The organism is Pseudomonas sp. B21-056 (assembly GCF_026016325.1).
Taxonomy (GTDB): domain Bacteria; phylum Pseudomonadota; class Gammaproteobacteria; order Pseudomonadales; family Pseudomonadaceae; genus Aquipseudomonas.
The window spans coordinates 5546280-5775437 of record NZ_CP087203.1 but is presented as its reverse complement, the minus strand read 5'-3'; the positions used below and the strand labels follow the sequence as shown (position 1 = coordinate 5775437).

The 229158-nt window shown below is 60.4% G+C and carries 213 protein-coding genes, 6 tRNA genes and 3 rRNA genes (2 of these 222 running past the window's edge); 151 read left to right on the top strand and 71 right to left on the bottom strand.

The genetic code is table 11. From position 1 onward, the window contains the following. From glpE to LOY67_RS25230, 7 genes are all read right to left on the bottom strand, one after another. Positions 1-12 carry the 5' portion of a thiosulfate sulfurtransferase GlpE gene (gene glpE, locus LOY67_RS25260; RefSeq protein ID WP_265064900.1) on the bottom strand. It extends 318 nt beyond the left edge of the window, so only the first 12 of its 330 coding nucleotides appear in the window; it begins with the start codon at positions 10-12; its stop codon lies beyond the left edge, outside the window. 30 nt (positions 13-42) lie between these two features. Continuing rightward, the gene (locus LOY67_RS25255) at positions 43-921 is read right to left on the bottom strand and encodes a symmetrical bis(5'-nucleosyl)-tetraphosphatase (protein WP_265064899.1); all 879 of its coding nucleotides are present in this window, start codon (positions 919-921) and stop codon (positions 43-45) included. Then, complete coding sequence (gene apaG / locus LOY67_RS25250; RefSeq protein ID WP_265064898.1) at positions 921-1301, bottom strand: Co2+/Mg2+ efflux protein ApaG; 381 nt, start codon at positions 1299-1301, stop codon at positions 921-923. Before apaG ends, LOY67_RS25255 begins: the two co-directional genes overlap by 1 nt. A 108-nt stretch (positions 1302-1409) precedes the next feature. Further along, positions 1410-2228: a 16S rRNA (adenine(1518)-N(6)/adenine(1519)-N(6))-dimethyltransferase RsmA gene (rsmA, locus tag LOY67_RS25245; RefSeq protein WP_139640597.1), complete on the bottom strand. Its 819-nt coding sequence runs from the start codon at positions 2226-2228 to the stop codon at positions 1410-1412. Next, positions 2225-3214 (bottom strand): 4-hydroxythreonine-4-phosphate dehydrogenase PdxA, encoded by a 990-nt coding sequence (gene pdxA / locus LOY67_RS25240; protein WP_265064897.1) that lies wholly within the window; start codon positions 3212-3214, stop codon positions 2225-2227. Before pdxA ends, rsmA begins: the two co-directional genes overlap by 4 nt. Further along, entirely contained in the window at positions 3211-4533 is a 1323-nt protein-coding gene (gene surA, locus LOY67_RS25235) for a peptidylprolyl isomerase SurA (RefSeq protein ID WP_265064896.1), read from the bottom strand. The genes pdxA and surA overlap by 4 nt, the downstream gene beginning before the upstream one ends. Beyond that, positions 4508-7306, bottom strand: coding sequence for an LPS-assembly protein LptD (locus LOY67_RS25230; protein ID WP_265064895.1), 2799 nt, complete (start codon positions 7304-7306; stop codon positions 4508-4510). The genes surA and LOY67_RS25230 overlap by 26 nt, the downstream gene beginning before the upstream one ends. A 130-nt stretch (positions 7307-7436) precedes the next feature. On the opposite strand from LOY67_RS25230, the gene LOY67_RS25225 reads away from it, so the two are divergent. From LOY67_RS25225 to LOY67_RS25215, 3 genes are read left to right on the top strand one after another with little or no spacing between them, the layout of a single operon-like run. Further along, positions 7437-8462 (top strand): aminoglycoside phosphotransferase family protein, encoded by a 1026-nt coding sequence (locus tag LOY67_RS25225; RefSeq protein WP_265064894.1) that lies wholly within the window; start codon positions 7437-7439, stop codon positions 8460-8462. Next, complete coding sequence (gene murU / locus LOY67_RS25220) at positions 8459-9130, top strand: N-acetylmuramate alpha-1-phosphate uridylyltransferase MurU (protein WP_265064893.1); 672 nt, start codon at positions 8459-8461, stop codon at positions 9128-9130. Before LOY67_RS25225 ends, murU begins: the two co-directional genes overlap by 4 nt. A gap of 1 nt (position 9131) precedes the next feature. Beyond that, positions 9132-9899: a TerB family tellurite resistance protein gene (locus tag LOY67_RS25215; protein ID WP_265064892.1), complete on the top strand. Its 768-nt coding sequence runs from the start codon at positions 9132-9134 to the stop codon at positions 9897-9899. Positions 9900-9912: 13 nt separating this feature from the next. On the opposite strand, the gene LOY67_RS25210 is transcribed toward LOY67_RS25215, so the two are convergent. Further along, the gene (locus LOY67_RS25210; protein ID WP_265064891.1) at positions 9913-10908 is read right to left on the bottom strand and encodes an alpha/beta hydrolase family protein; all 996 of its coding nucleotides are present in this window, start codon (positions 10906-10908) and stop codon (positions 9913-9915) included. A gap of 74 nt (positions 10909-10982) precedes the next feature. On the opposite strand from LOY67_RS25210, the gene LOY67_RS25205 reads away from it, so the two are divergent. The 15 genes from LOY67_RS25205 (at position 10983) to LOY67_RS25135 (ending at position 28911) form a co-directional block, all read left to right on the top strand. After that, entirely contained in the window at positions 10983-13379 is a 2397-nt protein-coding gene (locus LOY67_RS25205; RefSeq protein WP_265064890.1) for a PAS domain S-box protein, read from the top strand. Between the two features lie 123 nt (positions 13380-13502). After that, entirely contained in the window at positions 13503-14132 is a 630-nt protein-coding gene (locus LOY67_RS25200) for a response regulator transcription factor (protein WP_047702279.1), read from the top strand. A 651-nt stretch (positions 14133-14783) separates the two neighbouring features. Then, positions 14784-16016 (top strand): group II intron reverse transcriptase/maturase, encoded by a 1233-nt coding sequence (ltrA, locus tag LOY67_RS25195; protein ID WP_265064420.1) that lies wholly within the window; start codon positions 14784-14786, stop codon positions 16014-16016. Positions 16017-16332: 316 nt separating this feature from the next. After that, complete coding sequence (locus LOY67_RS25190; RefSeq protein ID WP_265064889.1) at positions 16333-17457, top strand: ABC transporter ATP-binding protein; 1125 nt, start codon at positions 16333-16335, stop codon at positions 17455-17457. 53 nt (positions 17458-17510) lie between these two features. Then, positions 17511-18554 carry an ABC transporter substrate-binding protein gene (locus LOY67_RS25185; protein WP_265064888.1) on the top strand — a complete coding sequence of 348 codons (1044 nt, stop codon included), beginning with the start codon at positions 17511-17513 and terminating at the stop codon, positions 18552-18554. A 189-nt stretch (positions 18555-18743) separates the two neighbouring features. After that, positions 18744-19991 carry an ABC transporter permease gene (locus tag LOY67_RS25180; protein WP_265064887.1) on the top strand — a complete coding sequence of 416 codons (1248 nt, stop codon included), beginning with the start codon at positions 18744-18746 and terminating at the stop codon, positions 19989-19991. A 12-nt stretch (positions 19992-20003) separates the two neighbouring features. Beyond that, a complete protein-coding gene (locus LOY67_RS25175; protein WP_265064886.1) occupies positions 20004-20828 on the top strand; it encodes an ABC transporter permease in 825 nt (274 codons plus the stop codon). 170 nt (positions 20829-20998) lie between these two features. Continuing rightward, the gene (locus LOY67_RS25170; RefSeq protein ID WP_265064885.1) at positions 20999-22147 is read left to right on the top strand and encodes an iron-containing alcohol dehydrogenase; all 1149 of its coding nucleotides are present in this window, start codon (positions 20999-21001) and stop codon (positions 22145-22147) included. Positions 22148-22225: 78 nt separating this feature from the next. Beyond that, complete coding sequence (rpe, locus tag LOY67_RS25165) at positions 22226-22900, top strand: ribulose-phosphate 3-epimerase (RefSeq protein WP_265064884.1); 675 nt, start codon at positions 22226-22228, stop codon at positions 22898-22900. Beyond that, entirely contained in the window at positions 22897-23715 is an 819-nt protein-coding gene (locus LOY67_RS25160) for a phosphoglycolate phosphatase (protein ID WP_265064883.1), read from the top strand. The genes rpe and LOY67_RS25160 overlap by 4 nt, the downstream gene beginning before the upstream one ends. 71 nt (positions 23716-23786) lie before the next feature. Further along, positions 23787-25268, top strand: a complete 1482-nt coding sequence (gene trpE, locus LOY67_RS25155) for an anthranilate synthase component I (RefSeq protein ID WP_265064882.1) — start codon at positions 23787-23789, stop codon at positions 25266-25268. 457 nt (positions 25269-25725) lie between these two features. Then, a complete protein-coding gene (locus tag LOY67_RS25150; RefSeq protein WP_019693903.1) occupies positions 25726-26319 on the top strand; it encodes an aminodeoxychorismate/anthranilate synthase component II in 594 nt (197 codons plus the stop codon). A 9-nt stretch (positions 26320-26328) separates the two neighbouring features. After that, a complete protein-coding gene (gene trpD, locus LOY67_RS25145) occupies positions 26329-27378 on the top strand; it encodes an anthranilate phosphoribosyltransferase (RefSeq protein WP_265064881.1) in 1050 nt (349 codons plus the stop codon). Then, positions 27375-28211, top strand: coding sequence for an indole-3-glycerol phosphate synthase TrpC (gene trpC / locus LOY67_RS25140; protein WP_265064880.1), 837 nt, complete (start codon positions 27375-27377; stop codon positions 28209-28211). Before trpD ends, trpC begins: the two co-directional genes overlap by 4 nt. 4 nt (positions 28212-28215) lie before the next feature. Then, on the top strand, positions 28216-28911 hold the full coding sequence (locus LOY67_RS25135; RefSeq protein WP_265064879.1) for a biotin/lipoate A/B protein ligase family protein: 696 nt from the start codon (positions 28216-28218) through the stop codon (positions 28909-28911). Here LOY67_RS25135 and crp read toward each other — a convergent pair. Further along, the gene (gene crp / locus LOY67_RS25130) at positions 28908-29552 is read right to left on the bottom strand and encodes a cAMP-activated global transcriptional regulator CRP (RefSeq protein WP_265064878.1); all 645 of its coding nucleotides are present in this window, start codon (positions 29550-29552) and stop codon (positions 28908-28910) included. The two genes, LOY67_RS25135 and crp, sit on opposite strands and share 4 nt — an antisense overlap. Positions 29553-29791: 239 nt before the next feature. Between crp and LOY67_RS25125 the strand changes: the two genes are divergently transcribed. Together LOY67_RS25125 and speD are read left to right on the top strand one after the other, a co-directional pair. Beyond that, the gene (locus tag LOY67_RS25125) at positions 29792-30214 is read left to right on the top strand and encodes an OsmC family protein (protein ID WP_003206127.1); all 423 of its coding nucleotides are present in this window, start codon (positions 29792-29794) and stop codon (positions 30212-30214) included. 239 nt (positions 30215-30453) lie between these two features. Further along, the gene (gene speD / locus LOY67_RS25120) at positions 30454-31248 is read left to right on the top strand and encodes an adenosylmethionine decarboxylase (protein ID WP_024777437.1); all 795 of its coding nucleotides are present in this window, start codon (positions 30454-30456) and stop codon (positions 31246-31248) included. 81 nt (positions 31249-31329) lie between these two features. Here the strand turns inward: speD and coq7 are convergent, their stop codons facing one another. The 6 genes from coq7 to hemJ all read right to left on the bottom strand — a co-directional run bounded on the left by coq7 (position 31330) and on the right by hemJ (position 35760). Further along, positions 31330-31977, bottom strand: a complete 648-nt coding sequence (coq7, locus tag LOY67_RS25115; RefSeq protein WP_265064877.1) for a 2-polyprenyl-3-methyl-6-methoxy-1,4-benzoquinone monooxygenase — start codon at positions 31975-31977, stop codon at positions 31330-31332. Positions 31978-32051: 74 nt separating this feature from the next. Beyond that, positions 32052-32390: a histidine triad nucleotide-binding protein gene (locus LOY67_RS25110; RefSeq protein ID WP_265064876.1), complete on the bottom strand. Its 339-nt coding sequence runs from the start codon at positions 32388-32390 to the stop codon at positions 32052-32054. Between the two features lie 80 nt (positions 32391-32470). Beyond that, positions 32471-33259: an SDR family NAD(P)-dependent oxidoreductase gene (locus tag LOY67_RS25105; RefSeq protein ID WP_265064875.1), complete on the bottom strand. Its 789-nt coding sequence runs from the start codon at positions 33257-33259 to the stop codon at positions 32471-32473. Between the two features lie 62 nt (positions 33260-33321). Next, positions 33322-34278 (bottom strand): DUF805 domain-containing protein, encoded by a 957-nt coding sequence (locus tag LOY67_RS25100; protein WP_265064874.1) that lies wholly within the window; start codon positions 34276-34278, stop codon positions 33322-33324. Positions 34279-34325: 47 nt separating this feature from the next. Beyond that, positions 34326-35294 (bottom strand): NAD(P)H-dependent flavin oxidoreductase, encoded by a 969-nt coding sequence (locus tag LOY67_RS25095; RefSeq protein ID WP_265064873.1) that lies wholly within the window; start codon positions 35292-35294, stop codon positions 34326-34328. 34 nt (positions 35295-35328) lie between these two features. Further along, positions 35329-35760 (bottom strand): protoporphyrinogen oxidase HemJ, encoded by a 432-nt coding sequence (gene hemJ / locus LOY67_RS25090; RefSeq protein ID WP_265064872.1) that lies wholly within the window; start codon positions 35758-35760, stop codon positions 35329-35331. A 133-nt stretch (positions 35761-35893) separates the two neighbouring features. Here hemJ and argC point away from each other — a divergent pair, with 133 nt between their 5' ends. Then, positions 35894-36928 carry an N-acetyl-gamma-glutamyl-phosphate reductase gene (gene argC / locus LOY67_RS25085; protein WP_265064871.1) on the top strand — a complete coding sequence of 345 codons (1035 nt, stop codon included), beginning with the start codon at positions 35894-35896 and terminating at the stop codon, positions 36926-36928. Positions 36929-37055: 127 nt separating this feature from the next. Next, the gene (gene erpA, locus LOY67_RS25080; protein WP_003177727.1) at positions 37056-37406 is read left to right on the top strand and encodes an iron-sulfur cluster insertion protein ErpA; all 351 of its coding nucleotides are present in this window, start codon (positions 37056-37058) and stop codon (positions 37404-37406) included. 81 nt (positions 37407-37487) lie between these two features. On the opposite strand, the gene LOY67_RS25075 is transcribed toward erpA, so the two are convergent. Then, on the bottom strand, positions 37488-38579 hold the full coding sequence (locus LOY67_RS25075) for an anhydro-N-acetylmuramic acid kinase (RefSeq protein WP_265064870.1): 1092 nt from the start codon (positions 38577-38579) through the stop codon (positions 37488-37490). 3 nt (positions 38580-38582) lie between these two features. Then, positions 38583-39998: a peptidoglycan DD-metalloendopeptidase family protein gene (locus tag LOY67_RS25070; RefSeq protein ID WP_265067827.1), complete on the bottom strand. Its 1416-nt coding sequence runs from the start codon at positions 39996-39998 to the stop codon at positions 38583-38585. 210 nt (positions 39999-40208) lie between these two features. Between LOY67_RS25070 and tyrS the strand changes: the two genes are divergently transcribed. The 56 genes from tyrS (at position 40209) to bfr (ending at position 83941) form a co-directional block, all read left to right on the top strand. After that, a complete protein-coding gene (tyrS, locus tag LOY67_RS25065; protein ID WP_265064869.1) occupies positions 40209-41408 on the top strand; it encodes a tyrosine--tRNA ligase in 1200 nt (399 codons plus the stop codon). Positions 41409-41956: 548 nt separating this feature from the next. After that, positions 41957-43493 (top strand): 16S ribosomal RNA (locus tag LOY67_RS25060). 161 nt (positions 43494-43654) lie between these two features. Continuing rightward, positions 43655-43731 (top strand) — tRNA-Ile (locus LOY67_RS25055). 29 nt (positions 43732-43760) lie between these two features. After that, a tRNA-Ala gene (locus LOY67_RS25050) sits at positions 43761-43836 on the top strand. Positions 43837-44081: 245 nt separating this feature from the next. Then, positions 44082-46972: ribosomal RNA gene (locus LOY67_RS25045) — 23S ribosomal RNA — on the top strand. Between the two features lie 156 nt (positions 46973-47128). Then, positions 47129-47244: ribosomal RNA gene (gene rrf / locus LOY67_RS25040) — 5S ribosomal RNA — on the top strand. Together the 16S, 23S and 5S rRNA genes with 2 tRNA genes alongside form the textbook arrangement of a ribosomal RNA operon. A gap of 135 nt (positions 47245-47379) precedes the next feature. Further along, positions 47380-48336 carry a bifunctional biotin--[acetyl-CoA-carboxylase] ligase/biotin operon repressor BirA gene (birA, locus tag LOY67_RS25035; protein ID WP_265064868.1) on the top strand — a complete coding sequence of 319 codons (957 nt, stop codon included), beginning with the start codon at positions 47380-47382 and terminating at the stop codon, positions 48334-48336. Further along, a complete protein-coding gene (locus tag LOY67_RS25030) occupies positions 48326-49075 on the top strand; it encodes a pantothenate kinase (RefSeq protein WP_265064867.1) in 750 nt (249 codons plus the stop codon). Before birA ends, LOY67_RS25030 begins: the two co-directional genes overlap by 11 nt. A 7-nt stretch (positions 49076-49082) precedes the next feature. Further along, positions 49083-49526, top strand: a complete 444-nt coding sequence (locus tag LOY67_RS25025) for a hypothetical protein (protein WP_265064866.1) — start codon at positions 49083-49085, stop codon at positions 49524-49526. A gap of 142 nt (positions 49527-49668) precedes the next feature. Further along, positions 49669-49753 (top strand) — tRNA-Tyr (locus LOY67_RS25020). A 24-nt stretch (positions 49754-49777) separates the two neighbouring features. Beyond that, positions 49778-49851: transfer RNA gene (locus tag LOY67_RS25015), tRNA-Gly, on the top strand. 26 nt (positions 49852-49877) lie between these two features. Then, positions 49878-49953, top strand: a tRNA-Thr gene (locus tag LOY67_RS25010). Positions 49954-50037: 84 nt separating this feature from the next. Continuing rightward, positions 50038-51231, top strand: coding sequence for an elongation factor Tu (tuf, locus tag LOY67_RS25005; protein ID WP_265064862.1), 1194 nt, complete (start codon positions 50038-50040; stop codon positions 51229-51231). A 53-nt stretch (positions 51232-51284) separates the two neighbouring features. Next, a tRNA-Trp gene (locus LOY67_RS25000) sits at positions 51285-51360 on the top strand. 45 nt (positions 51361-51405) lie between these two features. Further along, a complete protein-coding gene (gene secE, locus LOY67_RS24995) occupies positions 51406-51774 on the top strand; it encodes a preprotein translocase subunit SecE (RefSeq protein ID WP_024776457.1) in 369 nt (122 codons plus the stop codon). 9 nt (positions 51775-51783) lie between these two features. Next, positions 51784-52317 (top strand): transcription termination/antitermination protein NusG, encoded by a 534-nt coding sequence (nusG, locus tag LOY67_RS24990; RefSeq protein ID WP_010443972.1) that lies wholly within the window; start codon positions 51784-51786, stop codon positions 52315-52317. A gap of 117 nt (positions 52318-52434) precedes the next feature. Further along, positions 52435-52866, top strand: coding sequence for a 50S ribosomal protein L11 (rplK, locus tag LOY67_RS24985; protein WP_003176435.1), 432 nt, complete (start codon positions 52435-52437; stop codon positions 52864-52866). After that, complete coding sequence (rplA, locus tag LOY67_RS24980; RefSeq protein ID WP_003186095.1) at positions 52866-53561, top strand: 50S ribosomal protein L1; 696 nt, start codon at positions 52866-52868, stop codon at positions 53559-53561. The genes rplK and rplA overlap by 1 nt, the downstream gene beginning before the upstream one ends. Positions 53562-53759: 198 nt before the next feature. Then, on the top strand, positions 53760-54260 hold the full coding sequence (gene rplJ, locus LOY67_RS24975; RefSeq protein WP_024776458.1) for a 50S ribosomal protein L10: 501 nt from the start codon (positions 53760-53762) through the stop codon (positions 54258-54260). A 79-nt stretch (positions 54261-54339) separates the two neighbouring features. After that, complete coding sequence (gene rplL / locus LOY67_RS24970) at positions 54340-54705, top strand: 50S ribosomal protein L7/L12 (RefSeq protein WP_265064865.1); 366 nt, start codon at positions 54340-54342, stop codon at positions 54703-54705. Between the two features lie 219 nt (positions 54706-54924). Continuing rightward, on the top strand, positions 54925-59001 hold the full coding sequence (rpoB, locus tag LOY67_RS24965) for a DNA-directed RNA polymerase subunit beta (protein ID WP_265064864.1): 4077 nt from the start codon (positions 54925-54927) through the stop codon (positions 58999-59001). Positions 59002-59065: 64 nt separating this feature from the next. After that, the gene (gene rpoC / locus LOY67_RS24960) at positions 59066-63265 is read left to right on the top strand and encodes a DNA-directed RNA polymerase subunit beta' (RefSeq protein ID WP_265064863.1); all 4200 of its coding nucleotides are present in this window, start codon (positions 59066-59068) and stop codon (positions 63263-63265) included. A gap of 216 nt (positions 63266-63481) precedes the next feature. After that, positions 63482-63853, top strand: coding sequence for a 30S ribosomal protein S12 (rpsL, locus tag LOY67_RS24955; protein ID WP_003186084.1), 372 nt, complete (start codon positions 63482-63484; stop codon positions 63851-63853). Between the two features lie 102 nt (positions 63854-63955). After that, positions 63956-64426 (top strand): 30S ribosomal protein S7, encoded by a 471-nt coding sequence (gene rpsG / locus LOY67_RS24950; protein ID WP_024776462.1) that lies wholly within the window; start codon positions 63956-63958, stop codon positions 64424-64426. Between the two features lie 30 nt (positions 64427-64456). Then, positions 64457-66559 (top strand): elongation factor G, encoded by a 2103-nt coding sequence (gene fusA, locus LOY67_RS24945; protein WP_024776463.1) that lies wholly within the window; start codon positions 64457-64459, stop codon positions 66557-66559. Positions 66560-66590: 31 nt separating this feature from the next. Continuing rightward, the gene (gene tuf / locus LOY67_RS24940; protein ID WP_265064862.1) at positions 66591-67784 is read left to right on the top strand and encodes an elongation factor Tu; all 1194 of its coding nucleotides are present in this window, start codon (positions 66591-66593) and stop codon (positions 67782-67784) included. Positions 67785-67940: 156 nt separating this feature from the next. After that, positions 67941-68252, top strand: coding sequence for a 30S ribosomal protein S10 (gene rpsJ, locus LOY67_RS24935; protein ID WP_003186070.1), 312 nt, complete (start codon positions 67941-67943; stop codon positions 68250-68252). An 80-nt stretch (positions 68253-68332) separates the two neighbouring features. Then, positions 68333-68968 (top strand): 50S ribosomal protein L3, encoded by a 636-nt coding sequence (gene rplC / locus LOY67_RS24930; protein WP_041022493.1) that lies wholly within the window; start codon positions 68333-68335, stop codon positions 68966-68968. Between the two features lie 12 nt (positions 68969-68980). Next, positions 68981-69583, top strand: coding sequence for a 50S ribosomal protein L4 (gene rplD / locus LOY67_RS24925; RefSeq protein ID WP_003186057.1), 603 nt, complete (start codon positions 68981-68983; stop codon positions 69581-69583). After that, positions 69580-69879 (top strand): 50S ribosomal protein L23, encoded by a 300-nt coding sequence (gene rplW, locus LOY67_RS24920; protein WP_002555488.1) that lies wholly within the window; start codon positions 69580-69582, stop codon positions 69877-69879. Before rplD ends, rplW begins: the two co-directional genes overlap by 4 nt. A gap of 14 nt (positions 69880-69893) precedes the next feature. Next, positions 69894-70718 carry a 50S ribosomal protein L2 gene (rplB, locus tag LOY67_RS24915; protein WP_007924198.1) on the top strand — a complete coding sequence of 275 codons (825 nt, stop codon included), beginning with the start codon at positions 69894-69896 and terminating at the stop codon, positions 70716-70718. Positions 70719-70734: 16 nt separating this feature from the next. Beyond that, entirely contained in the window at positions 70735-71010 is a 276-nt protein-coding gene (gene rpsS, locus LOY67_RS24910; protein WP_002555486.1) for a 30S ribosomal protein S19, read from the top strand. A gap of 11 nt (positions 71011-71021) precedes the next feature. Beyond that, positions 71022-71354, top strand: coding sequence for a 50S ribosomal protein L22 (rplV, locus tag LOY67_RS24905; protein ID WP_003103908.1), 333 nt, complete (start codon positions 71022-71024; stop codon positions 71352-71354). Between the two features lie 13 nt (positions 71355-71367). Next, positions 71368-72054 (top strand): 30S ribosomal protein S3, encoded by a 687-nt coding sequence (gene rpsC / locus LOY67_RS24900; RefSeq protein ID WP_024778328.1) that lies wholly within the window; start codon positions 71368-71370, stop codon positions 72052-72054. A gap of 12 nt (positions 72055-72066) precedes the next feature. Next, positions 72067-72480, top strand: coding sequence for a 50S ribosomal protein L16 (gene rplP / locus LOY67_RS24895; RefSeq protein ID WP_003186052.1), 414 nt, complete (start codon positions 72067-72069; stop codon positions 72478-72480). After that, positions 72480-72671 (top strand): 50S ribosomal protein L29, encoded by a 192-nt coding sequence (rpmC, locus tag LOY67_RS24890; RefSeq protein ID WP_002555481.1) that lies wholly within the window; start codon positions 72480-72482, stop codon positions 72669-72671. The genes rplP and rpmC overlap by 1 nt, the downstream gene beginning before the upstream one ends. 2 nt (positions 72672-72673) lie before the next feature. After that, entirely contained in the window at positions 72674-72940 is a 267-nt protein-coding gene (rpsQ, locus tag LOY67_RS24885) for a 30S ribosomal protein S17 (protein ID WP_003194644.1), read from the top strand. 23 nt (positions 72941-72963) lie between these two features. Continuing rightward, positions 72964-73332, top strand: coding sequence for a 50S ribosomal protein L14 (gene rplN / locus LOY67_RS24880; protein WP_024778329.1), 369 nt, complete (start codon positions 72964-72966; stop codon positions 73330-73332). Between the two features lie 11 nt (positions 73333-73343). After that, positions 73344-73658 carry a 50S ribosomal protein L24 gene (gene rplX / locus LOY67_RS24875; RefSeq protein ID WP_003186046.1) on the top strand — a complete coding sequence of 105 codons (315 nt, stop codon included), beginning with the start codon at positions 73344-73346 and terminating at the stop codon, positions 73656-73658. A gap of 20 nt (positions 73659-73678) precedes the next feature. Further along, positions 73679-74218, top strand: coding sequence for a 50S ribosomal protein L5 (gene rplE, locus LOY67_RS24870; RefSeq protein WP_024778330.1), 540 nt, complete (start codon positions 73679-73681; stop codon positions 74216-74218). Between the two features lie 13 nt (positions 74219-74231). Then, a complete protein-coding gene (gene rpsN, locus LOY67_RS24865) occupies positions 74232-74537 on the top strand; it encodes a 30S ribosomal protein S14 (protein WP_003186042.1) in 306 nt (101 codons plus the stop codon). A 210-nt stretch (positions 74538-74747) separates the two neighbouring features. Then, positions 74748-75140: a 30S ribosomal protein S8 gene (rpsH, locus tag LOY67_RS24860; protein WP_017848802.1), complete on the top strand. Its 393-nt coding sequence runs from the start codon at positions 74748-74750 to the stop codon at positions 75138-75140. A 12-nt stretch (positions 75141-75152) separates the two neighbouring features. Further along, positions 75153-75686 carry a 50S ribosomal protein L6 gene (gene rplF, locus LOY67_RS24855; RefSeq protein ID WP_024077677.1) on the top strand — a complete coding sequence of 178 codons (534 nt, stop codon included), beginning with the start codon at positions 75153-75155 and terminating at the stop codon, positions 75684-75686. Positions 75687-75696: 10 nt separating this feature from the next. Next, positions 75697-76047 (top strand): 50S ribosomal protein L18, encoded by a 351-nt coding sequence (rplR, locus tag LOY67_RS24850; protein ID WP_003186037.1) that lies wholly within the window; start codon positions 75697-75699, stop codon positions 76045-76047. A gap of 3 nt (positions 76048-76050) precedes the next feature. Next, positions 76051-76551, top strand: a complete 501-nt coding sequence (gene rpsE / locus LOY67_RS24845; RefSeq protein ID WP_003186035.1) for a 30S ribosomal protein S5 — start codon at positions 76051-76053, stop codon at positions 76549-76551. A 2-nt stretch (positions 76552-76553) separates the two neighbouring features. Further along, positions 76554-76730 carry a 50S ribosomal protein L30 gene (gene rpmD / locus LOY67_RS24840; RefSeq protein ID WP_003176408.1) on the top strand — a complete coding sequence of 59 codons (177 nt, stop codon included), beginning with the start codon at positions 76554-76556 and terminating at the stop codon, positions 76728-76730. 3 nt (positions 76731-76733) lie between these two features. Continuing rightward, on the top strand, positions 76734-77171 hold the full coding sequence (gene rplO, locus LOY67_RS24835; RefSeq protein WP_003186032.1) for a 50S ribosomal protein L15: 438 nt from the start codon (positions 76734-76736) through the stop codon (positions 77169-77171). Continuing rightward, positions 77172-78500 (top strand): preprotein translocase subunit SecY, encoded by a 1329-nt coding sequence (gene secY / locus LOY67_RS24830; protein WP_265064861.1) that lies wholly within the window; start codon positions 77172-77174, stop codon positions 78498-78500. A gap of 30 nt (positions 78501-78530) precedes the next feature. Then, a complete protein-coding gene (rpmJ, locus tag LOY67_RS24825) occupies positions 78531-78647 on the top strand; it encodes a 50S ribosomal protein L36 (RefSeq protein ID WP_002555468.1) in 117 nt (38 codons plus the stop codon). Positions 78648-78777: 130 nt separating this feature from the next. Beyond that, entirely contained in the window at positions 78778-79134 is a 357-nt protein-coding gene (gene rpsM / locus LOY67_RS24820; protein WP_024778332.1) for a 30S ribosomal protein S13, read from the top strand. Positions 79135-79164: 30 nt separating this feature from the next. After that, complete coding sequence (rpsK, locus tag LOY67_RS24815) at positions 79165-79554, top strand: 30S ribosomal protein S11 (protein ID WP_002555466.1); 390 nt, start codon at positions 79165-79167, stop codon at positions 79552-79554. 18 nt (positions 79555-79572) lie between these two features. Beyond that, complete coding sequence (gene rpsD / locus LOY67_RS24810; RefSeq protein ID WP_003176404.1) at positions 79573-80193, top strand: 30S ribosomal protein S4; 621 nt, start codon at positions 79573-79575, stop codon at positions 80191-80193. A gap of 22 nt (positions 80194-80215) precedes the next feature. Further along, the gene (locus LOY67_RS24805) at positions 80216-81217 is read left to right on the top strand and encodes a DNA-directed RNA polymerase subunit alpha (RefSeq protein ID WP_003186012.1); all 1002 of its coding nucleotides are present in this window, start codon (positions 80216-80218) and stop codon (positions 81215-81217) included. Positions 81218-81259: 42 nt separating this feature from the next. Continuing rightward, complete coding sequence (gene rplQ / locus LOY67_RS24800) at positions 81260-81646, top strand: 50S ribosomal protein L17 (RefSeq protein WP_024778333.1); 387 nt, start codon at positions 81260-81262, stop codon at positions 81644-81646. A gap of 223 nt (positions 81647-81869) precedes the next feature. Then, positions 81870-83318, top strand: coding sequence for a catalase (locus LOY67_RS24795; protein ID WP_265064860.1), 1449 nt, complete (start codon positions 81870-81872; stop codon positions 83316-83318). Between the two features lie 158 nt (positions 83319-83476). Next, positions 83477-83941: a bacterioferritin gene (gene bfr, locus LOY67_RS24790; RefSeq protein WP_024778335.1), complete on the top strand. Its 465-nt coding sequence runs from the start codon at positions 83477-83479 to the stop codon at positions 83939-83941. A 157-nt stretch (positions 83942-84098) separates the two neighbouring features. On the opposite strand, the gene uvrA is transcribed toward bfr, so the two are convergent. Then, a complete protein-coding gene (gene uvrA / locus LOY67_RS24785; RefSeq protein WP_265064859.1) occupies positions 84099-86933 on the bottom strand; it encodes an excinuclease ABC subunit UvrA in 2835 nt (944 codons plus the stop codon). Positions 86934-87112: 179 nt separating this feature from the next. Here uvrA and LOY67_RS24780 point away from each other — a divergent pair, with 179 nt between their 5' ends. Both LOY67_RS24780 and LOY67_RS24775 read left to right on the top strand, forming a co-directional pair. Further along, on the top strand, positions 87113-88510 hold the full coding sequence (locus LOY67_RS24780; RefSeq protein WP_265064858.1) for an MFS transporter: 1398 nt from the start codon (positions 87113-87115) through the stop codon (positions 88508-88510). Between the two features lie 9 nt (positions 88511-88519). After that, the gene (locus tag LOY67_RS24775; RefSeq protein WP_024778338.1) at positions 88520-89035 is read left to right on the top strand and encodes a single-stranded DNA-binding protein; all 516 of its coding nucleotides are present in this window, start codon (positions 88520-88522) and stop codon (positions 89033-89035) included. 116 nt (positions 89036-89151) lie between these two features. Here the strand turns inward: LOY67_RS24775 and LOY67_RS24770 are convergent, their stop codons facing one another. Continuing rightward, positions 89152-89775, bottom strand: coding sequence for a hypothetical protein (locus LOY67_RS24770; RefSeq protein WP_265064857.1), 624 nt, complete (start codon positions 89773-89775; stop codon positions 89152-89154). 136 nt (positions 89776-89911) lie between these two features. Next, positions 89912-90466 (bottom strand): cysteine hydrolase family protein, encoded by a 555-nt coding sequence (locus LOY67_RS24765; protein ID WP_265064856.1) that lies wholly within the window; start codon positions 90464-90466, stop codon positions 89912-89914. Between the two features lie 97 nt (positions 90467-90563). Between LOY67_RS24765 and LOY67_RS24760 the strand changes: the two genes are divergently transcribed. From LOY67_RS24760 to LOY67_RS24750, 3 genes are all read left to right on the top strand, one after another. Next, positions 90564-91556, top strand: a complete 993-nt coding sequence (locus tag LOY67_RS24760; protein ID WP_265064855.1) for a GlxA family transcriptional regulator — start codon at positions 90564-90566, stop codon at positions 91554-91556. Between the two features lie 330 nt (positions 91557-91886). Beyond that, complete coding sequence (locus LOY67_RS24755) at positions 91887-92996, top strand: DUF3182 family protein (RefSeq protein ID WP_265064854.1); 1110 nt, start codon at positions 91887-91889, stop codon at positions 92994-92996. Next, complete coding sequence (locus LOY67_RS24750; RefSeq protein WP_265064853.1) at positions 92986-93744, top strand: alpha/beta hydrolase family protein; 759 nt, start codon at positions 92986-92988, stop codon at positions 93742-93744. Before LOY67_RS24755 ends, LOY67_RS24750 begins: the two co-directional genes overlap by 11 nt. Positions 93745-93851: 107 nt before the next feature. Here LOY67_RS24750 and LOY67_RS24745 read toward each other — a convergent pair whose 3' ends face one another. The 4 genes from LOY67_RS24745 to LOY67_RS24730 are packed head-to-tail and all read right to left on the bottom strand — an operon-like array spanning position 93852 to position 97882. Beyond that, on the bottom strand, positions 93852-94853 hold the full coding sequence (locus LOY67_RS24745) for a lysylphosphatidylglycerol synthase domain-containing protein (protein ID WP_265064852.1): 1002 nt from the start codon (positions 94851-94853) through the stop codon (positions 93852-93854). Further along, positions 94840-96138: a cardiolipin synthase ClsB gene (gene clsB / locus LOY67_RS24740; protein ID WP_265064851.1), complete on the bottom strand. Its 1299-nt coding sequence runs from the start codon at positions 96136-96138 to the stop codon at positions 94840-94842. The genes LOY67_RS24745 and clsB overlap by 14 nt, the downstream gene beginning before the upstream one ends. Beyond that, positions 96135-96959, bottom strand: a complete 825-nt coding sequence (locus LOY67_RS24735; RefSeq protein WP_265064850.1) for an endonuclease/exonuclease/phosphatase family protein — start codon at positions 96957-96959, stop codon at positions 96135-96137. Before LOY67_RS24735 ends, clsB begins: the two co-directional genes overlap by 4 nt. Further along, the gene (locus tag LOY67_RS24730; protein WP_265064849.1) at positions 96956-97882 is read right to left on the bottom strand and encodes a DUF72 domain-containing protein; all 927 of its coding nucleotides are present in this window, start codon (positions 97880-97882) and stop codon (positions 96956-96958) included. Before LOY67_RS24730 ends, LOY67_RS24735 begins: the two co-directional genes overlap by 4 nt. A 323-nt stretch (positions 97883-98205) precedes the next feature. Here LOY67_RS24730 and LOY67_RS24725 point away from each other — a divergent pair, with 323 nt between their 5' ends. Beyond that, a complete protein-coding gene (locus tag LOY67_RS24725) occupies positions 98206-100293 on the top strand; it encodes a mechanosensitive ion channel family protein (protein WP_265064848.1) in 2088 nt (695 codons plus the stop codon). Between the two features lie 131 nt (positions 100294-100424). Here LOY67_RS24725 and LOY67_RS24720 read toward each other — a convergent pair whose 3' ends face one another. After that, positions 100425-104738 carry a DEAD/DEAH box helicase gene (locus tag LOY67_RS24720; protein ID WP_265064847.1) on the bottom strand — a complete coding sequence of 1438 codons (4314 nt, stop codon included), beginning with the start codon at positions 104736-104738 and terminating at the stop codon, positions 100425-100427. A gap of 288 nt (positions 104739-105026) precedes the next feature. Here LOY67_RS24720 and LOY67_RS24715 point away from each other — a divergent pair, with 288 nt between their 5' ends. Both LOY67_RS24715 and LOY67_RS24710 read left to right on the top strand, forming a co-directional pair. After that, positions 105027-105911, top strand: a complete 885-nt coding sequence (locus LOY67_RS24715; protein WP_265064846.1) for an NAD(P)-dependent oxidoreductase — start codon at positions 105027-105029, stop codon at positions 105909-105911. Further along, positions 105904-106833: an NAD-dependent epimerase/dehydratase family protein gene (locus LOY67_RS24710; protein ID WP_265064845.1), complete on the top strand. Its 930-nt coding sequence runs from the start codon at positions 105904-105906 to the stop codon at positions 106831-106833. Before LOY67_RS24715 ends, LOY67_RS24710 begins: the two co-directional genes overlap by 8 nt. Before the next feature lie 133 nt (positions 106834-106966). Here LOY67_RS24710 and LOY67_RS24705 read toward each other — a convergent pair whose 3' ends face one another. The 5 genes from LOY67_RS24705 to LOY67_RS24685 all read right to left on the bottom strand — a co-directional run bounded on the left by LOY67_RS24705 (position 106967) and on the right by LOY67_RS24685 (position 111123). Then, a complete protein-coding gene (locus LOY67_RS24705) occupies positions 106967-107665 on the bottom strand; it encodes an OmpW/AlkL family protein (RefSeq protein WP_265064844.1) in 699 nt (232 codons plus the stop codon). 229 nt (positions 107666-107894) lie between these two features. After that, positions 107895-108413, bottom strand: coding sequence for a DUF3299 domain-containing protein (locus LOY67_RS24700; protein WP_265064843.1), 519 nt, complete (start codon positions 108411-108413; stop codon positions 107895-107897). A gap of 11 nt (positions 108414-108424) precedes the next feature. Beyond that, a complete protein-coding gene (locus LOY67_RS24695) occupies positions 108425-109690 on the bottom strand; it encodes an ABC transporter permease (RefSeq protein ID WP_265064842.1) in 1266 nt (421 codons plus the stop codon). A 1-nt stretch (position 109691) separates the two neighbouring features. Then, complete coding sequence (locus LOY67_RS24690) at positions 109692-110402, bottom strand: ABC transporter ATP-binding protein (protein ID WP_265064841.1); 711 nt, start codon at positions 110400-110402, stop codon at positions 109692-109694. 127 nt (positions 110403-110529) lie between these two features. Continuing rightward, on the bottom strand, positions 110530-111123 hold the full coding sequence (locus LOY67_RS24685) for a DUF2796 domain-containing protein (RefSeq protein ID WP_265064840.1): 594 nt from the start codon (positions 111121-111123) through the stop codon (positions 110530-110532). A 132-nt stretch (positions 111124-111255) separates the two neighbouring features. On the opposite strand from LOY67_RS24685, the gene LOY67_RS24680 reads away from it, so the two are divergent. Beyond that, positions 111256-111606 carry a hypothetical protein gene (locus LOY67_RS24680; RefSeq protein WP_265064839.1) on the top strand — a complete coding sequence of 117 codons (351 nt, stop codon included), beginning with the start codon at positions 111256-111258 and terminating at the stop codon, positions 111604-111606. Positions 111607-111731: 125 nt separating this feature from the next. On the opposite strand, the gene trxA is transcribed toward LOY67_RS24680, so the two are convergent. The 3 genes from trxA to LOY67_RS24665 form a co-directional block, all read right to left on the bottom strand. Next, a complete protein-coding gene (gene trxA, locus LOY67_RS24675; protein WP_265064838.1) occupies positions 111732-112604 on the bottom strand; it encodes a thioredoxin in 873 nt (290 codons plus the stop codon). Positions 112605-112751: 147 nt separating this feature from the next. Continuing rightward, positions 112752-113411 carry a class I SAM-dependent methyltransferase gene (locus LOY67_RS24670; protein ID WP_265064837.1) on the bottom strand — a complete coding sequence of 220 codons (660 nt, stop codon included), beginning with the start codon at positions 113409-113411 and terminating at the stop codon, positions 112752-112754. Beyond that, positions 113408-113872, bottom strand: a complete 465-nt coding sequence (locus tag LOY67_RS24665; RefSeq protein WP_265064836.1) for a hypothetical protein — start codon at positions 113870-113872, stop codon at positions 113408-113410. Before LOY67_RS24665 ends, LOY67_RS24670 begins: the two co-directional genes overlap by 4 nt. Positions 113873-113999: 127 nt before the next feature. Between LOY67_RS24665 and nrdR the strand changes: the two genes are divergently transcribed. From nrdR to LOY67_RS24610, 11 genes are all read left to right on the top strand, one after another. Continuing rightward, entirely contained in the window at positions 114000-114464 is a 465-nt protein-coding gene (gene nrdR, locus LOY67_RS24660) for a transcriptional regulator NrdR (protein WP_013694316.1), read from the top strand. Further along, complete coding sequence (ribD, locus tag LOY67_RS24655; RefSeq protein WP_265064835.1) at positions 114461-115594, top strand: bifunctional diaminohydroxyphosphoribosylaminopyrimidine deaminase/5-amino-6-(5-phosphoribosylamino)uracil reductase RibD; 1134 nt, start codon at positions 114461-114463, stop codon at positions 115592-115594. The genes nrdR and ribD overlap by 4 nt, the downstream gene beginning before the upstream one ends. 46 nt (positions 115595-115640) lie before the next feature. Continuing rightward, positions 115641-116306, top strand: coding sequence for a riboflavin synthase (locus LOY67_RS24650; protein ID WP_265064834.1), 666 nt, complete (start codon positions 115641-115643; stop codon positions 116304-116306). Positions 116307-116322: 16 nt separating this feature from the next. Next, positions 116323-117414 (top strand): bifunctional 3,4-dihydroxy-2-butanone-4-phosphate synthase/GTP cyclohydrolase II, encoded by a 1092-nt coding sequence (ribBA, locus tag LOY67_RS24645; protein ID WP_024778362.1) that lies wholly within the window; start codon positions 116323-116325, stop codon positions 117412-117414. 212 nt (positions 117415-117626) lie between these two features. Next, a complete protein-coding gene (ribE, locus tag LOY67_RS24640) occupies positions 117627-118103 on the top strand; it encodes a 6,7-dimethyl-8-ribityllumazine synthase (protein ID WP_003206025.1) in 477 nt (158 codons plus the stop codon). Next, positions 118100-118600 (top strand): transcription antitermination factor NusB, encoded by a 501-nt coding sequence (nusB, locus tag LOY67_RS24635; RefSeq protein WP_265064833.1) that lies wholly within the window; start codon positions 118100-118102, stop codon positions 118598-118600. The genes ribE and nusB overlap by 4 nt, the downstream gene beginning before the upstream one ends. After that, positions 118601-119566, top strand: a complete 966-nt coding sequence (gene thiL / locus LOY67_RS24630; protein WP_265064832.1) for a thiamine-phosphate kinase — start codon at positions 118601-118603, stop codon at positions 119564-119566. Then, a complete protein-coding gene (locus LOY67_RS24625; RefSeq protein WP_041022465.1) occupies positions 119563-120066 on the top strand; it encodes a phosphatidylglycerophosphatase A in 504 nt (167 codons plus the stop codon). Before thiL ends, LOY67_RS24625 begins: the two co-directional genes overlap by 4 nt. A gap of 11 nt (positions 120067-120077) precedes the next feature. Next, entirely contained in the window at positions 120078-120836 is a 759-nt protein-coding gene (locus LOY67_RS24620; RefSeq protein ID WP_265064831.1) for a substrate-binding periplasmic protein, read from the top strand. Positions 120837-120945: 109 nt separating this feature from the next. Beyond that, positions 120946-121563: a GTP cyclohydrolase II gene (gene ribA, locus LOY67_RS24615; RefSeq protein ID WP_144930549.1), complete on the top strand. Its 618-nt coding sequence runs from the start codon at positions 120946-120948 to the stop codon at positions 121561-121563. Continuing rightward, positions 121560-121979 carry an MFS transporter gene (locus LOY67_RS24610; protein WP_265064830.1) on the top strand — a complete coding sequence of 140 codons (420 nt, stop codon included), beginning with the start codon at positions 121560-121562 and terminating at the stop codon, positions 121977-121979. The genes ribA and LOY67_RS24610 overlap by 4 nt, the downstream gene beginning before the upstream one ends. A gap of 158 nt (positions 121980-122137) precedes the next feature. On the opposite strand, the gene dxs is transcribed toward LOY67_RS24610, so the two are convergent. The 4 genes from dxs to LOY67_RS24590 form a co-directional block, all read right to left on the bottom strand. Continuing rightward, entirely contained in the window at positions 122138-124036 is a 1899-nt protein-coding gene (dxs, locus tag LOY67_RS24605; protein ID WP_265064829.1) for a 1-deoxy-D-xylulose-5-phosphate synthase, read from the bottom strand. 113 nt (positions 124037-124149) lie between these two features. Beyond that, on the bottom strand, positions 124150-125037 hold the full coding sequence (gene ispA, locus LOY67_RS24600) for a (2E,6E)-farnesyl diphosphate synthase (RefSeq protein WP_265064828.1): 888 nt from the start codon (positions 125035-125037) through the stop codon (positions 124150-124152). After that, positions 125034-125276: an exodeoxyribonuclease VII small subunit gene (locus LOY67_RS24595; RefSeq protein WP_003185917.1), complete on the bottom strand. Its 243-nt coding sequence runs from the start codon at positions 125274-125276 to the stop codon at positions 125034-125036. Before LOY67_RS24595 ends, ispA begins: the two co-directional genes overlap by 4 nt. 88 nt (positions 125277-125364) lie before the next feature. Continuing rightward, positions 125365-126501 (bottom strand): Fic family protein, encoded by a 1137-nt coding sequence (locus tag LOY67_RS24590; protein ID WP_265064827.1) that lies wholly within the window; start codon positions 126499-126501, stop codon positions 125365-125367. A gap of 270 nt (positions 126502-126771) precedes the next feature. Here LOY67_RS24590 and LOY67_RS24585 point away from each other — a divergent pair, with 270 nt between their 5' ends. The 13 genes from LOY67_RS24585 to LOY67_RS24525 all read left to right on the top strand — a co-directional run bounded on the left by LOY67_RS24585 (position 126772) and on the right by LOY67_RS24525 (position 142722). After that, positions 126772-127560 (top strand): YfaP family protein, encoded by a 789-nt coding sequence (locus LOY67_RS24585; protein WP_265064826.1) that lies wholly within the window; start codon positions 126772-126774, stop codon positions 127558-127560. Between the two features lie 33 nt (positions 127561-127593). Beyond that, complete coding sequence (locus LOY67_RS24580; RefSeq protein ID WP_265064825.1) at positions 127594-129303, top strand: DUF2138 domain-containing protein; 1710 nt, start codon at positions 127594-127596, stop codon at positions 129301-129303. An 8-nt stretch (positions 129304-129311) separates the two neighbouring features. Then, positions 129312-129938 (top strand): DUF1175 domain-containing protein, encoded by a 627-nt coding sequence (locus tag LOY67_RS24575; RefSeq protein WP_413776232.1) that lies wholly within the window; start codon positions 129312-129314, stop codon positions 129936-129938. Then, positions 129935-134503 (top strand): alpha-2-macroglobulin family protein, encoded by a 4569-nt coding sequence (locus LOY67_RS24570; protein WP_265067825.1) that lies wholly within the window; start codon positions 129935-129937, stop codon positions 134501-134503. Before LOY67_RS24575 ends, LOY67_RS24570 begins: the two co-directional genes overlap by 4 nt. 1 nt (position 134504) lies before the next feature. Beyond that, a complete protein-coding gene (locus LOY67_RS24565; RefSeq protein WP_265064824.1) occupies positions 134505-136124 on the top strand; it encodes a DUF2300 domain-containing protein in 1620 nt (539 codons plus the stop codon). 3 nt (positions 136125-136127) lie between these two features. Then, positions 136128-136979: a YfaP family protein gene (locus LOY67_RS24560; protein ID WP_265064823.1), complete on the top strand. Its 852-nt coding sequence runs from the start codon at positions 136128-136130 to the stop codon at positions 136977-136979. Positions 136980-137225: 246 nt separating this feature from the next. Beyond that, positions 137226-137807, top strand: coding sequence for a YjfI family protein (locus LOY67_RS24555; protein WP_265064822.1), 582 nt, complete (start codon positions 137226-137228; stop codon positions 137805-137807). A 22-nt stretch (positions 137808-137829) separates the two neighbouring features. Beyond that, on the top strand, positions 137830-138528 hold the full coding sequence (locus LOY67_RS24550) for a PspA/IM30 family protein (protein ID WP_265064821.1): 699 nt from the start codon (positions 137830-137832) through the stop codon (positions 138526-138528). Between the two features lie 155 nt (positions 138529-138683). Continuing rightward, positions 138684-139718 (top strand): ion channel, encoded by a 1035-nt coding sequence (locus tag LOY67_RS24545; protein ID WP_265064820.1) that lies wholly within the window; start codon positions 138684-138686, stop codon positions 139716-139718. Next, complete coding sequence (locus tag LOY67_RS24540) at positions 139705-140379, top strand: YjfK family protein (protein ID WP_265064819.1); 675 nt, start codon at positions 139705-139707, stop codon at positions 140377-140379. The genes LOY67_RS24545 and LOY67_RS24540 overlap by 14 nt, the downstream gene beginning before the upstream one ends. A 15-nt stretch (positions 140380-140394) precedes the next feature. Continuing rightward, positions 140395-140823, top strand: coding sequence for a DUF350 domain-containing protein (locus tag LOY67_RS24535; RefSeq protein ID WP_265064818.1), 429 nt, complete (start codon positions 140395-140397; stop codon positions 140821-140823). An 18-nt stretch (positions 140824-140841) separates the two neighbouring features. Further along, a complete protein-coding gene (locus LOY67_RS24530; RefSeq protein WP_265064817.1) occupies positions 140842-141552 on the top strand; it encodes a DUF1190 domain-containing protein in 711 nt (236 codons plus the stop codon). A gap of 12 nt (positions 141553-141564) precedes the next feature. Next, positions 141565-142722, top strand: a complete 1158-nt coding sequence (locus tag LOY67_RS24525; protein ID WP_265064816.1) for a glutathionylspermidine synthase family protein — start codon at positions 141565-141567, stop codon at positions 142720-142722. A 183-nt stretch (positions 142723-142905) separates the two neighbouring features. On the opposite strand, the gene LOY67_RS24520 is transcribed toward LOY67_RS24525, so the two are convergent. From LOY67_RS24520 to LOY67_RS24445, 16 genes are all read right to left on the bottom strand, one after another. After that, positions 142906-143838: a phosphatidate cytidylyltransferase gene (locus LOY67_RS24520; protein WP_265064815.1), complete on the bottom strand. Its 933-nt coding sequence runs from the start codon at positions 143836-143838 to the stop codon at positions 142906-142908. Next, positions 143838-144458 (bottom strand): lysophospholipid acyltransferase family protein, encoded by a 621-nt coding sequence (locus LOY67_RS24515; protein WP_265064814.1) that lies wholly within the window; start codon positions 144456-144458, stop codon positions 143838-143840. Before LOY67_RS24515 ends, LOY67_RS24520 begins: the two co-directional genes overlap by 1 nt. A gap of 226 nt (positions 144459-144684) precedes the next feature. Then, positions 144685-145134: a hypothetical protein gene (locus tag LOY67_RS24510; RefSeq protein ID WP_265064813.1), complete on the bottom strand. Its 450-nt coding sequence runs from the start codon at positions 145132-145134 to the stop codon at positions 144685-144687. Further along, complete coding sequence (locus LOY67_RS24505) at positions 145124-146461, bottom strand: phosphatase PAP2/dual specificity phosphatase family protein (RefSeq protein ID WP_265064812.1); 1338 nt, start codon at positions 146459-146461, stop codon at positions 145124-145126. Before LOY67_RS24505 ends, LOY67_RS24510 begins: the two co-directional genes overlap by 11 nt. Next, positions 146461-148218 (bottom strand): bifunctional alpha/beta hydrolase/class I SAM-dependent methyltransferase, encoded by a 1758-nt coding sequence (locus tag LOY67_RS24500; protein ID WP_265064811.1) that lies wholly within the window; start codon positions 148216-148218, stop codon positions 146461-146463. Before LOY67_RS24500 ends, LOY67_RS24505 begins: the two co-directional genes overlap by 1 nt. Positions 148219-148228: 10 nt before the next feature. Further along, on the bottom strand, positions 148229-148852 hold the full coding sequence (locus LOY67_RS24495) for a CDP-alcohol phosphatidyltransferase family protein (RefSeq protein ID WP_265064810.1): 624 nt from the start codon (positions 148850-148852) through the stop codon (positions 148229-148231). 204 nt (positions 148853-149056) lie between these two features. Then, positions 149057-149686 (bottom strand): thioesterase domain-containing protein, encoded by a 630-nt coding sequence (locus tag LOY67_RS24490; RefSeq protein ID WP_265064809.1) that lies wholly within the window; start codon positions 149684-149686, stop codon positions 149057-149059. After that, positions 149683-150981, bottom strand: coding sequence for a hypothetical protein (locus LOY67_RS24485; protein ID WP_265064808.1), 1299 nt, complete (start codon positions 150979-150981; stop codon positions 149683-149685). The genes LOY67_RS24490 and LOY67_RS24485 overlap by 4 nt, the downstream gene beginning before the upstream one ends. Next, positions 150974-152755 carry a non-ribosomal peptide synthetase gene (locus LOY67_RS24480; protein WP_265064807.1) on the bottom strand — a complete coding sequence of 594 codons (1782 nt, stop codon included), beginning with the start codon at positions 152753-152755 and terminating at the stop codon, positions 150974-150976. Before LOY67_RS24480 ends, LOY67_RS24485 begins: the two co-directional genes overlap by 8 nt. Positions 152756-152758: 3 nt before the next feature. After that, complete coding sequence (locus tag LOY67_RS24475) at positions 152759-153769, bottom strand: alcohol dehydrogenase catalytic domain-containing protein (protein ID WP_265064806.1); 1011 nt, start codon at positions 153767-153769, stop codon at positions 152759-152761. After that, positions 153766-155112 carry a 3-phosphoshikimate 1-carboxyvinyltransferase gene (locus LOY67_RS24470; protein WP_265064805.1) on the bottom strand — a complete coding sequence of 449 codons (1347 nt, stop codon included), beginning with the start codon at positions 155110-155112 and terminating at the stop codon, positions 153766-153768. The genes LOY67_RS24475 and LOY67_RS24470 overlap by 4 nt, the downstream gene beginning before the upstream one ends. Beyond that, positions 155109-156326, bottom strand: a complete 1218-nt coding sequence (locus LOY67_RS24465) for a Coenzyme F420 hydrogenase/dehydrogenase, beta subunit C-terminal domain (RefSeq protein WP_265064804.1) — start codon at positions 156324-156326, stop codon at positions 155109-155111. The genes LOY67_RS24470 and LOY67_RS24465 overlap by 4 nt, the downstream gene beginning before the upstream one ends. Positions 156327-156427: 101 nt before the next feature. Further along, the gene (locus LOY67_RS24460) at positions 156428-156895 is read right to left on the bottom strand and encodes a GNAT family N-acetyltransferase (protein WP_265064803.1); all 468 of its coding nucleotides are present in this window, start codon (positions 156893-156895) and stop codon (positions 156428-156430) included. Then, positions 156888-157850 (bottom strand): DMT family transporter, encoded by a 963-nt coding sequence (locus LOY67_RS24455; protein WP_265064802.1) that lies wholly within the window; start codon positions 157848-157850, stop codon positions 156888-156890. The genes LOY67_RS24460 and LOY67_RS24455 overlap by 8 nt, the downstream gene beginning before the upstream one ends. Further along, complete coding sequence (locus LOY67_RS24450) at positions 157847-160732, bottom strand: AMP-binding protein (protein WP_265064801.1); 2886 nt, start codon at positions 160730-160732, stop codon at positions 157847-157849. The genes LOY67_RS24455 and LOY67_RS24450 overlap by 4 nt, the downstream gene beginning before the upstream one ends. 21 nt (positions 160733-160753) lie before the next feature. Beyond that, complete coding sequence (locus LOY67_RS24445) at positions 160754-161989, bottom strand: aspartate aminotransferase family protein (protein WP_265064800.1); 1236 nt, start codon at positions 161987-161989, stop codon at positions 160754-160756. 413 nt (positions 161990-162402) lie between these two features. On the opposite strand from LOY67_RS24445, the gene LOY67_RS28710 reads away from it, so the two are divergent. The 17 genes from LOY67_RS28710 (at position 162403) to LOY67_RS24350 (ending at position 184251) form a co-directional block, all read left to right on the top strand. Further along, a complete protein-coding gene (locus LOY67_RS28710) occupies positions 162403-167271 on the top strand; it encodes an RHS repeat-associated core domain-containing protein (protein ID WP_413776155.1) in 4869 nt (1622 codons plus the stop codon). Then, entirely contained in the window at positions 167268-167663 is a 396-nt protein-coding gene (locus LOY67_RS24425) for a hypothetical protein (protein ID WP_265064799.1), read from the top strand. The genes LOY67_RS28710 and LOY67_RS24425 overlap by 4 nt, the downstream gene beginning before the upstream one ends. 67 nt (positions 167664-167730) lie before the next feature. Continuing rightward, positions 167731-167871 (top strand): hypothetical protein, encoded by a 141-nt coding sequence (locus LOY67_RS24420; protein ID WP_265064798.1) that lies wholly within the window; start codon positions 167731-167733, stop codon positions 167869-167871. A 680-nt stretch (positions 167872-168551) separates the two neighbouring features. Further along, the gene (locus LOY67_RS24415) at positions 168552-168929 is read left to right on the top strand and encodes a hypothetical protein (protein ID WP_265064797.1); all 378 of its coding nucleotides are present in this window, start codon (positions 168552-168554) and stop codon (positions 168927-168929) included. Between the two features lie 488 nt (positions 168930-169417). Continuing rightward, the gene (locus tag LOY67_RS24410; RefSeq protein WP_265064796.1) at positions 169418-170692 is read left to right on the top strand and encodes a cystathionine gamma-synthase family protein; all 1275 of its coding nucleotides are present in this window, start codon (positions 169418-169420) and stop codon (positions 170690-170692) included. Between the two features lie 151 nt (positions 170693-170843). Further along, positions 170844-172274: an amino acid permease gene (locus LOY67_RS24405; protein ID WP_265064795.1), complete on the top strand. Its 1431-nt coding sequence runs from the start codon at positions 170844-170846 to the stop codon at positions 172272-172274. Between the two features lie 41 nt (positions 172275-172315). Then, entirely contained in the window at positions 172316-173206 is an 891-nt protein-coding gene (locus LOY67_RS24400; protein WP_265064794.1) for a LysR substrate-binding domain-containing protein, read from the top strand. Between the two features lie 16 nt (positions 173207-173222). After that, positions 173223-174602 (top strand): threonine synthase, encoded by a 1380-nt coding sequence (gene thrC, locus LOY67_RS24395; protein WP_265064793.1) that lies wholly within the window; start codon positions 173223-173225, stop codon positions 174600-174602. 9 nt (positions 174603-174611) lie between these two features. Further along, positions 174612-175049 carry an Lrp/AsnC family transcriptional regulator gene (locus LOY67_RS24390; RefSeq protein WP_265064792.1) on the top strand — a complete coding sequence of 146 codons (438 nt, stop codon included), beginning with the start codon at positions 174612-174614 and terminating at the stop codon, positions 175047-175049. A 652-nt stretch (positions 175050-175701) separates the two neighbouring features. Next, positions 175702-176934 (top strand): group II intron reverse transcriptase/maturase, encoded by a 1233-nt coding sequence (gene ltrA / locus LOY67_RS24385; RefSeq protein ID WP_265064420.1) that lies wholly within the window; start codon positions 175702-175704, stop codon positions 176932-176934. Positions 176935-177284: 350 nt separating this feature from the next. Beyond that, positions 177285-178334 carry a homoserine dehydrogenase gene (locus tag LOY67_RS24380; RefSeq protein ID WP_265064791.1) on the top strand — a complete coding sequence of 350 codons (1050 nt, stop codon included), beginning with the start codon at positions 177285-177287 and terminating at the stop codon, positions 178332-178334. Between the two features lie 3 nt (positions 178335-178337). Continuing rightward, positions 178338-179750, top strand: coding sequence for an aldehyde dehydrogenase family protein (locus LOY67_RS24375; RefSeq protein WP_265064790.1), 1413 nt, complete (start codon positions 178338-178340; stop codon positions 179748-179750). Positions 179751-180254: 504 nt separating this feature from the next. After that, complete coding sequence (locus LOY67_RS24365; RefSeq protein ID WP_265064789.1) at positions 180255-181016, top strand: DKNYY domain-containing protein; 762 nt, start codon at positions 180255-180257, stop codon at positions 181014-181016. Between the two features lie 1145 nt (positions 181017-182161). Beyond that, the gene (locus LOY67_RS24360) at positions 182162-182521 is read left to right on the top strand and encodes a DUF6124 family protein (protein ID WP_265064788.1); all 360 of its coding nucleotides are present in this window, start codon (positions 182162-182164) and stop codon (positions 182519-182521) included. A 128-nt stretch (positions 182522-182649) separates the two neighbouring features. After that, on the top strand, positions 182650-182913 hold the full coding sequence (locus LOY67_RS24355) for a helix-turn-helix domain-containing protein (RefSeq protein ID WP_265064787.1): 264 nt from the start codon (positions 182650-182652) through the stop codon (positions 182911-182913). A gap of 372 nt (positions 182914-183285) precedes the next feature. Next, positions 183286-183408: a FaeA/PapI family transcriptional regulator gene (locus LOY67_RS28705; RefSeq protein ID WP_413776231.1), complete on the top strand. Its 123-nt coding sequence runs from the start codon at positions 183286-183288 to the stop codon at positions 183406-183408. A 483-nt stretch (positions 183409-183891) separates the two neighbouring features. Beyond that, positions 183892-184251: a DUF6124 family protein gene (locus tag LOY67_RS24350; protein WP_265064786.1), complete on the top strand. Its 360-nt coding sequence runs from the start codon at positions 183892-183894 to the stop codon at positions 184249-184251. A gap of 122 nt (positions 184252-184373) precedes the next feature. Here LOY67_RS24350 and LOY67_RS24345 read toward each other — a convergent pair whose 3' ends face one another. The 3 genes from LOY67_RS24345 to LOY67_RS24335 all read right to left on the bottom strand — a co-directional run bounded on the left by LOY67_RS24345 (position 184374) and on the right by LOY67_RS24335 (position 186142). Then, positions 184374-185468, bottom strand: a complete 1095-nt coding sequence (locus LOY67_RS24345) for a macro domain-containing protein (protein WP_265064785.1) — start codon at positions 185466-185468, stop codon at positions 184374-184376. Then, positions 185465-185704, bottom strand: a complete 240-nt coding sequence (locus LOY67_RS24340) for a DUF4433 domain-containing protein (protein ID WP_265064784.1) — start codon at positions 185702-185704, stop codon at positions 185465-185467. Before LOY67_RS24340 ends, LOY67_RS24345 begins: the two co-directional genes overlap by 4 nt. 66 nt (positions 185705-185770) lie before the next feature. Next, positions 185771-186142, bottom strand: a complete 372-nt coding sequence (locus LOY67_RS24335; RefSeq protein WP_265064783.1) for a DUF3077 domain-containing protein — start codon at positions 186140-186142, stop codon at positions 185771-185773. An 812-nt stretch (positions 186143-186954) separates the two neighbouring features. On the opposite strand from LOY67_RS24335, the gene LOY67_RS24330 reads away from it, so the two are divergent. The 3 genes from LOY67_RS24330 to LOY67_RS24320 all read left to right on the top strand — a co-directional run bounded on the left by LOY67_RS24330 (position 186955) and on the right by LOY67_RS24320 (position 191561). Beyond that, positions 186955-188343 (top strand): DNA cytosine methyltransferase, encoded by a 1389-nt coding sequence (locus LOY67_RS24330; protein WP_265064782.1) that lies wholly within the window; start codon positions 186955-186957, stop codon positions 188341-188343. A 315-nt stretch (positions 188344-188658) separates the two neighbouring features. Then, entirely contained in the window at positions 188659-189840 is a 1182-nt protein-coding gene (locus tag LOY67_RS24325) for an McrB family protein (protein ID WP_265064781.1), read from the top strand. Next, on the top strand, positions 189840-191561 hold the full coding sequence (locus tag LOY67_RS24320) for a restriction endonuclease-like protein (protein WP_265064780.1): 1722 nt from the start codon (positions 189840-189842) through the stop codon (positions 191559-191561). Before LOY67_RS24325 ends, LOY67_RS24320 begins: the two co-directional genes overlap by 1 nt. A gap of 1009 nt (positions 191562-192570) precedes the next feature. Here LOY67_RS24320 and LOY67_RS24315 read toward each other — a convergent pair. The 9 genes from LOY67_RS24315 to LOY67_RS24275 form a co-directional block, all read right to left on the bottom strand. Then, positions 192571-193302, bottom strand: coding sequence for a helix-turn-helix transcriptional regulator (locus tag LOY67_RS24315; protein ID WP_265064779.1), 732 nt, complete (start codon positions 193300-193302; stop codon positions 192571-192573). Positions 193303-193497: 195 nt separating this feature from the next. Next, the gene (ppa, locus tag LOY67_RS24310; RefSeq protein ID WP_007990564.1) at positions 193498-194025 is read right to left on the bottom strand and encodes an inorganic diphosphatase; all 528 of its coding nucleotides are present in this window, start codon (positions 194023-194025) and stop codon (positions 193498-193500) included. A 101-nt stretch (positions 194026-194126) separates the two neighbouring features. After that, entirely contained in the window at positions 194127-194948 is an 822-nt protein-coding gene (locus tag LOY67_RS24305; protein ID WP_265064778.1) for a zinc-dependent peptidase, read from the bottom strand. Between the two features lie 6 nt (positions 194949-194954). Further along, positions 194955-195602: a DedA family protein gene (locus LOY67_RS24300; RefSeq protein WP_265064777.1), complete on the bottom strand. Its 648-nt coding sequence runs from the start codon at positions 195600-195602 to the stop codon at positions 194955-194957. Positions 195603-195970: 368 nt separating this feature from the next. After that, positions 195971-196435 (bottom strand): GNAT family N-acetyltransferase, encoded by a 465-nt coding sequence (locus LOY67_RS24295; RefSeq protein WP_258628282.1) that lies wholly within the window; start codon positions 196433-196435, stop codon positions 195971-195973. Positions 196436-196542: 107 nt separating this feature from the next. After that, positions 196543-197367, bottom strand: coding sequence for an ethanolamine ammonia-lyase subunit EutC (gene eutC / locus LOY67_RS24290; RefSeq protein ID WP_265064776.1), 825 nt, complete (start codon positions 197365-197367; stop codon positions 196543-196545). Between the two features lie 11 nt (positions 197368-197378). Further along, complete coding sequence (locus LOY67_RS24285) at positions 197379-198773, bottom strand: ethanolamine ammonia-lyase subunit EutB (protein WP_265064775.1); 1395 nt, start codon at positions 198771-198773, stop codon at positions 197379-197381. Between the two features lie 240 nt (positions 198774-199013). Next, positions 199014-200384, bottom strand: a complete 1371-nt coding sequence (eat, locus tag LOY67_RS24280; protein ID WP_265064774.1) for an ethanolamine permease — start codon at positions 200382-200384, stop codon at positions 199014-199016. Between the two features lie 238 nt (positions 200385-200622). Then, positions 200623-202143 (bottom strand): aldehyde dehydrogenase family protein, encoded by a 1521-nt coding sequence (locus LOY67_RS24275; protein ID WP_265064773.1) that lies wholly within the window; start codon positions 202141-202143, stop codon positions 200623-200625. Between the two features lie 517 nt (positions 202144-202660). Between LOY67_RS24275 and LOY67_RS24270 the strand changes: the two genes are divergently transcribed. From LOY67_RS24270 to LOY67_RS24255, 4 genes are all read left to right on the top strand, one after another. Further along, on the top strand, positions 202661-204568 hold the full coding sequence (locus LOY67_RS24270; protein ID WP_265064772.1) for a sigma-54-dependent Fis family transcriptional regulator: 1908 nt from the start codon (positions 202661-202663) through the stop codon (positions 204566-204568). Positions 204569-204896: 328 nt separating this feature from the next. Then, positions 204897-206246 carry a UDP-N-acetylmuramate:L-alanyl-gamma-D-glutamyl-meso-diaminopimelate ligase gene (gene mpl, locus LOY67_RS24265; protein WP_265064771.1) on the top strand — a complete coding sequence of 450 codons (1350 nt, stop codon included), beginning with the start codon at positions 204897-204899 and terminating at the stop codon, positions 206244-206246. After that, entirely contained in the window at positions 206243-206875 is a 633-nt protein-coding gene (ubiX, locus tag LOY67_RS24260) for a flavin prenyltransferase UbiX (RefSeq protein WP_014340390.1), read from the top strand. The genes mpl and ubiX overlap by 4 nt, the downstream gene beginning before the upstream one ends. Beyond that, positions 206868-207152, top strand: coding sequence for a YceK/YidQ family lipoprotein (locus tag LOY67_RS24255; protein WP_041023160.1), 285 nt, complete (start codon positions 206868-206870; stop codon positions 207150-207152). The genes ubiX and LOY67_RS24255 overlap by 8 nt, the downstream gene beginning before the upstream one ends. Before the next feature lie 176 nt (positions 207153-207328). Here the strand turns inward: LOY67_RS24255 and LOY67_RS24250 are convergent, their stop codons facing one another. The 3 genes from LOY67_RS24250 to LOY67_RS24240 all read right to left on the bottom strand — a co-directional run bounded on the left by LOY67_RS24250 (position 207329) and on the right by LOY67_RS24240 (position 210274). Continuing rightward, positions 207329-207970, bottom strand: a complete 642-nt coding sequence (locus LOY67_RS24250) for an oxidoreductase (RefSeq protein ID WP_265064770.1) — start codon at positions 207968-207970, stop codon at positions 207329-207331. Between the two features lie 27 nt (positions 207971-207997). After that, positions 207998-209716, bottom strand: coding sequence for a C13 family peptidase (locus LOY67_RS24245; RefSeq protein WP_265064769.1), 1719 nt, complete (start codon positions 209714-209716; stop codon positions 207998-208000). 102 nt (positions 209717-209818) lie between these two features. After that, positions 209819-210274: a MaoC family dehydratase gene (locus LOY67_RS24240; RefSeq protein ID WP_265064768.1), complete on the bottom strand. Its 456-nt coding sequence runs from the start codon at positions 210272-210274 to the stop codon at positions 209819-209821. A 187-nt stretch (positions 210275-210461) separates the two neighbouring features. On the opposite strand from LOY67_RS24240, the gene LOY67_RS24235 reads away from it, so the two are divergent. Genes LOY67_RS24235 through LOY67_RS24225 form a run of 3 tightly spaced genes read left to right on the top strand, consistent with a single transcriptional unit; the run spans position 210462 to position 212144 of the window. Beyond that, on the top strand, positions 210462-210830 hold the full coding sequence (locus tag LOY67_RS24235; RefSeq protein WP_265064767.1) for a CidA/LrgA family protein: 369 nt from the start codon (positions 210462-210464) through the stop codon (positions 210828-210830). Continuing rightward, complete coding sequence (locus LOY67_RS24230; protein WP_265064766.1) at positions 210827-211543, top strand: LrgB family protein; 717 nt, start codon at positions 210827-210829, stop codon at positions 211541-211543. The genes LOY67_RS24235 and LOY67_RS24230 overlap by 4 nt, the downstream gene beginning before the upstream one ends. Positions 211544-211553: 10 nt before the next feature. Beyond that, the gene (locus LOY67_RS24225) at positions 211554-212144 is read left to right on the top strand and encodes an LON peptidase substrate-binding domain-containing protein (protein WP_265064765.1); all 591 of its coding nucleotides are present in this window, start codon (positions 211554-211556) and stop codon (positions 212142-212144) included. A gap of 178 nt (positions 212145-212322) precedes the next feature. Here LOY67_RS24225 and LOY67_RS24220 read toward each other — a convergent pair whose 3' ends face one another. Together LOY67_RS24220 and LOY67_RS24215 are read right to left on the bottom strand one after the other, a co-directional pair. Further along, positions 212323-213639: a bifunctional DedA family/phosphatase PAP2 family protein gene (locus tag LOY67_RS24220; RefSeq protein WP_265064764.1), complete on the bottom strand. Its 1317-nt coding sequence runs from the start codon at positions 213637-213639 to the stop codon at positions 212323-212325. 174 nt (positions 213640-213813) lie between these two features. Then, complete coding sequence (locus LOY67_RS24215) at positions 213814-214494, bottom strand: DNA-3-methyladenine glycosylase (RefSeq protein ID WP_265064763.1); 681 nt, start codon at positions 214492-214494, stop codon at positions 213814-213816. 186 nt (positions 214495-214680) lie between these two features. On the opposite strand from LOY67_RS24215, the gene LOY67_RS24210 reads away from it, so the two are divergent. The 13 genes from LOY67_RS24210 to LOY67_RS24150 all read left to right on the top strand — a co-directional run bounded on the left by LOY67_RS24210 (position 214681) and on the right by LOY67_RS24150 (position 228663). Continuing rightward, entirely contained in the window at positions 214681-215952 is a 1272-nt protein-coding gene (locus LOY67_RS24210) for a glutamate-5-semialdehyde dehydrogenase (protein ID WP_265064762.1), read from the top strand. After that, on the top strand, positions 215921-216640 hold the full coding sequence (gene nadD, locus LOY67_RS24205; protein WP_413776154.1) for a nicotinate-nucleotide adenylyltransferase: 720 nt from the start codon (positions 215921-215923) through the stop codon (positions 216638-216640). Before LOY67_RS24210 ends, nadD begins: the two co-directional genes overlap by 32 nt. Before the next feature lie 69 nt (positions 216641-216709). Further along, positions 216710-217204: a ribosome silencing factor gene (rsfS, locus tag LOY67_RS24200; protein ID WP_265064760.1), complete on the top strand. Its 495-nt coding sequence runs from the start codon at positions 216710-216712 to the stop codon at positions 217202-217204. Positions 217205-217213: 9 nt separating this feature from the next. After that, on the top strand, positions 217214-217681 hold the full coding sequence (gene rlmH, locus LOY67_RS24195; RefSeq protein ID WP_007937439.1) for a 23S rRNA (pseudouridine(1915)-N(3))-methyltransferase RlmH: 468 nt from the start codon (positions 217214-217216) through the stop codon (positions 217679-217681). A gap of 10 nt (positions 217682-217691) precedes the next feature. Next, on the top strand, positions 217692-219587 hold the full coding sequence (gene mrdA, locus LOY67_RS24190) for a penicillin-binding protein 2 (RefSeq protein WP_265064759.1): 1896 nt from the start codon (positions 217692-217694) through the stop codon (positions 219585-219587). A 31-nt stretch (positions 219588-219618) separates the two neighbouring features. Next, entirely contained in the window at positions 219619-220722 is a 1104-nt protein-coding gene (gene rodA / locus LOY67_RS24185; protein WP_265067823.1) for a rod shape-determining protein RodA, read from the top strand. Positions 220723-220739: 17 nt separating this feature from the next. Next, the gene (gene mltB / locus LOY67_RS24180) at positions 220740-221747 is read left to right on the top strand and encodes a lytic murein transglycosylase B (RefSeq protein ID WP_265064758.1); all 1008 of its coding nucleotides are present in this window, start codon (positions 220740-220742) and stop codon (positions 221745-221747) included. Beyond that, entirely contained in the window at positions 221747-222772 is a 1026-nt protein-coding gene (locus LOY67_RS24175) for a septal ring lytic transglycosylase RlpA family protein (protein WP_265064757.1), read from the top strand. The genes mltB and LOY67_RS24175 overlap by 1 nt, the downstream gene beginning before the upstream one ends. Before the next feature lie 169 nt (positions 222773-222941). Continuing rightward, positions 222942-224099, top strand: a complete 1158-nt coding sequence (locus LOY67_RS24170; protein WP_041024392.1) for a D-alanyl-D-alanine carboxypeptidase family protein — start codon at positions 222942-222944, stop codon at positions 224097-224099. 79 nt (positions 224100-224178) lie between these two features. Further along, positions 224179-224454, top strand: coding sequence for a DUF493 domain-containing protein (locus LOY67_RS24165; RefSeq protein WP_041024391.1), 276 nt, complete (start codon positions 224179-224181; stop codon positions 224452-224454). After that, positions 224454-225101: a lipoyl(octanoyl) transferase LipB gene (lipB, locus tag LOY67_RS24160; protein WP_265064756.1), complete on the top strand. Its 648-nt coding sequence runs from the start codon at positions 224454-224456 to the stop codon at positions 225099-225101. The genes LOY67_RS24165 and lipB overlap by 1 nt, the downstream gene beginning before the upstream one ends. 1 nt (position 225102) lies before the next feature. Then, a complete protein-coding gene (gene lipA / locus LOY67_RS24155; RefSeq protein ID WP_030140371.1) occupies positions 225103-226125 on the top strand; it encodes a lipoyl synthase in 1023 nt (340 codons plus the stop codon). A gap of 1587 nt (positions 226126-227712) precedes the next feature. Continuing rightward, positions 227713-228663: a S66 peptidase family protein gene (locus tag LOY67_RS24150; protein ID WP_265064755.1), complete on the top strand. Its 951-nt coding sequence runs from the start codon at positions 227713-227715 to the stop codon at positions 228661-228663. A 107-nt stretch (positions 228664-228770) separates the two neighbouring features. Here LOY67_RS24150 and LOY67_RS24145 read toward each other — a convergent pair whose 3' ends face one another. Next, a protein-coding gene (locus LOY67_RS24145) for a lytic murein transglycosylase (protein WP_265064754.1) crosses the window boundary here: on the bottom strand, positions 228771-229158 show its end. 935 nt of this gene lie beyond the right edge of the window; 388 of the gene's 1323 nt are visible here — the last part of the coding sequence; its start codon lies off the right edge, out of view; its stop codon occupies positions 228771-228773.

The window sequence follows — 229158 nt, the reverse complement described above, 5'->3', positions numbered from 1 at the left end:
GAATTCAGTCATGGAGGGCTCCTGTGGCAGGCCAGGCGTCGATCAGACGGCGGTGCCGGTCGGCGATGATGCAATGGTCGGGTGGTGATCGGGTTTGGCGTGGCCCTGTTCGTCGCAGTCGCAACGCAGTTGTTCGCCGGTATCAACGTTCATCAGTGTCATCGCTTCGCCCCACACGCAGCCGGTGTCGAGGGCAAAGACTCCTGGTTCGTCGCATTCGCCTTGCAGCGCTGCCCAGTGGCCGAAAACGATTTTCAGGTGACGGGTCTTGCGCTCCTTGTGCTTGAACCAGGGCGCATAGCCGGGTGGTGCGGTCTCGATGCCTTCCTTGCCCTTGAGGTCGAGCTTGCCATCGCGGGTGCAGAAACGCATGCGGGTGAAGTAATTGGTAATGACCCGAAGGCGCGTCACGCCGTTGAGGTCATTGTCCCATTTGACCGGATCGTTACCGTACATGCCATCCAGATAGGGACCGAACAGGTTGTCGTCGCGCAGCGCCTGTTCGACTTCCTCGGCGCATTTGAGCGCCCTGCGCAGGGACCATTGAGGCGGGATGCCAGCATGTACCAGCGCCAGGTTGCGCTGCTCGTCGTAGTGCATGAGCTTTTGCTGGCGCAGCCATTCAAGCAGCTCGGTGCAGTCGGGGGCGTCGAGGATTTCTTTCAGGGTGTCGGTTTTTTTCAGGCGCTCGACGTTCTGCCAGGCGGCCAGCAGGTGCAGGTCGTGATTGCCGAGCACACACACCAGCGACTGGCGGATGCTGAAGAGAAAGCGCAACGTCTCAAGCGATTGCGGACCGCGGTTGACCAGGTCGCCTACCAGCCACAGCGTGTCTTTCTGCGGGTCGAAGGCAACCCGCTCCAACAGGCATTTGAGTGGGGTGAGACAGCCCTGGAGATCACCGACCGCATAGGTAGCCATCAGTGCAAGGCTCCAGGCACCGCCAGGCGAAAGGGCTTGATGACCGCATCAAAGCGTTTGCCGTCCTCGGCCAGCATCTGATAGGTACCTTGCATGGTGCCGACCCGGGTCGTCATCACGGTACCGCTGCTGTAGCTGTGGCTGTCTCCGGCGTCGATCAGCGGTTGCTGGCCGACCACGCCCTCGCCACGCACCTCTTCGACATGCCCGTCGCCATTGGTGATGACCCAGTGCCGCGACAGCAGCCTGGCCGGCAGCGAGCCGTTGTTGCGCACGGTAATGGTGTAGGCGAAGGCGAAACGGTTATGTTCGGGTTGCGACTGTTCTGCCAGGAAACGGGTGGTGACGCTGACGTCGACCTGATAACGAGGATCGGACATGCAAAAGGGCCTTAGAAGCGGGACGCGGGCGTGGCTGAAGGGATCAGTCTAGGCCAAGTATCGGGTAGTAAACCAGAGGGGCGTCCCACCCGAGACGGCCGTCGTCCGTCAGATGGCCTCGGCTTTCGGTGCGGCCTGCTCGCTGAGCTTGTCGGCCAGGCGCACGAAGGCCGCCAGATCCAGCTGCTCGGGACGCAGGCTGCCATCGACGCCTGCGGCTTCGATTTCGGCGCTGCTAAGCAGCAACTTCAATGTATTGCGCAGGGTTTTGCGCCGCTGGTTGAAGGCTTCGCGTACCACCCGCTCCAGCAGGCGATGATCCTTGGCCGGGTGGGGCAGTACGGCATGGGGTACGAGGCGGACGATGGCCGAGTCGACCTTCGGTGGTGGGTTGAATGCCCCTGGGCCGACATTGAACAGGTGTTCGACCCGGCAATGGTACTGGACCATGATCGATAGACGGCCCCAATCGCCACCGCCAGGACCGGCGGCGAGACGTTCGACCACTTCCTTCTGCAGCATGAAGTGCATGTCGCGAATCAGGCCGGCATTGCTCAGCAGGTGGAAGATCAGTGGCGTGGAGATGTTGTACGGCAGGTTACCCACGACCCGCAGGCTGTTCGGCGCGGCGTTCAGGCTGTTGAAGTCGAACTTCAGCGCGTCGCCCTGGTGCAGGTTGAAGTTGCTCTTGCCGGCGAATTGCTGATTGAGGATCGGAACCAGGTCCTTGTCCAGCTCCACGACGTCCAATTGCGCGCCGCTACCAAGCAGACCCTCGGTCAGGGCGCCCTGGCCCGGTCCGATTTCCAGCATGCGGTCGTCGGGCTTGGCGTTGATGGAGCGCAGGATGCGATCGATCACGCCGGCGTCATGCAAGAAATTCTGGCCGAAACGCTTGCGCGCGCGGTGTTGGTATTGCTCGGTCATAAGTGGGTCTCGGCCATCTGGTAGGCGGTTTCCAGCGCGACCTGCAGGCTGCCGGTATCGATCTTGCCGCTGCCGGCCAGGTCCAGGGCGGTGCCATGGTCCACCGAAGTGCGGATGATCGGCAGGCCCAGGGTCACGTTGACTGCCGCACCGAAGCCTTTGAACTTCAGCACGGGCAGCCCCTGGTCGTGGTACATCGCCAGCACCGCGTCGCAGTGCTCCAGATATTTGGGGGTAAACAGAGTGTCGGCGGGCAGCGGGCCATGCAGGTTCATGCCTTCGCTGCGCAAGCGCTCCAATGTAGGTTCAATGATGTCGATTTCTTCGCGACCCAGATGTCCGCCTTCACCGGCGTGGGGGTTGAGTCCGCAGACCAGGATGCGTGGGTGGGCGATGCCGAACTTTCCCTGCAGGTCGGCGTGCAGTATCCGCGTGACCCGCTCCAGGCGTTCCGAGGTGATGGCGTCGGCAATGTCCCGCAAGGGCAGGTGAGTGGTCACCAGGGCCACGCGCAGACCACGGGTAGCGAGCATCATCACCACCTGTGCGGTGTGGGTCAGGTCCGCGAGGAATTCGGTGTGCCCGGAAAAGGCGATACCGGACTCGTTGATCACGCCCTTGTGCACCGGTGCGGTGATCATGCCGGCGAATGTGCCATCCAGGCAGCCCTGGCCGGCACGGGTCAGGGTTTCCAGGACGAAGCCGGCGTTGGCCTTGTCCAGCCGCCCGGTGATGACGGGGGCGCCCAAAGGCGTATCCCAGACATACAGGCTATTGGCCGGCGCCGGGACATCCGGCCAGGCGCCAGGCATCACCGGCAGCAGGTTGACAGCCACCCCCAACTGCACGGCCCGCTCAAGGAGCAGGTCGTGGCTGGTGATGGCGATCAGGGGATGTGGCTGGGGTTGCGCGGCGAGCAGCAGGCACAGGTCGGGACCAATGCCGGCAGGCTCGCCGGGCGTCAGCGCGAAACGCTTGGGTTTCACTGCGCTGCCTGGTCTGCACCAGGGAGTTTGATTTCAACGTAGGCTTCGTCGCGGATCTGACGCAACCAGGTTTGCAGCTCTTCGTCGTACTTGCGGTTACGCAGTACTGTCATTGCCTGTTGTTCGCGGGCCTGGGTGGTGCTGTCGGTGGCGCGACGGCCAAGGACTTCCAGTACATGCCAGCCATAAGGGCTCTTGAACGGCTTGGACAGTTGGCCCTGTGGCGTTTCGGCCATGACTTTGCGGAACTCGGGCACCAGTGCGTTCGGGTCAACCCAGTTCAGGTCGCCGCCGTTGAGGGCCGATCCCGGGTCTTCCGAGAAGCTCTTCGCCAGTTCGGCGAAGTCTTCGCCCGCCTCGATGCGGTCGTAGAGCTTCTCCGCCAGACGCTTGGTTTCGGCTTCGCTGCGAATTTCGCTGGGTTTGATCAGGATGTGGCGAACATGTACTTCGTCACGCACCTGGGTACCGCCACCGCGTTTCTCCAGCACCTTCAGGATAATGAAACCGCCGGGAGTACGGGCAGGTTGAGTAATGTCGCCTACTGCCATGGCGCTCAGTTCGCGGTCGAATGGAGGCGGCAGTTGTGCAGGTTTGCGCCAGCCCATGTCGCCGCCTTCCAGGGCGTTTTCACTGCCTGAGCGGGCGACGGCCAGTTGACCGAAGTCGGCACCTTGCTTGAGCTGCTGGTAGACATCCATTGCCTGGCGATAAGCGCCCTGAATGGCTTCGGAGTTCGCGCTTTCCGGGGTAGGAATCAGGATGTTCGCCAGGTGCAGTTCTTCGGAAAGCTGCATCTTGCCCAGGTCGGAAGCGAGGAAGTTCTTCACTTCCTGCTCGGAAACCTGGATGCGTTCAGCCACCCGACGCTGGCGCACGCGACTGATGATCATCTCGCGGCGGATCTGGTCACGGGCGTCATCGTAGGACAGGCCATCGTGAGCCAATGCAGCGCGGAACTGGTCGATGGTCATGTTGTTGCGCTGGGCAATGGTACCGACGGCCTGATTCAGCTCTTCGTCGGTGATGCGGATGCCGGAGCGCTCGCCGATCTGCAATTGCAGGTTTTCGACGATCAGGCGTTCGAGCACTTGCTGATCCAGCACGCCCGGCGGTGGCAGGCCGCCGCCGCGCTTGGCGATGGTTTGCTGCACTTCATGGACGCGCTGGTCCAGCTGGCTCTGCATGACCACGTCGTTATCGACGATGGCCACCACTTTATCGATGGACTGTACCGCGGCGTTGGCCGCGGTACCCAGGAACAGCGCGCCCAGCATCAGCGGGCGCAGACAATCAGAAAGCTTGGTCTTCACGTTCACGATAACCTTGGATGCCTTTGTCGAGGAAGCTCTCTACCTTGGCGCCGGTGAGGCCGCCGAGTCCCTTCAGGACAATTTGGAGGAAGACGCCGTGGTCGCCTTTTTCGTTTTCCGGGGCGGCTTGACTAAACTCTTCGTAGTCGACCCAGTAACGGTTGATCAGGCGCAGTTTCCAGCAGCAGTTGTCGTATTCGAAACCGCCGAAGGCTTCCAGGGTACGGTTGCGGTTGTAGTCATACTGCCAACGGCTGATAGCGTTCCACTGTGGCACGATCGGCCAGATGACCGAGAAATCGTGCTGCTTGATCTTGTAGTAGTCCTTCACGTAGCCAGGTGTGCCCGGGGTACCGTAGTCGCCGCCACCCACTTGCCATGTACCGGTGGCCTCGTCATAACGGACCTGGTCGTTACGATAGCGATAACCGGCGTTGATGACCTTGTTCGGATTGTCTTCCGGCTGATAGTGGAACATCGCACTGCCCGAGCGTGGGCTGTGGGTGTCCGGGTCCCAGTTATAGGTGGCAGTGGTGCGCCAGTCGCGATTCCAGCGGAATTCGTATTCCAGGGCGTACGGAGACACGTTCGACTTGGCGTCTTCGCGGGTCTTGAAGTCGATGCCTGGCAACTGGACTTCGCGATCCTTGAAGTACAGGGCCTGGCCGACGCTGACGCGCTGACGTTCGAAACCGTTTTCTTCGATCCAGCGGCTGGTCACGCCCAGGGACAACTTGTTCTCGTCGCCGACGCGGTCGGAACCGGTGAAGCGGTTGTCCCGGAACAGCGAGGAGTAGCTGAAGGTCGATTCGCTGGTGTCGAACACGGGAATGTCGCTCTGATCTTTCTCCGGTACGTAGAGATAGAACAGGCGAGGCTCCAGCGTCTGACGGTAGTTGGTACCGAACCACTGCGTGTCGCGGTCGAAATACAGGCCGCTGTCGATGCTGGCGATTGGCACTCCACGGCTCTGGCTGCTGCTGTAGGTGCCTCGCAGGCGGTCTTGTTCGGCAGTCTGCCCGGCGATGTCCGACTTGCCCTCACCATCAAGGTCGAGGTCATATTGGGTGTACTGGTATTTGAGCGACGGCTTGATATAGCCATAGCTTGCGTTCATCGGCAGGCTGACGACCGGTGCCAGATTCAGGCGATTACCATTTGCGCGGGCAAGGCCCCAGACCCGGGTATCCAGCCACGGCGTCGTGACGCCGTCTTCATCGCTGTAGAGGCCGTCTCGCAAATTACGATCAAACCGCACCGCCTCCGTCTTGTAGGCGAAATCCAGCCCATACGGATGCTGTGGCAGGGTGCCGTTGAAGGTGATCTGCGGCAGGCGGTTATACGGCGTGATCTTCGAGATCGTCGCCATCTGATACGCCTGGGCATTCACCCGCGCCGTGTAGTTATCTCCGCGATAGCTGACTGCACCCTGCTGGTTCACGTAATCCCTGGATTCGACACCGATCTGGTCGGTCTGCAAATCCTGGAAGTAATACGGGTCGCTGATTTTGGTGTAGTCGACTTCCGTCAGCACGCGCGAGTCCAGCCCGCCCTTGTGCTGCCAGTTGTACATGTAGCGGGTCTTGCTGTAGTCGGACTGCTTGGCGCGCTCGTCCTCTTCATCGTTGAGGTACGCAGCGCCGAACTGACCTTCGCTGGACTTGGTCAGGTAACGGAATTCGCCTTCCATCAACAGGCCGCGCTTGCTCATGTAGCGCGGATACAACGTGGCGTCGTAGTTCGGTGCCAGGTTGAAGTAGTACGGGGTGACCAACAGGAAGCCGGTGTCGCTGCCGCTGCCGATAGTCGGTGGCAGGAAGCCGGACTGGCGACGGTCGTCGATCGGGAAGTAGATATAAGGTGTATAGAGGACCGGGATGTCCTTGACCCGCAGCGTCACGTTGGTCGCGGTACCGAAGCCGGTGGCCGGGTTCAGGGTGATGTTGTTGCCCTTGAGCGTCCAGGCGTTGCTGTTCGGTTCGCACGTGGTGTACGTGCCGTCCTTGAGGCGGATGATCGCGTTTTCGGCACGCTTGGCGTACAGCGCGTTACCGCGGATACGCGACTTGTGCATCACGTATTCGGCGTTGTCGACCTTGGCTTCGCCGGTGTCCAGCTGGACATCGGCGTGGTCGCCGACGATCAGTGCGCCGTTGTCGCGGACCCGCACATTGCCGCTCAGCTCGCCACGGTTCTCGGCTTGGTAAAGACTGGCTTCGTCCGCCTCGACCTGCATGCTGCCCTGGCGCATGACCACGTCACCGGCCAGGGTCGCCACCTGTTGCTCCTGCTCGTAGCGTGAAGCCTTGGCGCCGAGGAAGGTGGGGGCGTCGCTCTTGGCCGTCTTGTCATTCATGCCAGGACGGGTCGGCTCGATATAGGCACCGGAGCAATAAGGGCCGGTTTCGGCCAATTGCGCAGGGGTGAGGTTCTCCCGTGGAACCCAATCCAGGTGGCTGTAGTCTGCACTGCGCGACTTCAGGCCGCGGCCCTTGGCTTCGGTGACCAGCACCGGCTTGTCGCCGGCTGCTTCAACCGAATTGCTACCGGCCGGAGTGTCGCCGCTGTCGGCAACGGCACTGCCTTCATGCACCGGACGCGGTGGCAATGCGGCGGCCGGTGTCTTGGGGGAACAGTCCCAGGCACCCGAAGCGGAGACGGAGCAGTCATACTGCTGCGCCGCGACAACGAATGAAGAGGCCAGGGGTTGCAGGGCCAGCAGGCTGCCGGTGACCAGCAACGGGAATTTTCTACGAAACGCGGGGGATTTCAATGCCATCTTATTAGTCCGGGCTTCCTGCGTGCCATCTGCCCGCGGTGTGGGCCGCACGCCTCTCGATGGTCTGAAAAAGATGCGTGATAATAAAGCATGACCCGCTTGACGGCTAGGGCCGTCGGAGACCCTTGTAATGCCCGACCAAGATGTACGCTTGCAACACCTGAAAGTTTGGCTCGATGAGCAACTTCCGAGCCTTTTTGCCGCACAAGGCTGGGGTGTCGTACCCCCGGCCACATTGACCGCGGCCAGTAGCGACGCGAGTTTCCGGCGTTATTTCCGCTGGGAAGGCGAGGGCCGCAGCCTGATCGTGATGGATGCGCCACCGCCCCAGGAAAACTGCAAACCCTTCGTGGATATTGCGTTTTTACTGGCGAAATCCGGGATCAACGTGCCAAAAATTTATGCAGAAGATCTCGAACACGGCTTTCTTTTGCTCAATGACTTGGGCAACCAGACATACCTGGACGTAATCGACGGGGAGAATGCCGACGATTTGTTCCGTGATGCCCAGCAGGCGCTGCTGGCTTTCCAGCAGTTGCCGATGGTAGCGCCGCTGCCCAGCTACGACGTTGCGTTGCTGCGCCGGGAGCTTGAGCTGTTCCCCGAGTGGTACGTCAAGCGCGAACTGGGCATCGAGTTCGATTCGACCCAGCAACAGCTCTGGCAGGAGGCGAGCGACCTGCTGATCGACAGCGCCCTGGCTCAGCCCAAAGTGCTGGTGCATCGCGACTACATGCCGCGCAATCTGATGCTCAGCGAGCCGAACCCCGGCGTGCTGGATTTTCAGGATGCGGTCTACGGCCCTGTGACTTACGACGTGACCTGCCTGTTCAAGGATGCCTTCCTCAGCTGGCCCGAGGCGCGTGTGCGTGGCTGGCTGGAGGATTACTGGCGCCAGGCCGGCGCGCTCGGCATCCCGGTCCAACCGGACATCGAAGACTTCCTGCGGGCCAGCGACCTGATGGGCGTGCAGCGCCATCTCAAGGTCATCGGGATCTTCGCGCGTATCTGCCACCGCGATGGCAAGCCACGTTACCTGGGTGATGTGCCGCGTTTCTTTGCCTATATAGAAGCTGTCATCGCTCGTCGTCCTGAACTGGCGCAACTGCAGGCATTGTTGTCCAGCCTGCGTCGCCCAGCCGGAGCGACGGCATGAAGGCGATGATCCTGGCGGCGGGCAAGGGTGAGCGCATGCGTCCCCTGACCCTGACCACCCCCAAGCCACTGATTCGCGTCGGCGGCATTCCCTTGATCGAATACCATCTGCGGGGGCTGGTCGCGGCCGGCTTCAGCGATATCGTGATCAATCACGCCTGGCTCGGTCAGCAGATCGAGGATCATCTGGGGGATGGCTCGCGATTTGGCGTGCGGATTCGTTATTCACCCGAAGGTGAGCCGCTGGAAACCGGCGGTGGGATTTTCCGGGCTTTGCCGCTGTTGGGCGACGACGCGTTCGTGGTGGTCAATGGCGATATCTGGACCGATTATGCTTTCAGCACCTTGCGTGGGCCGCTCGAAGGCCTGGCGCACCTGGTGTTGGTGGATAATCCGGAGCATCACCCGGGCGGTGATTTCATCCTGGCCGACGGAAAGGTTCACGAAGGAGCGCCGGCTGCCGACAAACTGACCTATAGCGGCATTGCCGTCCTGCACCCAAGGCTGTTCAAGGGCTGCTCGGATGGCGCGTTCAAGCTCGCACCGCTGCTGCGTCAAGCCATAGCAGAAGGGCAGGTCAGTGGCGAGCGCCTGGAAGGGCACTGGGTCGATGTGGGGACCCATGAACGTTTGGTGCAAGTCGAAACCTTGATAGAAGCGAGCCGTTGATATGTGGTGGCCAGGGACTCTGATCGGAGCCGGAGCGGGCTTTGCCATAGCCAGTATTCCGGGGGCCATGCTCGGTGCGTTGTTGGGGCAGGCGCTGGACCGGCGCCTGAACCTGCAAGACTGGGCGCAGGTACGCGAGCGCCTGGGTGGACGCCCGGCGCTGCGCAATGATGAATTGCTGTTTGTCTTGTTGGGGCGGCTGGCGAAAATCGATGGTCGGGTGGTCGACGGTCACATCCAGCAGGCTCGCCAGGAAATGCGCTCACTGGACCTGAGTGAGCCGGCACGGCGTCGGGCCATCGCAGCGTTCAACCGAGGCAAGTCGGGAAACGACCGGCTGCGTCGTTATCTGCGTCGTCTTGCCACTCAGCCCTATGCCGCCGAAGGCGTGCTGCGGGCCTGTTGGCGGATGGTCTGGGCCGACGGTCGCGCAGGCGCCAGTGAGCGTGAGTTGTTGGTCCAGTGGGGCAAGTGGCTGGGCTGGACTCCCCAGCAGGTCCAGGCGCTGGCGATTGATTACGAACCACACAAGCCGTCACTGCCCAACAGCGGTGTGACCTATCAGGAAGCGTTGCGTTTGCTGGGAGTGTCAGCCACCACCGAGCCGTCGCAGATCAAGCGAGCCTACCGTCGGCTGCTCAGTCGTCATCATCCGGACAAGATTGCCGGCAGCGGCGCCACGCCGTTGCAGGTGCGCGAGGCCACCGACAAGACCCGGGAGTTGCATAACGCCTATCGGTTGATCCGGGAGCGGCGGGATTTTCGCTAGGTTCTATCCGGTTTCAGTCACCAGGATTCTGCGGGTTCAACCACCCCCTAACGCGCCGAAACAACTGCTCCTGCTGCGCCGCCGCGTTGGGCAAGGCCTTCAGGGAAACCTGGCTGAAATTCGAACCCTTCAGGCGTTTGCTCGCCTGCAGGCGTTCCAGCGCCGCATTGCGATCCAATGGTCTATCCATATAGAAGACATCGGCGGTTGCCAGCTTCAAAGTCGGCGTCAGTTCGGCCAGGCCGGGTTTGGCGGTGACCGGGGTCTGCGCGGCGACCATCACGAAGCGTTCGATCTGCGAGGGCTGTTTTTCGCTGAGGTAACGCGCCGCCCAGTAGGCTCCGGTACCGTGGCCCAGCAGCACAATGCGGCGCGAGCTCTGCTGCTCGGCGTAGGCGAGGGCTGCATCGATGCGAGCGAAAATACGTTCGGCGTCGGCCTTGGCATGTTCTTCATCGGCTTCGGCAACGACCGGGTCGACGGCGTCTGCCTCACCGCCCGCCACCTGTTCAATCGGTGCCGCAGTTGTGGCGTCCGGGGCAGCGGCAGCCGTGTCGGCGGGTTTGGTTTGCGGCGGGGTTTCTACTGCGCGCGGTGCGATGACATCGCTTTGCGGGTCCGGCAGGGTAATACTCAGGGTGTTCCACTCGACATCGGGCAGTTTTTTACGCAGCGGTCCGATGACTTGAGGCCAGTCAGCGGTTTCGCCGGCCCCGGGGATTATGATGACCGCGCCCTTGGGGTCGCTGGTGTTGGCCGGTTTCCAGAGCGCCAGGAACGTGTCGCTGCCAGTCTGCAACTGTTGTTGTTCCTGGGACGGGACTTTTCGCTCCAGTGCGACCGCGTCTTCCTGGCTACGCTCGAGCAGAGGTTGGCGCTCGACCGGTTTTGCTTCGGTGGGTTGATCCGTAGCGGCAGGCGCCGGTTCGTCAGCCTGTACAGAAAACGCACTCGGCAGGATCAGTGACAGGCACAATGCTGGCAATGCCAGGCGGTGGACAAAGGGCATCGGATATTCCAGGGCCAGAAGTATTTCCGGCAGCCTAATGGGTTGGTCAGTATTTGTCAGTGCACGAGACTTCAATGATGCGTTTTTGCTGCCTGTGGGTTATCGGCTGTTTATGGCTTCCCTTGATGACGTGGGCTGCGCCCGCGCCCTCGGCCCATGGGGTGCAATTGAATGCCGGGCAACGCGAGTGGTTGGCGCAGCATCCCCAGTTACGGGTTGGCCTGGTCTTGCAGGCGCCCTATGCGCAATATGATCGACGCTTGCAGCGTCTGTCCGGCACCAACGTCGAGTTGATGCAATGGCTGGGCAAGCTATTGCATGTCGAACTGACCTGGCGCAATTTCCAGGACGTGGCGCAACTGGAAGCTGCGCTGCGCGACGGCGAAGTGGATATCGCCCCGGGCCTGACCCAGACCCCGGGCGGGCTCAGGCTCTGGTTGTTTTCCGATCCGTACATGCGCGTGCCGCAATTGATCGTCGGTGAGCAGAAAGGCGCCGAGGGCGTGGAGTTGGAAAAACTCGACGCCCAGGCTCGGGTCGCCGTGCGCATGCCCAGTGCCACGGCGGATTATCTGCATGGCACGTATCCGATGTTGAATCTGCAAGGCGTACCGATGGAGCGTGAGGCCCTGCAACTGCTGCTCACCCAGCAGGCGCGGTATGCCGTGGTCGATGAGGCGCAGTTGGGAAGGCTCATGGTCGAACCGGAATTCGCCGAGTTGGTGGTGGTGGGCGACATCGGTCTGCCGCAACTGCTGCGGGTCGCCACGCGCCGGGACTGGCCTGAGCTGGCCGAAATCATCGACAGCGGTCTGCAGGCGATCCCCGCCAAGGAGCTGGAGCAACTGCACAGTCGCTGGCTGAAACCCAAGTACCCGCGCCTGACCGAGACCCCGGGTTTCTGGCAGAACCTGACGTTGTTGATGCTGGCCTTGCTGCTGAGCTGCGTCGCCGTCGTATTCTGGCAGCGTCGCCAGCAACGCGGGTTGGAGCGTCGCCTGCGCTCCGCACGCGAAGACATCGCCCAGCGTGCCGCCAGCGAAGAAGCCTTGCGCCTCACCCAGTTTTCCATCGACCAGAGCACGGTCGGCATTCTCTGGGTCAACTGGGACAGCCATGTGCGCTATGCCAACCGCGCCGCTGAAACCATGCTCGGCTATGGACCTGGTGCGATCATCGAACGTCCCTTGATCGACTTCGAGCCGGGCCTGCACATGGATCGCTGGCTGAACCTGTGGAAGCGTGCCCGGGCCAGTGAAGACGGTCCGCAGAGCTTCGAGACCGAATGTGTGCGGGCCGACGGCAGTATCCTGCCGGCCGATGTTTCCCTGAGCTTCCTGCGTTTTCGGGATGCCGAATACCTGGTGGTCTACCTCAACGACGTGACCGAGCGCCGTCGTGCGCTGGCGGCGTTGCGCGAAAGCGAAGCGCGCCTGCAAGGCATCGCGGCCAACGTGCCGGGCCTGGTCTTTCGCCTGGAGCGGGCACCGGTGACCGGTCAGATCGATTTTGCCTACATCAGCGAAGGCAGCGAAAGCCTGGTGGGTTACTCCCCCGCAACCCTGGCGCGTAGCGACACCGGCTTGCGCAGCCTGGTGCATCCGGAGGACAAGGCCGATTATCACCGCACCCAGGACCAGGCACTGGACAGCGACAGCGACTGGTCATGGCAGGGGCGCATCCTGACCCGTGAAGGCCGGGAGCGCTGGGCCGAGATCAAGGCGATCACCCGTCGTCTCGAGGACGGCGCCTACGTCTGGGACGGCATCGTCTGGGACATCACCGAAAGCAAGCGTATCGAGCTGGAACTGGCCAGCTCCCGGGAGCAGCTACGTGAGTTGTCGGCGCACCTGGAAAGTGTGCGGGAAGAGGAAAAGGCCCGTATCGCCCGGGAAGTCCACGACGAACTGGGTCAGATGTTGACGGTACTGAAGCTGGAAACGTCCATGTGCGAATTGGCCTACGCGCAGTTGGACCCAGGCCTGCAGGAACGACTCAACAGCATGAAGCGTTTGATCGCTCAGTTGTTCCAGCTGGTGCGAGATGTGGCGACGGCGCTGCGACCGCCTATCCTCGATGCAGGTATCGCCTCGGCCATCGAATGGCAGGCCCGGCGCTTCGAGGCACGGACACAGATCCCGTGTCTGGTGCAGGTGCCCGACAACCTGCCGCCCCTCAGTGATGCCAAGGCTATTGGTCTGTTCCGGATTCTCCAGGAAGCGCTGACCAACGTGATGCGCCACGCCCAGGCGCACACCGTGGAACTGACGCTGGCTCGCGAAGGCGATGAATTGTGTCTGACCATCAGCGATGACGGTGTAGGATTTATTGCCGACACAGGTCGGTCGACATCCTTTGGGCTGGTGGGGATGCGCGAGCGGGTGCTGATCATGGGGGGGCGGTTGTCCCTGGAAAGTGAGCCGGGGGAGGGGACTGCCCTGGTGGTGTGGGTGCCTCTGGCGGAGGCCTGAGGGTTTTGGGTTGTCTGAGCTGACGCTTTCGCGAGCAGGCTCGCTCCCACAGGGTGATGGATTTGCCTCAACCACTGTGGGAACGAGCCTGCTCGCGATTGGATTCTGAATCTGGAGAAGAACGTGATCCGTGTACTGGTAGCCGAAGACCACACCATCGTCCGTGAAGGCATCAAGCAGTTGATCGGCCTGGCGAAGGATCTGGTGGTGGCGGGCGAGGCGAGCAACGGCGAGCAGTTGCTCGAGACCCTGCGGCATGTGCCCTGCGAAGTGGTGCTGCTGGATATTTCCATGCCGGGGGTCAATGGTCTGGAGGCGATCCCCAGGATCCGGGCGTTGAACAATCCGCCGGCGATCCTGGTGTTGTCGATGCATGACGAGGCGCAGATGGCGGCCCGGGCGCTGAAGGTTGGCGCGGCGGGCTATGCGACCAAGGACAGCGACCCGGCGTTGCTGCTCATGGCGATTCGCAAAGTCGCGGCCGGCGGACGTTACATCGACCCGGACCTGGCCGACCGCATGGTGTTCGAAGTCGGCCTGACCGATACGCGTCCGCTGCATTCGCTGCTGTCCGAGCGCGAGTTCTCGGTCTTCGAGCGTCTTGCCCAAGGCGCCAACGTCAACGACATCGCCCAGCAACTGGCCCTGAGCAGTAAAACCATCAGTACTCACAAGGCGCGGTTGATGCAGAAACTCAACATCACTTCGCTGGCGGAGCTGGTGAAGTATGCGATGGAGCACAAGCTGCTCTAAGCCCGTCACAGATCCCTTGTGGGAGCGAGCCTGCTCGCGATAGCGGTGGGTCAGCTTGCAACAATGCTGAATGTGCCGCCGCCATCGCGAGCAGGCTCGCTCCCAGTGTGCCCGGCATGGGCCAAAGCCAGTCACCTGAGAAGTGGTGACCAGAATGAGTGACAAGAACTGTAGTGAAACGCAAGGGGGAAACCGCGAGGCCATCCTGAAAGAAGCGTGTAGCAAAGGCGCGACCGCAGGAACACGAACAAGCAGTGAGGCCGGATGCGGGCGATAAGTGTGCTGGGAGCCACGAAATCCAACGGTCACCGAAAGACGCATCAGGTAGAGCTTGGCGGCCCGAGCCGAAGGTTTTGGCACCTTACCCGGGGAGATCTCGTGGGCGTAGCCCACGAGAAGTCAGCAGAAGCCGTAGTAGTGAAGAAGGATCGTAATGGATCTGGAACGAAGGGCTGAAGAACAGAAACACTCACCATAGACTACTGCCTACAAAGCGAGAGCCCTTTGAAACTGCACCCGGAAATGCCATGTGGCATGTAGCGGGATGGCCAGGCATGGAGAAGTCGAGTGGACCTCGATCAACACATGCAAGGAGGGGGCGAGTCAGCAGGCAGACGGAACAGGATTAGAGACGTGTTTAGCGAAATCTGCATGGAAACGATCGTCGAAAAGGAGAATATGCACCGAGCGCTCAAGAAGGTCCGGTCGAACAAGGGTGCGCCAGGGGTCGACGGAATCACTACCGAAGAGCTTGAGGCGCACCTGCAAGCGCATTGGCCGGCCATCAAGGGCAAGCTTTTGGATGGGACCTACAAACCGGGACCGATCAAAGGCCTCAGGATCCCCAAGCCGCAAGGCGGGGAGCGGCTGTTGGGCATAGCGAATACGCAGGATCGCTTGATCCAGCAATCAGTTCAACAGCTCCTGACTCAACTGTGGGATGTAAGGTTCAGCGAACACAGTTACGGTTTTCGGCCCGGCCGGAGCAATCTCGATGCCATACGAGCGGCCAAAGCTTTTGTTCTGGAAGGCAAGACGTGGGTTGTTGATATCGACATCGAAGCCTTCTTCGATCAGGTCAACCACGACAGGCTGATGAGCCTCATATCCCAGGATGTCCATGACAAGCGGCTGATGAGGTATCTGGGTCAGACGCTTCGAGCGGATATGTTGTTGGACGGCCAGCGGGTCAAAAGGACGGCAGGAACGCCACAAGGGGGACCGATAAGTCCGCTGCTTGCCAATCTCTATCTGGATGCACTGGATAAAGAGTTGGAGGCCCGAGGGCTGAGTTTCTGCCGCTACGCTGACGACCTGATGATTTACGTCACCAGCGAACGCAGCGCGGACCGTGTGCTGAAGAGTGTGACGGCTTGGATAGAGAAACACCTCAAGCTTAAGGTGAGCGCCAGCAAAAGTGGAACGGGCCGTCCTTGGGATCGCGACTTCCTTGGCTACAACATCGACGAACAAGGGAATGGGCAGCTGTCGGGCAAGACGGTGAAGAAATACCGCAAGAAGGTCCGCGAGCTTTGGTCGGCCAGGCAAAGCCTGACGAGCACTGAGCTTATCGCTCAATGGGGGGATTACGTCCGAGGCTGGTACGAATACTTCCGTTGGGTGAAGGACGACTTCAAAGGGTTATCTCAATGGACCCGCCGACATATGCGCAAATGTTTCTGGCAACGCTGGCACAGTCGTGAGGGTCGAATACGCAAACTGCGCGGACTTGGTATCTCAAATCGCCAGCTTACGCGAGTGAGTTTTCACGACGGTTCCTGGCGAGCGGCGCGCCACCCGGTGATGCATCAGGCGATGAGTCTGAAGGTAATGCAACGTTGGGGACTGTGGACGCCACAGGACTTCGCCTCAGCAGTTTGCTGAGCTGTTCAACCGCCGGATGCGGAAAACCGCACGTCCGGTGGTGTGGGAGGGGCAACGAGCACCAGCTTGTTGCCTCCACCCAATCAGGGAACTCGAGTTGGCATGTCCATTTGCGACATGCCTCAGAGCCCGCAATTTCAGCGTGTATCCCCAAACTTTCCAGCGCTTTTATCCAATCCCGCCGCCCTTGTAGGGCAATCCCTACCCCGACTCTTCCATCCGGCTGAGGCGATTCTCTCCTGCGCCCCGATTTGCGTGGACACGAGGCTCCACTAGGCTTGATTCACAAGCAGTCATCAATACAAAAGGTGCGGGTATGAGCCAGGTTGATTCAAGCGCGGGGGCCAGCGATGTGCTGGTCAGCTTTCGTGGTGTGCAAAAGAGCTACGACGGCGAGAACCTGATCGTCAAGGACCTCAACCTGGACATTCGCAAAGGCGAATTCCTGACCTTGCTCGGGCCGTCCGGCTCCGGCAAGACCACCAGCCTGATGATGCTCGCCGGGTTTGAAACCCCGACCGCCGGCGAGATCCAGCTGGCCGGCCGCGCGATCAATCATGTGCCGCCCCACAAGCGTGACATCGGCATGGTGTTCCAGAACTATGCCCTGTTCCCCCACATGACCGTTGCCGAGAACCTGGCGTTCCCACTGACCGTGCGTGGCCTGAACAAGAGCGATGTCAGCGACCGCGTCAAGCGGGTACTGAGCATGGTCCAGCTGGACACCTTCGCCCAGCGTTACCCGGCGCAATTGTCCGGCGGCCAGCAGCAGCGTGTCGCCCTGGCTCGGGCGCTGGTGTTCGAGCCACAGTTGGTGCTGATGGACGAACCCCTCGGCGCACTGGACAAGCAATTGCGTGAACACATGCAGATGGAAATCAAGCACCTGCACCAGCGCCTCGGCGTGACCGTGGTCTACGTGACCCACGACCAGGGCGAAGCCTTGACCATGTCCGACCGCGTGGCGGTGTTCCACCAGGGCGAGATCCAGCAGATCGCCCCGCCGCGCACGCTCTACGAAGAACCCAAGAACACCTTCGTTGCCAACTTCATCGGCGAAAACAACCGCCTCAGCGGTCGTCTGCACAGCCATACCGGTGATCGCTGCCTGGTGGAGCTGGGCCGTGGCGAGAAGGTCGAGGCACTGGCGGTCAACGTCGGCAAGCCCGGCGAGCCGGTGACCCTGTCGATCCGTCCGGAGCGGGTGAGCCTCAACGGCGCAAGCGAACAATGTGTCAACCGCTTCTCAGGGAGGGTGGCGGAATTCATCTATCTGGGCGACCACGTCCGGGTTCGCCTGGAAGTCTGTGGCAAGAACGACTTCTTCGTGAAACAGCCGATTGCCGAGCTCGATCCCGAGCTGGCCGTTGGCGACGTGGTTCCGCTTGGCTGGCAGGTCGAGCATGTGCGTGCGCTCGACCCACTTCTAGAGGCGAATTGATCGCCCCCCTGCTGTAATCAACACACCAACCCTGCACGTGGAGAGAACAATAAATGTTGAGATCCCTGAAGTTCACCGCCCTGACCCTGGGCATGATGGGTGCGGCAAGCGCGATGGCGGCGGGCCCGGACCTGACCGTGGTGTCTTTTGGCGGGGCGAACAAGGCGGCTCAGGTCAAAGCCTTTTACGCACCGTGGGAAGCGGCCGGCAACGGCAAGATCGTGGCTGGTGAGTACAACGGCGAAATGGCCAAGGTCAAGGCCATGGTCGACACCAAGAGCGTCTCGTGGGACCTGGTTGAAGTCGAGTCCCCTGAGCTGTCCCGTGGCTGCGACGAAGACATGTTCGAACAATTGGACCCGAAACTGTTTGGCAAGACCGAAGACTACGTCAAGGGTGCCATCCAGCCGTGCGGCGTAGGTTTCTTCGTGTGGTCGACGGTACTGGCGTACAACGCCGACAAACTGAAAACCGCACCAACCAGCTGGGCGGATTTCTGGGACACCAAGCAGTTCCCGGGCAAGCGTGGCCTGCGCAAGGGTGCCAAGTACACCCTGGAGTTCGCCCTGATGGCCGACGGTGTCGCGCCAAAAGACGTCTACAAGGTACTGGCTGGCAAGGATGGCCAGGATCGCGCGTTCAAGAAACTCGACGAACTCAAGCCGAATATCCAGTGGTGGGAAGCCGGCGCACAGCCGCCGCAGTACCTGGCATCCGGTGACGTGGTCATGAGCTCGGCCTACAACGGCCGGATCGCCGCGGTACAGAAAGAAAGCAACCTGAAAGTGGTGTGGAACGGCGGCATCTACGACTTCGACGCCTGGGCCATCCCACGTGGCCTGGACAAGACCCGTGCCGAAGCGGCGAAGAAATTCATCGCCTACTCGGTGGCGCCGCAGCAGCAGAAGACCTACTCGGAAAACATCGCCTACGGCCCGGCCAACACCCAGGCAGTACCGTTGCTGTCCAAGGATGTCTTGAAAGACATGCCGACCACCCCGGAAAACATCGCCAACCAGGTGCAGATCGACGTCAGCTTCTGGGCTGACAACGGTGAGCAACTGGAGCAGCGCTTCAACTCCTGGGCTGCGAAGTAACTGCTGACACAGGATCGTTCCCACGCTCTGCGTGGGAATGCCACTAAGGACGCTCCGCGTCCTCTGTGACGCAGAGCGTCACCGGATGCATGCCCACGCAGAGCGTGGGAACGATCAGTCACTGTTTCAAAAGAACAGAGGCGGCACACCGCCTCTGTAACGATAAAAAAAAGATTTGCGGAGTTCGCCATGGCCATCGCCGTTCCACTGAACGCGGGCACCAGCCCCACCTTGAAGCAGCGGCTCAAGCGCGCCGAGCGGGTCAACCGCTGGAAGGCCCAGGCCTTGATCGCGCCGCTGGTGCTGTTTCTGTTGCTGGTGTTCCTGGTGCCGATCGTGGCGCTGTTGTTCAAAAGCGTCAGCAACCCGGAAGTGGTAGGCGCCATGCCGCGCACCGTTGCCGCGATTGCAACGTGGGATGGGCGCGGGTTGCCTGGGGAGCCGGTGTACAAGGCCGCCAGTGAAGACCTGGCCGAAGCCCGCAAGAATCAGACCCTGGGCGACTTGTCCAAGCGCCTGAACATGGAATCGGCCGGCTATCGCAGCCTGCTGACCAAGACCGCTCGTGCGCTGCCATTTGCCAGCGAGCCGGCTTCTTATAAAGAAGCACTGGAAAACCTCGATGAGCGCTGGGGCGATCCCGCGTATTGGCAGGTCATCCGTCGCAACACCAGCAACGTCACCCCCTATTACCTGCTGGCGTCCGTCGATCACCGCATCGACGACCTCGGCGAACTGGCCCCGGCCACGCCTGACCAGGCGATCTACCTCGACATTTTCGCCCGTACGTTCTGGATGGGCCTGATCATCACCGCGATCTGCCTGGTGCTGGCTTATCCACTGGCCTACCTGCTGGCGAACCTGCCGTCGCGCCAGAGCAACCTGCTGATGATCCTGGTGCTGCTGCCGTTCTGGACCTCGATCCTGGTGCGGGTGGCCGCGTGGATCGTGCTGTTGCAGTCCGGTGGGCTGATCAACAGTGCACTGCTGGCCATGGGTGTTATCGACAAGCCCCTGGAGTTGGTCTTCAACCGTACCGGCGTCTACATCTCGATGGTCCACATCCTGCTGCCGTTCATGATCCTGCCGATCTACAGCGTGATGAAGGGCATCTCGCCCACCTACATGCGGGCGGCGATTTCTCTGGGCTGTCATCCGTTCGCCAGTTTCTGGCGGGTGTACTTCCCGCAGACCTATGCCGGTGTCGGCGCCGGTTGCCTATTGGTGTTCATCCTTGCCATCGGCTACTACATCACCCCGGCATTGCTGGGCAGCCCGAACGACCAGATGGTCAGCTACTTCGTCGCGTTCTACACCAACACCAGCATCAACTGGGGCATGGCCACGGCGCTTGGCGGGCTGCTGTTGCTGGCGACCATCGTGCTTTATCTGATTTACAGCTGGCTGGTGGGCGCCAGTCGCCTGCGCCTGAGCTAAGGGGAGATCGAAATGCTGAGTCCTTACATGTCCCCCGTCGAACGGGTGTGGTTCTACTGCTTGCGCACGCTCTGCGGGCTGATCCTGTTGTTCCTGATCCTGCCGGTGCTGGTGATCGTCCCGCTGTCGTTCAACTCCGGCAGCTTCCTGGTGTACCCGCTGCAAGGCTTTTCACTGCAGTGGTACCACGATTTCTTCGCTTCGGCCGAATGGATGCGGGCGCTGAAGAACAGCATCATCGTGGCCCCGGCGGCCACGTTGCTGGCGATGGTCTTCGGTACGCTGGCCGCCATTGGCCTGACCCGTGGCGATTTTCCGGGCAAGGCACTGGTCATGGCCCTGGTGATCTCACCGATGGTGGTACCGGTGGTGATCATCGGCGTGGCCAGCTACCTGTTCTTCGCGCCGCTGGGGATGGGCAACAGTTTCATCTCGTTGATCGTGGTTCACGCGGTGCTTGGCGTACCGTTCGTCATCATTACCGTCTCGGCGACGTTGCAAGGGTTCAACCATAACCTGGTGCGCGCGGCGGCCAGTCTTGGGGCTTCACCATTGACGACGTTTCGTCGGGTGACCCTGCCGTTGATCGCCCCGGGTGTGATCTCCGGAGCACTGTTCGCCTTCGCGACCTCGTTCGACGAAGTGGTGGTGACTCTGTTCCTCGCCGGTCCCGAGCAGGCAACCCTGCCACGGCAGATGTTCAGCGGCATCCGCGAAAACCTCAGCCCTACCATCGCGGCGGCGGCGACGCTGTTGATCGCCTTCTCGGTGATCCTGCTGCTGACCCTGGAGTGGTTGCGTGGGCGTAGCGAAAAACTGCGTACCACCCAAGCCTGACGAATGTGGGAGCGAGCCTGCTCGCGATAGCGGTCTGTCTGACACATCAATAGTGAATGTGCCACCGCTATCGCGAGCAGGCTCGCTCCCACAGGGATTTGCGGCGTATTCACGATCCGCAATACCGAGCTATCCTTGTGCCAGCCATACTCGAACAAGAGGCCGCGCACATGAGTCTTTCCTCATTCAAGATCGCCCACAAACTGATCACCGGTGCAGCTGCCATTGAGCAACTGGCGGACGAGCTGACGCGGCTGGATGTCGACAACCCGCTGATCGTCACCGATGCCGCGCTGGTCAGGTCCGGCACCGTGGAGCTGGCCCTGCAACACCTGGGCGGGCGCGACTACGAGATTTTCGACCGGGTCATGCCGGACCCGGAAATCGCCATCGTCGAAGATTGCATGCAGGCCTACCGCGACGGCGGCCATGACGGCCTGATCGGCCTGGGCGGCGGCAGTGCCATCGACATCGCCAAGTGCGTGGGCGTCTACGCCGGTTATCACGGCGAGCTGCAGGACATGTTCGGTGTCGACCAGGTACCCCGCAAGGGCCCGCCGATGATTGCCATTCCGACCACGGCGGGGACGGGCTCGGAGGTCACCAACGTGGCGATCCTCTCCGACAAGGCGGCACAACTGAAAAAGGGCATCGTCAGCGACTTTCTGTTGCCGGACGTGGCGCTGGTCAGCCCGCAGATGACCCTCACCTGCCCGCCCGGCGTGACCGCCGCCAGCGGTGTCGATGCCCTGGCTCATGCCGTCGAATCCTACCTTTCGCTCAATGCCTCGCCGATCACTGATGCCCTGGCCATCGGCGCGATCAAACTGATCAGCCGCGCATTGCCCAAGGCCTTTGCCAACCCTGCTCACTTGCAGGCCCGCGAGGATATGGCCACCGCTAGCCTGATGGCCGGCATGGCGTTCGGCAATGCCGGGGTCGGGGCGGTGCACGCACTGGCCTATCCGCTGGGCGGGCGCTTCCACGTGTCCCATGGCGTCGCCAACGCCTTGTTGCTGCCGTATGTCATGCAGTGGAACAAGATGGCCTGCGTAGAGCGCATGCGCGACATTGCCGAAGCGATGGGCATAAAGACCGGCCACCTGAGTGATCTTGAGGCCGCCGACGAAGCGGTGGAGGCCATGGCGGCGTTGTGTAGCGCCGTAGAGATTCCCAAGGGCCTGAGCGGCCTGGGCGTTACCGAGGGCGTGATTCCGTCCATGGCCGTGGAGGCGGCCGGGATCGAGCGGTTGATGCGCAACAATCCGCGCAAGTTGACCGTCGCTGATATCGAGAAGATCTACCGCGCAGCGTATTGATCGTCGGCCACGGTGGGCGCGCCAAATCTTGAGGTATACAATGCGCGCCATCGCGATTCCGCTCAAAACAGGTGCGTCATGCAGCCCTTCGCCATTGCTCCGTCGATTCTCTCCGCCGACTTCGCCCGCCTGGGCGAAGAAGTGGACAACGTCCTGGCCGCCGGGGCCGACATCGTGCACTTCGATGTCATGGACAACCACTACGTACCCAACCTGACCATCGGCCCGATGGTCTGCGCGGCACTGCGCAAGTACGGCATCACGGCACCGATCGACGCGCACCTGATGGTCAGCCCGGTGGACCGCATCGTTGGCGACTTCATCGAAGCCGGTGCCACCTACATCACCTTCCACCCCGAAGCCACGCTGCACGTCGATCGCTCCCTGCAGTTGATTCGTGAAGGCGGCTGCAAGGCCGGCCTGGTGTTCAACCCGGCGACACCGCTGGACGTGCTCAAGTACGTGATGGACAAGGTCGACATGATCCTGCTGATGAGCGTCAACCCCGGTTTCGGCGGCCAGAAGTTCATCCCGGCGACCCTCGACAAGCTGCGCGAAGCCCGTGCCCTGATCGATGCGTCGGGACGAAACATCCGCCTGGAGATCGACGGCGGCGTGAATGTGGGCAACATCCGCGAAATCGCGGCGGCCGGTGCCGACACCTTTGTGGCTGGCTCGGCGATCTTCAACGCGCCGGACTACAAGGAAGTCATCGAGAAAATGCGCGCCGAACTGGCCCTGGCCCGCCCATGAGCGGTTTCGAGCAGCTGTTCCCCGGCTGCCTGCCGCGTCTGGTGATGTTCGACCTCGATGGCACACTGGTCGATTCGGTCCCGGACCTCGCGGCAGCGGTGGACGACATGCTGCTCAAGCTCGGACGCCCGGCTGCCGGCCTCGATGCGGTGCGCCACTGGGTCGGCAACGGTGCGCCGATGCTGGTGCGCCGGGCGCTGGCCAACCACATCGATGCCCAGGGGGTCGATGACGCCGAGGCTGAACGGGCGTTGGAGTTGTTCAACGAAGCCTATGAAGGCAATCACCCTCTGACGGTGGTCTACCCCGGCGTGCGCTCCACCCTCAAGTGGCTGCACAAGCAAGGCGTGGAGATGGCGCTGATCACCAACAAGCCGGAACGCTTCGTTGCGCCGTTGCTGGACCAGATGAAAATCGGCCGCTACTTCCGCTGGATCATCGGCGGCGATACCTTGCCGCAGAAGAAGCCCGATCCGGCGGCGCTGTTCTTCGTCATGAAAATGGCCAACATCCCGGCTTCCCAATCGTTATTTGTCGGCGACTCGCGCAGTGACGTGCTGGCGGCGAAAGCGGCGGGGGTCAAATGCGTGGCGCTGAGTTATGGCTACAACCACGGCCGGCCGATCGCTGAAGAGTTTCCTTCGCTGGTGATCGACGACCTGCGCCTGTTAATTCCCGGTTGCCTGGACCCGGCCGCTGAGATAACGTTGCCCGACGCTGTTCAATCCTCTTCTGGAAACGCCATCGTGGTGGTCACTCGCAAACTCTGGATGAAAGTCATGAAGGCCCTGGCCCGCTGGCGTTGGCGCGCCTGACTTGATCCTGGCCGGTTACCCGGCGCGTTTGCATACCTGACTGTCAGCTCCTCTTGCCACGAGGCACCCTCATGATCCGCGAAGAATTCCTGCGCCTGGCCGCTGCCGGCTACAACCGTATCCCGCTCGCCTGCGAAACCCTGGCCGACTTCGACACACCGCTGTCGATCTACCTCAAGCTGGCCGACCAGCCCAACTCCTACCTGCTCGAATCGGTGCAGGGCGGCGAGAAATGGGGCCGTTATTCCATCATCGGCCTGCCGTGCCGCACGGTGCTGCGGGTCCATGACCACCGCATCAGCGTGACCCACGACGGTGTCGAGATCGAAAGCCACGAAGTCGAAGACCCGCTGGCCTTCGTCGAAACCTTCAAGGCCCGCTACAACGTGCCGACCATTGCCGGCCTGCCGCGCTTCAACGGTGGCCTGGTGGGGTATTTCGGCTACGACTGCGTGCGCTACGTGGAAAAACGCCTGGGCACCTGCCCGAACCCGGATCCGCTGGGCGTGCCGGACATTCTGTTGATGGTCTCCGACGCGGTGGTGGTCTTCGACAACCTGGCCGGCAAAATGCACGCGATCGTCCTGGCGGATCCTTCCCGGGAAGATGCCTACGAGCAAGGTCAGCAAAGCCTGCAGGCGCTGTTGGAAAAACTCCGCCAGCCGATCACCCCGCGTCCGGGGCTGGATTTCAGCAAGCAGGGAGCGGCCGATCCGGTGTTCCGTTCCAGCTTTACCCAGGCCGATTACGAAAGGGCCGTCGATACCATCAAGGAATACATCCTGGCGGGCGACTGCATGCAAGTGGTGCCGTCGCAACGGATGTCCATCGACTTCAAGGCCGCGCCCATCGATCTGTACCGGGCACTGCGCTGCTTCAACCCGACGCCTTACATGTACTTCTTCAATTTCGGTGATTTCCACGTCGTGGGCAGTTCGCCGGAAGTGCTGGTGCGGGTCGAGGACAACCTGATCACCGTGCGACCGATTGCCGGTACCCGCCCTCGCGGCGCCACGGAGGAAGCAGATCGGGCCCTGGAAGAGGACCTGTTGTCGGATGCCAAGGAAATCGCCGAGCACCTGATGCTGATCGACCTGGGCCGCAACGACACCGGGCGGGTCTCGGAGGTCGGCTCGGTGAAGCTTACCGAGAAGATGGTCATCGAGCGTTACTCCAACGTGATGCACATCGTGTCGAACGTCACCGGCCAGTTGAAGGCCGGGCTGACGGCCATGGACGCCTTGCGGGCGATCCTGCCGGCGGGGACCTTGTCCGGCGCGCCGAAAATCCGCGCGATGGAAATCATCGATGAACTGGAGCCGGTCAAGCGTGGCGTGTACGGCGGTGCCGTGGGTTATTTCGCCTGGAACGGCAACATGGACACCGCCATTGCCATCCGCACCGCGGTGATCAAGAACGGCGAACTGCATGTGCAGGCCGGTGGTGGCATCGTTGCCGACTCGGTGCCGGTGCTGGAATGGGAAGAAACCCTGAACAAGCGCCGGGCGATGTTCCGCGCCGTGGCGCTGGCGGAGCAGACCTCGAACGACTGAGTTAACCGGCTTGCTGTGAACTCAGCCCATGTGGGGGCGAGCCTGCTCGCGATGACGGCGGCACATTCAAGATCAAGCTATCTGATGTGTCGCCATCGCGAGCAGGCTCACCCCTTCAGTGTTCTATCCGGAGCGTCACGATTGTTTGCGGACCCTTCGGGTCGCTCATATTGCGCGCTCCGTCCAGCTAAGCTACTGTGCCGGAACGTATGAACGAGACCTTCCACGTGTCGATTGTCAGCAAACTTCTGGATCAACTGATCAAGGCTCACGCCCGTTGGCGTTGGCGCGCCTGACCGTTCTCTGCCGGCCTTGCCGGACCTGTACCGATTTGCCTTCTTTACCCGCTTGAAAGCCGTTTCGCTGGCGCATGATTTGCCCGGCCAAGCGCAGCACCGTGCGGGTTCTCTTCGAAGGCTGTATTTAAAGTCAGTGAATTCAATAGGTTGCTTACGCCATGTTGCTGATGATCGATAACTACGACTCTTTTACCTACAACGTTGTGCAGTACCTCGGCGAGCTGGGCTCCGAAGTGAAGGTGGTGCGCAACGACGAATTGACCATTGCCGAGATCGAAGCCCTCAAGCCTGAGCGCATTGTGGTTTCACCGGGCCCGTGCACGCCGACCGAAGCGGGCGTCTCCATCGAGGCCATCAAGTACTTCGCCGGAAAGCTGCCCATCCTCGGTGTCTGCCTGGGCCATCAGTCGATCGGCCAGGCCTTTGGCGGCGATGTGGTGCGGGCCCGGCAGGTCATGCACGGCAAGACCAGTCCGGTATTTCATGAGGACAAGGGTGTGTTCGAAGGCCTGAACCGGCCGCTCACCGTCACCCGCTATCACTCCCTGATCGTCAAGCGCGAAACCCTGCCCGACTGCCTGGAACTGACCGCCTGGACCCAGTTGGAAGACGGTTCGGTGGATGAAATCATGGGGCTGCGCCACAAGACGCTGAATATCGAGGGCGTGCAGTTCCACCCCGAATCCATTCTGACCGAACAGGGCCACGAGCTGTTCGCCAACTTCCTCAAACAAACCGGCGGCACGCGCTAAGGACTTTCCATGGATATCAAGACAGCCCTGGGGCGTATCGTTGGTCATCTCGACCTGAGCACCGATGAGATGCGCGACGTGATGCGCGAAATCATGACCGGACAGTGCACAGAGGCGCAGATTGGCGCATTCATGATGGCCATGCGCATGAAGAGTGAAAGCATCGACGAAATCGTCGGCGCGGTCTCGGTGATGCGTGAGCTGGCGGACAAGGTCGAACTCAAGACCCTGGACGGCGTGGTGGATGTGGTGGGTACTGGCGGTGATGGGGCCAATATCTTCAACGTCTCCACTGCCTCGGCCTTCGTGGTCGCGGCCGCCGGTTGCACCGTCGCCAAGCACGGCAACCGCGCGGTTTCAGGCAAGAGCGGCAGCGCCGACCTGCTGGAAGCGGCCGGTATCTACCTGAACCTGACGCCGGTCCAGGTGGCGCGCTGCATCGATAACGTGGGCATCGGCTTCATGTTTGCCCAGACCCATCACCGTGCCATGAAGCATGCCGCCGCACCGCGTCGGGACCTGGGCCTGCGTACCCTGTTCAACATGCTCGGCCCGCTTACGAATCCGGCCGGCGTGAAACATCAGGTGGTCGGTGTGTTCAGTCAGGCGTTGTGCCGGCCGTTGGCGGAAGTCCTGCAACGGCTGGGCAGCAAGCATGTCCTGGTGGTCCATTCGAAGGACGGCCTGGACGAGTTCAGCCTGGCGGCGCCGACGTTCGTGGCTGAACTTAAAAATGATCAGATCAGCGAATACTGGGTCGAACCTGAAGACCTGGGCATGAAGAGCCAGAGCCTGCACGGCCTGGCCGTGGACGGCCCGGCCCAGTCACTGGAGCTGATTCGTGATGCCCTGGGGCGTCGCAAGACCGAGAATGGCCAGAAAGCCGCGGAAATGATTGTGCTCAACGCTGGCGCTGCGTTGTATGCCGCCGACCACGCCAGCAGCCTCAAGCAAGGCGTGGAACTGGCCCATGATGCATTGCACACCGGCCTGGCTCGGGAGAAGCTTGAAGAGCTGGGTGCCTTTACTGCTGTATTCAAAGTGGAGAACGAAGGATGAGCGTGCCAACGGTTCTGGAGAAAATTCTGGCTCGCAAGGCCGAGGAAGTGGCCGAGCGCAGGGCGCGGGTCAGTCTGGCCGAGTTGGAAGGCCTGGCGCGTGCGGCGGATGCCCCCCGTGGCTTTGCCAACGCCTTGATCGATCAGGCGAAGAAAAAGCATCCGGCGGTGATTGCCGAAATCAAGAAGGCTTCTCCCAGCAAGGGTGTGATCCGTGAGCATTTCGTACCGGCCGATATCGCCCGCAGCTACGAGAAGGGCGGTGCGACTTGCCTCTCGGTGCTCACCGATATCGATTTTTTCCAGGGGCACGACGAGTACCTGAAACAGGCGCGTGCGGCGTGCAAGCTGCCGGTGATCCGCAAGGATTTCATGGTCGATCCGTATCAGATCGTGGAAGCCCGCGCCCTGGGTGCCGACTGCGTGCTGTTGATCGTCTCCGCGCTGGACGACGTGAAAATGGCCGAACTGGCCTCCGTCGCCAAGGATGCAGGGCTGGATGTGCTGGTGGAAGTGCATGACGGCGACGAGCTGGAGCGGGCCCTGAAAACCCTCGATACCAAGCTGGTCGGCGTGAACAACCGCAACCTGCACACCTTTGAAGTCAGCCTGGAAACCACCCTGGACCTGCTGCCGCGTATCCCGCGCGATCGTCTGGTCATCACCGAGAGTGGCATTCTCAATCGGGCCGATGTCGAGCTGATGGAAGTCAGCGATGTGTACTCGTTCCTGGTGGGCGAGGCATTCATGCGCGCCGAAAGTCCGGGTACTGAGCTGCAACGCCTGTTCTTCCCCGAGCGCGGCACTCCCGTGACGGGTTCGGCGCTGGATTGATCCGATGCCGTCGGCGATCTCCCTTTGCGTCGAAGCCGGCCTGCAAGCCGAACAGGATCTGTTGGCGAGTATCTGCGCTGGCGACGCCGAGTTCGGCCTGCTGTTCTGGCGGCCCAATGACCGTGCGCTGGTGATGCCGCGCCGTTTGAGTCGCCTGCCGGGGTTCGAACTGGCCTGCGAAGTTTCGGCTGCCAACGGTTGGCCTGTGCTGCTGCGCGAAACCGGTGGTGAGCCGGTGCCGCAATCGGCCGCTACCGTCAATATCGCGCTGGTCTACGCGCCACCCCGCAGCGAAGGCGACCATGGCCGGATCGAAACCGCGTATCGCCGGTTGTGCGACCCTATCTGCCAGTTGCTGGATGAACTGGGCGGTGTGGCTTCGTTGGGAGAGGTGGACGGGGCGTTTTGCGACGGGCGATTCAATGTCAATCTCGACGGCCGGAAAATGGTCGGCACCGCTCAGCGCTGGCGTCAGAGCAAAGGTGGGCAGCGCCCGGTAGGTCTGGTGCATGGGGCGCTGTTGCTGGAAAACGAGCGCGAATCGATGGTCACCGCGGTCAACCACTTCAATCAGGCCTGCGGCCTGGAGCAACGAGTGCGGGCCGAGAGCCATATCGCCCTGCATGAGAAATTCCCGGCTCCCCACGCGCTGGAGCGGCTCGAGGGGCTTTATCGGGATCTATTCAGCGCGCAGGTCTAGCGCGTTCCGAACACCACCATGGTCTTGCCTTTGACGTTGACCAGGTTGCGTTCTTCCAGATCCTTGAGCACACGACCCACCATCTCCCGCGAGCAACCGACAATCCGACCGATTTCCTGCCGGGTGACCTTGATCTGCATGCCGTCCGGGTGGGTCATGGCGTCGGGCTGCTTGCACAGCTCCAGCAGGCAACGGGCGACGCGACCGGTCACGTCGAAGAAGGCCAGGTCGCCTACCTTGCGGGTGGTATTACGCAGGCGCTGTGCGATTTGTCCGCTGAGGACGTAAAGAATGTCGGGGTCCTGCAGGGACAGCTCCCTGAATTTGCTATAGCTGATTTCCGCGACTTCACATTCGATCTTGCTTCGAACCCAGGCACTGCGTTGCTGTTCCTTGCCGGCCTGCTCGAACAGCCCCAACTCACCGAAGAAGTCCCCGGAGTTGAGATACGCGATGATCATTTCCCGGCCGTCGTCATCCTCGATCAGGATAGTGACCGATCCCTTGATGATGAAGAACAGCGTGTCTGAGCGGTCGCCTGCGCAAATGATGTTGTGTTTGGCTGGGTAGCGGCGACGCTGACAGTGCATCAAGAGCTTGTCGAGGTTCTTGATCTTGAACGTGGGAGTAATGGCAACCATGGTTGTGTCCCGAAATACTGCGCGATGTGTTGGTCTGGTTTTTTTTTATGGGCGCGAATGGCAAATCGCTACGAGCTGGCGATACGCCAGCGGTTGGGCGCCAGCTTAACAGAGGCACTCCCAATTGATTCGAGAATTTACCTGGATGGAGATGGCCCAGGCGACTTACGGCGGGGGCTGTCATGCCAGGGGGCTGTGCTAAGCTGGCGACCCTTTTTTTAGACAGTGGAGTCTTGGCGATGAAGGCACGCATCCAATGGGCTGGCGAAGCCATGTTCCTCGGTGAGTCAGGCAGCGGTCATGTGGTCGTCATGGACGGACCGCCGGAAGCCGGTGGTCGGAACCTGGGTGTCCGGCCGATGGAAATGCTCCTGCTGGGTGTAGGAGGTTGCAGTAATTTCGATGTCGTCAGCATTCTCAAGAAGTCGCGCCAGGCTGTCGAAAGTTGCGAGGCCTTCCTGGAGGCGGAGCGCGCCACCGAGGACCCGAAGGTATTCACCAAGATCCACATGCACTTCGTGGTCAAGGGCCGGGCCCTGAAGGAAGCCCAGGTCAAGCGTGCCATCGAGCTGTCCGCCGAAAAATACTGCTCGGCTTCGATCATGCTCGGCGCAGCCGGTGTTGAAATCACCCACGATTATGAAATCATCGAATTGGGTTGAATCGACATCCAACCATCATAAAAGCGGTGCAAGCTCTGGCGATCAGAAGCCGACGTCTGCATAATGCGCCACTTTTTTCAGGGCAGTGGTCGGTCTCTTGACCGGTCGCTTGTCTGGACAGACAACCAAAATCGCCATCGCGAAGAGGTGTTAACCGTCCTACGCAGATGCGTCGTTCGCATCTGACGGGCATGCTTGATCACGCGGCCGGGCCGCAATACACAGAGAGTTTTCAAACGGTGAAAAGCAAACTCAAGCTCCATGGTTTCAACAACCTGACAAAGACCTTGAGCTTCAACATCTATGACATCTGCTATGCGGAAACCCCGCAAGACCAGCAGGCCTACGTCGAGTACATCAATAAAGAGTACAACGCCAAGCGCCTCACGCAGATCCTCACGGAAGTTGTCGATATCATTGGTGCCAACATCCTGAACATCGCCAGTCAGGACTATGAACCCCAAGGCGCCAGCGTGACCATTCTGATCTCGGAAGAGCCGGTGACACCGACCGACAGCCAGATCGAAGAGTCCCCGGGCCCATTGCCCGAAATCATCCTGGCCCACCTCGACAAGAGCCACATCACGGTACACACCTACCCCGAGATACACCCGGTGGACGGTATTGCGACGTTCCGTGTGGACATCGATGTATCGACCTGTGGCGTCATTTCACCGCTCAAGGCGCTCAATTTCCTGATCCACCAGTTCGACTCGGACATCGTGACTGTGGACTACCGCGTGCGTGGCTTTACCCGCGACGTGGAAGGCCACAAGCACTTCATCGATCACGAGATCAATTCGATTCAGAACTACCTGTCCGAAGACACCCGCGACGCGTACCAGATGACCGACGTGAACGTGTACCAGGAAAACCTGTTCCACACCAAGATGTTGCTCAAGGATTTCGAGCTGGACAACTACCTGTTCGGCGATGCCACCAGCAACCTGTCCGCTGAACAGCGTGACCAGGTGGAAGAGCGTGTGAAGCATGAAATGCTGGAGATTTTCTACGCACGCAATATGCCGCGCTGAAATTTCGGGTACAAAAAAGGCGACGGATAGTCGCCTTTTTTTTGTTTCCTGATGCATCCCCTAGCTACGGGGACATTTCTATCAGATCCGATAAGTGCTCTTGGTCATGACCTTCGCCAGCAGGCTCATACCGAATTTCACCGGTGCCGGAAAGCGGAAGCCACCGGCTTCCAGTGCACTTTCTGCATGGTGCTCTTCATCTTCGCGCATCTGTTCCAGAATCGCCCGGGACTTTTCATCCTCAGCCGGCAGTTGGTCCAGGTGCTCGTTCAAGTGTTTACACACTTGATGTTCGGTCGCCGCAACGAAACCGAGGCTGACCTTATCGCTGATCAGCCCGGCCACTGCGCCGATTCCGAATGACATCCCGTAGAACAGCGGGTTCAGCACACTGGTATGGCTGCCCAGCTGGTGAATGCGTTGTTCGCACCAGGCGAGGTGGTCGACTTCTTCCTCGGCGGCATGTTCCATCGCCTCGCGTACCTTCGGCAGCTTCGCTGTCAGCGCCTGGCCCTGATACAGCGCCTGGGCGCAGACTTCGCCGGTGTGGTTGATGCGCATCAGCCCGGCAATATGGCGGGTTTGCTCGTCACTCAGTTGCGCGTCCGGCTGCACGATGGCCGGTGATGGGCGGTACGGTTGACCACTGAAGGGCAACAGCGTGCGCATCGCGGCATCGGCTTGCAACAGCAGGCGGTCAATCGGCGAGTAGTGACGTTGGGTAGTCATGCTTACCTCCGGAAAAAATCATGGCGGCCAGTTTAACCCAACCGGCCGCTCAGGATTTGCGTTGGGTCAGGGTATCAACCCGGTGGCCAGTTCATCTGGCGCTGCCCGAGTACGTGCATATGAATGTGATAGACGGTCTGCCCGCCAAGTTCATTGCAGTTCATCACCACCCGGAAGCCGTCCTCGCAGCCCAGTTCAAGTGCCAGGCGCTGGGCGGTGAACAGGATATGCCCGGCCAGGCCCTTGTCTTCTTCGGTCAGGTCATTGAGGGTACGGATCGGTTTTTTCGGTACTACGAGGAAATGCACTGGCGCCTGTGGGGCGATGTCGTGGAAGGCCAGGACCTGGTCATCCTCATAGATGATCTTCGCCGGGATTTCCCGGTTGATGATCTTGGTAAACAAAGTATCCACAGCTGTTTCTCCCTTTGGTTGTGGAAGTCGAGTGTACTGAAGGTTTGGTGGGTGAGCCCGGGTTTCCATTCAAATTTCATTCAGCGTGGGCAGTACGCCTTGTTGATCAGGCCGGCGATGCTCCGCACCATCCATCGCGAACCCAGTCGTGGCAGCGCGGCAAGCCAGCGATTGCGGTGTCCGGGGATGATGATCGCTTGGTTTCTGTCGAGCGCGCACACGGCATACAGCGCCACTTCTTCCGGGCTCATCAGCAGGTTATTGTCCTTGAGTTTCTGTTCGTCGAGATGCGCCTTGGCGAAGAAACCGGTCTGGGTCGGGCCGGGGCAAAGTACCGACACCTTGATTGCGCATTTCTTCAGCTCGACTCGCAGGGCTTCGGAGAAGTTCAGCACATAAGCCTTGCTGGCGGAATAGGTGCTCATCCAGGGGCCCGGCCGGAATGCTGCGATCGAGGCGACGTTCAGGATCTGTCCGCCGCCATGCAAGGCCATACTATTGCCAACGGCATGACAGAGGCGTGTCAGGGCGAGAATATTGACTTCGATCAGGTCCTGCTCGGTCATCCAGTCCTGGCCCAGGAACGGGCCACAGGTACCCATCCCGGCGCAGTTGACCAGCAGGTCGATCTGGCGCTCGCTTTCTTCCAGTTCCAGCAGGAAACCTGAAAGTCGTAGCGGCTCCCCCAGGTCGCAGGCCCGGAAAAGCACTTCCACGCCAAATCGCTGGGTCAGTTCTATCGCAATGCTTTCCAACCGATCACGCTGTCGGGCCACCAGCAGCAGATTGCGGCCGCGCCGGGCCAAAGCTTCGGCCATGGCCAGGCCAATGCCACTGGAGGCCCCAGTGATCAGGGCGTAACGGGTCATGCAGTTCTCCATCGCAACGGCCCGTCGCCAGCGGACTTGACTGTCACCGGAACGAGGGGCGCTTACTGTTCCTCGGAGTCTACAGAAGGTGCCTCTGCCTCGGCAGGTTCTTCGGCTGGTTCCGCAGCGTTTTCATCCATGGATTCGCTGCTTTCGTAGCTGCTCAGCGAGCTGCTGCCGTAGTCCTGTTCGATGGCGCTGAAGACACCAGCCACTGTGGCGAAGATGATCAGCACGATCATGACGAGCCAGAGCGACGCAAGTACCTTCACCCCGGTGTTGTTACGCGGCGGAGGCGGGCCATAGCGATTGGCGCCCTCATTGCCGGGAGCGAAAATGAGCACGAACGGAAAGACGCTGCCCACGAATGGGATGAGGTTGAGCAGCCACAGCCAGCCGGACCAGCCAAGGTCATGCAGGCGCTGGACGTTGAACTGGATGCTGACGAAGGCAAAGCCGAGAAACACGACCGTTGCCAACAAACCGCCGACGATCATTGCCGCTATCGAGCCCGAGGTGAAGATCCATGCCGCCCCGAGCGCAAAGGCCACGCCGACCACCAGCATAACGACCAAGGTCAGGGACATGGTCCAGGCCAGGTATCGCAGACGTCCGATGCGTCCGTCGAAGCTGAACGGCTTGAGCGTGGCGTATTCGGCAACGGCTTCACCGACATGGGCCCGGGGTGGCGCATACGGGGAGGTGGGTTCGATGAGCGATTCAGGGGGGCGCCCGTTTGTTGGGGCCGATGATTGCTGTACCTCGTCGAGATTCAACTGGAGGGCCGGCTCGGCTTCGATGCGTGCATCGATCCCGCTCTGGTTGAGGGCTTCCAGATACTTCTGCGCCTCGGCCTGGGAAAGGTTGCTTTTCAGGGCCACCTTGTGTCCGCCGAACAGTCGCTCGATGGCGCTGATGTCGCTCCTGAACAGATTGGCGAGGTTGAGTTTGGCTGTGGCCGCATCGACACCCGGCAGCAGGGCTCCGTCGAATACGATGTTGAAACGGGTTTCGCTCATGCCGGGCATCCTTGTCTTTGAAAGTTTTATGTTTGATCAGGTCGATTTCAGCGAGGCCATCGGCCACCAAGCTGTACCGCTCGGGCCTGGGCCTCGCGGTATTCTTCATTCAGGCGCGCCACCAACTGGTCAACGCTTGGCAAATCATTGATTTCCCCGACACCCTGGCCGGCGGACCAGACGGTTTTCCAGGCCTTGGCTTCATCGTTCAATGGTTTGAGTTTCGAACCGGAAGCCGCGTCACTTTTGCCTTGCAGGGCGGCCAGGTCAAAACCTGCGGTTTCCAGGCTTTGGCGCATGAAGCTGGCGGGCACACCGGATACGGCGGGAGTATGCACGATGTCTGCGGCTCGGGATGTGAGCAACATCTCTTTATAGGCGTCAGGCGCATGACTTTCAGTCGTGCCGATAAAGCGTGTGCCCAGGTAGGCCAAATCCGCGCCAAGCAATTGTGCCGCCAAAATCTGATGGCCATGGTTCAGGCATCCCGCAAGCAGCACGGTCTTATCGAAGAATTGCCGGATTTCGGCGACCAGCGAAAAAGGGCTCCAGGTCCCGGCATGTCCGCCTGCACCGGCGGCAACGGCGATCAGACCGTCGACACCGGCCTCGGCGGCTTTCTCGGCATGACGACGGGTGGTCACGTCGTGGAACACCAGCCCCCCGTAGCCATGGACGGCATCGACCAGTTCTTTGACTGCGCCGAGGCTGGTGATGACGATCGGCACCTTGTGCTCGATGCAGATGGCCAGATCGGCCTCAAGCCTCGGATTGCTTTGGTGGACGATCAGGTTGACGGCATAGGGCGCCGGGTTCTCCATGCTCGCCAGGCCCGCTTGGATTTCTTCCAGCCAGGCCTTGAAACCACTGCTTTCGCGCTGGTTCAGTGCGGGGAAACTGCCGACGATGCCGTTACGACAGCAAGCCAGCACCAGCTGTGGATTGGAGATCAGGAACATCGGCGCCGCCACGACGGGCAGGCGCAAACGTTGTTCAAGCAATGCGGGTAGCGACATTGGGAGTGCCCCGAACGAAAAGTGCCATTGGTGGTTAGAACGGCCGAACGACGACCAGGATGACGATAGCCAGCAATATCAGCACCGGCACTTCATTGAACCAGCGATAAAAGACATGACTGCGGGTGTTTTCACCCCGGGCGAAGCGTTTTACCTGGGCTCCGCATATGTGGTGATAACCGATCAGCACCACCACCAGGGTCAGCTTTGCGTGCATCCAGCCGCCCTGGCTGAAGTAGGCACCGGGGTTGAGACTGAGCAGCCAGATGCCAAATACCAGGGTGGCGATCATCGCCGGCCCCATGATGCCGCGATACAACTTGCGTTCCATGATGCTGAAGCGCTCCTTGCTGACGCTGTCCTCGCTTTGAGCGTGATAGACGAACAGGCGAGGCAGATAGAACAGGCCGGCGAACCAGCAGACCATGCTGACAATATGAAGTGCTTTGAGCCACAGATAGAGCATTTTTGGTGATTCCCAATTTACGGTAGCTCGATAGTAGTCATTCAGGCGGTCACACGTCACCTTGGCGGTTGTCGACAGGCCGCGCGGCCCCTATCATCGACGGCTTTCCAGTGGGTTCGTTGAGGGCAGGGTTATGGTCAAGGTCGGTATCGTCGGCGGCACGGGTTACACCGGTGTCGAACTGCTGCGTCTGTTGGCGCAACATCCGCAAGCTGAGGTGGTGGTCATTACCTCCCGATCCGAGGCCGGCCTGGCCGTTGCCGACATGTATCCGAACCTGCGCGGGCATTACGATGGCCTGGCGTTCAGTGTTCCGGACATCAAGACCCTGGGGGCCTGCGATGTGGTGTTCTTCGCCACGCCCCATGGTGTCGCCCATGCCCTGGCGGGTGAGCTGCTGGCCGCCGGGACCAAGGTCATCGACCTGTCGGCGGACTTCCGCCTGCAGGACGCGGACGAGTGGGCCAAATGGTACGGGCAACCGCACGGTGCTCCGGAGCTGTTGGACGAAGCGGTCTATGGGCTGCCGGAAGTCAATCGCGAAAAAATCCGCCAGGCACGGCTGATTGCGGTGCCGGGTTGTTATCCGACCGCTACGCAGTTGGGTTTCCTGCCGCTGCTGGAGGCCGGCCTTGCCGATGCCTCGCGTTTGATCGCCGACTGCAAGTCCGGTGTCAGTGGGGCCGGTCGTGGTGCAAGCGTCGGCTCGCTGTATTCCGAAACATCGGAAAGCATGAAGGCCTACGCCGTCAAAGGGCACCGTCATCTGCCGGAAATCCGCCAAGGCCTGCGCCGGGCGGCGGGCAAGGATGTCGGCCTGACGTTCGTGCCGCATTTGACGCCAATGATCCGTGGCATCCACTCCACGCTGTATGCAACTGTCGTAGACCGCTCTGTGGACCTGCAAGCACTGTTCGAGAAGCGTTATGCCGACGAACCGTTCGTCGACGTGATGCCTGCGGGCAGCCACCCCGAAACGCGCAGTGTGCGGGGTGCGAATGTCTGCCGGATTGCGGTGCATCGTCCACAGGATGGCGATCTGGTCGTGGTGTTGTCGGTCATTGATAACCTGGTCAAGGGCGCGTCCGGTCAGGCGGTGCAGAACCTGAACATCCTGTTCGGCCTGGATGAGCGGCTGGGCTTGTCCCATGCGGGGATGCTGCCTTGACAGTGGTCTTGGGCGGCAAGCTTCAGGCTTGCCGCTGCTCTTCTAATAGTTGACCGGTTTTCTAGGAGAAGCGGATAATGCCCGCCATTAGGCATTATGGCGGCGTAAGCGCCGGGAGATATTCAGCATGAGCGTCGAAACCTTCACTCCCACGGCTTTGCAATTCACCCACGGTGCCGCGCACAAGGTGAAGAGCCTGGTCGATGAAGAGGGAAATGATCGTTTGAAGCTGCGCGTCTTCGTGACGGGCGGAGGTTGTTCGGGTTTTCAGTACGGCTTCACTTTCGATGAAGAAGTGGCCGAAGACGACACCATTGTCGAGCGCGAAGGCGTGAGCCTGGTGGTTGATCCAATGAGCTTCCAGTACCTGGCCGGTGCCGAGGTGGACTACCAGGAAGGTCTGGAAGGGTCGCGTTTCGTGATCAAGAACCCGAACGCTACCACCACTTGTGGTTGCGGCTCTTCGTTCTCGATCTGATCGCTGCCGAGCGCTTCAGCAAAACGCCGCAGAGTCTTAAGGCTCTGCGGCGTTTTGCTGTCCAGAGATCAGCCCGCGGGATCAAGCGGGGTAGATGGCGCCGAGTACACGCAAGCCGCGTGCGCCTGTGACACTGGGACGATTTGCCGGGATGTTTTCCAGGCAGCAATGGGCGAGCCACGCGAAAGCCATGGCTTCGACCCAGTCAGGGTCTACGCCGTAAACGGCTGTGCTGCTGACTTTGGTGTTGGGCAGCAGATCGGCCAGGCGCTTCATGAGCGTGTGGTTGCGCACGCCACCACCACAAACCAGTAATTCATCAGTATTCGGTTGGGCGCTTTGCAGTGATTCGACGATGGTCAGCGCCGTCAGTTCGAGCAGCGTAGCCTGCACGTCTTCGGCAGCGAAAGCGGGCAAATGCGACAGATGCCGGGTCAACCAGGGCAGGTTGAACACTTCCCGCCCGGTGCTCTTTGGACCCTTGGTTACAAAGAACGGGTCGCTGAGCAGTGCCTTGAGTAATGTTGACTCTACTTTGCCGCTCGCCGCCCACTGACCGTCGCGGTCGAAATGCTCATTGCGCTGCTGATGGATCCACGCGTCCAGCAATACATTGCCGGGTCCGCAATCGAAGCCGGCCACGGGCTTTTCAGGTTCTATCAGGCTGAGATTGCTGAAACCACCGACATTCAACACGGCACGGTGGCCGATCTGCCCTTCAAACAGTGCTTCGTGAAATGCAGGAACCAGCGGAGCGCCCTGTCCGCCGGCGGCGACATCGCGGCTGCGGAAATCGCTGACGACGGCGATGCCGGTCAGTTCGCTCAACAGTGCGGGATTGCCGATCTGCACGGTAAAGCCCCGTGCTGGCTCGTGACGGATGGTCTGGCCATGGCTGCCAATCGCTCTGACATCTTCCGGCTTGAGCTTCTGGCTTTCGAGCAGGGTGTGGATGCCTTGTGCCGCCAGCCGTACCCAGTTCTGCTGGGCAATGGCGGAGCGGGCGATCTCGTCCGGCCCGCTGCTGCACAAGCCAAACAGCTCGGTGCGCAGCGCGTCGGGCATGGGGATGTAGTGCGTGGCGATCAATCTGATCGCCGGGGTCAGTTCGATCAGTGCGATATCCAGGCCATCCAGACTGGTTCCGGACATCACACCGATATAGAGCGCCATGGCTTAGCGCTTGCTCGAGGCCAGCAAGGTGGCTTTCTCTTGATCCATGCGAGCCATCAGGGGTTGGCTTTGAGCCAGGAAGCGTGCGCGCTCGGCCTTGGCGATCGGGTCGGCCATCGGCAGTTTCTGGCCAAGTGGATCGACGTGAACGCCATTGACCTGGAATTCATAATGCAGATGCGGACCGGTGGACAGGCCGGTGGTCCCGATATACCCGATCACCTGACCTTGCTTGACGGTGCCGCCAGTCTTCACGCCTTTGGCGAAGCCCTGCATGTGCCCGTACAAGGTGCGATAGGTGTTGCCGTGCTGGATGATCACCGTGTTGCCATAACCGCCACGACGCCCGGCCAGCAATACCTTGCCATCGCCGGCAGCCTTGATGGGCGTGCCACGGGGAGCGGCATAGTCGACGCCTTTATGAGCGCGAATCTTGTTCAGGATCGGATGTTTGCGGCCTGCGGAGAACTTCGAGCTGATGCGCGCGAAATCAACCGGTGTACGGATGAATGCCTTGCGCATGCTGTTGCCGTCGGCGGTGTAGTAGCTGCTGTTGCCTTGTTTGTTGGTGTAGCGCACTGCGGTGTACGTCTTGCCGCGATTGGTGAAGCGGGCGGAAAGGATCGGGCCGTTGCCAACGCTCTTTCCGTTGACCACTTTTTGCTCGTAGATGACATCGAACTCGTCGCCCTGGCGAATATCCTGGGCGAAGTCGATGTCGTAGCCAAATACACTGGCCATGTCCATCGTCAGGCTATGGGAAAGACCGGCACGTGCGGCCGATTGCGACAGTGAGCTGTTGATCACGCCATGAACGTACGCGGAGCGCACAGTTGGCTTGGCGGTCACGCGGTTGAAGGCATAACCCTTGTCATTTTTAGTCAGGGTGATGCTTTCAAGGTCGCTCAGCTTGGTGTGCAGATTGGTCAGTTGCCCCTCCGGGTCGAGCTCGAATTCGAGCTTCTGACCGTGTTTCAACTGAGTGAACTGCTTGGCTTGTTTGTCGCTGGCCAGCACTTCATGGACTGATGCGGCGGGCAAGCCAACTTTCTCGAAGAGGGTGGAAAGCGTGTCGCCTTTGGCTACGATCACCTCACGGTGTCCCGGATCTTTCTTCTCTTCCACGGCTGGAGGTTGTGCCTGGGCGGCCTCGGTCGTGTCTTCGGAGCTATCGTCAATCTGCGCAAAAGGGGAGGCGGCCGGTTCGTTTGTGGCTTGAACGGCTTCGGCAGCGTCTTGTTCTTGTGTCAGTTGTTCAGCAGGACTTTCCAGTTCAAGACTCAGAGTCGTCTTTTTGGCTTCAACATCGCTGGAAGGAAACACCAGGAGCGCCAGGCTGAGGAGGGCTGCGATGCCGCTTGCGGCAAGCAGGTGGGTCTTTGGGTAAAGCGGCGGCGCTTTAGACGGTTCTGTGGTCATAAGTAATTTGACTTTTGAAAATATGAATTGGAAAAGATGAATGACATGATGAAGATGAAATAACTGTATAAAATATAACCAAATCCCCTGCGAAGCAAGCCCGCACACGCTCTGCTTGCGGATTGGTGTCCGCGCGCCGGGGAAACCTTGTATTTGGTGCGCGATCTTGTATGGTTGGGGCCCTTTGAATCTGAGCCTTACGGGTCTGTTATGAAGTCGGTTGAAGAGCAGCTAGCGCTGATCAAACGTGGTGCGGAAGAACTGTTGGTCGAGTCCGAGCTGATCGAGAAGCTCAAGCGCGGGCAGCCGCTGCGTATCAAGGCTGGTTTCGACCCGACGGCGCCTGATCTGCACTTGGGCCATACCGTGCTTATTAACAAGCTGCGCCAGTTCCAGGATCTGGGGCACCAGGTTATCTTCCTTATAGGTGACTTCACCGGGATGATCGGTGATCCGAGCGGCAAGAGCGCAACACGTCCGCCGCTGACCCGTGAGCAGGTTCTCGATAACGCCGAGACCTACAAGACCCAAGTGTTCAAGATTCTTGATCCGGCCAAGACCGAAGTGGCCTTCAACTCCACCTGGATGGATCAGATGGGGCCGGCGGATTTCATCCGCCTGACGTCCCAGTACACCGTGGCTCGCATGCTTGAGCGCGATGACTTCGATAAGCGCTATACGACCAATCAGCCAATTGCCATTCATGAGTTCCTCTACCCACTTGTGCAGGGCTATGACTCGGTCGCGTTGCGAGCGGACGTTGAACTGGGCGGTACGGATCAGAAGTTCAATCTGTTGATGGGGCGCGAGCTGCAGCGTGGTTATGGTCAGGAGGCTCAGTGCATCCTGACCATGCCGTTGCTGGAAGGCCTGGATGGCGTGAAGAAGATGTCCAAGTCGTTGGGCAACTATGTAGGTATCCAGGAAGCGCCGGGAGTGATGTACGGCAAACTGGTCTCCATTCCTGATGCGCTGATGTGGCGTTATTTCGAGCTGTTGAGCTTCCGCTCCATGGAAGAGATCAATGCATTCCGCGCAGATGTCGAGGCGGGGGCCAATCCGCGTGATATCAAGATCAAGCTGGCTGAAGAAATCGTTGCCCGCTTCCATGGTGAAGAGGCTGCGGCCAATGCTCATCGTGCGGCGGGTAATCGTATGAAGGATGGCGAACTCCCGGATGATCTGCCGGAGATCGAGCTGTCTGCTACCGAGGCTATGCCGATCGCTGCAGTCCTTAATAAAGCTGGGTTGGTCAAGAACGCAGCTGTGGCGCGAGATCTTCTGGGTTCGGGTGGCGTGCGCATAGATGGTGAGGTTGTGGATCGCACCTATATATATGAGCTGGGTTCTACTCATGTCTGCCAGGCAGGCAAGAAGGCTTTCGCGCGTATTACGCTGAAATCTGAATAGGACTGTAAATAGGTTGACGGCAGATTCTGAGTCTCTATAATTCGCCCCACTTCCGGCGCAGTCGAAACGGAAAACTCTTTGAGTTTCAATGAGTTAAACGTTTTAAGGCGGCGCAGGACTTCAGTTCATCGAAGTCCGGAAGGAGTGGGTAGAGCAGTGTTGTTTGGCTCTATCGACGGTTCGATCGTCTCGGTCGAAAGCGGTGAAAAAGAGGTGTTGACAGCAGCGAGTAACGCTGTAGAATTCGCCTCCCGCTGACGAGAGATCGGAAGCGCAAGTGGTTGAAGTTGATAAGGAAACTTGGAAAACTTCTTAAAATAACCGCTTGACAGTAATGCCAGGCGCTGTAGAATGCGCGCCTCGGTTGAGACGAAAGGCTCAGCCAACCGCTCTTTAACAACTGAATCAAGCAATTCGTGTGGGTGCTTGTGGAGTCAGACTGCTAGTCAACAGATTATCAGCATCACAAGTTACTCCGCGAGAAATCAAAGATGTAACCAACGATTGCTGAGCCAAGTTTAGGGTTTTCTCAAAACCCAAAGATGTTTGAACTGAAGAGTTTGATCATGGCTCAGATTGAACGCTGGCGGCAGGCCTAACACATGCAAGTCGAGCGGTAGAGAGGTGCTTGCACCTCTTGAGAGCGGCGGACGGGTGAGTAATGCCTAGGAATCTGCCTGGTAGTGGGGGATAACGTTCGGAAACGGACGCTAATACCGCATACGTCCTACGGGAGAAAGCAGGGGACCTTCGGGCCTTGCGCTATCAGATGAGCCTAGGTCGGATTAGCTAGTTGGTGAGGTAATGGCTCACCAAGGCGACGATCCGTAACTGGTCTGAGAGGATGATCAGTCACACTGGAACTGAGACACGGTCCAGACTCCTACGGGAGGCAGCAGTGGGGAATATTGGACAATGGGCGAAAGCCTGATCCAGCCATGCCGCGTGTGTGAAGAAGGTCTTCGGATTGTAAAGCACTTTAAGTTGGGAGGAAGGGCCGTTACCTAATACGTGATGGTTTTGACGTTACCGACAGAATAAGCACCGGCTAACTCTGTGCCAGCAGCCGCGGTAATACAGAGGGTGCAAGCGTTAATCGGAATTACTGGGCGTAAAGCGCGCGTAGGTGGTTCGTTAAGTTGGATGTGAAAGCCCCGGGCTCAACCTGGGAACTGCATTCAAAACTGTCGAGCTAGAGTATGGTAGAGGGTGGTGGAATTTCCTGTGTAGCGGTGAAATGCGTAGATATAGGAAGGAACACCAGTGGCGAAGGCGACCACCTGGACTGATACTGACACTGAGGTGCGAAAGCGTGGGGAGCAAACAGGATTAGATACCCTGGTAGTCCACGCCGTAAACGATGTCAACTAGCCGTTGGGAGCCTTGAGCTCTTAGTGGCGCAGCTAACGCATTAAGTTGACCGCCTGGGGAGTACGGCCGCAAGGTTAAAACTCAAATGAATTGACGGGGGCCCGCACAAGCGGTGGAGCATGTGGTTTAATTCGAAGCAACGCGAAGAACCTTACCAGGCCTTGACATCCAATGAACTTTCCAGAGATGGATTGGTGCCTTCGGGAGCATTGAGACAGGTGCTGCATGGCTGTCGTCAGCTCGTGTCGTGAGATGTTGGGTTAAGTCCCGTAACGAGCGCAACCCTTGTCCTTAGTTACCAGCACGTTAAGGTGGGCACTCTAAGGAGACTGCCGGTGACAAACCGGAGGAAGGTGGGGATGACGTCAAGTCATCATGGCCCTTACGGCCTGGGCTACACACGTGCTACAATGGTCGGTACAGAGGGTTGCCAAGCCGCGAGGTGGAGCTAATCCCATAAAACCGATCGTAGTCCGGATCGCAGTCTGCAACTCGACTGCGTGAAGTCGGAATCGCTAGTAATCGCGAATCAGAATGTCGCGGTGAATACGTTCCCGGGCCTTGTACACACCGCCCGTCACACCATGGGAGTGGGTTGCACCAGAAGTAGCTAGTCTAACCTTCGGGGGGACGGTTACCACGGTGTGATTCATGACTGGGGTGAAGTCGTAACAAGGTAGCCGTAGGGGAACCTGCGGCTGGATCACCTCCTTAATCGACGACAGCAGCTGCTCCATGAGCTCCCACACGAATTGCTTGATTCATTGAAGAAGACGATTAGAAGCAGCCGTTAGAGGTTGTAGCTCAGTTGGTTAGAGTGCACCCCACGCTTTGAGGTAAAGAGCAGGGTGAGGTCGGCCTGGTAGCTCGAAATTGGGTCTGTAGCTCAGTTGGTTAGAGCGCACCCCTGATAAGGGTGAGGTCGGCAGTTCGAATCTGCCCAGACCCACCAATTTTGTGTGGGAACGCCTGTAGAAATACGGGGCCATAGCTCAGCTGGGAGAGCGCCTGCCTTGCACGCAGGAGGTCAGCGGTTCGATCCCGCTTGGCTCCACCACTAACTGCTTCTGCTGCTGAAAGCTTAGAAATGAGCATTCCATCGACGATGGTGAGTGTTGATTTCTAGTCTTTTGATTAGATCGTTCTTTAAAAATTTGGGTATGTGATAGAAAGATAGACTGGATGGCACTTTCACTGGTGTTGTTCAGGCTAAGGTAAAATTTGTGAGTTCTCGTAATTGAGAAATTCGAATTTTCGGCGAATGTCGTCTTCACAGTATAACCAGATTGCTTGGGGTTATATGGTCAAGTGAAGAAGCGCATACGGTGGATGCCTTGGCAGTCAGAGGCGATGAAAGACGTGGTAGCCTGCGAAAAGCTTCGGGGAGTCGGCAAACAGACTGTGATCCGGAGATGTCTGAATGGGGGAACCCAGCCATCACAAGATGGTTATCTTGTACTGAATACATAGGTGCAAGAGGCGAACCAGGGGAACTGAAACATCTAAGTACCCTGAGGAAAAGAAATCAACCGAGATTCCCTTAGTAGTGGCGAGCGAACGGGGACTAGCCCTTAAGCTTCTTTGATTTTAGCGGAACGCTCTGGAAAGTGCGGCCATAGTGGGTGATAGCCCTGTACGCGAAAGATCTTAGCAGTGAAATCGAGTAGGACGGAGCACGAGAAACTTTGTCTGAATATGGGGGGACCATCCTCCAAGGCTAAATACTACTGACTGACCGATAGTGAACCAGTACCGTGAGGGAAAGGCGAAAAGAACCCCGGAGAGGGGAGTGAAATAGATCCTGAAACCGTATGCGTACAAGCAGTGGGAGCCCACTTTGTTGGGTGACTGCGTACCTTTTGTATAATGGGTCAGCGACTTATTTTCAGTGGCGAGCTTAACCGAATAGGGGAGGCGTAGCGAAAGCGAGTCTTAATAGGGCGTCTAGTCGCTGGGAATAGACCCGAAACCGGGCGATCTATCCATGGGCAGGTTGAAGGTTAGGTAACACTGACTGGAGGACCGAACCGACTACCGTTGAAAAGTTAGCGGATGACCTGTGGATCGGAGTGAAAGGCTAATCAAGCTCGGAGATAGCTGGTTCTCCTCGAAAGCTATTTAGGTAGCGCCTCATGTATCACTGTAGGGGGTAGAGCACTGTTTCGGCTAGGGGGTCATCCCGACTTACCAAACCGATGCAAACTCCGAATACCTACAAGTGCCGAGCATGGGAGACACACGGCGGGTGCTAACGTCCGTCGTGAAAAGGGAAACAACCCAGACCGTCAGCTAAGGTCCCAAAGTTATGGTTAAGTGGGAAACGATGTGGGAAGGCTTAGACAGCTAGGAGGTTGGCTTAGAAGCAGCCACCCTTTAAAGAAAGCGTAATAGCTCACTAGTCGAGTCGGCCTGCGCGGAAGATGTAACGGGGCTCAAACCATACACCGAAGCTACGGGTATCACGTAAGTGATGCGGTAGAGGAGCGTTCTGTAAGCCTGTGAAGGTGAGTTGAGAAGCTTGCTGGAGGTATCAGAAGTGCGAATGCTGACATGAGTAACGACAATGGGTGTGAAAAACACCCACGCCGAAAGACCAAGGTTTCCTGCGCAACGTTAATCGACGCAGGGTTAGTCGGTCCCTAAGGCGAGGCTGAAAAGCGTAGTCGATGGAAAACAGGTTAATATTCCTGTACTTCTGGTTATTGCGATGGAGGGACGGAGAAGGCTAGGCCAGCTTGGCGTTGGTTGTCCAAGTTTAAGGTGGTAGGCTGGAATCTTAGGTAAATCCGGGATTCCAAGGCCGAGAGCTGATGACGAGTTACCCTCTGGGTGACGAAGTGGTTGATGCCATGCTTCCAAGAAAAGCTTCTAAGCTTCAGGTAACCAGGAACCGTACCCCAAACCGACACAGGTGGTTGGGTAGAGAATACCAAGGCGCTTGAGAGAACTCGGGTGAAGGAACTAGGCAAAATGGCACCGTAACTTCGGGAGAAGGTGCGCCGGTGAGGGTGAAGCACTTGCTGCGTAAGCCCACGCCGGTCGAAGATACCAGGCCGCTGCGACTGTTTATTAAAAACACAGCACTCTGCAAACACGAAAGTGGACGTATAGGGTGTGACGCCTGCCCGGTGCCGGAAGGTTAATTGATGGGGTTAGCTAACGCGAAGCTCTTGATCGAAGCCCCGGTAAACGGCGGCCGTAACTATAACGGTCCTAAGGTAGCGAAATTCCTTGTCGGGTAAGTTCCGACCTGCACGAATGGCGTAACGATGGCGGCGCTGTCTCCACCCGAGACTCAGTGAAATTGAAATCGCTGTGAAGATGCAGTGTATCCGCGGCTAGACGGAAAGACCCCGTGAACCTTTACTATAGCTTTGCACTGGACTTTGAATTTGCTTGTGTAGGATAGGTGGGAGGCTTTGAAGCGTGGACGCCAGTCTGCGTGGAGCCATCCTTGAAATACCACCCTGGCAACTTTGAGGTTCTAACTCAGGTCCGTTATCCGGATCGAGGACAGTGTATGGTGGGTAGTTTGACTGGGGCGGTCTCCTCCTAAAGAGTAACGGAGGAGTACGAAGGTGCGCTCAGACCGGTCGGAAATCGGTCGTAGAGTATAAAGGCAAAAGCGCGCTTGACTGCGAGACAGACACGTCGAGCAGGTACGAAAGTAGGTCTTAGTGATCCGGTGGTTCTGTATGGAAGGGCCATCGCTCAACGGATAAAAGGTACTCCGGGGATAACAGGCTGATACCGCCCAAGAGTTCATATCGACGGCGGTGTTTGGCACCTCGATGTCGGCTCATCACATCCTGGGGCTGAAGCCGGTCCCAAGGGTATGGCTGTTCGCCATTTAAAGTGGTACGCGAGCTGGGTTTAGAACGTCGTGAGACAGTTCGGTCCCTATCTGCCGTGGACGTTTGAGATTTGAGAGGGGCTGCTCCTAGTACGAGAGGACCGGAGTGGACGAACCTCTGGTGTTCCGGTTGTCACGCCAGTGGCATTGCCGGGTAGCTATGTTCGGAAAAGATAACCGCTGAAAGCATCTAAGCGGGAAACTTGCCTCAAGATGAGATCTCACTGGAGCCTTGAGCTCCCTGAAGGGCCGTCGAAGACTACGACGTTGATAGGCAGGGTGTGTAAGCGCTGTGAGGCGTTGAGCTAACCTGTACTAATTGCCCGTGAGGCTTGACCATATAACACCCAAGCAATTTGCTGACCCGAAAGGGCACCAGATTGCGGTGTGTGAAGACGAAGTGAACCGAAAGTTCGACTGACGCACAAAACACCGACTGTCACATACCCAATTTGCTGAAGCGAGGCCAACCGGTCGCGACTCAGTACCCGAATTTCTTGACGACCATAGAGCGTTGGAACCACCTGATCCCATCCCGAACTCAGCAGTGAAACGATGCATCGCCGATGGTAGTGTGGGGTTTCCCCATGTGAGAGTAGGTCATCGTCAAGATTAAATTCCGAAACCCCTATCTGCTGATGCAGGTAGGGGTTTTGTTTTTGGCCGCAGGAAGGGTTCCGCTGTGTTTCTATGCAACAGTCTTGTGCATGGCTATCATGCGGGCCTCATTGTCAGGGCGCAGTTCGCATGCTCACGTTGCTAAAACTTCTGAAGGATGGCCGCTTTCATTCGGGGCAGGCGCTAGGTGCTGCGCTGGGTGTCAGTCGTAGTGCTGTGTGGAAGCAACTACAGCACCTGGAGGCAGAGCTGGGCCTTTCTGTTCATAAGGTCAGGGGCAGGGGGTATCAGTTAGCCAAGCCATTACTGCTTTTGGATGCGGCTGAGATTGATGCCAAAGAATCTTGCGAATGGCCTGTTCATATATTCGATTCCATCGACTCCACCAATGCAGAGGCGTTGCGCTCCATCGAGCGCGGGGTGGCGGCGCCGTTCCTGGTTTTGGCTGAGCGGCAGACTGCTGGTCGCGGTCGTCGCGGTCGAAAGTGGGTCAGTCCTTTTGCAGAAAATCTCTATTACAGCCTGGTGCTGCGCATTGACGGCGGCATGCGACAAATAGAGGGGTTGAGTCTCGTCGTGGGGCTGGCTGTGTTGCATGCCTTGCACGATATGGGGATTCTGCAGGCGGGGCTGAAATGGCCTAACGATGTTCTGGTCGGCGATAGAAAGATTGCGGGCATATTGCTCGAGTTGGTGGGGGATCCGGCCGATGTCTGCCATGTTGTCCTGGGGGTCGGGGTCAATGTCAATATGCAGGCCAGCGATGAGGTTGATCAGCAATGGACGTCGATGAATCTTGAGGTGGGCAGGTGTTTTGATCGGAATGAGCTGGTGGCGCGCTTGGGGGCGAATCTCCAGCAATATCTGAAGCTTCACCAGGCATCCGGATTTTCCGCAATACAGCCAGAGTGGGAGCGACATCATTTGTGGCAGGGGCGGGCGGTATCATTGATTGCGGGAGTCAATCAAATCGATGGTGTTGTGCTGGGTATCGATCACCAGGGCGCGCTGCGTTTGAAGGTGGATGGCGTGGAAAGAAATTTCAGTGGTGGTGAGCTCAGTTTGAGGTTGCGTGATGATTCTTGAGCTCGATTGCGGTAATAGCTTTATCAAGTGGCGTGTACTTGGCTCTGACGGTGTCACGCCGGTTGACGGAGGGGTGGTCGGTTCGGATAGCGATCTACTGGTTTGTTTGAGCGATGCCGGGAGGTTTCAGCTCAAGAAATGTCGTCTTGTCAGTGTGCGCACCCAGGAGGAAACCGAGTCTCTGGTTTCTTCGTTAGTTGATGCATTCGGGGTATCCGTGGCGCGAGCGATACCGATCCGTGAAATGGCCGGTGTGCGCAATGGTTATGAGGATTACGAGCGGCTGGGGCTGGACCGATGGTTGGCCCTGCTTGGAGGGTTTCACCTGGCATCGGGAGCCTGTCTGGTCCTCGATTTTGGTACCGCTGTTACAGCCGATTTCGTGGCGCCAGATGGTGAGCATCTCGGAGGCTTCATTTGTCCGGGCATGCCTTTGATGCGCAGCCAGTTGCGCACCCATACCCGACGGATTCGCTATGACGATATGGCTGCTGAGCGTGCCCATGAGAGTCTTGCTCCGGGGCGGGCCACCGTCGAGGCCGTGGAGCGTGGTTGCATGTTGATGCTCAGGGGGTTCGTCATGACTCAGCTTGAAATGGCGCGACAGTATTGGGGGGAGGATTTCGTTGTGTTTCTAACGGGAGGGGACGCTAATCTGGTTTCCGGTATTGTCCCTGACGCCAGGGTGGTGCCTGACCTGGTTTTTGTCGGCTTGGCGATGGCCTGTCCTTTGTCTTGAGGTTCCTATGCGGTGGCTGTTCCTGTTATTGCTGGTCTTGAATGTTTTCTATTACGTCTGGCATCAGCAGGAGGCTCCGCTTCGAGCCAAGGATGTCACTCCGCTGAGTTTGTACCGCGGCTCGCAGCAGGACATTCACCTTTTGAGCGAGACGGCAGATGCGCTTGCCAGGCGCGACTCGGGTAAGCCCGGTGAGGCGCAAAAGACATGTGTTTATCTGGGTGGTTTTACTCGTGCGGAAACGAACAGGCAGTTGGAGCAGAAACTGACAACGCTGGGTGTTGTGGCTCGTGCCACTGCTGCTGGGTCGCCTGAGGCCGGGTTCTGGGTCCAGGTTCTGCCAGAAAGTGCCGGGAAGGTGAATGAAACGCTCATTCAAAACCTTTCTAAAGAATTCAATGAGTTAAAACATAAAATAATGCCTTGTGAGGGGGTTGCACCCACGGGGTAGTTTGCATAGAATGGCGCCCGCTTCGCAGCGAAGACCTTTAACGGTTAACGATGCGGAGCGTAGTCAACGCAGCTAAGCTCAGGTTTTTAATGAGAAAATGCTTGACAGAAGGCTGGCATGATATAGAATGCCGGCTCGCTTAGGAGGGGTTCCCGAGCGGCCAAAGGGATCAGACTGTAAATCTGACGTCTACGACTTCGAAGGTTCGAATCCTTCCCCCTCCACCAGTTTTAGCGTGAGCTGCAAGCTCCGCGGGTATAGTTTAGTGGTAGAACCTCAGCCTTCCAAGCTGATGATGCGGGTTCGATTCCCGCTACCCGCTCCAAGTTTGCAGGTTGTGCGAAGTGTTTTGCTCTTGTAGCTCAGTTGGTAGAGCACACCCTTGGTAAGGGTGAGGTCAGCGGTTCAAATCCGCTCAAGAGCTCCATATAACAAGGCAGATATGAAAATATCTGCCTTTGTTTTAATGGCTTATGTGACTTGCTAAATTCTTCTCCTAGGGGTGATTTCGATGGCTAAGGAAAAGTTCGAACGTAACAAGCCGCACGTCAACGTCGGTACCATCGGTCACGTCGACCACGGTAAAACCACGCTGACCGCTGCTCTGACCCGCGTCTGCTCCGAAGTTTTCGGTTCGGCCAAGGTTGACTTCGACAAGATCGACAGCGCCCCGGAAGAGAAAGCTCGTGGTATCACCATCAACACCGCTCACGTTGAATACGATTCGGCCGTGCGTCACTACGCACACGTTGACTGCCCAGGTCACGCCGACTACGTAAAAAACATGATCACCGGTGCTGCCCAGATGGACGGCGCGATCCTGGTTTGCTCGGCCGCCGATGGTCCGATGCCACAAACCCGTGAGCACATTCTGCTGTCCCGTCAGGTAGGCGTTCCGTACATCGTTGTCTTCCTGAACAAGGCTGACATGGTTGATGACGCTGAGCTGCTGGAACTGGTTGAGATGGAAGTGCGCGACCTGTTGAGCACTTACGACTTCCCAGGTGATGACACTCCAATCATCATCGGTTCGGCTCTGATGGCTCTGAACGGCCAAGACGACAACGAAATGGGCACCTCTGCTGTCAAGAAGCTGGTGGAAACTCTGGACAGCTACATCCCAGAGCCAGAGCGCGCTATCGACAAGCCGTTCCTGATGCCAATCGAAGACGTATTCTCGATCTCCGGTCGCGGTACTGTTGTGACCGGTCGTGTTGAGCGTGGCATCGTCCGTATCCAGGAAGAAGTTGAGATCGTCGGTCTGCGCGACACTCAGAAAACTACCTGCACCGGCGTTGAAATGTTCCGCAAGCTGCTCGACGAAGGTCGTGCTGGCGAGAACTGCGGCGTACTGCTGCGCGGCACCAAGCGTGACGACGTTGAGCGTGGCCAGGTTCTGGTCAAGCCAGGCACCGTCAAGCCGCACACCAAGTTCGTTGCAGAAGTCTACGTTCTGAGCAAGGAAGAAGGCGGTCGTCATACTCCGTTCTTCAAAGGCTACCGTCCACAGTTCTACTTCCGTACTACTGACGTGACTGGTAACTGCGAGCTGCCAGAAGGCGTTGAAATGGTAATGCCAGGTGACAACATCCAGATGACTGTCACTCTGATCAAAACCATCGCGATGGAAGACGGTCTGCGTTTCGCTATCCGTGAAGGCGGTCGTACCGTCGGCGCCGGCGTCGTAGCCAAGGTTATCGAGTAAATAGTTGTAATGTCTTTTTCGGGCCGGCATAATGGTCGGCCTGATTTTGTTTTAGGTCAGTAGCTCAATTGGCAGAGCGACGGTCTCCAAAACCGTAGGTTGGGGGTTCGATTCCCTCCTGACCTGCCAGATTCACTCAGTGTGTCTGGCTTTCTTTTCACAGGATCTTCATAGATGACTCCTAAAGCTGAAGCTCAAGGCTCTCGCTTCGATCTGCTCAAGTGGCTAGTGGTAGTCGCTTTGGTGGTTGTTGGCGTTGTTGGCAATCAGTATTTTTCTGCTTCGCCGATCCTGTACCGTGTACTTGCATTGCTTGCTATCGCTGCTGTTGCTGCCTTTGTAGGCCTGCAGACAGCCAAGGGCAAGTCTTTCTTTGTACTCGCTAAGGAAGCTCGCACCGAGATCCGTAAAGTCGTATGGCCGACTCGTCAAGAAACCACGCAGACCACGCTGATCGTTGTGGCTGTCGTTCTGGTTATGGCGTTGCTGTTGTGGGGGCTTGATTCCCTGCTCGGTTGGCTTGTTTCCTTGATTGTTGGCTAAGGGTGTCCCGTGGCTAAGCGTTGGTACGTTGTGCATGCTTACTCGGGTTACGAGAAGCATGTTATGCGCTCGCTGATAGAGCGTGTGAAGCTGGCTGGCATGGAAGATGGCTTTGGCGAGATTCTGGTTCCCACTGAAGAAGTGGTTGAAATGCGTAATGGCCAGAAGCGCAAAAGCGAGCGTAAGTTCTTCCCAGGTTACGTGCTGGTACAGATGGATATGAACGAAGGGACTTGGCACTTGGTCAAGGATACCCCCCGGGTGATGGGCTTCATCGGCGGTACTGCTGATAAGCCGGCACCAATCACGGATAAAGAAGCAGAAGCGATTCTGCGTCGTGTTGCTGATGGTAGCGACAAGCCGAAGCCGAAGACATTGTTTGAGCCAGGTGAGGTGGTACGCGTCACTGATGGTCCATTCGCTGATTTCAACGGCACGGTCGAAGAAGTTAACTACGAAAAGAGCCGGATCCAGGTCGCAGTGCTCATTTTCGGTCGCTCTACTCCGGTAGAGCTCGAGTTCAGTCAGGTCGAAAAGGTCTGATCGAACAGGCATCCCAACCCCGCAGCCCAAGGCTGTGGGGTTTTGTCGTCACTGGGATAAACGCGCAAGTAACCGGGGAGCCTTTCGAGGCGTTCGAACCCGTAATTGGAGTGCCTCATGGCCAAGAAGATTACCGCTTACATCAAGCTGCAAGTGAAGGCCGCTCAGGCTAACCCAAGCCCACCCGTTGGTCCTGCTCTGGGTCAGCACGGCGTGAACATCATGGAATTCTGCAAGGCTTTCAACGCCCGTACCCAGGGTCTTGAGCCAGGTCTGCCGACTCCAGTGATCATCACTGTCTACAGCGACCGTAGCTTCACTTTCGAAACAAAGAGCACCCCTGCTTCGGTTCTGCTGAAGAAGGCTGCAGGTTTGACCAGCGGCTCCGCTCGTCCAAACACCGTTAAGGTTGGCACCGTTACCCGTGCTCAGCTGGAAGAAATCGCGAAAACCAAAAACGCGGATCTGACTGCAGCTGATATGGATGCAGCCGTGCGTACTATCGCCGGTTCTGCTCGTAGCATGGGCCTTAACGTGGAGGGTGTGTAATGGCTAAGCTGACCAAGCGTCAAAAGGCTATCGCCGGCAAAATCGAAGCAGGCAAGGCCTACAATTTTGTAGACGCCGCAGCCCTGCTGGCTGAGCTGTCGACTGTCAAGTTCAGCGAGTCGTTCGACGTTGCTGTAAACCTGGGCGTTGACCCACGTAAATCCGACCAGGTCGTTCGTAGCGCTACCGTGCTGCCACACGGCACTGGCAAGACCGTTCGTGTCGCTGTTTTCACCCAGGGCCCAGCAGCTGAAGCTGCTCTGGCTGCTGGCGCTGATCGCGTAGGCATGGACGATCTGGCTGCTGAAATGAAAGGCGGCGACCTGAACTATGACGTAGTGATTGCATCCCCCGATGCCATGCGCGTTGTAGGTCAGTTGGGTCAGATTCTCGGTCCACGTGGCCTGATGCCTAACCCGAAAGTCGGCACCGTAACGCCAGACGTAGCTACCGCGGTCAAGAACGCCAAGGCTGGTCAGGTTCGTTATCGCACCGACAAAAACGGCATCATCCACACCTCCGTTGGCAAGATCGGTTTCGACGCCGTCAAGCTGAAGGAAAACGTTGAAGCCCTGATCGCTGATCTGAAGCGTATCAAGCCAGCTTCCTCGAAAGGTATCTACGTCAAGCGCGTTACCCTGAGCACCACCATGGGCCCAGGCCTGGTCATCGACCAGAGCTCGCTCGACGCGTAAGACACGGATTGGCGCAAGCAATTGCGCCAATTGAAAAATTGGGGTCCCTGCCTGGCGGGGGCTATCCAAGACCGTAGGCGACGCAAGTCTTAAACCAAAAGCCTACGCAGATGGTGCTCCCGGTTCCTTACCGAATCAGACACCAAAACGACATTCGGTTTCGATCGGATGAAACGGTAACAAGCAGGAGTTAAACCCGTGGCAATTAAACTCGAAGACAAGAAGGCCATCGTCGCTGAAGTCAACGAGGCTGCCAAAGTCGCTCTGTCCGCTGTCGTGGCTGATGCCCGTGGCGTAACAGTAGGCGCTATGACCGGACTCCGTAAAGAGGCCCGCGAAGCTGGTGTTTATGTACGTGTCGTACGTAACACCCTGCTGAAGCGCGCTGTTGAAGGCACTCAATATGACGTGCTCAACGACGCGTTCGTCGGCCCGACCCTGATTGCATTCTCGAAAGAACATCCGGGCGCTGCTGCCCGCATCTTCAAAGAGTTCGCAAAGGGTCAGGATAAGTTCGAGATCAAGGCAGCTGCGTTCGAGGGCAAGTTCCTCGCAGCTAACCAAATCGACGTACTGGCAACTCTGCCGACCCGTGACGAAGCAATTTCTCAGCTGATGAGCGTGATTCAAGGCGCTACCAGCAAATTGGCTCGTACTCTGGCGGCAATTCGCGATCAGAAAGAAGCCGCTGCAGCCTGAGGCTGAGCGTTTCCTCTCTCGCGTATTTTTGTTTATTTCGATGGCCGTGCCGGCTATCCCCCAATTCAGGAATTGAGTCATGTCTCTGACTAACGAACAAATCATCGAAGCAATCGGCGAAAAATCCGTAATGGAAATCGTTGAGCTGATCAAGGCAATGGAAGAGAAGTTCGGCGTTACCGCCGCTGCTGCTACCGTTGCTGCTGCTGGTCCAGCTGCTGTCGTTGAAGAGCAAACCGAATTCAACGTTGTTCTGACTTCCGCTGGCGAGAAGAAAGTCAACGTGATCAAGGCTGTTCGCGAACTGACCGGTCTGGGTCTGAAAGAAGCCAAGGAGAAGGTTGACACCGCTCCTCAGGTTATCGCTGAAGGCGTTTCGAAAGAAGCTGCTGAAGACGCGAAGAAGAAGCTGGAAGAAGCAGGCGCTTCCGTCGAAGTTAAGTAACTTCGACCTTGCGTCTCCAGCCCGAGCGTCAAGCGAAAGGCTGATGGCTGGTGGCTCTTGCCACCGGCCTTTTTCCGTTATTGGCAGCCGATTGGGTCGGTGCTGGTAACGAGCTGTAACCACCCGAGGCGGTGGCGCAAACCATGGGGTTTGCACGATTTTCTGGCTGCTCCCGTCGGGGGGAGCCAAACAAGCAGGTGACCAAGCTGGGGAACGCTGATGGCTTACTCATATACTGAGAAAAAACGTATCCGCAAGGACTTTAGCAAGTTGCCGGACGTCATGGATGTGCCGTACCTCCTGGCCATCCAGCTGGATTCGTATCGTGAATTCTTGCAAGCGGGAGCGACTAAAGATCAGTTGATCCGCGACGTGGGCCTGCATGCGGCCTTCAAATCCGTTTTCCCGATCATCAGCTACTCCGGCAATGCTGCGCTGGAGTACGTCGGTTATCGCCTGGGCGAACCGGCATTTGATGTCAAAGAATGCGTGTTGCGCGGTGTAACTTACGCCGTACCGTTGCGGGTAAAAGTGCGCCTGATCATTTTCGACAAAGAATCGTCGAACAAAGCGATCAAGGACATCAAAGAGCAAGAAGTCTACATGGGTGAAATCCCCCTGATGACTGAGAACGGTACCTTCGTAATCAACGGTACCGAGCGTGTAATCGTTTCCCAGCTGCACCGTTCTCCGGGCGTGTTCTTCGACCACGACCGTGGCAAGACGCACAGCTCCGGCAAACTGCTTTACTCCGCGCGCATCATTCCTTACCGCGGTTCCTGGCTGGACTTCGAGTTCGACCCGAAAGACTGCGTATTCGTGCGTATCGACCGTCGCCGCAAGCTGCCTGCATCGGTACTGCTGCGTGCGCTCGGCTACACCACTGAAGAAGTGCTGGACGCGTTCTACACCACCAACGTCTTCCACGTGCAGGGTGAAAACCTCAGCCTGGAACTGGTGCCTCAGCGCCTGCGTGGTGAGATCGCGGTCCTCGATATCCAGGACGACAAGGGCAAGGTTATTGTCGAGCAGGGTCGTCGTATCACTGCTCGCCACATCAACCAGCTGGAAAAGGCCGGGATCAAAGAGCTGCAGGTGCCGCTGGACTACGTCCTGGGTCGCACCACTGCCAAGGTCATCGTGCATCCGGCCACCGGCGAAATCCTCGCAGAGTGCAACACCGAGCTGAGCACCGAGATCCTGGCGAAAATCGTCAAGGCCCAGGTCGTTCGGATCGAAACTCTGTACACCAACGATATCGATTGCGGTCCGTTCATTTCCGATACGTTGAAGATCGACTCCACCAGCAACCAACTGGAAGCGCTGGTCGAGATCTATCGCATGATGCGTCCTGGCGAGCCGCCAACCAAGGATGCCGCCGAAACCCTGTTCAACAACCTGTTCTTCAGTCCTGAGCGCTATGACCTGTCTGCGGTCGGCCGGATGAAGTTCAACCGTCGTATCGGTCGTACCGAGATCGAAGGTTCGGGCGTACTGAACAAGGACGACATCGTTGCAGTGCTGAAGACCCTGGTCGACATCCGTAACGGCAAGGGCATCGTCGATGACATCGACCACCTGGGTAACCGTCGTGTTCGCTGCGTAGGCGAAATGGCCGAGAACCAGTTCCGTGTTGGCTTGGTGCGTGTAGAGCGCGCGGTCAAGGAACGTCTGTCGATGGCTGAAAGCGAAGGCCTGATGCCGCAAGACCTGATCAACGCCAAGCCGGTTGCAGCGGCGGTGAAAGAGTTCTTCGGTTCCAGCCAGCTGTCCCAGTTCATGGACCAGAACAACCCGCTGTCCGAGATCACCCACAAGCGTCGTGTCTCCGCACTCGGCCCAGGTGGTCTGACCCGTGAGCGTGCAGGCTTCGAAGTTCGTGACGTACACCCGACCCACTACGGTCGTGTCTGCCCGATCGAAACGCCGGAAGGTCCGAACATCGGTCTGATCAACTCCCTGGCCGCCTATGCGCGCACCAACCAGTACGGCTTCCTCGAGAGCCCTTACCGTGTGGTGAAAGACGCTCTGGTCACCGACGAGATCGTATTCCTGTCCGCCATTGAAGAGGCCGATCACGTGATCGCCCAGGCTTCGGCCACGATGAACGACAAGAAAGTCCTGATCGACGAGCTGGTAGCTGTTCGTCACCTGAACGAGTTCACCGTCAAGGCGCCGGAAGACGTCACCCTGATGGACGTATCGCCCAAGCAGGTTGTTTCGGTCGCCGCGTCGCTGATCCCGTTCCTCGAGCACGACGACGCCAACCGTGCGTTGATGGGTTCGAACATGCAGCGTCAGGCTGTACCGACCCTGCGTGCCGACAAGCCGCTGGTAGGTACCGGCATGGAGCGCAACGTTGCCCGTGACTCCGGCGTTTGCGTCGTTGCTCGTCGTGGCGGCGTGATCGACTCTGTCGATGCCAGCCGTATCGTGGTTCGTGTTGCTGATGACGAAGTTGAGCCGGGCGAAGCCGGTGTCGACATCTACAACCTGACCAAATACACCCGCTCGAACCAGAACACCTGCATCAACCAGCGTCCGCTGGTGAGCAAGGGTGATCGGGTACAGCGCAGCGACATCATGGCCGACGGCCCGTCCACCGATATGGGTGAACTGGCACTGGGTCAGAACATGCGCATCGCGTTCATGGCGTGGAACGGCTTCAACTTCGAAGACTCCATCTGCCTGTCCGAGCGTGTGGTCCAGGAAGACCGTTTCACCACGATCCACATCCAGGAACTGACCTGCGTGGCCCGTGACACCAAGCTTGGCCCAGAGGAAATCACTGCGGACATCCCGAACGTGGGTGAAGCTGCACTGAACAAGCTGGACGAAGCCGGTATCGTTTATGTGGGTGCCGAAGTAGGCGCTGGCGACATCCTGGTCGGCAAGGTCACCCCGAAAGGCGAGACCCAGCTGACTCCGGAAGAAAAACTGCTGCGTGCCATCTTCGGTGAGAAGGCCAGCGACGTTAAGGACACTTCCCTGCGCGTGCCTACCGGCACCAAGGGTACTGTCATCGACGTACAGGTCTTCACTCGTGACGGCGTTGAGCGTGATGCGCGTGCACTGTCCATCGAGAAGACTCAGCTCGACGAGATCCGCAAGGACCTGAACGAAGAGTTCCGTATCGTTGAAGGCGCAACTTTCGAACGTCTGCGCGCAGCGCTGGTTGGCCACAAGGCCGAAGGCGGCGCCGGCCTGAAGAAAGGTCAGGAAATCACCGACGAAGTCCTCGACGGTCTTGAGCATGGCCAGTGGTTCAAACTGCGCATGGCTGAGGACGCGTTGAACGAGCAGCTCGAGAAAGCTCAGGCCTATATCGTTGATCGCCGTCGTCTGCTGGACGACAAGTTCGAAGACAAGAAGCGCAAGCTGCAGCAGGGCGATGACCTGGCTCCGGGCGTACTGAAGATCGTCAAGGTCTACCTGGCAATCCGTCGTCGCATCCAGCCGGGCGACAAGATGGCCGGTCGTCACGGTAACAAGGGTGTGGTCTCCGTGATCATGCCGGTTGAAGACATGCCGCACGATGCCAACGGCACCCCGGTCGACGTCGTTCTCAACCCGCTGGGCGTACCTTCGCGTATGAACGTCGGTCAGATCCTTGAAACCCACCTGGGCCTCGCGGCCAAGGGCCTGGGCGAGAAGATCAACCGCATGCTCGAAGAGCAGCGCAAGGTCGCTGACCTGCGCAAGTTCCTGCACGAGATCTACAACGAGATCGGCGGTCGTAACGAAGAGCTCGACAGCTTCTCCGACCAGGAAATCCTGGATCTGGCGAAGAACCTCAAGGGCGGCGTTCCAATGGCCACTCCGGTGTTCGACGGTGCCAAGGAAGTTGAAATCAAGGCCATGCTGAAACTGGCGGACCTGCCAGAAAGCGGCCAGATGCAGCTGTTCGATGGTCGTACCGGCAACAAGTTCGAGCGCCCGGTTACCGTTGGCTACATGTACATGCTGAAGCTGAACCACTTGGTGGACGACAAGATGCACGCTCGTTCTACCGGTTCTTACAGCCTGGTTACCCAGCAACCGCTGGGTGGTAAGGCGCAGTTCGGTGGTCAGCGTTTCGGGGAGATGGAGGTCTGGGCACTGGAAGCGTACGGTGCTGCATACACTCTGCAAGAAATGCTCACAGTGAAGTCGGACGATGTGAACGGCCGGACCAAGATGTACAAGAACATCGTGGACGGCGATCACCGTATGGAGCCGGGCATGCCCGAGTCCTTCAACGTGTTGATCAAGGAAATTCGTTCCCTCGGCATCGATATCGATCTGGAAACCGAATAACACGTGACGCGAATCGAGAGCGGGGCTGTCTTGCCCGCTCTCTGCTCCGCCAGGAGGAAAGGCCTTGAAAGACCTACTGAATTTGCTGAAAAACCAGGGTCAAGTCGAAGAGTTCGACGCCATCCGTATCGGATTGGCCTCGCCTGAGATGATCCGTTCGTGGTCGTTCGGTGAAGTTAAAAAGCCGGAAACCATCAACTACCGTACGTTCAAACCTGAGCGTGACGGCCTGTTCTGCGCCAAGATCTTTGGCCCGGTAAAGGATTACGAGTGCCTGTGCGGTAAGTACAAGCGCTTGAAGCATCGCGGCGTGATCTGCGAGAAGTGCGGCGTTGAAGTTGCACTGGCCAAAGTTCGTCGTGAGCGCATGGCGCACATCGAGCTGGCGTCGCCGGTTGCCCACATCTGGTTCCTGAAATCGCTGCCGTCCCGTATCGGCCTGCTGATGGACATGACCCTGCGTGATATCGAACGTGTTCTCTACTTCGAGAGCTATGTCGTTATCGATCCAGGCATGACCACCCTTGAAAAAGGCCAGTTGCTGAACGACGAGCAGTATTTCGAAGCGCTGGAAGAGTTCGGCGACGATTTCGATGCCCGCATGGGTGCCGAAGCTGTCCGCGAACTGCTGCACGCGATCGACCTGGAGCACGAGATCGGCCGTCTGCGCGAAGAAATTCCGCAAACCAACTCCGAAACCAAGATCAAGAAACTGTCCAAGCGTCTGAAGTTGATGGAAGCCTTCCAGGGCTCCGGCAACCTGCCAGAGTGGATGGTGCTGACCGTTCTGCCGGTTCTGCCGCCAGACCTGCGTCCATTGGTTCCGCTCGATGGCGGTCGTTTCGCGACTTCCGACCTCAACGATCTGTATCGTCGGGTGATCAACCGTAACAACCGCTTGAAGCGCCTGCTCGACCTGTCCGCTCCGGACATCATCGTGCGCAACGAAAAGCGTATGTTGCAGGAAGCGGTCGACGCATTGCTCGACAACGGTCGTCGTGGCCGCGCTATCACTGGTTCCAACAAGCGTCCTCTGAAATCCCTGGCTGACATGATCAAGGGTAAGCAGGGTCGTTTCCGTCAGAACTTGCTCGGTAAGCGTGTTGACTACTCCGGTCGTTCGGTAATTACCGTAGGCCCGACCCTGCGTCTGCACCAGTGCGGCCTGCCTAAGAAAATGGCTCTGGAACTGTTCAAGCCGTTCATCTTCGGCAAGCTGGAAATGCGTGGTCTGGCGACCACCATCAAGGCCGCCAAGAAGATGGTCGAGCGCGAGCTGCCAGAGGTCTGGGACGTTCTCGCCGAAGTGATTCGCGAACACCCAGTGCTGCTCAACCGTGCACCGACCCTTCACCGTCTGGGCATCCAGGCGTTTGAACCGGTACTGATCGAAGGTAAGGCTATCCAGCTGCACCCGCTGGTCTGTGCTGCTTACAACGCCGACTTCGACGGTGACCAGATGGCCGTGCACGTGCCGCTGACGCTGGAAGCCCAGCTCGAAGCGCGCGCGTTGATGATGTCTACCAACAACATCCTGTCGCCAGCCAACGGTGAGCCGATCATCGTTCCGTCGCAGGACGTTGTATTGGGTCTGTACTACATGACTCGTGAAGCGATCAACGCCAAGGGCGAAGGTCGTGTGTTCGCGGATCTGCAGGAAGTTGACCGTGTGTTCCGTGCCGGCGAAGCCGCACTGCACGCCAAGGTCAAGGTGCGGATCAACGAAACCGTGAACGATCGTGATGGCAACAGCGTGACCAACACCCGTATCGTCGACACTACTGTCGGCCGTGCGCTGTTGTTCCAGGTGGTGCCTAAGGGCCTGTCCTTCGACGTCGTCAACCTGCCGATGAAGAAAAAGGCGATCTCCAAGCTGATCAACCAGTGCTACCGCGTGGTGGGTCTGAAAGAGACTGTGATCTTCGCTGACCAGCTGATGTACACCGGTTTTGCCTATTCGACCATTTCCGGCGTTTCCATCGGTGTTAACGACTTCGTTATCCCGGATGAAAAAGCCCGCATCATCGGTACTGCTACCGAGGAAGTGAAAGAGATCGAAAGTCAGTACGCCTCCGGCCTGGTAACCCAGGGCGAGAAGTACAACAAGGTGATCGACCTCTGGTCCAAGGCGAACGACGAAGTTTCCAAGGCGATGATGGCCAACCTCTCGAAAGAGAAAGTCATCGACCGTCATGGCGACGAAGTCGACCAGGAATCCTTCAACTCGATGTACATGATGGCCGACTCGGGCGCACGGGGTTCTGCTGCGCAGATCCGTCAGCTCGCCGGTATGCGTGGCCTGATGGCCAAGCCGGACGGCTCCATCATCGAGACCCCGATTACTGCGAACTTCCGTGAAGGTTTGAGCGTACTCCAGTACTTCATCTCCACGCACGGTGCTCGTAAGGGTCTTGCGGATACCGCGTTGAAAACGGCGAACTCCGGTTACCTGACTCGTCGTCTGGTGGACGTGGCGCAGGATCTGGTCGTGACCGAGATCGATTGCGGCACCGAACACGGCCTGCTGATGACACCGCACATTGAAGGCGGTGACGTTGTCGAGCCGCTGGGTGAGCGCGTACTGGGCCGTGTCATTGCCCGTGACGTCTTCAAGCCGGGTACCGAGGACGTCATCGTTCCTGCTGGCACCCTGGTCGACGAGAAGTGGGTCGAGTTCATCGAGCTCAACAGCATCGACGAAGTGATCGTACGTTCGCCGATCAGCTGCGAAACCCGCTACGGCATCTGCGCCAAGTGCTACGGTCGCGACCTGGCTCGTGGTCACCAGGTGAACATCGGTGAAGCGGTCGGCGTTATCGCTGCCCAGTCCATCGGTGAGCCGGGTACCCAGCTGACGATGCGTACGTTCCACATCGGTGGTGCGGCAAGCCGGACCTCCGCAGCCGACAGCGTTCAGGTGAAGAATGGCGGTACTGTCCGTCTGCACAACCTGAAGCACGTTGAACGCGTGGACGGTCACCTGGTGGCTGTGTCCCGTTCCGGTGAGCTGGCGATCGCGGACGACTTCGGTCGTGAGCGCGAGCGTTACAAGCTGCCTTACGGTGCTGTGATTTCGGTGAAGGAAGGTGACAAGGTCGAAGCTGGCGCAATCGTCGCCAAGTGGGACCCGCACACTCACCCGATCGTCACCGAGATGAAAGGTACCGTGACCTACGTGGGCATGGAAGAAGGCATCACGATCAAGCGTCAGACCGACGAATTGACCGGTATGACCAACATTGAAGTACTCGACGCCAAAGATCGTCCAGCTGCCGGCAAGGACATCCGTCCAGCCGTGAAGATGGTCGACGACAACGGCAAGGACCTGTTGCTGCCAGGCACTGACGTAATCGCTCAGTACTTCCTGCCAGCCAACGCCCTGGTCGGTGTAGCGGACGGTGCGCGGATCGCGATCGGTGATGTTATCGCTCGTATCCCGCAAGAAACTTCGAAGACTCGCGACATCACCGGTGGTCTGCCGCGTGTTGCCGACCTGTTCGAAGCCCGTCGTCCGAAAGAAGCGTCGATTCTGGCTGAAGTCAGCGGCACCATCGCGTTCGGTAAAGAGACCAAGGGCAAGCGCCGTCTGGTTATCACTCCGAACGACGGTAGCGATCCGTACGAAGAGCTGATTCCGAAGTGGCGTCACCTGAACGTCTTCGAAGGCGAACAGGTAAACCGCGGCGAAGTTATCTCCGACGGCCCGAGCGATCCACACGACATCCTGCGTCTGCTGGGTGTGAGTGCGCTGGCCAAGTACATCGTGAACGAGATCCAGGACGTTTACCGTCTGCAGGGCGTGAAGATCAACGATAAGCACATCGAGACCATCCTGCGTCAGATGCTGCGTAAAGTTGAGATCTCCGAGTCCGGCGATTCCAGCTTCATCAAGGGCGACCAGATGGAACTGACTCACGTACTGGTGGAGAACGAGCGTCTGAGCACGGAAGACAAGTTTGTCGCCAAGTTCACTCGCGTTCTGCTGGGTATCACCAAGGCGTCGTTGTCCACCGAATCGTTCATCTCGGCGGCTTCCTTCCAGGAAACCACCCGGGTGTTGACCGAAGCGGCAGTCACCGGCAAGCGCGATTACCTGCGCGGCCTGAAAGAAAACGTGGTCGTGGGTCGTCTGATCCCGGCCGGTACCGGTTTGGCCTATCACAGCGAGCGCAAGCGTCGCCGTGATGCAGACAAGCCGTTGCGCGTAAGCGCCAGTGAAGTGGAAGCTGCACTGACCGAAGCGTTGAACTCGAGCGGTAACTGAGTTCTGCGGTAATTAAGTGCCTGGCCCTGGTCGCCTCATTCGCCGGATCGAGACAAATTGTCGAGATCCGGCGAGCGAGGAGGTCGGGGCCTTGCCTTGACTGGGGACAAGATCCTCTTTAGACTCTTGATCCCCTAAATTTGGCGGGAATTCGTTCCTGCCATTTTGCTTTTCTTGTAAGACAATAGCGTCGCAAGACAACAGTGGAGCTAGTAGATGGCAACTATCAACCAGCTGGTACGTCAGCCGCGTAAGCGTATCGTCGAGAAATCCGACGTACCTGCGCTGCAGAACTGCCCGCAACGTCGTGGCGTATGCACCCGTGTGTATACCACCACGCCGAAAAAACCTAACTCGGCACTGCGTAAAGTATGCCGTGTGCGTCTGACCAACGGTTTCGAGGTTTCCTCGTACATCGGTGGTGAAGGCCACAACCTGCAAGAGCACAGCGTGGTACTGATCCGCGGCGGTCGTGTAAAAGACTTGCCAGGTGTTCGTTACCACACCGTTCGCGGCTCCTTGGATACCTCCGGCGTTAAAGGCCGTAACCAAGGTCGTTCGAAGTACGGTACCAAGCGTCCGAAGTAATCGGCCGTTTTGCAGTTTTTCATTTTTATTGAGTCGATAAGAGTAAGGTCGGGCACGCGTTTGCTGTCCCGGGCTAACCTGAAGACCGCTTGAGGGCTTATCATGCCAAGACGTCGCGTAGCAGCCAAACGTGAGATTCTGGACGATCCGAAATACGGAAGCCAGATTCTCGCCAAGTTCATGAACCACGTAATGGAAAGCGGCAAGAAAGCCGTTGCCGAACGTATCGTTTATGGCGCGCTGGAAAAAGTTAAAGAGCGTAAGAACTCCGATCCCCTGGAACTCTTCGAAAAAGCACTCGACGCCATCGCTCCGCTGGTCGAAGTGAAGTCGCGCCGCGTAGGCGGTGCTACCTACCAGGTTCCGGTTGAAGTTCGTCCGTCCCGTCGTAACGCTCTGGCCATGCGCTGGCTCGTAGACTTCGCCCGCAAGCGCGGCGAGAAGTCCATGGCTCTGCGTTTGGCTGGTGAGCTGCTGGACGCTGCTGAAGGTAAAGGTGCTGCAGTTAAGAAGCGTGAAGACGTGCACCGTATGGCTGAGGCCAACAAGGCTTTCTCGCACTACCGCTTCTAATTTTAGCGTCACTCAATTTGCGAGGGCTTTATGGCTCGTACAACCGATATTAAACGCTACCGTAACATTGGTATCGTTGCTCACGTGGATGCGGGTAAAACCACTACCACCGAGCGCGTCCTGTTCTACACGGGCGTAAACCACAAAATGGGCGAGGTGCATGATGGCGCCGCGACCATGGACTGGATGGTACAAGAGCAGGAGCGGGGTATTACCATTACCTCCGCTGCTACTACTGCTTTCTGGGAAGGCTCGAACAAGCAGTTCCCTAAGCACCGCTTCAACATCATCGATACCCCTGGCCACGTTGACTTCACCATTGAAGTAGAGCGTTCGCTGCGCGTACTCGACGGCGCTGTCGTTGTGTTCTGCGGTACTTCGGGCGTTGAGCCTCAGTCCGAAACCGTATGGCGTCAGGCCAACAAGTACGGTGTTCCGCGTCTTGTTTACGTAAACAAGATGGACCGTGCCGGTGCCAACTTCCTGCGTGTAATCGGTCAGATCAAGCAGCGTCTGGGTCACACCCCGGTGCCTATCCAGCTGGCTATCGGTTCCGAAGACAACTTCGAAGGTCAGATCGATCTGATGACCATGGAAGCTGTTCGTTGGAACGACGGCGACAAGGGTATGGCTGCCATTCGTGGTCCGATCCCGGCTGAGCTGCAAGAGCTGGCTGAAGAGTGGCGCAGCAACATGGTTGAGGCTGCGGCCGAAGCCAACGAAGAGCTGATGAACAAGTACCTGGAAGGCGAAGAGCTGTCGATCGAAGAGATCAAGGCCGCTCTGCGTCAGCGTACTATCGCTGGCGAAATCGTTCTGGCTGTTTGCGGTTCTTCCTTCAAGAACAAGGGTGTTCCCCTGGTTCTCGACGCCGTTATCGACTACCTGCCTGCACCGGTCGACATTCCAGCCATCAAGGGTTCCGACCCGGATGACGAGACTGTCGAAATGGAGCGTCATGCAGACGACAACGAGCCGTTCTCGGCTCTGGCGTTCAAGATCGCTACCGACCCATTCGTGGGTACCCTGACCTTTGCTCGCGTTTACTCGGGCGTGTTGAACTCCGGCGACGGCGTGATCAACTCGGTCAAGGGTAAGAAAGAGCGCGTGGGTCGTATGGTGCAGATGCACGCAAACACCCGCGAAGAGATCAAGGAAGTGCGCGCTGGCGACATCGCGGCCCTGATCGGCATGAAGGACGTCACCACTGGTGACACCCTGTGCTCCGCTGACAAGCCAATCATCCTGGTTCGCATGGACTTCCCGGAGCCGGTTATCTCGGTTGCCGTTGAGCCTAAAACCAAGGATGACCAGGAAAAAATGGGTATCGCTCTGGGCAAGCTCGCTCAGGAAGACCCGTCTTTCCGCGTCAAGACCGATGAAGAGACTGGTCAAACGATCATCTCTGGCATGGGCGAGTTGCACCTGGACATCCTGGTTGACCGGATGCGCCGTGAGTTCAACGTCGAAGCCAACATCGGTAAGCCACAGGTTTCCTATCGTGAGAAGATCACGAAGGCTTGTGAGATCGAAGGCAAGTTCGTTCGCCAGTCCGGCGGTCGTGGTCAGTTCGGCCACTGCTGGATCCGTTTTGCCCCTGCTGACGAAGGTCAGGAAGGTCTGCAATTCGTGAACGAAGTAGTCGGTGGTGTGGTTCCGAAGGAATACATCCCAGCTATCCAGAAGGGTATCGAAGAGCAGATGAAGAACGGCGTTGTTGCCGGCTATCCGCTGATCGGCCTGAAGGCTACCGTGTTCGATGGTTCTTACCACGACGTCGACTCCAACGAGATGGCGTTCAAGGTGGCGGCCTCCATGGCGACCAAGCAACTGGCTACCAAAGGTGGTGGTGTTGTTCTTGAGCCGATCATGAAGGTTGAAGTCGTAACACCTGAGGACTACATGGGCGACGTGATGGGTGACCTGAACCGTCGTCGCGGTCTGATCCAGGGTATGGAAGACACGGTTTCCGGTAAGGTTATCCGTGCCGAGGTTCCGCTGGGCGAGATGTTCGGTTACGCAACCGACGTTCGTTCCATGTCCCAGGGTCGCGCGAGCTACTCTATGGAATTCTCCAAATACTCCGAGGCTCCGTCGAACGTCGTCGAAGCTATCGTTAAAAAACAAGGCTGATTCAGCCCCTTTAGGCTAGGAGTTAATTGTCGTGGCTAAAGAAAAATTTGAACGTAACAAACCGCACGTCAACGTTGGCACCATCGGTCACGTTGACCACGGTAAAACCACTCTGACCGCTGCTCTGACCCGCGTCTGCTCCGAAGTTTTCGGTTCGGCCAAGGTTGACTTCGACAAGATCGACAGCGCCCCGGAAGAGAAAGCTCGTGGTATCACCATCAACACCGCTCACGTTGAATACGATTCGGCCGTGCGTCACTACGCACACGTTGACTGCCCAGGTCACGCCGACTACGTAAAAAACATGATCACCGGTGCTGCCCAGATGGATGGCGCGATCCTGGTTTGCTCGGCCGCCGATGGTCCGATGCCACAAACCCGTGAGCACATCCTGCTGTCCCGTCAGGTAGGCGTTCCGTACATCGTTGTCTTCCTGAACAAGGCTGACATGGTTGACGACGCTGAGCTGCTGGAACTGGTTGAGATGGAAGTGCGCGACCTGCTGAGCACTTACGACTTCCCAGGTGATGACACTCCAATCATCATCGGTTCGGCTCTGATGGCTCTGAACGGCCAAGACGACAACGAAATGGGCACCTCTGCTGTCAAGAAGCTGGTGGAAACTCTGGACAGCTACATCCCAGAGCCAGAGCGCGCTATCGACAAGCCGTTCCTGATGCCAATCGAAGACGTATTCTCGATCTCCGGTCGCGGTACTGTTGTGACCGGTCGTGTTGAGCGTGGCATCGTCCGTATCCAGGAAGAAGTTGAGATCGTCGGTCTGCGCGACACTCAGAAAACTACCTGCACCGGCGTTGAAATGTTCCGCAAGCTGCTCGACGAAGGTCGTGCTGGCGAGAACTGCGGCGTACTGCTGCGCGGCACCAAGCGTGACGACGTTGAGCGTGGCCAGGTTCTGGTCAAGCCAGGCACCGTCAAGCCGCACACCAAGTTCGTTGCAGAAGTCTACGTTCTGAGCAAGGAAGAAGGCGGTCGTCATACTCCGTTCTTCAAAGGCTACCGTCCACAGTTCTACTTCCGTACTACTGACGTGACTGGTAACTGCGAGCTGCCAGAAGGCGTTGAAATGGTAATGCCAGGTGACAACATCCAGATGACTGTCACTCTGATCAAAACCATCGCGATGGAAGACGGTCTGCGTTTCGCTATCCGTGAAGGCGGTCGTACCGTCGGCGCCGGCGTCGTAGCCAAAGTCATCGAGTAAGTCTCTTTTAGAGTCAGCTTGATGAGTTGAAAAAGCCCCCGCCAAGCGGGGGCTTTTTTATTGGGTTGACACCCATCGGGGGCGTCTATAGAATTGCGCCTCCTTTTAACGGGCGTATTGCGCCCGGTGGGAATAGCAGCCGGAGTCTGAAATCCAATGCAAAATCAGCAAATCCGTATCAGGTTGAAGGCCTTTGACCATCGCCTGATCGACCAATCCACCCAGGAAATCGTGGAAACCGCGAAACGTACTGGTGCTCAAGTGCGTGGTCCAATTCCACTGCCTACCCGTAAAGAGCGGTTCACCGTTCTGGTCTCCCCGCACGTCAACAAAGACGCGCGTGACCAGTACGAGATCCGTACTCATAAGCGCGTTCTGGACATCGTCCAGCCAACGGATAAAACCGTTGATGCACTTATGAAGCTTGATCTTGCGGCCGGTGTGGAAGTACAGATCAGCCTCGGCTAAGACTCGGTCTTAGTCGTGTAACGCTCTGAAATGGGCGGCCATAGCGGGTGAAAGCCCCGTACACTCATGAGGTTTACAACATGACTATTGGTGTAGTCGGTCGTAAATGCGGTATGACCCGTATTTTCACCGAAGAAGGTGTCTCCATTCCGGTCACGGTCATTGAGATCGAGCCGAATCGCGTCACCCAGTTCAAAACTGAAGAGACCGATGGCTATCGTGCAGTGCAAGTCACTGTCGGCGAGCGTCGTGCTTCGCGTGTAACAGCTGCTCAAGCTGGCCACTTCGCCAAGGCGAACGTTGCCGCTGGTCGTACCGTATTGGAATTCCGCCTTGAAGAAGGCGAGTACCAGGCCGGCGATCTGATCAACGCTGAAATCTTCGCTGCTGGTCAACTGGTTGATGTAACCGGTCAGTCCAAAGGTAAAGGCTTCCAGGGTACGATCAAGCGTTGGAACTTCCGCGGGCAAGATAACACCCACGGTAACTCCGTATCCCACCGCGTTCCAGGCTCTATCGGCCAGTGCCAGACTCCTGGTCGTGTATTCAAGGGCAAGAAAATGTCCGGTCATATGGGCGCCGAGCGCGTGACCGTGCAGTCCCTCGAAGTAGTGCGCGTGGACGCTGAACGCAATCTGTTGTTGGTCAAGGGCGCTGTTCCTGGCGCTACTGGCGGCAACGTGGTTGTACGTCCAGCAGCCAAGGCTCGCGGTTAAGGGGAAGCTGACATGCAATTAAATGTAAATGACGCTCAAGCGATCGAAGTTTCCGAACTGACATTTGGCGGCGAATTCAACGAGACGCTGGTTCACCAAGCAGTCGTGGCCTACATGGCCGGCGGCCGTCAAGGTAGCAAGCAGCAAAAGACCCGTTCCGACGTTTCCGGTGGCGGTAAGCGCCCATGGCGTCAGAAAGGTACTGGCCGTGCTCGTGCCGGTACTATCCGTAGCCCAATCTGGCGTGGCGGCGGTACCACTTTCGCAGCTCGTCCTCAGGATCACTCCCAGAAGCTGAACAAGAAGATGTATCGCGCAGCAATGCGTTCCATCCTTGCTGAGCTGGTGCGTACTGATCGTCTGGTCGTGGTTCAGGACTTCGCTGTTGAAGCACCGAAAACCAAAGATCTGCTGAACAAGCTGAACGGCATGGGCCTGACTGACGTCCTGATCGTGTCTGACGCTGTTGATCAGAACCTGTACCTGGCTGCTCGCAACCTGCCGCACGTCGATGTTCGTGACGTACAGGGTTCCGATCCGGTCAGTCTGATCGCATACGACAAGGTGTTGATCACCGTGTCGGCCGTGAAGAAATTCGAGGAGCTGCTGGGATGAACCAGGAACGCGTATTTAAAGTTCTGCTTGGCCCGCACGTTTCCGAGAAGGCTACGGTTCTGGCAGACAAGAAAGGCCAGTTCGTTTTCAAGGTTGCTACCGACGCAACCAAGCTGGAAATCAAGAAGGCCGTCGAAAGCCTGTTCAGCGTGAAAGTAGAGCGCGTGACTACCCTGAACGTTCTGGGTAAAAGCAAGCGCACTGCTCGCGGTCTGGGCAAGCGTAATGACTGGAAGAAGGCAGTTATCTCCCTTCAGCCAGGCCAAGATCTCGATTTCAGCAGCAGTGCTGAGTAAGGAGGGGGTGCATCATGGCAATCGTTAAATGCAAACCGACTTCCCCTGGCCGCCGTTTTGTGGTCAAGGTGGTCAACCAGGAGCTGCATAAAGGCGCTCCTCACGCACCGCTGCTCGAGAAAAAATCGAAGTCTGGTGGTCGTAACAACAATGGTCGTATCACTACACGTCACGTGGGTGGTGGTCATAAGCAGCATTATCGTCTGGTCGACTTCCGACGCAACGACAAGGATGGCATCGCTGCCACCGTCGAGCGTATCGAATACGATCCAAACCGTACTGCTCACATCGCTCTGCTGCTGTACGCAGATGGCGAGCGTCGCTACATCATCGCCCCTAAAGGCGTCAGCGCTGGCGACCAGCTGATCGCAGGTGCCCTGGCACCGATCAAGCCGGGCAACGCTCTGCAACTGCGTAACATTCCAGTTGGTAGCACCGTACACGGCATCGAATTGAAGCCAGGTAAAGGCGCGCAAATCGCTCGTTCCGCTGGTGCTTCGGCTCAGCTGATCGCTCGTGAAGGTGTCTATGTGACCCTGCGTCTGCGTTCTGGTGAGATGCGTAAAGTCCTGGCTGAATGCCGTGCGACCCTGGGCGAAGTCTCGAACTCCGAGCACAGCCTGCGTTCGTTGGGTAAAGCTGGCGCCAAGCGCTGGCGTGGCGTTCGCCCAACCGTTCGTGGTGTTGCCATGAACCCGGTTGACCACCCACATGGTGGTGGTGAAGGTCGTACCTCTGGTGGTCGTCATCCGGTATCGCCATGGGGCTTCCCGACTAAGGGCGCGAAGACTCGTGGTAATAAGCGTACCGACAAAATGATCGTCCGTCGTCGCAAGTAAATAGAGGGATACGACAGTGCCACGTTCTCTGAAAAAAGGTCCTTTTATTGATCTTCACCTACTGAAGAAGATCGAAGTGGCGGCGGAAAAGAACGATCGCAAACCAGTTAAGACCTGGTCGCGTCGTTCGATGATCCTGCCACAAATGGTCGGTCTGACCATCGCTGTACACAACGGTCGCCAGCACGTCCCAGTTCTCGTGAACGAAGACATGGTCGGCCACAAACTGGGCGAGTTCGCCGGTACCCGCACATATCGTGGGCACGTGGCTGACAAGAAAGCCAAGCGTTAAGGGGTAAGGAAATGGAAGTAGCCGCTAAGTTGTCGGGCGCTCGAATCTCCGCCCAGAAAGCCCGCTTGGTCGCCGACCAGATCCGCGGGAAGAAGGTGGGCGAAGCGCTCAACCTGTTGGCTTTCAGCAGTAAGAAAGCCGCCGAGATCATGAAAAAAGTGCTGGAGTCGGCCGTAGCCAACGCCGAGCATAACGAAGGCGCAGACGTTGATGACCTCAAGGTCAGCACCGTTTTCGTCAACGAAGGGCGTTCGCTGAAGCGCATCATGCCACGTGCCAAAGGCCGTGCTGATCGCATCGTCAAGCGGTCTTGCCATATCACTGTCAAGGTTGCTGACAAGTAACGGAGTCGAAGAGATGGGTCAGAAAGTACATCCCATTGGCATTCGCCTGGGAATCGTCAAGGAGCACACCTCCGTCTGGTACGCAGACGGTCGGACTTATGCGGACTACTTGTTCGCTGATCTGAAGGTGCGTGAGTATCTCCAAGACAAACTAAAAAGCGCGTCCGTAAGCCGTATCGATATCCATCGTCCGGCTCAGACTGCACGTATCACCATCCACACTGCTCGTCCAGGTATCGTTATCGGGAAGAAAGGTGAAGATGTTGAGAAACTGCGTCAGGACCTGACCAAGCAAATGGGTGTGCCTGTGCACATCAATATCGAAGAGATCCGCAAGCCGGAACTCGACGGTATGCTGGTTGCGCAGAGCGTAGCTCAGCAGCTGGAGCGTCGCGTCATGTTCCGTCGCGCTATGAAGCGCGCTGTACAGAACGCAATTCGCATTGGTGCCAAAGGCATCAAAATCCAAGTGAGCGGTCGTCTCGGCGGTGCTGAAATCGCACGTACTGAATGGTATCGCGAAGGTCGTGTGCCACTGCACACCCTGCGTGCCGACATCGACTATGCCAACTACGAAGCTCACACCACCTACGGTGTGATCGGTGTAAAGGTTTGGATCTTCAAAGGCGAAGTAATTGGTGGTCGCCAAGAAGAGCTGAAACCACAAGCACCAGCGCCTCGTAAAAAAGCTGCTAAGTAAGGGGTACGCCAAATGTTGCAACCAAAGCGTACGAAGTTCCGCAAGCAGATGACCGGTCACAATCGTGGCCTGGCATTGCGCGGTAGCAAAGTCAGCTTCGGCGAGTTCGCGCTGAAGTCTGTTGCTCGTGGTCGTCTCACCGCTCGTCAGATCGAGTCAGCGCGTCGTGCTCTGACCCGTCACGTAAAACGTGGCGGCAAGATCTGGATCCGTGTATTCCCGGACAAGCCTGTCACCAAGAAGCCACTCGAAGTTCGGATGGGTAAAGGTAAGGGTAACGTGGAGTACTGGGTTGCCCAGATTCAGCCAGGCAAAGTCCTGTATGAAATCGAGGGTGTTTCTGAAGAGCTGGCGCGTGAGGCTTTCGCCCTGGCTGCTGCAAAGCTGCCGCTCGCCACCTCCTTTGTTAAACGGACGGTGATGTGATGAAAGCGAATGAACTTCGTGAAAAATCAGCACAGCAGCTGAACGAGCAACTGCTCGGCCTGCTGCGCGACCAGTTCAATCTGCGTATGCAGAAAGCAACTGGCCAGTTGGGGCAGTCTCATCTGCTCTCGCAAGTTAAGCGTGACATCGCTCGCGTGAAAACTGTGCTCAACCAGCAGGCAGGTAAGTAATCATGGCTGAAGCCGAAAAAACTGTCCGTACGCTGACTGGCCGTGTTGTCAGCGACAAGATGGACAAAACCATCACCGTTCTGATCGAGCGTCGCGTTAAGCACCCGATCTACGGTAAATACGTTAAGCGTTCGACTAAGCTGCACGCGCACGACGAAACCAATCAATGCCACATCGGCGACAAGGTCACTATTCGTGAAACCCGTCCGATGGCCAAGACCAAATCTTGGGCGCTGGTTGATGTTCTCGAACGCGCTGTGGAAGTCTAAGGGCTAGGGGTCGGAGAAATTATATGATTCAGACTCAATCCATGCTTGATGTGGCCGATAACAGCGGCGCTCGCCGCGTTATGTGCATCAAGGTGCTGGGTGGCTCCCATCGTCGTTACGCTGCTATTGGCGACATCATCAAAGTTACCGTCAAGGAAGCAATTCCTCGCGGCAAGGTGAAAAAAGGCCAAGTGATGACTGCTGTTGTAGTCCGCACTCGCCACGGTGTTCGTCGCGCTGACGGCTCCATCATCCGCTTTGATGGCAACGCTGCTGTTCTGTTGAACAACAAGCAAGAGCCAATCGGCACCCGTATCTTTGGGCCAGTGACTCGTGAACTTCGTACTGAGAAGTTCATGAAGATCGTCTCGCTCGCCCCAGAAGTGCTGTAAGGAGATCCGACATGCAAAAGATTCGTCGTGACGACGAGATCATCGTGATCGCCGGCAAAGACAAGGGCAAGCGCGGTAAGGTGCTCAAGGTTCTCGCTGACAACCGTCTGGTTGTTGGTGGTCTGAACCTGGTCAAGCGCCATACCAAGCCTAACCCGATGTCGGGCGTACAGGGCGGTATCGTCGAGAAAGAAGCGCCACTGCACGCTTCCAACGTCGCCATTTTCAACGGCGAAACCAACAAGGCTGACCGCGTTGGTTTCAAAGTAGAAGACGGCAAAAAAATTCGTGTCTTCAAGTCGACCCAAAAAGCGGTTGATGCTTGAACACTGCTAGGTAGAAGACCATGGCACGACTGAAAGAGATTTACCGGAAGGAAATCGCACCGAAGCTTAAGGAAGAACTTAAGCTGGCGAACGTGATGGAAGTTCCGCGCATTACCAAGATCACCCTGAACATGGGTCTGGGCGAAGCGATCGGCGACAAGAAAGTCATCGAGCACGCGGTAGCTGACCTGGAGAAGATCACCGGCCAGAAAGTCGTTGTGACTCACGCTCGCAAATCCATCGCCGGCTTCAAAGTCCGCGAAGGTTGGCCGATCGGTGTCAAAGTGACCCTGCGTCGCGATCGTATGTACGAGTTCCTGGATCGTCTGCTGTCGATCTCCCTGCCTCGGGTTCGCGACTTCCGCGGCCTGAATGCCAAGTCCTTCGATGGTCGTGGCAACTACAGCATGGGCGTGAAAGAGCAGATCATTTTCCCGGAAATCGATTACGACAAGATCGATGCTCTGCGCGGTCTGGACATTACCCTGACCACCACTGCCAAATCGGATGACGAAGGTCGCGCTCTGCTGCGTGCTTTCAAATTCCCGTTCCGCAACTGATTGGAGTAGGAAAATGGCCAAGAAGAGCATGAAGAACCGTGAGCTGAAGCGTCAGCTCACCGTTGCCAAGTACGCCACCAAGCGTGCAGCGCTGAAAGCTATCATCGTTGATCTGAACGCAAGTCCAGAAGCACGTTGGGAAGCTACCGTAGCACTGCAGAAGCAGCCTCGTGACGCAAGCGCCTCGCGCATGCGTAACCGCTGCCGCCTGACTGGTCGTCCGCACGGCGTATACCGCAAGTTCGGCCTCGGCCGTAACATGCTGCGCCAAGCTGCAATGCGTGGTGACGTTCCAGGTCTGGTTAAAGCCAGCTGGTAAGCACTGTCAAAGCCTCGGCGTTCGGGATCCCAGGATCCTGACCGCCGGTGGCCTTGAATCTGGATCAAGCCCCTTTTGGGGCTTGATTCATTTCTGGGGTGTGTCTAGAATACCCGGCTCGCCTGAGCCCGTGTTTTTATTGCGCGGTTGCACTCGGCGACACGTACTAGCCGAAAGGCTAATTTTTTGTGTATTAGGAGCGTCTAGCCCATGAGTATGCAGGACCCGTTAGCGGACATGCTAACTCGTATCCGTAATGCCCAGATGGCTGAAAAGTCCGTCGTAAGCATGCCATCTTCTACTTTGAAGGTAGCTGTTGCCAAAGTCCTGAAGGACGAAGGTTACATTGCGGGTTATCAGATCAGCAGCGAAATCAAGCCTCTGCTGTCCATCGAGCTGAAATACTTCGAAGGCCGTCCGGTCATCGAGGAAGTGAAGCGCGTTAGCCGTCCAGGCCTGCGTCAGTACAAGTCCGTCGAGGATCTGCCGAAAGTTCGCGGCGGTCTGGGCGTGTCTATCGTCTCCACCAACAAGGGTGTGATGACTGATCGTGCTGCGCGCGCTGCCGGTGTCGGCGGCGAAGTTCTTTGCACTGTGTTCTAAGGGGGGATAAGCATGTCTCGCGTCGCTAAGAACCCCGTTAAGCTGCCAGCCGGTGTCGAAGTCAAATTCGCAGGCCAACAGCTTTCGGTGAAGGGTGCCAAGGGTACTCTTGAACTGAACATCCATTCGTCCGTTGAGATCGTTGAAGAAGCCGGTGAGCTGCGTTTCGCTGCTCGCAATGGCGATCAACAGACTCGCGCAATGGCTGGTACCACTCGTGCGTTGGTAAACAACATGGTCCAAGGCGTAAGCCAAGGCTTCGAGCGCAAGCTCCAGCTGGTCGGTGTTGGTTACAAAGCGCAAGCAAAAGGCTCGGTTCTGAACCTGGCTCTTGGCTTCTCGCACCCAGTGGATTACGAACTGCCGGAAGGCATCACCGCTGAGACTCCTAGCCAGACCGATATCCTGATCAAGGGCATCGACAAGCAGCTGGTAGGTCAAGTGGCCGCCGAGATCCGCGACTTCCGTCCACCAGAGCCGTACAAAGGCAAAGGTGTGCGCTACGCGGACGAAGTCGTCCGTCGTAAAGAAGCCAAGAAGAAGTAGGGCATAGCAAATGACCGACAAAAAAGTTACTCGACTGCGTCGCGCTCGCAAAGCACGCCTGAAAATGCACGAACTCGAAGTCGTGCGTCTCTGCGTGTTCCGCTCTTCGCAGCACATCTACGCCCAGGTCATTTCGGCCGACGGCAACAAGGTCCTGGCAAGTGCCTCGACTTTGGATAAAGAACTGCGTGATGGTGCCACCGGCAACATCGACGCGGCCACTAAGGTTGGCCAGCTGGTCGCTACGCGTGCTAAAGCCGCTGGCGTCTCGCAGGTGGCTTTCGACCGCTCTGGCTTCAAGTACCACGGCCGCGTCAAGGCGCTGGCTGATGCTGCTCGTGAAGCTGGGCTGGAGTTCTAAGTTATGTCAAATAACGACCAAAAGCGCGACGAAGGCTACATCGAGAAGCTGGTTCAAGTTAACCGCGTAGCCAAAACCGTTAAAGGCGGCCGTATCTTCACTTTCACCGCGCTGACCGTGGTGGGTGATGGTAAGGGCCGTGTTGGCTTCGGCCGTGGCAAGTCGCGTGAAGTGCCTGCTGCGATCCAGAAGGCAATGGAAGCTGCTCGCCGCAACATGATCCAGGTTGATCTGAACGGCACCACCCTGCAGTACGCAATGAAGTCCGCCCATGGCGCTTCGAAGGTGTACATGCAGCCTGCTTCTGAAGGTACCGGTATCATCGCTGGCGGCGCTATGCGTGCTGTCCTCGAAGTTGCTGGCGTTCAGAACGTTCTGGCCAAGTGCTACGGCTCGACTAACCCTGTAAACGTGGTTCACGCCACTTTCAAGGGTTTGAAGGCAATGCAGTCTCCTGAATCCATTGCCGCCAAGCGTGGCAAAAGCGTCAAGGAGATCTTCTGATCATGGCTACCGTAAAAGTTACGCTGATCAAAAGCATGACCGGCCGCATCCCTAACCACAAACTGTGCGTTAAGGGTCTGGGTCTGCGTCGCATCGGTCACACTGTAGAAGTCCAGGATACTCCCGAGAATCGCGGGATGATCAACAAGGCTTACTACATGCTGCGTGTCGAGGGTTAATCGATGAAACTCAATGATCTGAGTCCAGCGCCGGGTTCCCGTCGCGAAAAGCATCGTCCGGGCCGTGGTATCGGTAGTGGTTTGGGCAAGACCGGTGGCCGTGGCCACAAAGGTCAGACCTCCCGCTCCGGTGGCACTATTGCTCCAGGCTTTGAAGGCGGTCAACAGCCGCTGCATCGTCGCCTGCCGAAGTTCGGTTTCGTTTCCCTGAAGGCCATGGACCGCGCAGAAGTGCGTCTGTCCGAGCTGGCTAAAGTGGACGGCGACATCGTCACCGTGCAGTCCCTGAAGGATGCCAACGTGATCAACCAGAACGTACAGCGTGTGAAAATCATGCTGTCGGGCGAAGTTGCTCGTGCTGTCACCATCGGAAAGGGAATCGGCGCCACCAAAGGTGCGCGTGCGGCTATCGAAGCAGCTGGCGGCAAGTTCGAGGAATAAATGGCTAAGCAAGGTGCTCTCTCTGCGCTCGGCAAAGGCGGTATGTCTGAACTCTGGGCTCGTCTGCGTTTTCTGTTCCTGGCGATTATCGTCTACCGAATAGGCGCACACATCCCGGTTCCAGGTATCAACCCGGACCGACTCGCAGACCTGTTTCGACAGAATGAGGGGACCATTCTTAGCTTGTTCAACATGTTTTCCGGCGGCGCGCTGGAGCGGATGAGCATCTTTGCACTGGGGATCATGCCGTACATTTCGGCATCGATCATCATGCAACTGATGACGGCCGTCAGCCCGCAGCTGGAGCAGTTGAAGAAGGAAGGTGAAGCTGGCCGTCGCAAGATCAGCCAGTACACCCGCTACGGCACTGTCGTACTCGCTCTCGTCCAGGCCATTGGCATGTCCATTGGCCTGGCAGGGCAGGGCGTTTCGTTCACTGCTGACCTGAGCTTCTATTTCGTCGCGGTTACCACATTTGTGGCAGGCGCGATGTTCATGATGTGGCTGGGTGAGCAGATTACTGAGCGTGGTGTTGGCAACGGTATCTCGATGTTGATCTTCGCAGGTATCGTCGCCGGTCTTCCGAGAGCGATCGGGCAGTCTTTCGAGTCTGCGCGTCAGGGTGATATCAATATTTTCGCCCTGGTTGCCATCGGTTTGCTGGCAGTAGCGATTATCGGTTTCGTGGTGTTCATTGAGCGTGGTCAGCGTCGTATTGCTGTTCACTACGCCAAGCGTCAGCAAGGCCGCAAGGTGTTTGCTGCGCAGACCAGCCACTTGCCGTTGAAGGTGAACATGGCCGGTGTTATCCCGGCTATTTTCGCGAGCAGCATCTTGCTGTTCCCGGCTTCGTTGGGTGCCTGGTTCGGCCAGTCTGAAGGTATGGGCTGGTTGCAGGACATCTCGCAGTCGATCGCTCCTGGTCAGCCGTTGAATATTCTGCTGTTTAGTGCAGGGATTATTTTCTTCTGCTTCTTCTATACGGCGTTGATGTTCAATCCGAAAGACGTAGCGGAAAACCTGAAGAAGTCCGGTGCCTTTATTCCGGGCATCCGTCCAGGTGAGCAGTCTGCGCGCTACATTGATGGCGTTCTGACTCGCTTGACCATGTTCGGTGCTCTTTACATGACGGCCGTCTGCCTGCTGCCCCAGTTCCTGGTGGTTGCAGCAAACGTACCGTTCTACCTTGGCGGGACCTCGTTGCTGATCGTGGTCGTGGTTGTGATGGACTTCATGTCCCAAGTACAATCGCACCTCGTTTCGCACCAGTACGAATCCCTGATGAAGAAAGCCAACCTGAAGGGCTACGGCAGCGGCATGCTGCGCTGAGTAGCGTCCATAAGGTTCGAGGAGTTGGTGATGAAAGTTCGTGCATCGGTGAAAAAGCTGTGCCGTAACTGCAAGATTATTCGCCGCGAAGGTGTTGTTCGAGTAATTTGCAGCGCGGAACCGCGTCACAAACAGCGCCAAGGCTGAGTGTGATTGTGCTTTAAGCCCGGCAGCTAGTGCGCTGCCGGGTTGATTATTTGTTATTACAGCGATATTATCTCGCGCCCTATTTCTTGGCTTCCGGGGCGTAGGTAGCTGTCAATTGGAGTCCCACTGAATGGCCCGTATTGCAGGCGTCAACATTCCAGATAACAAGCATACTGTTATCTCGCTGACCTACATCTATGGTGTTGGTCGCACTACTGCACAGAAAATTTGTGCGGTGGCTGGGGTCAACCCAGCGGCAAAGATCAAAGATCTGAGCGACGAGCAGATTGAACAGCTGCGTGGCGAAGTGGCGAAGTTCACCACTGAAGGTGACCTGCGTCGCGAAGTCAACATGAAAATCAAGCGCTTGATGGACCTCGGTTGCTATCGCGGTCTGCGTCATCGTCGTGGTCTGCCAGTACGCGGTCAGCGTACCAAGACCAACGCGCGTACCCGTAAAGGTCCGCGTAAGCCGATCCGCAAGTAATCGCCCCAGCGAATCGACAGGAATTTAATCATGGCAAAACCTGCTGCTCGTCCTCGTAAAAAAGTTAAAAAGACAGTGGTTGATGGCATCGCCCACATCCATGCTTCTTTTAACAACACCATCGTGACCATTACCGACCGTCAAGGTAACGCTCTTTCCTGGGCTACCTCCGGTGGTTCGGGTTTCCGCGGTTCCCGCAAGTCCACCCCGTTCGCTGCTCAAGTAGCTGCTGAGCGTGCTGGTCAAGCTGCGCTGGAATACGGCCTGAAAAACCTCGACGTCAACGTCAAGGGTCCAGGTCCAGGTCGTGAATCCGCAGTTCGTGCTTTGAACGGCTGTGGCTACAAGATCGCCAGCATCACCGACGTGACGCCAATCCCGCACAACGGGTGCCGTCCGCCGAAGAAGCGCCGCGTGTAATCCAGGAGATTGTAAAGAATGGCTCGTTACATTGGTCCAAAATGCAAACTCGCTCGTCGCGAAGGCACCGATCTCTTCCTGAAGAGCGGCGTGCGCGCGATCGAATCGAAGTGCAACATCGAAGCAGCACCTGGTATCCACGGCCAACGCCGCGGTCGCCAGTCCGATTACGGCACCCAACTGCGTGAAAAGCAGAAGGTCCGTCGTATCTACGGCGTTCTCGAGCGTCAATTCAGCGGCTACTACAAAGAAGCTGCTGGCAAGAAAGGCGCAACCGGCGAAAACCTGTTGCAACTGCTCGAATGCCGTCTGGACAACGTTGTATACCGTATGGGTTTCGGTTCTACTCGTGCCGAATCCCGTCAGCTGGTATCGCACAAGTCGATCAGCGTTAACGGTCAGACCGTAAACGTTCCGTCCTACCAGGTTCGTGCTGGTGACGTGGTTGCTGTTCGCGAGAAAGCAAAGAACCAACTTCGCATTGTCCAAGCTCTCGATCTGTGTGCCCAACGTGGCCGCGTAGAATGGGTAGAAGTAGACACTGAGAAGAAGTCGGGCGTTTTCAAGAACGTTCCAGCTCGCAGTGATCTGTCCGCCGACATCAACGAAAGCCTGATTGTCGAGCTCTACTCCAAGTAAGGGCTAGAAAATAGGTGCATCCATGCAGATTTCGGTAAATGAGTTCCTGACACCCCGCCATATTGATGTGCAGGTTGTCAGTCCAACCCGCGCCAAGATCACTCTCGAGCCTCTCGAGCGTGGTTTCGGCCACACCCTGGGCAACGCGCTGCGCCGCATCCTGTTGTCCTCAATGCCCGGCTGTGCAGTAGTCGAGGCCGAGATTGACGGTGTACTCCACGAGTACAGCGCCATCGAAGGCGTACAGGAAGATGTCATTGAAATCCTGTTGAACCTTAAAGGTCTGGCTATCAAGCTGCACGGTCGTGACGAAGTTACGCTGACCTTGTCGAAGAAGGGTTCGGGGGTGGTTACCGCTGCCGATATTCAGCTGGATCATGATGTCGAGATCGTTAACCCCGATCACGTAATCGCTAACCTGGCGTCTAACGGCGCCCTGAACATGAAGCTCACCGTAGCTCGTGGTCGTGGTTATGAACCGGCAGACTCGCGTCAGAGCGATGAAGACGAAAGCCGCAGCATCGGTCGCTTGCAGCTTGACTCTTCGTTCAGCCCGGTTCGCCGTATCGCATACGTGGTGGAAAACGCCCGTGTCGAGCAGCGTACCAACCTGGACAAGCTGGTTATTGATCTGGAAACCAACGGTACCCTGGATCCTGAAGAGGCTATCCGCCGCGCTGCAACCATCCTGCAACAGCAGTTGGCTGCGTTCGTCGACCTCAAGGGTGACAGTGAGCCAGTGGTTGTCGAGCAGGAAGACGAGATCGATCCGATCCTGCTTCGCCCGGTTGACGATCTGGAACTGACTGTACGTTCGGCTAACTGCCTTAAGGCGGAAAACATCTACTACATCGGCGACCTGATTCAGCGCACCGAAGTAGAGCTGTTGAAGACTCCGAACCTTGGCAAGAAATCCTTGACTGAAATCAAGGACGTTCTGGCCTCCCGCGGTCTGTCCCTCGGCATGCGCCTCGACAACTGGCCGCCTGCAAGTCTTAAGAAGGACGACAAGGCGACTGCCTGATCGTCGTAATCACCGAACGTTGTGTTTGGTAAGGAATGAACCATGCGTCATCGTAAAAGTGGTCGTCACCTGAGCCGCACCAGCTCGCACCGCAAGGCCATGTTCCAGAACATGGCGGTGTCGCTGTTCGAGCACGAGCTGATCAAAACTACACTGCCGAAAGCCAAAGAACTGCGTCGCGTTGCTGAGCCGCTGATCACTCTGGCCAAGACAGACAGCCTGGCTAACCGCCGCCTGGCTTTCGACCGTACTCGTTCGAAAGCTATCGTTGGTAAGCTCTTCAACGACCTGGGCAAGCGTTACGCTACCCGTGAGGGTGGCTACCTGCGCATCCTCAAGTGCGGTTTCCGCGCTGGCGACAACGCGCCTATGGCGTACGTCGAGTTGGTTGATCGTGCTACCGGCGGTGAAGCTGTATCCGCTGAGTAAGACGGCAATAAACAAAAAACCGGGCCAAGTGCCCGGTTTTTTGTGCCTGTTGAAAAAGCGAAAGAGCCGTTGCGCCTGGCTTCGCTATTGGCAACAAGGCAACGTTAGATAATGACTATCGACGTCCATGATTTAATGAATTTGGATACTGTCATTAATATGCTCAATACTCCTTTCCAGCCGATTAGCCGGCAGTTCGAAGACCGACCGAGGAAGATTGAGCATGAGCCAGACCAAAACGCTTACGACCGCAAGCGGCGCTCCTGTCGCCGATAACCAGAATTCTCGCTCCGCCGGCCCACGTGGTCCGCTGCTGCTCGACGATTTCCATCTCATCGAGAAACTTGCTCACTTCAACCGCGAGAACATTCCTGAACGCCGTGTCCACGCCAAAGGGTCGGGCGCCTACGGCACATTCACCGTAACCCGGGACATCACTCAGTACACCAGCGCCAAGCTGTTCGAATCGATCGGCAAGCAGACGCCAACGTTCCTGCGGTTTTCCACCGTGGGCGGCGAACGGGGTTCTGCCGACACCGAGCGCGATCCCCGTGGTTTTGCCCTGAAGTTCTATACCGAGGAAGGCAACTGGGACATCGTCGGCAATAACACGCCGGTATTCTTCATTCGCGATCCACTGAAATTTCCGGACTTCATCCATACCCAGAAACGTCTGCCACAAAGCAACCTGAAAAGCGCCCAGGCAATGTGGGATTTCTGGTCCCATTCGCCAGAGGCGTTGCACCAGATCACCATTCTGTTCTCTGATCGCGGTATCCCTGACGGCTACCGTCACATGCACGGCTTCGGCAGTCACACCTACAGCCTGCTCAACGCTCAGGGCGAGCGTCATTGGGTGAAGTGGCACTACAAGACCAAGCAGGGCATCAAGAACCTGGCGCCCGCTGAGGCAGCGCGTCTCGCGGGCACTGACCCGGACTACGCCCAGCGCGACCTGTTCGAGGCCATTGAGCGCGGTGACTTCCCGAAATGGAGCGTGTGCATCCAGATCATGACCGAAGCCCAGGCCGCCGCTCATTACGAGAATCCGTTCGACGTGACCAAGACCTGGTCGCAGAAAGAGTTTCCGTTGATTGAAGTCGGAGAGCTCGAACTCAACCGCAACCCGCTGAACTACTTTGCCGAAGTGGAACAGGCGGCGTTCGGGCCGAGCAACATGGTGCCAGGCGTTGGCCTGTCGCCGGATCGCATGCTGCAAGGTCGTGTATTCGCCTACGCCGATGCCCATCGCTACCGTGTTGGCACCAATCACCAGCAATTGCCGGTGAATGCGCCACGCAGTCCGGTCAATACCTATCAGCGTGATGGCGCCATGGCGTTCGGCAGCAATGGCGGGGCGGCACCAAACTACGAGCCCAACAGCTATGTCGAGGCGCCGAAGCAGGCCCCGCATTACGCGGAGCCGGCCCTGGCCCTTAGCGGGGCGGCGGATCGGTACGATCACCGGGAAGACACTGATTACTACAGCCACGCCGGTGCGCTGTTCCGCCTGATGAACAGCGAGCAGAAGGCCCTGCTGATCAGCAACATCGCCGGTGCCATGGGCGGTGTGTCGGCGGATGTGGTCGATCGCCAACTGCAGCATTTCTTCAAAGCGGACGACGCTTATGGAGAAGGTATCGCAAAGGCGCTGGGCGTACAGCTTAACTAAGTCTAAACGAGAAGCAGAACCGCCCTCATTAGGGCGGTTTTTGCGTTATTTACCCTCGCTTTCTCGGATTTTCTTCGCTTTTATTGCGATAGAGCAGTGACCTCGCGGTCAGCTTGGTTCAAACTAGAGCCTTTCAAAGCTTGTGGAGATGTAGGGCGATGCAAGGTCACCCGGACGTAATCGATTACCTCAACACGCTGCTGACAGGTGAACTGGCAGCCCGTGATCAATATTTCATCCATTCGCGGATGTACGAGGATTGGGGTTTTACCGAGCTCTACGAACGTATCAACCATGAGATGGAAGAAGAGGCACAGCATGCCGATGCGTTGATGCGTCGGATCCTGATGCTCGAAGGTACGCCGCGCATGCGCCCGGACGACCTGGACATCGGAACCACCGTGCCCGACATGCTCGCTGCCGACCTGCGCCTGGAATACAAAGTCCGGGCTGCATTGTGCAAGGGTATCGAGCTTTGCGAGCAGCACAACGACTATGTCACCCGCGAAATCCTGCGTGTTCAGCTTAATGACACTGAGGAAGACCATACCTACTGGCTTGAGAAGCAGCTGGGTCTGATCAAGTTGATCGGGTTGGAAAATTACCTGCAGTCGCAGTTCTGACCGCGAATTGTGGGAGCGAGCTTGCTCGCGATAGCGATTTAACCATCACATAGATGCAAGCTGACACACCGCTATCGCGAGCAGGCTCGCTCCCACAGAAAGCAAAAGCCCCTGCCATCGATGAGATGACAGGGGCTTTTTCATGCTCGGGACTGGATCAGTCCCGGTCACGCTCCAGCAATGGCTTGAGGTAGTACCCAGTGTGGGACTGTTTCATCCCGGCGACTTGCTCAGGCGTACCCACCGCGATGATCTGGCCGCCCTTGGAGCCGCCTTCCGGCCCCAGGTCCACCAGCCAGTCGGCCGTCTTGATCACGTCCAGGTTGTGTTCGATCACCACCACGGTGTTGCCGTGGTCGCGAAGGCGGTGCAACACATCGAGCAATTGCTGGATATCGGCGAAGTGCAGGCCTGTGGTCGGCTCGTCGAGGATATACAGGGTCTTGCCGGTGTCGCGCTTGGACAGCTCGCGGGACAGCTTGACCCGCTGGGCTTCACCGCCGGACAGGGTCGTGGCTGATTGGCCGAGCTTGATGTACGACAGGCCGACATCCATCAGTGTTTGCAGCTTGCGCGCCAGGGCCGGCACCGCGTCGAAGAATTCCCGGGCCTCTTCGATGGTCATCTCGAGGGTTTCATGGATGTTCTTGCCCTTGTATTTGATCTCAAGGGTCTCGCGGTTGTAACGCTTGCTCTTGCACACGTCGCACGGCACATAGATGTCCGGCAGGAAATGCATCTCCACCTTGATCAGGCCATCGCCCTGGCAGGCTTCGCAACGCCCACCCTTGACGTTGAACGAGAACCGCCCCGGGCCGTAACCCCGGGAACGGGATTCCGGCACGCCGGCGAACAATTCGCGGATCGGCGTGAACAACCCGGTGTAGGTCGCCGGGTTGGAGCGCGGCGTACGGCCGATCGGGCTCTGGTCGATGTCGACGACCTTGTCCAGGTGCTCCAGGCCCTTGATGCTGTCGTGGGGCGCGGCTTCCAGGGTGGTCGCGCCGTTCAGGGCCGTGGCGCTGAGGGGAAACAGGGTGTTGTTGATCAGCGTCGATTTGCCCGAGCCGGACACGCCGGTGACGCAGGTCAGCAAACCAATCGGGATTTCCAGGTCGACGTTGCGCAGGTTGTTGCCACGGGCCCCCTTGAGGGTCAGCGACAGCTTCTTGTTGCGCGGCGTTCGTTTGGCCGGGACCTTGATCTTCACCCGTCCCGACAGGTACTTGCCAGTCAGGGAGTCAGGGTGCGCCATGACTTCGGCAGCAGTGCCCTGGGCCACGATATGCCCGCCATGCACGCCCGCGCCCGGGCCGATGTCCACGACGTAGTCCGCCAGACGGATCGCGTCTTCGTCATGCTCGACCACGATCACCGTGTTGCCGATGTCCCGCAGGTGTTTCAGGGTGCCGAGCAGTCGGTCGTTGTCCCGCTGGTGCAGGCCGATGGATGGCTCGTCGAGGATGTACATCACCCCCACCAGGCCGGCGCCGATCTGGCTGGCCAGGCGGATACGCTGGGCTTCGCCGCCGGACAGGGTGTCTGCGCTGCGGTCCAGGGTGAGGTAATCCAGGCCGACGTTCACCAGGAACTGCAGGCGCTCGCTGATTTCCTTGAGGATCTTGTCGGCGATTTCGCCTCGGCGGCCGGTGAGCTTCAGGCCGGCGAAGTAATCGGTGGCGTCGCCAATCGGCAGGTTGGTCACTGCCGGCAATGTCTTCTCGCCAACCCACACATGCCGTGCCTCGCGCCGCAGGCGGGTGCCGCGGCAATCAGGGCAGGGCTGGGTGCTGAGGAACTTGGCCAGTTCTTCGCGTACGCTGGCCGATTCAGTCTCGCGGTAGCGCCGTTCAAGGTTCGGCACGATGCCTTCGAACGGGTGGGAGCGCTTGACGATATCGCCACGGTCGTTCAAGTACTTGAAGTCGACGCTTTGCGTGCCGCTGCCGTGCAGGATGGATTTCTGCTGGTCGGCGGGCAGTTCGTTGAAAGGCTTGTCCAGGCTGAACTTGTAGTGGGCGGCCAACGACCCGAGCATCTGGAAGTAATAGACGTTGCGCCTGTCCCAGCCGCGTATTGCGCCTTCGGCCAGGGTCAGTTCGCCGTTGACCAGGCGCTTGGTGTCGAAGAACTGCTTGACCCCCAGGCCATCGCAGGTCGGGCAGGCGCCGGCCGGGTTGTTGAAGGAGAACAGCTTGGGTTCCAGCTCGCTGATGGCATGGCCGCAGACCGGGCAGGCGAAGCGCGCCGAGAAGATGATTTCTTCCCCGGGCTCATCGTCCATCGGTGCGACGAGGGCAATGCCATCGGCCAGCTTCAGCGCCGTCTCGAAGGACTCTGCCAGTCGCTGTTGCAGGTCGGCGCGGACCTTGAAGCGATCGACCACCACATCGATCGAATGCTTCTTCTGCTTGTCCAGCTTCGGCAGTTCGTCCAGCTCGCAGAGCTTGCCATTGACCCGGGCCCGGACGAAGCCCTGGGCGCGCAATTCTTCGAAAACCAGCAGGTGTTCGCCCTTGCGCTCGCGGATGACCGGCGCAAGCAGCATCAACTTGCTGCCTTCCGGCTGGGCCAGCACCAGGTCGACCATCTGGCTGACGGTCTGGGCTTCCAGGGGAATGTCATGGTCGGGGCAGCGGGGAATGCCGACCCGCGCATACAGCAGGCGCAGGTAGTCGTAGATCTCGGTGATGGTGCCGACCGTCGACCGTGGGTTATGGGACGTCGATTTCTGTTCGATGGAGATGGCCGGCGACAGGCCTTCGATGGTGTCGACGTCGGGTTTCTCCATCATCGACAGGAACTGCCGGGCGTAGGCCGACAGCGATTCGACATAGCGTCGCTGGCCTTCGGCGTACAGGGTGTCGAAGGCCAGCGATGATTTGCCGGATCCGGACAGGCCGGTGATGACGATCAGCTTGTCCCGGGGCAGGGTCAGGTCGATGTTCTTCAGGTTGTGGGTTCGGGCCCCACGAATCAGGATCTTGTCCAAAATGGCCTCGCTCGGCGGGCGTCGAAAACGTAGGAGTATACGGGCAAATACTGGATGGATAAACACTATTGAGCGCGCGATTGCAGCCATACATGAAGACTGCGCGTCAAACGGTCGCGATATACCCCCTCAATCGATGGGACTGGTAGAATCGCCGCCGGTTCAGATGAGGTTTTTCCATGCACGATCCCCACAGCGAGCGCATGAGTGGCGGCGAGACCCGGGCGGCAAGCGGTCTGGCCCTGGTGTTCGCCTTCCGTATGCTGGGCATGTTCATGGTGTTGCCGGTGCTGGCGACCTATGGCATGGACCTGGCGGGCGCTACGCCGGCCCTGATCGGGTTGGCGATTGGCGCTTATGGCCTGACCCAGGCCATTTTCCAGATCCCGTTCGGGATCATTTCCGACCGCATCGGCCGGCGTCCGGTGATCTACCTGGGACTGATCGTCTTCGCCCTCGGCAGTGTGCTGGCGGCCAACGCCGACTCGATCTGGGGCGTGATCGCCGGACGGATCCTGCAAGGCGCGGGGGCGATTTCCGCTGCTGTCATGGCGTTGTTGTCGGACCTGACCCGGGAACAGCATCGGACCAAGGCCATGGCCATGATCGGCATGACCATCGGCCTGTCGTTCGCTGTCGCCATGGTCGTCGGCCCGTTGCTGACCCGCGCCTTTGGCTTGTCGGGCCTGTTCCTGGCAACCGGTGGCATGGCGCTGGTGGGGATCCTGATCGTGGCGTTCATGGTGCCGCGCTCCACCGGGCCGTTGCAGCACCGTGAGTCCGGAGTGGCGCGCCAGGCGCTGATCCCGACGCTCAAGCACCCGGACCTGCTGCGCCTGGACCTGGGCATCTTCGTCCTCCACGCCATGCTGATGTCCAGCTTCGTTGCTTTGCCTCTGGCGCTGGTCGAGAAGGCCGGGCTGCCCAAGGAGCAGCACTGGTGGGTCTATCTGACTGCGCTGCTGATTTCGTTCTTCGCCATGATCCCGTTCATCATCTATGGCGAGAAGCGACGCAAAATGAAACGAGTTTTACTCGGCGCCGTCGCGACGCTGATGCTCACTGAGCTATTCTTCTGGCAGTTCGGCGATAGCCTGCGGGCACTGGTGATCGGTACGGTGGTGTTTTTCACCGCGTTCAATCTGCTGGAGGCGTCGCTGCCGTCGCTGATCAGCAAGGTTTCACCGGCGGGCGGCAAGGGCACGGCGATGGGGGTGTATTCCACCAGCCAGTTCCTGGGGTCGGCGTTGGGCGGAATTCTCGGTGGCTGGCTGTTCCAGCATGGCGGTTTGTCGGTTGTGTTCCTGGGATGCGCCGCGCTGGCTGCACTTTGGCTGGTCTTTGCTGTTACCATGCGCGAACCGCCGTATGTGACGAGCCTGCGCTTGCCGTTGTCGCCCGAAGCCATTCGCGAAGCAGGCCTGGTCGAGCGCCTCAGGGCCGTCGTTGGCGTAACCGATGCAGTGGTGGTCGCCGACGAGGCGGCCGTTTATATCAAACTGGACACCGAATTATTGGATCGTGCGACGCTTGAGCGCCTGGTGAACAACCCGGCCCCGACCGCGTGCGAAGCCTAGGAGAACGTTATGGCCCGTGGGGTTAACAAAGTCATATTGGTCGGTACGTGCGGCCAGGATCCCGAGGTTCGCTACCTGCCTAACGGCAACGCCGTGACCAACCTGAGTCTGGCGACCAGCGAACAGTGGACCGACAAGCAGACCGGCCAGAAGGTCGAGAAGACCGAATGGCACCGCGTGTCGATGTTCGGCAAGGTGGCTGAGATCGCCGGCGAATACCTGCGCAAGGGTTCGCAGGTGTACATCGAAGGCAAGTTGCAGACGCGTGAGTGGGAAAAAGACGGCATCAAGCGCTACACCACTGAAATCGTGGTCGACATGCAAGGCACCATGCAACTGCTGGGTGGCCGTCCACAGGGTGACCAGCAGCAGGGTGGCAACAACTACCAGCAGTCGGCCCCGCGTCAGCAGGCGCCTCGTCCGCAGTCGGCGCCACAGCCACAACGCGAGCGCCCGGCCCCACAACAGGCCGCGCCGCAACCGGCTCCGGATTTCGACAGCTTTGATGACGATATTCCGTTCTGAGGATACGTCTCAGGCCTAGCCTGCCCTGTATCGCCCCGAAAGCCCCAGAGCCCCGTGCCTGGGGCTTTTTGTTTCGACGCTAGCCAGATCGGGTCGGCTCCTGCATCCAAGACCGGTTACAAATCCAAATCCAGGACCTCCTGCATCTTTTCGCCAATGGACTGCCGTAACCAGGCTGAGTGAAACGCCATGTCCTTGACTGGAATGTGCATCCAGAACCGGATCTCGATCGGCTTGCCATTGTCCCCAGTGAAGCACACCACCAAATGACAAGCGTGGGCGTTAGCGTTTTCCACGCAGGGGGTGATGGAATAGATGTCGCTGTAGGGCACGCACTCTTCGGTGGGCGCGCGTGCTGGACGGCGCTGGGTGAAGGTGAGGCGTTGCTGGCGTTCGTCAAAGCAGAAACCAAGCACTTGAGGGCCGGAGGAAAGCCAGCAAAGCATGCAGATGGCCACGAATGCGCTGACGAACATGAGCGTCAAAAACAGAGGATCCTCGATCACCCTGGTATGAACGCTCGACAGACCTTCGGTGGAGAACAGCTCGACTGATACCACCACCAGCCCGTAGATCGGCAAGGCAAGCAACAGCGCCACGGCGTACAGCAGGGTACCCAGGTATCCCGTGCTGGATATTTCGCTTGGGTAATCCCACGTGGGGGGATGCCGGGGCGTTGGGGCGACGGTATCGGTCGGGACTGGGGACGGAACCAGGCGCGACGGGTGTTTGCGTTTCATGCGGCTGGCTCTTGGGAAACTTAGCGGCCATTCTTATCGTTATTCTTCAACTACGCCTAGTGGAAATCAGCAATCGTCAGTTTCAAATGAAAAATCGCGCCTCGGTGCTCGAAGCGCGGTTTGCTTTGCCTGGGCCTCAGCGGCTGGCCGCCAAAAACTGCTCTGTGCTCACCACCTTCGCATAGGCGAACCCCAACGCCGACATGAAGGCTGCATGCACCTGGGCTGCCGGAACGACGACGCCATTGAACTCCAGGTCCAGGGTCGCGCAGGCGTCGTGGATCACCGTGACCTCGTAGCCCAGGTCCGCCGCCGCCCGGGCGACACCGTCGATGCACATGTGGCTCATGCTGCCGACGATGACCAGTTGGGTGATGCCGTGATGGTCGAGGAGGGATTGCAGTTCGGTTTCGCGGAATGAATTGACGAAGTGCTTGAGCACTACGGGTTCATTGGCCTGGTTGAGCACTTTGGAATGCAGCTTCGCGCCTTCGGAGCCCGGGGCGAAGAAGGGCGCATCGTCGGACGTGAACTCGTGGCGGATATGCACCACCTGATCCCCGGCCTGGCGGAAGGCCGCGATCATTCGTGCAGCGTTGTCCGCAGCGGCTTCGACACCGCTCAGTGGCCATTTTCCCTGGGGGAAGTAGTCGTTCTGGATATCGACTACGATGAGCGCTTGCTTGGACATGGAGACTTCCTCGATAAGGGGTGTGGAGGCCAGTATTGGCTTTTGCCGCCGGTTCGAGGATTGGCCGCAACGACAATAGGCGGGGGAAAACTGACAAATGACGCAGGAACAGGCAGTCGCCGAGCTGGGGGTGCTGATCTATCCCGGCGCGCAATTGGCGGCGGTGCATGGCTTGACCGATCTGTTCTGCGTGGCGGACCGGATCGCGACCGAGCATGCTGGCGCGCAGTTGCCGCGGTTGCGGGTCAGTCACTGGCAGGCACAGGAAGGCGGGGCGCCGTTGCGGGTATTCGACAGCGCACCCGGTCCGGACGGAATGCTGGCGGCGTTGTTGATTCCACCGTCCCTTGCCGGCTTCAGCAAAAGCCAATCCTCGGAAGCGCTGATGGCTTGGCTGCGAGCCCGGCACAGTGCGGGCACCGTGTTGGGCGGAGTTTGCGTGGGCTCGATCCTGTTGGCTGAAAGTGGCTTGCTTGATGGGCGTTGCGCCACCACCCACTGGACGTCGGCCAAGGCATTTGCGGCGCTTTATCCAGCGGTCAAGCTTGAAGCCGATAAACCCATCGTCGACGACGGCGATCTGATCACCACCGCCGGGCTGATGGCTTGGGCGGAGCTGGGGCTGCGACTGGTGGACCGCTTGCTGGGCCCGAGCATCGCGACGCGCACGGCGCGGTTCCTGGTGATTGAGCACAGTGATAGTGCGAGCGAGTGCGGCAGCAATTTTGCGCCGATCCTCGGGCACGGCGACGGGGCGATTCTCAAGGTCCAGCACTGGTTGCAGGGCAGCGGCGCGGTGGATGTTTCCCTCGGCGCGATGGCTGAACGGGCCGGGCTGGAAGAACGTACCTTCCAGCGCCGGTTTCGCGCCGCCACCGGGCTCAAGCCCACCGAGTACTGCCAACACCTGCGAGTCGGCAAGGCCCGGGAGATGCTGGAGTTCACCAATGGCACCATTGACCACATCGCCTGGACCGTCGGTTATCAGGACCCGAGTGCCTTTCGAGCGACGTTCAAGAAAATCACCGGGCTGGCGCCGAGTGACTACCGGACAAAGTTCGGGGTAAGTCCGCCAGGCGTTTCAAAGTAGTAGCGATATCATTGTGGCGAGGGGATTTATCCCCGCTGGTCTGCGAAGCAGACCCTCAACTTCTCATCCAAAAATCAGGGGCTGCTGTGCAGCCCAGCGGGGCGGTGCGACGTTTCGCTAAATCCCCTCTCCACAGGGAGTTTGTTTTTTCTCCAGTTATCGTGCAATTCGCGGGATCGCTGCCGTGGGTCGTGCAGAATGAAACAGGCCAGGTGCCACTAACGTTACCGTAATCCCCCGTTTTCCTCGGCGCCAGTCCTCGCCATGCCGTTGGCCTGATCTCTGCACCCTGTTATCCACAGCCATCGAGCGCAGGTAAAAGGGCAACGCATGACGCCAGTCAATCGCAACAAAACCGTAGTGGCCCATTCGGTCAATCCTCACGCGCCGCTCCATGAAGTGGAAACCAATCGTGCCCTGGCCCGTTGGCTGGCGCAGATCCTGGGAGTTGAATACGGCGGCAGCTATGACAGCCAGGAGCATGCCGGGCGCGGCCTCTATCTGCTGCCCACGCAAACCCTGATCGGCCCGGAAGCCGCCCGGCACATGGGTGTCTCGGGGGCGGACGATCTGTGGGGCGGTTATGTCGAGCATGATTTCATCTGCACCAAGGCCATCACCCACGGTCTGCTGAATAAGCATGCCGTCGCCCCCATCGGCTGGTCGCCGCTGTTCGCCAAGCTCGCCCGCAGCGTGGTGCTCGATGGCGTGAGTGTTTTCTCCCTCCAGGATGCGCGCCAGGCCGCCGAACATCTGCTGTACGCCGGGCCGATCCGCTTCAAGCCGATCCATGCCTGTGCCGGACGCGACCAGCGGGTCATCCAAAGCCTCGGGCAGTTCGACGAAATCGCCGCTGATCCCGGTGCCCAGGCTCTGTTCCGCGACGGTGTGGTGCTGGAGCAGAACCTCGATGAGGTCCGGACCCAGAGCGTCGGCCAGAGCTGCATCCAAGGCAAGAGCCTGAGCTATTGCGGCGTGCAGCACCTGACCCGGGACAGCGAAGGGCTGGAGGTGTATGGCGGCTCGGATCTGCTGGTGGTGCAGGGTGGCTACATCGAGTTGCTCAGGCTTGAGCTGCCCGATGAGATGCGCGAGGCGGTGCGGCTCGCCCAGGTGTTCGACGATGCCGCCAACCAGGCCTATCCCGGTTTCTTTGCGTCCCGGCGCAACTACGACATTGCCCAGGGCATCGATACCGGTGGCCAGCCCCGTGGCGGCGTGCTGGAGCAATCCTGGCGCATGGGCGGGGCCAGCAGTGCGGAGCTGGCGGCGCTGCAAATATTCGTCCAGGAGCCGTCGGCCAGCGTGGTCCGCGTGTCCTCGGTGGAAACCTACATCGACCAGCCGCTGCCTCCCGGCGCCATGGAGGTGTACCGCGGCCCGGCGCACAACGGTGATTTCCTACTCAAATACGTAACGGTTCATTCCCATGACGGCTAGAAGTGAAACCATTCAGATCGAGATCGACGACGAGCACATGAACGGGACGTTCCTGAGCCCTAAATCGAAAGTCCCTGGCGTGTTGTTCGTGCACGGCTGGGGCGGCAGCCAGGAGCGTGACCTGGAACGGGCCAAGGGCATCGCCGGCTTGGGTTGCGTGTGTCTGACCTTTGACTTGCGCGGCCACACCGGCGGGGCGGGCATTCCGCTGTCCAGGGTGACGCGGGAAGACAACTTGCGAGACTTGCTGACGGCCTATGACCGGCTGCTGGCCCATCCCGCCTTGGACACTTCGGCGATTGCGGTGGTGGGCACCAGCTATGGCGGTTATCTCGCCTCGATTCTGACTTCGCTGCGACCGGTACGCTGGCTGGCGTTGCGGGTGCCGGCGCTGTACCGCGACGAGCAATGGCACACGCCCAAGCGCGACCTGGACAAGACCGATCTGCTGGATTATCGCAGTACCCTGGTGCACGCCGGCACCAACCGCGCCTTGCACGCCTGCTCGCAGTTCACCGGTGATGTGTTGCTGGTGGAGTCGGAAACCGACGACCATGTGCCCCATGCCACCATCATGAGCTACCGCGCCGCATGCCAGCAGACCCATTCGTTGACCCATCGAATCATCGATGGCGCCGACCATGCCTTGAGCGACCCCATCTCACAGCAGGCCTACACCTCGATCCTGGTGGACTGGATCACGGAAATGGTGGTGGGAGAGCGGTTGAGCATCATTCAGGAGCGGTAGGCTTCGGTGCCTATGCGGGCGCCATCGCGAGCAGGCTCGCTCCCACAGGGGAACGCGATCAAGTGTGGGAGCGAGCCTGCTCGCGATGGCGCCGGGCCAGACAATGATCACTTGAGCCCAGGCTTGACCCGCAACGCCTTGGCCTTCGCCTCGATCACCAGGTACATCACCACCGTGATCAGCAACGGCAGGATGAAGTAGATCGCCCGATAGGCAATCAACCCCGCCAGCAGGCTGCCCCGGGACGCGTCGTGTTGCAGCAGGGCGATGAACACCGCTTCCAGTACCCCGAGCCCTGCCGGAATATGGGTGATGACCCCGGCAATGCTGCTGATCAGCAACACGCCTAGCACCACCGGGTATTCCAGTTTGCTGGGCAGCAAGGTAAAGATCACCGCCGCCATCAACGACCAGTTAAGTGCCCCCAGCGCCAGTTGCAGCATCGCCATGCGCAGCGAGGGCAGGTTGATTTCCATGCCACGGATCGTCCAGGCACGCCGCTTGGAAAACCGGCAGGCCAGCAGATACCCGGCACTCGCCAGCAGCAACAGCGCGCCCACGCCTTGCAAGGCATCGCTGCTCAGTTTCCAGCCCGGCGGCATCGTCACCAGGCCGCTGCTGAACACCACCCCGGCCAGGGTCATGTAGCCGAACCAGTTCGTGGCCAGGCTCAGGCCGAGGATCTTGGCGATGTTGCCGGTGCTGACCCCCAGCCGGGAATACAGCCGGTAGCGCATGGCGATGCCGCCGACCCAGGCGCTGAGGTTGAGGTTGAAGGCGTAGCTGATGACACCCACGGGCAGGATCTGCCGCCAACCCAGTTTCTGGCGGATGTAGGTGCGTCCGATCAGATCAAAGCAGGCATAGGTGATGAAACTGGCGACGGTCAGCGCGGCGGCAATGATCAGGGTCCGCACCTTGAAATCGGCCAGGGTGTCGAACACCTCGGACCAGTCGATGCGCCGGGCCAGGGTGGTGAACAGCACGATCAGCAGCAGGAAGAACGCCAGGGTCAGGGGTCTTTTCCAGCGGCTCCAGCGTGACTTGGGCTTGCTCTCGTCCCGGCCATGGGTATCACTTGACGCAGTGTGCGCCTCAGAGTGGTTCATGGGATTCGCTCCGAACCGCCGTCGGCGGCGAAAAAGGTTTCAGGCGCGGTTTATGGGCCGGCAGCCATCCGGCCCAGGCCGGGAAGTGGCGCAGGAAGTGGAACACCATGAAACCGATGGTCATGCGCCAGAGCAGGCCCCGTGGAGCGTGATTGGCGGGCATGACGGTGCAGTGCTCGCGGCTCAGGTGATCGAGGCGCTGGAACAGCTCGCGGTTGAACTCCCGGTCGCGGATCAGCACGTTGGCTTCCAGGTTCAGCGACAGGCTCAGGGGGTCGAGGTTGCTCGAGCCGACGGTGCTCCAGTCTTCGTCCACCAGGGCGACCTTGCCGTGCAGCGGCCGCTCGCAATATTCATGGATCATCACCCCGGCCTTGAGCAGATAGTCATACAGCATCCGCGCCGCAAGCTTGGCGATCATCATGTCCGGCTGGCCCTGCAGGATCAGCCGCACGTCGACGCCACGACGCGCCGCATTGCGGATTTCCCGCAGCAACCGGTAGCCGGGGAAGAAATAGGCATTGGCGATGACCACCCGGCGTTTGGCGCTGCGCAGCACTTGCAGGTAGACCTCTTCGATGTCGGTCTGATGCTCATGGTTATCGCGGTAGACCAGCCGCACCTGGCCGTCATGGTCGCTGAAAGCCAGATCGCTGCGTCGGCTGCGGCGCCGCTGCCACCAGTACTTGGCCCGGGCCGGCCGACCGCTTTGTATCAAGGCGAAGTGATGGATATCGACCACCGCTGGCCCCTTGATCTCCACCGAATAGTCCTGCTTGGCCTCGGGGCCGAAATCGCCCAGATGGTCGGCGGAGAAATTGATCCCGCCGATGAAGGCAATCACGCCGTCTATCACCACCACCTTACGGTGCAGGCGGCGGAACCAGTTGGTGCGAAAGCCCAGGTGAAGGGGCGCGGGGTCGAACATCTGCAGGTGCACGCCGGCGTCGCTCAACGAGGCGAGGAAGTCCGGCGTCAGTTCCCCGCAACCGAAACCATCCAGGCTCAGGGTGACGCGCACGCCTCGATGGGCGGCGTCCACCAGCACATCGCGCAATTCGTTGCCGACCTTGTCCTCGAACAGAATGAAGGTCTCGATGAGCACTTCATTCTCGGCGCGACGGAGCGCCTCGAACACCCGCGGGAAATATTCCTCGCCATTTTCCAGCAGGGTGACGCGGTTGTTGCCATGCCAGCCGTATTCGACGTCCACCAGCGCCGGATCACGCTCGGTGGGCGGCGTCTCGACCTGCTCCACCGTCGCTTTGTTCATGGTCGCGCTCATAGTTCGATCTCCACCGACAGTGGGGCATGGTCGGACAGGTGCGACCAGGGGCGTACGTTCAATACCTTGGGCTGATGGGCCTTGAGGTTGCGCACATAGATTCGGTCCAGGCGCAGGATTGGCAGGCGCGCCGGAAAGCTGCGGGCCGGCTTGCCCCATTGTTCGGCGAACACTTCCCGCAGGCCGCAGGGCTCGAGCAGCTCGCTGGCCTTGCCGCGCCAGTCGTTGAAGTCCCCGGCGACAATCACCGGTGCCTCGGGCGGCAGTTCGCTCAAGCGCTTGCACAACAACTTCAGTTGTTCGACGCGATGACCTTCACGCAATCCCAGGTGTACGCAAATGGCGTGGACCTGCGGGCCGTCGCCGCCCGGCAGGCGCAACACGCTGTGGAGCATGCCGCGGCTTTCATGACCGCTGATGGAGACGTCCAGGTTGTCGTAGCGAATGATCTGGAACTTCGACAGCAGCGCGTTACCGTGGTCCCCCGCCGGGTACACGGCGTTGCGCCCGTAGGCGAACTGCGGCCAGAGACTGTCGGCCAGGAATTCGTACTGCGGCATGCTCGGCCAGTTGGAAAAGCGCTGGGGGTGATGTTCGTGGGCGCCATGCACTTCCTGCAGGAACACCACGTCGGCGGACACACTGCGCACCGCTTCGCGCAGTTCCGGCAGGATGAAGCGCCGGTTCAGGGCGGTGAAGCCCTTGTGGGTGTTGACCGTCAGGACCGTGAAGCGGCTGATCCGGTCGAGGTCGTGCGCCAGGTTCTGCGGCGCGTCGGTGCTTGCATCGCGGGTCGCTTCGGTCGGGCCTGGCGTGTTCATGGCAGTACCCCCTCGGCCGGACGCTCGCCGGGTGCGGTGGCGAGGTCCTTGTCCAGGTCGAAGCGCTCCAGCAGATGACGTGCGTCATAGGGTGCGCGGACTTTGATGTCGTTATCGAAATAGCAGAACACCTCCCGGCTCTTGCGCGCCCTGGGGTTCTTTTTCGGGTCGATCAGGTGGGCGTCCTCCGGTTGCGTGCCGTGGCTCCAGGCCTCGATCCGGTCGCCCCAGCGCTGCAATGCCTCGTCGGTGTAGCCGCTGGCATACAGCTCTTCGGCACCGTGCAGGCGCAGGTAGACAAAATCGCTGGTGACGTCTTCGCGATAGGGCCACTTGCCGGCGGTGTCGGCGATCACCAGCGCAATGTCGTAGCGCTTGAGCAGGGTGATGAAATGCGCGTCGATGAAGCTTTCATGGCGGATCTCGACCGCGTGGCGCAGCGGACGCTTCTTGTCGGTGGTGGTGCTGGCGTGGCCGTCCAGGCGCGGCTCGTGCTCACGGGCCAGGGCGGCGGCGCTTTCGGTGTCGTGGGGCAACTGTTTGAGGAAGTCTTCGAACAGTTCGGGGTCGAATTTGAAACTGGGGGGAAACTGCCAGAGGATGGCGCCGAGCTTTTCCTTGAGTTCCAGCACCCCGGAGGCGAAGAAATTGGCAAGTGGCTTGTGGATATCCCGCAGGCGCTTGATGTGGGTGATGAAACGCGGCGCCTTGACGCTGAACACGAAGCCCGGCGGCGTCTCGGCATACCACTGGGCATAGCGTTCGGGACGTTGCAGGGCGTAGAACGAGCCGTTGATTTCGATGCTGTTGACCGCTCGTGAGGCGAACTGCAATTCACGCTTGTGGGTCAGCCCCTTGGGGTAGAAATCCCCCCGCCAAGGCGTGTATCGCCAACCGGAAATGCCGATGTGGATTGCCGTCATGTGTCCCTCCCGTGCCAGATGACCTCGTACTGCCGGTGTCTTGCTGATGACTGTCGGGCGGTGTGGAAAGTTTCGGCGGAGTGCCCGATGGTGAAGCGGTGGGGTTCTTGTGGCGAGGGGATTTATCCCCGCTGGGCTGCGCAGCAGCCCCAAGACAGTCAACACAATCTGCCTGATACACCGAGGTGTAAGTATTTAGGGCTGCTGCGCAGCCCAGCGGGGATAAATCCCCTCGCCACAGGGTTTTGTATTGACCTCTGGAGCGAACTTGCCGGCCCGTTGTGGATCAGTTCCTTACCGACCTCATGAAGGAGCCTCGCGTTTTGTCTCGATTGAGCACTGCATTTCTGCTGGTCTTGCTGACGCTGACCGGTGGTATCGCCCACGGTGCTGCCGCCATTCCCGGCACGCCCGCGCCCAGTGAAACTCCTGCCGAGCCCGAACCCCTGGTCCAGGGCGGTTTGCTCGGGGCGATCAGTTCGAGCATCGATGACGTCCAGGACAAGCTCGACCTCAACCAGAGCCTGATCGATGCCTGGCGCTTGCGGGCGGACCGGGCGGCGGACGAGGTAGACCGGCTGGTGGTCCAGACTTCCCGCTCGTCCTGGCGTGTGGCGGGGGATTTCCTGCTGCTTTCCGGCGTCTGGCTGGGCGCCTTCGGGCTGATCTGGGCCGGCGCACGGCTGCTGGTACGTCATCTGGGCCAGCGTCGTTGGCTGCGCACCCGTCAGCGGGTGCTGGACCTGCTCGGTTACCTATTGCCTTACACGGTGCCGGCGCTGGTCTGTCTGCCGCTGACCCTGTACGTCAGCCATTTCCTGCAGGTTTCGGTCGGTCGTGCCCTGGCGCTGTGCTTCGCCTATGCCACCAGCAGCGGCGTGTTCTCCACCTCAGTGCTGCTGTGCGTGATCGTGATGTTCAACGCCGGTCACAAGCGTCGGGCGGTGGCGATCATTCGCCAGTTCAGCCCGCGGCCGTTGTTCCTGATCGGTTTCCTCGCCGCCCTGAGCGATGCGCTCACCAGTCCGCAGATTGCCCGGCAACTGGGTGGCAACATCACCAGCAGCGTGGCGGTGTTCACCGGGCTGCTGGCCTCGGTGATCTTTGGCTGGCTGGTGATTCGCATGCGTCGGCCGGTGGCCCACCTGATCCGCAACCGGCCGCTGGCCCAACGCCTGAAGCAACCGGCCCTGCAGGAGTCGCTGCGGATCTTTTCCGGGCTCTGGAACTGGCCGATCCTGTTGATGGTGCTGGTGTCGGCGGTAAGCCTGATCGGTGTCGGCGAAGACAACCAGAAAGCCCTGCGTTGCGCGCTGTTCACCACCATCCTGCTGATTGCCACGGTGTTTCTCAGCACCGTGCTCCAGCATGTGTTCAAGTCGCCCAAGGCTGAAACCATCCAGCGCAACAGCGCCTACAAGGGCCGGTTGCTGAGCCTGTTGCACGCGTTGCTGCGGATTGTCATGGCGGTGGCATTCATTGAAATCCTCGGACGGATCTGGGGGATTTCGCTGTTCGAATTCGCTTCGCGCAACGCGGTGGGCAGGGCGATCAGTGATTCCCTGAGCCGTATCGGCCTGATTTTCCTGGTGACCTGGCTGACGTGGGTGGTGCTCGATACGGCGATCCAGGAAGCCCTGAAACCACCGCTGAACAAGCGCGGCGCTCGTCAGCCTAGCACCCGGATCAAGACCATCCTGCCGCTGTTGCGCAACGCCGCCAAAATCATCCTGGTGGTGATTTGCGCGATCACCACCATGGCCAACCTGGGCATCAACGTCGCGCCGCTGCTGGCGGGCGCCGGGGTGGTGGGCCTGGCGATCGGCTTCGGTTCGCAGCAACTGGTGCAGGACGTGATTACCGGACTGTTCATCATCATCGAAGACACCCTGTCCATCGGCGATTGGGTGGTGCTCGACTCCGGCCACGCCGGCACCGTCGAGGGTCTGACCATCCGCACCTTGCGCCTGCGCGACGGCAAGGGCTTCGTGCATTCGGTGCCGTTCGGCCAGATCAAGGCAGTGACCAATCAGTCCCGGCAGTTTGCCTTTGCGTTTTTCTCGGTGCAGTTCACCTACGACACCGACGTCGACCAGGCCATTGAACTGATCCGCGAAGCCGGGCGTTCGATCTCGGAAGACCCGTTCCTCAAGTTCAACCTGCAAGGGCCGCTGGATGTGTTCGGCGTGGACCGGATGGATCTCAACGGCGTGGTGCTCACGGCGCAGTTCCGCACCGTTTCAGGCGGGCAATATGCGGTGAGCCGGGCGTTCAACCAACGCTTGAAAAAGCTTGTGGATAACAACCCAACGGTGCATTTCGCGCAGACTTATCCACAGCAGGTGATGTTGCCGAAGCGGTTGGTCGAGGAGCCGAAAGGCGGGGATGAAGTGCCTGAACAGCCTCATTGATGCCAGGCTTTGAGATGGGCTGATGGCCTCATCGCGAGCAGGCTCGCTCCCACATTCGAGCGCATTCTTTCTGAAGAAACTCGGTCAACTGTGGGAGCGAGCCTGCTCGCGATGAGGCCCGCCCAGACACCTCAACCTTTCTGAATCAATTTGCTGCGCACCTCAGCCATCGCCTGCACATCCAGCTCCAGCCAGAAATGCAGCTTCCCGGCAATCTGCGCCGCCGCCGGCAACCCGTCGCGGTACACCAGCCGATTGCTTGCCAGCGCCGGCACTTTCGCCCCCGGCAGCAAGGTGCCGGCCAGGTTCAGCGGGTCGACGCCGCACACCGCGACCAGGCTGTTGTCGGCGGGGCGACGGCGGACTTCGCGCAGCAGCGGGATCGCTTCGGGCAGGGCGAATTGCTCGCCGGCCAGGCCGCTGACGAAACGCCCGCCACGGATTTCCCCCCGCGCCTCCAGACGATGGAATGTGCGCAGCAACTCGCGCCAGCTCGGCAGCCAATCCGCCTCCCGCTCCAGCAAACGCCAGAACACCACGCCGTAACGGCGCAGCAGGGTCATGGCGATGTGCTCCAGGGTTTCGGGCGGTGTGGGCGCGGGTCGGCTGCCTTCGGTTGGCGCTGGCTGGCTGCGGCGCAACAAGGCCCAGCGCCCGGCATCGTCCATGCCGCCGACAAACGCCCCGCGCCCACGCCGACTGCTGCGGGCCTGACGTTTGCTGGCCGGGGTGATCAGCGCCCGCAGCCCGGCGAAGCCGTCGGCATTCACCAGGCCGGCGCCCACCAGCTCTTGCAAGGCGATCTCCAGTTCGGCGCGCAGCAGGTGGGCCTCGTGCAGCAACTCGTCGAAAAACAGCGCGCCGTGTTCGCTGAGAGCCTGGTGGACTTTCTGGGTCTTGAGGGACAGTTCGCTCACTGGCGTCTGCTCCGCCAGGCTGCTCCACAGGGCGACCTGGCTGCGCGGCAGCAACACGATTGGCGTACTGCGCAGGGCCGTGGCGGAGGATTTCTGTCGGGCGCTGAGGCGAGTCCAGACCAGCTTGCCGCTGCGACACAGTTCGTCGAGCCAATTGGCGGAATAGTCCTTGATCCGTGTCGGCAACAGGTCGCTGTCCCAGGCCGAGGCAGCGGCCGGGTAGCCTTCGAACTGGCTGATGATCGACGGCAGCACCGCGCTGCCCCGGCCCTGGGTCGACGGCGACAGGTGCTGCCAGTCGAACAGGAACCGCATGAAATCCTGCAGCATCACCGGTTCGATTTCCCGGCGCAGACGTTTGACGGTGTAGCGATGAATACGGGCCAGCAGATGCCGTTCGCACCATTCCTCCTGGCCGGTGCCCGGCGTGAAGCGGCCGCGCAGCACATAGCCTTGTTGCTCAAGGTGCACCAGGGCCTGGGTGGCTTGCGCTGTCGATAATCCCAACGGATAGGCGATGGCGGTCAGTGGCAGCGGACCAAAGGCGCTGAGCCGGGCGCGGAGTACTTCCACCACGGCTTCGTCGCTGTCCCAGGCTTCATCGAACCCGGCCAGGGGCGCCAGCGCGGGCTGCCATTGCGCCTGTGGATAAATCCCTTGCAGGCAGGTCAGCCGCTCCAGTGGCACCCACAGGCCGCGCTCGGCGCTGATCTGCACATGGCTGGCACGCCCGCGTTCAGCCAACACCTGCAGCCAGCCCAGCCACGATTCGTGGGCGCGGGCTTCGCTGTCGGCGATGCAGGCCAGGCTCATCAGCGCTTCGTGCATTTCATCGAGGTTGGCGGGCGTCGGCCACGCTTCGTCCCGGACCGCCTGGATGGCCTCGGCGTCCAGTGCGCCCAAATCGTCGGTGGATTGCGGATCGCTCCAGCGCCGGTTGATCACCGCCTGGGTTCGGCGTTCTTCCAGCGGCGCGTCGTCGAGAAAGGTGTAGGGCCGGGCGCTGAGAATTTCTGCCGCCAGGGGCGAAGGGGCGGGCAGATCGCGGCTGATCAGGCGCACCGCGCCCGCTTCCATGCGCCGCAACAGCGCCAGCCAGCCTTCGCTGTCCATGGCTTCGTGCAGGCAGTCGTCGAGGGTCTGTTCCACCAGCGGGTGGTCGGGGATTTCCCGCTCGCCGGCGAGGTTCTCCAGGCAGGCGATCTGGTCGGGGAACACGCTGGCGATCAGGTCTTCGCTTTTCATCCGTTGGATCTGCGGCGCGACCTTGCGCCCGCCGGTGTAGCGCGGCAAGGCCAGGGCCACTCCGGCATTCCAGCGCCAGCGCACGCCGAACAGCGGCGCATCCAACACCGCTTGCACCAGGATCTGTTCGGCACTGTGGCTGTTGAGGTAGCGCCAGACTTCATCCAGCTCGAAGCTGTGGCTGGTGGACAGCGACAGTACGATGGCGTCTTCGCTGGCGGCGGCCTGTAATTCGAAGTTGAAGGTGCGGCAGAAGCGCTTGCGCAGGGCCAGGCCCCAGGCGCGGTTGATGCGGCTGCCGAACGGCGTGTGGATGATCAGTTGCGTGCCGCCGGACTCGTCGAAGAAGCGCTCCATCACCAAGGTGTCCTGGGACGGCAGGGCGCCAAAGGCCAGGCGCGCCGGGGCCAGGTAATCCAGCAGTTGTTCGGCGCTGGCCAGGTTCAATTGCAAGGTGCCGGTCAGCCAGTCGAGGGCCGGTTGCAGATTGCCAGGGGTGGCGCCGAGCAGTTGATCCAGCTGTGCTTGCAGACGCGCCACCGCCAGGGACAGTTCGGCGCTGCGCCCTGGAGCTTCGCCGAGCCAGAACGGAATGGTCGGCGGCTGGCCCTGGGCGTCCTCGACCCGCACCCGACCGGTCTCGACGCGGATGATGCGGTAGGAGGTATTGCCGAGCTGGAACACGTCGCCGGCAATGCTCTCCACCGCGAAGTCTTCGTTGACGCTGCCGATGTTCAGGCCCTGGGGTTCGAGCAGCACGCTGTAGTCGGCGTTGTCGGGGATGGTGCCGCCGCTGGTCACGGCGGTCAGTTTGCTGCCCCGGCGCCCGCGCAGGGTGCGACTGACCGCGTCGCGATGCAGGTAGGCGCTGCGCACGCCCTGGCGACTGTTGAGGCCTTCGGCGAGCATCTGCAGCAGCGCCTGATAATGCCCTTCGTCCAGTCCGGCGTAGGGCGAAGCGCGACGAAAGATGTCCAGCAAGGCCTGTTCCTGCCATTCCTGGCAACTGACCTCGGCGACGATCTGCTGGGCCAGCACATCCAGCGGTGCCTTGGGGATGTGCAGGATATCCAGTTCGCCCCGGCGTACACAGTCGAGCAGGGCGGCGCATTCGATCAAATCGTCACGGGTGGTGGCGAACAGACGACCCTTGGGCGTGCCGCCGACCTGGTGGCCGGAGCGGCCAACCCGTTGCAGGAACGCCGAAATCGAACGGGGCGAGGCGATCTGGCACACCAGGTCGACATCGCCGATGTCGATGCCCAGCTCCAGGGACGCGGTGGCGATGAGCACCTGCAATTCACCGCGCTTGAGCCGTTGCTCGGCGTCGAGGCGAAACTCTTTCGCCAGGCTGCCATGGTGGGCGGCCACGGCGTCCTTGCCCAGGCGCTCGCTCAGATGGCGGCTCAGGCGTTCGGCCAGGCGCCGGGTATTGACGAATACCAGGGTGGTGCGATGTTCCCGGGCTAGGTCGGCGAGGCGGTTGTAGACCAGCTCCCATACGTCATTGGCCATCACCGCCGAGAGCGGCACCGGCGGCACTTCGATGTCCAGGTCCCGGGGGCGGGCATGGCCGATGTCGACGATTTCACACGAGCGGCCTTCGCCCACCAGAAAGCGTGACACCGATTCGATGGGCTTCTGCGTGGCGGACAGGCCGATGCGCACCAGCGGCTCGGCGCACAGCGCTTGCAGGCGCTCCAGGCTCAGGGCCAAGTGGCTGCCGCGCTTGCTGGCGGCGATGGCGTGGATTTCGTCGACGATCACCGTGCCGGTGCTAGCGAGCATCTGCCGGCCTGAGTCGGAGCCGAGCAGCACGTAGAGCGATTCAGGGGTGGTCACTAGGATATGCGGCGCGGTTTTGCGCATCGCCGTACGTTCTTTCTGCGGCGTGTCGCCGGTGCGCACGGCGGTGGTGATCTCCAGGGGCGGCAGGCCCATCTGCCGCAATTGTTCGGTAATGCCGGCCAGCGGGGTTTGCAGGTTGATCCGGATATCGTTGCTCAGTGCCTTGAGCGGCGAGACGTAGACCACCAGGGTCTGGTCCGGCAGGCCGCCCTGTTCCAGGCCGCGGTGCACCAGGTCGTCGAGCACGGCGAGAAAGGCCGTGAGGGTCTTGCCCGAGCCGGTGGGCGCGGCCACCAGGGTCGAACGACGCTGGCCGATCAACGGCCACGCCCGGGCCTGGGCGGCAGTGACCGCCGGGAAGGTCTGGCTGAACCAGGCACGGACGGCGGGGTGAAAGCCTGCCATGGCGTGGTCGGCTGCAAGGGGCAGATTCATAGGGGCAGTTATGCGGGTGGGATGAGGAAGATGCAAGTGCCGGCTGATACCTCTGTTGCCTGGCAGGGCCCTATCGCGAGCAGGCTCGCTCCCACAATGGATCTGCTGCGCTTCGTCCTGTGGGAGCGAGCCTGCTCGCGATGAGGCCCTGGAGCGCGGCGAAAATCCCGGATCTGCACTTTACGGATGACGGTTGCGCACTAAACCCGCAAAATGCAACGATTCCGGCAACGCCCGTGGGCGTTGTCGACCAAATTCTTGTGCCAACAGACTGGGCCTGCTGACTTTATGCGAATGCGCCTTATGTTACTGGGCGGCGGAAATGCCCTTGGGCAGGCGCTGATTCGCCTCGGTGCGGAAGAAGACATCGGTTTTCTCGCCCCCCGCCCCCCCGAAGATGGCTGGGATGCCGCGAGCCTGACGCAGTTGCTCGACGACACCCGTCCGGACGCCCTGATCAACCTGGCGTATTACTTCGACTGGTTTCAGGCCGAAGGCGTCAGCGAGCAGCGCCTGGCCAGCCAGGAGCATGCGGTCGAGCGCCTGGCCGAACTGTGCCAGCACCACAACATCATCTTGCTGCAACCGTCGAGCTATCGCGTGTTCGACGGCTCCCGCGCTACGGCCTACAGCGAGAAGGACGAACCGGTCCCGCTGGGCCTGCGCGGCCAGGCGTTGTGGCGGATCGAACAAAGCGTGCGCGCCACGTGCCCGCAACATGTGTTGCTGCGCTTCGGCTGGCTGCTGGACGACAGCGCCGACGGCATCCTCGGACGTTTCCTGGCCCGGGCCGAGCAGCCCGAAGAACTGTTGCTGGCCGACGACCGTCGAGGCAACCCGACGCCGGTGGACGACGCGGCCCGGGTGATCATCTCGGTGCTCAAGCAACTCGACTGCGCGGCGCCGCTGTGGGGCACCTATCATTACGCCGGACATGAGGCGACCACGCCGCTGGCGCTGGGCCAGGCGATCCTCACCGAGGCCCGTGCCCTGCATCCGCTGGCAATCGAATCGCCCACGCCCCAGGCCCACGCCGCACGGCCGGATGCCGCGGAAGAACCACAGCACGCGGTGCTGGCCTGCAAGAAAATTCTGCACACTTTCGGGATCAAGCCCCGCGCCTGGCGCGCCGCGCTCCCGGGCTTACTGGATAGGTTTTATCGCCATGGCTGACGGCCCTGTTTTAATCACCGGCGGTGCGGGCTTCATTGGTTCGCACCTGACCGACGCCTTGCTCGCCAAGGGACATTCGGTGCGCATCCTCGATGACCTGTCCACCGGCAAGCGCAGCAACCTGCCGCTGGACAATCCAGCCGTTGAACTGATCGAAGGCGATGTCGCCGATGCCGCCCTGGTGGCCCGGGCCATGGCCGGTTGCAGCGCCGTGGCGCACCTGGCCGCAGTGGCTTCGGTGCAAGCCTCGGTGGACGACCCGGTACGCACCCACCAGAGCAACTTCATCGGCACCCTGAACGTCTGCGAGGCTATGCGCCAGACAGGCGTCAAGCGGGTGCTGTTCGCCTCCAGCGCAGCGGTCTACGGCAACAACGGCGAAGGCCAGTCCATCGACGAAGAAACCCCCAAGGCTCCGCTCACGCCGTACGCCTCGGACAAACTGGCCAGCGAGTTCTACTTCGACTTCTATCGCCGCCAGCACGCGCTGGAGCCGGTGGTGTTCCGCTTCTTCAACATCTACGGCCCGCGCCAGGATCCGTCCTCGCCGTATTCCGGGGTCATCAGCATCTTCAGCGAACGGGCACAGAAAGGCTTGCCGATCACCGTGTTCGGCGACGGCGAGCAGACCCGGGATTTCGTCTACGTCGAGGACCTGGTGGACTTGCTGGTGCAGGCCATTGAAAAGCCTGAGGTGGAAGTCGGCGCGGTGAACGTCGGCTGGAACCAGGCCACGACCCTCAAGCAGATGCTCCAGGCCCTGGCCTCGGTGGTCGGTGACCTGCCACCGATCAACTACGGCCCGGCGCGCTCGGGGGATATCAAGCATTCCCGGGCGGATAATCATCGGTTGTTGCAGCGCTTCAGCTTCCCGCAGCAGACGCCGATGAGCGTGGGACTGGCGCGGTTGTTGGGCCGCTGATCCAAGGACAATGGAACCAATGTGGGAGCGAGCCTGCTCGCGATAGCGGTTTGTCAGCCGACATAGATGCCGGCTGATCCACCGCAATCGCGAGCAGGCTCGCTCCCACAGTTATTTCTGAGGTGACGAAGGGTCAGAACTTGTAACCCAACCCCACCATGTAGATCCACGGATCCACATCGACATTCACCTTGGCCCGCGTCCCGCCAGCCACCGCGTTGTTGTCGACATACGCGGTGGTGTCGATGTCGATGTAGCGGATCTGGCCGTTGATCATGATGTTGTCGGTCAGCATGTAGTCAGCCCCCACTTGCCAGGCCATGCCCCAACTGTTGCTCGCGCGGAAGTTGCTGAAGCCGTTGGCACTGGCTTCGCTGCCAACGTGTTCGTCGTAGATCCAGGTGTAGTTGATGCCGGCGCCGACATAAGGCTGGAACGCCGATTTGGCGTCGAGCGGGTAATAGACCAGGCTCAGGGTCGGCGGCAGGTGCTTGAGGGTGCCGAGCTTGCCATTGGCCGCGCCCAGGGCGGTGCCTTTGAGCTTCACGTCGTGCTCGAAGGGCGAGGCCGCCAACAATTCGATGCCCAGGTTGTCGGTGAGCATGTAGGCGAAGTTCAGGCCCAGTTGCGTGTCGCTGCTCATGGTCGCCTTGCCACCCAGATCGGCACCGGCCAACGGGCCACGGTCGACCTTGACGCTGGAACTGTCGGCTTGCGGATTGACAATAATGGCACCGGCGCGAACGATGATATCGCCGGCTGTATGGGCCTGGGCGAGAGGGGCGGCGAGTGCGAGAGCGACGAGGGAAGCGCTGAGCAAGGACTTGTGCATGGGGGCTCCAGAAGACATTTCAAAAGGGATGTCCCATGGTACGGAGCGCTCTGGGCCGGTCTTTTGACTCAGCTCAATGAAAGTGTGATGAACACTTTGAGGGCCTCATCGCGAGCAGGCTCGCACACATTGGATTGGCGTGAATGCTGATTTTGTATTCACAGCAGATCCCTGTGGGAGCGAGCCTGCTCGCGATAGCTATTTCACAGGCAACACATGACTGTCGGATTCACTCCGGCAGCTCATACACATAAATCTTCTCAGCCTCCATCTGATACCCCGCATCGGCCAGTTCGCTGGTGGACGGCTTGACCTGCATCGGCCCCTCGACCCAGTACGGCTGGTACAGCTCATCGAGCTTCACCCCGACTTCGCTTTTCACATGCACGATCTGATTCGAAGGCGGTGGCGGCACATGAATGCAGGCGCCGAAATACGGCACCAGCAAAAAGTCCGTGGTGCGGCCTTCCTCGCTGACTTCCAGCGGCACGATGTAGCCCGGCAAACGAATCTGCTGGCCATCGAGTTCCTTGACCACCGGTGCGTTGGGCAGGTCCTGTTTGGCGGCCGGGGCGGATTCGGCGGACAGCGCATTGCCCATCTGCGACAGGTCATGCAGCGGGGTCATGTTCGGCACTTCCGGCGGCGCGTCGGGCGGGATCATTTCTGACCAGGCCAGGTCCCTCGGCTCGGCCGCCCACAGCGGCAGGGCGACCATCATCAACAGCGCAAGCAGGGCGCGGGGCATCTTCAATGTCCTCATAAACGGATCGACAAGCCGTCGGCCAACGATTGGCGATAGGCACGCCAGGCCGGCACGCTGCCCATCAGCAGGGCGGCGACCAGAATGCCAGCCATGAGCGTCCATTCATATTCGCTTGGCCAGCTCAACGGCAGGTACAGGCCATAGGCCGACTGTACGTAACCCTGGGCGGCGCCGATGCCGATATACAGCAAGGCCAGCCCGGCTGCGACGCCGGTCAGCGCCAGGGCAAAGGCTTCCAGCACCAGCAGGCTCGCGATGTGCCACGGCCGGGCGCCCACCGAACGCAGGATCGCCATTTCCCGACGACGCTCGTTGAGGCTGGTGAGGATCGCCGTGAGCATGCCGATCAATCCGGTCAGGACCACAAACAGCGAAATCACGAACAAGGCTTTTTCCGCCGTGCCCATCAGGCTCCACAACTCTTGCAGGGCCACGCCGGGCAGGATCGCCAGTAACGGCTCGCCACGGAATTCATTGATTTCACGCTGTAGGGCAAAGGTGGAAATCTTGCTGTTGAGGCCGAGCATGAACGCGGTGATCGCTTGGGGCGTGAGGTCCATGTTGCGCGCCTGGTCGGCGCTGATGCGACCGCTGCCCTGGGCTGGCACGCCGTTCTTCCAGTCGATGTGGATCGCTTCCATGCCGCCGAGGCTGATGTGCAGCGTGCGGTCCACCGGGGTGCCGGTGCGCTTGAGAATGCCGACCACGGTGAAGGGTTTGTCGTCATGCTTGACCAGGCTGATCGCCGCCACGCCGTGGGCCAGCACCAGTTTGTCGCCGAGCTTGTAATGCAGCGCTTCGGCCACTTCGGCACCGAGTACCACTTCGAACGGATCGGTGGCAAAAGCCCGGCCATCGGCCAGTTCCAGGTGTTGCTGGCGGCCGTACTGGTAATGCTCGAAATAGGCCTCGGTGGTGCCCATTACCCGGTAGCCGCGATGGGAGTCGCCGAGGGACATGGGAATCGCCCACTTCACTTTCGGGTTGCTGGCGAAATGTTCGAAGCTGTCCCAGCGGATGTTGTTGGTGGCGTTGCCGATGCGGAACACCGAATACAGCAACAGGTTCACCGAGCCGGAACGGGCGCCGACGATCAGGTCGGTGCCGCTGATGGTACTGGCAAAACTGGCCTTGGCCTCGGTGCGCACCCGCTCCACCGCCAGTAGCAGGCAGACCGACAGGGCAATGGCGAAAACGGTGAGGATCGCGGTGAAACGGCGGTTCGCCAGGCTGGCCATGGCTAGACGGAGCAAATACATCTCAGACCTCGAGTGGCGTGGCGGCGCGATTGAGATCGGCCAGCGAGAGGTTGCGGTCGAACAGCGGTGCCAGGCTCTGGTCGTGGCTGACGAACAGCAGACTCGAACCGGCCTCGCGGCATTCAGCGAACAGCAGCCGCAGGAAGTTTTCCCGGGCGTCGTAGTCCAGGGCCGAGGTCGGTTCGTCGGCGATCACCAGTTCCGGCTGGCCGATCAACGCCCGGGCGGCGGCAACCCGCTGTTGCTGGCCGATGGACAGCGAGTCGGCGCGGCGCTCCAGCAGGTTCGGATCGGTCAGTCCCAGGTGAGTCAACAGCGTGGCGGCGGCCTGATCGACGCTGCCGTGACGCTGGATGGCCCGCTGCGCCCGCAGTCTGGAAAAGTGGCAGGGCAGCTCGACGTTCTCGCGCACCGAGAGAAACGGCAGCAGGTTGAATTGCTGGAAGATGTAGCCGGTGTGGTCCACGCGAAAGCGGTCGCGGCTGCCCGCCCCCAGTTCGCTGAGCGGCTGGCCGAGCAGGCGGATGCTGCCGCGATCCGGTATCTGCACCCCGCCCAGCAGCCCCAGCAAGGTGGTCTTGCCACTGCCGCTGGGGCCCTTGAGGAACAGGGTTTCGCCGGCTTCGAGGCGAAAGGCCGGGATATCCAGCAGTGGCGGATGCCCGGGCCAGCTGAAGAGCAGGTCGGACAGTTCGATGAGTGCTTGGGTCATGTTGGCCGATTCAGGATGGTTACCTGTGGGAGCGAGCCTGCTCGCGAAAGCGATGTACCAGGCGACATCTGTGCTGGATGTGCCGGTCTCTTCGCGAGCAGGCTTCCCACAAAGGGGATTTTCAGTGTTATCGGAATTTGAGGGTCGGCGCTTCAGGCGTCAATTCCCCGCCTTGCTGGCCGTTCGGGCTGATCATCTGCACCAGGATTTTATGGGTGGCCGGGAAGATCTTGAACAGTGGCGCCAGGTTCAGTTGCGTCAAGGAGCCAGCCGCGACACAGCGGAACTGGTAGCGAGCGTGGATTTCGCTGTGTTCGTGGTGCTCGTCGCCATCGTCATCGGCATCTTCGGCGTGATCTTCGTGATCCGGCTCGTCGCCGAACAGCGGGCTTTCCAGTTCCTGCTGCTCCAGGGAGCATTTGCCATCGGCCAGGACGATCAACGCCGCCGGTTTCTCCAACTGCTTGCGGACAGCGGCCACCTTGGCCTTGTCGGCATCGCTGGTGGCGGCGTGTTCGAAGCCCACCAGATTCATGGCCGGGCTCTCCAGTTCCAACTCCAGGGTCTCGCCGTCCAGCGAGGCATTGAGGCGGGCAACACCGTGTTCATGGGCACCCAGGCTGCCGTGTTCATGATCGTGGTCATGGTCATGCTCGACCGCCGCGTGAGCGACGGCCAATGGCAACAGGGCGAACGGCAAAGCAAGAAGCAGACGACGCATGACGAGTCTCCAGATACGGTGAATGTTTTGTTATGTAATCTTATAACGAATGTGTGCAGAGTTTGACCGTCTGCTTGGCGTCGCGCAAGGCCCGTGGGAGCATGGGAAGATTAAATCTTCGGGAGCACGGTGATGTTGCGCATACGCGGAACCGTCGGCGATTGGCCGGTGGACTTGTCGATCGAGATGGACGAGGGCGACTGGGCTCAGCTCGGCGCGCAGTTGCAGGCGGTCAAGCCGGAAGGCGCGGCGGTGGCTGCGGCCAAACCGGCGAATCAGGACGATGCGCTGTGGCAGATTGCCAGGGAGTTACTGCGCAAGGCCGGGCAGTTGAGCGGCCCGGACCTGCTGGAACAACTTGAAGGCCTGACGGGCAGTGCGCCGGCGGGCAAGCGCCTGCTGGTGCGGTTGCGTCACAGCCCGGACGTGAAGGTGATCAACGGAGGCGACACCCCGCTCTACAGCTGGCACAACCCTGTGTAGGAGCTGTCGAGCGAAGCGAGGCTGCGATCTTGTCCCAAGCCATTGAGTCGCGAGTGAACGCGCAACAGATCAAGATCAAAAGATCGCAGCCTCGCTTCGCTCGACAGCTCCTACACGCGCATGCGTCAGTAAAGTGCGGCAAACAGCTTGCGGCGATAGGTCGTCACCAGCGGATGATCATTGCCCAACAGTTCGAACACTTGCAGCAGGGTCTTGTGTGGCAGGCCTTCGCTGTAGCCGCGGTTGCGGCTGAACAGCTTGAGCAGTGCGTCGAGCGCCGGCTCGTACTGCTGGCGTGCCAGTTGCTGGATCGCCAGTTGATACACCGCCTCGTCGTCCTGCGGGTCTTTCGCCAGGCGAGCCTTGAGGTCGGCGGCGTCCGGCAGGTTTTTGGCCAGGCCGAGGAACTGGATCTGCGCCTTGGCCCCGGCCAGGGCGGCCTTGTGCTCGTCGCTTTTCACCGCGTCCAGCACCGTCTGCGCTTCACCCAGTTCACCGCGCTCGGTCAGGCAACGGGCGAACAGGATCAGCGCCTTGGCGTTGGTGTTGTCTTCGCCCAACAGCACGGTGAGCAGCGCTTCGGCGTCGGCGAAACGGCCGTCATCGAACAGCGCCTGGGCCTGTTCGAACGGATCGGCGGCGACCGGAGGCGGCATCTGCACATGGGGTTCGAGCATCGCCCGCACCGCCGATTCCGGCTGGGCCCCGGCGAAACCGTCGACAGGCTGGCCATCCTTGAACAGCACCACCGTCGGCAGGCTGCGGATGCCGAAACGGGCGACGATGTCCTGCTCGATGTCGCAGTTGACCTTGGCCAGCAGCAATTCGCCCTGATAGCTCTCGGCAATGCCTTGCAACATCGGCATCAGAGCCTTGCACGGCGCACACCACTCGGCCCAGAAATCCACCAGTACCGGCTTGTGGAAAGAGTTCGCGATCACCGACTGGTCGAAATCGGCGGTGGTGGCGTCGAAGATGTAGGGGGTGTCCTGGGTCATGGGAGTCTCGTAGAACGCTTGAATGGAGCAACTATACGCGGGGTCTTGTGGTGCCTGGTAGGCCGCTATCGCGAGCAGGCTCGCTCCCACAGGGGATCTTCGGTGCTCTCCCGATCAATGTGGGAGCGAGCCTGCTCGCGATGCCTTTCAGGGCGAACGCCGTGCGTGATACAGGCTCACATGCCGAAACTCCTCAGGCTCGGCCAGATCCGGCAAGGTCATGGCTTCGAGCATTTCGATGCGCCGGTACAACGGATGCTGGAAATCCCGTACCCGGGAGTCGGCCACCAGGGCTTCGCGGCCGCGGCTGAGAAAATGATCCAGCAACGGCAGGTTGGCCCGGTCGTAGAGCACATCGGCCACCAGGATCAGGTCGAAGCGATCCGTCTCGGCGAAGAAGTCCGTCGAATAACTTAGCTCCACGCCATTGAGCAGGGCATTGGCCTGGCAAGCAGCAATCGCCAACGGATCCAGGTCGCACGCCACCACTTCCCGCGCCCCGGCCTTGATCGCCGCGATGCCCGCCACGCCGGAGCCGGCGCCGAAATCCAGCACTCGCTTGCCCTCGACCCACTGCGGTTGTTCGGCCAAATAGCGGGCCATCGCCAGGCCGCTGGCCCAGCAGAAGCTCCAGTACGGTGGCTCGTGGAGGATGCGCCGGGTTTCCTCCGGGCTGAAGGCGCGGTCCATGTTATCGCCGTCGATCAGCCACAGCTTCAAGTCAGTGCCGGGCAACGGGCAGTCCACCAGCCGCGCCTCCCCGAGCAACTCGCTCAGCGCGTATTGCAGGTCTTGCGGTGCATTCATGGCGCTTTGACGAATTGCAGGGCACCCAATGCCTGGGTGGTTGGTTGCGCGATGCGCTGTTCCGGCAGGTGCAGGATCAATTGCCCCGACTGGCTGGCACGGCCACGCAGCTCCACCCGGGCGTCGACCGGGAAGGCGTCCGGGTTGAAGCGCAGGCGGAAGGGCAGGGCCCGGTTGGTACCGATCAGGCTGGAACTGGCGAGCAACTGCTGCGGGCGGCCCTTGTCGTCGATCACCAGCAGCGCCAGTTCGACTTCGGCCCCGGCCGGTACGCCTTCGAGGGAGCCGCTCAATTCCCGCTGGTACGCCGGCAATGGCCCCAGCTCGGCGGCCTGCCGGGCTTTTTCCTGGGCCTGTTTCGGCGCGGGTGCCGGTGCCGGTGCGGCGGGCTTGGGAGTGTCACTGCTGCATGCCATCAACAGGCTGAAAAGACTGAGTAAAACGAGCGATCGTAACGGCATGTGCGGCTCCAGCAAGGTGAATTCCATGGATCTGACGGTAAGCCCGTCTGTATACCGTAAACCCTATGGCTTGTCTTGCCAGTGGGATGCGCTACCATGGCCCTCCCTTTTTTTGTTGCCTGCCACCATGCACTGTCCCTTCTGCGGTGCCAACGACACCAAAGTCATCGACTCGCGACTGGTCGCCGAGGGCGAACAGGTCCGCCGCCGGCGCGAGTGCCTGGCCTGCGGCGAACGTTTCACGACGTTCGAGACCGCTGAACTGGTGTTGCCGCGCCTGATCAAAACCGACGGCAGCCGCCAGCCGTTCGACGAAGAAAAACTCCGCGCCGGCATGCAGCGCGCGCTTGAAAAACGCCCGGTGAGCGTCGAACGCCTGGAAGCGGCGCTGGTGCACATCAAGCACAAGCTGCGGGCGACCGGCGAGCGGGAGGTCAAGTCCCTGGTGGTCGGTGAGCTGGTGATGGCCGAGCTGCAGAAGCTCGACGAAGTCGCTTACATCCGTTTCGCCTCGGTGTACCGGCGCTTCCAGGACCTGAACGAGTTCCGCGAGGAAATCGACCGCCTGGCCCGCGAACCGGTGAAAGAATGACTGTCTCGGCGCAACAGGCCGTCCTCGACGCCCATTACATGGCCCGCGCGCTGGAGCTGGCGCGGCGCGGTCACTACACCACCCATCCCAATCCCCGGGTGGGCTGCGTCATCGTGTGTGACGGGCAGATTGTCGGCGAAGGCTGGCACATCCGCGCCGGTGAGCCCCATGCCGAAGTCCATGCCTTGCGCGCCGCCGGTGAACTGGCCCGGGGCGCCACGGCCTACGTGACCCTTGAGCCCTGCAGCCATCACGGGCGTACGCCGCCCTGTGCCGATGCGCTGGTCAACGCCGGCGTTGCCCGGGTCGTGGCGGCGATGCAGGACCCGAATCCGGAAGTGGCCGGTCGCGGCTTGCAGCGCCTGGCCCAGGCCGGTATCGCCACCGAAAGCGGCGTGCTCGAAGGCGAGGCGCGTCAACTCAACCAGGGTTTCCTCAAGCGCATGGAGCATGGCCTGCCGTTCGTGCGGGTCAAGCTCGCCATGAGCCTCGATGGCCGCACCGCCATGGAAAGCGGCGAAAGCCAGTGGATCACCGGCCCGGCTGCACGTTCGGCGGTGCAACGGCTGCGGGCCCAGGCCAGCGTGGTGCTGACCGGCGCCGACACGGTGTTGGCGGACAATGCCCGACTGACCGTGCGCGCCGATGAGCTCGGGCTGGATGCCGAGCAGGCAGCATTGGTCATGAGTCGTCCACCGCTGCGGGTATTGGTAGACGGTCGCCTGCGGGTACCGCTGGATGCGCCGTTCTTCAAGGCCGGCCCGGCGTTGGTCGCCACGTGCATGGCGGTGGAAGAACAGTACGCCAATGGCCCCGAATGCATGATCGTGGCAGGTGACGATGGCCAGGTCGATCTGCGTCGCCTGCTGGTGGAACTGGCGGCCCGTGGCGTCAACGAGGTGTTGGTGGAAGCCGGTCCGCGCCTGGCGGGGGCCTTTGCCCGGCAAGGCTTGGTGGACGAGTTCCAGATTTTCATCGCCGGCAAGTTCCTGGGCTCGTCGGCGCGCCCGTTGCTGGACTGGCCGCTGGCGCACATGAAGGACGCCCCCGAGCTGAAAATCACCGAAATCCGCGCCGTGGGCGATGACTGGCGAGTCATCGCCGTTCCCGTCCCGCCGGCCAGCGTATAATTCCCGGCCTTCGCTCAAGCGGCGGCCCGTTCTCGAGGAGGACTCCATGTTTACCGGCATCATCGAATCCATCGGCAGCATCCGTGCACTCACCCCCAAGGGCGGCGACGTGCGGGTCTATGTCGAAACCGGCAAGCTCGACCTGAGCGACGTCAAACTGGGCGACAGCATCGCCGTGAATGGCGTGTGCCTGACCGCCGTCGAACTGCCCGGCAATGGTTTCCTGGCGGACGTCAGCCGCGAAACCCTCGACTGCACCGCCATGAACGATCTCAAGAGCGGCAGCCCGGTCAACCTGGAAAAAGCCCTGACGCCCACCACACGGTTGGGCGGGCATCTGGTCAGCGGCCATGTCGACGGCGTCGGCGAAGTGGTTTCCCGCAGCGATAACGCCCGGGCCGTGGAATTTCGCATCCGCGCGCCGAAAGAGCTGGCCAAGTACATCGCCCACAAGGGGTCGATCACCGTCGACGGCACCAGCCTGACGGTCAACGCGGTGGATGGCGCCGAATTCCTGTTGACGATCATTCCCCACACCCTGAGCGAAACCATCATGGCTGCGTACCGGCCCGGGCGCCGGGTCAACCTGGAAGTCGATCTGCTGGCCCGTTACCTGGAGCGCCTGCTGCTCGGTGACAAGGCCGCAGAGCCTGCATCCGGCGGTAACATCACTGAAAGCTTTCTGGCCGCCAACGGCTACCTCAAATCCTGACCCAAGGGGGTGCCGCGTGGCGCTCAATAGCATCGAAGAACTGGTTGAAGACATCCGCCAAGGCAAGATGGTCATCCTCATGGATGACGAAGACCGCGAGAACGAAGGCGACCTGATCATGGCCGCCGAATGCTGCAAGGCCGAGCACATCAACTTCATGGCCAAGCACGCCCGTGGCCTGATCTGCATGCCGATGAGCCGCGAGCGCTGCGAGCTGCTGAAGTTGCCGCTGATGGCTCCGCGCAACGGTTCCGGCTTCGGCACCAAGTTCACCGTGTCCATCGAGGCCGCCGAGGGCGTGACCACCGGCATCTCCGCCGCTGACCGCGCCCGCACCGTGCAAGCCGCTGCCGCGAAGGACGCCAAGGCCGAAGACATCGTCAGCCCTGGCCACATCTTCCCGCTGATGGCCCAGGCCGGCGGTACCCTGGCCCGCGCCGGTCACACCGAAGCGGCGTGCGACCTGGCGCGCATGGCCGGGTTCGAGCCCAGCGGCGTGATCTGCGAAGTGATGAACGACGACGGCACCATGTCCCGTCGTGCGGAACTGGAAGCCTTCGCCGCCGAACACGACATCAAGATCGGCACCATCGCCGACCTGATCCATTACCGGATGATCCACGAACGTACCGTTCAGCGGATCGCCGAGCAGCCGCTGGACAGCGAACTGGGCCATTTCAACCTGGTGACCTACCGCGATTCGGTGGAAGGCGACGTGCACATGGCCCTCACCCTGGGCACCGTCTGCGCCGAAGAGCCGACCCTGGTCCGCGTGCACAACATGGACCCGCTGCGGGACCTGCTGATGGTCAAGCAACCGGGCCGCTGGAGCCTGCGGGCCGCGATGGCCGCGGTGGCGGAGGCCGGCAGCGGCGTGGTGCTGCTGCTCGGACACCCCCTCGATGGCGACGTGCTGCTGGCGCACATCCGCGAAACCGGCGAGCAGTTGCCGGTGAAGAAGACCACCACTTACAGCACGGTCGGCGCCGGTTCGCAGATCCTGCGTGACCTGGGCGTGCGCAAAATGCGCCTGATGAGCGCACCGATGAAATTTAATGCGATATCCGGTTTCGATCTGGAAGTTGTAGAATACGTGCCCTCTGAATAATGGCCTTGTTCAGGAAGGTCTTCCCTGGTGTGGGAGCGAGCTTGCTCGCGATAGCCGTGTGTCAGGCAACATCAATGTTGCTGACCCGGCGCCATCGCGAGCAAGCTCGCTCCCACAGGGGGCTGCCTCCTGAATGAAGCATTGTATTCATGGCTAAATATCACTGAGGAGCGCGCATCGAGCGCGTTCCGGCTCTTTAAGAGAACTGACGAATGACCCTGAAGACCATCGAAGGTACCTTCATCGCCCCCAAAGGCCGCTACGCTCTGGTAGTGGGCCGTTTCAACAGCTTCGTGGTCGAGAGCCTGGTTGGCGGTGCGGTCGATGCCCTGGTTCGCCATGGCGTGAGTGAAAGCGACATCACCATCATCCGTGCCCCTGGCGCCTTCGAAATTCCGCTGGTTGCGCAGAAAGTCGCTCAAAAGGGCGAATATGCAGCCATCATCGCCCTGGGCGCGGTCATTCGTGGCGGTACTCCGCACTTCGAATACGTGGCTGGCGAGTGCACCAAGGGCCTGGCCCAGGTGTCCATGGAATTCGGCGTGCCGGTCGCTTTCGGCGTACTGACCGTTGATTCCATCGAGCAAGCCATCGAGCGTTCCGGCACCAAGGCCGGTAACAAAGGTGCTGAAGCTGCCCTGTCCGCCCTGGAAATGGTCAGTCTGCTGGCGCAGTTGGAGGCCAAGTGATTAGCGACGAAAGCGATCGTTTCAACCCGCGCGATCCCAAGCCTGCCGATGCCGGCAAGCCTTCGAAAAGCGTCAAGCGTCGCGAAGCCCGTCAGCTTGCGACCCAGGCGCTGTATCAATGGCACATGGCCAAGCAGTCGCTGAACGAGATCGAAGCGCAGTTTCGGGTCGATAACGATTTCAGCGATGTCGACGGCGCGTATTTCCGCGAGATCCTCCACGGGGTTCCGGCGCACAAGACCGAAATCGACAATGCCCTGGCACCTTGCCTGGACCTGACCATCGAAGAGCTGGATCCGGTTGAGCTGGCGGTGTTGCGTCTGTCCACCTGGGAACTGATGCAGCGCGTCGATGTGCCGTATCGCGTGGTGATCAACGAAGGGATCGAGCTGGCGAAAGTCTTTGGTTCCACCGACGGGCACAAGTTTGTCAACGGCGTGCTCGACAAGCTCGCCCCGCGCCTGCGGGAAGCTGAAGTGAAGGCGTTCAAGCGCTGAATGGGTGAGTTTGAGCTGATCCGCAGCTATTTCGCCGCCGCGCCTTGCGCGCAGGGCGGCGACGGCGTTGCGCTGGGGATCGGCGACGATTGTGCCCTGCTGACGGTTCCTCTCGGGGAGCAGTTGGCAGTGTCCACCGACACCCTCGTGGCCGGTGTGCATTTTCCGGATCCTTGCGATCCGTTCCTGCTCGGCCAGCGCTCGCTGGCCGTGGCGGTCAGCGACCTCGCCGCCATGGGCGCCACGCCCCTGGCCTTTACCCTTGCCCTGACCTTACCGACGGTAACCGCCGATTGGTTGCAGGCCTATGCCTGTGGTTTGAACCAGATGGCCCAGGCTTGCGGTGTCGCGCTGGTGGGCGGCGACACCACTCGTGGGCCGCTGAGCCTGACCATGACCGTGTTCGGCCGCGTGCCGTCCGGCCAGGCCTTGACCCGAAGCGGCGCGCAGCCCGGCGATCTGCTGTGTGTCGGTGGTGAACTGGGCAATGCCGCCGGTGCATTGCCGCTCGTGCTCGGCCAGCGTCACACTGAGCCCGCCGTCGCCGAGCCGCTGCTGGCGCATTACTGGTCACCGCGTCCGCAGGTCGGCCTGGGTCTGGCGCTACGGGGCAGGGCCAGTTCGGCGATGGATATTTCCGACGGCCTGCTGGCCGATTGCGGGCATATCGCATTGGCGTCCGGTGTGGCAATCCAGGTTGAACGGGACCGGTTGCCGTTGTCCAAGGCTTTGGTGGCCTTGCTCGGCCGAACGGAGGCGGAACAGGCCGCGCTGAGCGGGGGCGACGATTACGTGCTGCTGTTCAGCTTGCCACCGGTCCGATTATCGGCGTTGCAGGCCGAAGGCTGGCCAATCCACGTGATCGGCAGTGTCATGGCAGGGCAGGGCGTCATGCTGGTGGACGCCGATGGCAGCGACATCACCCCGCAAATCCGGGGCTATCAACATTTTCGGGAGACACCGTGACAGATCATCCCAACCAGGTCCCCGCCGAATTCGTCCCCCCCTCGGTCTGGCGTAATCCCTGGCATTTCCTGGCATTTGGCTTCGGTTCGGGCACTTTACCCAAGGCGCCAGGTACATGGGGCTCGCTGGTTGCGCTACCCTTCATACCGTTGTGGCAGATGTTGCCGGATTGGGGCTACTGGTTGATGCTCGGCATCACCATGCTGTTCGGCTTCTGGTTGTGTGGCAAGGTGGCGGACGACCTGCGCGTGCACGATCATGAAGGCATCGTCTGGGACGAAATGGTCGGTATGTGGATTACCCTGTGGCTGGTGCCGGAAGGCTGGTACTGGCTGTTGGCGGGTTTCCTGGTGTTCCGCTTCTTCGATATTCTCAAGCCATGGCCGATCCGCTGGATCGACCGGCATGTCCACGGTGGCGTCGGCATCATGCTCGACGATATCCTGGCCGGTGTGTTTGCCTGGCTGGCAATGCAAGGATTGGTGTGGTGTCTTACCTGAGGGATCCAGGCATGGGCGTAAGCCGAGCGCTGTTGCTGTTGTTGTGCCTGGGCGCGAGCCTCGGCGCGCTGGCGGCGGAGCCGACGCCGTTGCCCGGCAAGATCCGCGCCGCCAGCGAGGAGTGGACGGACTACACCGAGGCCGATGGCCGGGGCATGGCCTGGGACATCCTGCGCGAAGTGTTCGAGCCCGAGGGCGTGAAGCTGGAGACCCGCAGCGTGCCCTACACCCGCTCGATCGGCCTGGTGCAGCGCGGCGAGGTCGATGCACAGGTCGGTGCCTATCGCGATGAGACCGAAGGGCTGATCTACCCACACTGGCATTACGACGTCGATCACATCTATGCCCTGGGGCTGGCCTCCAAGCCGTCGCCCACGCTGGAGACCATCGGCAATTATCGGCTGGTGTGGATGCGCGGGTACGAATACAACAGCTACCTGCCCAACATCCGCCGTTTCAATGAAATCCATCGGGCGGTGGGTATCCTGCCGATGCTGCTGCATGATCGGGCCGATTTCTACATCGATGCCTTGATGGAAATCCAGGGTGTGCTCGCCAAGGCCGACAATCCCCAGCAGTACAAACTCTCGCCGTTGATCAACCTGCCGCTGTACCTGGGCTTCGCCAACACCGAAAACGGACGGGCGCTGCGCGCGCTGTTCGACCGGCGCATGGAGGTGCTGGTGAAAAGTGGCCAGTTGAAACCGATTTTCGAGCGCTGGAAACAGCCTTATCCTTTCGATGAGCACGGTAAGCCACCGAAGCCGTAATCGATCTTGTCGATAGTAATAGTCGATAATTCAGCCTAAGCGTCTGCCGGGACCTGCTGTTACAATGCCCTCCTCTGCGAATCTCCAGTACTAGAACAGGAGCACACCGGTGCCTGTCGTTTTTGTTGCCGCTTCCAAGCTGCCAACGCCCTTTGCGCAATTCACCATGCATGGTTTCCTGGATGAGGCCACCGGCCGCGAGCACGTTGTACTGAGCCTGGGTGATATTGCCGATGGCGCGCCGGTACTGGGCCGCTTGCACTCCGAATGCCTGACGGGCGATGCCCTGTTCAGCCAGCGTTGCGACTGCGGTTCGCAACTCGAAGCCGCGTTGCAAGCCATTGCCCGCGAAGGTCGGGGCGTGTTGCTGTATCTGCGCCAGGAAGGTCGTGGCATTGGTCTGTTGAACAAGATCCGTGCCTATGAATTGCAGGATGGTGGTGCCGATACCGTGGAAGCCAACGAGCGCCTCGGCTTTGCCGCCGACCTGCGTGACTACAGCATCTGCCTGCCCATGCTCGAACACCTGGGCGTCAAGTCCCTGCGGTTGATGACCAACAACCCGCGCAAGGTCAAGGCGTTGACCGACATGGGCATCGTCGTGGCGGAGCGTGTGCCGCTGCACACCGGCCATAATCCTCACAACAAGCTCTACCTGGCGACCAAGGCCAGCAAGCTCGACCACATGATGGGTAACGAGCATCAGGGCGAGGTCGACCGGGCGTGACGCGGGGTCAGGTGCGGCGGCGGTTGTCCATCAGTTGGTGGAAATACCTGGCGCTGGCGTTGCTGCCACTGTTCGTGATCAATCTTGTCTTCGGTCAGGGCGAAGCGATTCTGCCGGTGCTGGCGATGCCGCTGTTCATCGCCGGCGTGGCCTCGATGTTTGTCAGCCTGCGATTCTTCGGCGCGTACAAGCACGCCTTGATCGCCACCCAGAATGCCCTCGATACCCCCGAAGAGCCCCAGGCCTGGATCACCTTGGCGGCCTGTCGGCGTGTGGCCTTCCTGGTTGCCGGGTTGCCGGCCTGGATCGGTGCCCTGGCGGTGTTCGTGGGGCTGGAGGCCGTGCCGCTGATGCTGCTGGCCTTGTCCTCCGCGGTGCTGTTTTACCTGTATCGCCTTCCGCGTCAGCTTGGCTGATAGACCGCGGCGTCCCTATCGCGAGCAGGCTCGCTCCCACAGTTGAAATGCATTCCTCTGTGGGAGCGAGCCTGCTCGCGATGGCGGTATATCAGTCCAAATAGCTGTCGACTGACACACCGCCATCGCGAGCAAGCTCGCTCCCACAGGGCAGTGGGTTACAGGCCCAGCAGTTGCAACCGCTGGCGCACGGCGGCTTCGATCCCGGCCTCGTCCAGCCCGCACTCGGCCAGCATCTGCGCAGGCTTGGCGTGTTCGACGTAGATGTCCGGCAGCCCCAGGTGCAGCACGGGCTTGAGGATATTCTCCCGGGCCAGGAACTCACTGACCGCCGCGCCGGCGCCGCCCATGATGGCGTTTTCTTCGATGGTCACCAGCAGCTCATGGCCGGCGGCCATTTCGCGAACCAGGGCTTCATCCAGTGGTTTGACGAAACGCATGTCCACGACGGTGGCGTCCAGGGTCTGCGCGACTTTCAGGGCTTCGGCCAGTTGCACGCCGAACACCAGCAGGGCGGTCTGCTTGCCCTGGCGACGGATCACGCCCTTGCCGATTTCAATCGGCTCCAGACTTGTCTCGATGGTTGCGTTCGGGCCGCTGCCACGGGGATAGCGCACGGCCGCCGGACCATTGAACAAATGGCCGGTGGTGAGCATCTTGCGCAGTTCGTTTTCGTCGCTCGGGGTCATCACCAGCATGCCGGGGATGCAGCGCAGGAACGAAAGATCAAAGCTGCCGGCGTGAGTCGGGCCGTCTTCGCCCACCAGGCCGGCGCGGTCGATGGCGAACAGCACATCGAGATTCTGCACCGCGACGTCATGCACCAACTGGTCGTAACCACGTTGCAGGAAGGTCGAATAGATCGCCACCACCGGCTTGGCCCCTTCGCATGCCATGCCGGCGGCGAGGGTCACGGCGTGCTGCTCGGCAATCGCCACGTCGAAATAGCGCCGCGGGTAGCGTTCGCTGAAGGCCACCAGGTCCGAGCCTTCCTTCATTGCCGGGGTAATGCCCACCAGGCGCGGGTCCGTGGCCGCCATGTCGCAGAGCCATTGGCCGAACACGGCGGAATACTTGGGGCCACCGGCCTTTTTCGGGGCAGAGGCCGGGGCATCCAGCGGCTCGAGCTTGGTGATGGCGTGGTAACCGATGGGGTCGACTTCCGCCGGGGCGAAGCCCTTGCCTTTCTTGGTCACCACATGCAGGAACTGCGGGCCCTTGAGGTCGCGCATGTTGCGCAGCGTGGCGATCAGCGTCGGCAGGTCATGACCGTCGATCGGGCCGATGTAATTCCAGCCCAGCTCTTCGAACAGCGTGCCGGGTACCAGCATGCCCTTGGCGTATTCCTCGGTGCGGCGAGCGATTTCCCAGGCACCGGGCAGGCGCGACAGGACCTTCTTGCTGCCTTCGCGCATGCTGGCGTAGGTGCGGCTGGAGAGGATCTTCGCCAGATAATTGGACAAGCCGCCGACGTTGCGCGAGATCGACATGTCGTTGTCGTTGAGGATCACCAGCATGTTGGCGTTGACTTCCGGTGCGTGGTTCAGCGCCTCGAACGCCATGCCCGCCGTCAGGGCGCCGTCGCCGATCACGGCAATCGCCTTGCGATCGCTGTTCTGCAGGCGGGCGGCAATGGCCATGCCCAGGGCGGCGCTGATGGAAGTGCTGGAGTGGCCGACGCCAAAGGTGTCGTATTCGCTCTCGGAGCGCCGCGGGAATGCCGCGATGCCGTCCTTCTGGCGCAGCGTGCCCATGCGCTCGCGACGGCCGGTGAGGATCTTGTGCGGGTAGGCCTGATGGCCGACGTCCCACACCAGCCGGTCGTCTGGGGTGTCGAATACGTAATGCAGCGCGATGGTCAGCTCGATGACGCCCAGGCCGGCACCGAAGTGCCCACCGGTCTGGCCGACCGTGTAGAGCAGTTCCAGGCGCAACTCATCGGCCAGGGTTTCCAGCTCGGCTTCACCCAGCCGACGCAAGCCGTCCGGCGTGTTGGCGCGGTCCAGCAGGGGCGTGGTCGGGCGCTTGCGGGGAATCTCTTGAAACGTCGTGGGCATCAGGCGAATCGTTATAGGTATAGAAAGAGGCGGCAGTTTACCTTATGCATCGCAAGCTGCCCACGCGTTGGCCGGAACTTGGCCGATACGCAGTCTGAAGGGTTGACCCCGTATCAGCTGCGTCGTTCGACGATATAGCGCGCCAGCTCGCGCAATGGCTCGGCCGCCGCGTCAAACGGTCGCAACGCGGCCAGGGCCTGGTCGCGCAACTCCAGGGCGTAGGCCTTGGCGGCGTCGAGGCCCAGCAGGGCCGGGTAGGTCGGCTTGTCACGGGCGATGTCGGCACCCTGGCGCTTGCCCAGGGTCTGGGTATCGCTTTCGACGTCGAGAATGTCGTCCTGCACCTGGAACGCCAGGCCGATGGCCCGGGCGTAGGTCTGCAAGGCTTGCAGCTGTTCAGGCGTGGCCCGGCCGCTGGCGAGGGCGCCGAGCTTGACGCTGGCTTCGATCAAGGCGCCGGTCTTGTGCCGGTGCATATATTCCAGCGCGCCCTGGTTCAGCTTCAGGCCGACCGAGCCCAGGTCGATGGCCTGGCCGCCGACCATCCCCGCCGGGCCCGCCGCCAGCGCCAAGGCACTGACCATGTCCAGGCGGATCTGCGCCGGGCAATCGCTGAGGGTCGGGTCGAGCAGGGCGCTGAAGGCCAGGCTCTGCAAACCGTCGCCGGCCAGGATCGCGCAGGCTTCGTCGAATTGCTTGTGGGTAGTCGGCTGGCCACGACGCAGGTCGTCGTCATCCATGGCCGGCAGGTCGTCATGGACCAGGGAATAAGCGTGGATCAGCTCCACCGCACACGCCGCGCCGTTGGCCTGTTCGGCCACACCGCCCAGGGCTTCGCACGCGGCGTAGGCCAGCAGCGGCCGCACGCGCTTGCCACCGTTCATCACGCTGTAGCGCATCGCTTCGTACAGGCGCGCGAGCTCGGGGCTCGGTGCGTTAAACAAAGTGTCCAAGGCAGCATTGACCCGGGCCTGGCTGCTGGCCTGATAGGCGCCGATCATTCAGGCTGTTCCGCGTCGAAAGGCTCTTCGGTCAGCTCGCCATCGCGCTCGAGCAGCAACTGCACCTTCTGCTCGGCCTGGGCCAGCGCCGCCTGGCAGTCGCGAGTCAGGCCGATACCCTGTTCGAAGGCGGTCAGCGAGTCTTCCAGCGACAATTCGCCGTTCTCCAGCCGTTCGACCAGCGTTTGCAGGTCGGCCAGGGATTGTTCGAAGTCCAATGCAGCTTTTTTGCGGGCCATGGCGGCTATTCCGGTTGACTGTTAAACCGGCGCGACACTAGCAGACATGGGGGTTGGGGGCAAACCAGGGATCGCCCACAGATGAGCGTCATGCAGCTGGGTAATTGATTCTGTACCGAGTACTGCGTCCACCTCCCGGTAATCGCTCCAGGCAGCCTTTTTCCAGCAACTCCGCCAGGTGTCGGGTTGCAGTTGCCTTGGATACCTTGGCCACAGCCTGGTATTGCGCCGCGCTGATACCGTGCTCAAAACCTTTTTCACCGCCGTCGAGCAACCGGTTCAATACTTTGGTCTGTTCTGGCGTGAGTTCCGAGGCTCGATGAGCCTGCCAGAACCGCGTCTTGCTCAACACGCTTTCGATCTGCGCCATGGCTTTCTGCAAGCTGCGCAACAAGGTCTGCAGAAACCAGGTGAGCCAATCAGTGATATCCAACGTGGCCTTCTGACTGCTTTCGAGGACTCGGTAATAGCCTGCGCGGTCGTCAAGGATGCTCACGGACATGGCATAGAAACGGATCGCCTGCGCTTCGCCCTGGGCCAGTGCCAGATCAGTGAGGGTGCGGGTCAGGCGGCCGTTGCCATCGTCAAACGGGTGCAGGGTGACAAACCAGAAATGGGCGATGCCGGCCCGCAACAAAGGATCGAGTCCGCTTTGATGGCGGCTGGCCTCAAACCAGTCGAGGAAGGTTTGCAGTTGTTGTTCGAGACCTCGGCGAGGCGGTGCCTCGAAGTGAACAGTGGGACGGTCCAATCGGCCCGAGACCACTTGCATCGGCTCGTCGCCCCGCAGTGAGCCTACGCGTATCCGTTGATGCGCTAGGTCGCCCGTCTGCTCAGGAAACAGCCACTCATGCCATTCCAGCAACCGCTCGACGGTGAGGGGCTGGCTGAAGTGCCGGGTCGCATCCAGCAAAAGATTCGCCAAGCCCTCGCTGCGCGGGCTGACCGGGTTGTCGCCGGCCCGTTCCAGGCCCAGGCGTCGGGCCAGGGACGATCGCACCGAGCCCACATTCAATTGTTCTCCTTCGATGGCCGAAGAGGTCACGATGTTTTGCAACAACGCGTCCAATTCGTTCTGAGCACTGAGTGACGCAGCGACAGCACCGCTCATGCCGAGTAATCGGCCTTGGGTTTGCACGCATTCGCGTAGCAGGGGCGTCAATGCTTCGGTCTGCCAGTAAAAGGCGGGCCAGTCGGGCTGTTGCCAGATCCAATGGGGTTCCATGAGCCTTTCCATACCGGGAATGAGCCGAATAATAACGTTATTCGGCTCATTTCGTGAGCTGAATAACTTCGCTAATCGGCTCACGCACTCCTCAAGACGTGATTTCCCACACAGAATCACGCGTTCCCCGATTGTGAATAACGTGCCGAATCGCTAACCTTCGCGCCATCTACAGCCCCCGTGTGGCGGGCTCCTGACGAAACCTGAGAAATGACAATTAATGCGCCGAGGAAGGGCGCCAGGTTGCGTTGTGCATGGCAGGAGGCATACATGCGTTTTCTTTCATTGCTGATCGGGCTGATGGTCGCACCGTGGGTGTGGGCCGAGCCTGCGGCCGAAATGTCGGAGCCGGTGGGCGGCTGGCGTTACAGCGGCTTGCTCGATCGCACTGAAAACCCCCAGGTTGCCTATCCCACGCCGCCCATCGACCGGGGCGTACAGCGCAATCGCACGATGATCGAGGGCCGGCTCAAGGCCATGGGCACGGCCCGGCCGCCCCACAGCCTGGCGGTCAACGGCAATCCACTGAATCTCTATACCGACGACGAAGGCCGTTTCGCCCGGCCGTATGCGTTCGGTGCCGGCTCCAACAGCGTCGAGGTGCGCAGTTCCGAGGGCAAATCCCTCAAGCGCGTGCAGTTCTATGAGGCCAACAACCTGCGAACGCCGGCGCAGATCCGCGTGGTGCTCGGCTGGGACGATCCCAAGGCCGAGTTGGACCTGCACATCATTACCCCCGACGGCCAGCATGCCTTCTTCGGCCAGCCGGCGCTGAGCAACGGCGGCGGCCTCGACCCGGATGGTGTCGATGGCCCCGGTCCCGAGATGTTCACCATGACCGCGCCGATGCACGGCACCTACCTGGTCTACGTGAACTACTGGGGCAACTACGGCGATGGCGGCTATAACTTCGACGAAACCAGCAACCAGAACGAGGTGATCACCTCGCAGATCAATCTGGTGCTCAACGAAAACACCGTCAATGAGAAACGCGAAACCTTTGTCGTGCCCCTGCGCGCCATCGGCGATCTTTTGCTGGTCAAGACTTTCAACTACTAATTCCGCTCCACGGATGAACAGGCCCTTGTGAATATGAGCGACAACACTGCTTCCCCGACCGTGCCGACACCTGTCGCTAAACCTGCGCGCCGCTGGCCGGCGTTGCTGATCGGGCTGTGCCTGGTGGCCGGTGTCGCCGCCGGGTTGGGCTGGTTCATGACCAAACCCAAGGCGCCGCCTGCGGCGCTGGCGCTGGAAAAGCTCGGCCTGAGTCGTCCCGACGGCCTGCTCGAAGCCCACTCCCTGAGCCAGTTGCCCAAGGACCTGTTGGCGGTGCCGTTCCTCAAGGCCACGCTCACCGAGGATTTCGTCTTTTATTACCAGGCCCATGCCGACCGCCTGGGGCTGATCGGCAGCCTGCGCCGGATCATCTACGAGCATGATCTGAAGCTGCAGGACAGCCTGATCGAAGAGCTTTTCGACCAGCCGGCCGATGTGGCGCTGTGGCGCGGTGCGGATGGCCGGCTCAAGGATTTCCTGCTGGTGATGGATCGTGGCGGGCTGGCCAAGGTGCTGGAGCCGCTGGCAAAAGTCGCCCTGGACGATACGCAGTTGAGCAAACTCAGCGACCTGAAAGTCGGCGGCGATGAAGTCGCGCTCTACCAGCTCAGCTACAACGCCAGCAAATCCCTGGTCTTCGCCTCCCATGGCGACAAGCTGGTGGTGCTGTCCGATCCGACCAAGCTCTATGACCCGGCCAATGGCGCGTCCGAAGAGCGCGGCAGCGTTTCAACCACCGCACTGGCTGCGCTGCTGGGTGGCGACAAACTCTTCACCGAAGCCTTCGGCCTGCCGCCCAAGGCCCCCGAGGTCAAACAACGCATCTCGGTGAACGCCAGCGTGCTCGCCATGGGCTACCAGCGTTTCATCCCGAACTTCGCCGGGTTGCGTTTCGACATGGACGACAAGGGCTGGCACAGCTTCCTGGCCATGGACGAACTGGAAAACCAGCCGGACTTCGACTTCAAGCCGATCTGGCAAGCCATGCCCATGGGCGCCAGCGCCTGCGTAGCCTTGCCACTGGCCGCTGAACAACAGAAACCGCTGCTGGTAAAACTCGGTGCCGAGGAAAAAGCCGCCCAGGCCATGGTCGACCATATGGCCGGCGCGGCGGGCCTGTGCTGGTACGCCGATTCGCGGCTGTACACGCCGTTGCTGGTGGCCAGCCTGAACGAAGAAGACGGCAAGATCGACGCCGACCTGGGCAACCTGTTCGGCTCGATGGTGGGCGCCTATGAAAACAACGTGGCCGAGCACGCGTTCCCGGTCGTCGAGAAGCAGGAAGGCTCGATGCATCACTGGCAGCGTCAGGTGAGCTCCAACTTCGGCCCTTACCTGGCCAAGGACTCGCTGCAACCCGATGCCATCACCGGCAAGGCATTCATGCGGGTCAGCCTGGCGCGCCACGGCTCGACCCTGCTGTTTTCCCTCGATGACAAACTGGTGGACAAGGCCCTCGGCACCCTCGACAAGCACTTCCCGCCGATGGCCGACGTGGTGCCCAAGGACCTGCTGATGCCATTCTACTTCGGTCCGGACTCCATGGCGCAACTGATGCAGCGTGAAACCCTGGACAGCTTGCCCCAGGACATGGAGCCGGTGTTCTACAACGCCGCGCAGACCTACCTGATTCCGAAACTGCGTGCCCTCGGCGGCTACGGCAAATACGCGCTGACCCTGCCCGCAGGCAGCGAGCCGGACGGTCACTGGCAGTGGTTGCCGCTGGAATGGAAAGCACTGTGACCGGACTGATCCGCAATCTCGGGCTGATGGCACTGTTCCTGGGGGGGCAGGCGTTTGCCATGGAAACGCCGCCCCTGGATGTGCAGCAGTCCCAGGTCTTTCGTGCCTGGTTCGTGCGCATCGCCGAGGAGCAGTTGAGCCGTGGCCCGAGCCCGCGCTGGTATCAGCAGGACTGTGCCGGGTTGGTGCGGTTTGCCGCCAACGAAGCGCTGAAGGTCCACAACGAAAAATGGCTGCGCAGCAACGGCCTGTCCAATCGCTACCTGCCGCCGGAGCTTGAGCTGAGCGACGATCAGCGGCGCCTGGCCCAGCAATGGCAGCAGGGCGGCGGCAAGGTCGGGCCCTACGTCAACGCCATCAAGTTGATCCAGTTCAACAGTCGCCTGGTGGGCCGTGATGTGGCCCAGGCCCGTCCTGGCGACCTGATGTTCTTCGATCAGGGCGACGACCAGCACCTGATGATCTGGATGGGCCGCTACATCGCCTATCACACCGGCACCACAACCCCTACCGACAACGGCATGCGCTCCGCAAGCCTGCAACAACTCATGAACTGGAAGGACACCCGATGGATACCCGACGCAGCCAACCCCAACTTCATCGGCGTCTATCGACTCAACTTTCTCTCCCAATGACCGGTGCCCGCATGCTGCGCTTGTGTTCGAAACTGTCCCTGCTGCTGGCCTTGTTGCTGGCCTCCTTCGTTCATGCCGAAGACACGGTGGAGCCCAGCGGCTACACGCCGGTGGCCGGTGAAAGCTTCTTCCTGCTGGCCGACAGCAGTTTCGCCAGCGATGAGCAGGCCATGGTCCGCCTCGAGGCGCCGGGCCGCGATTATCGCCGGTTCCGCATGGAGCCTTACGGCGGTGCCGATATCCGCGTCTACCGCATTGAAAAGCCCCTGGACTTTCTCAAGCGCCAGAAGAACCTGCACCGCGTCGTCAGCGACGGCCAGTTCAAGGGCGAAGGGCTTTCGAACACCCTCGCGTACCTGTGGGACAACTGGTACCGCAAGTCCCGTCGGGTCATGCAGCGGGCGTTCTCCTACGAGTCCCGCCAACAGGTCACCGAAGAAGTGCCGGAACTGAGGGTTGGTGACGCCCTGGTCGCACCGACGCCCTACGAGGCACCGGCCCAGTTCGCCCTGATCCCGGGCCTGCCGCTGGTCAGCCAGTTCCGTTATCCGCTGTGGCAGGCCAAGCCGATCCAACCGCCTGCGGGCGTCAACCTGGCCGGTTCGTCCAGCCAGTTTGTCAGCGTCGCGCCGGGCAACGTCTACATTCCGCTGGGCCAGCTCAAGCCTGGCCTTTACCTGGTGGAAGCGCTGGTCGGCAAGTACCGGGCGACCACCATGGTCTTCGTTTCCAACACCGTGGCGGTGAGCAAGATTTCCGGCGACGAGCTGCTGGTCTGGGCCGCGCGCAAGCATGAAGGCAGCTCGGTGCCCAAGGTCAATGTGCTGTGGACCGACGGCCTGGGCGTGATGAACAGCGGGGCTACCGATGCCGATGGCCTGCTGCGCCTCAAGCACGTCAGCCCGGAGCGTTCGTTCGTCATTGGCGAGGATGAAGAGGGCGGGGTCTTCGTCTCCGAGAACTTCTACTACGACAGCGAAATCTACGACACCAAGCTCTACGCCTTCACCGACCGGCCGTTGTATCGGCCGGGGGATTGGGTCTCGCTGAAAATCGTCGGCCGTGAATTCAAGAACGCCCGCGATTCGGTGCAACCGGCAGCGGCCGATGTCAACGTCAGCGTGCTGGATGCCACGGGCACCGCGCTGCAGACCCTGGCCCTGAAGCTGGACTCCAAGGCCGGTACCCAAGGCCGTTTCCAACTGCCGGAAAACGCCGTGGCCGGCGGTTACGAGCTGCGCTTCAGCTACAAGGACCAGCTCTACAGCAGCGCCTTCCGCGTGGCTGAGTACATCAAGCCGCACTTCGAGATCGCCCTCAACCTGGCCAAGCAGGAATACCGCACCGGCGAGCCGGTCAAGGGCAACCTCGTGCTGCTGTACCCGGACGGCAAGCCGGTGGTCGACGCCACGGTGAGCCTGAGCCTGCGCGCCCAGCAACTGTCGATGGTGGACAACGAGCTGCAATACCTGGGGCAATTCCCGGTTGAGCTGACCAGCAGCGAAGTGACCACCGATGACCAGGGTGTCGCGACGCTCGAACTGCCGGCCGCCGACAAACCGAGCCGCTACACGCTGACCGTGTTTGCCAGCGATGGCGCGGCGTATCGGGTCAAGACCACCAAGGAAATCCTTATCGACCGCGGCGCCGCGAATTTCCGCCTGAGCGCTCGCCAGCGTTTCAGTGCGGCCGGCGAGAAGGTCGCGTTCAGCTACGTCAATGAAGGCGGCACTGAACAGAGCAAGGCCGTGACGCCGGCCGGCTACGCCTGGGTGCGCCTGGAAGACCAGAGCACCGGCGAAGGCAAGCTGACGGCCAAGGACAAGGGCTTCACCGTGGCTTTTGACCGTCCCGGCACCTACAACCTGACCCTCAAGGACGATCACGGCCGGGTCATCGGCGCCGCCGCGCATGCGGTGACTGGCGAAGGCATCAAGGCCGTGCCGGGCACGGTCGAGATCGTCCTCGACAAGGCGGAATACAAGGCCGGTGACGAAGCGCTGGCGCTGATCACCTTCCCGGAACCGGTCAGCGATGCGCTGCTGTCCCTGGAGCGGGACAAGGTCGAGGCCACGGCGCTGCTGTCCAAGGGCGGCGACTGGCTGAAGATGGAAAGCCTCAGCCCGACCCAATACCGCGCCCGTATCCCGGTGAAAGACAACTTTGCGCCGAACATGACCTTCTCGGTGCTGTACACCAAGGGCGGCCAGTACAGCTTCCAGAACGCCGGTATCAAGGTGATTACGCCGCAGATCGACGTCGCGGTCGTCACCGACAAGGCCACCTACCGGCCCGGCGACACGGTGACCGTGGACCTGAGCACCCAGTTCGCCGGCAAGGCGATCCCGGCGCACCTGACGGTCAGTGTCGTGGACGAAATGGTCTATGCCCTGCAACCGGAAGTGGCGCCGACCATCGATCAGTTCTTCTATCACCCGCGCCGCAACAACGTGCGCACCAGCGCCAGCCTGTCGTTCATCAGCTACGACGTGGCGCTGCCCGGCAGCCCGGGTGCACCGGGCAAGGCCAACCGCAGCGAGCGCGGCGTCAAGGTGCTGGAGCGGCCGCGTCGTGAAGACGTCGACACGGCCGCCTGGCAGCCGGAGCTGGTCACCGACGCCAACGGCAAGGCCCGCTTCACCTTCAAGATGCCGGACTCGCTGACCCGCTGGCGCATCACCGCCAAGGCCATCTCCGACGACGGCCAGGTCGGTCAGAAAAAGCAATTCATCGCTTCGGAAAAACCGCTGTACCTGAAGTGGAGCGGCCCGACCCGTTTCCGCACGGGCGACAAGCCGCAACTGGGCCTGTTCGCGTTCAGCCAATCGGATAAACCGCTGAAGGCGGAACTGCTGATCCGTTACGCCGGTGCCGAGCAACGCGTGGTGGCGGACCTGAAAAAAGGCATCAACTATGTGGCACTGCCGGCCATGGAGTTGAGCAGCGGCGACCTCAGCGTCCAGTTGCAGTTGAACGGTGAAACCCAGGACGCCCTGGCCGTTCACCTGAACGGCAGTGGCAATGGTTGGCAGGTCACACAGAGCCAGCGTCTCGACGTGGCCGCCGGCGACACGCCGCTGACCTTGCCGAGCGACGCCAGCGATATCCGTCTGCGTCTGGACGACAGCCCGCAAGCGCTGTTCCGTTCCGCCCTGGATGACCTGTTGAGCTACCCCTACGGTGGCGTCGAGCAGACCGCCAGCCGTCTGCTGCCGTTGAGCATCGCTTACCCGACCCTGGCCTCGGACTCCCAGACCCGCGACCGCTTGCGCCTGATCATGCAGAACAGCCGCTTGCGCCTGGTGCAGATGGCCGGTCCATCGGCTAGCTTCACCTGGTGGGGCCAGGACGGCGAGCCGGATGCCTTCCTGACCGCCTACGCCTACTACGCCGACTGGCACGCCAGCAAGGCGCTGGACATCAGCCTGCCACCGGAACACTGGCAGCGCGTGCTGGAGGTCTACGCCAAGCAGGCCGGTGATACGCCGTTGTTGCAACGTGCGCTGATCCTGTCGTTCGCCAAGCAGATGCAACTGCCGGTGAACACCTTGCTCAGCGGCCTGATGGACGATCTGGCCAAGGCCGGTGCGGGCAGCGCCGAGGGCGTGATGGACAATGGCGATGACAGCCTGGTCATGAACGCGCCGGATTCGTCCGTGGGTCTGGCCAGCGCTCGCGTACTGACCGCAGCCCTCGCCAAACAGGCGAAAGTGCCGCTGCCGGATGCCTTCAACCGTCAACTGGCTGCCGCCCAGCAACAACTGGACGTCAGCCTCCAGCCGTTTGTCCAGGCCCTGGTGCTGTCGTTGCAAACCTTCGATCAGGCCCGATCCGCCGCGCTGCTGGAGCGTCTGTTGCCACAGCAATCCACCCTGGAACGGGCCCTGGCCCTGACCTGGTTGCAGCGCAGCATCGAGCAGGCTTCGCCGGCCGTGGCCCTGGCCCCGGGCGAAGGCTGGAAAGCCCGTCAGGGCGCCACTGGGGAAACCTACTGGCAGTGGCAGGGTGCGCAGTTGCCGACGACGCTGACCCTCAGTGGTGCGCAGGAGCGTCCATTGCAAGCGGCACTGAGCTTCCAGAGCCAGCAACCGCCGGTGGCACCGATGGCGGTGTCCATCACCCGTCGGCTGTCGCGCCTGGTACCGGGCGGCGATGCCTTTACCTTCACGCTTGAGGCTGTGGGCAACAAGCCGTTGTCCAGCGACAGCCTCTACCTGGATGAAGTGATGATCAACAGCAAGGCCAGCATACCGCTGCGCTACGGCATGCTCGAAGTGCCGTTGCCGCCGGGCGCCGACGTGGAACGCACCACCTGGGGCATCCAGTTGCTGGGCAAAGCCGGCAGCGAACCGACGTCGCTGGAAAAGGCGCGCTTCGAACCGGGCCAGATGGCTTATGCGGTGCCGGTGGATGCCCTCAGTGGCGAACTGCGCCTGCGACATCTGGTGCGTTTCTCCCAGAAAGGCCAGTTCAACCTGCCACCGGTACGCTTCACTCAGGTCTACGCGCCACAGAATCAGGCCTGGGAAAAGAAACCGGCACTTGGTCAGGTCACGGTCAACTGACATGCGCAAGCTGTGGGTTGGATGGTTGTTGTGCTTGATTCCTGTGCTGGCGACAGCGCAGGACGAACCGTTGCGTCTGGCCTTCGACGGCCAGTTGCTGCGGGTGAGCCAGACCCAGGTGCTGGATCGCCAGCCGTTGCCCGATTCCCTGCAGACACCGCTGGGCAGTCTGTGGAAGCTGTTCGTCTACGCGTGGCTGGTGGACACCGATGCCCACGAGCCGGCCTATGAGTGCCGTGGGGAGTCGAAGGAAGAGGTCTACTGCTGCAGCGCCGGGAAAAGCATCGGTCGCGATCAGGCGCTGGTGAAATCCTGCGGCTTGTATTTCGAACCGCAGCGGCTCGGTCTTTCGGCCGCCGGTTGGCGCGACTACTGGCAGGCCCGCCAGGCGCCGGCGTGGCTGCTGGACCTGCCGACCCTGCAACCTCAGAAGCAGGTGCCCGTCGCGCAGTTGCTCAAGGCGCTGGCTGTGTTACCGGCCCAGGACCAGGCCCGTCGGGTGTTGCTGGACGTGGTGCTCAACGCGGCGGATGGTCGTCTCGTCGGGCAACTGGGCAGTCGTTTGCGGGTCAAGACCTGGAGCTGGCTGGGCGAACAGGGACCTTCGTCGCGTCAGGGCGGTTTCGCCGGTTGGCTGGCTGACGGCACACCCGTGTGGGCCGGTGGGCGTGGCACCAGCCAGCAGGTCCTGAGGGTGTTCGGTGACGGTCTGGCCACGGCATTGCCGGCGCAATGGCCGGCCGAAACCGGGCGCTGCGTGGAAGTGGGGCTGTTTGCCCGTTATCCGTTGCAGCGGGTCATGTCGGGCAGCCAGCCCGCCTCGCCGGGTCAATTGCGCGGCGACTACCGTGTCGAGTTCACCAACGGCAACCAGTTGGATATCCACAGCGATGGCGAGCTGTTCCTGACGCCCGGCAAGCTGGTGGCGCGACTGGATCGGGAGGAGTACGTCGCCCGGGTCCTGCAACGCGAGGCCAAGGCCGAGCCCGCCGAAGCGGCCAAGGCCCTGGCCGTGGCGATCCGCACCTACCTGCTGCAAAACGCCCAGCGCAACGGCGATTGCCTGAGCATCGACGACAGCAGCCATCGCCAGCGCGTCGCCCCACGCCCGGCGGCACCGGAAGCTCGCGCCATTGCGGCCTGGACCAGCGATCTGGTGCTGGCCGGCACCGATGTCACCTACCACTCCGACCAACCCGGCCCGGACAAACTGTCCTGGCTGCAAGCCGTGGAACAAGCCAACGCCGGCCAACGCTACGACGCCATTCTGTTGCATGCCTATCCGCGTGCCAGCCTCAGCCGCTGGGACAATCCGGTGGCGTCCTGCGAGGCGCTGCCGGCCGCCCAGGACTGGCTGCTCAAGCAGCGCCGAGGCTGGCGTTCCAGGTTGGAAAGCGAAGTGGGCTACAACGAAATCAGCTCATTCGCGGTGTGCCGCGTCGCTTTCGGTCGGCCCTACGTCGACCGCGAGCGCCAACGCATCTACGTCCGTGGCGTGCTGTCGCTGCAGGACCGTCTCGACCTGACTCATGAATATTTGCACCTGGCCTTTGAAGCTCACCCCAATGGCCAGGACGAAGACTATATCGAAGGGCTCGCCCGTCACCTCTTGCTGGAATAGACCATGACACTCCGTTATCCACAGGTCTTGCTGTTGCTCTGCGCCATGACCGCGTTGCCCCTGGCCGTTGCCGCCGATGGGATCAAACTGGACACCCCGATTGGCGGCTGGCGCAGCGGGAAGCCGGGCGGCGAAGATGAAAACTTCAGCCAGACCGTCAACTACCCGGCCTCGTCGGTCAACACGCCCCAGGGCCAGGCCAGCACCGCGCGCATCACCGGCCAGATCAAGGCCATGCCCAAGGACAACAACGATCCGGGCAAGCTCATCGTCAACGGTGTGGCCCTGCCGCTGAAGCTCGATGAGGAAGGTCGCTTCGACCGGCCGTTCTCGTTCCCCAACGGCAGCAACAGCGTTGAAGTGCGCAGCCCCGACGGCCAGCACCGCCACCGTACCCAGTTCCTCAACACCAGTGGCGGCGCCACCCCGGCCAAGCTGCGGGTTCTGCTGACCTGGGACAGCGACGGCACCGACCTGGACCTGCACGTCATCACCCCGGACGGCGCCCACATCTGGTACGGCGACCGCATCGCCCCCAACGGCGCGGTCCTCGACGTCGACGTCACCACCGGCTACGGCCCGGAAATCTTCGCCATGCCGGCGCCGATCAAGGGGCAGTACCAGGTGTACCTGAACTATTACGGCGGCGGTTATCGCAGCGTTTCGGAGGATGAGGAAGGCGGTGAAGGCGACGGCGAAAGCAGCGGCCGCCAGGAAGCGGTGCAAGCCCTGACCACGGCACAAGTCACCGTGATCACTGAGGAAGGCACCCCGAGCGAGAAGATGGAAACGTTCGTCGTGCCGATGCGGGCGGTGGGGGAGCTGACGTTGGTGAAGAGCTTTAGCTATCCGTAAGACCACTCGGCGGTCATGCAAAGATCCCTTGTGAGAAAGATCCCACGGGGTATTTCAGGGGTTGTGAGAGCGAGTAAAAATCTCACGCGTGAGCTATTGAGCGTTATCAAAGTTACCTGTAGTGTTTCTCACGCGTGAGTTTTTCACAGTGGGGTCAATACCATGCCAGACAGCTCTCCAGCAGATTCGGCGAGCCGCGACGCAGAACGCTCCAAACCTGCCGCGAAAAAACCGTCGAGCTTCTACATGAAGCAGATGCGCGCGGGCCTGAGTGCCGCGGGGTATGTGAAACACGAGACTTGGGTGCTTCCCGAAAACCGAAGCCTGCTCAAGCAGATGGAGAAACAGCTACGCCAACCGATTCTGGCTGGCTCAATCATGTCGGAGGATTACATGAGCGCAGGTAACAATTGGAACATCGATCGCCTCTACGGCGCCCTGCAGGCGCTGGACGAAGTGGTTGCCAACGAGATCACCCTCACCCTCGTCCAGGGCTCCGAGTCCAGCATCAAGCTGGAAATGAACGACTTCGGCGGTTTGCCGATCTACATCGCGGTGGTGGGTGACCAGATCATCGTCGACACCGTTCTGGTGGACATCGAGTCGATCAATGACGTGGCGGCCTTCAACGATGCGGTCCTGCGCAGCCGGGAGATGTTCCCGCTGTCCTCGATCGGCATCGAGTCCATGCCCAACGGGCAGGTCGTCTACAACATGTTCGGTGCGCTGAGTGCAGGTTCCAACCTGACCAACGTCGTGACCGAGGTCAAGACCCTCGTCGACAACGTCCAGCGTGCCAGCGAAGCCTTCGAACGCTTCTTCATCTAATTCGCCGAACAGGACCCATCCAATGACTCAGTCCATCTGGAGCAAATTGTTCACCGCGCTGCGTGGCGGTGCCAACGAAGTCGGCGAATCGATCGTCGATCAACAAGCCCTGCGCATTCTCGACCAGGAAATCCGCGACGCCGACACCGCGCTGGCGAACGCCCGCCGTGAGCTGGTCACCATCATGGCCAAGCACAAGCTGTCGGCTGATCGCGTCGGCGAGTACAACGCCAAGATCAAGGACCTGGAGTCCAAGGCCTTGGCCGCGATCCAGGCCAACCGCGAAGACCTGGCGCTGGAAGTGGCCGAAGCCATTTCGACCCTGACCAACGAGCTGGAGGTCGAGCAGAAGCAGACCGCCGAATTCGGCGGTTACGCCGAGAACATGCGCAAAGACATCACCAAGGCCGAAAGCCGCATCAAGAGCCTGCGCCAGCAAGTGGACATGGCCAAGGCCCGGGAAAGCGTGCAGAAAGCCCAGGTCAGCGCCTCCATCGCCAGCGGCGGCGCCAACGGCAAGCTGGAAACCGCCGTTGGTACGCTGAACCGCCTGCAAGCCAAGCAGCAGCAACGCGCGGCTGAGCTGCAAGCCCAGGACGAACTGGCCGATGCCTCCACCGGCACCGACCTGGAGCGCAAGCTTCGCGACGCCGGCATCACGCCGAACGAAGGCAGCGCCAATGCGATCCTGGAACGCCTGAAGAAGAAATCGGCGGAGTAAACGGTTCGAGTGCCCGGGTACAGCGAACCCGTGGCGAGGGAGCCTGCTCCCGCTGGACGCGAAGCGGCCCCCCAACAGGGTCTGCTGCGCAGCCCGGCGGGAGCAGGCTCCCTCGCCATAACGTAGGAACACAGCCCCACGGAGTCAGGGACACGATGTCGATTTTCCTTTTGTTGCGCGCCTACGCGTCGTCGTTCTTCCATCGCTTCGGCTGGGCAGGCTTGGTCATCGCGATGGTCGTGCACCTGGCCACCGCCTGGATCGGTCTGGTGCTTTTGAGCGAGCAGCACCTCATCGCCGCTGCCACGTTTATCTATTTCTATCTCACCACCACGCTCACTGTCGGCTATGGCGATCTCGCGCCCCAAACGGCGGCGGGACGGATTTTCGTGGCCACCTGGGTGATGCTCGGGGGCATTGCGCTGTTGACGGCAGCCATCGGCAAAACCACCAGCAGCGTCCTCGATGTATGGAGAAAAGGCATGAAGGGCAAAGGCGATTACACCGGTACGGTCGGGCACACCGTGCTGATCGGTTGGGAAGGGGCTTCCAGCGAGCGGGTCATTGAACTGCTGCTGCAGGACGAAACGTCCAATGACAATCTCATCGTCATTTGCGATTGCGACCTTGAAGAAAACCCCATGCCCGGCCAGGCGGCGTTCATCAAGGGCGAAAGCCTGTCTTCCGTCGCACTGTTACAGCGTGCCGGGGTGCCCGGTGCCGAGCGCGTGCTGGTGCGGACCCACTCCGACGACCTGACCCTCGCCACCGTGCTGGCGGTCAATAAGCTGGGGCCGGCCGGGCATGTGGTCGCCCACTTCAATGACAGTGAAGTCGCCGCCCTCGCCAGCGCCTACGCGCCGAGCCTGGAATGTACCTCGAGCATGGCGATTGAAATGCTGGTGCGCGCTTCCCAGGATCCGGGCTCGTCAGTGGTCATCAATGAGTTACTGTGCGTAGGGCAAGGCGCTACCCAGTACCTGATGAAACTGCCCGAGACATTTGAAACGACGTTTGGCGAGCTGTATGCCCGGATGAAAGAGCAACACAACGCCACGCTGATCGGCTATCGCGGCAAAGACGCCCAGCAGCCATCGATCAATCCGCCCAGCGCGACTCGCGTCGAGGGCGGCGAACTCTTCTACATCGCCTCCACGCGTCTCAAGGACATCTCCAATGGGATGGTTTAAGCAGTTGATGGGGCTTGAAGCCCCAAACGCGAACAAGAATACCGGCTGGACCGCCCGTGAAACTGCGCCTGTGAACGGTCCGCTGGGCCTGGCATCCGGCAAAGGGCTGATGTTCGACAGCACGCTGAAGTTGTTGCTCGACGGCACCAGCGCCGTGGTCATTCCGGGCCCCCAGGAAATCTGGAGCATGGGCGTGGTCGACCTCGGCCAATCGAACTGGCTGTCGCGCTTCTACATGAACGACGAAGACTACTGGCTGCAGGTGCACACCAGCGGCGCGGTGGACGGGCAGGTTGAGTCGGTGATTCTGTTCAACTACCTCAGCTACGTCACCGTCAACAGTGAAGCGGAGTTGCGCCGGTTGGCCGGGCCGGAAAGCTTGATCGGCCTGCCGACCTACACCCACGACGGCGTCGAGTACACCCGCGAATGGGGCACCGAGAACGGCCAGACCGAACTGGTGGCGTTGAGCGAGCGCGTGAGCAATCCGGACGAGTCCTACAGCGTCGAGCACCGTTCGATGTTGTACGTGCGCGATACCGGCCTGACGGATCGCCGCGAGTTCCTGCTGTTCTCCGTTGAGGAAGACGCCGAAGGCACCATCAGCCTGAGCACTTCGCTGGGCATTTCGCTGTACACCACCGACCTGACCACTATTTGAATAAGGAAGACGTCCATGCTTGAAGCTCTGTCCATTTCCCTGAACAAAGCCGCCGTGTTCGGCTTCGTTCTGTACATCCTCGGCGCCGCGGTGCTGTTCGCGCTGTTCCAGTTCATCTACACCCGCATCACGCCGCACAAGGAATTCGAACTGATCCGCTCGGGCAACGTGGCCGCTGCAATTGCCCTGGGCGGTGCGATGATCGGTTTCGCCATCCCGGCCAGCAACGTGATCGCCTACTCGGTCAGCCTCCTCGACTTCGTCGTCTGGGCGGTGATCGCCGCGTTCGTCCAGCTGCTGGCCTTTCTGGTCACCAGCCTGGTGCTCAAGGGTGCTTCGCAGCGCATCAAGAACGGTGAAATCGCCGCGGGCATCTACATCGCGGCAGTGGCTATCAGCGTTGGCATGTTGAATGCCGCGTGCATGACGCCGTCCTCGAACTGATCGCGCCAGGAGTCCCCGATGAAACGAAGCAAGTACGTTCAGCTCTCGCTGGCCGCGTCGGTCGCCATGGCGATATCCGGTTGCGGGCCGACGGAAAAAACCTACCCGTTACAGAAGAAATACAACTTCCAGTCCGTACAGCAATGCGTCGATGAAAAACTGCCGGTGGACATCTGCTCTGACGCCTACATGAAAGCCATGGCTGAACATCGCACCATTGCGCCGGTGTACGACAGCCAGGCCGATTGCGACGCCGACTTTGTCGCCGACTGGTGTCAGCAGGATTCCACCGGCAAGTTCATTCCCAAACTGGGAGGCTTCGAACTGACCGCCAATGGCGAAGTCACACAGTCCCAGGTGGACGCCGCGGCGGCCCAATTGCCGGCCTCGGAAGCGACCACCGGTGGCTCGGGCTTCTCCGGCGGCAGCCTGCTGACCGGCTTGCTGATTGGCAATATGTTGAGCAACAACCGCAACAGCTATTACTCCGAACCGGTCTACCGCTATCGCGATGATCGCGGCGGCTACGCGTCCTCGACGCTGGCCCAGCGCGTTGCCAAGGGCTCGACCTTTACCAAGTCGAACCAGGCGCGGTATGGCAGCTACACCGATACCATCCGGTCTGCCAACAAGTCGATCTCCGTGGCTTCATCCACCTCCCGGGGCGGCTTCGGCAGCAAGGCCAGCGCCCGCAGCGGTTGGGGCGGTTCCAGCAGCTCCGGCGGCTGAGGAACGAGGGCCATGAAGAAGATCCATTGCGCAGAACGTCATGACTGGAAACAGACGGCCGAAACCCTCGGCTTTCTGTTCCACACCATCGACGACGAACCCTACTGGGACGAGAGCGCCTATTACCAGTTCACGCTCAAGCAGATCGAGAACGACCTCGAAGACCCGACCACCGAGATCCATGAGATGTGCATGGACCTCGTGGCCCGCGTGGTGCAGAGCGAAGAGATGCTGGAGCGGCTGAGCATTCCCGCAGCGTTTTTCGATCTGGTGCGCACTTCATGGCTCGAAGGCCACCCGCACCTGTACGGGCGCATGGACTTCTCCTACAACGGCAACGGTCCCGCCAGGCTGCTGGAACTCAACTACGACACGCCGACCAGCCTGTACGAAGCGGCGGCGTTTCAGTGGGGCTGGCTGGAGCAATGCATCGAGCGCGGCTTGCTGCCCGCGCATGTCGACCAGTTCAACAGCATCGACACCAAGTTGCATCAGGCCTTTGCCCAGTTGCAGCTCAAGCAGCCGTTCTACTTCGCTTCGATGAAAGACTCAGTCGAAGACAAAGGCACCACTGACTACCTGCGTCTGATCGCGGAGACCGTCGGCATCGAGTCGCGGCACATCGACATCGAGGACATTGGCCTGAACAGTGAAGGCCGTTTCGTCGATCTGGAGGAGCGCTGGATTCCGCATCTGTTCAAGCTGCACGCCTGGGAGTTCATCTTCCACGAACCGTTCGGCGCAGCGATTGCCCAGAGCGATACGCAGTTTTTCGAACCGGCCTGGAAGTCGATCATCTCGAATAAAGGCATCCTGCCGCTGCTGTGGGAATTCAATAAAGGTCATCCGAACCTGCTTGAGGCACACCTGGATACCGATCCCGGCAAAGCGGTGCCCAAGGGCTGGGTGCGCAAGCCGTTCTTCTCCCGGGAAGGCGCCAACATCGAGCTGCAGACGGCCGATGGCTTGATCGTGAAGGAGGATGGTCCGTACACCGACGCACCTTTCATCCTCCAGCAATGCGCGCCGTTGCCGCGCTTCGGCGACAGCTACACGCTGATTGGTTCATGGGTCATTGGCGACCAGGCGGCCGGGATTGGCGTGCGGGAAGACAACAGCCTGATCACCAAGGATTCGAGCCGGTTTTTGCCGCATTTGATTCTGGATTGATCTTCAATTGGAGCAGGGCTTTTGTGTGGCGAGGGGATTTAGCGAAACGTCGCACCGCCCCGCTGGGCTGCGAAGCAGCCCTGAAACCAGACACACCGGTGTGTCTGGTTGACCGAGACGGCAGAGCGGGGACCCAGCGGGGATAAATCCCCTCGCCACAAAAGCAGTTGAGCAGCGCTGCTTTCAGGTCCACCAGTACCGCACCAGATGAAAGAAGATCGGCGCGGCGAAGCACACCGAGTCCAGCCGATCGAGCATGCCGCCATGGCCTTCGATCATGTGCCCCCAATCCTTGACGCCCCGGTCGCGCTTGATCGCAGACATGACGATGCCGCCGGCAAACCCCAGCAGGTTGATCAGCAGCGCGATGAGGAACGACTGCCAGGGGTTGAACGGGGTGATCCACCACAGGGCGCCACCGATCAGCGAGGCCAGGAAAATACCGCCGGCAAAGCCCTCGACGGTTTTCGACGGCGACAGGTTCGGCGCGATCTTGTGTTTACCGAACAATTTGCCGCACACGTACTGCAGCACATCCGACAGTTGCACCACGATCACCAGGTAAGCGATCAGCAGCAGGTTGCGCCCTTCAAAACCGGCGATGTCCAGGGTCAGCAAGGCCGGCACGAAGGAGATGCAGAATACCGCGATCGTCAATCCCCACTGCACCTTGGATGCGCGCTCCAGGAAGTGCGTACTGTCGCCCCCCAGGGACGCGAGGATCGGCAGCAGCAGGAACACATACACCGGGATAAAGATCGAGAACAGCCCGTACCAGTCGTAGTAGATCAGCAGGTATTGCAGCGGCAGCGCCAGGTAGAACGCGGCCACCAGGGCCGGATAGTCACTGCGCCGGGTCGGGGTGAGGGTGAGGAATTCCCGCAGGGCATAGAACGACACCGCGTAGAACAACAGGATCACCGCCGCATTGCCGAGCCAGAACGCGATGCCGATCACCAGCACCATGATCCACCAGGCATTGATCCGGGCGTTGAGGTTGTCGATGACCGAGTTCGGCGCGCCGCGGGTCTTGAGCTTGAGAATGAAACCGATCAGCGAAGCGAGCACCAGAATCGCGCCAATCCCACTGAACAACATCAAGGTATATCGATCCATCAGACGTGCTCCGGGGCCAGTGCCAGCAGCGCGGCGCGGCTGCGTTCAAGAAATTGCTCTTTGCTTTCACCTTCTTCAATGCACAGCGGCGCGCCGAAACTGGTGGTGCACAACAACGGCAGGGGCAGTACGCGGCCCTTGGGCATGACGCGGTTGAGGTTGGCGATCCACACCGGGATCACCTCCACCTCGGGGTGACTTTTCATCAGGTGATAGATCCCGCTCTTGAATGGCAGCAAGCCTTCATCGGGGTTGCGCGTGCCTTCGGGAAAGATAATCAGCGAGTCGCCGTTTTCCAGGGCTTCGAGCATCGGCTGCAAGGGGTTGTAGGACGGATCCTTGCGCTCGCGATCCACCAGCACACCGTTGAACACCCGGTTGATGATGTAGCGGCGCACCGGACTCTTCTGCCAATAATCGGAACCCGCCACGGGCCGGGTGAGCTTGCGCAACGCCGGCGGCAGCGAGGCCCAGAGCAGCACGAAGTCACCGTGGCTGCTGTGGTTGGCGAAGTAGATCCGCTGCACCGGTTGCGGTGCGCTGCCGAGCCACAGGCTGCGGGCGCCCGTGACCATGCGGGCGGCGGAGGTGATGAGATTGGCGACCACGGGTTCGAACATGAGGATTCCTTGTCCCGAGAACTTAAGCAGCAATGCAATTGTTGAAGATGAACAACCGTGGCGAGGGAGCTTGCTCCCGCTGGGCTACGCAGTAGCCCCCAAACAACAGGCCGAATACCATCAGCCTGAAACACCGCAGTGCCTGGTTTTTGGGCCGCTTCGCAGCCCAGCGGGAGCAAGCTCCCTCGCCACAATTGTCATTCACCATCCTGTATTAGTTAACGTTTTAAAAAGCCAGCCAGGGGCTGGCCAGGATGAAGCCCAGCGTCAAGACAACTTGTGCGGCCAGCAACAGCGACTGCCCGCGCAGCAAGCGCAAGGCGCCGTGGCTGCGTTCACTCCAGGGCCGGCCAGCGCGTTCAGCCGGTTGCAGGCCAAGCACGTTAAGCGCCTGATCCAGTGCCTGGGTCCGCTCGGCCAATGGCTGGACACCGTCCGCCACGCGCTGGAACAGATCGGCATCGAACGCCACGCGCAACGCCCAGTATTTTTGCAACACGCCGAGGCTGAACAGCGCGACGCTGAACAGCAGTAACCAGGGATCAACGCTGCCCATCAGCCATTGGCCCAATCCGAGCAGCGCCGCCAACAGGGTCAACCCGGTGGAAAACTGATCCAGCGAATGGCCCCGGCGCAACAGGCTCGCCACGGTGTGCAACTGCATGTCACTGCTCATGGCGATGGCCCTGGCGCAGCGGTTCCAGCGCCTGACGGTGTGCCTGGTGCAAGACAATACGCGGGCGAACGCGCTGGAGCTGCACGATCGCCGCATCGACACTCGCTGCTCGGCCGCTGTGCAACAGCCAGGCGATCACCGCGGTGGCGCTGCGTGAATAGCCCAAGGCGCAGCAGACCAGCACCGGCCCTTGCTGGCGCAGTTTTTCAATCGCTTGCGCGGCCTCCAGGCATTGCTCGGCGGTTGGCGCGGTGAGGTCGAGCACTGGCAACGAGCGATAGGCGATCGTGCTGCTGTCCATGGACATCTCGGCGCAGAGGTCGAGCACCCCGGTGAACGCGCTGTCCTTCAATTCCAGCGGCGTGGGAATGCGCCCCAGCCAGACGTTATCGGTCACGTGATCCGGCTGCGGATGCTTGCGCGTCCACCAGCGGGAATTGATCCAGGCAGCGGCGAGATAAGGTGCCAGCAACCAGCGTACTGCCGGACTCAGTTGGCCATCGGCACGCTTCTGAAAACCGTCGGCATCGAATAGCAGATAGTTGAGCGCCACAAACAACACCGCCACCGCCGGCCAGATCAACCAGAGCCACGCGCCGCCAAAGGCGAACGCCGGGATGAACAGCGCCACCGCACCCACGCCATAACGCAGGGCCAGTTGCAGGCGGCTGCGGTCCGAGGTCAGGCGGGCACTTTGCAGCGGGCTCGGCCGGTCCAGCGGCCACAACCAGACACACAGCCAACCCGCCAATGCCCCCGTCGGCACATCGACAAAATGATGTTGATAAGTGGTCAGCACCGACACGCCGATCAGCGCGAACCAGCCGTGCATCACCCAGCGCCAGACACCGCGCAAGTGCCGCTCATAGCAGACCCAGAGGATCACCAGCAACGCGATGTGCAACGACGGCGCCTGGTTGAACGGCTTGTCGAAACCCGCCAGCACATCGAACAACCAACCGAATACTCCATCCATTTCCGGCCGGGGGAAGGTGAAGCGCAGCGGCCAGATCAGGAAGCAACTGACCGCAATCGCCTGGGCCGTGAGCAGGCGCAAGGCGTGGCGCTTCAGTTCCGCACGGCTGCTGGGTAGCAACAGCGACAGGCCGTACAGCAGGTCAATCGACCAGTACGGCACGATGGTCCAGGCCATGAACGGCATGTGGCTTTCCCAGCCGAACACCAGGCTGCCGACGTCGTCGCGTTGGGACGTCACCCAGGTGGCGAAACCGTAGGTGCTGAAGAACAGCGGCGCGAGCAATAGCAGCCAGCACACCGCCGGTTTCAGCAGGGCGGGTTCGCGGGGCGGGGCGATGACGGCGCTCATCACTGCACGCGCTGCGCCAGCGAAACGCTGAAGATGCCCCACTCATCGACCCGCAGAGTGATCTTGCGGAATCCCGCCGCCTCGACCAGTTGATCCATCTCGGCCTGACTGCGCCGACGCATCACCCAGGCCTGGCCGGCGCGGTGACTGGTGAGGGCGCGGGCGATCAGTTCCAGTTGCGGATGCCATGGCTGGCCGGTGTAGACCAGGTAACCACCAGGCTCCACCGCTTCAGCCAGGCCGGCGAGCGAGCCGCCGACCATCTGGTTGTCGGCAAACAGCTCGTACAGGCCGGACACCACAGCGAGGGTTGGTTTGGGCTCCAGGGTCGCCAGGTCCTGACGATCGAAGGCGTCACCTTTGACGAAGCGGGCGATGTCGCCCAGGCCTTTTTCAACAATCAGTGCACTGCCGTCGCGCACGTTGATGTCGCTGTAGTCACGCAGCAGGATCGATTCGGGCAGCGGGCTGACGCCTTGCAGCGCCTCGAGAATGTAGCGGCCGTGGCCGGCGGCGATGTCGACGATGCGCACCTCGCGGTTCTCTTCGCGCAGCTTGCCCATTGCCAGGCGCAGCAACTCCTCGACATTCAGTTTGCGCTGGCGAATGCCGCGCCAGCCGATGGAGTTCAGGTAGTTTTGGTCAATCATCCTGCCAATCGGCGAGGTGCCGGTGGGGCGATTGCGGTAGACGTAATCCAGGGTGCTGCCGGAGTCGAACCCGGTGTCGAAGCCCAGCTTGACCCCATCCGACATTGTGCTGCCGAAGCGCATGCTGGCGCGGGTCATGCGCCAGTACAGGTCGCGCAGCGAATTGTGCGGCAGGGGCGTGGCCAGGGCTTCGGACTCGGCGCAGGTTGCGCCCAGGCGATCGGCGTCCAGTAGGGAAGGGCGGTCCAGCGGGCGGGCGAAGTTCTGCAGGATGAAACGCCGCGCACTGGCAATGGCCGGTGCGCGGTTCTTCTCGCCCAGGGTGTCGTGGAAGAACCCCGGCAGGATGTGTTTTTCCTTGTGCAGGCTGCCCAGGCGCTCGAAGAACTGCTCCTGGGGTTTGCGATGCACCACAAAGTCCGAACCGGAGATCAACAGCTGCGTCGGCACCTGGATCGCCTGGGCATCGGCGACCACGCGGTCGGCGGCTTCGTACAGGCCCAGCAGCACGTTCACCGAAATCGCCTTGGTGATCAGCGGATCGCTGTCGTAGGACGCCACCCGCTCCGGGTCATGGCTGAGGAACTTGGCCTTGACGTAACTGTTGACGAAAAAGTTGCCGCGAAACCTGCGCATCAGCGCCAGGCCCGGGCGGGCGAACGGCACGTAGAGCTTCACCTTGAAGGCCGGCGACGCCAGCACCAGCGAGCGAATGCGCGGCGCGTAATCGTGGACCCAGGTGGACGCAATCACCGCGCCGACGCTTTGCGCCACCACGGCAATGTTCTGCTCGTCAATCTGGTGGGTCGCGCCGATGTGATCGCAAAAGGTCTGCACGTCCCGGGCGCTGGTGGCGAAACTCGGGCTGTCGCCCCGTGCACCGGGAGACTGGCCGTGGCCACGGGCGTCCCAGGCGAAAAACTCGAAACCGGGCAGATCCAGCTCATCCACCAGGTGCGCGATGCGCCCGGAGTGCTCATGACCCCGGTGAAACAGCAACACAGCCTGGCGGGGTTCGCCCGGGTCCGCGGCCACGGCCGGCCAGTGCCGGTAGAACAACTCCACGCCGTCGTGAGTGGTGAATGTCCGGTCTTGAGCTTCGCGCATTGCGACTTCCTTATGCTGAGGGAGCGTTTTCCTTCACCTGGCCCAGGCCATGACGGACCCGGTTGACCAAGGTATAAACCAGCAGGGCGGCAACCACCGCCATCACACCATCGACCCACAGCGCCCCGAGCCAACCCAAGGCAATACCGGTCGCCAACACGCCAAACACAAAGGCCCGATCACTTTTCCCCATCGGCCCGTCATAGCGCCGCGAAGCCCCGACCATCGCCCCCAGCACACCCGCGTATTCGCTGAACAACGCCAACAGCGTGACCAACAACACGAGCAACAGACTGGCATCGGGAATCAGGGCAAAGGGAAGGATCAGGGCCGCGTCGGCGATGATATCGCATAGCTCATTCAGGTAGGCACCCAGATGCGATTGCTGCCCGAACTCCCGCGCCAGCATGCCGTCCACGGCATTCAAGGCCATGCGCAGGAACATCCAGACCGGCACCAGCACAAACACCCACGGATGACCGGCAAACCAGGCAATGAACGCACCCACCAGCACAGAAATGATGCCCGCGAGCAAGGTCACCTGGTTCGCCGTGACGCCCTTGTCGTACAGCCGCTGGACGGCGGGGCGCAGCAGGTTCTGAAAGGCGGGTTTGAGCTGGTAGATGGAGGGCATCGGAATGGGATCTCGGACCGGTTTTTCGGATGAACGGTGTGCAGGTGCGAGATTACGACAGGTTGGGGTGTTGCTGGTGGGTATTTGTTGGGAATGAGCTTCGGTCTACATCTTGCGGTGAGTCAGCCTGCGGGTGGAAACCCATTCAAATGTGGGAGCGAGCTTGCTCGCGATAGCGGTGCCTGTGATGTTGAATTTCGCCGTTCACAACCTGCTCAGTGGCAGGGCTACGGGGTCGAAAAGCCACTCAGGCACGCCAGGACTGTTGATGATGGAGCCGTGGTGACGCTGCTCGTCGCACCAGTAGCGATTGTCCTGGGCCGGATCGAGTTGGAGCGCCTGGGCCAGTCCCACGGTGGTGCGGCCGGCGGACAGCAGGACATCCACGGCAGTGCCCGCCAGCGGTGTGGCTTGCCACTTGGAGAGCAGCAGGATATTGCCATGGACACAGTCATGGCTGACCAGCTGTGCATCCACCAGGTCGTTGATGTAAGCGTATTGCGGATCGGCCTCCAAGCGTTCAGCGATGCCGGCCGGCGTCAGGCCATGTAGATCGACCAGGAGCGGCGGGTCCACCAGCAGTACCCGCGGCGACGCGCTTTGCGCCAGGCAACAGCCCGCCACATAGGCGCCGAAGGAGTAACCCAGCACCCCATCCATCGCCGTCAGGTCATGCTCCTCGGCAATTCGCCGGGCCAGGACCTCGACACTGGAATAGGGCCAATAGTCGCTGTAGTTGATCGGCACCACGGTCATGCGTCCCTTGAGTGCCCGTGCCAGCGCGGAAAAGCAGATCGGATGGCCAACGAAGTCGGGAAAGCAGAGCAACTTCATGGCTGTTCCCCGGCCGCGATAAAACACTCGAGAAAGGCCAGGGCCCGGTCCTGCGGCAGATAGCTGTTGAGCAGTACCTCGCAGCCCAGGGCTGACTTGACCAGGGTCAGGTCGAGCAGGGTCTTGGGCCGTTCGGTGAGCGGGTTGGCGATCCAGCTCTGCAACCACTGTGCATCGCTGGCCGGTAACTCGACGAAGTTGAACAAAAAGGCCGGGGTAAAACCGTACAGCCCCAGCGCAGCGAGTATTTCCTCATGGCCGATGATCGCCCGGGCCAGTTTGGCGTTCAGGTAATGCACGCTCGCTTGCGGATCGCTGTCGCCGGCAAACAACTGGGGTGTCAGGGGAACCGGCACCGTATGGCTGGAAAAACCGCTGATCACCGAAGTGTCGGCCCAGGCGAACAGCAGGCTGACGATCGGCGCTTCGATCGCCAGGGTGCTGGCGCAGCTGTGGCGAAATGCCCGTAACAGGTAGAACAGCCGTTGCGGCGTCGCCATCTTCAGTGGGTCGATGGCCAGCGGTGCCCGCAGTTGCACGACCTTCACGCTCGCTGCCGGGGTCGCGACATCGGCCAAGGGGGCATATTCATCGGCTTCCTGCGCCCAGGCGGCGCTACAGGCATCCGCCTGGCGCTCATATTCGTCGGCCTGTGTCAGGTTGTTGTCGATGAAGGAGAAGTCCGCCGCCTGCTGCGACGGCTGCGGGTCACGCGCCAACTGTTCCACGGTTCGCAGCAGACTGAGCTGGCCGACATGGTTGCCAAGGATGTGATGCAGCCACACCCCCAGGTGCAGGGTGCCGTCTATGCGCACCTTGAACAGGTTGCACAGGTCATGTTCGAACAGCGACAGCGGCTGCTGGAGAAAGTGCTCCACGCAGGCGTCCTGGGTTGCGAAGTCCAGCACCTCGTCCAGTAGCAGACGGGCCGGTGGCTCGGGGGCCAGGTCGAAACAGTATTCGCCTTCGACCCGCGCGACCCGACAGGCCGTCAGCGGATACCGCCGACACAAGCCCTGCGCTAAGGCTTGCAGGTCCACCGGCGCGGGGGCCAGGCGTTCGGGCTTGAACAGGTAGAGCACATTGTTGGCCCGCAAGTCCTTGTTGAACAGTTCGGCATAAACCATCGATAACTGGCTTTTGTTCAAGCCGATCCAGCGGGTATCCCCGTCGGCGTCCAACAGCCCGTGCCAACGGCGCAGCGTCCCCTGGGCCTGCTCGGCGCAGGTGGCCCGCACCACGGCAAACCGCCCCAGGTGGGTATTGATCGAGAACGGCGCGTGGATATCAGGCATGACGGGGCTCCTGCTCCAATGGAATCACGTAGTAATGCTCGGCGCCGCTTTCCAGCAGGGATGCCAGGCCGGGTTGGCGTTCCAGCCAGGCCAGCAACTGGTCGAGGCTGGTCATCCGGTAGAACTGCTCCAGGTCGAGGCACTCCCAGCCCAAGTGCTGGTTTACCGTGGCCACAAGTTTGATCGCCCCCAGGGAGTTGCCGCCGTTGGCGAAGAAGCTGCCCTGACGGTCATGAGCGAGCACGCCGAAACGGGCGAGAAAGCGCCCCTGCGGTGAATCATCCTGCCGGGGCGCCGACTCTCCACTGCACAGGCGATGTTTGAGTTCAGCGAGATCGAGCTTGCCGGATGTGCGCAGCGGAAACCGTTCCACCCCGGCAAAACGTTGCGGCACCATGAAAGGCGGCAGGTTGCGTCGGCCATACTCGGCCAGTGCCTGTGGCGTTATCCCGTCGGCTTCCAGGTACACCAGCAACAGATGCGCCTCAGTACCCTGGTCGTCCAGCAGCACCACACAGTCGAGCATCCCCGCAAAGCGCTTGAAGGCTGTGGTGACTTCGCTCAGCGACAGACGCTGTCCACGCAGTTTGATCTGGTCATCCGTGCGTCCATGGAAGTGATAGAGCCCATTGCTGTCGCGGGAAACCAGATCGCCGCTGCGATAGCAACGCAGCAGCCGTCCCTGCCAGGGCAGGTCGATGAAACGCTCCTGGGTCAATGCCGGGTCGCCGATGTAGCCGGGCGACAGGCCATCACCGGCAATCAGCAGTTCGCCGGGTTCGTCCACCGTGCACGCCTCGCCATCGGCCCGCAGCAGCAACAACGTGGCATCGTCCACGGCGTGCCCGATGGGAATGTCCCGCTCGCTGTCGAACGCTCTCGGGATGGCATAAACGCAGGTGCCCATGGTGTTTTCCGTGGGGCCGTAACCGTTGTAGAGGGTCAACCCGTCGACGGCGGCATAGGCCTGCCGGATATGCCGCGCCGAAAGCGCTTCACCGCCGACCATCAGCCGTTTGACGCCCACCAGCCATTCACGGTCGATATCGATGAAGGTGTTGAACAGCGTCGAGGTCAGCCACAGGCTGTCGACCTGTTGCTCATGGACATGCCGGCGCAGTTGCTCAAGGGTCAAGGGGCCGGGCGCATGGATGTGCAGCGTGCCGCCATTGAGCAGTGCGGTCCAGATCTCGAACTGTGAGGCATCGAAGGTCAGGTTCGACGCATAGAGCATGCGAAAACCCGATGTCAGTGGAAAATGCCGTGGCCGGTCGCAGAAACCCAGTACACCGCGATGGGTGCAGGGAATGATTTTCGGCGCGCCGGTAGTACCGCTGGAAAAGTTCACGTACACCGGCTCATCGCCGGACAACGGCGGTGGGCACGCCGGCTCGTCCGCAGGGGCCAGCAGATCCTTGAGCAGCAGGTGCCCCGGACCTGCATCGACGGACGTCGTCACTCGCCAGCGCACGCCGATGCGTTCACAGACCGATTCGTTCCAGGCGTGCGGATTGCCCCGATCCAGATAGCAATAGGACAGACCGGCGCGGACCACTCCCACCAACAGCACCAGTTGTTCGATCGAGCGCTCGATGTCCAGAGCCAGGGTGCTTCCCGGCGCCAGGTCGAGGTGCGTCAGGTGGGTGGCAACCTGCGTCGAACGCTGCGCCAGCTCCGCATAGCTGAGTTGCACACCGTTGCAGCTCAGCGCCGTGTCCGAGGCGTGGCGGACGAACATTTCATCCAGGCGCGAAACAATCGATGGGTGGCCCATGGGTCACGCTTCCCTGTGCTTGATCAGGTTGATTCCAGGGGCGAAGAATGCCGCTGAATTGTAGGTCAGCAAGGCTTGCGCCAGGCTCATCTCGACTCGCTGCAGCCGGCTGATCCAAGCCGTTGCGCTCACCAAATAGTCGAGGCAGCGGGCGATGTTGCGGTCCACCGTGGCCTCCCCTGGCAGGCATGGCACGCTTTTGAGCCCGTGATGGTAGGCGTCGTCGCGATAGCCGTTGCCACAACGCGACACGTTGATGATGTCGACATTGCCCATTTGCGGTGAAAGCTCCAGGGTCAGGCTGACCCGGCCGACATTCACCAGCCTGGAACGGGTACGGCCGTTGCCCTGAGGGTCGAGCAGTGCCAGGAGGCGAGGCAGCAAGGCTGTGATGTCGCCGTCGATGCACAGGAATATCTGCGTGAAGTGCCCAGCCATCGTGCCCGGCTCGGCCTGCAGGTCGAGCACCTGTACCGGCAGGCCTGGCTCGATGGCGGTCGGGTTCAGGTCCGCTACCCAGATCTGTGCGTCGTGACAGGCGGCCACCAGCCCCAGCATCTTGCCTACCAGGCCCATGCCTACCACCAGAATCCGCTCCCCAGGCCGCAATTGCGCGCGATCCACGGCATGTACGGCGGTGGCGCCGAGGGTGGCGAGAATCGCCTGGTCCAGGGGCAGTGGTGCGGGCACCTTGCACACCAGTCGTTGTGGCACCTGGATCCAGTTGGAGTGGGTGGCGATCTTCCAGCCCATGGCAACCACCCGGTCGCCCTGTTGCAAGTCTTTGACCCGGGCCCCGACCGAGCTGATGACCCCCGCGGCGCAATAGCCCAGCGGCAAGCGTTCGGCACTGTCCCGGAGCTGCTGGATATAGTGACGTTCGGTGCCGGGGCTGACCAGGGAGTAATCCACGGCCACCCGCACTTCGGTCGGTGCCAGGGGAGCGATGGGTTCATGGCAGGCGATGACACCATCGGCGCCACAGGCAGTCAGCGTGTATCGACTGGCGTTCATCGAGCCTCCCGCCCGGTCAGGCGATCCAGGCAGCGGGCAAAACCCGGAAAGGAGGTCTGGTAGCAATGCCCTTCGAGAATGTTGGCTTGCAGCCCATGGGCCAGCAGCAACACATGGGCGGTCATGGACAGGCGATGATCGCCAAAGGTCGGGACCGCCTGCACCACTCGGGGGATTTGCCCACCCACGACATGCACGTCATATTCCTCGACCTGATAATCCAGGCCCAGTGCATTGAGCATGCTGCGGGTGGCAGCGATCCGGTCCGACTCCTTGAAGGTCAGCTCGTAAAGGTCGCTGAAGGTCGCCGACCCCGGCAATACGCAACTGATGGCCAACGCCAGCGGCACTTCGTCGATCATCGCGTGGAACTGATGCTTGTCCCGTAGCCCGCTGGCCCTGGGCTGACCGCCGCCACTGAGCAGCAAGCGACCGACAGGCTCACCATGGCGAATGCCGTCCACCTCCATGCTCAGGTTGAAACCACAGTCCGCCAGCCAATTGAAGAACCCCAGGCGCGTCGGATTCAGGCAGACGTTATCGAAACTCAGGCGCTGCCCGGCATGGTGGCGGTTGCACAACAGGAACAACGCCGCGGGATAGGCAATGGCCGACGGGTCGCGGGGAATGCTGATCTCGGCGGGCACTTCACAGTTCAGGGGCTGGTAGTGGATCTGCAGATGCTTGTCCCGCAAGCGGTCACCGAAGCTGTCGATGATGCGCTGGGTGTGATCCCGGGCCACCACCGGATAATGGATGGACAGCGGCTTGCGCGCCGCGACCCCGGCAAACAGCAGGGTGCTGATGGCCTGGGCACTGCCGATGCGGATCCGGGCGGCGCCACCCTGGAACGGCGCCTGGTGAATACGGATCGGCAGCGACCCCGGCCGGCCCAGATATTCCAGGTGAGCCCCCATCTGATTCAGCGGCTCGACGATCCAGTCGAAGGGTCGGTTGCGCAGGGTTTCATCGCCGTCGACGATGCACGGTACATTGAGGCCCACCAGCATGCCGATCAACAAGCGCGCCGCCGCGCTGGAGGGCCCCAGGTCAACGCGCCGCTCATGGGTACTGGCGGCGAAGGTCCCGCTGATCTCCAGTGTCTGCGGCCCCTCGCCGTGGCTGACTTCAAGCCCGAGCTGTTGCAGGGCGTCGAGCAACAGGGTCACGGCCTTGCCCCGGTTCAGGTCATGCAGGCGCACCGGGTGTGGCGCCAGTGCGGCAAACAGGATCATGCGGTGACTGATGGACTTGTCCGACGGCAGCTCGGCGTCGACATTGGCCCAGACCTGCTGCTCGCCGGCCAGCGTATAGTCAATGGACCGGTCCGGGTAATCGATCATGGTGCGCTCCTGTACTTGGCGGGGTTGATCAGTTCAGCGTCGTCCACCAGCGCCTCATCGTCGTAGTGGTCGCCTACGCCGGGTCCCGCAGGCAGTACCAGCGGCTGGGTCTCGTAGAAACGCCGGCGGTTTTTCTTGCGCTCCAGGCCCAGGTTGAAGCCTCCCAGGTCGACCACCCAGCTCTCCAGACGCCCGTGGGCGATGGCGCTGTCCACCAGGGCCTGGCCCATCTCGGTGCGGATCAGCGCACGACCGTGTTTCTTTTCGTCGGAGCCATTGAGGCTGGCTTCGAAAATATTGGGGTCGCCATCGCAGACACTGACGTCGGCCAGGCCGCTCATCCAATCTCCGCAACTGAGGCAACGGAAGGTCTTGTTGTCCTTGAGCTTGCCGAGGATTTCCCAGAAGTCGACGCTGTAGGTCTGGCTGTCCAGCAGGGTCACCTGCAGTCGTCCGGGGTAATCGCCTTCGCGATACTTGATGTCGCGGACTTGTTGCGGGTCTTGCTCGAGCACATCGGTGATGATGCCGCGGGTACCGGCCGGCAAGGTGTTGGACGAACAGGCGGTCTCGATCACGCAGACGATCTGGCGGCTGGCCCAGCGTCCGATGGGCGTGTCCCGGCGTTGCAACTTGCGGATCGCCTGAACGTGGCAAGCCAGGCCCACCAGGGCGATGCGCGCAGCGGGGCGCTGCTCGAAACATTCACGCAGGGCGTTCAGGTAGGGGGCCAGTTGGTAGGTGGACTGGGCGTTATTGATGATCGCCGCTTGCGCACCACTCAGTTGCGGCATGCTGCGCCAGCCCTGCTCGGGATGACGGCCCATGGTCAGGGTCAGGTCCACGGCAAAGTGTTCCTGTGCGGTCAGCAACAACGTGGTGGCGGTACCACCACTGGCCGAGCGCCGGACAACGTGTTCGTCGGTGGCGCGGGCGCCGATGGCGGCGCGGCTGATCCCCAGCCAGCGCTCGTCGGCGCGGCGGGTGCGGCCGAACAGCTCCAGCTCGGAGCGATCGGTATCCGGTTGCAGGCCCGGACACACCGCCAGGCATTCGGAGCAGGTTTCACAGCTGTCGCCGATGCCGTCCAGCAAGGGGATCACCCGATCCGGGTCGAAGTGGATCACCTGCTCCGGACAGACCAGGGCGCAGGCGCCACAACCGGCACATAGATTTTGGTCGAGCACCGTCAGTTTCAACAACATCCCTGTCATAGTGATAATCCTCGCGTGCCATTTTCCGGGTGCAGCCGACCGCACCCCGTCGATTGAGGGGCGAGCGACTTGCCTGTGCTGAGTGGCCGTTGACGGTCAGGTCAAAGCTGGCGTTGCATCTTGACGATCTCGATTGAAACCTTGCTGTTGCCGCGGCTGAAAGTCCCTTCGCCGATCTTCTGGAAGCCGTGGTGGGCATAGAAGGGTTCGGCGGTCAGGGTAGCCTCCAGGTAAGCGGACCTGGCCCCACTGGCGCGCACCTGCTCGAGTGCGACCTCAAGCAGTTGACTGCCGATACCGCGCCGCGCACCGTCGCCTCGAATGAACAGCTTGCTGACTTCATTGCCGTCGATTTCGACGAAGCCCTCGATCGAATCGCCCTCGGCCAGCCACAACAAGCCATTCTCCACGGCCTCGCGATAGGTTTCCGGTGAGCGCCCGTCGAGCCACATGCGGATCTGCCGGTCGCTGTATTCAGCCGTGCACAAACGTTCCACCGAATTACGATGAGCCTCGAAAATGCCGGCCAGATCGGCCGTGGTTGCCTGGCGTATCCGTACCTCAGTCATTCTGTTGAACTCCACTTTTTTGGGGCGCCAGTGTTGACGGCAGCCTGGCGGCAGGGCGGTAGCGGAACTTGAAGTTGATCAGGCTACCGAGCACCACCAGAGCGCTGCCGAGCATCAGATGCAGGCTGAGTGGGGTTTCGCCCAGCCAGACCGACAGGTAGCTCGCGCCGATCGGGTACAGCACGCCGACATACCCGGCGTTCTCTGCGCCCATCCGGTTGATCAGGTCGATGAACAGCACGAACACCAGCGCCGAGCACACCACCCCCAGGTAGAACAGGATGCCGATGTCTATCGGGGTCGTGGGAGGCCGAAGTTCATGGCCACTCAGCAGCAGGCTGATGGCGTAGAGAGCACAGGCCCAGCCGGCGGCCACCTTGTTGATATGCAAGGTGCCGAGGCTGCAGGTTTTCTGGATATGTTCGGAAAGCACCGCACCGACGGCGACCGCCAGGAAGGCCGTCAGTCCCAGGGCGATCCCCATCATCGACAGCGGTCGGCCCGGAGCGCCGAGCATGAACAGGCCAAGGCCGAGCAGGCTGACCAGCGCCCCGAGCACGCTGTGCACGGCAATCGGCGTCTGGAGGAACAGGCGCTTGAGGCCGATGATGAAGAAAATCACCAAGGCGCTGAGGCAGGCCACCTGGGCGCTGCCCAGGTACGCGGTAGCCAGGTAGGTCAGGCCGATGCCGGCATAGAAGTACACCGCTCCCACCGTCGCCATCAGCAGGTACGCCTTGCGTGTGACCCGGCTGCTGGGGGCGGCGAACAGACGTTGCCACAGCCACAGTACCAGGTAGGCGATCAGGAACCGCAGCATCAGCGAAGAGCCGACATCGCTGTGTTCCACCTGCCGGGAAATGGCGATCCAGTTGGTGGACCAGATCAGCAGGCAACCGATGAAGATCAGCGCGGTGACCAGTGAGTGGGCTTTTTTGTCCGACGTGGTGCTCATGAGCGGTTCCCCCACTCCAGGGCGCCGCTGATCCTGTCCAGCAATGGCGCCAGTCGCTCGGCACCGAAGACCTGTGGGTCATAGTCGATTTTCAGTAACAGCTGGCCGTCGGCCAGGTAGCCAGTGAACTCCAGGTGGTGGCTCGGGCTGCCCTGCATCAGTTGCAGGCTCAGGGGGTGCACGCTGACCCGTGTTCCGGACTCGCTTTCGACCGCGCCGAGGAAGTTGTAGCTGTAGCCACAATCGAACAGGCCCTTGAGCCGCTCGGCCTCTGGTGTACCGAAATAGTGGTTGCCGAAGCTGTGGGCGATGCCTTGGGCCGCTTGCTGATACGCCTTGATCTCACCGGCGATCACTTGCAAGTCGAGGCTGCCAATTTGCATGACCAGGGGATAGATCACCGTCAGCCAGCCGAATACGCTGTTCAGGTCGGCGCCGCTCTTGTCCAGGGTTCGACCGTGATCCAGCAGATGGACTTTCTGGAACGGATTGTCATCGCCTTGGCTCATGGCCCGGAGGATCACCGCCAGCAGCAGATGACTGATCTCGGCCACGCCCTGGGCCCAATCCGGCAGGTCCTGCACCCGGCCCAGCGCAAGCTCGGCACGTTCAAAGGCTTCACGTTGCGGAAAGTCGACTCGCTGTGTCGTCAGCTCCGTGCAGCGGGCCCAGGGCAGCGCGGCCCAGAACTCCTCGTGAGCGGTACTGGCATGAGCATCCCGGTAGGTGTGCAACCAATCGGCAAAATCCGTCGGCCGAGGCCAGCCGGCCATGGTTTCAAGCCCCTGCGCCAGGCAGTCGTCCAGCTCGGAGACCAGTAACATCCAGGAGTATCGGTCGATCTGGAACTGATGGCAGGCCAGGATCAAACAGTGGCCGTCCTCCCCCAGCGTCTGACTGAAGCAGATGGGCTGTTCCTGCTTCAGGGATATGTGCACACAGGTCTGATCCACTGCCCCTTGCAGGTCCGTCGAGCCGGTGAGGACGCCGAGATCTCGTATCCCGTGTTCGATGAAATGGTGGCGCAGCAGGGCGTGCAGCGACTGGCTGACCCGTTCCGGGTTCTGGCCTGGTGCAAGGTTCAGCACGATGGCCTGGTTCCAGCGATCCAGGTCGGCGATACCGCGACTGTGGAGAAAGCGTCGGTTCGGCAAGCCGCTGGTCATCGGTCGGGGCGCCCCAGGTCGGGCTTTGGCCGCGGCGGGCCGGATTTCCAATTGCCCCAGTGGCTGATCCGACAGCAGTTCTTCAAGGTCCAGCACCAGGCCTTTTCGCTTGAGCGTGGCGACGACCTGCAAGGCCCGCAGCGAATCACCACCGTTGTCGATAAAACTCTTGGCAGGTTCCACGTTCTGCCCCGCCAACACTTGCCCGAGGACCTGCCAGAATGGCGCCGGGGACTGCTCGGCGAGGGTTGCCGATACCGGGCTTGCGGCGAGTTGAGCAAGCGCCTGACGGTCGATCTTGTTGTTGCGGTTCAGGGCAAAACGTTCCACCAGGATAAAACGCGCCGGCACCCGCTGAGCTGGCAGGGCGGCCTTGGTCGCTTGACGCAACGTGTCTTCAGTCACGTGGGTGCCACGCGCAATCACGAAAGCCACCAGTGCCGTGTTATCGCCCGTCTGGACGGCGAGCACACAGGCTTCGCGCACCAGGCTCAGCGCTTTGAGTTCCGACTCCACCTGCACCAGGCTGACTTTCAGGCCGTTGATCTTGACGATGGAATCCTTGCGCCCCAGCAGGCGAATGGCGCCGTCGGGCTCGTGGCAAGCCAGGTCGCCGGTGGCGTAGCACGGTCGATGCGGGTCCAACGGGCCGGGCTGGGTCAAGTCGACGATCAGCCCGCTGGCCGGATCCAGGCGCCGGGCGATCCACGGCGAATCAAGCAACAGCTCCCCCACGCCTTCGCCGTAGGGTTGCCCCGGTACTTGGGCAATCACCGCCGAGACACCTTCGACCGGTCGATCCAGGGCCCAGGTCGCGCCCGGCAACGACTCGCCCTGCTGGAGTCGGGCGTACAGCGCCGTGGTGCATTCAGTCGGACCGTAGGCGTTGAACAATTGCGAGCCCGGCGCAAAGGCCTGGTTGAAACGCTCGATGTCCGAAGGGTGGATGATCTCGCCACCGATCACCAGTTGCTTGGCGCGCGTATAGGGGGCACTGGCCTCGGTATAGAAGGCGCGCAGATACGGCACCGTCATGTGCAGAACATCAATGTCATGTTCGGCGATCAGTGCCTCGACCGCCGTGAAGTCATGTTCCCGGGGGTTGAGGCTGCACAAGGTGGCGGCGCTTTTCAGGCTGGCGAAAATATCCATCAACCCGGCATCCCAGCCTGCCGAAGCCAATTGCAGCACCCGATGATGCGATTGGATGCCGACGTAGGCCCGGTAATTGTCGATGTGCCGGTCGAGGGCTTCGATCCTCTGCACAATGGCTTTGGGCTCGCCGGTGGAGCCGCTGGTGAAAATCACATACTCCTGGCAGCGCAGGGGATACTCGCGTCCGACTGGCACCGGCAACGGTTCCAGTCGCTGTACGTCGATCACCGGTAAGGTGCTCGACAGCGGTTGGCCGGGTCGGGTCGACGCGTTGAGGATCAGGGTCACGCCCAAGTGTTCGAGGGTCGGCGCCAAGCCGTCCAAGTCGCTGGTCGGGTCGATGAAGACCACCCGCCGAACACAGGACAGCGCGGCGATCAGCGCGGCGTACATGGCCCGGCCATGACTGGCATACAGCGCCACCACGGCAGGCTGCCGGGCCTCGAGCGCTACGCTGATGGCCTCGCGCAGTGCGTCGAGCGCCACGAAGCTGAGGCTGCCTTGGGCATCGATGATGCCCGCCACATCGGTCCCCGCCATGCGAGTGAAAGCCTGCAACATGATAGCTCTGTCCTGTCGAGGTTAGAGGGAGCGGCAAACGCCCAGCAGCGTCTGCATGAATGCCTGGATTTCTGCCTGGGAAAGGATCAGTGGCGGCGTCAGCTTGACCGTCGCCGGATTGCTCCCGCCGGTACGCACGATCACGCCGTGATCCAGCAGCCGGTTGCGCAGCGCCAGCACATCCGCACCGCTGTCCGTACCCTGGAAATCGAACGCCAGCATCATGCCCCGACCCCGCACGTTGACCACCCGCGAATCCTCCGCGGCCAGCCGCTCAAGAGCTTGGCGCAGAAAGTCGCCATTGCTCGCCGCCCATTGCCAGGGTTGCTCCTGCTGGTAGACATCCAGCACTTTGGAGGCCACCGCGCAGGCCAGCGGCATGAAGGTGAAAGTGGAGGAGTGCTCGGCATAACCGAGGCAGTCGACCAGTTCCGGACGACCGACGACGGCGGAGATCGGCAGGCCGTTGCCCAGGGCCTTGCCCAGGACGAGCAAGTCCGGCACCAGCCGGGGGTTGCAGAAGAAGGGGGTGCCGGTGCGGCCAAAACCGGTGTAGATCTCATCGAAAATGGTGATGACGCCAAAAGCCTTGCCCAGTTCGACAATCGCTTCGAGCAGCGCCAGAGGGACTGGATACATACCCTCTGCCGCCTGGATCGGTTCGATGATCAGCGCCGCCGGCAAACGATTCGCTTGTTGCGCCCGATGCAGATGCTCAGCCAGTTGTTCGCGCCAGGCGACGGCCGCGGCCGGTTCCTGGTCGGCGTGGTAGTCCAGGGGCAGTGTCGTGAGTTGCAGGTTGTCGCCGGCCAGATGTTTGCGGAAACCTTCGTTGGAGGTTACCGACAGTGCCCCCTGGGTCTTGCCATGGAATGAGTTGCCGAAATACACCACACCCTGGTGCCCGGTCGCGGCCCGGGCGATTTTCAGCGCCACCTCGATCGCCTCGGCGCCGGTGACGGCACCGAAGACCGAAGCTCGCGGATAGGGCACCAGAGCCGCCAGCTTGGCCACCACTTCATGACGCAGCGGGTTGTCGATATTCCAGCCGGTATGGATCAACTGCGCGGATTGGCGCTGAATGGCTTCGACCAGATCCTCACGTTGATAACCCAGATTGGCCGCGCCACTGCCACCGGACATGTCAAGAAAGGACTTGCCCTGCTCATCGTAAAGAAAACAGCCTTTGCCGCGAACGATGGAAGGGCTGGAGGGCGCGTTGCGCTTGACGGAAATTGCGACCGCTTCTGTAAACATCCTTGTCACCTTGAGTAAGCCGGACCGTGACTCACACGCATACCCAGGGGCACAACGCTATCTACCCTGGCACGCGTTTTCCTTGCCATCCACGCTGGCAATGGTGGGAGATACTAGAAGAGGCATTTACCCCGTCAACAAGGTCCGCACGGATTTCGAAATTAAAGCGATAACTGCTGAAAATACTGGGAAATACAGATGATCCCACCAGCCTCGCTCGGATTTTTGGCGAAGGGACTTGTGCCGACAGCTTCGCGTGCAGGCCACTGGATCTGACTCGCAGTCCCATGCCTATTCATGGGGTGCCTTTTATTTAGCGAATCGCCCTACATCCAATACCTCCTTCCCTGACTTATTTCCCCAGCCCGCCCCGGCAAAGTCTCGCGTCCATCCCTGTACCGCGAGATCCCCGCATGTTGGCCCCCGACAAACTCCTGGCCCTGAACAACGTCATCGGCTCGCTGGTGATGGCGGCCATGGACCCCGATCAACCCGATGCGGCAGCGGTACTGGCGGATTTTCGTAACTGCCTGAACGACTACGACCGCTGGGCCGAAAGCTTCTGGACCGGCTGGGCGCTGGACATCGAGCAGGTCTTCAAGGTCGGCAGCGAGGTAGCCCTCGCGGCGCCGAAAAACCTCGATGAACCCTTCATTGCCACCATGGCGACCTGTCCGGCGAGCGGCCCGCTGACGCTGGTGCACATGTTCCAGGCGGCGCGTTTCGTGCCGATCGGCAACACGCCGGTGATGCTGGAACCGGTCATCGACGGTGAACCGGGGAAGGAAACCTTCGGCGAGCCGGTCCATCACACCGTCGGCCCCAGCGGCATCCTAGAAATTCCCGAATGCTGGCGGGGGCGTCCTTATCGCATCAGCTTCTTCCCCGAGGTCACCGCGGATCACGTCAAGGCGCTGTACGCGTCTTATCAGGGGGTGATTGGCGAGCTCGAGGGCTGGCTGAAAGAGGAATGGGAAACCCAGTTTCAACCGCTCTGGGTGGAGTTTTCCGATGCCGGGTTTCTCGAGCGATACAACCTGTTGCAGCAAGCCGACTGGCGCGGCCTCGAAAACGCCCTGCAGGCACTGTGGGGTGACGTCAAACAAGTCTTCCAGCTGCTGGCGGATTTGCAAGCCAACAGCGAGAAGCTGCTGGAGTACCTGACCCGGGCCGAGCTCGACCAATTGCTCAAGACCTCATCCGAGGCGATTGCCAAAGGCCTGATGGTGCTGAGCGACGAGCCGTTGCTCTTCGTGCACATGGCTGCATTCACCAGTTGGTTGCGGATGCTGCCGCCCCAGTACCAGGCCGAAGTCGTCGGGCAGATACGGGCCTCGGTGCTGATCAATTTTTTGCTGATCCGCTTGACCGGCGCCCTCGGCCTGGGCGTGCGCATGAGTGGCAAGGTGCTGGACCAGCTCCAGTCCGGGCGAGCACGGGAGTGGTTGCGGGCGTCGAGCCAACGACTGGGCCAATTCGCCCCTGAGCGGCTCAACCAGCATGCCGATGTGTTGAAACCGGTGGTGGTCAGCGCCCAGGGCGCGCCATTGAAACCGACCCCTGTCCGCCCGTTACAGATCACGCCAGAGCATGCGCCGTCCCTGTCGGTCAGCAATCCGGCCGCAGTGGCGCGGGAAAAGTCCCAGGGTTCTACTCGACTGAGCAAGCACGAACACCACGACGACGCCCCGGCCCAATCGAAAAACCCCAACGGCGACAGCGCCGACAGCGTGGCCCTGACCCGCACCGACGGCTGCCCGGTGTCGATGGTCACCGGCGAAGAACTGCTGACCCTAGACGACGGCACGCTCGATGGCCGCTTGCCGTTCGTCTTCACCCGCCTGTACCGCAGCAGCGCGGCGGACCAGGACGTGGGCCTGGGGCGCGGCTGGAGCCATGCCCTGGCGCACCGCCTGCGGCTTGAGGGCGAGCAGGTCATCTGGATCGACCAGGAAAACCGCCGCACCACCTTTCCGCTGCCTAACGCCCAGCGCCCGGCGATCCACAACAGCCTGGCCCGGGCGGCGATTTACCTGGGCAGCGAGCCGGACGAACTGATCGTCGCTCAGCCTGGCGAACAGGCACCTTTCCTACACTTTCGCGACGGTTATCTGACCGCCCTCAGCGATCGCTACGACAACCGTCTGACGATCCAGCGCAACATCCATGGCGACATCAGCCGCCTGGACAACGGTGCCGGGCGTGCCCTGCGCCTGCGCTACGAGCAGCGCCACCTCGTCGCCCTCGACTACCAGAGCTTTCACCCGGCCCTGACCCTGGACGAAGCCTGGCGCACCGAACAGACCCTGGCGACCTACCGCTACGACGCGCGCTCGCGGCTGATCGAGGCCACCAACGCCGCCGGGGAAAGCGAGCGTTACGACTACGACGATGCCCACGTCATCCTCCAACGGCAACTGGCCGGCGGCGCGAGCTTCTTCTGGGAGTGGCAGGGCACCGGACAGGCGGCCCGCTGCGTGCGGCACTGGGCCTCGTTTGCGCAGATGGACACGCGCTACAGCTGGGGCGAGGACGGCAGCGTCACGGTCCGGCACCTCGATGGCAGCCAGGAGGTGTATGTCCACGATGACCGGGCGCGGCTGGTGCGCAAGGTCGAACCCGACGGCGGCGAACACCTCAAGGCCTACGACGCACAGGGCCGGCTGATTGCCGAACAGGACCCGCTGGGTGCCGTCACCGAATACCGCTACGACGAAGTCGGACGGCTGGTGGCGCTGATTCCGCCCGAAGACGCGCCCACGTCCTACGAATACCGCAACGGTTTCCTGCACGCCCGTTCTCGCGGCAAAGCCGTGTGGACCTACCGGCGCAACGACCGCGGCGAGGTGATCGAGGCCATCGACCCGGATCAACAGCGCACCCGCTATGCCTACGACGCCCACGGGCAGTTGCTGGCGATCCACTACCCGGATGCCAGCGAACACCGGTTCACCTGGAACCGGCTCGGCCAACTGACGGAAGAAACCCTGCCCGACGCCAGCCAGCGGGTGTTTACCTACGACGCCCTGGGACGCTTGCTGACCCGCCAGGACGAACACGGCGGGGTGACGCACTACCACTGGGACGCCGTCGGCCGACTGCTGCAGACCACCTTGCCCAGCGGCGCGACCCGAACCTGGACCTACAACGCCTACGGCAAGGTCACCGCCGAGCGCGACGAACAGGGCCGCATCACCCGCTACGAATACGCCGACGACCTGCACCGGGTCAGCCGCCGCGTCAATCCCGACGGCAGCACGCTGAATTATCGCTACGACTCGGCACGGCTGCTGCTGACCGAGATCGAGAACGAGTCCGGCGAAACCTATCAGCTAGACTACACCCCCGGCGGACTGATCCGACAGCAAGTCGGCTTCGACGGCCAACGCACCACCTATGCCTACGACCCCAATGGGCACCTGCTGGAAAAAATCGAGTTCGGTGCCGACGGCAGCCAGTTGGTCACCGCCTACCAGCGTGACGCGACCGGGCGCCTGCTGATCAAGACCCTGCCCGACGGCCAGACGATCCAGTACCGCTACGACGGGCTGGGCCGGCTGGTGGACGTCGATGACGGCACTGACCATCCGCTGGCCTTCGAATACGACGCCCAGGACCGGCTGATCACCGAGCACCAGGGCTGGGGCACCCTGCGCTATGGCTACGACGCCTGCGGGCGGCTCAATCACCTGCGCCTGCCGGACAACAGCCAGGTCGATTACCACCATGCCCCGGGTGGCGCGCTGACCGCCATCGACCTCAACGGCGCCCGCCTCACCGAACACCAGCTGCGTGGCGGCCGCGAACTTCAGCGTCAACAGGGCCTGCTGCTCAGCCAGTACGAACATGACGAACAGGGCCGGCTCAAGGCCCACACCGTGCGGCAAAACCAGCAAACGCTGTTCTGGCGCGATTATGCCTACAGCCCCAAGGGCAATCTCGCGGCCCTTTCCGACAGCCATCGAGGTCGGCGCGATTACCAGTACGACCCACTCGACCGGCTGACCCGGATCGCACATTCCCACGGCGAACCGACGGAACACTTCGCCCACGACCCGGCCGGCAACCTGCTGATGCAGGACCGCCCCGGCCCGACCCACCTCAAGGGCAATCGCCTGCGGATGGAGGGCGACCGCCACTACGATTACGACGCCTTCGGCAACCTGATCCGCGAACGCCGCGGCAAGGCCCAGGCCCTGGTCACCGAATACCGCTACGACAGCCAACACCGCCTCATCGGCATCATCACCGCAGACGGACGCGAAACGTCCTACCGCTACGACGCCTTCGGCCGACGCATCAGCAAGACCGTGGCCGGCCTGACCACCGAATTCTTCTGGCAAGGCGAGCAACTCGTCGCCGAAAGCAGCCGCCAGCACCACCGCAGCTACCTCTACGAACCGGGCACCTTCCGCCCACTGGCACTGCTCGACGGCAAAGGCCTCAACGCCTGCCCGTTCTACTACCACCTCGACCACCTGGGCACGCCCCAGGAACTGACCCACTACGGCGGCCAGGTCGTCTGGTCGGCGCGCTACCACGGCTACGGCAAAGTCCGCGCGATAGAACACGGCGGCGGCGAACAACTGGAACAACCGCTGCGCTTCCAGGGGCAGTATTTCGACCCGGAAAGCGGCCTGCACTACAACCGACACCGCTACTACAATCCGGAAACGGGCCGCTACCTGACGCCTGACCCGAGCAAATTGGCGGGTGGGCTCAATGGGTATCGGTACACCCTGAACCCGACGGGGTGGGTGGATCCGTTGGGGTTGGTGGATTGTCCGGGGAAGGGTGGGTGTAGGCCGGCGGTTGGGGAGCAGGATCCGGCGGGTAAGGCTCAGGTGGATGAGGGTGAGCTAAAAACACCTGGACCTAAGAGAGAAGATGATTATTTATACCGTGGTGATGAGCGAGATCCGGAGGATGTATTTGAAAACGGATTTAAGAGTAAGGGGTTTAGCAAAGATTTATTTTTGCACTCCCTGGATAGTGATGATCCTCCTAGTTATTTCATTCCTACCTCCTACTCTAGGAATGTGGGGAAGAAATTCGCTACTAATGATTTTACGACTATGGGCTACTTGTACTCGCTTCAGAGGGTGCCAGGGTATGACTTGCAGAAAAAGTTGGGTGCAGCATATTTGTTTAGGGCAGAAAAAGAAATAGCCATACCTGGGAAGATAAGTAACGAGGATGTGCTTGGTGCGACGTTAGTTCTCGAGAATGGTAAAGAGTTTGGTTGTTCCATACCGAATCCCAACAGGAAAATAAGAAAATGATCTCAAAAGTGAAAGTTTATATCAGTGTGGGAGGTGAGAAAAATTTGACTCATCTCTTATGTGATTCAAAGAAGGTTTCGATAACATTTTTTGAGGCCGATGGGGTAGATAAAATTTATACGGGCAGCAATTTTTATAAATGCTTTGCAAGTCTTCGGCAAGATAATCCTGCTGTCGTGTTTTTATGCAAAGGTTCCAAGGTGAACGTCCACCCATCCGGGATGTCAGCGCAAATGTCGCTGGGATTGAAAGCCTATGAATTAAGGTTAGGGGTGACACCATCTCTCGAGGATTTAGTATACATTTTTGACTACGATGATAAAAATTTGGCAGACGAGCCGCGCCAGCAGGAGTTGTTCTACAGGAGTTGGATTGAATCTGTCAGAAAGTAATATGGCTACTGTTTCCTGACTTTAAGCTACCTATTCTGAGCTTCCAATATCTGCGGAGGAGGTAAAAGTGAAGAAGCAAACTATTTCAATTATCAAAGACGGTCAGAAAGAGGAGGCGCGGTTTGATGTTAGTGTGGGGAGGTCAACCATTTTACTGACCTTTAAAAATGGCTGGTCAAAAAAATATTTGGGAGTGGATGTGTATTAATGTCTCGGGGCAATAATCAAGGAGCACGCGGATGTAAAATTTTTATGCAAGGGAGCCAAGCGTAATGTTCGTCCTTCTAGCATGTCTTCTCAGATGTCTTCGGGAATAGCAGCTTACGAGTGTGTTTTAGGTAGACGTGTTTCGAGTAGTAATCTCGTCAATATATTTCAGTATGAGGATCAGGACATAGTGAGCGATCCCCAGCTACAGAAAGATTATTTTTTCCTATGGATGGATTCTATAAGAGATGTGGATGAGTAAATATCGACTATAGGGATGTTAGGCGTTTTCTTGTGGTCTGTACGAGACTTCTCCATGTCATAAGATCCGGATTCAGAAGCTCAATCATCTGATTTATGCTTCAGCTTTCTATCGACTGACGCACCGCTATCGCGAGCAGGCTCGCTCCCACACTGATCGCGGATGATCCCGAATCTCAATTGCACCATCAGCTTCTGTGGAAGCGAGCTTGCTCGCGATAGTGATATATCAGACACCAGCAACATTGAATACAAATCAAATCCGTCCAGCTACCTCCTCAACCGAAAGAAAAATCTTGATTCAGCGAAGTTTTCATTGGAGGCACAATTCTCGATAGATCGCTACGTGGCATGCAAAGCCAGGAAAGGATTTTTGGAAAACTATTAATGGTAATCCTCAAGACAGAACGATAAGGCCATATGAATAATCTGAAGCAAGTAAAAGTTTTGGCTATAGATGAACTCATAGAGGAAAGCGTGACGCTTTTGATATGCGGTGAGAGTGTCGAGTGCTTCGCTAACTATTGCCCAAATCTCATTCAGGTGGGCGAAATGCACACTGTAGAACTTTCAATTGATTATTCCGAAACATATCAAGTGAGAGAGAATCCCAAAACGAACGTCTGCATAGAAAAAGCAAACGAAGGTTTTTCCTATTTTTTTTACGGATTCCTAAATGGAGAGGTGTTTGAGACTTTTACTGATTTGCCAGATGAAGGTATTCACTTTGATTATCCTGAGTTGAATGGGAAATTCGTAAAAATAAAGGTTGATAGAGTAAATGTAAGTTTTATGTAGGAAGGCTGTAGGAGCTGTGTGCGGTACATTACCGAATTAACGTTCAGCGTTATGACGACTGACACGGGCTGTCAGATTTTTGTGTGCGAGCTCACGCCGTATTGCTTTCAGAAGCCCTTCAACTTAAGGGGTGACTTAAGGGGTGACTTTGGGGGTAGCAGCCTCCGTTCCAACGTGGAAGGCCTAGCCACGGCTACCACCAATCCCCTGTGGGAGCGAGCCTGCTCGCGATAGCGGTGTACCAGACACCAGCAACATTGAATGCAAAATCAACCCCGCCCAGCCATCTCCGCAACTAACCCCCTGAACCACTTCTGCGCCGGATGAGACTCGCTGCGTTGGTGTCAATAACTGCACCCCCCAGCCATTAAAAAAAGCACACCTTTGGCACCGATAACATCGTTTCTCGGGTGCTTTTCTTTTCCCTATATTGGCTGCCAGATCCGGTGAATGACTGAGCGTTCACCCCCTAAGTGCGAGTAGCCTCAATGAATAACAAACCTGACAGCGCAGGGCTTGATAACGCAGGAGCGGGAACCCGGGCGGTCTGGGGTGGTGAGCAGGTCAGGCACCCTTACAACGCCACGCAAACCCCTATCGTGGTCAGCGCGGCCTACGGTTACAACGACATCGACGCCTGGTATGACGTCGCGTTGGGCAAGGCGCCGGGCTTTATCTACAGCCGTATGAGCAACCCGACCGTCGAGACCCTCGAAGCCAAGATCCGCGAGCTGGAAATGGCCGAGTCCGCCGTGGCGTTCAGCACCGGCATGGCGGCGATCAGCAGCGTGCTCTACACATTCCTGGCCCAGGGTGATCGGGTGGTGTCCACCAAGGACAGCTACGGTGGCACCAACAAGATTTTCGAAGAGTTCCTGCCGCGCATGGGCGTGGAGGCGACCTTGTGCGAGACCATCGATCACGAGGAGATCGAACGGGAGATCGCCAAGGGCTGCCAGGTGCTGTACCTGGAAACGCCGACCAACCCGACCCTGAAGATCCTCGATATCCAGCGCCTGGTGGCGGCGGCCAAGCGGGTCGGCGCCGTGGTGGTAGCGGACAACACTTTCGCCACGCCGCTCAACCAGAACCCCCTAGCGTTGGGCGTGGACGTGGTGATTCACAGTGCGACCAAGTTCCTCAGCGGCCATGGCGATGTACTCGGCGGCCTGGTCTGCGGCAGCGAGTCTTTGATGACCAAGGTGCGGCATTACCGGGAAATCAATGGTGCGGCACTCGACCCGTTCTCGGCCTTCCTGATCATTCGTGGCATGAAAACCCTGGTGCTGCGCATGCGTCAGCAGCAAGCCAGCGCGCGGGCCCTGGCGGAGTTTCTTTGCACCGAACCGCTGGTGGAGTCGGTCAACTATCCCGGCTTGCCCAGCCACCCGAACCACGCCGTGGCGTGCGCGCAGATGGCCGGCTTCGGTGCCATCGTCAGCTTCGTTCTGGTCGGTGGCATGGACACCGTCACGGCGCTCTTGCCTCGTCTGCGCTTTGCCCACTGCGCCGGCAACCTGGGTGCGGTGGAAACCATTTATGGCCCGGCGCGCACCACCAGCCATGTTGAAAACACCCTGGAGGAACGGCTGGCCCTGGGCATCTCCGAAGGGCTGGTGCGGGTCTCGGTGGGCATCGAAGACACCGACGATCTGCTCGACGATCTGAAACAGGCATTCGCCTTTGTCCGGGCTTCGCGGGAACAACGGGCGCAAACAGATATGCAATCAACCCAAGCAGTCTGCATCGAAACAACCAACTGAAGTGTCAGCGTCAGACCCCCGCGACAAGGCGGTCAGCGGGGCGTTCATGAATAGGAATAATAATAAAACCGGATGACGACCCGTGTTGAATCTGCGCCGTAACTGGGCGCAGAGGTCGATGCGTGTCCTCACGACTTTCATGAGAACAACCATGTCCACACAACAAGAACAACTCAATACGCGGGTCGGCTTCAAGCAGGAAATGCAAACGCGCCATATCGTCATGCTGGCATTGGGTGGCGTCATCGGCACCGGGCTGTTCCTCACGTCCGGCTACACGGTTAACCAGGCCGGTCCGTTGGGCGCGGTGATCGCGTACATCATCGGCGCCTTGATGGTTTACATGGTAATGATGTGCCTCGGTGAACTGGCGGTGCAGATGCCGGAAACCGGTTCGTTCAGCACCTACGCCACGCGCTTTCTCGGCCCGGGCACCGGCTACACCGTGGCGTGGTTGTACTGGCTGACCTGGACCGTGGCCATCGGCTCCGAATTCACCGCCGCCGGGATCCTGATGGCGCGCTGGTTTCCGGACACGCCGGTATGGATCTGGAGCGCGCTGTTCGCCTGCGTGGTGTTCCTGAGCAACGTGGTCTCGGTGCGATTGTTCGCCGAAACCGAGTTCTGGTTATCCCTGGTCAAGGTGGCGACGGTGGTGGCGTTCCTGCTGATCGGCGGCGGCGCGATTCTCGGCCTGCTGCACATCGACCAGGCCCACAGCATCGGCTTGAGCAACTTCACCCGTGAAGGACTTTTCCCCACCGGTTTCATGCCGATTGCCATGACGCTGCTGGCGGTTTCGTTTGCCTTCTCCGGCACGGAACTGATCGGCATCGCCGCCGGTGAAACCAAGGATCCCCAGCGCAATGTGCCGCGTGCCATCCGCACCACCGTGCTGCGCCTGGCAATCTTTTTCGTCGGGACCATCTTCGTCCTGTCGACCCTGTTGCCCCGCGAGCAGGCCGGGATCGTCGAGAGCCCCTTCGTCACCGTGTTCACCTACATCGGCATTCCGTACTCCGCCGACATCATGAACTTCGTGATCATCAGTGCCCTGTTGTCCGCCGCCAACTCCGGCCTGTACGCCGCCTCGCGGATGCTCTGGACCCTGAGCGACCAAGGGCACCTGCCCAAGCAGTTCTCGGCCCTGACCCGCATGGGCACGCCGCTCAATGCAATTATCGTCAGCATGGCCGGCGGCGCCGCCTCGTTGCTCAGCAGCGTGTTTGCCGCCGACACCATCTACCTGGCGCTGGTGTCGATCTCCGGGCTGGCCGTGGTGGTGGTATGGATGAGCATCGCCGCCAGCCAGATCGCCTTCCGCCGTCACTACGTCGCCAATGGCGGTGACGTGCGCAACCTCAAGTTCCGCGTCCGTGGCTATCCGTGGGTGCCGCTGGGGGCGTTGGCTTCCTGCGGGCTGGCGTGTGTCGGGATTGCGTTCGATCCGGAACAGCGGGTGGCGTTGTACTTCGGCTTGCCATTCATCGCCTGGTGCTATTTCGTGTACTTCATTACCCGCAAAAGCCGCGAGCAACGCTTGCAGGTGAACCCGTTGGCACAGCCGTCCGATGCGATCTAGTCGGCGTGCCCGGGAGAAGGGCAGCCAATGAGGTCAGGATCATGAAGCAGAAACCGTTACCCCCGTTGAACTGGCTGCGGGCATTCGAAGTGTCGGCCCGCTGCCTGAACTTCACCCACGCCGCGGAGGAGTTGTGCTTGACCCAGGGCGCGGTGAGCCAGCAGATCCGTCAGCTGGAAAGTCACCTGGGGGTGGCGCTGTTCAAACGCCTTCCCCGTGGCTTGGGACTGACCGAGGAAGGCCAGTCCTATCTGCCGGTGGTGCAGGATGCGATCACGCGCCTGGCGGTGGGGACCAACGAGATCTTCGGCCAGCACAAACGCCGGCCGATCAAGGTCCGCGGCAGCCTGGCGTTTTTCGTGCACTGGCTGGCGCCGAAACTGGTGGACTTTCGCCAGGCCCATCCTCAGGTCGACATCCGCTACATCAGCAACATCTGGGTCAAGGAGCTGGATGGCGAGGACGACCTGGAAATTCGCTGGGGTCATGGTCAATGGTCAGGCCTGGTGTCGCAGCGACTGACCTGGGACACCCTGTTCCCCGTCTGCTCGCCCGCGCTGATGGCGCGTTCGCCAGTGGAGGAACCGGCGGACGTGGCGAAGCATCCGCTGCTGCATGTACTGGGTTACGAAGAAGGTTGGGGTTACTGGTTGAACATGGTCGGTGCGGACGGCGTCGATTCTTCGACGGGCATGCAGTTCGACACACTGGTCTGCACCTTGCGCATGGCTGAGCTGGGGCAGGGGATCGCCCTGGCCCGGTCGTCGATGGTCGCTGACATGCTTGAGGATGGACGGCTGGTCGAGCCGTTTTCCCAGCGCATCGAAGCCAGCGAATCGTTCTACCTGGTCCGCGGTTCCGGGACCGAGCAGCACCCTGACGCCGTCATGTTTGCCACCTGGCTGGTCGAGCAGGCACACCGTTTCAAATGAATGGCCGGAGCCAACCATGCGCTATGTAAGTACCCGGAATTCGGCCGTGCAGGTCGATTTCGAAAAGGTCGTGTTATCGGGCGTGGCCCCGGACGGCGGGCTGTTCGTGCCGCTGGAACTGCCGCTGTTCGAACCCCAGGAGATTGCCAACTGGTCGACCTTGTCCTACGACGAACTGGCCTATCGGGTGATGAGCCCGTTCGTGGGCGAGACGATTGCCGAGGCGGATCTCAAGCGCATTCTCAAGGAGGCCGGCAGCCAGTTCAGCCATCGCTCCCTGGCGCCTCTGCATCAGGTGGATCGCAACGAATGGGTCCTGGAACTGTTCCATGGCCCGACCCGTTCCTCGAAGGATTTTGCCGCTCAGCTCCAGGCTCGGCTGGTGCAACACTTCCTGCGCAAACATGATCGCCGCGCCGTGGTGATCGGCGCCACCAATGGCGATACCGGGTTGGCGGCCATCGAGGCATTCAAGCATTGCGAAGAAACCGTGGTGGTGGTGATTTACCCGGAAGCCGGCGTGCCCCACGATCAACGCCAGCACCTCCAGGCGGTGGCGCATCCCAGTGTTCACCAGTTTGCCGTCGATGGCAGTTTCGACGAATGCCAGACCCTCGTCAGCCGCTTGTTCCGGCACTGGCCCTGCACTGGGCACGAGGCGATCAGTTTCAACTCCAGCAACTGGGTCGGCGTGCTGGCGCAACTGGTGTTTTATTTCCACGCCGTACTGCAATTGGGCGGCGGCCAGCGGCCCATCGGTTTCAGTGTGCCGGCGGCGAGTTTTGCCGAGGTCTATGCCGGTTACATTGCGCAGAAGATGGGCTTGCCGATCACCCAGATGATCGTCGCAACCAACCAGAACGACGCGCTGCACCAGTTGTTCCTGAAGAACCACTACTCTCGGTTGCGCGCCAACAAGACTTTGTCGCCGGCCATGGACCTGTCGATCTTTTCCAACCTGGAGCGCTTTCTCTGGGAGCTCTACGGGCATGACGACCAGGCGGTGAGCGCGCTGATGGAAACGTTCGAAACCAGCGGTGAGATGACCATCGCCAACGAGTTCTGGCTGCAGGCGCGGATGATCATCGACTCCTACGCCGTCAGCGATGAACAGACACTCGAAGAAATCACCTCGCTGTACCGCGACACCGGTTACGTCATTGATCCGCATACTGCCACCGGTGTGCTCGCGGCCAGGTTGTACCGGCGAAGCCTGGTGGCGCCGATGGTGACCCTGGGGGAAATCTCGCCGGCCAAATCGGCAACGTTGCTTGGTGAGCTGGGGATCACCATTGCGGCGCAACAGCCTCTGGTTTCCGAGCATGGCCCGGCGCAGATCAATCGCATCCAGCCGGACGATCTCAGTGCTCTCCATCAACTGCTCGGTGCGCTGTAAGGAGGCCCCATGAAGCGAATTCTCGACCCGCTCGACGAACGCATCATTGCCGAACTGCGCCTCAACGCCCGCGCCGCCCACGCCGAGCTGGCGGCGAAGGTCAACCTGTCGCGCAACGCCGTGCGCCAACGCATCGAACGGCTCGAACGCGACGGGGCGATTCAGGGTTACACGGTGCGAACGGGGGAGGGGCTCGCGGCATCGTCGAACATCAACGCGGTGATTTTCGTCTACCGCTACGACCGCATGCGCGGTGCGGAAGTGCTGCAGGCCCTGCAAGCCATGCCGGAAGTGCTTCAGTGCGATGTGATGAGTGGTGAGTTCGACCTGATGCTGCGGGTCGGCGCCGCGAGCCCGGAGCGGGTGCATCGGGTCTGGAAGGAAATCTCCGCGTTGCCGGGGGTGGAGAACACTGTCACCTCATTCGTACTGTCGTCAGTGATCTGAAGCCCGACACATAACCCCTGTGGGAGCGAGCCTGCTCGCGATAGCGTCAGCTCAGTCAACATCGAAGTCGGCTGGTCTACCGCTATCGCGAGCAGGCTCGCTCCCAGTGTGCCCGGCATGGGCCAAAGCCAGTCACCTGAGAAGTGGTGACCAGAATGAGTGACAAGAACTGTAGTGAAACGCAAGGGGGAAACCGCGAGGCCATCCTGAAAGAAGCGTGTAGCAAAGGCGCGACCGCAGGAACACGAACAAGCAGTGAGGCCGGATGCGGGCGATAAGTGTGCTGGGAGCCACGAAATCCAACGGTCACCGAAAGACGCATCAGGTAGAGCTTGGCGGCCCGAGCCGAAGGTTTTGGCACCTTACCCGGGGAGATCTCGTGGGCGTAGCCCACGAGAAGTCAGCAGAAGCCGTAGTAGTGAAGAAGGATCGTAATGGATCTGGAACGAAGGGCTGAAGAACAGAAACACTCACCATAGACTACTGCCTACAAAGCGAGAGCCCTTTGAAACTGCACCCGGAAATGCCATGTGGCATGTAGCGGGATGGCCAGGCATGGAGAAGTCGAGTGGACCTCGATCAACACATGCAAGGAGGGGGCGAGTCAGTAGGCAGACGGAACAGGATTAGAGACGTGTTTAGCGAAATCTGCATGGAAACGATCGTCGAAAAGGAGAATATGCACCGAGCGCTCAAGAAGGTCCGGTCGAACAAGGGTGCGCCAGGGGTCGACGGAATCACTACCGAAGAGCTTGAAGCGCACCTGCAAGCGCATTGGCCGGCCATCAAGGGCAAGCTTTTGGATGGGACCTACAAACCGGGACCGATCAAAGGCCTCAGGATCCCCAAGCCGCAAGGCGGGGAGCGGCTGTTGGGCATAGCGAATACGCAGGATCGCTTGATCCAGCAATCAGTTCAACAGCTCCTGACTCAACTGTGGGATGTAAGGTTCAGCGAACACAGTTACGGTTTTCGGCCCGGCCGGAGCAATCTCGATGCCATACGAGCGGCCAAAGCTTTTGTTCTGGAAGGCAAGACGTGGGTTGTTGATATCGACATCGAAGCCTTCTTCGATCAGGTCAACCACGACAGGCTGATGAGCCTCATATCCCAGGATGTCCATGACAAGCGGCTGATGAGGTATCTGGGTCAGACGCTTCGAGCGGATATGTTGTTGGACGGCCAGCGGGTCAAAAGGACGGCAGGAACGCCACAAGGGGGACCGATAAGTCCGCTGCTTGCCAATCTCTATCTGGATGCACTGGATAAAGAGTTGGAGGCCCGAGGGCTGAGTTTCTGCCGCTACGCTGACGACCTGATGATTTACGTCACCAGCGAACGCAGCGCGGACCGTGTGCTGAAGAGTGTGACGGCTTGGATAGAGAAACACCTCAAGCTTAAGGTGAGCGCCAGCAAAAGTGGAACGGGCCGTCCTTGGGATCGCGACTTCCTTGGCTACAACATCGACGAACAAGGGAATGGGCAGCTGTCGGGCAAGACGGTGAAGAAATACCGCAAGAAGGTCCGCGAGCTTTGGTCGGCCAGGCAAAGCCTGACGAGCACTGAGCTTATCGCTCAATGGGGGGATTACGTCCGAGGCTGGTACGAATACTTCCGTTGGGTGAAGGACGACTTCAAAGGGTTATCTCAATGGACCCGCCGACATATGCGCAAATGTTTCTGGCAACGCTGGCACAGTCGTGAGGGTCGAATACGCAAACTGCGCGGACTTGGTATCTCAAATCGCCAGCTTACGCGAGTGAGTTTTCACGACGGTTCCTGGCGAGCGGCGCGCCACCCGGTGATGCATCAGGCGATGAGTCTGAAGGTAATGCAACGTTGGGGACTGTGGACGCCACAGGACTTCGCCTCAGCAGTTTGCTGAGCTGTTCAACCGCCGGATGCGGAAAACCGCACGTCCGGTGGTGTGGGAGGGGCAACGAGCACCAGCTTGTTGCCTCCACCCAATCAGGGTTATGTGCTACGCCAGAGCGTTGATCCTTCCCACGCTCCCGCGTGGGAATGCCGCCAGGGACGCTCCGCGTTCTGCTTCTGGGAAGTGACGCAGAGCGTCACGGGATGCATTCCCACGCAGAGCGTAGGGAACGATCGAGCCAAGTAACCCCTGGTCAAAACGCCCATAAAATAGAGCAAATTGGCATATTTCACTGCCCAGCCCACCCCCCTAACCTAGATCCCGACAACCCATCACCCGGATCAAGGGACACAACAAAAATGACTGAATACAAACTGGCGCTGGTCGGCTTCGGCGGTGTGAACCGGGCATTGGCGCAACTGATCGCCGAGCGTAACGACCGCTGGAAAACCGAACTGGGTTTCACCTTGAAAATCGTCGGCGTGACCGACCTGTTTCTCGGCTCGGTCATGGGCCGCGAAGGCCTGGACGCCGCACTCCTCGCCAAGCTGCCGGCCACCAAGGGCGCCTTCGCGCAGTGGCCGGGTGGCAGCGCCGAAGCCCTCAATGAAGCCGTGATCAAGGACAGCGGCGCGGACATCATTGCCGAAGCCACCTTCACCAACCCGGTGGACGGCGAGCCCGCCACCTCGTTCTGCCGCTGGGCCCTGGAAGGCGGCAAACATGTCGTCACCACCAACAAGGGACCGATTGCCCTGCACGGCGCCGAGCTCAAAGCGCTGGCCCGTCGCAACCACGTCGCCTTTGAATATGAAGGCTCGGTGATGAGCGGTACGCCGGTCATTCGCGTCGCCAAGCAGTCGCTGGCCGGCAGCTCGATGGTTGGCTTCGAAGGGATTCTCAACGGCACTTCCAACTTCGTCCTCACCTGTATGGAAAACGGACTGGGGTTTGCCGAAGCGGTCAGCAAGGCCCAAGCACTGGGCTATGCCGAAGCCGACCCGACGGCAGACGTCGAAGGGCACGACGTGCGCCTGAAAGTGGTGATCCTGGCGAACGAACTGCTCGACGCCAAGCTGAAGGTCAACGACGTCAGCTGCAAAGGCATCTCTTCCCTCGACCTCGTCGACATCGAAAAAGCCCGCCAGGACGGCGCCCGCTGGAAACTCATCGGCGCCGCCACCCGCCACGCCAACGGCTCGATCAGCGCCAGCGTCGAACCGCGGCTGTTGAGCAACGACCATCCACTCGCCAGCGTCGGCGGCGCCACCAACGCCGTGTCGTTCACCTCCGAACTGCTCGGCGCGGTGACGGTGTCCGGCCCCGGGGCAGGGCGCACGGAAACCGCGTTCGCGCTGCTCTCGGACATCATCGCCATCCACCAGTCTGCCGCGCGCAACCAGGAGTAACCCATGAACGTATCTCGACTGGCCCTGGCCGTGGCGGAGCCGCAAATCGACGTCCTCAACCCCTTTGACGGCAGCATCGTCGGCACCGTCGCGGACGTCTGCGCCTCCCAGGTACCGCAGTTGCTGGCGACCGCCCGCAGCGGCGCACACACCTGCGCCGCGCTGCCCCGTCATCGCCGCGCCAGCATCCTCGAACAAGCGGCCCTGAATATCCAACGCGATGCCCCGGCGTTCGCCCGGCTGATCGTCGACGAGGCCGGCAAGACCCTCAAGCAGGCCGAAAAGGAAGTCAAACGCTGCATCAACACCCTCAAATTGTCCGCCGAAGAAGCCCGGCGCAACGCCGGCGAAGTGGTGCCGTTCGATGCCTATGAAGGCGCCGAGTCGCGCCAGGGTTGGTTCACCCGCGAGCCCCTGGGCCTGATCGTCGCCATCACGCCCTACAACGACCCGCTGAACCTCGTGGCCCACAAACTCGGCCCGGCCATTGCCGGCGGCAACGCGGTAATCCTCAAACCGTCCGAGCTGACGCCACTGTCGGCGCTCAAACTGGTTTCCTACCTGGTCATGGCAGGCTTGCCCGAATCGGTGGTCACCGTCGCCACCGGCCGCGCCGAACTGGGCAAGGCCCTGGTCGCCGCTCGTGAAGTGCGCATGATTTCCTTCACCGGCGGCTTCATCACCGGCGAACAGATCGCCCGCACCGCCGGCCTGAAAAAACTCGCCATGGACCTGGGCGGCAACGCACCGGTCATCGTCATGGCCGACTGCGACCTCGACGCCGCCGTTGAAAGCTGCCTGTCCGGCGCCTTCTGGGCCGCCGGGCAAAACTGCATCGGCACCCAACGCCTGCTGATCCAAGCACCGATCTACGAGGCCTTCCGCGAACGCTTCGTCAACCAGGCCCGCGCCCTCGTCGTCGGCAACCCCCTGCTGGCCGACACCGACATCGGCCCGATGATCACCCCCCAAGCCGCGCAAAACGCCGAACAGGTGGTCAACGAAGCCCTGCAAGAAGGCGCCACCTTACTCTGCGGCCACCACCGCCACGGCGCCTGCTACGCCGCCACCGTCCTGGAAAACGTCGACCACGCCAGCCGCCTCTGGCGCAACGAAGTCTTCGCCCCGGTGGTGGTATTGCAGCCCTTCGACAGCTTCGACGAAGCCATCGCCCTGGCCAACGAACCCGACTACAGCCTGCATGCCGGCATCTTCACCAACGACCTCGCCACCGCCATGAGCGCTGCACGGCGAATCGAAGCCGGTGGGGTGATGATCAACGACTCCTCCGACTTTCGCTTTGATGCGATGCCGTTCGGCGGCTCCAAGTACGGCAGCCTGGGCCGGGAAGGGGTGCGGTTTGCGTATGAGGAAATGACCCAGCCGAAGGTGGTGTGCCTGAATACGTTGGGTTGATGGCTCGGGCTAATCGTCAGGGGAGGGGCCGGCCAAACCCCAACCCCTGTGGGAGCGAGCCTGCTCGCGATAGCAATCCATCAGCCACCATCAACCCAACTGACCCACCGCCACATCCCATTCTCATGTCGCTACCCACGACATGACGATGAAACGTGTACTCGAAATCGACTTTTGACGACATGACAACGAAACATGTACTCAAAATCGACTTTCGACGACATGACAACCCCCCCCCCCCCCTCACACCGCCTTGCGCCACCTCTCCCAACCAAGCCAGAATCCGCCGACTTATACGCCTCGACCCGCAGTTGATCGAAGGCATTTGTCACCATGCGAAAGAGGCTGGATTCACCACCTTGTACCTGCACACCCACCGTCAAAGTCATTACTACGCCAAGCTTGGCTGGGAAGAGTTGGAGCGCTTCGAGGCCTGGGGGAAAGAGCAATGCCTGATGACTCGGCGTTTATAAGCAGCGGCTCAAAGACAGGAACGGACCAACGATGACCCTCATTCGCTACGTCGCTGCAACCTGCCTGCTTTCCTGCCATCTGGCCCAAGCCTGCAGCCCTGCGCCGGTTGAACAGCAATACGCCCTGGTCAACGGCCAACTGGTCTACCAATGGGTGACTCCCGGAAGGGCGGGAGCGATAGAGGCCACATTGATCAATAACGTCGAGGGCGTCGATGTCTCACGTTTCCACCTGGCGAGTCCTCATACGCCCGCTCAAACCGACAACACCGGCCCATGGCGTGACGGCGGACCTCTTCAACGCCCCAGTTACTACACCGACGGCAACAATGTTTTCTACAAGGGAACCCAACTCAAGAATCCCGCAGGTACACCGACGGTGCATGCCGCCAGTTTTATCCAGCCTTTCGCGGGGATGACCTTCGCGGCTGACCAGGAAAGCCTCTACTACGATGGCGAACGGACCGATAACAACACCACTGCGGCACCAGTAGACATCGCCTCGCTGAAAGTCGTGGACGAGTATCTGCTGATGGATGTTCGTAACCTCTATCACCGAGGCAAGATTGTCGGCTCGGCAAAAGGATTCCGGATCATCGCATCCAAACCCTATGGCAGCGGTGCCTCGTGCCGACAGGGCCAACACGTCATCGCACGCAACAGCAAGACCGTGTTCCTGGATGGCGTAGCGATCAACGCCGATGCCGCCACCTTTCGAATAAAGCGCTGGGAGCCCGGCATCGTCCTGAATTACGTCGATAAACATGGCTCGCACACCTACAGCTACAAATAGCCCCAAGCATCGATACCGACCCCAAGCCACCCCCAATCCCCTGTGGGAGCGAGCCTGCTCGCGATAGCGATCCACCCGCCAACACCAACCCAACTGACCCACCGCCGCCGCGAGCAAGCCCGAACGACGCTGGTCGGTCTATAAGCTCGGCTAAAAATTCTATGAGCTTCTATGAGCCTCTATGAGCCCATACACGCCTGAACTGGATTAAAGGGGTAAACCGTGGGCTGGGAGCTGAAAGACGTCGAAAAAACCTTTGTGGCTCAGTTACCGGCCTAACGGCCGACCTGTTTTCCGGCCGGACCTGGACTCACCTGGGGAGCGAGCCTGCTCGCGAGACGGCCTGACAGCCGACCTATCTATTGCAGCCATATCCCAATCCAATTGTGGGGCTTGCCCGCGAAGGGGCCAGCCAACCCAACCCTCAACCAAGCCAAACCCTTGCGGGAGTAAGGCTTGCCCGCGATGTCGCTCGTCCGCACTTCTCATCTATACGGTTTGGCTGACCCAAGAGCTGATGGCGGAGCTGTTTGGCAAGGCCAAGTCGACTATTGAGCACATCAAGAGCGTTTTCGAGGAAGGCGAACGGGGGCCGGAACAGGTGATGAGAAAAATCGGTATCTCCGAATTTTCTACCAGACCGACCAGCTGTGACTGTCGGTAAATCTTCAAACGTTCAACTGTGCAGAAGCCTGTCATGTCGCAAAAACTCCATTTCGACGACACGCTCCACCCTCATGTCGTCGCCAGCGACATAAGCGCTGCTCCCTGCAGTAGCGCTCTAGATTTCATAACTTGTTTACTCTCCGATGTGGGACTCCGACAAGACCCTTCAGCTTGCCGACACCGCCTTGCGCCATTGCCTACAACTACGCCAGAATCCGCCGGCTTGTGCGCCTTGGGCCGCGTCGGTAGTTTGAGTCCTGTCACTGCTCATCAGTGATCGGGTTTAGCAGCCCTTGGTGAAACAAGATGTGCAAGGCGTCATCCAGTCAGGAATCCCATCCTGCACTTGATGGTGGCTGTGCGCAGGGCGTCCCCGGACGCGCCGGTTTCTTGTTTCCCCGGTCTGCTAACCTGCGCACAGCTGCCACCCATCGTTTAGCAGCGAAGGGGTGATGGCTCCTACTACAGGAAGCAAGACAATGGCAAAAGTTACTCCGAATCCCCCATCGACCGACGAAACCGTCTCCCGCGCCCAATCGGCCCGAAACAAGAAGCTCGACGACGCTGCTGCGCGAGCGTTGGACTTCTACCTGAAGCCCGCACCTGAGAAAGAAACGTCCGACAACGCTCACCCGCTGTTTCTTATCGCGCCGGATGTTGATTCTGAATGTCTGCTTGCGAACCTCAGCGAAAGCCTGGCTTCGGCGAATGCCATGATCAATGACTTGGCGTTTGATCTGGAAGGGTCAAGACGGCATGTGGCGTTGGGGATTTTGCAGGTGATTGAGTTGAGTGAGCTGTTGGCTAATCGGGCTTTGGATATTGTTGAGGTGAGGTAGAGCGGATTCGCTTTCCTCAGGTATGAATAAGGTCTTGCTAAGCAGGACCTTTTTCATGCGCAGGCATTGATGCTCGGAGGCTACAGCGGCCGTCCATTCAACTGTTTTTGATGCTCAAGGGCTACAAAATGACCACCCTGTTTGATGTGGCCGAGATGTTGAAACAGGCTCGAAGTGAGTCCCGACTGAGCCAGGATGCTTTAGCCCGCCGTGCCGGCGTATCACGTTCGACGGTGGCGCGTATGGAAACGATGGCGAAGGGCGACATGAGCGTTTCGGCCCTTATCCGATTACTGGAAGCGGCCGGGTACAGCTTGAAGTTGGTAAAAGCCGGTCATGAACGCACGGTTGAGGACATTCTTGCCGAGCAGCGTTCGGAAGCTTCTGAGTAGTGCTTCAGGTGTTCAAATCAGCTAACAAGCACGGCTTCGGCATTTTTCCGTGCTGGTTACGTAGAGTCCTGGAGACGCAGCATTGAAAAAGTGAGTGCCGCAAGCACGGTATACCTGCGGTGCTGTTCGACACCAGTCTGTCGGGATTGATGCTTGCCGTTCGAGCGGAGTCGGCGCAACTCGCCGAGGCCTTGTGTGAGAAACGAGGGGTATTGAGGGAAGCACCGACGGCGATACGCTGATTACCCAAGAAACTACCCAAGAAACTACCCAAGAAACTACCCAAGAAACTACCCAAGAAATCAGCTCGGAAACGGTGCCGGGGAAAATTCTGGCTCTGTTACGTCAGCAACCGACGACAACCAGGCGTGAATTGCAACGCGGCTCGGCCTGAGCGTGGATGGCATCAAATATCATCTCAACAAGCTGCGAGCAGTTGGGATGATCCGGCATGTTGGCCTAACAAAGAAGGGGCTCTGGGAAATACTCAAATGACTGATATCGGCAAAGCAGCCATTGACCCGACTGAAAGACACACCGCGACGCCGGGCCTACCCCAGAGTGCCACTGCGCATGGTTGGGCACTCAAACTACTGAACATCCACATCGGAACCCGATTGCTGGATCGCAGTGGGTTTTTACTGGCACTCTTGGGTTAGGAGCGGCTGACACCGCCTTGCGCCATTGCCTACAACTACGCCAGAATCCGCCGGCTTGTGCGCCTTGGGTTGCGTCGGTAGTTTGAGTCCTGTCACTGCTCATCAGTGATCGGGTTTCGCAGCCCGGATCTCTAGGCGCACAACGTCACCCTCGAACGCAGATGTCTTCGTCTGTGTTTCGTCAGCGGTGGCTGTGCGTGGGAGGCCTTCGGGTCTGCCGGTCCCTAGAGTCCCGGTCTGCGAACCCGCGTACAGCTGCCACCCAATACTTCGTTTCGCAGCGAACGGTGACAGCTCCACAGACTCTAGGAGCTTTACTATGCATAAGATCACACCCAATCCCCCTGCGGCAGACGATCATGAGTCCCGTTGCCAAGCCGCCAACGCCAAGAAGCTTGATGATGCCGCCACCCGCGCCTTGGATTACTACCTGAAACCCACTCCGCAGAAAGAAACGTCCGACAACACGAACACCCTTTTCATCATCGCTCCGGATGTTGATTCTGAATGTCTGCTTGCGAGTCTCAGTGAGAACCTTGCCTCGGCGAATGCCATGATTGGCGATCTGGCGTTTGATCTTGAGGGATCGCGGCGGCATGTGGCGCTGGGGATTCAGCAGGTGATTGAGTTGAGTGAGCTGTTGGCGAATCGGGCTTTGGATATTGTTGAGGTGAGGTAGAGCGGGGCGCTAGCGGCTCTCCTGGCATAAAAAAGGTCTTGCTCAGCAAGATCTTTTTCGTATCCAGAGTCCCGAAATGATGAGTTCTCAAATTGTGCAAGAAGTACTTGCACAATTAGGCGTTAAACCGGGCAGGTCGCCGTCTCTGGTCTGAAACTACTGGAAGTGAGCCGCCTCAAGGCAATATCAAGCGCTTGATCGTCGAACAGCTTGCTTTTACGAGTTGCCGCACCCGCCCCGCCATCCCAATGCTTCAACGCCTCGCGCACGGCAGGAACAGTCGGAGAAACCCCTTCCTGACTCAGCAACCAATCCACCGTCGCCAGCAATTCCATGCCGAATGGCGACTCGAAGCCATCGATCAACTCAACTGTGCGCTCCAAGGCCTGGGAATACGCTTTGGCCTCTGTCTGGAGATAGGTTTGCAGAAAGGCTTTGCGACCTTCGTCAAACCAGATCACATCACTGATACCCGCATCACTGATGCGCTTGTCACAATGCAGGTAACTACCGTCCAGGTTATTAAGTAGATGCTCCAACCGGTTGGCATACGGCCCGTACTTATGAGCCACGAACTGCAGATTCAGAGGGTTTTCGGTATTCGGCAACTGTTCAATCGCACGCTCAAGAAACCAAGCCAGCTTCTGGATCTCAAGTAGGCTGCATTCCATCCCAAGCACCCAGTACCGGCGAACCAGTTCGGCTATCAGCGCTCGAGCAGGGGTGAGCTTTTCCACACCGCTACGTTTGGCGACATTCAGATACTGATTGGACGGCTCGAACACCAGCACGTCGACGTCCAGATCACTCAACGCATCAACAATCTGTTCGCGAACCTCCGGCCACTTCAAACCACCGTTACCCGCACCTAACGGCGGAACCGCTACGGACTTCACATCGTTTTCAATCAGGAAACGACGCAGATCGTGCAAGCCTTCGGTTATCCATGCCATCTGCGACGGTGATCGCCAGTGACGTTTGGTCGGGAAATTCACAATCCAGCGCGGCCCCTCCAGTTCGTTGACCGCCGTCACGTGAACCTTACCCGTCGCCACTTCGCCAGCCTTGCAGGCAGCCGAGTACAGCCGGTAGTTCTCCGTGAAGCGCTCCTTGAACATGAGCGCGATACCTTTACCCATCACGCCCACGGTATTCACCGTGTTGACCAGGGCTTCGGTTTTGGCTTCCAGAAGATTGCCTTGGGTGAATCGGATCATTGGAAATACCATCCCGGACGCGCATGAGCGGGCAACGTCAGCCCCCTGGCGGCCACGTCCCGTTCTATGCGCTTTTTCATTGCATCGGTGTAACACATGATGCCAAGGAGTCCTGTAATTGGTAGGTGATTGTGAATCAGCGCATCGGCTTGAACCGCGGCGGAATGCGTCCTCTGATAAACAAAATGTTCGGTCAGCTCTCGTATTATCTCCCGGCCTTCATCCAGGCGCGCCATTCAGTAAATATTTTCAGCTCATTAGCGAGTTGGTGACTCGCTAATGAGACGACACGGTCACTCCATTCAGTTTTCTGCTTCGGTATTCCTCTCCAGCAACGCATCCACCACAGCTCTAGCCATTTCCACAGAATGAATCATCGACCAAATTAGTCCGCGCTCGACGCCACTACCTTGCTCTGTAATCTCATCGCTGACCTGTATGGCGCAGCCAAGTAATAACGACACGTGAACCAGAGCTTCTTCAGCGCTAACTCCTGCCCGTACGTTGAACAGCGAGTCACGACCGGCAGGGATGGTGTTGGTTTCTTTCAGAGTGTTAATAAGGGGATTATTGGATTCCCGAGAGCTGACATGCTCAAGAATTTTTTGAGTGTCAAAATCGTGTTGGTGATTTCTACGCTGCCCAGGCAGGGCAGGTGGGCCGAATGTTTTCATGGTGCATCTCCTAATCAACTGAGGAGCCGTCACCGTCGCTGCTAAACGATGGGGTGGCGGCCGTTTGCAGGTTAGCAGACCGGTGATTAGGAACCCGGCGCACCCGAGGGTGCCCTGCGCACGGCCACCATAAAGTTGTGGCCATAAAAAAGCGCCATGCAATTGGGGGCGCTTTGCGCCTAATCAAACGGCGGGCTGCTAAACCCGGTCACTGAATTGGCAGTGACGGTCGAAGACTAGTCAGCGTATTTGTCAGGCGCAAGCAAGTTGGATTTTCTAGGAAACTTCCTTCAATAGAAAGTGAAGCGACTTACTTTTTTGCTCGGCGTTGTAGCAGGGCGACATCTCGGATGGCGATGCAAAAAATCATTCGTGCACGAAAATAACTGTCCGGTGACGTGGCGACGCGACCTCGGGCGAGTCATAGATCTGTCCTACGGAGAGGGAGGCAAAATCCCAAGCGATGGAGCGGGCTTCGAATTGGGAGCCCTGGCGTAGTATTCTCGCTTTTTTGATCACATGATCTATCTGCGATGCACGCTGCTCCTCAGGAATGGCTTGAAAATCACATATTTGATTGTTCCCAATCCGAAGCATGAGACCATGCTCCGATGAGCATCGCTTGTGGCGAAGCTTGAGGACCTAAGATTGCTGATGGGCGACGTTTTAGGAGAAGCGGCAGGCGGGGTTGTAGGCGCGCCTTCCTCCTTGGATGAGCTAAAACGCCGGAATGGTGACGATGGTGTCAGGCGTCGCCCAGTCCTTGGTGCAAGATCCAAAAAGCGATAATGATTGGCTAAAGGGCTCCATACATGCTTGAAAAGAAGTACTCCCTAGCAGAATTTTTCTGCGGTTGTGGTGGCACATCCCGTGGATTCACCAGATCTGGGCGGTTCAATGCAGTATTCGGCAACGACATAAAGGCCGAAGCTCTACGTACGTTTGAGTTCAACCATCGGCAAGATGACGTGCCTCCCGTGACAGTGCGCGAAGACATCCGCTTGCTGGACGTTGAGCGCATCCATGAAGCATTACGCGAGCGTGGCGTCGCAAGGGGCGATTTGGATTGCATGATCGGGGGACCACCCTGTCAGGGTTTCTCACAGCTCAGGCGTAGCGAGCATCGTGAAAAAGGCAAGATCGTAAAGTTTAAGGGTTATAGCCAGTTGGCGCATGATCCTAGGAATGATTTGGTCCTACGATACCTTGAGGTTGCTGAAGCTCTGCAACCGAAGTTTCTGGTTATCGAGAATGTGCCCCAAATGCTCAATCATGGCTTTGACGGTCGCTTGGGTAAGCTATCCGAGATCGTCATTCAAATGCTTGAGCGCGACCTAGGTTATAAAGTGGAAGTTGCTGTTCTTAATAGTGCGGATTATGGAGTCCCGCAGCTTCGTGAACGTGCGGTGTTTATCGCGAGCTCTATAAGCTCAGCATCGATGCCAAGACCTAGTCACTGCGATCCGTCAAATGAACGGCTTCTACGAGAAGGGCGTATGCCATGGGTAACCGTAGCTGATGCGATCTCGGATCTACCCGCACCCTCTGTTGGCGCAGATGTGCTAGGCGGCCAAACGCTAAGCCTTTATGGGGACGACCCAAGCGTTTATGCGCAGCACATGCGAAGCGCGCCAACGTTTCCTTATAACCATATCACGCGGTCATACAGAAAATCGGTACTCGACATCATCAAAGAGATGAGACCGGGGAAAACCTGGGATACAGAGAGTGAGCGAATGCGCGATGAATACGCTAGCGCCATAAAAAAACTGTCGGGATCCAAGGGCATTTCGTTAGAGGCAGCGCAGGTCGAGCTCGAACGCTCGAAAGCAATCAATCCGGTTTTTTACAAGGATTATTACTGGAGCGCTTATTCTCGCTTGGCTTGGGACTCACCTTCTCTGACCATCACCGCGAACGCTAACTTTTTGGGCTCTGGAAGGTACACGCATCCAACCGAGATGCGCGGAATCACCATGCGTGAAGCTGCTCGACTTCAATCCTTTGATGACGATTTTCGCTTCATTACTTCCGATAGCGAAGACATGGATACCGTACGTGTTGGAGTGGGCATGGACATGATTGGAGAGGCTGTGCCACCTTTGTTGTCCAAGGCAATTGCAATGCATCTGGCAGAACAGTTAGATGGCTTCAGAGCAGGGGCGTCAGGTAGCGCTAAGCCGGCGGCAAAGGTAGGTTGAGTTCTAGTTTGGGCAAGCTTAAATAAAGGGAGGTCGGATGTCGCTCACGAACGACGAAATTTTTGAGATGGCTAGCGCCGCGGTTCGAACCATGCACGAGAGGTATGGTCCGGACTTTAAGTTTCCGGCTGATGTTATTTGGCAGAATATGCCTCAGGGTATTGATATCCCGAGTACCAAGAGACCGCATCAGCCTGCGCGGTTAATCCGTGCCGGACTTCTTGAAAAAACTGGGGGTTGACTAAAGCTCAATCAGAGAGTCGGGCTGGAAGCCCAACTGCTGAGTACCGATTCGGGCCTGAGTTGGTTCTGAGAATGAAAGTACCCTCGGAAAGTCAGGTAGTCGGCAAACGATCAATAGGTGAATCGCTGACTGGCATCCAAATGGCGATGGAGTCCGAAGGTTATCTGATTTCAGTAGCTGAGCTTGCGAACTTCTACTTGGCAATGACGGTCAGCCCACTTGTGATACTCTCGGGTATTTCTGGTACCGGTAAAAGCCTATTACCACGTAAGTTCGCGAAACAGACCAATTCCTTTTTTCATGCAATCCCTGTACAGCCGCAGTGGTCTGATAATAGTGATCTTTTTGGTTATGTTCCGACACTTTCGCCCACGAAATATATCAAAGGGGCGCTGATCGACAGCTTGCTGGAGGCCAAGCACAACCCTCAAAAGCTTGTGGTTGCATTGCTCGATGAGATGAATCTTGCTCCCGTCGAGCACTATTTTAGTGACTTTCTGAGCGTAGCTGAGACGCGTGTCCGGGACGGTAAAGGGATTACAACCGATAAGCTTCCGATTGAGCTACCCGATGACATTCCGGGGCAGTCCGCTCCGCATATCGACCTGTTGCGCGGCATTCGATTGCCACCGAATCTCCGTGTTGTGGGAACTGCAAATATGGACGAGACGACCCATACTTTCAGTCCGAAAGTATTGGATCGAGCGTTCACAATCGAGTTCGACGATCCAGACTTGACTGCTTTCGCATCCAGTCAACGTGGGAGTAATGGAGGGAGCAATACATTCGACGAGCTTGCAGCTATTGCGATTCGTGAATCGAATGCAATATCCGTTCAGGAAGTGTATGCCGCTAACCAAGATTTTTTTGAGCATATAGCCCTGCTTCTGAGCGAGATTCAAGACATCTTGGCTCCAGCGGGCATAAAATTCGGATATCGCACGCGTGATGCGATTCTTTTATATCTTTACTTTTGGCGCGAGCTTCACCTCACCGATATATTGACCGGCTACGCAGCATTGGACTTCTGTATCTTGCAGAAGATTTTACCGAAGGTGGCTGGTAGTGGCGAAGCCTTGGCAGAGGCACTGACGAGTTTGGCTACCTGGCTCAATGCAAGGTCGGAACCCCAAGAGGACGTGGATGGCGTATTGGCCGAATTTTCCGGTCCGCTAGCTCGGAGCGTTCAGAAGGTCGAGCGTATGACCGAACTGCTCAATCTTGACGGTTCGACCCGTTATTGGGGCGCCTGATGCCGCTTCTGCTTCAAGTTACAGGGCTCGGCTGGAAGATAGAGGTAATTGGCAAGCTGCCCAATCTACCACCGTTTATTCCTGTCTCACCTCAATTCGCCATCGAAGCCGACGGTGCTGTAGCGATTGAAGTGTTAGATGCCAAGACTGGGAAAATGCGTGTTGTTTCGCCTGGGGAGTTGATCGAACCGCTTTTTTTCGAGGCTGTTGCCTATGATATTCACTTCGAGAAAAGCGACCCGGCTGCCGTACTGAGGCTGCCACCTGGAGCCGAGGCTCGTCGCCTGCGTGAGGATAGCGAACATCATTTACTTAACTTCGGAAATAACGTTGGCTTTGTTGATCTGCTCGTTTTCTCGAATAGCGGTGTGGTAAAGCTTCGGCTAGAAGTCTTCTCGCGCAAAGCTGACTACCGAACCGACTATGTTCAAATGCGCTCAGACGTTTCGTCGATGCTTCGCAACCTGGCGATGGCGGCTAGCGCAAAAACTTATGGCATGGCTGCTCCGGCGAGAGACCACTACCCGACCCTAGTCGAGTGGTTTTCGTTGCTTCAATCCCATTTTGACGAGTTTATTAAACTGACCAGTGCGATAGCCAAGAAGCCACACAGTGGCTTGGCGATCAAGGCTGTGCGCAAGGATACCGAGCGTGCCCGCCGAGTCTCACGGCAGGCCATCGGGAAGGCATTGCGCCGAGAGAACGGAGGCGCGGCGATCCCTAGTCTCGACATCGCGCTGCCGCGAAGAATCCAGGAGAGCGTCGCCTCGATTACCTTCGACACACCAGAGAACCGTTACTATAAAGCATTGATCAGCGCGACCTACCGTAACATCAGAGCCTTATCGAAGGAGGATGAATCGGGAGATGAAGATGCGGACCGATTTTCTGATCGGAAGTTCTTTGATTCAATCCGGCCGATGCTCAAATCCATGGAGCGTCAACTTGAAGCAGCGTCCAAAACTCCGTTTCTTGGGCAAGTTAAGGTCGTCATGCCTGTACAACCCCAGTCGATGGTTTTCCACAAGCATCCGCTTTATTCGAAATTCGACAAGCTCTGTCGCCTACTCAATGGCGGTCTCTCTTTCGCAGGAGAGACTATTCCTATCGGAGTGAAGGAAACCTCGCTACTTTACGAGTACTGGTGCTTCTTGAGAATTGTCGCGCTTCTGCGTGTTCGATTCGATCTGGTCAGTCAGTCAGTGGTCAAAGTCAATCGGCTTCGGACAACCATCGCATTGTCCAAGGGCAAGTCGTCGGCCATGAAGTTTGTCCATAAAGCCACGGGGAAGCCTCTCTACCTTGTTTACAATCGCCTCTTTAACAGATTACCTACAATCGCCCAGAAACCCGATAATGTCATTCAGTTTGCGAGCGACACCCAGTTCTATATTTTCGACGCCAAGTATCGAATTCAATTTGATCGAGACTACATGGCTCAATATGGTGGTCCGGGTCCTACTACAGATGACGTAAACACAATGCACCGTTACCGGGACGCGATTGCTATCCCCCATCCGATGCATCCAGATAAGTACCTACAAGGCGTGGTTACTGGCGCTGTGGTGCTTTTTCCATACCCCTACGAGGAGGCTTATCGCTCCCACAGGTTTTGCAAGAGCATTGGGCAAGTAGAAATCGGTGGATTACCTTTTTTGCCCGGATCGACAACGCTAGTTGCTGAAAAAATTGAGGCGTTGCTCGTATCGCTGGGCTATTAAGTTTTCGGTGGTTTGGCATGGAAACTTCAGTGTAAAGAAATTTGAATGGTCTGGGCTCTGGCCAAAACAAGCGCTTCTAGCTATTAGAGTTGATCGTTGTCCGAAACTTGGTTCATCGATTCAAAGGCAGATAAATTGGAGGTACGGTTGATGCTCCACCAAACGAGTTGGCACCGGTCGTAGTCGCCTATAGACCTTGTCTAGCCTCTCACTTAGTGAGCAAACATCGCTACGAGTCGCATGACATGCAGATCTTCATTCAGTCTTTTCGTTGCATGCAGACTTAAAACGAGCTTCCCTGTTAAGGTCTGTGCTCTCGAGGTTAAAGCCTTTAGCGAATAGTTCTCCTAGTTGGATGGTTGTTTGCATGTGACATGCCCGAGTCCGTCATAACCTGCTTCCTTGTATAAGACGACGCAAGACTCTAAAGCTGCTCTCAGTTTATGCAGTCAAACACCTAAGTCGAGATCTATAATGGCTGATTTGGTTGTACTGTAACCCTTGGCAGCATTTGACCGAGCGCCGCCGGCCTGCGTCATAGATATCGAGGCGATGAAGCGGCAGCTACTCAGTGATCGGGGGGAGTCAAAGATGGCATATCGTTTCAAGCCCGCATTCTGCGGCCTTCAGACATAAAAAAGCCGGCTTATGGCCGGCTCCCCGTTGACTGACTCAGCTCGTTTTTGACAAACCTCACCAGCCTTCAAAACGTACATCCGGCTCTTGCGGCCGGCTGTGGGACTTGGTCAGAAAGTGATCTGCCTTGTCGGTGCGAGGCATGGGCTCGCAAATGTGGGGCGGAGGATACGCGGGTTTGCTTCAGAATCCCAGTGGTAAGTGGTGTGGAATCATTGGGTTACCGGTGATTCGAGGGAAAAGCGGGGGCTGCTTTGCAGCCCAGCGGGGATGAATCCCCTCGCCACAGGGAATCTTCTTGGCACAGACAATCCTTGGTACAAGTAATCTCCTTCAGGCAAGAAGCGCTGGCTACTGTCCTTTAGTCCGGGGCTCAATCGAACACCTGTGGTCGCTGCTTGTTAAGGGTCGACCACCAGAACACCCAGCCCAGCACCCTGATGTTTTGCGCGTCGATCTGTTCGGCGCTGAAGACTTCGTCCGGGTAGGCAGTGCTGTTGTGGCTGCGCAGGCGTAGGCGGTTGCCGGGGATTCGGTGGAGGTATTTGATGCGCAGCATGCCGTCGTGTTCGAGGGCGTAGATCTGGCCGTCGATGACTTGGGTCAGGCCGCGGTCGATGGCGAGGATGGAGCCGTCTTCGATGCGTTCGGCCATGCTGTCGCCGACCATGGTGGTGCAGATGGCGTCGCTGGGGTTTATTTCCAGGGATTCTAGGTGGCTGCGGGGCAGGCGGATGGATTGGTCGGGGATTTCGGTGATGTGGGTTTTGCTGCTGCCCGTGGCGATGGGGGCTTCTGTGTAGAAGGGCAGTTCGATGTCCTGGGTTTCCGCCACGCTGTAGACGCCCTGGACTTCGGCGGCGTCATAGGTGGTGCCGGGGCCGAGGCCCAGCGGGGTTTGTGGGCCTTCGCCGTGGGCGAGCCATTGCGGGCTGACGGTCAGCAGGCCGGCAATGCTGTGGATTCGACCGGGCGGGATGCCACGGTTGAACCAATTGTTCACGTGTTGGGATTTCACGCCGTATAACTTCGCGAAGTCGGCGGATCGGATATTCGCTTCTTTTAGAAGGGCTCGGAAGCGGTCGCCACTGGAAAGTATTTTCATAAACGGAAAGTTTAGGGCCGACTGTGTTTTCGGCAATAAACATGTCGTGCAAATATATAAGACGATCTTTCCGTTTGCAGGATTTGAAAGGCGCGGGCTAAACGTGGTTAAACGTTATTAATACAACCTCGTATTAAGTGCTATTAAGGCATAAAAAAACCCCGGTGCAAACCGGGGTTCTTCTTTATATCAGTCTCAGCCTTTGTAGGCGGCAACCGACTTGGTGATCGCTTCGCGGGCGGCGTCAGCACCGGCCCAGCCTTCGATTTTCACCCATTTGCCTTTTTCGAGGTCTTTGTAGTTCGCGAAGAAGTGCTCGATCTGCTGGATCAGCAGCGCTGGCAGGTCGGTGTATTCCTTCACGTCGACGTACAGTTGCGACAGTTTGTCGTGTGGCACTGCGATGACTTTGGCATCGCCGCCGCCGTCGTCGGTCATGTTCAGGATGCCGACTGGGCGGGCGCGGATGACCGAGCCTGGGGCAACCGGGTAAGGGGTCACGACCAGCACGTCGAGGGGGTCGCCGTCGTCGGCCAGGGTGTTGGGGATGTAACCGTAGTTGGCCGGGTAGAACATTGGGGTGGCCATGAAACGGTCAACGAACAGGCAATCGCTGTCCTTGTCGATTTCGTATTTGATCGGGGCGTGGTTGGCCGGAATTTCGATCGCAACGTAGATGTCGTTCGGCAGGTCTTTGCCAGCCGGAATCTTGCTGTAACTCATTGGGCGGTGCCCCCGTTAGTTGACCAAAAGGCTGGTCGGATTGACCAAAAGTGGCGGCGATTATAGGCATATTCAGCCGCTGTTGCCACGTATCCACGGTCTTAGAGACTTTGGTATGACGCCTGATAGACCGGATCTTCGGCCTGACGTTGCCGCAGCCGCGCCAAAGGATCCTGGCGGTAAAACGCCTTGAGTTGTGCATAGACCTTTGGGTAGGCCTGGTGCAGCAGGTCTGGGGCACTGAAGAAGTATTCGCTGGTGACGGCGAAAAACTCCGCCGGGTTTTCCGCGGCGTAGGGGTCGATGACGGTTTCGGCGTCCGGGTTATGGTCCAGTTGGCGGTTGAGGTCGTCGAAGGCTTGTTGCATGGCCTCGGCCCAGTCGCTGACGCGCATGTCGGCGTGCAGCGGCGGCAGGCCGTTGGCGTCGCCGTTGAGCATGTCGAGTTTGTGCGCCAGTTCGTGGATCACCAGGTTGTAGCCGTCCCAGCCCCCGCTGGCGAGCACGCCGTCCCAGGCCAGGATGATCGGGCCTTGGGGCCAGGCTTCGCCGCTGTGTTCGCCGTCCCATTCGTGTTCGATGCCGCTGGCGTCGCGATGGCGTTGGGGGCTGAGGAAGTCGTCGGGGTAGAGGACGATTTCGTGGAAGCCCTGGTACCAATTCAGCTCGCCCAGGTGCATCAGCGGCAACTGGGCCTGGGCGGCGAGCAGCAGGCGTTGTTCCTGATGCAGTTCGACGCCGGGCAGGGCGGTCAGGTGTTTGTCTTGCAGAAACAGCACGCAGGCTTCACGCAGCCACTGGTCCTCGGCGGCGCTGATGCCGTCGAGGAGGCTCAGGTGATGGCGCACCCGCTGCCAGGTGTCCTCGGCCACGGGATACTTGGCGAGGGTGCGTTGGCGGCGCCAGTTGCTTAGGGACCACATGGGCGATCAGGCTTTCGAGGCGCGCTGGCCTAGTTTGCTGCGGACCAGGCTGATGATCATCGGCAGCAGCGACACCAGGATGATGCCCACCACCAGCAGCGACAGGTTTTTCTTGATGAAGGGTACGTTGCCAAAGAAGTAGCCGAGGGTCACCAGGCCGCCGACCCAGAGGATGGTGCCGAGGACGCTGAAGCCGAAGAAGCGCGCGTAGGGCATTTTCCCCACGCCGGCGACGAAGGGCGCGAAGGTGCGGATGATCGGCAGGAAGCGCGCCAGGGTCACGGTCTTGCCGCCGTGCTTGTCGTAGAAGTCGTGGGTTTGTTGCAGGTAGTCGCGGCGGAAGATTTTCGAGTTGGGGTTGCTGAACAGCTTCTCGCCTGCGGTGCGGCCGATGAGGTAGTTGGTGCTGTCCCCGAGGATCGCCGCCAGCATCAGCAGGCCGCCCAGCAGGAGTGGGTCCATGGCGCCGCCGGCGGCCACCGCGCCGGCGATGAACAGCAGCGAATCACCGGGCAGGAAGGGGGTTACCACTAGGCCGGTTTCACAGAAGATCACCAGGAAGAGGATGGCGTAGACCCACGTGCCGTAGTTGGTCACCAGCATGTCGAGGTACACATCGAGATGGAGAATGAGGTCGAGGGGATTGAAATCCATGCAATACACCTGTGATGACGGCCTGAGGGGCGTGTGGGTCTGGCTTTGAGTCGGGCTACTGGGTTTGTAGCTTTTTCTTACAAGCCGGGAAGATCGGGATTATACGGGGTGGAATGTGATGGGCGTGTTGAGTTTGTTGCTGGGGGTTTCGAATTGTGCAGTGTTATTTGAGGCTTGAAGATATTTGAACTGAGTGAGTTCTGTGGCGAGGGGATTTATCCCCGCTGGGGTGCGAAGCGCCCCCCTGTAAAGCCTGACTCGATCAGCCTGATTTACCGCATGCATAGGTTTTGGGGCTGCTTCGCAGCCCAGCGGGGATAAATCCCCTCGCCACAGGGGGGGCTACCTAATCCTTTGCCACAAGGCGTTCAGGTGAAATCTTCGCCGATCGGCAGCACGTAGTTCTTGAACTCGGTGTCTTCCTTGAAACCGATGGACTCGTAGGTTTTCTGAGCCACTTCGTTGTTGCTGCTGGTGGAGACGCGCATGCGGACGGCGTTGGTTTCCTTGGCCATTTTTTTCGCGGTGCGGATCAGGTGGTCGGCCACCAGTTGGCGGCGGGCATCCTCGGCGACGTAGATGTCGTTGAGGATCCACACGCGCTTGAGGGACAGCGACGAGAAGCTCGGGTAGAGCTGGCAGAAGCCCAGCAGTTTGCTGTCGTCGTCATCGGGCAAGGCCAGGTAGATCACCGATTCCTTGCGGCGCAGGCGCTTTTCGAGAAAGGCCCGGGACGAGTCCGGGTATGGCAGCGAGCCATAGAATTCCCGGTATTTGACGAACAATGGGGTCAGCAGGTCCAGGTGTTCCAGGGTCGCTTGAATAATCCGCATGGCAGGTCTCGTTTACAAAGGTCGACACAAAGTCTGACAACAACGGCGCTCTGCCGTGCTTTTGATGCTGCCTGAAAGCGGACCAAAAACGCAATTGGCTATACGGATCAGCTTTGGGGCGGCATCAGTAGGAAATTACCTTTCATATAGGCACCGTTTTCCGACTCAAGAGTGTGAACCTGGGCTTCGTCCTTCAAATTGACCCCCGAGAGCTGCCTGCGACAGGCCTCGCGCATCAGGTAGACCAGGCGATGGGCCGCCATGCCGTAGCTCAGGCCTTCGAGCCGGACGTTGGAGATGCAGTTGCGATAGGCGTCGGTCAGGCCGACCTTGGGGTTGTAGGTGAAATACAGGCCCAGGCTGTCGGGCGAGCTGAGGCCGGGGCGTTCGCCGATCAGGATCACCGACATTTTGGCCCCAAGGCGTTCAGCCACTTCATCGGCCACGGCGACCCGGCCTTGTTCCACCAGGATGACCGGCGAAACCGACCAGCCATCGACGGCGATCTGTTCTTCCAGCCGCGCCAGGAACGGCAAGGTATGGCGATGCACCGCCAGCGCCGACAGGCCGTCGGCCACCACAATGGCCAGGCCCACGCCACCGGGATGGGCCGCTGCGTAATCGTCCAGCGCCTGCACCGAGGCTTCGTCCAGGCGCCGGCCCAGGTCCGGGCGCTGCAGGTAGCTGTTGCGGTCGCTGGCGGCGCTGTGGAGCAGGAGGCTGTTGCGGCCGCGTTCGGTCAGTTGTGCGCGAATGCCCTGGTGGTCAAACGCCAGGTGCACCGCATCCCGCGCCTGGGCGTGGGCGTATTGGAAGTCCAGTTGCGCCTGGGTCGGCAGGCTGGTGCCAGTGCGGCCGAGGGCGATGCGCGCCGGGGTCAGGCGGCGCAGTTCGAGCCAGGGGTTTTGCGAATCGACTGTTTTCTTGTCCATCGTCAGGTCACTCATCCCAAGTGAGCCAAGGCGTGACGAAACGCCGGAGGCAGGTTGTCGCCGAACCGCACCCGGCCGTCGGCCTGGGTGAAGATGCCCATGTTCGCCAGCCATTGCTCGAATTCCGGTGCCGGTTTCAGGCCCAGGGTTTGGCGGGCATAGAGGGCGTCGTGGAACGAAGTGGTCTGGTAGTTGAGCATGATGTCGTCGGAGCCGGGAATGCCCATGATGAAGTTGATCCCGGCCACGCCCAGCAGAGTCAGCAGGGTGTCCATGTCGTCCTGGTCGGCTTCGGCGTGGTTGGTGTAGCAGATGTCGCAGCCCATCGGCACGCCCAGCAGCTTGCCGCAGAAGTGGTCTTCGAGGCCGGCGCGGATGATCTGTTTGCCGTTGTACAGGTATTCCGGGCCGATGAATCCTACAACCGTGTTCACCAGGAACGGGTTGAAATGGCGGGCCACGGCGTAGGCCCGGGTCTCGCAGGTCTGTTGATCGACGCCGTGGTGGGCGTTGGCCGACAGGGCGCTGCCCTGGCCGGTTTCGAAATACATCAGGTTCTTGCCGAGGGTGCCGCGATTGAGGCTCAGCCCGGCGTCGTAGCCTTCTTTCAATACATTGAGGTTGATACCGAAACTGGCGTTGGCCGCTTCGGTGCCGGCGATGGACTGGAACACCAGGTCCAGGGGCACGCCACGGTTGGCCGCTTCGATGGAGGTGGTGACGTGGGTCAGCACGCAGCCTTGGGTAGGGATGTCGTAGCGCTGGATGATGGCGTCGAGCATTTCCAGCATGGCGCAGATCGAGGCCGTGCTGTCGGTGGCCGGGTTGATGCCGATCATGGCGTCGCCATTGCCGTAGAGCAGGCCGTCGAGGATGCTCGCGGCGATCCCGGCCGGTTCGTCGGTGGGATGGTTGGGTTGTAGACGTGTGGAAAGGCGTCCGCGCAGGCCGAGGGTGCCACGGAATTTCGTCACCACGCGGATTTTCTGCGCCACCAGCACCAGGTCCTGCACGCGCATGATTTTCGACACGGCGGCGACCATTTCCGGAGTCAGCCCGGGGGCCAGGGCTCTTAGACTGTGTTCATCGGCAGCGTCGCTGAGCAGCCAGTCGCGAAAGCCGCCGACCGTGAGGTGGCTGACGGTGGCGAAAGCTTGTTTGTCGTGGGTGTCGACGATCAGCCGGGTGACTTCGTCGACTTCGTAGGGAATCAGCATTTCTTGCAGGAAATGGCTGAGAGGCAAGTCAGCCAGGGCCATCTGTGCAGCCACGCGCTCGCCATCGTTGAGCGCCGCGACGCCGGCGAGGAAATCCCCGGAGCGCGCCGGGCTGGCCTTGGCCATCAGGTCTTTGAGGCTGTCGAAGCGATAGGTCTGGGCGCCGACGGAATGGGCGAATGCGGCCATGGGGCGGGGTCCTCCTGGTTCTCTCAATCACTCAAGTACACCACCGAACCCTGTGGGAGCGAGCCTGCTCGCGATAGCGGAGTGTCAGTAAAACACTAGTTGACTGATACACCGCTATCGCGAGCAGGCTCGCTCCCACAGGGGGACTTGCGTTCAGACAAAGAACTCAGTCCCCCAGCAGGTTCTGCGTGCACTTCTATAAGGCAGGCGCCGGCCACTCGGCCCGGCGCCGGTGCAATGTCAGATACCTGTGAGCATAGCGTCCGCCGGGGCAGCGGAGCGTTGTTTGGCGGTCAGTTGGAAGTACAGGTAGCCGACGATCATGAAGGCGAGGAACACCAGGCCGATCAGGGTGTTGAACCAGGCCATCGCCACCAGGCACACCACGGCCAGGAACAGCGCGATGCCCGGCACGATCGGATAGCCCGGGGCGCGGAAGGTGCGTTCCAGGTTCGGTTCGACCTTACGCAAGCGGAACAGGCTGAGCATGCTGATGATGTACATCACGATGGCGCCGAACACCGACATGGTGATCATCGCCGCCGTCAGGCTCATGCCCTGCAGGTTCACCAGGCCATCGCTGTAGATCGCCGCGATGCCGATGACGCCGCCGGCCAGGATCGCCCGGTGCGGGGTCTGGAAGCGCGACAGTTTCGCCAGGCCCCGGGGCAGGTAGCCGGCCCGGGCCAGGGCGAAGAACTGCCGCGAGTAGCCGAGGATGATTCCGTGGAAACTCGCCACCAGACCGAACAGGCCGATCCACACCAGCATGTGCATCCAGGTCGAATTGTTGCCGACCACGGCCTTCATGGCCTGGGGCAGCGGGTCGTTGATGTTCGACAGTTGCCGCCAGTCGCCGACGCCGCCGGCCATGATCATCACGCCGATGGCCAGGAACACCAGGGTCAGGATGCCGCTGACATAGGCGCGTGGAATCGTGCGTTTCGGGTCCTTGGCTTCTTCGGCGGCCATGGCCGCGCCTTCGATGGCGAGGAAGAACCAGATCGCGAAGGGGATTGCCGCGAAAATGCCCGGGATCGAGGCCATGGTGAACTCATTGGAACCGGACCAGCCGTTGAGCACGAAGTTGCTGAAGCTGAAGCCCGGTGCAACCACGCCCATGAACACCAGCAATTCGGCCACCGCCAGCACGGTGACCACCAGCTCGAACGCCGCGGCGATGCTGACGCCGAGGATGTTCAGGGTCATGAAGACGAAGTAGGCGCCGACCGCCGCGACCTTGGGGTCCAGCTCCGGAAACTGCACGTTCAGGTAAGCGCCGATGGCCATGGCGATGGCCGGTGGCGCAAAGACGAATTCGATCAGCGTGGCGATCCCGGCGATCAAGCCGCCTTTCTCACCGAAGGCCCGCCGGCTGTAGGCAAACGGCCCACCCGCATGGGGAATCGCGGTGGTCAGTTCGGTAAAACTGAAGATGAAACAGGTGTACATCAGCGCCACCATCAGCGCGGTGACCAGAAATCCGAGCGTCCCTGCGGTGCCCCAGCCGTAACTCCAGCCGAAGTATTCGCCGGAAATCACCAGGCCGACGGCAATGCCCCATAAATGGAGTGTGCCGAGTGTGGGTTTGAGTTGGGTGGTAGTTGTCATAAGTCCTCGCCGTTTTTTTTGATCTGTTGGACTTTCGGTTGGGGTGTGAAGCGGGTACGCAAAGCTCATGCCAGCGACCGGGCATTGATTCTGTGGTGTGGATGGAGGACTTCTTGTCGATCGTTCCCACGCTCCGCGTGGGAATGCAGCCTGGGGCGCTCCGCGTCCCCTTCAAGCCGAACGCAGAGCGTCCGTTGAGGCGTTCCCACGCAGAGCGTGGGAACGATCAGCTCCAGGCTTAGAAAAAGCCCAACGGATTGATGTCGTAGCTCACCAGCAGGTTCTTGGTCTGCTGGTAGTGGTCGAGCATCATCTTGTGGGTTTCACGACCTACGCCGGACTTCTTGTAGCCACCGAACGCGGCGTGGGCCGGGTACAGGTGGTAGCAGTTGGTCCAGACGCGACCGGCCTTGATCGCCCGGCCCATGCGGTAGGCGCGGTTGATGTCGCGGGTCCAGAGGCCGGCGCCGAGGCCGAACTCGGTGTCGTTGGCGATTGCCAGGGCTTCGGCTTCATCCTTGAAGGTGGTGATGCTCACCACCGGGCCGAAGATTTCTTCCTGGAACACGCGCATCTTGTTGGTGCCCTTGAGCAGGGTCGGCTGGATGTAGTACCCGCTGGCAAGGTTGCCTTCGAGTTTTTCCACCTGGCCACCGGTCAGCAGTTGCGCACCTTCGCCCTTGGCGATTTCCAGGTACGAAAGGATTTTGTCGAACTGCTGTTCGGACGCCTGGGCGCCGACCATGGTGTCGGTGTCCAGCGGATCGCCGCGTTTGATCTGCTCGATCTTCTTCATCACCACTTGCATGAATTCGTCGTATATCGACTCCTGCACCAGGGCGCGGGATGGGCAGGTGCAGACTTCGCCCTGGTTGAAGAACGCCAGCACCAGCCCTTCGGCGGCCTTCTCGATGAAGCTCGGCTCGGCTTGCATGATGTCTTCGAAGAAGATATTCGGCGACTTGCCGCCCAGTTCCACGGTGGACGGGATGATGTTCTCGGCGGCGCATTTCATGATGTGCGAGCCGACCGGGGTCGAACCGGTGAAGGCGATCTTGGCGATGCGCTTGCTGGTCGCCAGGGCTTCGCCGGCTTCCTTGCCGAAACCTTGCACCACGTTCAGCACGCCGGGCGGCAGCAGGTCGCCGATCAGTTCCATGAGCACGCAAATGCCCAGAGGGGTTTGCTCGGCGGGCTTGAGCACCACGCAGTTACCGGCGGCCAGGGCCGGGGCGAGTTTCCAGGCGGCCATCAGCAGCGGGAAGTTCCACGGGATGATCTGCCCGACCACGCCCAGCGGTTCGTGGATGTGATAGGCCACGGTGTTGCCGTCGATCTCGGCGGCGCTGCCTTCCTGGGCCCGCAGGCAACCGGCGAAGTAGCGGAAGTGGTCGGCGGCCAGGGGGATGTCGGCGTTGAGGGTTTCACGCACGGCCTTGCCGTTGTCCCAGGATTCGGTGATCGCCAGGGTCTCGAGGTTCGCCTCGATGCGGTCGGCGATTTTCAGCAGGATCAGCGAACGGGCCTGGGCCGAGGTGGCGCCCCAGGCATCGGCGGCCGCGTGGGCGGCGTCCAGGGCTTTTTCGATGTCTTCGGCCGTGGAACGCGGGAATTCGGCAATGGGCTGGCCATTGACCGGGGAAGTATTGGTGAAGTACTGACCTTTGACAGGCGCGACGAACTCGCCGCCGATGTAGTTACCGTATTTGCTCTTGAACGAGACGATAGCGCCTTCAGTACCGGGGTGAGCGTAACGCATGGTGAGTTCTCCTTGGCTTTTGTGCTTATACGGGAGGCCGCGCAAATTCAGCGCTGGTATTTAAGCCTAGAGCAAAGGTCGGGCCAGCGCCTTGCAGGGCCCGAAAATCAAGGGCTAGAGGGGAGTGCATCGGACAGGCGGAAGCCGTGCGTGACGATTGCGATACAGGTGGCGTGACACTTTGTGCCATTTGTGAAACAGCCAGTGACTGGCGGGTCGCGCCAGCATTGCAAAGCGCTTGTGGCTGGAGGATGCTGGGTTCGCCCAGATGGTCTGCCAAGCACAATTGTGGCGAGGGGACTTATCTGTGGCGAGGGGATTTATCCCCGCTGGGCTGCGAAGCAGCCCCAAAAATCAGTCAACTCGATCAACCTGATACTCCGCATGCTCAGATTTTGAGGGCTGCTGCGCACCCCAGCGGGGATAAATCCCCTCGCCACAGGTTGAGTGTCAACTCAGGTCAAGTGTTAAACCGTTGCTCCAGCAAGGCCGCAACCTTCGGGGAGAATAATAAGAAATGCACAGCAACCATTTGAGTCGCCACGCCCAGCAGGTCCTCACGGTCACCCAGGGCAAGGCCCATCTGCAGGGACCTGGCAGCGATCCGTCGATTGCCCGTTCCTGGCTGCGCTGCCTCGAGGACTATCACCTCGACCCGGCCCAGAACCTGGCGCCGACGGTGCTCGAGCATGGTCGGGTGCTGGAAAGCCGCGAGCGTTTGCAACAGGTGCTGCACATCGCCGGTTCCGAAATGACCAGCCTGCACCAGCAACTCTCCGGCGCCGGCCACGCCGTGCTGCTCACCGACGCCCGGGGCGTAATCCTCAACTGCGTCACCGCCCCCAGCGAGCGCAAGATTTTCGAACGGGCCGGCCTCTGGCTCGGTGCCGACTGGAGCGAAGCCTGCGAAGGCACCAACGGCATCGGCACCTGCCTGGTGGAACGCCAGGCCCTGACCATTCACCAGGAAGAACATTTTCGCGGTCGCCACACCGGCCTGACCTGCTCGGCCAGCCCGGTCTTCGACCCCCATGGCGAGCTGCTGGCGGTGCTCGACGTGTCTTCGGCCCGGCCGGACGTGTCGCGCCAGAGCCAGTTTCACACCATGGCGCTGGTCAACCTCTCGGCGAAGATGATCGAGAGCTGCTATTTCCTGCGCTGCTTCGACAACCAATGGCTGCTGCGCTTTCATTTGCAGGCCGAGTCGGTGGGGCTGTTCAGCGAAGGCTTGCTGGCGTTCGACGGCGAAGGGCGGATCTGCGCCGTCAACCAGAGCGCGCTCAACTTGTTGGGGCATATTCGTGGTGGCTTGCTGGGCCAGCCGGTCGAAGCGTTTTTCGATTGTTCACTGGACGATCTGCTGGGCCGGGCCAGTGCCCAGGCCAGCGCCAGTTGGCCGCTGCGCACCCGTGACGGTCGACATTTGTTCGCGGTGCTGCGTGGTCAGCCGCGCAGCATTCCGGTTCCGCTCGTCCCGGCGCCCAAGATTATCGAGCCTGCGCGACTGTCGGGCATCTGCCTGGGGGATGCGCAGTTGCAGGAACATTTCCGCAAGGCGCTGCGGGTGTTCGAGCGCGATGTGCCGCTGCTGATCAACGGTGAAACCGGCTGCGGCAAGGAAGCCTTCGCCAAGGCCGTGCATCATGCCAGCCAGCGTGCCGGAAAAAACTTCGTCGCCCTCAACTGCGCGGCCATCCCCGAAAGCCTGATCGAGAGCGAGCTGTTCGGCTATCGCGGTGGCAGTTTTACCGGCGCCCGTAAGGAGGGCATGCGCGGCAAGCTGCAACAGGCCGACGGCGGCACTTTGTTCCTGGATGAGATCGGTGATATGCCCCTGGCCTTGCAGACCCGCTTGCTGCGGGTGCTGGAGGATCGCCAGGTGGTGCCCATCGGCGGTGAGCCCGAGACGGTGAACGTGCGCATCATCAGCGCCACCCACCGGCAGTTGCTTGAGCGGGTGCAGGACGGCAGCTTTCGCGAGGATCTGTACTACCGGCTCAATGGCCTGGAAATCCCATTGCCGGCCTTGCGCGAGCGGAGCGACAAGTCGCAGTTGCTGGATTTTCTGCTGGCCGAAGAAAGCGGCACCGAAGCGGTGTCCATCGACGAGCCGGCGCGCCGGGCACTGCTGGCCTTCGACTGGCCGGGCAACGTGCGACAGATGCGCAACGTGCTGCGCACCCTTGCCGCGTTGTGCGACGGTGGGCGGATCGGGTTGGAGGACTTGCCGGCGATGATTCGCCAGGCACGGCCACCGTTGGAGGAAACACCTGCATCCGAACATCCGCTGGAAGACGCGGAACGGCTGGCATTGCTCAATGCCCTGGAGCAGACACGCTGGCACATGACCAACACGGCCGAACAACTGGGCATCAGCCGCAACACCCTCTACCGGAAACTGCGCAAGCACGCCATCGCCCGCTGATCCGGATCTTGCGCACACCGAGCCCCCCTGTGGGAGCGAGCCTGCTCGCGATGACGCCGGCAACATTCAACATAGCCGCAAGCTGAACCACCGCTATCGCGAGCAGGCTCGCTCCCACATTCGATCGCATTCTTTCTGAAGCAATCCGATCAAACTGTGGGAGCGGGCTTGCCCGCGAAGGCGTCAGGTCAGTCAATCCTGAGTTGGCGGGACCACCGCTTTCGCGAGCAAGCCCGCTCCCACAGAGGGTTGCGGTGTGAAGTCGAAAGACAAGGTGCGATTTCCCCCTCCCTAGGCTAACCTGCGGCCATGTTTTACGAGGTCGACTATGCACATCCATATTCTCGGTATTTGCGGCACTTTCATGGGTTCGATGGCGGTCCTGGCCAAGGAGCTGGGCCATCGCGTGACCGGTTCCGACGCCAACGTCTACCCGCCGATGAGCACGCAGCTCGAGGCCCAGGGCATCGAGCTGACCCAAGGCTATGACCCGGCGCAACTGGATCCGGCGCCGGACCTGGTGGTCATCGGCAACGCCATGTCCCGTGGCAACCCGGCGGTGGAATACGTGCTGAACAAAGGCCTGCCATATGTGTCCGGCCCGCAGTGGCTGGCCGATCACGTGTTGCAGGGCCGTTGGGTCCTGGCCGTGGCGGGGACCCATGGCAAGACCACCACCAGCAGCATGCTCGCCTGGGTGCTGGAGCACGCGGGCATGAGCCCGGGCTTCCTGATCGGCGGCGTGCCGCAGAATTTCTCGGTGTCGGCGCGCCTGGGCGGCACGCCGTTCTTCGTGATCGAAGCCGATGAATACGACAGCGCGTTTTTCGACAAGCGTTCGAAGTTTGTCCATTACCGCCCACGCACTGCGATCCTGAATAACCTGGAGTTCGATCACGCGGACATCTTCCCGGATCTGGCGGCCATCGAGCGGCAATTCCATCATCTGGTCCGCACCATCCCGAGCGAAGGCCTGGTGATTCATCCGACCACCGAGCCGGCATTGCAGCGGGTTATCGAGATGGGCTGCTGGACGCCGGTGCAGACCACCGGCGCGGGTGGGCAGTGGCAGGTGAAGTTGCTGAAGGAAGACGGTTCGCAGTTCGAGGTGATGTTCGAGGGCCAGTCCCAAGGCGTGGTGGAGTGGGAGCTGACCGGCCAGCACAACGTTGCCAACGCCCTGGCCACCTTGGCGGCGGCTCGTCATGTTGGCGTGGTGCCACCGATGGGCATCGCCGCGCTGAGCGCGTTCAAGAGCGTCAAGCGCCGTATGGAAAAGGTCGCTGAAGTGCGCGGCATCACCCTCTATGACGACTTCGCCCACCACCCGACCGCCATTGCCACCACCCTCGACGGTTTGCGCAAACGCATTGGCGATGCGCCGCTGATCGCGATCATCGAGCCACGCTCCAACTCGATGAAGCTCGGCGCCCACCGCGATGGCCTGCCGGAAAGCGTGGTCGATGCCGATCAGGTGATCTGGTATGCGCCGGCCAACCTCGGCTGGGACCTGGGTGCCACAGCCGCGTTGTGCACGGTGCCGTCGATTGTCAGCGATTCCCTGGAAGGCATTATCGAGCGCGTGAAGAGCCAGGCCCAGCCCGGCACTCACGTAGTGATCATGAGCAACGGCGGCTTCGGCGGCCTGCACGGCAAACTGGCTGAGGCGCTGAAATGAGCAATGGCCCGGAACGCATCACGCTGGCGATGACCGGTGCGTCCGGCGCCCAGTACGGCTTGCGCCTGCTCGATTGCCTGGTGCGGGAAGACCGTGAGGTGCACTTCCTCATTTCCAAGGCCGCGCAGTTGGTGATGGCCACGGAAACCGACGTGACCCTGCCGGCCAAGACCCAGATGATGCAGGCCTTCCTCACCGAATACACCGGGGCGGCAGCGGGGCAGATCCGCGTGTATGGCAAGGAAGACTGGATGTCGCCGGTGGCTTCGGGCTCGGGCGCGCCGGCGGCCATGGTGGTGGTGCCGTGTTCCACCGGGACGTTGTCGGCGATTGCCACCGGGGCCTGTAACAACCTGATCGAGCGGGCCGCGGACGTCACGCTCAAGGAGCGTCGCCAGTTGATCCTCGTACCGCGGGAGGCGCCGTATTCGAGCATTCACCTGGAGCACATGCTCAAGCTGTCGAACATGGGCGTGACGATCCTGCCGGCCTCGCCGGGCTTTTATCACCAGCCGCAGACCATCGATGACCTGATCGATTTTGTGGTGGCGCGGATTCTCAACCTGCTGAATATCCCCCAGGACATGTTGCCGCGCTGGGGCGAGCACCATTTGAGCAGCGATGAATAAGCTGCTGATCGTGCTGCTGGCGCTGCAACTGACCGGCTGCGCCACCGCCCGCACCCTCGACGCCGCCAAGCCTGGCGCGCCGGTGGTGTATGCGGGCACTCGCCTGGATCTTTATGCGCTGAACGGTGGCTGCTGCGCCAAGGACCGCTTCGGCGCCGAGGCCCCGAGCTATCCTGGAGTTGACCTGCCGGGCAGTGCGTTGCTCGACACCTTGTTATTGCCGTTGTCGTTGTTTACAGCGATGGGAGTGGGGTTTCAGGCGACGGGTGGGTTGTAACATCACTGACCCCTATGGGCGGCGGAACTCTTTGTGGCGAGGGGATTTATCCCCGCTGGGGCGCGAAGCGCCCCCAAAACCTGAGCCTGTGGTGTATCAGGTAGATCGAGGGGGTCTGCTTCGCAGCCCAGCGGGGATAAATCCCCTCGCCACAAGGGTGCCAGCAGTCTTAAGCCTTACTTGCCCAACTTGCGCAGTTCATCCGACTCCACCACCCGCACCCCATCCTGCTCTTCCAGCGCCAGGCGCCACATGGCGCGGGCCAGTTGGCAGGCTTCGATGCCGTGATACTTGCCCGGGATCAACTTCGACAAGGGGCCGGCCAGTTGTTCGGCCAACCGCGGCTCGACGCGCTCGCCCAACAGCAGGGAAGGGCGGCAGATGGTCAGTTGCGGCCAGTCCTGGGCCTTGAGGGCGGCTTCCATTTCGCCTTTGACCCGGTTGTAGAAGACCGATGACTTCGTATCAGCCCCCAGGGCGCTGATCACGATCAGGTGCCGTGCCCCCAGCTCCCGGGCGCGCTTGGCGAAAGCCACCACCAGGTCCAGGTCAACGGCGCGGAAGGCTGGCTCGGAGCCGGCCTTCTTGATGGTCGTCCCCAGGCAGCAGAACGCGATATCGACCTGGCCGCTGAGGCGTGGCAGTACGTCGGCCGGTTCCCCAACCGGGTTTTCCAGGCGTGGATGCTCGGCCAGTGGCCGGCGGGAGGGCGCCAGGACACGGCTGATGGTCGGCTCGTTGAGCAGCCGATCCAGCAGGTGTTCCCCGGTCAATCCGGTAGCGCCGGCGAGCAAAACATGCTGAGGCGTCAAGTACATAGTGTTTCCCCCTTGATACGGTTCAGCTTAGTTGCTCTTTTTGACGTCGTCGTTCAGTGCAGCACTTTGCAACGCTTTTCGTGCCTGGAGTTTGCGCAGGAGCTGCCAGTGGGAAAGGACCGTCCTGGGGGCCCAGATCTGCGGCTCGGACGCTTCGAAATTATCCGCCTGTTCCCGTTCGGCCACGGTGGCCTTGGCCAGTTTGAAGGCCTGTTCCAGGTCGTCGGTCTGGTTCAGCGCCTGGGCGAACAGCGCATCGCCGAAGTAGGTGAAGTTGGCTTCCTCGGAGCAGCCGAAGGACACCCGGTCGGCCCGTGACGCGGTCATGATCAGCGTGCGGTCGTCCTTGAGCGCCGGGATGAAGCCGCCGGAGTAGCAGGCCGAGATCACGATGATCTTGTCGCGGTTCTTCAGCGGGGCCAGCACCACGGCCAGTTCGTCGGCGGGCAGGTCGGCCAGTTCCATGCGCGGCTGGTCGAGCACCAGTTCATGCTCGCTGCTGCCGTGGCTGGTCAGGTAGATGAAAATCAGGTCTTCCGGGCCGCTGCGTTCGGCCAGGGTGCTGGCGGCGCGGCGCAGGCTTTCGCGGGTGGCCATGGGCCGGTCGCCCAGGTGGTCGCGATGGTTGACCAGGCGGATCTGGCCGAACGCGCCGAAACGGCTGGCGAGCATATTGGCGACATAGTCGGACTCGCGCAGGAACACGCTTTGCTTGCCGTCGCCGCCCAGGGTCAGGCTGTACAACTCCACCGCCGGTGTAGAGGCGGGGATGCTGGCAAGGGCATCATCCAGCAGACGACCCTGGGACAGCAGGCCGAGTTCGAGTACGTCCGGCAGCAGCTTGCCATCCGCGTCGCGCACCCGCTGGCCGTTGGACCAGGTGCCGCTTTGCACCGTGCCATCGGTCAGCACCAGGGTGCCGCGCCCGTGGTAACCGTCGTTTTCGAACTCGCCGATGTAAAAACTGCCGTCGGGCAGGTTCAGGCGACCCTGGCCGGTAAAGCGCCACTCATTGAACTGGCCGAGGTAATGGCTGCCATCGGCGCCGATCAGCTCGCCCTTGCCGGTGAGCGCACCATCCTTGAACTGGCCGATCCAGACATCGCCGTCGGCATTTTCGTAGCGGCCGCGACCGTTGAGCTGGTTGTTCTTGAAGCTGCCGACATAGACATCGCCGTCGGCGCTGTTGAACGTGCCTTTGCCCTGGAGCTGACCATCAACGAAATGCCCGGTGAACTGGTTGCCGGCGGCATCGAAGCGCTGGCCATCGCCGTTGGGCTTGCCGTTGACGAACGGGCCCTGGTACTGGCTGCCGTCGGCGAGCTCCAGGCGGCCGAGGCCTGCATAGCGGTCGGCCTTGAACTCGCCGCGGTAGGTGACGCCGTTTTCCTTGAGCGTGCCTTCGCCGTCCCGTCGGCCCTGCTTGAAGCCGCCGGTGTAGCTGCTGGAAGGTGTGTCGAGGCTGCCCTGGCCGTGGAACAGGCCCTGCTGGAACTGGCCGCGATAGACCTCGCCATTGCTGCCGTGCCATTCCCCGGTGCCATGCCATTGGCCTTTGTCGAACTGCCCGGCATACCAACTGCCGTTGGGGTAGTCGACACGTCCCTGGCCCTGCAGCAGCCCATCCACCAGATCGCCGCGATAGCGTCCGCCATCGGGCAGGCGCGCGTCAGGCGGCAACAGTGATTCGCCATCGCCGCAGGCGGCCAGCAAGAAGGTCAAAGCCAGGGGAAAGAATAAGCGCATAACGGGATCCAGGTAATCAGGCGACGAGTATGCCGCAGCTATGCGCGATAGAACCAGTGAAGCGCTGCGAAACTGCCTGGGCGGTTTCGCAGGTGCGAGGGGTTACACGAAGCAGAGCGACAGGGGCTCGGCGATGTAGGCCGGTTTGTCCGAGCCTTCTATTTCCAGCGTGGCGGTGGCCTTGAGCAGCCATTGGCCGGGCTTTTTCTCGGTGGCTTCCACCAGGTCGACCTTGAGCCGGACCTTGGAGTCGACCTTCACTGGCTGGATGAAACGCACGCTGTCCAGCCCGTAGTTGACGACCATCTTCACGCCTTCGGGCAGGATCAGGATGTCTTCCATCAGCTTGGGCATCAGCGACAGCGACAGGAAACCGTGGGCGATGGTGCTGCCGAACGGCGTCTGGGCGGCCTTGACCGGATCGACGTGGATGAACTGAAAGTCGCCTGTGGCTTCGGCGAACAGGTTGATGCGGTCCTGATCGATGGTCAGCCAGTCGGAACGTCCGAGTTCCTTGCCGACATAATCTTTGAGCGCTGCAACGGGAACATAGGGCATTGAGACTCTCCTGGGTTCATCGGTTCTATCTTTTGGTGGGGATGTGTCCCCGGGGAACCACTGTAGATCAACATGACGCACGGGGAAGGTCACCGACCATGCTTTTTACGAATGCCGGTCCATAGCCCGGGCGTGCTTATAATGCGGGCGCTGTCATTGGGTGGGTGTTGCAGGGGAGAGAGGACGGATGTTGCTACGGGGCCTGACCTGGCTGGTGCTGTTTCAATTGCTGGGCACCGCCATCAATCATTTGTTCGTGCCGGTGCTGCCGGGGCCGATCATCGGCCTGCTGCTGATGCTGGGCTATCTGATCGTCCGTGGCGAAGTCGCCGAGCCGTTGAGCCTGGCCGCCAGCAGCTTGCTGCGTTATCTGCCGCTGCTGCTGGTGCCGCCGGCGGTGGGGGTGATGGTCTATGCGCGGGCCATCGCCGCGGATTTCTGGGCCATTGTCGGTGCGCTGGTGTTGTCGCTGGTCCTGTCCATGGCGTTCACCGGGGTGCTGATGCAGCGCCTGGGTCGGCGTCACGTCGCTGCCGTGGAAGAGGACCGTCCATGATCCTCGACTGGCAGGGCGCCTGGGCTTCGGTGATCCATCATCCGCTGTTCGGCATCGGCATCACCCTGGGCGCCTATCAACTGGTACTGGCGGCATTCGAAAAGACCCGCTGGGTGTTCCTGCAACCGGTGCTGATGTCGATGGTGCTGCTGATCGTTGTGCTGGTCGGTTGCGGCATCACCTACGCCGAATACCGCAAGAGCACCGAGATCCTCAGCATCCTGCTGGGGCCGGCCACGGTCGCGCTGGCGGTGCCGTTGTACCTGAACCTGCGACGGATCCGGCAATTGTTCTGGCCGATCTTTACTACGCTGGTGATAGGCGGGGTGTTCGCCACCGGTTCCGCGGTGCTGCTGGGCTGGGTGTTCGGTGCCGAGCACATGATTCTGATGACCATGGCGCCCAAGTCGGTGACCTCGCCGATTGCCATGCTGGTGGCCGAGCAGATCGGCGGCGTGGCGGCTATGGCGGCGGTGTTCGTCTTGATCACCGGTGTGCTCGGGGCGATTCTGGGCCCGAGCATCCTGAACCGATTGGGCGTCCACAGCCCTGAAGCCCGGGGCATGGCCCTGGGCCTGACGGCTCACGCGGTGGGGACGTCGGTGGCGTTGCAGGAAAGCGAGGAGTCCGGCGCCTTTGCGGCGCTGGCGATGAGTCTCATGGGCGTAGCCACGGCGGTGCTGTTGCCGCTGGTGGTATCGATGACCGTCTAAGGAGCGGGTTATGAGTTTGCCGCTTTTTCCGTTGAACACTGTACTTTTCCCCGGCTGCATCCTCGATTTGCAGATATTCGAGGCGCGCTATCTCGACATGATCGGGCGCTGCATGAAGAAGGGCGAAGGGTTCGGAGTGGTGTGCATCCTGGACGGTGAGGAAGTCGGCATCGCCCCGGAGGGTTATGCGCGGGTCGGCTGTGAGGCACTGATCACTGACTTTTCCCAGCAGGAGAATGGCCTGCTGGGGATTCGTGTGCAGGGCGGGCGGCGCTTTATCGTGCATGGCAGCAGTGTCCAGCCCGACCAGCTCACCGTGGCCGAGGTCGAGTGGCTGGAGGATGAGCCGGAGCAACCGCTGCAGGACGAAGACGCCGACCTGGTGGCGCTGCTCCAGGCCCTGGCCGAGCACCCGATGGTCGAAGCTCTGAACATGGGCACCGAAGCGACCGGCCAGCAGTCGCTGGCCAATCAACTGGCTTACCTGTTGCCGTTCAACGAACTGGACAAGATCGACCTGCTGCAACTGGATGATCCGCAACAGCGCCTGGACGCGATCCAGGCGTTGCTTGATGAGTTGCAAGGCGAGCTGTTCGCCTGAGGCCGCTGGTGGCCCTGTGGAAGCGGGCGTTCACAAAATGGCGGTTCACCGCAAATCACTGTGGGAGCGAGCCTGCTCGCGATGGCGGACCGTCAGCAAAGTGTGTATCGGCTGATACACCGCTATCGCGAGCAGGCTCGCTCCCACAGGGTTCGTCTGTGTCTATCGGTCCAGTGTTTCAATAGGCATACCGCAACATCCCATGGGGCAGGTGCCGCAGGGCAAAGAAGCTGAAGGCTGCAACCATCGCCGGCAGGATCAGCCACCAGATTTTCGGTGGCATGGCAGGCAGTGGGGTCTGGCGCTGGCTCAGCCACAGGACGGCGGCACAGACGCAGGCGGCGAGCATGGCACCGGCCAGGATGTCGCTGGGCCAATGGGCGCCCAGGTACACCCGTGACAAGGCAATCGCCAGGGCCGGCAGGCAGCCCAGCAACAGCCAGGTCAGGCGCAGGCGTGGCGGTTGTCCACGACCGGCGAGCACCGCGAGCGCCAGGAACAGCGCGAACGAACCGGAAGCATGGCCGCTGGGCATGCTGTAGCTGGTCAGTGGGTCGGTGAGGATTTCCGGGCGTACCCGGGCGAAGAAGTGCTTGCAGCCGGTATTGGCCAGGGCGGTGAACAGCATGGTCGCGCCGGCGAAGATTGCCTGTCGCCATTGGCGTGCCAGCAACAGCAATCCGGTCAACAGAGCGCTGAAAATCAGCATGAAGCGGAATTCGCCGATCAGCGTGAAGGTCACGGCGATCTCGTCCAACATCGGGCTGCGATGTTCCTGGACCAGGGTCATCAGCCCTTGATCGAAGGCCGTCAGGTAGCGGAAGCCGATGAACAGGCCAAGCAGGATCACCAGGCCCAGGCCGGCGATCAGCGCTGTGGCATGCCGATGGCGGCGCAGGCTGCTGTTGACGCTCAAGCCGATCATCACTGCGACACTGCCGATAACGATGCCGGCCTGCAGCCAGAAACCTTCGGGCAACGGCAGGCGAATCGCCGCCCCGGTGGCCCAGCCCGGCATCAGGTACGCCACGCTCCAGCCGGACGCGGCCAGCAGGCTGACGGCGGCGAAGCGCGGGAAGGGCATGTCACACATCCCGGCCACCATCGGCAGCATCGGGCGCAACGGGCCGATGAAACGCCCCACCAGCAGGCTGGCGATGCCGTAGCGCTGGAAATAGCTTTCCGCCGCATTCATCCATTCAGGATGGTGCCGCAGTCCCGGCAGGCGCCGGATGTTCTGGTGGAAGTGCCGGCCTAGGAAGTACGACACCAGGTCCCCGAGCAACCCCCCAAGCAAGCCCAGCAACAGCGTCTCGCCCAAGGACAACGCGCCACTGCCGGCCAGCACCGCTACGGCGAACAGCAGCACGGTCCCCGGCACGATCAACCCGGCAATCGCCAGGCACTCCACACAAGCCACAATGAACACCGCCACCGCCAGCCATTGCGGGTTGGCAGCTAGCCAGCCAGTGATGCTATCGAGCCATGGGCCCATAAATACAACTCCATTGAGGTACATTTTTACTGTGGGAGCGAGCCTGCTCGCGATAGCGGTGTGTCAATCAACATCAATGTTGGATGTATGGACGCTATCGCGAGCAGGCTCGCTCCCACAGGGGGATCTGTTGTGAAGCAAAAATCCGTGCTTTCCACAGGGGATCTGTGTCGATCATGTGAGCAAAAAATAATCACGCCCCTCGACCTGCCCGCGCCGCAACGGGTTGCGGGTACACCACGGCGCATAGGCGGCGTCGACGAAACGGTAGGGCAGATGCTCGTCGCGTCCCAATGGGATGCCCAGGCGGGTGGTCTGGATCACATTGACCGTCGGCACTTCCACGTCCTCTACCAGCAACCGCTCGGGGTCGAAGCGTTTGGCGTCCCATTCCGGCACTTTCAGCCCCAGGGCTTTGCACAGCAGGGTCTGGCCGGCGCAGAGCTTCTGCGGCGTGCGCGGGCGGCCCTGGGCGTCGGGGTTGTTCAGCAGCATCTGCGCCAGGCTTTCCGGGCCGGAGATACCATCGACCCACGGATACGCCGATTTGATCAACACCGCGTTGCCCGGCCCCTGGGCGCTGAAGTTCAGCGAGTCGCCGCCCCGGGCGTAGTACATATAGATGTGACCGCCGTCCAGAAACAAAGCCTTACGTTTTTCCGTGTAGCCGAGGGAGGCGTGGCTGCCCTTTTCGGCAAAGTAATAGGCTTCGGTCTCGATGATCCGTGCGCTGAGCCACAGGTCGCCGACTTTGTGGCGAATGACCTTGCCCAAAAGGTCCCTGGCGAGCACCTGGGCGTCGCGGTCAAAAAAGGCATGGGGCAAGGCGTTTGGCGTATGAGGCGAATCGGTCATGGCAGTAGACGAATTGAGGCCAAAGGAACGGCGATCATAGCAATGGAAATCTTAATCACCGCTGAACAGGTGAAATTCCTGATGGTTTTGCGCTTCCGCCGGTCACCGCTGTGAGTCCATGCTGTTAGTCGAGGGTTACGACAGCTATAATCTGCCGCTTTCCTCTTCGCCAAGACCACACAGACCATGACTGAGTCCGTTCTTGACTACATGACCCGCCTGGGTCGCGCCGCTCGCGAAGCGTCGCGCATCATCGGCCGTGCCAGCACCGCGCAGAAAAACCGCGCCCTGCAAGCCGCCGCCAATGCGCTGGATGCTGCTCGCGCCGAGTTGTCCGCCGCCAACGAACTGGACCTGGCCGCCGGCCGGGCCAATGGCCTCGAGCCGGCCATGCTCGAGCGCCTGGCGCTGACCCCGGCCCGCGTCGACGGCATGATCGTCGGTCTGCGCCAGGTGGCGGCACTGCCGGACCCGGTCGGGGCGATCCGCGACATGAGCTACCGGCCATCGGGTATCCAGGTCGGCAAGATGCGCGTGCCCCTGGGTGTGGTCGGGATCATCTACGAGTCGCGGCCGAACGTGACCATCGACGCCGCGAGCCTGTGCCTGAAGTCGGGTAACGCGACTATCCTGCGTGGCGGTTCCGAGGCGATCCATTCCAATCGTGCCATTGCCGCCTGCATCCAGCGCGGCCTGGCCGAGGCCGGTCTGCCGGCCGCCGTGGTGCAAGTGGTGGAAACCACCGACCGCGCCGCTGTCGGCGCGCTGATCAGCATGCCCGAATTCGTCGATGTCATCGTGCCGCGTGGCGGCAAGGGCCTGATCGAACGGGTCAGCCGCGATGCTCGCGTACCGGTGATCAAGCACCTGGACGGCATCTGCCACGTCTACGTCAGCGCCCACGCCGAGCTGCCAAAGGCCCAGCGCATTGCCTTCAATGCCAAGACCTATCGTTATGGCATCTGCGGTGCGATGGAAACCCTGCTGGTGGACCAGGCCGTTGCCAAGGACTTCCTGCCGGCGATGGCCACCCAGTTCCGCGAAAAAGGCGTCGAGCTGCGCGGTTGCGAGCGCACCCGGGCGATCATCGAGGCGGCAGAAGCCACCGAAGAGGACTGGAACACCGAATACCTGGCGCCGATCCTGTCGATCCGCGTGGTCGACGGGCTGGACCAGGCCATCGAGCATATCAATCGTCATGGCTCCCACCACACCGACGCCATCGTCAGCGAGCACCAGGGCGAAGCCCGGCGCTTCGTGGCTGAAGTGGATTCGGCGTCGGTGATGATCAACACCCCGACCTGCTTCGCCGACGGCTTCGAATACGGATTGGGCGCCGAGATCGGCATTTCTACTGATAAGCTGCACGCCCGCGGCCCGGTGGGCCTCGAAGGCCTGACCTGCGAGAAGTACATCGTGGTCGGTGATGGCCAGTTGCGCGGACAGGAGCCGGTCTGACTTGGGCGACCTCGACCCGTCAGCCGCTGTGACGACGACAGCCCCGCCCCGGCGCATCGGTATCCTGGGCGGCACGTTCGACCCGGTGCACATCGGCCATCTGCGTGGTGCGCTGGAAGTCGCCGACGCCCTGGGCCTCGATGAGCTACGCCTGACGCCCAGCGCCAGGCCACCTCACCGGGATGCGCCGCAGGTGTCGGCGCAGGACCGTCTGGCGATGGTCGAGTGCGCGGTGGCCGGAGTGTCGCCGCTGGTGGTGGACGCCCGCGAATTGCAGCGGGACAAACCGTCCTACTCCATTGATACCCTGGAGCTGATGCGCGCCGAAATGGCCGCCGATGCCCAGGTTTTCCTGCTTCTGGGCTGGGACGCATTTTGCGGCCTGCCCACTTGGCACCGCTGGGAAGAGTTGCTCCAGCATTGCCACATCCTGGTGCTGCAACGCCCGGATGCCGACAGCGAGCCGCCGGATGCCTTGCGCAACCTGCTGGCGGCACGCTCGGTGAGCGACCCGCTGGCCCTCAAGGGGCCGAGCGGACAGATTGCATTCGTCTGGCAGACACCGCTCGCGGTATCCGCCACCCAGATCCGTCAACTGCTGGCCAGCGGTAAGTCGGTACGTTTCCTGGTGCCCGACGCGGTCCTGGCCTACATCGATGCGCACGGGCTGTACCGTGCGTCGAACTGAACGAGGCTGCTTCAGGCACGTGAATGCGTGTAGCGAAGCGCCCGAACATACGAGCAAAACGAGTTTTATATGACTGACAAAGACGTAAACAAAGTAAAGCGCAAAGGCACCTTCAAGAGCGCCCCGCTGCCCGTGGAGGCCCACACCGGTGCCGTCCTGGCCGGCGAAGAGCTGGTCAAGGTGGCCGTTGCCGCCCTGGAAGACGTCAAGGCCCAGGACATCCAGGTGATCGACGTTCGTGAAAAGCAGAGCATCACGGACTTCATGATCATCGCCACTGGTACCTCCAACCGCCAGATCGGCGCGATGCTGGACAAGGTCCGCGAAGCGGTCAAGGCCAAGGGCATCAAGCCACTGGGCGAAGAAGGCAAGGGCGACAGCGACTGGGTGCTGCTGGATATGGACGATGTCATCGTGCACATGATGACCGCCTCGGCACGTCAGTTCTATGACCTGGAGCGCCTGTGGGCCGGTGCCGAGCAGAGCCGCGCGGCGGATGCCCGTCACCACAGCCCTGAAAACACCCATGAGCACTTCACCAAGCTCAACAAAGACCAGCAGTAAGGGATCGCTGTGCGACTGCGCCTGATCGCCGTCGGTTCCCGCATGCCCAAGTGGGTGGAAGAGGGCTGGCATGAGTATGCCAAGCGTCTTCCGTCCGAACTGGCCCTGGAACTGGTGGAAATTCCGCTCAACACCCGCGGGAAGAACGCCGATGTGGCGCGCTTCATCCGCCAGGAAGGCGAAGCCATGCTGGCCAAGGTCGGGCCGAACGAGCGCGTCGTTACTCTCGAGGTCCACGGCAAGCCCTGGAGTACCGAGCAACTGGCGGTCGAGCTCGATCGCTGGCGGCTGGACTCGCGCACGGTGAATTTCATGGTCGGCGGCCCGGAAGGGCTGGCGCCGGAAGTCTGTGCCCGGGCCGATCAGCGCTGGTCGTTGTCGCCCCTGACGTTGCCGCACCCGTTGGTGCGGATTCTGATCGGTGAACAGTTGTATCGTGCCTGGACAGTCCTGTCCGGGCACCCTTACCACAAGTAATCCTGCCCCCATGCCCCAGCCGATCCGCATCAAGGACCACGAAAAAGACGCCCGCCTGGTGCGCAGTCGCGTCGTGTTCGGCGCCATTACGGTGGTGACGCTGATCGGTGTGCTGATTGCGCGACTCTATTTCCTCCAGGTGATCCAGTACGAGTACCACTCGACCCTGTCGGAAAACAACCGTGTGCATGTGCAGCCGATCCCGCCGACCCGCGGGCTGATTTTCGACCGCAATGGCGTGGTGGTCGCGGACAACCGGCCCAGTTTCAGCCTGAGCATGACCCGTGAGCGCTCCGGCGACTGGCAGCAGGTGCTCGACGTCATCGTCGAGGTGCTGCAGTTGACGCCTGAGGACCGGGCCATCTTCGAAAAACGCATGCGCCAGGGGCGTCGGCCGTTCGAGCCGGTGCCGATCCTGTTCGAGTTGACCGAAGAGCAGATTGCCCTGATCGCGGTGAACCAGTTCCGCCTGCCGGGCGTCGAGGTGGTGGCGCAGTTGGTGCGTCATTATCCCCAGGGGGCGCACTTTGCCCACTCGGTCGGCTACATGGGGCGGATCAACGAGAAAGAGCTCAAAAGCCTCGATCCGGTCAACTACAGCGGCACCCACCACATCGGCAAGACCGGCATCGAGCGCTTCTACGAGCCCGAGCTGCACGGCCAGGTGGGTTACGAAGAAGTCGAGACCAACGCCCGCGGTCGCGTATTGCGGGTGCTCAAGCGCACCGACCCGATCCCCGGCAAGGACATTGTCCTGAGCCTGGACATCAAGTTGCAGGAGGCCGCCGAAGCGGCCCTGGGCGGACGGCGGGGCGCCGTGGTGGCGCTGGATCCGGCCACCGGCGAGGTCCTGGCGATGGTCAGCCAGCCGAGTTTCGACCCGAACCTGTTCGTCACCGGCATCAGCTTCAAGGCCTATGCCGAGTTGCGCGATTCCATCGACCGGCCGCTGTTCAACCGGGTATTGCGCGGCCTCTACCCGCCGGGTTCGACCATCAAGCCGGCCGTGGCGATTGCCGGGCTGGACGCTGGCGTGGTGACCGCCTCGAGCCGGGTCTTCGACCCCGGCTACTACATGCTGCCCAACTACGACCACAAGTACCGCAACTGGAACCGTACCGGCGACGGCTACGTGGACCTGGAAACGGCGATCATGCGTTCCAACGACACCTACTTCTACGACCTGGCCCACAAACTGGGGATCGATCGGCTGTCGTCCTACCTGGGCAAGTTCGGCATCGGCCAGAAAGTCTCCCTGGACATGTTCGAGGAATCGCCCGGCCTGATGCCGTCCCGGGAATGGAAGCGGGCGACCCGTCGCCAGGCGTGGTTCCCCGGCGAAACCCTGATTTTGGGGATCGGCCAGGGCTACATGCAGGCAACGCCTTTGCAACTGGCCCAGGCCACGGCGCTGGTGGCGAGCAAGGGCAAGTGGCATCGCCCGCACCTGGCCAAGACCATCGAGGGCCAGCCCCCGGTGGACCCGGACCCGATGCCGGACATCGTCCTGCACAATCCGTCGGACTGGCAGAAGGTCAACAACGGCATGCAACAAGTGATGCACGGTGCCCGGGGTACGGCGCGCAAGGCGGCTATCGGTTCGCCTTATCGCATCGCGGGCAAGAGCGGTACGGCCCAGGTAGTTGCGATCAAGCAGGGTGAGAAATACGACCGCTCCAAGGTCCAGGAGCGCCACCGCGACCACGCCCTGTTCGTCGGTTTCGCCCCGGCCGACAATCCGAAGATCGTCGTGGCGGTGATGGTCGAGAACGGCGAGTCGGGCTCCGGCGTTGCCGCCCCGGTGGTGCGCCAGGTCATGGACGCCTGGCTGCTGGATGAACACGGCCAGCTCAAGCCTGAGTACGCAAGCCCGATCACTGCGGAGGCTACGGCCCGTGAAGAATAATTTCGACCGGATCCTCTCCAGCGAAGACGTGATGCGCCGGCGCGCCACGCTGTTGCAGCGCATGCACATCGACGGCCCGCTGCTGATCCTGCTGCTGATCCTGGCCGCCGGCAGCCTGTTCGTGCTGTATTCGGCCAGTGGCAAGAGCTGGGACCTGCTGGCCAAGCAAGCCACCTCGTTCGGTATCGGCCTGGTGTCGATGATCGTCATTGCCCAGCTCGAACCACGGTTCATGGCGCGCTGGGTGCCGCTGGCCTATGTGGTCGGCGTGAGCCTGTTGGTGGTGGTGGACGTGATGGGCCATAACGCCATGGGCGCCACGCGCTGGATCAACATTCCCGGGGTGATCCGCTTCCAGCCTTCGGAGTTCCTGAAGATCATCATGCCGGCGACCATCGCCTGGTACCTGTCCAAGCGCACCTTGCCGCCGCAGCTCAAGCACGTGTGTATCAGCCTGTTGCTGATCGGCATCCCGTTCATCCTGATCGTGCGCCAGCCGGACCTCGGCACTTCGCTGCTGATCCTGGCCGGTGGCGCCTTCGTGCTGTTCATGGGCGGGCTGCGCTGGCGCTGGATCCTCAGCGTGATTGCCATCGCAGTACCGGTGTCGGTGGCCATGTGGTACTTCGTGATGCACGACTACCAGAAGCAACGCATCCTGACCTTCCTCGACCCGGAGAGCGATCCGCTGGGTACCGGCTGGAACATCATCCAGTCCAAGGCCGCCATCGGCTCCGGCGGGGTATTCGGCAAGGGCTGGCTGATGGGCACCCAGTCGCACCTGGACTTCCTGCCGGAAAGCCACACCGACTTCATCATCGCCGTGATGGGCGAGGAGTTCGGCCTGGTGGGTATCTGCCTGCTGCTGTTGATCTACCTGCTGCTGATCGGCCGGGGGCTGGTCATCACCGCTCAGGCCCAGACCCTGTTCGGCAAGTTGCTGGCGGGCAGCCTGACTATGACGTTTTTTGTTTACGTTTTCGTCAACATCGGTATGGTCAGTGGCTTGTTGCCGGTCGTGGGAGTGCCGTTGCCCTTCATCAGCTACGGAGGAACTTCGCTGGTGACGCTGCTGTCAGCGTTTGGGGTCTTGATGTCGATCCATACCCACCGCAAGTGGATCGCGCAGGTTTGAATAAGGTGAAGAGTTCAATGCAAGCAATGCGTGGCTGGTCGACGCGACATGCGTGGGTCGGCCTGATCGGCTTCCTGGGCGGTGCGTCGCACGCCTTGGCCGGTGAATACGAAGGCTCGCCACAGGTGGCCGAATTCGTCGGTGAAATGACCCGCGACTACGGTTTCGCCGGCGAGCAGTTGATGGGGGTGTTCCGCGAGGCTGAACGCAAGCAGTCGATCCTCGACGCGATCTCCCGGCCCGCCGAGCGGGTCAAGCAGTGGAGCGAGTACCGGCCGATGTTCATCACCGAGGCGCGCATCGCCCGGGGCGTGGACTTCTGGCGCCAGCACGAGGCCGCCCTGGCCCGCGCCGAGCAGGAGTACGGCGTGCCGGCCCAGGTCATCGTCTCCATCATCGGCGTCGAAACCTTCTTTGGCCGCAATACCGGGAATTTCCGGGTGATCGACGCGCTGTCGACCCTGGGCTTCGATTACCCGCCGCGCGCCGAGTTCTTCCGCAAGGAACTGCGTGAGTTCCTGTTGCTGGCCCGCGAGGAGCAGGTCGATCCGCTGACTCTGAAAGGGTCGTATGCCGGGGCCATGGGCCTGCCGCAATTCATGCCCAGCAGTTTTCGCGCCTATGCTGTGGATTTCGACGGCGATGGCCACATCAATATCTGGACCAACCCGACCGATGCCATCGGCAGTGTTGCCAGCTATTTCAAGCGCCACGGCTGGGAAGCCGGCCAACCGGTGGTCAGCCGTGCCGATGTGCGTGGCGAGCAGGTGGACGAAGGCCTGAGCGAGGGCATCGAGCCGACGAAGACCGTCGGGGAGTTGCGGGCGCTGGGCTGGTCGAGTCATGATGCGCTGCGTGACGACATGCCCGTCACCGCCATGCGCCTGGAAGGCGAACAGGGCCCCGAATACTGGATGGGCCTGAAGAATTTCTACGCGATTACGCGTTATAACCGCAGTGTGATGTACGCCATGGCTGTGCATCAACTGTCTGAAGAGCTGGTCAAAGCACGGGGCGTCAAATAATGCAGGCATTGCCTACCTATCAACCCCTGAAAGCCGGGCCCCTGAAATTCGTGGCACTGGCTGCGCTGTCGCTGTTGGTCGTCAGTTGTTCGACCAGTCGCGCGCCGACCCAGAAAAACTCCACCGCTGTGCGCTCTGCGCCGGGCCTGGACATCAATCGTGCCCACAAGGACGGCGCGCCGTGGTGGGACGTGGATGTTTCGCGCATCCCGGACGCGACGCCGACCCTGCACACCGGTCCCTACAAGGCCAACCCGTATACGGTGCTGGGCAAGACCTATTTCCCGATGGCCGACTCCAAGACCTACGTCGCGTCGGGCACCGCCTCCTGGTACGGCACCAAGTTCCACGGCCAGAATACCGCCAACGGCGAGGTGTATGACCTGTACGGCATGAGCGCGGCCCACAAGACACTGCCGCTGCCCAGCTATGTACGGGTGACCAACCTGGACAACAACAAGAGCGTGATCCTGCGGGTCAATGACCGTGGGCCGTTCTATTCCGACCGGATCATCGACCTGTCGTACGCGGCGGCGAAAAAGCTCGGTTACGCTGAAATCGGCACCGCGCGGGTCAAGGTCGAGGGCATCGACCCGCAGGAATGGTGGGCCCAGCGTGGCCGTCCGGCGCCTTTGATGCTCAACGAGCCAAAAGTGGCGCAAAATGCCGCGCCGACCGTGACGGCGTCCACTGGCACGGTCGAGCAATGGACGCCACCGCCGCAGCAACACGCCGCGGCCGTAGTGCCTGTGCAGTTGGACGCAAAAAAAAACGCTTCTGCAACAGCGTCTGGCCAGTATCTGCAAGTGGGCGCGTTCGCCAACCCGGACGCTGCCGAGCTGCTCCGCTCGAAGCTGAGCTCGATGGTGAGCGCCCCGGTGTTCATCAGCTCGATCGTGCGCAACCAGCAGACACTGCATCGGGTGCGCCTGGGGCCGATCGGTTCTCCGGGTGAAGTCCAGCAGGTACAGAACAGCGTGCGCCTGGCCAATCTCGGTTCGCCGAGCCTGGTCAGCGCCGAGTGATTGATTGAAGGCCCGCTTGCGGTTGGAGCGGGTCAGGTTGTTGGCTCCATGAATAACAAAAGCCCGGCAAGGGTGTGAGTGAGCAACTTACAAACGCGGTGGCCCGTCAAGAAGGCTGCCTGTTAAGTATTGCCCTTGGGCAGTTTCCATTAGCGATTTCGAGAGACGGATGAACATTACCACCTTTGCCAAACGCCTTTGCCTGTTAGTCCCGCTGCTTCTTTCACCTGCCGCGTTCGCGGTCGAGATGATGCCGTCGCCCCCACAACTGGCGGCCAAGGCCTTTGTGCTCATGGACGCCAGCAGTGGCAATGTGCTGGTCGAGAGCAACGGTGACCAACGCCTGCCGCCGGCCAGCCTGACCAAGCTGATGACCGCCTACATCGCGACCCTGGAAATCCGTCGCGGCCAGATCGGTGAGAACGATCCGGTGACCGTCAGCGAAAACGCCTGGCGCACCGGCGGTTCGCGGATGTTCATCAAGGTTGGCTCGCAGGTGACTGTCAGCGACCTGCTGCATGGCATCATCATCCAGTCCGGCAACGATGCCAGTGTCGCCCTGGCCGAACACATCGCCGGCAGCGAAGACGCATTCGCCGACATGATGAACAAGACGGTCGCCGACCTGGGCATGACCAACAGCCACTTCATGAACCCGACCGGCCTGCCGAACCCCGAGCACTACTCGTCGGCGCACGACATGGCCGTCCTGGCACGGGCGATCATCCACGAAGACCCGGCGCACTACGCCATCTACTCCCAGAAGGAATTCTTCTGGAACGGCATCAAGCAGCCTAACCGCAACCTGCTGCTGTGGCGCGACAAGACCGTTGACGGCCTGAAGACCGGCCACACCGACGAAGCCGGTTACTGCATGGTGTCCTCTGCGGTGCGTGACGGCATGCGCCTGATCGCCGTGGTGTTCGGTACCAGCAGCGAAGTGGCCCGTGCCGCTGAAACCCAGAAGCTCTTGACCTACGGTTTCCGTTTCTTCGAAACCCAGACCTTCTACCAGAAAGGCACCGAACTGGCCCAGGCCCAGGTCTGGAAAGGCACCAGCAGCCAGGTGAAAGCCGGCTTGGCCGAAGACCTGACCATGACTCTGCCAAAAGGCCAGCTCAAGAAGCTCGCTGCCAGCATGACCCTGAACCCGCAACTGACCGCCCCCATCGCCAAGGGCGACGTGATCGGCAAGGTTGAAGTCAAACTGGAAGACAAGGTGGTGCACAGCGCCGACCTGATCGCGCTGGACGCGGTCGAGGAAGGTGGTATCTTCCGCCGCATGTGGGATAGCATCCGGCTATTCTTCTACGGCTTGTTCAACTGAATCGAAGGTTGACTGCATGGCCCCGTTCCTGTCCGGTGCGGGGCCTTGTTCGTTATCACGTCTACGAGGCCGTTACGCCATGACAGACTCAGAAGTAAAGGCGCCAAAGATCGAATTTCCCTGCAAGGACTATCCGATCAAAGTGATTGGCGACACCGGAGTGGGCTTCAAGGACAAGGTTGTTGCCATCCTTGAAAAGCACGCCACCGTTGACCTCCTGACCCTGGCCGAGCGCCAGAGCAGCAACGGCAAGTACACGACGATTCAGTTGCACATCGTTGCGACCGGCCAGGAGCAGCTGTACGACATCAATAGTGAGCTGCGGGCGACCGGCGTCGTGCACATGGTGTTGTGATGCCGGGCACGCTGGGCTTTCGCGAGCTGGGCCAAATGGCTTACGAGCCGGTCTGGCATGCCATGCAGCGCTTCACCAATGAACGAGGCAACACCGCCGAAGACGAGGTCTGGCTGGTGGAACACCCGCCGGTGTTCACCCAGGGCCAGGCCGGCAAGGCCGAGCACCTGTTGCTGCCGGGGGATATCCCGGTGGTGAAGGTCGACCGGGGCGGGCAGGTGACTTACCATGGCCCCGGCCAGTTGGTTGCCTACCTGCTGCTGGACGTGCGCAAGCTGGGGTTCGGTGTGCGCGAGCTGGTGACGCGCATGGAAACCTGCCTGATCGAGCTGCTGGCCAGCTACGGCGTAACCGCGGCGGCCAAGCCGGATGCGCCGGGTGTCTACGTCGACGGGGCGAAGATCGCCTCCCTGGGCCTGCGGATCCGCCACGGCTGTTCTTTTCACGGCCTGGCGTTGAACGTGGACATGGACCTTTCGCCGTTTCGACGGATTAATCCCTGTGGCTACGCGGGGCTGGCGATGACCCAGCTGCGCGATCACACAGGATCGATTGAATTTGCCGAGGTAAGTGCCCGGCTGCGCGCGCAGCTCGTCAAACACCTCGACTATGCTGAGCAGACGACCCTCACGGGCGGAATCGACTGATATGACTACTGATGCAGTGCAAACCATGATCCCGACGCAGGATGTTACCGAGCGTCCGGCCCCACGTGCCAAGGTCGAGGCCGGCGTCAAGCTGCGCGGCGCCGAGAAGGTTGCACGCATCCCGGTCAAGATCATCCCGACCACCGAATTGCCGAAGAAGCCGGACTGGATCCGCGTGCGCATCCCGGTGTCCCCGGAAGTCGACCGGATCAAGGCCCTGCTGCGCAAGCACAAGCTGCACAGCGTCTGCGAAGAAGCTTCCTGCCCGAACCTGGGCGAATGCTTCTCCGGCGGCACCGCGACCTTCATGATCATGGGCGACATCTGCACCCGTCGCTGCCCGTTCTGCGACGTCGGTCATGGCCGTCCGAAGCCACTGGACGTCAATGAGCCGGAAAGCCTGGCCATCGCCATCGCCGACCTCAAGCTCAAGTATGTGGTCATCACCTCGGTAGACCGTGACGACCTGCGTGACGGCGGCGCCCAGCACTTTGCCGATTGCATCCGTGAAATCCGCAAGCTGTCGCCGAACGTGCAGCTCGAGACGCTGGTGCCTGACTATCGTGGTCGCATGGACATCGCCCTGGAAATCACCGCTGCCGAGCCACCGGATGTGTTCAACCACAACCTGGAAACCGTGCCGCGCCTGTACAAGGCTGCGCGTCCGGGTTCGGACTACCAGTGGTCGTTGACCCTGTTGCAGCGCTTCAAGCAGATGATGCCGCACATTCCGACCAAGTCTGGCTTGATGCTGGGCCTGGGTGAGACTGATGAGGAAGTCATCGAGGTCATGAAGCGCATGCGTGAGCATGACATTGATATGTTGACCCTGGGTCAGTATCTGCAGCCTTCGCGCAGTCACTTGCCGGTGCAGCGGTTTGTGCATCCGGATACCTTTGCCTGGTTTGCCGAGGAAGGGTACAAGATGGGCTTCAAGAACGTGGCTTCGGGGCCGTTGGTGCGGTCTTCGTATCATGCTGATGAGCAGGCCAAGCTGGTCAAGGCGGAGTTGCTCGGGGGCTGATTTTTTTGGGTGGTGTGTATATCCGTTTTTTGCGTAACGGCGGCTGATGGTTCCGCTCTTACAGCGGGTCACTTTTGGCAAACGCCCGGAATGCCGGCCCAGCCAAAAGTAACCAAAAGGTCTTTGCCCCACCACTTGGCACCTCACTAAGGCTCGGTGTGCCCTCACTCCGGCATTGCTCCGTGGGCCCGCCGCGAAGGGCCATCCATGGCCCAGCGCGGCTATCCCGGCATCCATGCCGGGATGCCCACTACGCAATACCTGCGTTCGGCCATCGTGGTTTAACGGGGCGCCCAAGATCAAAAGCTCGCGAGGCGGCCTGACAGCCGACCTGTTTCTAACGGTTGTAACTTGTTCCAACTGTGGGAGCGAGCCTGCTCGCGATAGCGGTGTATCAGCTTGCATGATGTTGAATGTGAAATAGCCTTCGCGAGCAAGCTCGCTCCCACATTGGCCGGGGGCGAATGGAAGATCTGCGATCAAGCCCAATCCTCCTGTGGGAGCGAGCTTGCTCGCGATAGCGGTGGATCAGCTTGCACGATGTTGAATGTGAAATAGCCTTCGCGAGCAGGCTCGCTCCCACATTAGCCGGGGGGCGGATGGAAGATTTGCGATCGAGCCCAATCCTCCTGTGGGAGCGAGCCTGCTCGCGATAGCGGTGGATCAGCTTGCACGATGTTGAATGTGAAATAGCCTTCGCGAGCAGGCTCGCTCCCACATTAGCCGGGGGCGGATGGAAGATTTGCGATCGAGCCCAATCCTCCTGTGGGAGCGAGCCTGCTCGCGATAGCGGTGTATCAGCTTGAATGATGTTGAATGTGAAATAGCCTTCGCGAGCAGGCTCGCTCCCACATTAGCCGGGGGCGAATGGAAGATTTGCGATCGAGCCCAATCCTCCTGTGGGAGCGAGCCTGCTCGCGATAGCGGTGGATCAGCTTGCATGATGTTGAATGTGAAATAGTCTTCGCGAGCAAGCTCGCTCCCACATTAGCCGGGGGCGAATGGAAGATTTTTGATCGAGCCCAATCCTCCTGTGGGAGCGAGCCTGCTCGCGATAGCGGTGGATCAGCTTGCACAATGTTGAATGTGAAATAGCCTTCGCGAGCAGGCTCGCTCCCACATTGGCCGGGGGCGGATGGAAGATTTGCGATCGAGCCCAATCCTCCTGTGGGAGCGAGCCTGCTCGCGATAGCGGTGGATCAAATAGCCTTCGCGAGCAAGCCCGCTCCCACAGGCGGAACGCGTACGCTCCAAAACACAGGTCGGCTATAAGGCCGCCTCGCCCGGTTTTTGATCTGGGCGCCCCGTTAAACCACGCTGGCCGAACGCAGGTATTGCGTAGTGGGCATCCCGGCATGGATGCCGGGATAGCCGCGCTGGGCCATGGATGGCCCTTCGCGGCGGCCCACGGAGCAATGCCTGCGTTCGGGCACACCGAGCCTAGGCGAGGTGCCGAGTGGTGGGGCAAGAGCGTTTTGCTTACTTTTGCGCTTTTCAAAAGTGAGCCGCTGTAAGAGCGGAACCATAAGTGGCCGTTACCGAAGAAACGGATATACACACCACCTAGACCCCACAGGGAACCCACGAATGACCGTCCACCCCACCCAAACCCTGTGCCCCCACCACCCCGTCCCAGCCCTCCCACCCCAAGGACTGATCGGCGTAATTGCCCCCGCCGGCCCCGCCCCCCTGGACACGGACAAAGCCACACAATGGATGCGCACCCAGGGCTACGGGCTGCGGATATTCCCAGGCGTCTACGAACAGGACGGCTACCTGGCCGGCAGCGACGACACACGGCTCAACGACCTGCACGGAGCCTTCGCCGACCCTGAGGTCAACGCCATCATCTGCCTGCGCGGCGGCTACGGCACGCCACGTCTGCTGGATCGCATCGACTTCGAACTCTTGCGGCGCAACGCCAAGCCCTTCGTCGGCTACAGCGATATCACCGCACTGCACCTGGCAATCAGCCGTTACGCGGGGTTCGTCACCTTCCACGGGCCGCTGCTAAACGCCGATCTCCTGGGCGACAAGGCACCGCCGACCGTCACCTCGTTCTTCAGCCTGCTGCACGGGCAATTGAAGGCCGGCAGTGTGCTGAGTCATCCCGAAGCCTATCCATTGACCACCGTTGAGCCCGGGATCGCCCATGGACGTTTGCTGGGAGGCAACCTATCGATCATTGCTGCAACCATGGGCACGCCTTATCAGATCGATGCCGAAGGTGTGATCCTGTTCATCGAGGACGTCAACGAGCCGCTGTACCGGATCGACCGATTGCTGACCCAGCTGCGGTTGGCCGGCACATTGCAGAAGTTGCGTGGGGTCCTGGTGGGCGACGTGGCGGGGGTGGATGGCGAGGCGTTGAATCGGTTGCTCAAGCAGACCTTCGAGCCGCTGCGGATACCGGTGCTGTCCGGCTGGCGCAGCGGGCACTGCGATCCGAACCTGACGTTGCCGATGGGCGCGTTGGTGAGCCTGGATGCGGGGGAGAAGAGGTTGGTGTTGGAGCAGGATGTGGTGGTCAGTCGGTAGTTGTTGATTGAAAGTCAGCCTTCGCGAGCAGGCTCGCTCCCACAGGAAATTGCATTTCAATGTGGGAGCGAGCCTGCTCGCGAAAGCGCTAGCCGCCATGCAGCTAATCAACGCTTACGCAGATTTTCCAGCAACTGGTGCGTCGGATACCCATCCGCCGGCCAGCCGAGCGACTGCTGGGCACTGCGGATCGCTTTGCGGGTATTGGCGCCGATGATGCCGTCGGGGTTGCCGGCATCGTATTGATGCTGGCCCAGCAGCGTCTGCAGTTCGATGCGCTCGGTGCGGCTCAAGGGCAGGTCGTCTTTTGGCCACTGACCGTCTATCAACCCTGCACCGACGAAGCGCTCCGACAGCAGGCTCACCGCCAATGCATAGGACGAAGAGTTGTTGTACTTGAGAATGGCGCGGAAGTTGTCGAATACCAGGAACGCCGGTCCACGATAGCCGGCCGGCAGCAGCAGGGCGGCCGACAGGTGTTCGCTACCGGCCGGA

Bases quoted from the DNA above. Each gene is read 5' to 3' on its own strand.
- rplF (WP_024077677.1), top strand. From the start codon at position 75,153: ATGTCTCGCGTCGCTAAGAACCCCGTTAAGCTGCCAGCCGGTGTCGAA.
- trpE (WP_265064882.1), top strand. From the start codon at position 23,787: ATGATCCGCGAAGAATTCCTGCGCCTGGCCGCTGCCGGCTACAACCGT.
- thiL (WP_265064832.1), top strand. From the start codon at position 118,601: ATGGGTGAGTTTGAGCTGATCCGCAGCTATTTCGCCGCCGCGCCTTGC.
- LOY67_RS24470 (WP_265064805.1), bottom strand. From the start codon at position 155,112: ATGATCGATTACCCGGACCGGTCCATTGACTATACGCTGGCCGGCGAG.
- LOY67_RS25095 (WP_265064873.1), bottom strand. From the start codon at position 35,294: ATGTCGCTACCCGCATTGCTTGAACAACGTTTGCGCCTGCCCGTCGTG.
- LOY67_RS24250 (WP_265064770.1), bottom strand. From the start codon at position 207,970: ATGTACTTGACGCCTCAGCATGTTTTGCTCGCCGGCGCTACCGGATTG.
- LOY67_RS24305 (WP_265064778.1), bottom strand. From the start codon at position 194,948: ATGTGGTCCCTAAGCAACTGGCGCCGCCAACGCACCCTCGCCAAGTAT.
- LOY67_RS24270 (WP_265064772.1), top strand. From the start codon at position 202,661: ATGCACAGCAACCATTTGAGTCGCCACGCCCAGCAGGTCCTCACGGTC.
- rplB (WP_007924198.1), top strand. From the start codon at position 69,894: ATGGCAATCGTTAAATGCAAACCGACTTCCCCTGGCCGCCGTTTTGTG.
- LOY67_RS25180 (WP_265064887.1), top strand. From the start codon at position 18,744: ATGGCCATCGCCGTTCCACTGAACGCGGGCACCAGCCCCACCTTGAAG.
- rplX (WP_003186046.1), top strand. From the start codon at position 73,344: ATGCAAAAGATTCGTCGTGACGACGAGATCATCGTGATCGCCGGCAAA.
- LOY67_RS24405 (WP_265064795.1), top strand. From the start codon at position 170,844: ATGTCCACACAACAAGAACAACTCAATACGCGGGTCGGCTTCAAGCAG.
- LOY67_RS24325 (WP_265064781.1), top strand. From the start codon at position 188,659: ATGAAAGTACCCTCGGAAAGTCAGGTAGTCGGCAAACGATCAATAGGT.
- LOY67_RS24520 (WP_265064815.1), bottom strand. From the start codon at position 143,838: ATGGATCGATATACCTTGATGTTGTTCAGTGGGATTGGCGCGATTCTG.
- rpsE (WP_003186035.1), top strand. From the start codon at position 76,051: ATGTCAAATAACGACCAAAAGCGCGACGAAGGCTACATCGAGAAGCTG.
- LOY67_RS24505 (WP_265064812.1), bottom strand. From the start codon at position 146,461: ATGAGCGCCGTCATCGCCCCGCCCCGCGAACCCGCCCTGCTGAAACCG.
- LOY67_RS24565 (WP_265064824.1), top strand. From the start codon at position 134,505: ATGCGCAAGCTGTGGGTTGGATGGTTGTTGTGCTTGATTCCTGTGCTG.
- rpsK (WP_002555466.1), top strand. From the start codon at position 79,165: ATGGCAAAACCTGCTGCTCGTCCTCGTAAAAAAGTTAAAAAGACAGTG.
- LOY67_RS24750 (WP_265064853.1), top strand. From the start codon at position 92,986: ATGACGGCTAGAAGTGAAACCATTCAGATCGAGATCGACGACGAGCAC.
- LOY67_RS24585 (WP_265064826.1), top strand. From the start codon at position 126,772: ATGCGTTTTCTTTCATTGCTGATCGGGCTGATGGTCGCACCGTGGGTG.
- LOY67_RS24355 (WP_265064787.1), top strand. From the start codon at position 182,650: ATGACCACCCTGTTTGATGTGGCCGAGATGTTGAAACAGGCTCGAAGT.
- rplL (WP_265064865.1), top strand. From the start codon at position 54,340: ATGTCTCTGACTAACGAACAAATCATCGAAGCAATCGGCGAAAAATCC.
- LOY67_RS24795 (WP_265064860.1), top strand. From the start codon at position 81,870: ATGAGCCAGACCAAAACGCTTACGACCGCAAGCGGCGCTCCTGTCGCC.
- LOY67_RS24375 (WP_265064790.1), top strand. From the start codon at position 178,338: ATGAACGTATCTCGACTGGCCCTGGCCGTGGCGGAGCCGCAAATCGAC.
- LOY67_RS24775 (WP_024778338.1), top strand. From the start codon at position 88,520: ATGGCCCGTGGGGTTAACAAAGTCATATTGGTCGGTACGTGCGGCCAG.
- LOY67_RS25105 (WP_265064875.1), bottom strand. From the start codon at position 33,259: ATGACCCGTTACGCCCTGATCACTGGGGCCTCCAGTGGCATTGGCCTG.
- LOY67_RS24805 (WP_003186012.1), top strand. From the start codon at position 80,216: ATGCAGATTTCGGTAAATGAGTTCCTGACACCCCGCCATATTGATGTG.
- LOY67_RS24745 (WP_265064852.1), bottom strand. From the start codon at position 94,853: ATGAACCACTCTGAGGCGCACACTGCGTCAAGTGATACCCATGGCCGG.
- bfr (WP_024778335.1), top strand. From the start codon at position 83,477: ATGCAAGGTCACCCGGACGTAATCGATTACCTCAACACGCTGCTGACA.
- LOY67_RS24590 (WP_265064827.1), bottom strand. From the start codon at position 126,501: ATGGAACCCCATTGGATCTGGCAACAGCCCGACTGGCCCGCCTTTTAC.
- LOY67_RS24275 (WP_265064773.1), bottom strand. From the start codon at position 202,143: ATGCGTTACGCTCACCCCGGTACTGAAGGCGCTATCGTCTCGTTCAAG.
- rpsL (WP_003186084.1), top strand. From the start codon at position 63,482: ATGGCAACTATCAACCAGCTGGTACGTCAGCCGCGTAAGCGTATCGTC.
- ispA (WP_265064828.1), bottom strand. From the start codon at position 125,037: ATGATCGGCGCCTATCAGGCCAGCAGCCAGGCCCGGGTCAATGCTGCC.
- tuf (WP_265064862.1), top strand. From the start codon at position 50,038: ATGGCTAAGGAAAAGTTCGAACGTAACAAGCCGCACGTCAACGTCGGT.
- LOY67_RS24720 (WP_265064847.1), bottom strand. From the start codon at position 104,738: ATGAATCTGCCCCTTGCAGCCGACCACGCCATGGCAGGCTTTCACCCC.
- rpsN (WP_003186042.1), top strand. From the start codon at position 74,232: ATGGCCAAGAAGAGCATGAAGAACCGTGAGCTGAAGCGTCAGCTCACC.
- LOY67_RS24715 (WP_265064846.1), top strand. From the start codon at position 105,027: ATGCGAATGCGCCTTATGTTACTGGGCGGCGGAAATGCCCTTGGGCAG.
- LOY67_RS24545 (WP_265064820.1), top strand. From the start codon at position 138,684: ATGTCGATTTTCCTTTTGTTGCGCGCCTACGCGTCGTCGTTCTTCCAT.
- ltrA (WP_265064420.1), top strand. From the start codon at position 14,784: ATGGAAACGATCGTCGAAAAGGAGAATATGCACCGAGCGCTCAAGAAG.
- rplO (WP_003186032.1), top strand. From the start codon at position 76,734: ATGAAACTCAATGATCTGAGTCCAGCGCCGGGTTCCCGTCGCGAAAAG.
- LOY67_RS24365 (WP_265064789.1), top strand. From the start codon at position 180,255: ATGACCCTCATTCGCTACGTCGCTGCAACCTGCCTGCTTTCCTGCCAT.
- rpsQ (WP_003194644.1), top strand. From the start codon at position 72,674: ATGGCTGAAGCCGAAAAAACTGTCCGTACGCTGACTGGCCGTGTTGTC.
- LOY67_RS24495 (WP_265064810.1), bottom strand. From the start codon at position 148,852: ATGCCCTCCATCTACCAGCTCAAACCCGCCTTTCAGAACCTGCTGCGC.
- LOY67_RS25030 (WP_265064867.1), top strand. From the start codon at position 48,326: ATGATTCTTGAGCTCGATTGCGGTAATAGCTTTATCAAGTGGCGTGTA.
- LOY67_RS24500 (WP_265064811.1), bottom strand. From the start codon at position 148,218: ATGCGCGAAGCTCAAGACCGGACATTCACCACTCACGACGGCGTGGAG.
- LOY67_RS24350 (WP_265064786.1), top strand. From the start codon at position 183,892: ATGCATAAGATCACACCCAATCCCCCTGCGGCAGACGATCATGAGTCC.
- LOY67_RS25210 (WP_265064891.1), bottom strand. From the start codon at position 10,908: ATGCCCTTTGTCCACCGCCTGGCATTGCCAGCATTGTGCCTGTCACTG.
- eat (WP_265064774.1), bottom strand. From the start codon at position 200,384: ATGACAACTACCACCCAACTCAAACCCACACTCGGCACACTCCATTTA.
- LOY67_RS24570 (WP_265067825.1), top strand. From the start codon at position 129,935: ATGACCGGTGCCCGCATGCTGCGCTTGTGTTCGAAACTGTCCCTGCTG.
- LOY67_RS24650 (WP_265064834.1), top strand. From the start codon at position 115,641: ATGTTTACCGGCATCATCGAATCCATCGGCAGCATCCGTGCACTCACC.
- LOY67_RS24550 (WP_265064821.1), top strand. From the start codon at position 137,830: ATGACTCAGTCCATCTGGAGCAAATTGTTCACCGCGCTGCGTGGCGGT.
- eutC (WP_265064776.1), bottom strand. From the start codon at position 197,367: ATGGACAAGAAAACAGTCGATTCGCAAAACCCCTGGCTCGAACTGCGC.
- clsB (WP_265064851.1), bottom strand. From the start codon at position 96,138: ATGAGCGCGACCATGAACAAAGCGACGGTGGAGCAGGTCGAGACGCCG.
- ubiX (WP_014340390.1), top strand. From the start codon at position 206,243: ATGAGCAATGGCCCGGAACGCATCACGCTGGCGATGACCGGTGCGTCC.
- LOY67_RS24760 (WP_265064855.1), top strand. From the start codon at position 90,564: ATGACGCAGGAACAGGCAGTCGCCGAGCTGGGGGTGCTGATCTATCCC.
- LOY67_RS24230 (WP_265064766.1), top strand. From the start codon at position 210,827: ATGATCCTCGACTGGCAGGGCGCCTGGGCTTCGGTGATCCATCATCCG.
- rpmC (WP_002555481.1), top strand. From the start codon at position 72,480: ATGAAAGCGAATGAACTTCGTGAAAAATCAGCACAGCAGCTGAACGAG.
- LOY67_RS24335 (WP_265064783.1), bottom strand. From the start codon at position 186,142: ATGAAAACATTCGGCCCACCTGCCCTGCCTGGGCAGCGTAGAAATCAC.
- rplV (WP_003103908.1), top strand. From the start codon at position 71,022: ATGGAAGTAGCCGCTAAGTTGTCGGGCGCTCGAATCTCCGCCCAGAAA.
- rplR (WP_003186037.1), top strand. From the start codon at position 75,697: ATGACCGACAAAAAAGTTACTCGACTGCGTCGCGCTCGCAAAGCACGC.
- rplC (WP_041022493.1), top strand. From the start codon at position 68,333: ATGACTATTGGTGTAGTCGGTCGTAAATGCGGTATGACCCGTATTTTC.
- LOY67_RS24515 (WP_265064814.1), bottom strand. From the start codon at position 144,458: ATGTTCGAACCCGTGGTCGCCAATCTCATCACCTCCGCCGCCCGCATG.
- rplK (WP_003176435.1), top strand. From the start codon at position 52,435: ATGGCCAAGAAGATTACCGCTTACATCAAGCTGCAAGTGAAGGCCGCT.
- LOY67_RS24330 (WP_265064782.1), top strand. From the start codon at position 186,955: ATGCTTGAAAAGAAGTACTCCCTAGCAGAATTTTTCTGCGGTTGTGGT.
- LOY67_RS25170 (WP_265064885.1), top strand. From the start codon at position 20,999: ATGAGTCTTTCCTCATTCAAGATCGCCCACAAACTGATCACCGGTGCA.
- fusA (WP_024776463.1), top strand. From the start codon at position 64,457: ATGGCTCGTACAACCGATATTAAACGCTACCGTAACATTGGTATCGTT.
- LOY67_RS24665 (WP_265064836.1), bottom strand. From the start codon at position 113,872: ATGCCGTTACGATCGCTCGTTTTACTCAGTCTTTTCAGCCTGTTGATG.
- lipB (WP_265064756.1), top strand. From the start codon at position 224,454: ATGCCGGGCACGCTGGGCTTTCGCGAGCTGGGCCAAATGGCTTACGAG.
- hemJ (WP_265064872.1), bottom strand. From the start codon at position 35,760: ATGCTCTATCTGTGGCTCAAAGCACTTCATATTGTCAGCATGGTCTGC.
- ltrA (WP_265064420.1), top strand. From the start codon at position 175,702: ATGGAAACGATCGTCGAAAAGGAGAATATGCACCGAGCGCTCAAGAAG.
- coq7 (WP_265064877.1), bottom strand. From the start codon at position 31,977: ATGACTACCCAACGTCACTACTCGCCGATTGACCGCCTGCTGTTGCAA.
- trpD (WP_265064881.1), top strand. From the start codon at position 26,329: ATGGATATCAAGACAGCCCTGGGGCGTATCGTTGGTCATCTCGACCTG.
- LOY67_RS24170 (WP_041024392.1), top strand. From the start codon at position 222,942: ATGAACATTACCACCTTTGCCAAACGCCTTTGCCTGTTAGTCCCGCTG.
- LOY67_RS24300 (WP_265064777.1), bottom strand. From the start codon at position 195,602: ATGGATTTCAATCCCCTCGACCTCATTCTCCATCTCGATGTGTACCTC.
- LOY67_RS24690 (WP_265064841.1), bottom strand. From the start codon at position 110,402: ATGACCCAAGCACTCATCGAACTGTCCGACCTGCTCTTCAGCTGGCCC.
- LOY67_RS24445 (WP_265064800.1), bottom strand. From the start codon at position 161,989: ATGTTTACAGAAGCGGTCGCAATTTCCGTCAAGCGCAACGCGCCCTCC.
- mltB (WP_265064758.1), top strand. From the start codon at position 220,740: ATGCAAGCAATGCGTGGCTGGTCGACGCGACATGCGTGGGTCGGCCTG.
- LOY67_RS24475 (WP_265064806.1), bottom strand. From the start codon at position 153,769: ATGAACGCCAGTCGATACACGCTGACTGCCTGTGGCGCCGATGGTGTC.
- ribE (WP_003206025.1), top strand. From the start codon at position 117,627: ATGACCCTGAAGACCATCGAAGGTACCTTCATCGCCCCCAAAGGCCGC.
- LOY67_RS24400 (WP_265064794.1), top strand. From the start codon at position 172,316: ATGAAGCAGAAACCGTTACCCCCGTTGAACTGGCTGCGGGCATTCGAA.
- LOY67_RS24780 (WP_265064858.1), top strand. From the start codon at position 87,113: ATGCACGATCCCCACAGCGAGCGCATGAGTGGCGGCGAGACCCGGGCG.
- LOY67_RS24485 (WP_265064808.1), bottom strand. From the start codon at position 150,981: ATGCCTGATATCCACGCGCCGTTCTCGATCAATACCCACCTGGGGCGG.
- rpsD (WP_003176404.1), top strand. From the start codon at position 79,573: ATGGCTCGTTACATTGGTCCAAAATGCAAACTCGCTCGTCGCGAAGGC.
- rplQ (WP_024778333.1), top strand. From the start codon at position 81,260: ATGCGTCATCGTAAAAGTGGTCGTCACCTGAGCCGCACCAGCTCGCAC.
- LOY67_RS24525 (WP_265064816.1), top strand. From the start codon at position 141,565: ATGAAGAAGATCCATTGCGCAGAACGTCATGACTGGAAACAGACGGCC.
- rpoB (WP_265064864.1), top strand. From the start codon at position 54,925: ATGGCTTACTCATATACTGAGAAAAAACGTATCCGCAAGGACTTTAGC.
- LOY67_RS25075 (WP_265064870.1), bottom strand. From the start codon at position 38,579: ATGGCGCTCTATATCGGTGTGATGTCCGGAACCAGTCTGGATGGCCTG.
- murU (WP_265064893.1), top strand. From the start codon at position 8,459: ATGAAGGCGATGATCCTGGCGGCGGGCAAGGGTGAGCGCATGCGTCCC.
- LOY67_RS24490 (WP_265064809.1), bottom strand. From the start codon at position 149,686: ATGAAGTTGCTCTGCTTTCCCGACTTCGTTGGCCATCCGATCTGCTTT.
- LOY67_RS25070 (WP_265067827.1), bottom strand. From the start codon at position 39,998: ATGACCACAGAACCGTCTAAAGCGCCGCCGCTTTACCCAAAGACCCAC.
- LOY67_RS24150 (WP_265064755.1), top strand. From the start codon at position 227,713: ATGACCGTCCACCCCACCCAAACCCTGTGCCCCCACCACCCCGTCCCA.
- LOY67_RS25215 (WP_265064892.1), top strand. From the start codon at position 9,132: ATGTGGTGGCCAGGGACTCTGATCGGAGCCGGAGCGGGCTTTGCCATA.
- LOY67_RS24695 (WP_265064842.1), bottom strand. From the start codon at position 109,690: ATGTATTTGCTCCGTCTAGCCATGGCCAGCCTGGCGAACCGCCGTTTC.
- LOY67_RS24255 (WP_041023160.1), top strand. From the start codon at position 206,868: ATGAATAAGCTGCTGATCGTGCTGCTGGCGCTGCAACTGACCGGCTGC.
- argC (WP_265064871.1), top strand. From the start codon at position 35,894: ATGGTCAAGGTCGGTATCGTCGGCGGCACGGGTTACACCGGTGTCGAA.
- LOY67_RS24705 (WP_265064844.1), bottom strand. From the start codon at position 107,665: ATGCACAAGTCCTTGCTCAGCGCTTCCCTCGTCGCTCTCGCACTCGCC.
- LOY67_RS24340 (WP_265064784.1), bottom strand. From the start codon at position 185,704: ATGGCGCGCCTGGATGAAGGCCGGGAGATAATACGAGAGCTGACCGAA.
- LOY67_RS24765 (WP_265064856.1), bottom strand. From the start codon at position 90,466: ATGTCCAAGCAAGCGCTCATCGTAGTCGATATCCAGAACGACTACTTC.
- LOY67_RS24730 (WP_265064849.1), bottom strand. From the start codon at position 97,882: ATGACGGCAATCCACATCGGCATTTCCGGTTGGCGATACACGCCTTGG.
- LOY67_RS24555 (WP_265064822.1), top strand. From the start codon at position 137,226: ATGAAGCAGATGCGCGCGGGCCTGAGTGCCGCGGGGTATGTGAAACAC.
- rpsM (WP_024778332.1), top strand. From the start codon at position 78,778: ATGGCCCGTATTGCAGGCGTCAACATTCCAGATAACAAGCATACTGTT.
- LOY67_RS24425 (WP_265064799.1), top strand. From the start codon at position 167,268: ATGATCTCAAAAGTGAAAGTTTATATCAGTGTGGGAGGTGAGAAAAAT.
- trpC (WP_265064880.1), top strand. From the start codon at position 27,375: ATGAGCGTGCCAACGGTTCTGGAGAAAATTCTGGCTCGCAAGGCCGAG.
- LOY67_RS24480 (WP_265064807.1), bottom strand. From the start codon at position 152,755: ATGGGCCACCCATCGATTGTTTCGCGCCTGGATGAAATGTTCGTCCGC.
- LOY67_RS24315 (WP_265064779.1), bottom strand. From the start codon at position 193,302: ATGAAAATACTTTCCAGTGGCGACCGCTTCCGAGCCCTTCTAAAAGAA.
- LOY67_RS24455 (WP_265064802.1), bottom strand. From the start codon at position 157,850: ATGAGCACCACGTCGGACAAAAAAGCCCACTCACTGGTCACCGCGCTG.
- LOY67_RS25150 (WP_019693903.1), top strand. From the start codon at position 25,726: ATGTTGCTGATGATCGATAACTACGACTCTTTTACCTACAACGTTGTG.
- rplE (WP_024778330.1), top strand. From the start codon at position 73,679: ATGGCACGACTGAAAGAGATTTACCGGAAGGAAATCGCACCGAAGCTT.
- LOY67_RS24670 (WP_265064837.1), bottom strand. From the start codon at position 113,411: ATGAATGCACCGCAAGACCTGCAATACGCGCTGAGCGAGTTGCTCGGG.
- LOY67_RS25160 (WP_265064883.1), top strand. From the start codon at position 22,897: ATGAGCGGTTTCGAGCAGCTGTTCCCCGGCTGCCTGCCGCGTCTGGTG.
- LOY67_RS24770 (WP_265064857.1), bottom strand. From the start codon at position 89,775: ATGAAACGCAAACACCCGTCGCGCCTGGTTCCGTCCCCAGTCCCGACC.
- rpsG (WP_024776462.1), top strand. From the start codon at position 63,956: ATGCCAAGACGTCGCGTAGCAGCCAAACGTGAGATTCTGGACGATCCG.
- mpl (WP_265064771.1), top strand. From the start codon at position 204,897: ATGCACATCCATATTCTCGGTATTTGCGGCACTTTCATGGGTTCGATG.
- LOY67_RS24580 (WP_265064825.1), top strand. From the start codon at position 127,594: ATGAGCGACAACACTGCTTCCCCGACCGTGCCGACACCTGTCGCTAAA.
- trxA (WP_265064838.1), bottom strand. From the start codon at position 112,604: ATGACCCAGGACACCCCCTACATCTTCGACGCCACCACCGCCGATTTC.
- LOY67_RS24215 (WP_265064763.1), bottom strand. From the start codon at position 214,494: ATGACCGATTCGCCTCATACGCCAAACGCCTTGCCCCATGCCTTTTTT.
- LOY67_RS24360 (WP_265064788.1), top strand. From the start codon at position 182,162: ATGGCAAAAGTTACTCCGAATCCCCCATCGACCGACGAAACCGTCTCC.
- rpmD (WP_003176408.1), top strand. From the start codon at position 76,554: ATGGCTACCGTAAAAGTTACGCTGATCAAAAGCATGACCGGCCGCATC.
- LOY67_RS24240 (WP_265064768.1), bottom strand. From the start codon at position 210,274: ATGCCCTATGTTCCCGTTGCAGCGCTCAAAGATTATGTCGGCAAGGAA.
- LOY67_RS25135 (WP_265064879.1), top strand. From the start codon at position 28,216: ATGCCGTCGGCGATCTCCCTTTGCGTCGAAGCCGGCCTGCAAGCCGAA.
- birA (WP_265064868.1), top strand. From the start codon at position 47,380: ATGCTCACGTTGCTAAAACTTCTGAAGGATGGCCGCTTTCATTCGGGG.
- LOY67_RS24295 (WP_258628282.1), bottom strand. From the start codon at position 196,435: ATGCGGATTATTCAAGCGACCCTGGAACACCTGGACCTGCTGACCCCA.
- erpA (WP_003177727.1), top strand. From the start codon at position 37,056: ATGAGCGTCGAAACCTTCACTCCCACGGCTTTGCAATTCACCCACGGT.
- LOY67_RS25185 (WP_265064888.1), top strand. From the start codon at position 17,511: ATGTTGAGATCCCTGAAGTTCACCGCCCTGACCCTGGGCATGATGGGT.
- LOY67_RS24735 (WP_265064850.1), bottom strand. From the start codon at position 96,959: ATGAACACGCCAGGCCCGACCGAAGCGACCCGCGATGCAAGCACCGAC.
- rpmJ (WP_002555468.1), top strand. From the start codon at position 78,531: ATGAAAGTTCGTGCATCGGTGAAAAAGCTGTGCCGTAACTGCAAGATT.
- LOY67_RS24165 (WP_041024391.1), top strand. From the start codon at position 224,179: ATGACAGACTCAGAAGTAAAGGCGCCAAAGATCGAATTTCCCTGCAAG.
- crp (WP_265064878.1), bottom strand. From the start codon at position 29,552: ATGGTTGCCATTACTCCCACGTTCAAGATCAAGAACCTCGACAAGCTC.
- rplA (WP_003186095.1), top strand. From the start codon at position 52,866: ATGGCTAAGCTGACCAAGCGTCAAAAGGCTATCGCCGGCAAAATCGAA.
- rplD (WP_003186057.1), top strand. From the start codon at position 68,981: ATGCAATTAAATGTAAATGACGCTCAAGCGATCGAAGTTTCCGAACTG.
- nrdR (WP_013694316.1), top strand. From the start codon at position 114,000: ATGCACTGTCCCTTCTGCGGTGCCAACGACACCAAAGTCATCGACTCG.
- ribD (WP_265064835.1), top strand. From the start codon at position 114,461: ATGACTGTCTCGGCGCAACAGGCCGTCCTCGACGCCCATTACATGGCC.
- thrC (WP_265064793.1), top strand. From the start codon at position 173,223: ATGCGCTATGTAAGTACCCGGAATTCGGCCGTGCAGGTCGATTTCGAA.
- rpe (WP_265064884.1), top strand. From the start codon at position 22,226: ATGCAGCCCTTCGCCATTGCTCCGTCGATTCTCTCCGCCGACTTCGCC.
- LOY67_RS24465 (WP_265064804.1), bottom strand. From the start codon at position 156,326: ATGACAGGGATGTTGTTGAAACTGACGGTGCTCGACCAAAATCTATGT.
- rpsC (WP_024778328.1), top strand. From the start codon at position 71,368: ATGGGTCAGAAAGTACATCCCATTGGCATTCGCCTGGGAATCGTCAAG.
- LOY67_RS24390 (WP_265064792.1), top strand. From the start codon at position 174,612: ATGAAGCGAATTCTCGACCCGCTCGACGAACGCATCATTGCCGAACTG.
- LOY67_RS24510 (WP_265064813.1), bottom strand. From the start codon at position 145,134: ATGAGCAGTGACATGCAGTTGCACACCGTGGCGAGCCTGTTGCGCCGG.
- LOY67_RS25190 (WP_265064889.1), top strand. From the start codon at position 16,333: ATGAGCCAGGTTGATTCAAGCGCGGGGGCCAGCGATGTGCTGGTCAGC.
- LOY67_RS25255 (WP_265064899.1), bottom strand. From the start codon at position 921: ATGGCTACCTATGCGGTCGGTGATCTCCAGGGCTGTCTCACCCCACTC.
- LOY67_RS24225 (WP_265064765.1), top strand. From the start codon at position 211,554: ATGAGTTTGCCGCTTTTTCCGTTGAACACTGTACTTTTCCCCGGCTGC.
- LOY67_RS24210 (WP_265064762.1), top strand. From the start codon at position 214,681: ATGACTGAGTCCGTTCTTGACTACATGACCCGCCTGGGTCGCGCCGCT.
- LOY67_RS24345 (WP_265064785.1), bottom strand. From the start codon at position 185,468: ATGATCCGATTCACCCAAGGCAATCTTCTGGAAGCCAAAACCGAAGCC.
- rplP (WP_003186052.1), top strand. From the start codon at position 72,067: ATGTTGCAACCAAAGCGTACGAAGTTCCGCAAGCAGATGACCGGTCAC.
- LOY67_RS24700 (WP_265064843.1), bottom strand. From the start codon at position 108,413: ATGCCCCGCGCCCTGCTTGCGCTGTTGATGATGGTCGCCCTGCCGCTG.
- LOY67_RS25025 (WP_265064866.1), top strand. From the start codon at position 49,083: ATGCGGTGGCTGTTCCTGTTATTGCTGGTCTTGAATGTTTTCTATTAC.
- LOY67_RS24285 (WP_265064775.1), bottom strand. From the start codon at position 198,773: ATGGCCGCATTCGCCCATTCCGTCGGCGCCCAGACCTATCGCTTCGAC.
- LOY67_RS24530 (WP_265064817.1), top strand. From the start codon at position 140,842: ATGAAACGAAGCAAGTACGTTCAGCTCTCGCTGGCCGCGTCGGTCGCC.
- LOY67_RS24710 (WP_265064845.1), top strand. From the start codon at position 105,904: ATGGCTGACGGCCCTGTTTTAATCACCGGCGGTGCGGGCTTCATTGGT.
- LOY67_RS24245 (WP_265064769.1), bottom strand. From the start codon at position 209,716: ATGCGCTTATTCTTTCCCCTGGCTTTGACCTTCTTGCTGGCCGCCTGC.
- LOY67_RS25230 (WP_265064895.1), bottom strand. From the start codon at position 7,306: ATGGCATTGAAATCCCCCGCGTTTCGTAGAAAATTCCCGTTGCTGGTC.
- secY (WP_265064861.1), top strand. From the start codon at position 77,172: ATGGCTAAGCAAGGTGCTCTCTCTGCGCTCGGCAAAGGCGGTATGTCT.
- LOY67_RS25225 (WP_265064894.1), top strand. From the start codon at position 7,437: ATGCCCGACCAAGATGTACGCTTGCAACACCTGAAAGTTTGGCTCGAT.
- LOY67_RS24680 (WP_265064839.1), top strand. From the start codon at position 111,256: ATGTTGCGCATACGCGGAACCGTCGGCGATTGGCCGGTGGACTTGTCG.
- rpsH (WP_017848802.1), top strand. From the start codon at position 74,748: ATGAGTATGCAGGACCCGTTAGCGGACATGCTAACTCGTATCCGTAAT.
- nadD (WP_413776154.1), top strand. From the start codon at position 215,921: ATGGCCAGTTGCGCGGACAGGAGCCGGTCTGACTTGGGCGACCTCGAC.
- LOY67_RS24175 (WP_265064757.1), top strand. From the start codon at position 221,747: ATGCAGGCATTGCCTACCTATCAACCCCTGAAAGCCGGGCCCCTGAAA.
- LOY67_RS28710 (WP_413776155.1), top strand. From the start codon at position 162,403: ATGTTGGCCCCCGACAAACTCCTGGCCCTGAACAACGTCATCGGCTCG.
- LOY67_RS24220 (WP_265064764.1), bottom strand. From the start codon at position 213,639: ATGGGCCCATGGCTCGATAGCATCACTGGCTGGCTAGCTGCCAACCCG.
- LOY67_RS25125 (WP_003206127.1), top strand. From the start codon at position 29,792: ATGAAGGCACGCATCCAATGGGCTGGCGAAGCCATGTTCCTCGGTGAG.
- rsfS (WP_265064760.1), top strand. From the start codon at position 216,710: ATGACTGACAAAGACGTAAACAAAGTAAAGCGCAAAGGCACCTTCAAG.
- LOY67_RS24755 (WP_265064854.1), top strand. From the start codon at position 91,887: ATGACGCCAGTCAATCGCAACAAAACCGTAGTGGCCCATTCGGTCAAT.
- LOY67_RS24450 (WP_265064801.1), bottom strand. From the start codon at position 160,732: ATGTTGCAGGCTTTCACTCGCATGGCGGGGACCGATGTGGCGGGCATC.
- LOY67_RS24410 (WP_265064796.1), top strand. From the start codon at position 169,418: ATGAATAACAAACCTGACAGCGCAGGGCTTGATAACGCAGGAGCGGGA.
- LOY67_RS24415 (WP_265064797.1), top strand. From the start codon at position 168,552: ATGAATAATCTGAAGCAAGTAAAAGTTTTGGCTATAGATGAACTCATA.
- LOY67_RS25100 (WP_265064874.1), bottom strand. From the start codon at position 34,278: ATGAGCGAAACCCGTTTCAACATCGTATTCGACGGAGCCCTGCTGCCG.
- ppa (WP_007990564.1), bottom strand. From the start codon at position 194,025: ATGAGTTACAGCAAGATTCCGGCTGGCAAAGACCTGCCGAACGACATC.
- LOY67_RS25205 (WP_265064890.1), top strand. From the start codon at position 10,983: ATGATGCGTTTTTGCTGCCTGTGGGTTATCGGCTGTTTATGGCTTCCC.
- dxs (WP_265064829.1), bottom strand. From the start codon at position 124,036: ATGCCCACGACGTTTCAAGAGATTCCCCGCAAGCGCCCGACCACGCCC.
- rpsJ (WP_003186070.1), top strand. From the start codon at position 67,941: ATGCAAAATCAGCAAATCCGTATCAGGTTGAAGGCCTTTGACCATCGC.
- lipA (WP_030140371.1), top strand. From the start codon at position 225,103: ATGACTACTGATGCAGTGCAAACCATGATCCCGACGCAGGATGTTACC.
- secE (WP_024776457.1), top strand. From the start codon at position 51,406: ATGACTCCTAAAGCTGAAGCTCAAGGCTCTCGCTTCGATCTGCTCAAG.
- LOY67_RS24540 (WP_265064819.1), top strand. From the start codon at position 139,705: ATGGGATGGTTTAAGCAGTTGATGGGGCTTGAAGCCCCAAACGCGAAC.
- apaG (WP_265064898.1), bottom strand. From the start codon at position 1,301: ATGTCCGATCCTCGTTATCAGGTCGACGTCAGCGTCACCACCCGTTTC.
- LOY67_RS24235 (WP_265064767.1), top strand. From the start codon at position 210,462: ATGTTGCTACGGGGCCTGACCTGGCTGGTGCTGTTTCAATTGCTGGGC.
- LOY67_RS24460 (WP_265064803.1), bottom strand. From the start codon at position 156,895: ATGACTGAGGTACGGATACGCCAGGCAACCACGGCCGATCTGGCCGGC.
- LOY67_RS25175 (WP_265064886.1), top strand. From the start codon at position 20,004: ATGCTGAGTCCTTACATGTCCCCCGTCGAACGGGTGTGGTTCTACTGC.
- rplN (WP_024778329.1), top strand. From the start codon at position 72,964: ATGATTCAGACTCAATCCATGCTTGATGTGGCCGATAACAGCGGCGCT.
- rsmA (WP_139640597.1), bottom strand. From the start codon at position 2,228: ATGACCGAGCAATACCAACACCGCGCGCGCAAGCGTTTCGGCCAGAAT.
- mrdA (WP_265064759.1), top strand. From the start codon at position 217,692: ATGCCCCAGCCGATCCGCATCAAGGACCACGAAAAAGACGCCCGCCTG.
- LOY67_RS24320 (WP_265064780.1), top strand. From the start codon at position 189,840: ATGCCGCTTCTGCTTCAAGTTACAGGGCTCGGCTGGAAGATAGAGGTA.
- LOY67_RS24535 (WP_265064818.1), top strand. From the start codon at position 140,395: ATGCTTGAAGCTCTGTCCATTTCCCTGAACAAAGCCGCCGTGTTCGGC.
- LOY67_RS24685 (WP_265064840.1), bottom strand. From the start codon at position 111,123: ATGCGTCGTCTGCTTCTTGCTTTGCCGTTCGCCCTGTTGCCATTGGCC.
- LOY67_RS24560 (WP_265064823.1), top strand. From the start codon at position 136,128: ATGACACTCCGTTATCCACAGGTCTTGCTGTTGCTCTGCGCCATGACC.
- tyrS (WP_265064869.1), top strand. From the start codon at position 40,209: ATGAAGTCGGTTGAAGAGCAGCTAGCGCTGATCAAACGTGGTGCGGAA.
- rplW (WP_002555488.1), top strand. From the start codon at position 69,580: ATGAACCAGGAACGCGTATTTAAAGTTCTGCTTGGCCCGCACGTTTCC.
- LOY67_RS24620 (WP_265064831.1), top strand. From the start codon at position 120,078: ATGGGCGTAAGCCGAGCGCTGTTGCTGTTGTTGTGCCTGGGCGCGAGC.
- LOY67_RS24380 (WP_265064791.1), top strand. From the start codon at position 177,285: ATGACTGAATACAAACTGGCGCTGGTCGGCTTCGGCGGTGTGAACCGG.
- rodA (WP_265067823.1), top strand. From the start codon at position 219,619: ATGCGCCGGCGCGCCACGCTGTTGCAGCGCATGCACATCGACGGCCCG.
- LOY67_RS24595 (WP_003185917.1), bottom strand. From the start codon at position 125,276: ATGGCCCGCAAAAAAGCTGCATTGGACTTCGAACAATCCCTGGCCGAC.